The sequence below is a fragment of the Rhodococcus sp. CH91 genome (assembly GCF_022554085.1).
Taxonomy (GTDB): domain Bacteria; phylum Actinomycetota; class Actinomycetes; order Mycobacteriales; family Mycobacteriaceae; genus Rhodococcus.
Genome location: NZ_JAKFYR010000002.1, coordinates 401,899 through 632,584, shown reverse-complemented (window position 1 = coordinate 632,584; position 230,686 = coordinate 401,899). Strand labels below are relative to the sequence as shown.

The window sequence follows — 230,686 nt, the reverse complement described above, 5'->3', positions numbered from 1 at the left end:
AGATCGGCCGCGGTGGTCGCCTCGGTGACCTCGACCCGCACGTAACACGGGAACTCCGCATTCGCGCCCATGCCCAGTCGGTGCCGGCGCAGGATGCCCACCGCCTCGACAGCCTCCTCGAAGGTCGGTGTGCCCGAGGAGATCCAGGCGTCACCCAGGCGCGCCGCACGCGCGAGCGCACGAGGACCGTTGCCTCCGTAGACGACCGGCACGGTTACAGGTCGAGGATGCACTCGCACTTCGTCGAACCGGTAGTGAGTGCCCTCGTGCGAGAACGACTCACCGCCCCACGCCTTGCGCAGGATCTCCACACACTCGTCGGTACGCGAGAAGCGCTTACCGAAGGGCACATCGAGCGCGGCGAACTCTTCCGCGAGCCAACCGGCACCGACGCCGAAGAGCAGCCGGCCGCAGCTGATCTCCTGGACGGTGATCGTGCTCCGCGCGGTGTGCAGAGGATGGCGCAGAGCCGTGACATACACGGCCGTGCCGAGCTTCACGCGCTCGGTGATCGCCGCGATCGCCGCGTGCAGGGCGAGCGGATCGGTGAGCTCGGTGGTGTCGTCGACGATCGGCCCCGAATGGTGCTGCCGGGTTCCCGTCGACGGATGTTCGCTCGCGTACGTGGCCGGGTGCAGCACGTGCTCCCCCAGCCACAGGGCGTCGAATCCGAATTCGTCCGCGGCGCGGGCGAGATCGAGCGCGTCGTGGGGGGTGATTCCGTAGGTGCACAGTCCGATGGTGGGCACGGCCTCTCCTCGAGGTCTCGGGGCGGAAACGGGCAGGATCGCCGCTCAGGCAGGAAGCAGACCGAGCGCTCGGCGCGCGAGCGGCGCGACGAATTCCCCTCGCTGTCCCATTCGCGGATCGGTGGTTTCGCCCCGGACGAACCGCGCGTAGAGCTGCTGCAGGATGACCACGGTCTTCCAGCAACCGAAGGCCTCGTACCAGTCGATGCGCGAGAGGTCGAGATCGCTGCCCGCTGCGTAGCGCTCGACGATCTCCGCCCGCGACGGTAGATCGAGTGCATGCATGCCGGGTACGACGATGAACGCCGTGTCCGAGGCGGGCTCCACGGTCCGGTCCGGCCAGTAGTTGAGCAGGGTACCCAGATCCACGAGCACGTCGCCGGTGGTGGCCATGTCCCAGTCGAACACCGATTTCACCCGGTCGGGATCGCCGTGCGGGAACTGGCAGTTGTCGACCTTGTAATCGTTGTGCACGATCCCCGCCCGCCGGCTCGCGGGAATGTCGGCTCGGATCCGACGGCCGACCTCCTCGACGAGGTCGGCGACATCCCGTCCCGGTGCGTACTCGGCGACCGCGTCCCAACGCGCCGACCAACCGGCCACCTGCCGTTCCAGATATCCCTCCGGCCGGCCGAGATCGGCGAGATCGCACGACGCCGGGTCGACGGCGTGCAGATCCGCGAGCGCATCGACCACCGCGAAACCGATCCGCCGACCCGCATCGGCGTGGTGTGCCATCGAGTCCGGGATCTCGTCCCAGACCACCACCCCTTCGCGGTATTCGGAGACGAAGAACTCCGCCCCCACCACATCCGTGTCCGCGCAGTGCAACAACGCACGAGGAGCCCGGTCGTAGGCCCGGTACAGGCGGGACAGCACCCGATGCTCGCGCGTCATGTCGTGTGCGCCGCGCGCGATCTGCCCGAAGGGTGGTCGGCGCACGACCAGCAGCCGGTCCCCGAACGCGACCCGATAGGTCAGATTCGCAGAGCCACGCGGGAACTGCAGCACGGAGAATTCCCCGTGGAGTCCGTCGATGTGCGCGCGCAGGTAGATCTGGAGCGCGTCCCAGTCGAGCTCCTCACCGGGACGAACGGGGGCGACCTCGACACGCGGTTCCTCCGCGCCTTCGGCGCGCGACTCTTCCGCGATGCCCGTCATCACTGCACCCCCAGCGCCGGCAGCCCGAACTTCGCCTCCGCTGCGGCGTCCTGAGCGAGCAGGTGGGTCGTGGGGAACAGCCCCGGGGCCGGCGTCGCCGTCTTCAGCAGCTGTTTGGCGATCTGCTGCTTGTGCAGTTCGGTCGCGCCGTCCGCCAGGCCCATGTGGTAGCTCTCGAGCAACCACTTGCCGAACGGCATCTCGGTGGAGATACCGAGCGAGCCGTGCAGCTGGATCGCGCGGGAGACGACATTGTTGAGCACCTTCGGCATCGCCATCTTCACGGCGGAGATGTCGGCGATGACCTTCTTGTAGTCGTCGAGCTGATCGATCTTCCACGCCGTGCGCAGCACGAGGAGGCGGAACTGCTCGAGCTCGACCCACGACTCGGCGATCATGTCCTGTACCAACTGCATGTCCGCGAGCGAACGGCCACGCGTCTGCCGCGAGACGGCACGCTCGAGCATCATGTCCAGCGATGCCTTGACCAGGCCGACCGTGCGCATCGCGTGGTGGATCCGTCCGCCGCCGAGACGCGTCTGCGCGACTGCGAAACCCTCTCCCTCCTCCCCGAGCAGGTGGTCGGCCGGGACCCGCACGTCGGTGTACCGGATGTAGGCGTGCGTGCCCTCGGACTCCTGGTGACCCCACACACCGACGTTCCGGACGATCTCGATGCCGGGCGTATCCATCGGAACGACGAACATCGACGCGCGCTTCGTCCGGGGAGCCTCGGGGTCGGTCACGGCCATCACGATGAGGAAGGACGAGAACCGCGCATGCGAGGAGAACCACTTCTCCCCGTTGATGACGTAGTGGTCGCCGTCGCGCACCGCGCGGGTGACGAAGCTGGTCGGATCGGACCCGCCCTGGGGTTCGGTCATCGAGTAGCAGGAGGCGATCTCGCCGTCGATGAGCGGCTGCAGGTAGCGTTCCTTCAGTTCCGGGGTGCCGTAGTGCGCGAGGATCTCGGCGTTACCGGAATCCGGTGCCTGGCAGCCGAACACCACCGGACCACTGTGGGTGGCGCCGAGGATCTCGTTGAGCAACGCGAGCTTGAGCTGCCCGTAACCCGGACCACCGAGCTTCGGGCCGAGATGACAGGCCCACAGGCCTTTCTCCCGCACGATCTGCTGCAGAGGACGGATGAGCTTGTTGCGTGTCGGATCGGTCACGTCCCAGGCGTGTTCGATCACGCGGTCGACGGGTGCCACTTCCTCGTCCACGAAGGTCTGCACCCAGTCCAGCTTCTCCTGGAACTCCGGGTCCGTTTCGAAATCCCATGCCATGTCGATCGTCTCCTACCGTGTGATGAAAGTTCTCGTCGGCGATGCGGTCGCCGATTCAGCGTGTGAGGACGGTGCACGCGCTGATGCCCGGTGCCCCGTACACGTGGGTGAATCCGACCTTGGGGCCGCCCGGCACCTGCCGGTCCCCCGCCGCACCGCGCAGCTGTACGACGTTCTCGTAGACCTGACGCAGACCGGTCGCGCCGATCGGTTCCCCGTTCGCGATGCACCCGCCGTCGGTGTTGACCGGGATCGCCCCGCCGATCTCGGTGGCTCCGGAGCGGATGAGCGTCTCCTGCTCACCGTGTTTGCACAGGCCCGTCTCCGCCAGGTGCATGATCTCCGCACCGGCCTCGGTGTCCTGGATCTGCGCCACGTCGATGTCGCCCGGGTCGATTCCCGCTGCCTCGAAGGCGGCGCGGGAGGCAGTCACTGTCGGACCGTCGGCACGATCGGGTGAGATCCAGGGGCTGAAGACCTCGAACGAACCGAACAACCGTGAGCGCAGTTCGGCGGCTTCGAGGAATACGGGGGTGTCGGTGTACCGGTGGGCGCGGTCGGCGCGGGCGAGCACGAGCGCGACCCCACCTTCGGCCGGGGAGCAGAACATGTACTGCGTGAGCGGGTCGTTGACCATCGTCGACCCGGTGATCTCCTCCTCGGTGAGCGGCGTGCGCCGCCACGCGTGTGGGGCGAGCGAGCCGTTCCGGAAGGCCTTCGCCGCGACGGTAGCCAAGAGAGATTTCGGCAGTCCGTGCTCGACGAGATAGCGCTGGATTTTCATGGCGAAGAACTGGGTGGTGACCATCATCCCGGTCTCGCCGTACCAGCGGCCGAGCCCGTTGTCCTCGGGACGAGGATTGAACGCTCCCCGGGGATGTTTGTCGAAACCGACGACCAGGCCGAGATCGGACTCGCCGGATCGGATGCGGCTCACCGCCGAGGTCAGCGCGCTGCCACCGGTGGCACACCCGTTGGAGACGTTGACGAACGGCAGGCCGGTGAGCCCGAGGGTCGACACCAGGGTGTCGGCGTTGCCGGCCGAATCGCTGCCACCGTACGCGAACTGGATGTCCTCGAACTCCACCCCGGCATCGGCCATCGCCTGCCGGGCGGCGTAGGCGCCCTGGTCGAGACCGCTGACACCTTCTGTGCGGCCGAACCGGTGGATGCCGATTCCGACGATCGCGACCTTCATGCCGCCTCCTCCTTGCTCGGTGCGAATGCGAAGGTGACGACCTCGGTGCCGTCCTCGTCGAGGTGGTTGACGATGCGGCACAACCGCATCGGCATCCCGATACGCAGCGCGTCGGGGTCGTTCACGGTGAGCCGGGACTCCACGATCACGTCACCGAGGTCGATGTACCCGACGCCGAAGGGAGTGAAGGGTTCGGTCGTGAGGAACGGCTTCTTCGGTGCGAAGGACTGGACCGTGTAGGACCAGAGCACTCCCGCGGTCGGCAGTACCTCCGGGTTCATCTCCGCAGCCCCGCAGCGGGGGCAGCTCTGCTGGGCCGGGAAGGTGACCGTCGCGCACCGCGCACATCGCGCACCGCGCAGCGCGGCGTCCGGCGTGGCGTCGACGAACAGGCCGGGTTCGAGGAGGCGGGGGGTTGTCGTGGTCATCGTCGCTCCCCGCTTCCGGCGTTCTCGCGGTCGGTGTCGATCTCCCAGACCGGCAGCACGACGGAGTTTCCTGCTGCGTCCTCGCCGAGGTTCTCGAAGGTGCAGCGGACCGGGGTGCCGGCGGTGACGTCCGCGCGACCGGGCAGATTGCCGATCAGGCGCACGCCGGCCTGCTCTCCGTCGAGATCGACGACGATCACGGTGTACGGGACCGGGAACAGCGGGTGCACCTGATGTTCGACGACGGTATGGCTGTACACGGTGCCGGTGTGGGGCGCCGGCCGCCACGACACCTCGGTGCTCGCGCAGTACACGCAGCGCGGCCGCGGCAGGTGGATGCGCCGTCCGCAGTCCTCACAGGTGAGGATCTCGATGCGGCCCTCGGCAGCGGCGGAGAAGAAGCCGGCGCTGCCCCGTTCGGTGACGAGAGGGCGGAGCCGGCCGGTGGTCGCCGCGCTCGCGGCTGCTGCGGCGCTCATGCCGCCACCAGGATCAGTGCCGACGCCGCCGGCGGCGGGGCCGAGGTGACCAGGGAGACCTGTGCACCCTCGACCTGGCTCGTGGAGGTGCCGCGGATCTGCCGCACCCCTTCGACGACGTGGTTCATTCCGTGGATGTATCCCTCGGACATGTGTCCTCCGCTGGTGTTGATCGGTATCGCTCCTCCGAGGTCGATCTGCCCCTCGGCGAGGAAGTCGCCGGTGTCGCCGCGCTTGCAGAACCCGTAGTCCTCGAGCTGGATGAGGGCGGTGATCGAGTAGCAGTCGTAGATCTGGGCGACGTCGATGTCCGCGGGACCGAGACCGGCCCGGCTGTAGAGGGTGTCCTGGCACTCCCGCGACGGCAGGGCGGTGATGTCCTCACGCATGAGCGTCGGGTACATCAGGCCCGGCTGGGGGTGACGGCAGGTCGACATCGCGACCGATCGGATGAGTGCCGGTGTCTGCCGCAGGTCCTGGGCGCGTTCGGCAGTGGTGACGACGACCGCTGCGGCACCGTCGGTCTCGAGGCAGTAGTCGAACAGGCGCAGCGGCGACGACAGCATGCGCGAGTCGAAGTAGTCGTCGAGCGTCATCGTCCGCTCGTACATCTGGGCAGCCGGATTCGCATTGGCACGCTTGCGCGTCACCAATGCGATCTGCGCCAGCTGCTCGGAGGTCAGGCCGGTTTCGGTCATGTAGCGCTGGGCCATGAGCGCGAAGTACTGGCCGGACGACAACAGCCCGTACGGACCGAAGAACTCCTCGAAGGTCTCGTTGCCGCCCACCTCGGGGGTGGCAACCGGTGAGAGACCGAACCGGCGGCCCGAACGGCCGTTGAGCGACCGGAACACGACGACCGTGGTCGCCTGTCCGCTCATGATGGCGGCGACGGCCTGAGCGACCATCGCGGCTGGGCCCGAACCGCCCGGTCCGGCCTCTCCCCAGTAGGTCAGGTGTGGGACACCGAGGCCGTCGGCGAGGGCCGCACACGACACGAGATCCATATCGTTGCGGACGACGCCGTCGACGTCGGCTGGGGTCAGTCCGGCATCCGTGAGGGCCGCCGCGGCGGCCTCGACGGCGAGCGCCGTGACGGAGACACCGGAGTCCTTGGAGAACGCGGTGGTTCCGATTCCTGCGATGGCGCAGGAATCCCTGCGCCAGGTCGGGTCGGTGGACATGTGTGGGTCACCTCTGTGTCGTGCCCGCCGCAGCGGGCGGGGAGTCAATTGGCGGTCAGTCCGCCGTCGGCGGCGATCGCCGCGCCGGTCACGAAGGAGGCGTCGTCGGACAACAGGAAGGCCACCACCGATGCCATCTCCGCCGGGTCCGCCGAACGCCCGAGGGCGGTGTTCTCCACCACCCGGCTGCGCGTCGCCTCGGGCTCGGGGCCCTGCAGCGCCTGCGAGTTCACGCGCAGGCCCGTTCGCACCAGTCCGGGGCACAGGCAGTTCGCCCGGATGTTCCGGTCCGCGTAGCCCATCGCGACCGATCGTGTGAGCTGCAGGACACCCCCCTTGGACGCGTCGTAACCGGGGGTGTTCAGATTCGTGGCCACCAGCGAGGCGACCGAACCGACGGTGACGATCGAACCGCCGCCGGCCGCGAGCAGGTGCGGCAGGGCGGCGCGCAGCGGCAGGAAGGTGCCGGTGAGGTTGACCCGCAGGATGCGTTCCCAATGAGCGAATTCCATCTCGTGGAGCATCGCCGTCCCGTTGATCCCCGCGCACGTCACCACACCGTCGAGACCCCCGAACTCGGTGACCGCGGCAGCCACCGCGTCACCGACCGAGGTCTCGTCGCCGACATCGCATCGCAGCCCCAGTGTCTGCGCACCGGTCTCCGCAACCGAGGCGGACACCGTCTCGGCGGCCTCACCACGAGCATCGGTCACCGCGACCGCCGCGCCCTCGGCGGCCAGTCGCTTCGCGACGGCCTCACCGATGCCGCTTCCCCCGCCGGTCACGAAGATCCGCCGACCTTCGAGTCGGCGCGGCACCCCGGCCGTCTCGGGCCGGATCTCGTTGTCCAGAGCGGTCACAGTCGCACCCCCGCGTCGACCGGCAGTGCCACGCCGGTGATGAATCGCGCTTCGTTCGAGGCGAGGAACAACACGGCGTTGCTCATGTCCTCGGGCGCCACCCAGCCGATACCCATGGGATTGCGGTCCTTGGAACGCTCCCACAGGTCGTCCGGACCCGGGTTCTCGAGATCGGGCCCGAAGATCCGGAAGGTCGCGTCGTTGTGCAGCATCGGGGTCTCCACAGCGCTCGGATTGACCGTGTTGACGCGGATCCCGTGGGGACCGAGTTCGGTGGCCAGAGTCCGCATGAGGCCGACGACACCGCTCTTCGACGCGTTGTAGTGCCCGATGTTGGCCGAGCCGAGCATCGCCTGGATCGAGCTGGTGATGACGATCGATCCGCCACGGCCGGCGCGGATCATCTCCGGCACGACGGCACGGACGGTGTGGAACACGCCGGTGAGGTTGACGTCGAGCATGTCCTGCCATTCGGCATCGCTCAGCTCCCAGGTGGGCCGGAAACCGACGATGCCCGCGTTGGCACAGACGATGTCGATGTGCCCGAAGGTACCGATCGCGTCCGCGACCGCCGCGTCGAGCTGCGACTGGTCCCGGACGTCGGCGACGCGGGACAGGACCCTCCGACCGGTCGCTGCGACGAGCGCCTCGGTCTCCTTCAGATCGTCCCCGGTCGCGAGCGGATACGGCACCGAGTCGATCGACCTGCACACGTCGAGGAGTACGACATCCGCCCCTTCCTCGGCGAGCCGCACGGCGTGCGAGCGTCCCTGGCCGCGGGCCGCACCGGTGATCAGCGCGACCTTTCCTTCAACTCTTCCCATGGGTCTGACTCCTTGTCTGGCGGTGCCTGCCGCGGCACGGCCGGTGTTCACTGGTTGAACAGGCGGCCGAAGCGGGCCTTGAGTTCTTCGAGCGCTTCCGGCGTCATGGCGTCCGTGTTCTGCGGGGCGACCTTGTCGACGGTGGTGACGGCGGAACCGATTCCGGGCAGCACGGCTGCGTTGCGGAACGAGACCGCTTCCTGACCGGCCGGGGTGATCATGTAGTTGGCCAGGACCTGCGCCGCATTCGGATGCACGGCGTCGGCGAGGATCGCGGTGTACATGGGCGCGCCCCACACGAGGTCTCCGAAGGCCGAGTCGACGGGTGCCCCGCTCTGCTGCTCGCTCTTCTGGTCCTGTACGAAGGCGCCGACGGCGATCTCGCCGGACGCGAGAGCCTGCGCCAACGGCAGCGCGCTGGGGTAGATGCGCGGACGCTGCTGTGCCAACTTCTCGAGGAAGCCTTCTCCTCCGACCTGCTCGAGATAGTTGTCGTAGAAGTCCACGTGTGCGGTGGAGGTGGGAAGGACGATTCCGATCCTGCCGTCGGCGAGCGTGGGATCCAGCAGGTCGCTGTAGCTTTCGACGCCGTCCGGATGGCGCTGCGTGTTCCAGCCGAAGGTCAGAACGGACGCGTTCGAGACGAAATAGCCGGTGTCGTCCTTCAAGGTGTCGACGTCGTATTCGCCGGCCGAATCCGTGAAGGCCGGACCGACGGGTTCAGCGAATTCCCCGCTCGCCCCGAGGTTCACGGCCCAGGGCGCACTCGCCTGGGTGACCACGTCGGCGACCCGGTTGCCGGTCTCGGCCTCCGCTCCGATCTTCTGGTGCAGATTCGCGTCGACGTCGCGCACGACGTTCAGGCGGATGCCGTAATCGGCCTCGAAACGCCGGCCGAGTTCGGCGAGCGCGTCCGCGGCGTTCGACGAATAGATCGTGACCTCACCTTCCGCCTTCGCCGCCTCGACGACCTGCTGCCAGGCATCGTCGCCGGCCGGGCCGGTGGATCCGATCGAGTCCGAGGTGATGCGGTCGTCGCTGCCGCTTCCACCGCAGGCCGTGAGAGCCGCTGCGAGTGCGGCTGCGGTCATGGCCGACAGGAAGGCACGCCGGGTGCGGCGTCGGGTGTGACTGGGATTCATGTGGGGCTCCTGGTGGTCGGCCGGTGGGGCCGAGTTTCGTCAGGGGGTGGAGGTGCGGCCGCCGTCGACGGGAATCACAGCGCCGGTGGTGTAGGTCGAGCCCGGGCCGGCGAGATACAGTGCTGCACCGACGATCTCGTCGGGATTGCCGGCGCGCTGGAGCGGCATGCCCTCGAACAGTTCGGTGGCCGAGTCCATGTCCCATGCCTTGCTGATGTCCGTGAGGAAGGCACCGGCCATGATCGTGTTGACCCGCACGGTAGGCCCGTATGCCTGGGCGAAACCCTTCGTCAAGGTGTTCAACCCGGCCTTCGCGGCCGCATACGGCAGATCGGTGGTCATCGGACGCTCGGAGGCGATCGAGCTGATGTTGATGATCGATCCCCCGGAACCGGCGGCCATCCGGGGCCCGACGAGGCTGGTGAGCCGGAAGGCACCCTTGAGGTTGACGGCGATCACCTTGTCGAACAATTCCTCCGACACCTGGTCGAGACTGGGATACAGCGGTGCCATGCCGGCGTTGTTGACCAGGATGTCCAGACGGCCGAACTCGTCGTAGATCCGTTCGACGAGAGGCTCGTGCGCATCCCAGTCACCGACGTGGAAGGCCAGCGGGAGCGCCTGACGGCCGGTGGTCTCGGCCACCTCGGCGGCCAGCTCCTCGCAGCTGCCGACCTTCCGGCTGACGATGACCGTGTCGGCGCCTGCGTTCGCGAACGCGAGAACCATCTCGCGGCCCAGACCGCGGCTACCGCCGGTGACGAGCGCTACCTTCCCTTCGAGAGGGAGTGGATGCGAAGTCATGCTGGCTCCTGTCGATGAGGTCGGCACCCGGACGATGCCGAAAGGGTGGGAAGATGCAGCCGGACACCGGCGTCGCCGGGGCGGCGCCGGAACGGCCCGGTGGGGTCAGACGGAAGATGCGAGCGGAACGAGTGCTTTGCCGGTCGCTGCCCCGTCGAGCATCCCGGCGAAGGCGTCCCACGCACCGGCGATACCGCCGGGGAACTCGGTATGGACGGGGCGGATCCGTCCGCTCCGGAGAAGTGCCGCCATCTCGTCCTCGAACTCCTCGCGCGCGTCCAGGTGGTCGGCCAGCAGGAAGCCTTCCATCCGGGCACGCCGCCAGATCAGTTTGAGGAGATTGCTCGGGCCGGGTACGGGTTCGGCGGAGTTGTAGACGCTGATCATTCCGCACAGGGCGATGCGTGCGTGGTCGGCGAGGACACGGATGGCCGCTTCGAGTTGCTGTCCTCCGACATTGTCGAAATACACGTCGAGAGCTGGAGCCCCGATCTCCTCCATCGCGGTGTGCAACAGATCCTTCGCCGGCCCCTCGTGATGGTCGAATGCCGTGTCCGCACCGAGTTCCCGCGCAAGCGCGACTTTCTCCGGAGATCCTGCACTCGCGATCACCACCGCACCGCGTTGCTTGGCGAGTTGAACGGCAACGGATCCGACCGCACCGGCCGCAGACGACACGAACACGACGTCGCCGTTGCGGACCTGCGCGATCCGGTCGATCCCCACCCAGGCCGTCATTCCCGGGATGCCGAGGACACTCAGATGACATGCCGCGGGGAGATCGTCGTGACGGAGCCGGCGGCAGTCGGCCACGTCGACGAGACTTTCCGTGCGCCAACCGTACTCGTGGAGCACGAGCGAGCCGATCGGTAGCTCCGATCGATCGGACCAGGACACGACTCCGACCGTCGGGGCAAGCATGGGCGCACCGAGCTCGTAGGGTTCTGCGTAGGACGCTCCGCCACCCATTCGGCCGCGCATGTAGGGCTCGACGGACATGACGAGATTCCGGACGCGGACTTGCCCGCGAGCAGGCTCGACGGGAGTCGTCTCGACCAGTTCGACGTCGGTGTCGAGGGGGCGGCCGCTCGGGCGCGCACGGAGGATCCACTCGCGTCGGACGAGTTCGGTGTCGACGGTGTCGGTCACAGCGATGCCCGTTCTCTTCGTGATGCGGACGGTAGCGCGGTCATCTCGCGAGCCCGGCCGTGACCTGCTCGACGAGATCGCGGCGCACGAGCTTGCCGGTGGGAGTACGGGGCAGATCGTCGACGAACACGACGTCGTCGGGGGTCCTCGAGCCGCGCAGACGTTCACGGCACCACGTGCGGATCTCGTCGGCGTCGTCGTGGTCGTCGACGGCCGGGATGATCACTGCACAGATCCGTTCACCCCATTCGTCGTCGGGGGTACCGATCACGGCCACCTCACGCACCTGCGGGTGGCGTGCCAGCACATCCTCGATCTCGGCCGGCGCGATGTTTTCCCCGCCTCGGATGATCGTGTCGTCCGCGCGACCACCGATGTAGAGATAGCCGTCCTCGATCCGGGCACGGTCCCTGGTCGGGAACCAACCCTCCGCGTCCAGAACCGAACCGCTACCCATGTACTCGCCACTGACCTGCGCCCCGCGCACCCACAGCAAACCCGTCTGCCCGTCGGACAGCACACGTTCACCGTCCTCGGATCGGATCTGCGCTTCGATGCCGGGCACGATTCGACCGGTCGAGGAGAGCCGTCCTCGCAGTTCGGGTTTCGCGAATGCCTCCCGATGATCTTCGGGCCCGAGAACCGCGATCGTCGAACTGGTCTCCGTCAACCCGTACGCGTTGACGAATCCGGTGTCCCCGAACGCTGCGAGAGCACGCTCGAGGACCGGCTGGGGCATCCGCGCGCCTCCGTAGGCGAGCGACTCGAGCGTCGGGACCTCGGCCGGCAGACCGCCGAGGTGGTCGACGATGCGGGCGAGCATCGTGGGCACCACCATCGCGCTGGTGACGCCCTCGGTGCGGACGAGGTCGAGCCAGCCTTGCGGCGTGAAGTCGGGCAGGTACACCATGCGGCGACCCGAGTAGACGTTGCTCAGAACGGCACCGAGCCCTGCGATGTGATAGGGAGGCGTGCTGACCAGGGTTGCCTGTTCCTCTGCTGCGGAACCGAATTCGACGGTGTTGATGAGATAGGACAGCAGGTTCCGATGTCGGAGCAACACCCCTTTCGGAGCCGAGGTGGTCCCGGAGGTGAACAGCACGATGGCGGTTCCCCCGTCTTCCGATCGGTCGCCCTCCAGAGGTGACGTACCCTCCGCGAGGCCGAAGAATTCGCTGGTCGAGACGATTCGGTGCGCGCACCCGTCGAGCTTGCCGACATACTCGGCATCCGCCACGACGATCGGTTCGTCCAGCCTGTCGATCAGTTCGAGCAGCTGCGTGGCCGGAAGCCGGTAGTTCAAGGGCGCCAGAGGAATACCGGCGCGCCCGGCGGCGAACATGAGCACGGGAAGGACCGGACCGTTCACGCCCACGAAGACGACATGCCGGGCCCCGAGCTCGCCGAGCAATCCTGCACCGCGCGAAGCGAGTTCATCGAGTCGGCGATAGGTGACGCCGTTCGCACGAGGACCCATCGCGATCCGATCGGGGGTGGCGGCGGACGCCATGTCGAGGACCATCCCGATACCCATATGACCACCTGTCTTCAGAAGCCTTGCCGTACGAGAGAAGAGACGAATCGACCGGCGCTCGCGGTCACCGGGCCCGAACCCTCGGCCGCGAGACCGTGTGATGCACACCATAGCAATTATGCGAATATTTGTGAAGGTATCGACCGGAATTTTCTGTCAGCCTTCTCACCAGCCGAAATACACGACACGCCGACCCCGACGCGGCCCCGCAGACCCACATCGAGGTGCATGGCATACTTGGCGCCACAACTGAACAGCCACCGAACCGCGGCGGGAGAGTCCCGCGCACAGCGGGCGCCGAAGGAGCAACCTCCCCGGGAATCTCTCAGGCCCCCGAGACCGCCACGGCGAGGCTCCTCTGGAAAGCAACTCTTCCGGGTTCACCGAAGGTGTAAGCGGATCACGTCCGCGAAAGCTCTCAGGTCCGATGACAGAGCGGGGAACGACAACACCCGCCGGTGCTCACTTCGTGCACCCTGGACCCGAGGTAGACGTGTGACCGTTTCCCTGGGCGCGCCCCTGCGTGCCGATGATGCTCTGTCCGAGCCGAGTAGCCCGGTTCTTCCCCTCTCCCCCGCCCCGGAATCGCCGCCGCACACGAACCGGCGACTCGGAATCGCCGCGATCGTGTTGTCCGCAACCGCGATGGGCGCCGCAGGATTGTTCGGCCGCAAGGCCACTCCCGACGGCGCGGTCCTCGGCGAGGCACTGACACTCGGACGGATGGTGGTCGGAGCGGTCGGCATGCTCGTTCTGATCGCACTGTCACGCCGTCTCGGGCAACTGCGCCGGATCCGCCTGTCCTGGTCGGTCGTCGGTGGAGGTTTTTTCCTCGGACTTTCTCTGGCCACCTATCTGTCCGCCACGGTCCTGACAGATCTGTCCCGGGCAGTGGTGTTGCACTATCTCGGTCCCGTCGTCGCGATCGTTCTCGCCCGGACCGTCCTCAAAGAATCGATCACTCGCTTCGATGCGCTGTCCGTCGGAACAGCTTTCGCAGGAATGCTTCTCGCTGCCGGCCTCGTCGGGGGCAACCGCTCCGGCGGTGAACACGAGACGCTGGGCACCGTACTCGGCGCAGCCTCGGGTCTCTTCTACGGCGCGGCCCTGCTGTGCTACCGCTATCGCACCGACATGCCGTCCGACGTCCGGTCCCTGTGGAACTTCGTCTTCGGTGCCGTCGCGGCGGGGGCGATGGTCGCACTGACCCGGCCCGACATGTCGGGGATGACCGTGACGCACTGGCTGTGGGCCGGTGGGTTCTTCGTCGTCTGTGGCCTGTTCGCGCTGGGACTGCTCGTGGTGGCGGGCAAGCATCTACGCGCCGCAGAACTGTCGGGCCTGTCCTATCTCGAGGTCGTGGTCGCACTGATGATCGGGACGGTCGCGTTCGGAGAGTCCGTGACGATGCTCGCTGCGGCGGGCGCCGGTCTCATCGTGGTGGCGATGGCGCTGCCGATGCTCGGACGCCGATGACGATGACGAGGGTGCACCGACGGGCGTACCCTCCCCCTCGACTCCGTTCCGCTACTGCTGTTGCTGCGGCGGTTCGGCCGGCTCCTCGGATGCGTCGTTCGCCATCCAGCGCTGCGCCGGCGGCGGGGTGGGCAGCGCCGACTGCCCCTGACCGGCAGCACCCTGAGCACCCTCTGGGGCAAGACCCGTCCGGACCGCGGGATCGACCGGCTTGCGCGCGACCGCTTCGGCTTCGGCGACGGCCTGTGCGACCTCCGGGTCGCGCTTGGTCGCGAACCAATCCTCGACCTCGGCGCTGTCGTCCTCGGGTCGCTGCAATGCCTCGTCGACCGGGCTCGGTTCGAACCTGAAGACACCGTCCTCGCCGGGCGCCCCCAGACTCCGCGCGAATCCCTTGAGTGCATCGCCGAAATCGCTCGGCACGACCCACATCTTGTTGGCGTCGCCCTGCGCCATCTGGGGCAGGGTCTGCAAGTACTGATAGGCGAGCAGTTCCGGCGTGGGCTTTCCGGCCTTGATCGCCGCGAAGACCTTCTCGATGGACTTCGCTTCGCCCTGGGCCTCGAGGTAGCGCGCGGCCCGGTCACCTTGCGCCCGGAGGATTCGCGACTGCCTGTCGGCTTCGGCCTCGAGGATCGCGGCCTGCTTGGCACCCTCGGCCGAGAGGATCCGTGACTGCTTGTCGCCTTCGGCGGTCTTGATCGCCGACTCCCGGTGGCCCTCCGCCGTGAGGATCATCGCGCGCTTCTCACGGTCCGCCTTCATCTGCTTCTCCATCGACTCCTGGATCGACGGCGGCGGATCGATGCTCTTGAGCTCGACTCGGGCCACCCGCAGACCCCATCGGCCGGTGGCCTCGTCGAGCACCCCGCGGAGCTGCCCGTTGATCGAGTCACGAGAGGTGAGGGTCTCTTCGAGGGTCATTCCGCCGACGACGTTGCGCAGAGTGGTGACGGTGAGTTGCTCGACCGCAGCGATGTAGTTACTGATTTCGTAGACGGCCGCCTGCGGGTTGGTGACCTGGAAGTACACCACCGTGTCGATGCTCAGCGTGAGGTTGTCCTGCGTGATGACCGGCTGAGGCGGGAACGAGACGACCCGCTCGCGCAGGTCGACCTTGGCTCGGATCCGGTCGACGAACGGGACCAGGAACGTGAGCTGACCCGATGCCGTCCGGTAGTACCGCCCGAGACGTTCGATCACCGCGGCTTCCGCCTGCGGCACCAGTGACACCGATTTCGCGACGACCACCACGACGAGTGCCACCACCACGGCGAGCACGATCAATGCTTCCATCCTCAGACACCCTTCCACACGACGGCGGTCGCGCCGTCGATCTGCATCACCGTCACGGTCGTGCCAGGCTCGTACACCTCGGTGGTGTCCAGCGGCCTGGCGGTCCACACGTCGCCGTCGATCTTCACGCGGCCGGAATGCTCACCCACCTGCTCGAGAACGAGTGCACGTTTGCCCGGCAGAGCCTCGATTCCGGTCGGCAGGGCCGGCGGCTGCGAATACCGGCGTCGCAGGATCGGCCGTACCCCGAGGAGCAACACCGCCGACGTCACCGCGAAGATCACCGCGTCTATCCAGACCGGCAGATCGGTCGCCGCAGAGACACCACCGGTGACCAGCGCAGCTCCGCCGAGCATCAACAGCGCGAAATCGCCCGTGAGGGCCTCTCCCGCGGCCAACGCCACTCCGGCGATCAACCAAATCAATGCGGCCACGGTCACCATCGAACCACAATTCGGACATCGGGGCAGAAGGCCTGGTGGACGCGGTGTACACGGCGAAAGGTCGGAAGTGGTCGGCCACTTTTCCAGGTGGGGAGGGTCGGGCACGTTCCTCGACGAGGGCAAAGTTCTGGATATATCCACTTTCCGTAACGTCCGGACTCAGACCCCCGCGACATAAGTGGAGTTGGGCAGAGCACATTCTTTTGCGTATGTGAGATCGGTGATACCGTCCTCGAACTATGGGTATCACCCCCGTGCGTTCGCTCCTCGTGGGAGCACTGATCGGCCAGAGCGCCGACACCGACCCGACCGACACCGCGATCCTCGCCGCGACGATCCGCTGCCTGAGCCATCACGGGCTCGAACGGACCACGGTGTCCGATGTCGCCGCGGAGGCCGGCGTGGGCCGGGCCACGGTCTTCCGGCGCTTCGACACCAAGGAAGAACTCCTCAGCCGCGCGTTCGCATGGGAGCTCGAACGCCTCGTGGAGCGATTCCACGCTGCCATCGACTCCATCGAGGATCCCTACGAACGCGCTGTCGAGTGGATCGTCGAAGCGGTCCGCACCGTCCGGAACCATCCGGTCGCCCGGCGATTCGTCGACGACGGAGCCGCGCTGCCCGTACTCCACGACCCCCAGATCACGACCATGCTGCTCACGTCCGTCCAGCACGAACTCGATCTCACCGCACAACGGGCCGGGATCGACTTCGACACCGTCACCGCCGCGGAGATCGTCTCGCGATTCTTCGCCAGCGTCTGGCTCGCCCCCGATCTGGGAGGAGCCACGGCCGGTGACGACGGTGTGCGCCGGATCGCCCGGACCATGTTGTCCTTCCTGATCGTGCCGCCCACACCCGCTGCCGACGACTGACAACGCTACCGCCACAGCCATCGAGTCCGAGGAGCCCAGAAATGGAAGACACTCCCGCACTACATGTTCCCGTCGACCTCACCGAAGACGTCCCCGTCGCCGACCGCACCTTCGCCCGATTGCTCGCCGATCGCCGTATCTGGCCGATGTTCCTGTTCCGGGCGTTGTCACTACAGGGCACCCATCCCACCGTGATGGTTGCGCTCGAACAGCATTCGAAGTCCTTCACCGAACCGTCGGTACGCGCGGAGAACACCCTCGCCTACACCTATCGGATCTACTTCGGCGACGACGTCGCCGAGTCGGCGCGCGAACTGCGAGAGATGCACCGCCCCATCACGGGTCAGGACTACGAGGGACGCAGATACCACGCGTGGAACCGCGACGTGTGGACCTGGGTCCACCTCACCACGATCGAGTCGCTCATCTATGCGATCGAGACCTGCTTCGGCCCGCAACCCGGGACCGAGGTGGAAGCCTTCTACCAGGAGAGCCGACGACTCGGCGTCCTGTTCGGCGTCCGTGAGCAGGACATGCCCACCGACGTCGCGGGCCTTCGCGCCTACGTCGAGGACGGCGTCGCCGAGAAACTCGCCATGTCACCCGGAACCCGGCGGATGCAGCGACTCGTCGACGAGCAGGATGTGATCGCGACGCTCGAACCGGCACTCGCGGCACTCCCCCGCCCGCTTCCCGCCCTGCTGGAACGCCTGACCGCCAGGCCGGTGAAGACGCTGATGTTCGGCGCCTTCCCCGAGCCCGTGCGGCAGATCTGGGGCGTGCAGTGGAGCACGGCCCGCGAACGGGAGTTCCGCGCGATCCTCGCATTCATGCGCGTCGGCTCGCGGCTGGTTCCCGAGCGTCTACGCATGATCCCGGAAGCCCGTGCGGCGCTAGGGGTCTGACCCACCGATCGCCGCACCCGCGTCGACTCGACGCGGACGCGAGCCGATGCTGCGGTTGTCGGCCGTCCTTGCAGTACCGACTCCGGTATCGGGTTGTATCCGTGCCGGTCTCTCCCAGTACCCATCGATTCATGTCAGTTCATCAGGGGGCTCGATGAAGACCTCGCGACCCGCGGACGCAGACGTCCGGGGCGAGCGGCCGTTCGGGGGTGCCGTCGTCACACGCACCGCCGACTCCACACGCACATTCGGACGCACGCTCCGTCTCGCGTTCCGGTCCACCGCGTATCTGATCGTCGACATCGCACGCGGTCGCTTCCCGGTGCGAGAGGCGGTCGTTCAGGGATGGTTCTTCATCTCCGTCTCGGCCGTGCCCGCCGTTCTGGTCGCCCTGCCACTGGGTGTGGTCATCGCCGTCCAGGTGGGCAGCATGACCGACAACGTGGGCGCCAACTCGATGGCCGGTGCGGTGGGCGGCATGGGAGTGATGCAGCAGATCGCGCCCCTGGCCGCGGCCCTGCTCATCGGCGGCGCCGGTGGATCGGCCATCTCCGCCGACCTCGCCTCACGCACCATCCGGGAGGAGATCGACGCGCTGCGCACCCTGGGCATCGATCCCCAGCGCAGGCTGGTCTCCCCCCGCATCCTCGCGATGGTCGTCGTCGCCCCCATGCTGTCGGTGCTGATCATCCTCATGAGCATCCTCGCGAGTTTCGCGGTGGCCTCGCTCGGCCAGGGGGTGGCTCCCGGCTCGTACTGGCTGTCCTTCGGCAGCTTCGCCTCGACCACCGACCTGATCGTGTGCCTGTTCAAGGCAGCGGTCTTCGGCTATGTGGTAGCGGTCATCTCCAGCCAGCGCGGACTCGAGGCCAAGGGCGGCCCGAAGGGCGTCGCGGACAGCGTCAACGCCGCCGTGGTGCTCAGCATCATCGCCTGCATGATCGTCAACCTCTTCATCACCCAGGTGGTCCTGATGTTCGTGCCCATGAGGTTCCTCTGATGAGCACCTCGCGCAACGCATCCGTTGCCACGCCGTCGCCCTACCTTCCCCGCGGTCTGCGGTGGACGCGCCACGCCGGCCGGGCGTGGAATCCCATCGAATCCCTCGGCCTCCACCTGCACTTCGTCGTCATCGCGTTCCGCGGTATCGGACACGCGATGCGCCGCAACCGGCGACAGACCGTCGCCATCTTCACCGATCTGACGTGGGGCAACGGCCGCGCGGTCATCGTCGGCGGAGGTGTCGCGCCGGTACTGGCCATCCTGGGCATCGTCGCGGGGGCGATGGTCGGACTCGTCGGCTTCTCCGCACTGGACATGCTGGGGATGGGACCGCTGACCGGGGCCATGTCGGCCCTGGCGAATCCACGCGAACTCGCCCCGTTGATCGCGGCGATCGGCTTCGCCGCCCAGGCCGGTTGCCGCATCACCGCGGAGGTCGGCGCGATGCGGATCTCCGAGGAGATCGACGCGCTCGAGGCGCAGGCGATCGACTCGATCCCCTATGTCGTGTCCACCCGGCTCATCGCCGCCGTCGGCGCCGTCGTTCCGTCCTACCTGATCGCGCTCGCCCTCGGATTCGTGGCCACCGGTGCGACCGTCACCGTGGTGCAGGGTCAGGGTTCGGGCGCCTACGAGCACTACTTCCACATGTTCACCGAACCGATCGATCTCATCTACTCGCTGATCAAAGTGATCGTGTTCGTCCTGGTCGTGACGCTCGTACACGCCTACCAGGGCTATCACGCCAGCGGAGGTCCCGAAGGGGTCGGGATCGCCTCGGGCAGAGCCATCCGGGCGAGCCTCGTACTGATCGTGACCACCGACATGGCGCTCACGCTCGTCATGTGGGGCCTCGACGCGACGATCAGCTTCTCGGGGTGAGGAATCAGTGAGCGCAACACAGTATTCGGGCTTCGGACCCAGCCGCCGCGGATTGCGGATCCGCGGGCTCGCCGTCGTGGTCGCCGCCGCACTCGTCGGCACCGCCGCGTGGTGGACGTCGCAACCCGACCGGTCCGGTCAGGTTCAGTTCTCCGTCACCGCGTCGAATCTCGGCGACGGGGTCTCCACCGACACCGCCGTGCGCCTGCGGGGCATGTCGATCGGATCGGTCGTCGAGGTCGAACCACAGGGCCCGCAACAGCAGATCGTGACCCTCGGCGTCGACGAGAACCACGTCGACGAATTGTCGACGGCGATGCACACACGCTTCGTCTCGTCGAACATATTCGGTTCCACCGCACTGGAACTCATCCCGATGCCGGGTGGACAACCGATCGAACCGGGCAGCACCCTCGCCCTCGGCGACGTCGGGGACTACACCGTCACCACCGTGCTGCGCGATTCGGGCCGGCTCCTGCTCGACGTGGTGACCCCGCAACTGTCGGACTCGATCGACAGCGCCGCCGAACTGACCCAGCAGATGGCACCGCTACTCGCCTCCTCGCTACTCGTCATGCGGAACGTCGCCCGCACCCAGAACGAACCTCTCAGCGAACTGCTGCCGAAGTTCGCGGATGTCTCCGAGGGGATCGCGGTGTTCACCCCGTCGGCCCTGAACACCCTGTCGGCGATCGCGTCCGTCGAGGAACTCGAGGACGACTTCCGCACCCAGCAGGCGAGCGAGACGATCACCGAGGTCTCGCATCTCGTCCTGTCGCTCTCGGGTGAGATCGTCGGTGCGCTCGGCCCGACCTCGGATGCCGTCGACATGCTCCTCGACATCCTGATCCCGATGAACCAGAGCCTCCGCGGAGTCACCCCCGACCAGGTCGACCGGCTCGTCGACGGCGCCGACGGCGCCCTGCAGCACCGAGGTGATCAGGTGGTCCTCGGAGTGGACGTGCTCGTCGACACCGTTCCGGCCTTCCGGGTCCCGCTCGAGACCACCGGAGGCATCCGATGAGAACTCCACGCCAGGCAGCCGTCCGGCTCGCACTGCTCGCCGGCCTCGTCGCCCTGATCATCGTGCTGATCGTGCAGGCGATCGAACGCCCGGTCGGCGGATCGACCCTCGCCTACAAGGCCCAGTTCGGGGACGTCTTCGGCCTGAAGGAGAACGCCGACGTGCGTCTGCGGGGTGTCCAGGTCGGCAAGATCACCGGCATCTCGGTGTCGGACGACCACCGGGCGATCGTGGACTTCACGGTGCTCGACGAGTACCGGCTGCGCGAATCCGACCGACTCCTGGTCAAATTCCAGAATCTGACCGGTCAGCGCTATCTGGAACTTCAGCGCGGCCAGGACGACAGCCCGGATCTCGACCCGGCGGAGCCGGTCGTGAACACCGTCGACTCGTTCGACATCACCACAGTGTTCAACGGACTCAAACCGCTTCTGCGCGAAGCGGACCCGGCCGTCTACAACCGGCTGGCCACCAATGTGGCAGCGTTGATCGAAGGCAGCGAGTCCAGCCCGACCCCGGTGATGCGCGACATCGCCGAACTCGCGAGCTACGCCGAGGATCGCAGCGCGCTGATGAGCACCCTCCTCGACAACTTCACCGCCCTCGACGAACAGCTCGAAGGACGGTCCGAGAACCTCGAGAACATCCTCGAGGTCTTCCACTCGATCTTCACACCGTTGGTGAGCCGCATGACCGAGTTCCTGTCCCTGACCGAACTCGGTGCACTCGAGATGGCGGAGATCGACCGCACCGTGAATCTGCTCTCCCAGCTCGGTCTCGGCGCTCCCGCCGACCACGCCGGCTTCCTCGAGCGCAACGACGACTTCATCGTCCGCGTGGACGAGGTGATCCCGGATCCGGGAACGGCCATCGACACCCTGTCCGTGCTGCCGGGAATCTTCGAGGGCATCAACTCCCTGGTACCGCGCGTGGACGAGTCCCGGCAGTGCAGCAACGGCGCGGTGCAGTTACCGATCGAGGCCGACATGCTGCTCCAGGGCCGTCCCGTGACCATCTGCAACGGAGGTGCCTGATGCGCACCCGCCTGTTCGGACGATTCGACTTCGGTTCGGAGGACTCCGATCCCCGCACCCAGATGTGGTGGGCGCTGTCGGGTCTGCTCGTCCTCGCGCTCGTCGCGGGCCTCGTCCTCGTGCTCTATCTGCGACCCGTCGGTTCGACGACCTACCACCTCGAACTGCCGGAGTCGGCGGGACTTGCCGCCGGCGACGACGTGCGCATCGCGGGTGTGCCGGTCGGCTCGGTCACCGGGCTGCGCCTTGCCGACGACCACGTCGACGTCGAGTTCACCGTGGACTCCGAGCATTTCGTCGGCGACCAGACCTCGGTGTCGGTGCGGATGCTCACGCCCGTCGGCGGACTGTATCTCGCGGTGCACCCGGCGGGCCGGCAACCGCTCACCGAGCCGGTCCCCCGGAATCGTGCGGCGCTGCCGTTCCTGGTGAACGACATGTTCGAGGAGGCCACGGAGGTGGTGCAGGAACTCGATACCGAGGCACTGCGCACCTCCCTGGACAAGACCGCCGCACTGCTCGGCGAATCCCCTGATGCGGTACGGATCACGGTCACCGATCTCGAAGCGGTCATGGACGTCATCGCGAATCAGAAGGACCAGATCGAGAGTCTGCTCGAACTGTCCAACGAGTACCTGCGCACCGCGAACGACAACAAGGAACTCACGCTCGAGATCATCCGGGGCTATGCGATCCTCGGCCCGAAGATCGTCGAGGCCCATCAGGACGTGAAGATCTTCGCCGACGGGCTCTCCGGGCTCGCAGGGCTACTGTTCGACTTCCTCAGCGGCCCGTACCAGGAGAAGGTCGAACCGATCATCCCGCACCTCGTCGAGGCCGCCGACAGCAGTGCGGAACTGTCGGCCTCCGTCGAGGCCATGACGAATTCTCTCCGTGCCACGCTCACGGGACTCGCGGCCGTCGCCGGTCCCGAAGGCCAGGCCCTTGTGGACCAGAGCGGACTGACGGTCCAGCGACCCGAGGTCTGTCTCCCGATGCCGGGAACACGGTGCTGACGTGCGAATACCGACGACGAATACACGACGACTCGTTCCTGCGGTGACGGTCGTGGCGCTGGCCGTGGCCGGCGCGACCGCCTTCGCCGCGACCTCCCGGGAGGACACCTCGATCTGCGCTTACTTCGAGGACTCCTACGGTCTCTATCCCGGTTCCCCGGTCACCATCCGCGGGATCTCCGTCGGGACCGTGGACCGGATCGAACCCGACGGTGCGCGCGTGCGCGTCGACATGACCGTCGGTGACCGTGAACTTCCTGCCGAGACCGGCGCGGTGATCACCAACGCGTCCATTCTCACCGATCGCCGCCTCGAACTCGTCGACGCCGATCCCCGCCCGGGGCCGGGCCTGGCGTCGGAGACATGCATCGATACGGCACACACCCGCACCCCGGTCAGCGTGTCGGAGGCCCTCGGTTCGTTCTCGGAGCTCGTACGGCAGATGACCGAGCGTGGGCCGGACGGGACGGCACCGCTCGAATCCGCTCTGAAGGACGCCGGACGCGAGTTCGAGGACCTGGGACCGACACTGAATCGTGAACTGCGCGACCTTGCGGAACTGCTCTCCTCCCCCGACAACTTCATGGACCAACTGGGGCAGATCCTCGACAACTCGGCCGAGATGACGACCCTGCTCACCGAGGACTGGGACAACGTCAAGTCCACCATCCGGACGTTCGCCCCGGGTCTGGCCGGCATCGAACAGATGCTCGTCGTGGCGAAGATCCTCGTCGAGAAGCTGTCGCTGGCCGTGGGGCCGCTCGACCGGCTGTTCAACGAGCACTTCCCGTACCTGATGAACGCCCTGAACTCGACGCTGCCCACGCTGACGATGCTGCGCACCCAGGCCGAGAGCTCGAGCGAGCTCCTCGCCACCATTCCGGGCACGATCACGATGCTCGAGACGATGGTGCAGACCCGTCCCGGGTCGGTCGCGGCCGAACTCCGTCCACCCCGAGCCGAGGTGCCGACCCCCGACGCCGCGTCGACCTGTACGGCACTCGAACAGATCGCACCGGACAGCTGCACCGTGGTGTCCTCCCGCTCGGTGTCGGTGCCCTTGCCGCAGCTCGTCCTGTCGACGATCGGAGCAACGCCGTGACCCGTTCGTTCACCCGTGCCCCGAACACCGGCCGGCCCGGCCACCGCCGGATGGTCGGCGCGGTTCTCGCTGCCCTGGTGGTGTTGTCCGGATGCAGCTTCGACCCCAGCGACCACGCGCTGCCCGGGTCCGGGGTGCGCGGACCGACCTACGGGCTGAATCTCGAATTCGAATCGTTGCTGAGTCTGCCGGCCGGGGCGGACGTCCGCTCCGAAGGTATCTCCGTCGGCACCCTACGGGCGATCGGTCTCGAGCCGCACAGCGCCGTCGCCCGGATCGACGTGCGCGAGTCGGTGGTCGTGCCGGCCGGCACCCGTGCCGAACTGCGGCAGAACACCGTGCTGGGCGACATCTACATCGCTCTGCTGCCGCCCGAGGACGGCAACGGCGCGCCGTTGCAGGACGGTGACACCATCCCGCTGCAGGACACGGACCCGGGTCCGCAGATCGAGGACATGCTCGAGCGGATGGCGATGTTCGTCAACGGGGGAAGCCTGACCCGCCTGCAGGATTCGATCGGTCGACTGAACGAAGTGCTGCCCGAGGACTCGCAGGAGACCCGCGAACTGTCTGCGGTCATCTCCACCGATCTGAGCGAAGCCGCGGCGAACATCGACCAGATCGATCGCATCGTCGTCGCGACGGAGGACCTGTCCGAGCGTCTCGACGCCGCCCGTGACGAGGTGGGGTTCCTGTTCTCCGACACCGCACGTCGGCGACTCGACCGGGTGCCCTTCTTCATGGAGGCCGTGCTCAACATCGTCATCGACGTGAACACCATGGTCACCGGGCTGGAGTGGCTGATCCCCCGCCTTCCGCACATCAACGACAATCTCGAACTTCTCACGCCGCTGCTGCGCGAACCGTCGCCGAGCGCCACAGAGCTGCGCGGCAACGCCGCAGAACTCGTGGAGCTCGTCGACGAGAAACTCGTCCCCTTCCTTCTCGAACCCGGCATCGACCTCCGTGAGGTGACCATCGCCGGCAACGAGGGGAGTCCGGCGGCCGACGGACTGGTTCTCCTGCGCATGATCGGAGCTATCCCGTGACCCGAATTCCGGCCTGGATGTCCGCACTCGCCCTGGGCCTCGTGATGATCCTGGGCACCTGGTATCTCGTCGTCGGTGTGCTGCAGATCGACCCGACCCAGCGCCGCGCCCACGCGGTGGTGGACATGCGCGATGCGGCCGGACTCCGCGCCGGATCGAGCGTCGTCTATCGCGGGGTGGACATCGGACGGGTCGACGGCATGGAGAATCTCGACGGTTTCGTTCGCATGGACATCTCCTACGAAGCCGACCACCGCATCCCCGTGGACAGCACCATGCGCGTCGAGAACCTGTCGTCGCTGGGCGAACCGGTCTTCTCGTTCCTCCCCACCTCCACCCAGGGGCCCTATCTGGAGGACGGTGCGCACCTGACCGAGATCGTCGAGTTGCCCACCTCGGTGCCCGATCTCCTTGCGAGCACGTCGGAGCTGCTCGAACAAACCGACGCGGAGTCGCTGAACGAACTCGTCGCGACGTTCACCGAATCGGTTGCGGGTCTCGAGGAGAGCATGCCCGCGGCAGGTCGCGGCGCCGAGCTCCTGCTGTCGACGCTGACCCGACACGAGGGGTCGCTGGAAACCGTGTTGAGCGACCTCATGTGGATGATGGGCGATGTGGACTGGATGCGGCCCGCGATGGTCGCCGCACCTCCCATGCTCGACCAGTTCGGTGAGACCCTCGGTGTCTCGTACGAGTATCTGTTCGAGGGGTCCTCGGTGCTGAAGGGCGAGGAGATCCTCGGCTCGTGGCGCGAGGAGGAGATCGAACTCGCCGACTTCCTCAGGCGGTTCGCACCCGAGCTCGGCGCGATCGGCGTCGCGTTGCGTCCCGTCACCCAGGCCACCGGTTCCGTGGTGGGTCGGATGGATCTCGGTACCCTGCTCGAACAGGCCATCGCGACCATGCCGGGCGACAGCGTCCGGTTCACCGTGAACGTGCCCCGATGAAGAAGGAAGACAGCGTCATGTCGAACACCGGCCCGATATCGAACACCGAAGTCACCGAGCAGGATCCGGCCGCCTCCGCTGCAACCGCCGCGGAGACGGGAAGTCGCCGCCCGTGGTGGTCGTCGGTCCGCACCCTCGTGGTCGTCACGGTGCTCGCCGTCGTCGCCGCGGTGACCTTCGGCGTGCTGTGGGCGACCGACGACTCGTCCGAGCAGCTGCAGGCCCTGCAGAGCCGGCTCGACACCGAGGCCGAGGCGGAGGCCGTCGCCTCCGAGTACGCGTCGAGCGTGTCCGAAGTCGACCATCGCGATCTCGACGGATGGCGTGACGCACTGACCAACGGTGTCAGCGAACAGCTCGAACCGAAGCTCGAGGGGGCGGTCGACGTCGTGGCACCGTGGCTGACCCAGATGGAGTACACCGCGACGGCACGCCTGCTCGCCGCGGAGGTGGCACGTCACGACGGCGACACCTTCGTCGTCCAGGTCTTCGTCGACATGGTGTCGCGGAGCAAGCAGACCCCCGACGGAGTGGCCGCGACCGCGACCTACACGGTGACGATGGACCGTGCCTCGGACTGGACGATCACCGACGTCGGTGGAGTGGGCGCGGGACTGCCCGGGGCCGGCGAGGCGGAGCCCGCTCCCGAGACCGGAGAGCGTTGACCCGCGGTCTGCCACGAGAGGACGGTCAGGCCCCGTCGGGTTCGGTGACGAAGTCGACGAGGCGCTCGACCGCTCCGATCAGGTGCGATTCGAGATCCCGGAACGAGTTCACGGCGTTGTAGACGCGGCGCCAGCCGTCCTGCGGTGTTCCCCAGCCCAGTTCACGGCAGACCCCCGTCTTCCAGTCCTCACCGCGCGGAATCGTCGGCCACGCGCCGATGCCGACGGCGCGCGGTTTCACCGCCTCCCAGACGTCGATGTAGGGGTGACCGGTGACCATCACGTACGGGCCGAGATTCGCCGTGAGCCGTTCCTCCTTGGATCCGCTCACGAGATGGTCCGCGAGAACGCCCACGCGCCGACCCGGGCCGGGGCGGAACTCTGCGAGGCGGGCACCGAGATTGTCGAGGCCCTCGAGCTGTTCGACGACCACTCCCTCGACACGCAGGTCGTGCCCCCACACCCGCTCGACGAGGGCGGCGTCGTGCACACCTTCGACCCAGATCCGGCTGCCGCGCGCCACGCGCGCCCGCACACCGTCGACACGGGTCGATCCCGAGGCCGACCGGGTCGGCTGCGCTGCAGGACGGGCCTTCGGCCTGACGAGGGTGACGGCCTTCCCGTCGACGAGGAAGGCAGCCGGGCGCATCGCGAACAGCCGGGTGCGTCCCTGGGCGTCCTCGAGGCGGACGAAGTCGCCGTCGTAGGTCTTCTCCATGCCCACGATCGCGCCGCACCAACCGGATGCGGCGTCCTCGACGACGACGCCGCGCTCCGCTGCGAGTTCGGGAACGGCCTTCTTCTTCGTGCGGGCGTGACCGGCATAGATGTCACCGCCGTATATGTCGCGTGGGCTCACGCCAGTCGACCCTAGGACATCCCGCCCGGTGGGCGGCGCTCCCACGCCGGGTCGTGCCCGCGAGTGCACCGTATGCTTTCCGGGTGAGTTCCCCGAGCCTGACGCTGACCGTGTGGGCGGGGTCGTGGCTGTCCGGTCACGCCTCCCCCGACGACGTGATCGACGCGCTGCACGAGTGGGCGCCGATGCATCTCGTCGGGGCCCAGGACGCCGCGACCGCGTCCGCGACCGGGCTTCCCGAACGGGGCACCGTCGACGGTGCAGCCCTGTTGCTGACGCTGGTACGCCGCATCGATACCACCGCCGGTGCGGGACTGCACCTGGTCCTTCCGGCCGCGGGAGACGTCCGCGCGCTGCCGGCGGGGACCGCGTTCGCCTCGGCAGCACTCGCAGCGGGTGAGGCTGTCGTCCTGGGTGTGCCGGGCACACCGGGATTCGGCCTGGTGCCCACGGTCGAGGGGCCGGACGTCCTGCGATGGACCGTCTTCGCACTCGCCTCGGTGCCCGAACCCGTCGTCGACGGGGGTCTCGGTGCAGCCGAGTTCGCGATCCGGGAGGCGGTGCGAGAGGCCGCCTCCGCCCTGAACGGCATCCCCACTGTCGGAACCGACGGACGGCGGGCCGATCCACGAGCGGAGATCGCCGAAGAGGTCGCCGCGCTCGCCCGGCATCGCTATCCCGCATCGCTGCCACCACGGGCGGTCCGGATCCTCGACAGCGCGGATCAGGTGGCGGCGATCCTCACCGTTGCGAGCCGGGGCGCCGGCATGCGCGCCGGTTCCGCGTCCGGAGCCGCCGGTCGTGAAGGTGCCCTCCAGCCGTTGTGGGCGGCGGTGCGCGAAGCCCGCCTCGGGGCGGTCGCGGCTGCTCTGCGGGCCGAACATCATCGTTGACCGTTCCGCGTCGCCCGGTGACCGATCGGTGAACTGCGCCCTCCCCCGTCGGTGACGCCGGGATGAACGGTGACCACCCGCATCCGGATCGACCCGGAGCGTCGTTAACCTGACGATCCTGAGCTCGCCGGACTCCACCGGCGTGGGGACGAACAGGACGGTTTCCGACATGTCGCATCCTTCCGACCGATCCTGGCGCTCGAGCGCCACCCTCGCCCGTCTGCGCTCCGGCCTCGCGACACTCGGACCCGGCGAACAGCGCGTCGTGCGCACCGTGTTGACCGAGCCCGCCGCGGCGGTGGAGTTGTCCACCGCCGAACTGGCGGCTGCATCGGGCACCTCCCCGGCGACCGTCGTCCGCGCCTGCCAGAGTCTCGGTTTCCGCGGTTTCCACCATCTTCGTCTCGAACTGGCACGGGTCACAACGGATCCCGAGCAAACTCCTGTCACTCCTCTGGATTCGGCGTTCTCGGCCGCGACGGAAGCGCTCACCGCGACCCGCGCGACCGTCGACGAGGCCGGTTTCGCGCAGGTCGTCGACCTCGTCGTGAGAGCCCGCCGGATCCTGTTGGTAGGAAACGGTTTCTCGTCGCCGCCGATCCAGGACGCGGCCCTGCGCTTCACCACGGCCGGTCGCAGCGTCGAGGCTCCGGTCGACATTCTCGGTCAGCAGTTCTCGGCCCGGCTCCTGACCGCCGACGACCTGTGTCTGGCGGTCAGCTATTCGGGCGCGAACACACACACCCTCCGGGCGTGTACCGCCGCACACGAACGCGGTGCGACGATCGTGTCGGTGACGAGCTACCCGAGCACGCCACTGACACGTATCTCGGACCACGTGCTGATCACCGGCGCAGGTGCCCACGAGAACGAAACGGACTCGTTCTCGGCTCGCGTGACCCAGAGCACGATCCTGTATGCGCTGCAACGAGCCGTGCTCGCCCACCCGGAGCATCCGGAGGTTCACACCGGCGCCCACGATGTGGTGGCGGCAGCGCGGACCGACACACTCCCCGATTGTTAACCCGTTCGACAGCGTCCGTTCCGGGCCAGGGGGTCGGACGTTCGGCCGGACCGCCCACGATATGCCTTGCCGGAACGGTGTTCCGGAGCCAGTGGAACAGTGGGAGAGGCGAATCGTGGAGTCCATCGAGGTCGACGGCGTGTTCAATGTGCGCTCGGTATCGGGGCCGTACCTGACCCCCGGCCGGCTGTTCCGTTCCGCCACACTCGACCACCTGACGGAAGAGGGTCGGAAGACACTGGGGCAGATAGGTATTCGAACGGTCATCGATCTGCGGGACACCCGCGAGCGATCGGGGAAGACCGTCACCGCATCCTGGAACGTCCTGCACCATCCGCTCTACGACCCGCTGACCGGCCCACCCCGAAGCGGCGAGATCACCGCGATCTACCGCACCCTGCTCGACGAGCGCGGCTCCGCTCTCACCGACGCCGTCCGGGCGCTCGCGCACTCTCCCGCCCCGGTGCTCGTGCACTGCACCGCAGGCAAGGACCGCACCGGACTCGTCGTCGCAGTGGCGTCGGCCGCGGCGGGCGTACCCGACTCGGCGATCCTCGACGACTATGCGTGCTCGGGGCCCCGGCTGCGGCCGTACCGCGAGGATGCGGTGCGGATTCTGCTCTCCGATCTGGCGCTCGACCCGGCGCAGTACGCGGAATCCGTGGAGCTGCACCTGGATTCCCCGGCATCGGCCCTGAAGTCGGCGCTCGATCACATTCGCCGGCGACACGGATCGGTCACGGGATATCTCGCTGCCCACGGCTTCACCCCGGACGATCTCGCCGCCCTGCGCAGACGACTGTTCGGGTCACCGGAACTGACGGTCCTGCACCTGAGCGACATCCATGCGAGCGATCGCGAGGATCCGTTCGCCGGGATCGACGTCGCGGAACGCTTGCTCGAGGTGGCCGACCGAGAATCGAGATCGCGACTGCGCCCCGACATCGTCGTGGTCACAGGCGATCTCGTCCATCACGGTGCGGTCTCCGCCTATTCGCGACTGACCGAGATCTTCGCCGGGATCCGCGCGCGACTCGATTGCCCGGTGCTCGTGGTACCCGGCAACCACGACGATCCGGCAGCCTTCGCAGCGGCGTTCGGCACGAATCCCGTGGAGCACGTGCGGGGATTCCGGATCCTCGGTGTGGACACGAGTTCGGGAGTGCTTCCGCCCGACGAGCTCGCCCGGCTGTCGCACGAACTCGCGACGCCCGCTCCGTACGGGACGGTGCTCGCGATGCACCACCCGCCGGTGCCGTCGCCCGCTGCCACGCTCGAGGGGCGGGAACTCGGTCGCACCGGGGACCTCGCGGCGGTGCTGCACGGCTCCGATGTCTCCGCGATCCTCGCGGGCCATTTCCACCATCCGATGAGCGGTGTCTTTGCCGGTGTCCCTCTCTGGGTCGGCAGTTCGCTCGCCTACCTGCAGGACGTCGGCACACCGGGCCACTCGGTCGTCGCGTTCGACGAACCCGCCTATTCGCTCGTGCAGTGTTCCCCCACCGGTGTCCGCGCACTGCCGGTCGGCCTGCGTACTCCCGACGTCCTGTTCCGGTCGAGTCCCACGCTCACCGTCACCGCGCCCTGACCCCCACTGCCCTACCACACATCCAGGAGCTATCAGTGAGACCACTTCCCTGCCTCGTCTCGGTCGCCGCCCTCGGCACGGTCGCCGCGTTCACCCTCGCGGGATGCTCGGAGCCGGCCGCCTCCGACACCGCCACGCCCGGAGCACCGTCCTCCGGAGACCCGAACCGGACCATCACGGTCTACACCTCGGAGCCCCAAGCCAAGATCGACGAACTCGTGGCGGAGTTCGAGGCCGAGACCGGCATCGGTGTCGAGGTCTTCCGCGCCGGAACCGGCGACCTCACAGCCCGGATCGAGGCCGAGCGCACCACCGGCGAGATCGGTGCGGACGTGCTGCTCGCCGCGGACGCACCGACCTTCGAGAACTACAAGCTCGACGGGCTGCTTCGGCAGTACACGCCCGCGGACGCGGATGCGATGAACCCCGGCGTCGTCGACCCGGAAGGATATTACGTCGGCACCCGCGTCATTCCGACCGTCATCGCCTACAACACGACGGCGATCGATTCTCCGCCGACCTCGTGGAAGGATCTCACCGATCCGTCCTATCTCGGTCGTATCACGCTGCCCAACCCGAACGTCTCCGGCGCCGCGGCCTTCACCACCGCGGTCTGGCTCGACACCCCCGGACTCGGTGAGGAGTGGCTCGCGGAGCTGGCGGCGAACGAGCCGACCGTCGCCGAAAGCAACGGCCCTGTCGGGCAGGCGGTCGCGGCCGGTACGCAGCCGGTCGGCATCGTCGTCGACTATCTCGTCCGGGAACTCGCGGCGAAGGGTTCACCGATCGCGCTGTCCTATCCCACCGACGGGGTCCCCTACATCACCCAGCCCGCCGGCATCTTCGACGACTCCGACAACGTCGAGGCCGCCCAGGAGTTCGTCGACTTCCTCGTCAGCAGACGGGGCCAGGAGATCGCGGTGTCCCAGCAGTACCTGCCGGTGCGCGCGGATGTCGGTACCCCGGAGGGTGCTCCCGCACTGTCGGAACTCACGCTGCTGACCCCCGATCTGCGGACGATCACCGACCTCCAGGACGAGGCGGTCCGGAAGTTCGATGACCTCCTCGGTTGATCGCGATTCTCCGACCGTCACCCGGACATCGTCCGGACGGCGGACCGACCCCGTCCTCGGTGTACGGATCGCGTTGTGGCTGTTCGTCGCTGCGGTGATCGTCGCCCCACTCGCGACCGTCCTCTCGCTCGGCGCGAACGGGCGGCACATCGGGCAGCTCGTCGACGACGACATCGCCGGAGCCGCGGTGAACAGTGTCGTCTCCGCGGGCCTGTCGGCGGTGTTCGCCGTGGCACTGGCCACCGCGATGGCACTGCTGCTCGACCGGACCGATCTCCCCGGACGGGGAGTCCTGCGCCTGCTGCTGTTGTCACCGCTGCTCGTTCCTCCCTTCGTCGGGGCGATCGCCTGGACGGGACTGCTCGGCCCCAGCGGCATGATCAACCGCTTCTGGACAGACCGGTTCGGCGACCCGCTGTGGAACATCTACGGCGGCGACGGCGTGGTGTTCCTGCTGACGGTGCACTCGTATCCGATGGCCTATCTCATCGTCTCCACCGGACTGCGCAGGATCCCCGGCGATCTCGAGCAGGTGGCGCGCATCGGTGGTGCATCGCCGTGGCGGGCGATGTCGACGGTGACGATCCCGCTGCTCCGACCCGCGCTGCTGGCCGCGTTCACTCTCACCGCGGTGGGCAATCTCGCCGACTTCGGGATCCCCGCACTGATCGGCCTGCCCGAGCGGTACACCACGCTGTCGACAATGGTCTACCGCTACATCCAGTCGGGAACGGTGGATCGACCCCTCGAGGTCGTGTCCACGATCGGTGTCGCTCTGCTGGCACTCGCGGTGCTCGCCGTCCTCGCCGACCGTCGGCTGTCCCGCAGACGCCGGCAACTCGACGGTCCGGTCACCGCACCGCAGCCGCTCCGCCTCGGACACGCCCGTGTCCCGACCACGATCGCGGCCTGGGGAACGGGGGTCGCTCTGACCGTGCTGCCGATCCTCGCGCTCGCGACGCAGGCTCTGCTCCCGGCGCCGGGTGTGCCGTTCACGTGGCAGAACCTTACGGTCGACAGCATCGTGACGGCGGTGACGGCGCCGGGAACCGTGGTCGGTGTCCGGAATTCGCTGATGCTCGCCGTGGGCGCCGGCGTGGTGTGCGCGGTGGTCGGGTCGGCGGTCGGGGTTCTCACCACCCGCACCCGTTCCCGCGACAACGCGGGTCTCGATCTGGCGGTGATGCTCCCCCAGGCCGTGCCCGGCCTCGTCATCGCTGTCGGATGGCTCGTCCTCGGCCGGTACACGGGCCTGTTCGACACGCGATGGGTGATCCTGTGCGCCTATGTCACGGCCTTCCTCGCGATCGTCGTCCAGGCCGTGCGCGCCCCGCTGTCCACCGCGCCCGAATCTCTCGAAGAAGCGGCGCGCACGTCCGGCGCATCACGTCTGCGGGCACTGCGGGACGTGCCGTGGGCGATGACCGTACCGGCCGCCGTGACCGGAGGCGTACTCGTCGCCGTGACCGCGGTGCGCGAACTGACGATGTCGGTGCTGCTCGTCGCGCCGGGCACCCAGACGCTCGGCGTATCGATCTTCAACCTGCAGCAGGCGGGCGACTACAACGCCGCATCGGCTCTGTCCCTGCTCGTCGCGCTCGTGGGGATCGCCGGCCTCGGTGCGGTCACGGCTTCCCGCGCGGGCCGCTGAACCACTCACAGAGCCGAACAACTCACAGATCGGAGAATCTCCATGTCCGCGATCACCCTCGCAGGTGTCGACCTGCTCTTTCCCGACGGGACCGCAGGACTGTCCGGAATCGACCTGGAGGTACGCGACGGCGAGTTCGTCGCCCTCGTCGGACCGTCCGGCTCCGGGAAGACCACCCTGCTGCGCACCGTTGCCGGCTTTCTGGACCCCACCGCCGGAACGGTCCGGCTCGGTGACGACGTCGTCGCGGACGGCGCCCGGAGCGTGCCGCCGGAGAAGCGCCGGCTGGGCATGGTCTTCCAGAACCATGCCATCTGGCCGCACCGGAACGTGGGCCGCAACGTCGCCTATCCCCTCGAGATCGCGAAGGTCCCGCGTGCCCGACGCGCCGAGCGGATCTCCGAAGTTCTCGACCTGGTCGGGCTCCCGGGGATGGAGCACCGTGATCCGGCGACCCTGTCCGGCGGTCAGCGCCAGCGGGTCGCACTCGCACGGGCCCTCGCCGGCCGGCCTCGTGCACTGTTGCTCGACGAAGCGTTGTCCGCCCTCGACGAACCGCTCCGCGACCGACTCCGTCTCGAACTGCGCACCCTCACACGCGCCCAGCAGCTCACCGTGATCCACGTGACTCACGATCGCGCCGAGGCACTCGCGCTCGCCGATCGCGTCGTGGTGCTCGATCGCGGTCGCATCCGGCAGGTGGGCGCCCCTGAGGAGCTCGTACTCCGGCCCCGCTCCGCCTTCGTCGCCTCGTTCCTGTCCGATGCGAATCTGCTGACGGGCACGGCGTCGGCGGACGGTTTCGTCAGCGACGACGGTACAGTCGACGTGCATCGGGACAGATTGCCGGACAGCGCTTTCGGTCGAGGAACGCTCGCGGTGCTGCCCGGCGACATCGCCGTGACCTCCCCGCAGGATGCTCGGCTGCAGGGAATCGTGATGTCGTCACTCTTCGGACGGGAGGCCGGCGACGTGGTCGTCGCGTGCCGAGGTGTCGAATTCCGCTGTGCCGTGCCGGGTTTCCGACCCGTCGCCGGAGATCGTGTGGGCCTGTCCATCCGCCGGGCACTGTTCTACGCGGACTGCGGGCCCGAGACCGATCGGGTACCCGGACCGGCTCTCCTGGCCGCCACGGCACGATGAGCACGACTCGACTGGCGCTCGTGCGCCACGGACGCACCGACTGGAACCGCCGGGGCCTGTTGCAGGGAAGCACCGACATCCCCCTCGACGAGATCGGGCGGAGGCAGGCACGGGAAGTTGCGCGCATGCTCGGAACGTCCCCCTGGGATACCGTCGTGACCTCCCCACTGTCGCGTGCCTACGACACGGGTCGTATCGTGGCCGCTCACCTCGGTGTCGGAGTGGCGGGAACGATCCCGGGCCTGGCCGAGCGTGCCTACGGCGACGCCGAAGGGCTGACCCGCGACGATGCCGGAGCACGCTGGCCCGACGGGAGGTTCCCCGGACTCGAACCGCTCGCCGCGGTGGCCGCGAGGGGCCTGCGTGCCCTCGACGAGATCGTCGCGACACACCCGCATTGCCGCATCGTGGTGGTCGCCCACGGCGCCCTCATCCGCGCCGTGCTCGGCGAACTGTCGTCCTCACCGGCGCCGCGCATCGTCAACGGTGCGGTCAGTGAGCTCGACCGCACGGACCGGTGGACGGTGCGATCGGTCAATCGTGTCGCCGTGCCGGAGTTGGACGCTCGGTCCGTGCAGGTCGGTTCCGCCGCGCCGTGACCAGCAGATACTCCCAGTCCATGACGCCCCCGCCGAGGTCGAAGCGCCGCGCGAGCTCGAGCAGGTCCCGGTCGAGAGCCGCGACGCGATTCTCGTCGTCCGCGATGTTGCGGTACACCGCGATCGTCGGTCCGTAGGCGGCCTTGAAGAAGTCCCGGAAATCCGCTCCGGTCTCGAACCGGTCGACGCGCAGCTTCGCGGTGTGTACCGCCAGATCGCTGACCCGGTCACCGAGAAGCCGACGTACATGCGCTTCGTCGCCCCACAGGGGTGGCGGTTGCGCACCGGGCGGGGGTGGCGGAGCGTACGGCTTCATCGTCGCGAACATCTGTCCGACGAAACCGCCCGGCGTCCAACTCAGCACGCCCAGACGTCCGGCCGGCCGGGCTACACGGAGCAGTTCATCGGCGGCGATCCCGTGGTGCGGCGCGAACATCACGCCCACGCACGAGATCACCGCGTCGAAGCTCGCATCGGGGTACGGCAGCGCCTCGGCGTCCCCTTCCCGCCATTCGAGGCTCGCCCCGGCCGATTCGGCGTCACGTCGCCCGACGTCGAACAGTTCGGGTGTCAGATCCGTGGCGACGACGGTCGCTCCGGTGAGCGCCGCCGGGATCGAGGCGTTGCCCGATCCCGCTGCGACGTCCAGGACACGGTCCTCCGGGCCGATCCCGGTTGCGGCCACGAGTACGGGTCCGAGTTCGGCGATGACCTGGGTCGCCACCGCCGGATAGTCGCCGAGAGCCCACATCGCCCTGTGCTCGGACTTGAGGGCACGGTCGGCTTCGGATGTCGTCGAGATGTCGGTCATCGGAATGTCCTTCCGTCGAAACGACCCGGTGTCGGTGCCGCGCGGCGGGACCGGGCCACAGTTCGACTCTAGGAAGGCGCCGACCTTGTCCTCCAGTACACAATCTGTACCGCAATGCCACCCGTTCGTGCTGGTCGTGGTGGGCCGGCGGGCCTACCATCCGATCATGGGCCCGCCCTACCACCAGTTCTGCCCCGTCGCCAAGGCGATGGAACTGTTCGACGAGAGGTGGACCCTGCTCGTGGTGCGCGAACTCGTACTCGGCAGCGAGCACTTCAACGACCTGCGGCGGGGTCTGCCGCACATGTCCCCGACCCTGCTGTCGAAGCGGCTGCATCAGCTCGCGGCGGCGGGCATCGTGCAGCGACTCGGAGACGGTACCGATGTGCGCTACGTGCTCACCCCGGCGGGACGCGACCTGGACACCGTCGTCGCCGCGTTCGGCGCCTGGGGAACGCGGTGGACGGGAACGCTCGGCGACGCCGACCTCGACCCGCGGCTGCTGATGTGGGACATGCACCGGAACGTCGACCACACCGCGGTCCCGGTCCGGCGCGCGGTCGTCGAGTTCGTCTTTCCTGCCGTCTCCACCGCGTCGCGCCGGTGGTGGCTCGTGATCACCGACGACGAGGTCGACGTGTGCGACACGGATCCGGGTTTCGAGGTGTCGGTCCGGGTCACGGCAGGACTGCGTGAGCTCACCGAGATCTGGCGCGGCGACGCCACCTGGTACGGCGCGATAGCGTCGCGGACCGTGAGGGTCGACGGCCCGAGTGCGCTACGCCGGTCGCTGCCGCGCTGGTTCGTCTCCCCACTCGCGGCGTCCGCCGCACGCCACTCCCTGTGATGCCGGGTGCCGGGCGGGACCGGCGGGACCGCAGATCAGTTCGCCGCAGGCCGGGACGGACGCTTCGGGGGCTCGCAGCACGCCACGGCGCACAGGCTTCCGTCGCATCCGGCTCCGAGCAACGGCTCGGTCCCCCGACGACGGGCGGCGACTCCGTCGCGCTGCTCCTCCACGAGTTCGCGCACGAGTTGCGCGAACCGCGGATCGGTTCCGGGCGTCGCCGCCCGGACGAACGCCATGCCCAGTTCACGGGCACGATCGCGGGCTTCGGTATCCAGATCCCAGACGACTTCGAGGTGGTCGGAGACGAATCCGACCGGCACGACGACGACCGCACCGACGCCACGTTCGTGCAGGTCGTCGATGTGATCGACGATGTCGGGTTCGAGCCACGGCACCTGCGGCGGGCCCGAGCGGGATTGCCACACCAGGTCGTAGTCGTCTTCGCCGAGCGCCTCGGCCACCAGGCGTGCGGCTTCGGCGACCTGCCGGCTGTAGAGATGTCCGCCCTCCTCCGGGGGACCGCCGGTGGCGTCGAATGCGGTCGGGACGGAGTGCGCCGTGAAGACCAGCCGCGCGGTGTCGCGCACGTCGTCCGGAAGCTCTGTGCGGGCCGCCCGCACTGCGTCGGCGACGGCGTCGAGGAACAGCGGATGATCGTAGAACTGCCGCAGCTTCGTCAGTCGCGGCGCCTCCTCGACGGCGCCCCGGGCCCGGGCGATGTCCTCGTGGTACTGCCTGCATCCCGAATAGCCGCCCCACGCGGACGTCGCGAAGACCAGTGCGTTGCGCACACCGTCGTCGCGCATCCGGGCGACGGTGTCCTCGATCATCGGGTGCCAGTTGCGGTTGCCGAAGTAGACCGGCAGGTCGATGTCATGGGCGTCGAACTCGGCACGGACCGCGTCGATGATCGCCCGGTTGAGGGCGTTGATCGGCGACACACCCCCGAAGTGCAGATAGTGTTCCGCGACCTCGTCGAGTCGCTCGGGCGGGATTCCGCGTCCGCGAGTGACGTTCTCGAGAAACGGTCTCACGTCGCCCGGACCTTCCGGGCCACCGAACGACAGCAGCATCACTGCGTCGTACGCCTCGGGGGTGTTCGCCATGCCAGTGCCTTCCGTCGGACGGTCAGCCGCCGAAGCCGACCTGGGAGTGGAATCCACCGTCGACGTAGACGATGGAGCCCGTGGTGCCGGGTAGCCAGTCGGACAGGACGGCACACACGGTCTTCGCCACAGGAGTCGGGTCGTCGACGTCCCAGCCGATCGGGGACGCCGCCGACCAGCCCTCGTTGAGCCGGTTCATCTCGGCGCCCGGACCGGTCGCGTCGCCGGCGATGGCCTTGGCGGCGAGCGTCTTGATCGGGCCTGCGGCGACCAGATTGGACCGGATGCCGCGCGGGCCCACCTCCTTCGCGACGTAGCGGTTCACCGATTCCAGTGTCGCCTTGGATACGCCCATCCAGTTGTAGAACGGGACGGCGCGGGAAGGATCGAAGTCCATTCCGACGATCGAACCGCCCTCGTTCATCACGGGCAGGACCGCCTTGGCGAGCGCACCGTAGGAATAGGCGGACACCTCGAGGGCCACCGCGACGTCCGTCCACGGCGCATCGAGGAAGGGGCTGCCCAGGCAGGACCGGGGCGCGAAGCCGATCGAGTGGACGACGCCGTCGATCCCTTCCGGAGCGAGTTCGCGGATCTTGTCGGCCAGACCGTCGAGATCCTCCTGGTTCTGCACGTCGAGGCTGATCGCCGGCGGCACCGGCTGCGGGAGACGCTGCGCGATGCGGTCGATCAGCCGCAGTCGCTCGAAGCCGGTGATGATCACCTTCGCGCCCTGTTCCTGCGCGACCTTCGCGGTGTGGAAGGCGATCGAGGCATCGGTGATGATGCCGGTGACGAGAATGGTCTTACCCTCGAGCAGTCCGCCCATGAGTGTGTCGGTCCTCCAGTGAGATTCGAATGTGGTCGGCGCGACCGCCGGTGTGGTCCGCTACGCCCTCAGTGACCCATGCCCATGCCGCCGTCGACCGGGATCACGGCGCCGGAGACGTAGGCGGAGTCGTCGGACGCGAGGAAGCTGACGACCGCGGCGACGTCCTCGGGCTTGCCGAGGCGCTGCAGCGGGATGAACTTCTTCGCGGTGTCGCGCAGTTCGTCGGACAGGTCTGCGGTCATGTCCGTCTCGATGAACCCGGGAGCGACGACATTGGCCGTGATCGAACGTGAACCGAGCTCTCGGGTGACGGACCGGGCGAGACCGATGACACCGGCCTTCGACGAGGCGTAGTTGATCTGGCCTGCCTGCCCGGCGAGGCCGACCACCGAGCCGAGGAAGATCATGCGGCCCCACCGGGCTCGCAGCATCGCGCGGTTCGCGCGCTTGGCGCACCGGAAGGCGCCGGTGAGGTTCGCGTCGATCACCGAGGTGAACTGCTCCTCGGTCATCCGCATCAGCAGGGTGTCGTCGGTGATACCCGCATTGGCGACGAGCACCTCGACGGGCCCCTGATGTTCTTCGACCTCCGTGAACGCTGCGTCCACCGACTCGGTGTCGGTGACGTCGCATCGCACAGCGAACAGGCCGTCGGGCGCTCCGGATCCACGGTGCGTGACAGCGACCTTGTGGCCGTCCGCCTGCAGTCGACGGGCGACGGCCAGGCCGATTCCGCGGTTTCCGCCCGTGACGAGGACGGACCGGGGGGTGACACCCGCACGCGGGGAGGCTGCGGCACTTTCTGCGTCAGTCATGCGCTCCAACCTATCTGGTGGCAGGTCGAGGACGGAAAACGCTCCGTGAGTGGGCACAAGGCGGATCAGGGCAGCCGCTGGCGGAGCACCATGGCCGTGACGAGGCCCGCGATCACGGACAGCGCTCCCAGCATCAGCCAGGGACGGCTGGCGTCCCCGCGCGTCGTCTCGAACCCGATCTGCTCCTCGAGGGTGTTGTAGGCGTCCTCGAGCTCTTCGAGGCTCGCTGCTGTGAAGAAGCTTCCCCCGGACAGGTTCGCGATCTCCTTGAGCGAGGGATCGTCGACCGGCACCGGGATCCGGTCGTCCTCGATCGTGACAGTGCCCGTCTGGGTACCGAAGGAGATGGTCGAGACCGGGATGCCCTTCTCTGCGGCCTGCCTCGCCGCGGTGAACCCGCCGCGGGGATCGTCCGGGCTCTCGGGGACGGTCTGTTTGCCGTCGGAGAGCAACACGATCCGCGCGGGCGGCGCCTGATCGCTGCCCCCGAGCACCGCGGCGAGCGTGTCGATGGACTGCATCGCGGTGAAGATGGCCTCGCCGGTCGCGGTGCGCTCACTGAGCTGCAGATTGTCGATTGCGGATTTGGTCGCCTCGCGATTGGTGGTCGGCGAGACCAGCACCGAGGCGGTGCCCGAGAACGCGACCAGACCCAGATTGATGCCGGGTGTCAGGTCGTCGGCGAACTGCTTGGCCGCCTCCTGCGCCGCCGCCAGGCGGGTGGGCGCGACGTCGGTGGCTTCCATCGACAACGACACGTCGATGACGAGAACCACCGTGGCCCGGTTGCGGGGCACCCTCTGCTCGGCAGTGGGACCGGCGAGCGCCACCGTGAGGAAGACCAGGCCCACGAGCAACAGGGCGACCGGAATGTGCCGGGCGCGTCCGGGACGGGCGGGCGCGACCTTCTCGAGCAGTTCGAGATTGGTGAAGCGCAATGTGTTCGCCTGACGCCGGCGCTGGACCAGCACGTATCCCGCGGCCAGGGCGGCGACGACGAACAGCAGCAGCAACCACCAGGGTGAAGTGAAACCGGACAGGCTCATCGTCCCCCCTGCCGTGCGGCAGCGCCGTAGCTGTGCTGACGAGCCGCGACGAATCGCACCACATCGCCGATCCAGTCGCGGTCGGTGCGCAGCGTGAGGACGGGAGCACCACAACTGCGCAGGGCCTGGTGCACGGCGGCGCGGTGCTCAGCTGCCGCCTGCGCATAGTCCGCTCGCAACTCCGGGGTGGTGGTGAACTCGCGGGTGCGGCCCGTTTCCGGGTCGTGCAGGACCACGTCACCGAGGTCGGGAAGCTCGAGATCCCGGCGGTCGAGAACCTCGACGGCGAGCAGTTCGTGACGTCCGGACAGCGCCCGCAGGGAACGTTCCCAGTCGAGCGGGCCCAGGAAGTCGCTCACCACGACGGCGAGCCCGCGCCGACGCTGCGGGCGTCGCAGTGCCTCGACGACACCCCGCAGATCACCGCGCGTGCCGTCCGGCGGATGCGGGGTCGTGGCGACCGTCCGCAGCAGGGACTGGGCGTGCAGTCGCCCACCGCGGGCGGGTACCCGGACGGTGTCGTCTCCGGTGGAGATCACCGCCCCGATCCGGTTCCCGCCGCCGATGGTCAGATGAGCGAGCACCGCCACCGCCGCAACCACCAGGTCGCGCTTCTCGCACATGCCGGTGCCGAAGTCCAGGCTGGCCGACAGGTCGACGGCGAGCCAGGTCTCGAGTTCCCGGTCCGCCACGGTCTGGCGCACGTGCGGATGTGTCGTGCGGGCCGTGACCGACCAGTCCATCTGACGGACGTCGTCGCCCGGCTGGTACTCGCGGGCGTCTCCCGGTTCGGAACCGGGCCCCGGGATCAGGCCGAGATGGTCGCCGTGCAGCACGCCGTCGAGACGCCGGCGCACGGTCAGCTCGAGCGTGCGAAGCGCCGCGGTGAGCGCGGGATCGCGCAGCTCACCGGACCGGAACCGCGGTGGCGACCCGTCGTGAGGACGTGTGCTCACCGCGGGCCCGCACCTCCCTGCGGACCGGGGACACCGACGGGCGCCTGCGGGGCGCCCCCCGTGCGAGGATCGACGGTTTGCTGCGGACCGGGCACGCCGGGGGGCACCGGCACATTCGCCTGCGGAGCGACCTGCGGGAGGCCGACCGTCTGCAGGATGCGGGTGATGATCCGATCGGCGGACACGTCGTCGGCGAGTGCGTCGTAGGACAGGACGAGACGGTGACGGAGCACGTCGGGGATGATGTCGATGATGTCCTGCGGCACCACATAGTCCCGGCCCCGCACCAACGCCAGCGCGCGCGAGGCGGAGATGATGCCCAGCGTCGCGCGGGGCGACGCACCGTACGCGATCCACCCCTGCACGTCGTGCAGACCGAGCTCACCGGGCTGACGGGTCGCGAAGATGACGCGCACGACGTAGTCGACGAGCGCATGGTGCACGAATACACGGCCGGCGATCTTCTGCAACCGCAGGAGCTGTTCGTTGTCGAGCACCTGCTTCGGCTCGGGCGCCGCGACACCCATCCGGTAGACGATCTCGCGTTCCTCCTCGACCGTCGGATAGTCGACGAGCACCTTGAACAGGAACCGATCGCGCTGCGCCTCCGGCAGCGGATACACGCCCTCGTTCTCGATGGGGTTCTGCGTCGCCATCACGAGGAAGGGTTCCGGCATCGGGAACGTCCTGCCGCCGATGGTGACGTGCCGTTCCGCCATCACCTCGAGCAGCGCCGACTGCACCTTCGCCGGCGCACGGTTGATCTCGTCGGCGAGCACGAAGTTCGCGACGACGGGACCGAGTTCGGTGTCGAACTCCTCGCGACCCTGCCGGTAGATCCGGGTACCGACGAGATCGGTCGGGACGAGATCCGGGGTGAACTGAACGCGAGAGAAGGACCCACCGACGACCTTCGCGAAGGTTTCGACGGCCAGCGTCTTCGCCACACCGGGGACGCCCTCGAGCAGCACGTGTCCACGGGCGAGGACCCCGACGAGCATCCGTTCGACCAGCAGGTCCTGGCCGACGATCACGCGTTTGACCTCGTAGATCGCCCGTTCGAGGAGGCGGACGTCGTCGGCCGGATCGTAGGCCTTCGCGGGGGCGCCACCGGACTTCGTAGTGTTCACACCAGGACTCTTCGGAGCCGGTGAGCCGGTGTTCGTGCTCGCCGTGTCGGGTCGGGTGCCCTGGGCGGGCGCGTCCGTCGACGCCGGTGCGGCACCCGCCGCAGCCTGATCGGTCGCAGCCTGGTTGTTCTTCGGTCCGTAATTGCCACCCGGGTTGCCCGGCGTTGCCGAACCGGACGTCCCACCCTCGCGTGAGGTCACCAACAATCCACCGCTTTCGCCTACGTCGCTCCGCTGGAAATCACCTGCCGCACCACTATGGCAGGTGTCGGCTCGGTGTGCCGTCACCCCGGCGTCGACCGGGAGGGCGCCTTCGGTACCGGCCGGATGCGAGCACCCGTCCACGGCACTGGCCCGGCCGCGGCAACCTTGCCGTCACGACACCATGCGCACCACGTACGGTGTCATTCCGTCCCAGCGTACCGGCGAGATCTTCACATACGATCCCGACTGCGGCGCTTCGAGCATCTCCCCGTTGCCGAGATACAACGCGACGTGCTGGCTCGCGTTGGGTCCGTAGAAGATCATGTCACCCCGCCTCATCTGCGACGACGGGACCTGCGTGCCTGCCGTGTACTGGTAGCCCGTGTAATGCGGCAGCGAGATCCCGATGCCTGCGAACGCGTAGATCATCAGACCGGAACAGTCGAAGCCGACCTTGGCGAAATCCCCGTGGACGTCGGCCACGCCACCGTCACGGATACCGCGGGTCGGGCCGTTCTCGTTTCCGCCGCCCCACGCGTAGGGGACGCCGATCTGGGACAGTCCGCGATCGACGACGATCTCTATCGCGGCTGCGCCCGTGAGACTCGGACGCGTCGGCGTCTGCGGGGCCGAACCGGGCGTCGAGGGCCGAGCACCCGTTCCGCCGGTCCCGGACCCCGGTATCTCCACCACCGGATCACCGGGATCGGGGTTCTCCCAATCGATATCGCCCTCGTCGCTGCCGGTGCCGTCCTCTTCCCCGGGGATGGTCTCGTCGTCGTCCGGAGTGGCCACGACGTCCTCGCCGGGCGACCCGGCATCGCTGTCGTCGGGAACGGTTCCCGCGTCCCCGTCGCCCGGCGATACCGTGCCACTACCCTCGCCCGGCGACACCGTCCCACTACCCTCGCCCGGCGCCTCCGTCTCGGTGTCGAGATCCCCCGTTTCGGTGTCATCGGCGACCCCACCACCGGCCGGCGCATCCTCGATCAGCGTGTGCGGCCGCCGGCCGCTCGCGAGTTCGGCCGCGCGTGCCCGGGCCGCGGCGTCCGCGGCGACGCGGCCGGCGGCCTCCGTGGCAGCGACACGGGCGGTCTCCGCAGCGGCTGCCGCGGCTGCTTCCTCGGCTGCGCGACGGCGCTCCCAATCCAGATACTGCGCGCGTTGCCCTTCGAGACCGGCGACGTTCGCACGCGCCAGGTCGAGTTCGGTCTGCGCGCCGGCACGCTCCTGCTCGATGCGGGACTTCTCGGCGGCCTGCTGGTCGAGTGCCGACCGTGCGACCACGATCGCGGATTCGGCCTCGGTCTTGCGCTGCTCCGCTGCTGCCGTCGCCGCATCCGCTTCCATCTTGGCCGCGCGCGCACGCGAGTGGGAGTTGGCTTCGGTCGCCCGGGCACGCTGGAGTGCATCGAGCACGGCAGTGCGCCCGGCCGACAACACCCGCATGACCTGGGCCCGGTCGAGCAGGTCGTCGGGACCGTTCACATCGAGGAAGGCCGAGAGCGACACCGAGTTCGCGCCGCGGGTGTAGCTGTCGCGGACGAAGGCGTCGAAATCCTTCTGTGCAGCCGCGATCCGACCGGCCGCATCCTCGAGAGCACGACGGGACTCGGCGACCGCGCGCTCCGCGAGATCGGCGGCGTCGCGGGCGACCTGGAGATCGACGAGAGCACGGTTGACGTCCTCCCGCTTGATCGCCACCTGCGCGTCGAGTTCCGCGAGACGCTGGTCGGCGTCGGCGATCCGGACGATCAACCCTCCGACGCGATCGATATCCGATGCGACCGCGGCCCCGGCACGATCGATCTCCGTGTCGGACGGGTTGGGGGGTGGCGGCACCGCGCCGGCGGTACTCGTGATCGCCAGCATCACAGCCGTGACCAGCCCGAAACCGGCGAGAAGCCGCCCGGTACGCATGCGCGGAGATCTGTGCCGCAGGGGCGGGTCCGCTGCCGGACCGGCCTCGACGATCGCCGTACCGACGCTCCCCGACCCGGACCGCCGCGGAATCCCCCCGTGGATACCGAACCGTCTCACTTCCGTCTCCCTCGGTCGCACCTGCGGCCGAGACATCCGGCCGGACCACCCGAGGAAGGCAGGCAGCATCGCGCACCGTGGGTTCCCACGGTTCACACGCTGCCGTCGTACACCGGTCGTGGACAGCGTCCCCACGAGCCGGGTTGTGACACACCTTCCCCAAGAGCGTCATGTGAACCGTACGACACCACGGGGTCGGTCGCATGACAGTCACGAAGATCGCCGGAAAGGTCGCCGGGCGGAACAGCGGACGGTTATCCTCACCGATCTGCTGTGTGTTCGTCCCCCGCCGCCGTGGGAGGCTGCGCGGCGTGAGGCGAGCGGGACGTCAGGAAGTCCCGGCCGGCGAGGACTCCTCGGCTCCGGCGTCGTGCGCGGAATTCTCCGCACGGCGTCGTTTGGCCAGATAGGTCGCTCCGGCCGTCAGCGCGACGAGCGCCACGATGAGCAGAGTCAACAGGGTCCAGGGCGGGGACGGCTCGAGCACCGAATCGACGAAATTACGCGTGGACACCACAGGATCCCCGGTGTAGGTGCGGTCCTGCGCAGCTTCGAGGGTGACCCGGTCGAGATCCTCGCTGTACGTTCCCACCCATCCGGGGCTGAGGACGAGCACGGTGCCGCCGTCCTCGGTGCCGACCTCGGTCGCGAGGTCGCGCAGCTGCGAATCGATGCGAGGATCCCGGTCGAGCACGACCACGCTCAGGTCCACGCCGTGCTCCTGCGCACGGCGAACCTCGGCGACGAGGTCGTCCACGTACTGCGGCGGGGCGGCGACCTGATCGTCGGCGAGATCGGTGAGTACCTGCTCGACGGAGACCCCGGCGGGAAGATCCGTGAGCGCAGGACCCGGTATGCGAAGCAGTGGCGCAGACATCTCTCTCCGGTGGTGCTGGGCAGGATCCGGGAGCTCGCGGGGCCGGGCCGCTCGAGAACGGCACAGCACCACCACACCCGTGCGGCAGTGGAGAACACTACGCGATCGGGGGGCCGCGCCGTCCGGCACATATCGCGAGCTGGGCCGATGACCCGAGGCGCTGCCGCCGGTCGGGCGCACCCGCCTTCGCTTCAATACAGGACAAGCGTACTGTTAGAATCGAGTGCGAGACGCCACGACGGCAGTATCCGGACCACGGGCCCGGACGGATGTCGTGTGCCTCGCTTCAGCCGTCGACACAGCCCCGTCGGCGGCGAGCCGAAACGACGAGTGGAGCTGACGTGAGCACCAGTAGTGATTCGTTCGGCGCCAAGGGTTCGCTGCAGGTCGGAGACAACTCGTACGAGATCTTCCGCCTGTCGGCCGTCCCCGGCACCGAGAAACTTCCTTACTCTTTGAAGGTCCTGGCCGAGAACCTGCTGCGCACCGAGGACGGTGCCAACATCACGGCCGATCACATCCGGGCCATCGCCAACTGGGATCCCTCCGCCGACCCGAGCATCGAGATCCAGTTCACGCCTGCCCGCGTGATCATGCAGGACTTCACGGGCGTCCCCTGTGTCGTCGACCTCGCCACCATGCGTGAGGCCGTCACCACCCTGGGTGGCGACCCCAACAAGGTCAACCCCCTCTCCCCCGCCGACATGGTCATCGACCACTCGGTGATCCTCGACTACTTCGGTCGCGCCGACGCCCTCGAGCGCAACGTCGACCTCGAGTACGAGCGCAACGGCGAGCGCTACCAGTTCCTCCGCTGGGGCCAGGGCGCCTTCGACGACTTCCGCGTCGTCCCGCCCGGCATGGGCATCGTCCACCAGGTCAACATCGAGTACCTCGCCCCGACCGTCATGGTCCGTAACGGCCAGGCGTACCCGGACACCTGCGTCGGCACCGACTCGCACACCACCATGGTCAACGGCCTCGGTGTGCTCGGCTGGGGTGTCGGCGGCATCGAGGCAGAGGCCGCGATGCTCGGCCAGCCCGTCTCGATGCTCATCCCGCGCGTCGTGGGCTTCAAGCTCACCGGTGAGATCAATCCGGGCGTGACCGCAACGGACGTCGTGCTCACCGTGACCGACATGCTGCGCAAGCACGGCGTCGTCGGCAAGTTCGTCGAGTTCTACGGTGCCGGTGTCGCCGAGGTTCCCCTCGCCAACCGCGCGACCCTCGGCAACATGAGCCCCGAATTCGGTTCCACCGCAGCGATCTTCCCGATCGACGGTGAGACCATCAACTACCTGCGCCTGACCGGCCGCAGCGACGAGCAGCTCGCTCTCGTCGAGGCGTACGCCAAGGAGCAGGGCCTGTGGCACGATCCGAGCCGCGAGCCCGAGTTCTCCGAGTACCTCGAGCTCGACCTGTCGACGGTCGTCCCGTCGATCGCCGGCCCGAAGCGCCCGCAGGACCGCATCCTGCTGTCGGAGTCGAAGGTCGCGTTCCGCAAGGACATCCACAACTACGTGGAGGAGAACCTTCCGGCCGAGCACACCAAGCTCGACGAGGCCGTCGAGGAGACCTTCCCGGCGTCCGACCCGGCCGTGCTGTCCTTCGCGGACGACGGTGCCGTCGACGTCCATTCGGCTGCCAACGGCTCCCACGGCCGTCCGTCGAAGCCGGTCAAGGTCGTCTCGGAGGAGCGCGGCGAGTTCGTCCTCGACCACGGCGCCGTCGTGGTCGCGGGCATCACCTCCTGCACCAACACCTCCAACCCGTCGGTCATGCTCGGCGCCGCGCTGCTCGCCCGCAACGCCGTCGAGAAGGGCCTGTCCACCAAGCCGTGGGTCAAGACCAACATGGCTCCGGGTTCGCAGGTCGTCAACGACTACTACGAGAAGGCCGGCCTGTGGCCGTACCTCGAGAAGCTCGGCTTCTACCTCGGTGGCTTCGGTTGCACCACCTGCATCGGTAACACCGGCCCGCTGCCCGAGGAGATCTCGAAGGCCGTCAACGACAACGACCTGTCGGTGACCGCGGTGCTCTCGGGCAACCGCAACTTCGAGGGTCGCATCTCCCCCGACGTGAAGATGAACTACCTGGCCTCGCCGCCGCTGGTCATCGCGTACGCGCTCGCGGGCACGATGGACTTCGACTTCGAGACCGACGCGCTGGGCAAGGACACCGACGGAAACGACGTCTTCCTGAAGGACATCTGGCCCTCCGCCCAGGAGATCGACGACACCATCAAGTCCGCGATCAGCCAGGACATGTTCCGCAAGTCCTACGCCGACGTCTTCAAGGGCGACGAGCGCTGGCAGAACCTCTCCACCCCGGAGGGCGACACCTTCGCGTGGGACGAGAACTCGACGTACGTCCGCAAGGCTCCGTACTTCGACGGCATGACGATGGATCCGGATGCAGTCTCCGACATCAAGGGTGCGCGTGTGCTCGCGCTGCTCGGCGATTCGGTGACCACCGACCACATCAGCCCGGCCGGCCCCATCAAGCCGGGTACCCCCGCCGCGCAGTATCTCGACGCCCACGGTGTCGAGCGCAAGGACTACAACTCGCTCGGTTCGCGTCGCGGCAACCACGAGGTGATGGTCCGCGGTACCTTCGCGAACATCCGTCTGCAGAACCAGCTGCTCGACGGTGTCTCCGGTGGCTACACCCGCGACTTCACCCAGGACGGTGCCCCGCAGGCGTTCATCTACGACGCCGCGCAGAACTACCAGGAGGCCGGAATCCCGCTGGTCGTCCTCGGTGGCAAGGAGTACGGTTCGGGTTCCTCGCGTGACTGGGCAGCCAAGGGCACCCGCCTGCTCGGCGTCAAGGCCGTCATCACCGAGTCGTTCGAGCGCATCCACCGCTCGAACCTCATCGGCATGGGCGTCATCCCGCTGCAGTTCCCGGCGGGCGAGTCGGCCAAGTCCCTGGGCCTGACCGGCACCGAGGTCTTCGACATCGAGGGCATCGAGAAGCTCAACGAGGGCGTCACGCCGAAGACCGTCAAGGTCACCGCGACCAAGGACAACGGCGAGAAGGTCGAATTCGACGCCGTGGTCCGTATCGACACCCCCGGCGAGGCGGACTACTACCGCAACGGCGGCATCCTGCAGTACGTGCTGCGGAACATGATCCGCGGCTAGCAGCACTCGCGTGGCCCACGGGCCACACCGGTGTGCGAGCGGCGGGCCCGGGACGAGACTTCGTCTCGGGCCCGCCGTCTCCCCGAGCGAAAGGATGTGGCTCGTGCCCAAGGTCAGTGAGGACCATCTCGCCGCGCGCCGCAGGCAGATCCTCGACGGTGCCCGCCGCTGCTTCGCCGAGTACGGCTACGACGGCGCGACCGTACGACTGCTCGAAGACGCCACGGGACTCTCCCGGGGAGCGATCTTCCACCATTTCAAGGACAAGGACGGTCTCTTCCTCGCGCTCGCCCAGGAAGACGCGAAGCGCATGGCGGACGTCGCGGCCAGCGAGGGTCTCGTCCAGGTCATGCGGGACATGCTGTCCTCACCCGACCAGTTCGACTGGCTGGGAACACGACTCGAGATCACGCGCCGCCTGCGAACCGATCCCGAATTCGCGAAGGCATGGACACAGCACTCGGCAGAGCTCACCGAAGCCACCGTGGGACGCCTCGAACGCCAGCGTGAAGCCGGTCGGCTGCGCGACGACGTACCGACCGAAGTGCTGCTGGGCTATCTCGACCTCGTCCTCGACGGACTCATCGCCCGCCTCGCATCCGGGCACGCCGAACAGGATCTCGGCGCGGTCCTCGATCTCGTCGAGGAATCCGTCCGCCGCCGCGACTGACCGTCACGTCACGCGGACGACGCTCACACCTTCTCGTCGCTCTGGGCCGCTCGCCGGCGGTTCGGACCGCCGCGTCCACGCAACCTCACCTGGGATTCCACGAGGACGTTGTGCACGAAACCGTAGGAACGACCGGTCTCGTGTGCCAGGGTGCGGATACTTGCGCCCTCCTCGTAACGACGCTTGAGTTCCTCCTGCAAGCGGTCCCGCGATTCCCCCGTGACCCGGGCCCCCTTCGCGTAGGTCGTCTCTCCATCGGAACTTCGCGCCATCGGATCCTCCCTGCACCTCCGCCAAAGGCCCTGCTCCCAGGCTAGAGGACCGCGCGGCTGCGCGAAGCGGATCCGATCAGCAGAGCCGATCGAGCGCGGATCCGATCAGCAGAGCCGATCGAGCGCGGATCCGCGAGAATCAGGCGAGCTGGATCAGTTCGAGGTATTCCTGCGACCAGTGGTCCTCGGTTCCGTCGGGAAGCAGGATCACCCGTTCGGGATCGAGCGCCTCCGCTGCGCCCGGATCGTGGGTGACCAGGACGACGGCGCCTTCGTAACTGCGCAGAGCGTCGAGAACCTGCTCACGCGAGACCGGATCGAGGTTGTTGGTCGGCTCGTCGAGCAGCAGCACGTTCGCCGCGGAGGACACCAGACCGGCCAGTGCCAGACGCGTCTTCTCACCACCGGAGAGAGTGCCGGCGGGCTGTTCGAGCTGCGGCCCGGTGAACATGAACGCGCCGAGCAAGCCCCGCAGATCCTGCTCGCCGGCATCCGGCGCGGCGTGGCGGATGTTCTCCCACACCGTCGCCGCGTCGTCGATGGTGTCGTGTTCCTGAGCGAAGTAGCCGATCTTCAGCCCGTGTCCCGGCACGAGTTCTCCCAGATCCGGTTGCTCGACACCGGCGAGCAGCCGCAACAGGGTGGTCTTGCCGGCACCGTTGAGTCCGAGGACCACGACCCGGCTGCCCCTGTCGATCGCCAGATCCACGCCCGTGAAGATCTCCAGCGAGCCGTAGACCTTGGTCAGTTCCTTCGCCATCAGCGGGGTCTTGCCACACGCGGCGGGCGTGGGGAACCGGATCTTGGCCACCTTGTCGGCGACCCGCACGTCGTCGAGGTCGGCGAGGAGCTTCTCCGCCCGCTTGGCCATGTTCTGCGCGGCGGTCGCCTTGGTCGCCTTGGCCCCGAGCTTGGCCGCCTGCTTCTGCAGCGCGGACGCCTTCTTCTCCGCGTTCGCGCGCTCGCGCCGGCGACGCGCCTCGTCGGTGGCCCGCGCGTCCAGATACTTCTTCCAGCCCATGTTGTAGATGTCGGCCTCTCCGCGCACCGCGTCGAGGAACCACACCTTGTTCACCACGTCCGCGAGCAACTCGACGTCGTGACTGATCACGACGAGTCCGCCGTCGTGGTTCTGCAGGAACCCACGCAGCCACGTGATCGAATCGGCGTCGAGATGGTTCGTCGGCTCGTCGAGCAGCAGTGTCGTCTCCGACTTCCCGCCGGAGCCGTCCGAGGCGGCGAACAGGATCCTGGCCAGTTCGACACGGCGACGCTGACCGCCGGAGAGGGTGCGAAGCGGCTGACCGAGGACACGGTCGGGCAGACCGAGACTGTGGCAGATGCGGGAGGCCTCGGACTCGGCGACGTATCCGCCGAGGGTCGCGAAGCGTTCCTCGAGCGAACCGTACTTCCGCACGGCGCGGTCGCGGATCTTCTCGTCCACCGCTTCGGCCATGAGCGCCTGCTGCTTCTCCATGCCGCGCAGGATCTCGTCGAGACCTCGCGCGGAGAGCACCCGGTCCTTGGCGAGGACGTCGAGGTTGCCCTCCTTCGGATCCTGCGGCAGGTAACCGATGTCGCCCGAGCGGATCACGGTGCCCGCATAGGGTTCACCCTCACCGGCGAGGATGCGCAGGGTGGTGGTCTTGCCGGCACCGTTGCGCCCCACGAGTCCGATCCGGTCCCCCGCCTGCACCCGCAACCCCGAGCCGGGAGCGGTGAGCAGGGTCCGCACGCCTGCGCGGACTTCGAGGTCGGTAGCGGTGATCACGCACGGGCTCCTAGGGAAAAGGCAGTCGGATGGGTGCCATGATGGCGGACGCCGGGCACACGAACCACTCATTTTACCGTGGCGCGGCCGTGCTCCTGCGGTGAGATGCACTACGTCGTCTCACCTAGGCTGGCGCCGTGACCGATCCCTCGTCCCCCGACGTTCTCGTGGTCGGGCTCGGTCCGGCCGGCCGTGCCCTCGCCTTCCGCGCTGCCGCGGCCGGACTGACGGTGACGGCCGTCGACCCGCAGCCGCATCGCCGCTGGACCGCGACCTATGCCGCCTGGGCCGACGAACTCCCCGACTGGCTGCCCCCGGCCGTCGTGGCGGCGGCCGTCTCCACTCCCGCGGTGTGGACGCACGGTCCTCGCGCTGTCGGGCGCGCCTACCGTGTGCTCGACACCGGACGGCTGCAGGACTTCCTCGCACTCGATGCGGTGACCATGGTCACCGGCCGGGCCCGCACGGTGGACGCGGACGGTGCCACCCTCACGGACGGGCGCCGTCTCGGTGCCCGCCACATCGTCGACGCGCGAGGAGTTCCCGCACGATCGCACCGCGCCCAGCAGACGGCATTCGGCCTGATCGTCGACGATGCGATCGCGGCACCGGCGCTCGACGGACAGGCCGCGTGGTTCATGGACTGGCGCCGCGACAACGGGACGGCTCCCGACGATGTCCCGTCGTTCCTGTACGCGGTGCCGGTGGGTGGCGGACGCACGATCCTCGAGGAGACGTGCCTGGTGGGCCGCCCCGCGCTCGGACTCGGCGAACTCGAACGACGTCTGCGGATCCGGCTCGCGGCGCGCGGAGTTCGGATCGACGGCGACGAGGATGTCGAGCGGGTGCGGTTCGCCGTGGAGGGAGAATCGGTCGCTCCCGGGGTGATCGGCTACGGTGCCCGGGGCGGTCTCATGCACCCGGCGACCGGCTACGCGGTAGCGACTGCACTGTCCTGCGCCGACGCCGTGGTCGAGGCGATGCGCGACGGCACGGATCCGCAGCGTGTGCTGTGGACGACCCGGTCCCGTGAGGTCGCGATGCTGCGACGGATGGGACTGCGGGTGCTGCTGCGCCTCGACGGTGACGGCGTGGCCGAGTTCTTCGACGCGTTCTTCGCTCTGCCGGTCGCGGCGCAACGCGCCTATCTGTCGGGACGCAACGATGCGGCGGGCGTGGCCACCACCATGTGGCGACTGTTCCGCGTGCTGCCGGCGCCGTTGCGCGGCACGATCCTGCGCTCGCTTCCGCTGTGGCGAACGTCTCGACCCGGCGGGCGATGACTTTCGCGGGTTTCCCGCGTGCTCCCGGAGTGTCGATCATGATGGACACATGCGGTCGATCTGGAAAGGCTCTCTCGCGTTCGGCCTCGTCAACGTGCCTGTGAAGGTGTACTCGGCAACCGAGTCGCACGACATCAAGTTCCATCAGGTGCACGCGAAGGACGGGGGGCGCATCAAGTATCAGCGCGTGTGCACCGAATGCGGCGAGGTCGTCCCCTATCAGGAGATCGACAAGGCCTACGACTCCGACGACGGAGAGCGGGTCGTGCTCACCGACGAGGACTTCGAGAAACTGCCCGCAGCGGAGAAGCACGAGATCCCCGTACTGCAGTTCGTTCCCACCGAGCAGATCGACCCGATCCTGTTCGAGAAGTCCTACTATCTCGAACCCGACTCGTCGTCCCCGAAGGCCTACGGGCTCCTGGCCGCGACCCTCGAGCAGAGCGACAGGACGGCGTTGGTGCACTTCACCTTGCGGCAACGCACGCGGCTGGCGGCGCTGCGCACCCGCGACGGACTGCTCATCCTGCAGACCTTGCTGTGGCCCGACGAGGTTCGCGCAGCCGAGTTCGACTCGCTCGACAAGATCGAGAAACCCAAGCAACGTGAACTCGCGATGGCCGAGACCCTGGTCGAGTCGATGTCCGACGATTTCGATCCGACCGAGTTCACCGACGAGTACCAGGTGGAACTGCGCACCCTCATCGACGAGGCGATCGCCCGAGGTGGAGAGAAGGTCTTCCAGGTCGCCGAACCCGACACCGGCGACGAGGACGCCGAGGTCCTCGACCTGGTGGCGGCTCTGCAGCGCAGTGTCGATGCAGCGGGAAAGAAGGTTCCGACGGGTTCGTCGGACGGCGACGCCGACGACGACGAGAAGCCGAAGAAGACGCCGGCGAAGAAGACCACTTCCAAGAGCAGCGCAAGCAAGAGCAGCGCGAAGAAGACCGCGACGAAGCGCACCACGTCGAAATCCTCGACGGCGAAGAAAACTCCGGCCAAGAAGACTCCCGCGAAGAAGGCGGCCGCCACGAAGACCTCGGGCGAACGCAAAGGCGCCTGATCCCGGCCGTTTCGGGAGCGGGCGGAATCAGGCGCCGTGCCGGAGTGTCCTCCGGATCAGACGGTGAAGCCGAGTGCGCGCAACTGCTCGCGTCCGTCGTCGGTGATCTTGTCGGGACCCCACGGCGGCATCCACACCCAGTTGATGCGCAGGTCCTCGCACAGGCCGCTGCGTACGAGCGCGCCCTGGGCCTGGTCCTCGATGACGTCGGTGAGCGGGCACGCAGCAGAGGTGAGCGTCATGTCGACGGTCACCGCCTCGTCCGATTCGGAGATGCCGTAGACGAGGCCGAGATCGACGACGTTGATACCGAGTTCCGGATCGACGACGTCGCGCAACGCCTCCTCGAGTTCGTCGAGACGGCCGGGATCCAGCGGCGGGGCCGTGGCCGCGACCAGCGTGCTGGTCTCGTCCGACCCGTCGACGACGGCGCTCGCGGCGGCCTCGTCGGTGTTGCCGGTGCCCGGTGCGGGTTCGGTCATCAGTTCTGTCCTCCGCTCGAAACGGTGTGGGTGGCGTCCGCCTCGCCGGCGGACGCACGGTCGACGGTCTGTGCGACCGCATCCTTGAAAGCCATCCAGCCCAGCAACGCACATTTCACACGCGCCGGGTACTTCGCCACGCCGGCGAACGCGATTCCGTCGCCGATCAGGTCCTCGTCGCCCTCGACGGTGCCGCGACTGCTCACCATCTCGACGAATCCGTCGACCATCTTCAGGGCCTCGCCGAGAGGCACCCCGATCACCTGATCGGTGAGCACGGAAGTCGAGGCCTGACTGATCGAACAGCCCTGCCCGTCGTAGGACACGTCGGCGACCGTGTCACCGTCGAGATGCACGCGCAGGGTCACCTCGTCCCCGCAGGTGGGGTTGACGTGATGAACCTCGGCGCCGAACGGCTCGCGCAGCCCCCGGTGATGCGGGTGCTTGTAATGGTCCAGGATCACTTCCTGGTACATCTGCTCCATCCGCATCAGCCACGCTCCCCGAAGAATTCCTGGGCGCGACGGATCGCCGCGCCGAGTGCCTGTACCTCGTCCGGAGTGTTGTACACGGCGAACGACGCGCGAGCCGTCGCCGCCACCCCGAAGCGCCTGTGCAGCGGCCACGCGCAGTGGTGGCCGACGCGGATCTCCACGCCCTCGTCGTCGAGGATCTGCCCGAGGTCGTGCGCGTGGATGCCGTCCACGACGAACGAGACTGCCCCACCGCGCTGGTCGGCGGTGGTCGGACCGATGATGCGCACGCCCTCGATGCTGCCGAGTTCGGCGAGCGCCGCGGCGGTGAGTTCGTGCTCGTGTTCGGCCACCGCGTCCATGCCGATCTCCTGCAGATAGCGCACGGCGGCACCGAGCCCCACGGCCTGCGAGGACATCGGGGATCCGGCTTCGAACCGCTGCGGCGGTGCGGCGAAGGTCGTGGCGTCCATCGTGACCGTCTCGATCATCGAGCCACCCGTGATGAACGGCGGAACGTCGGCGAGCAGGTCGCGTCGTCCGTAGAGGACACCGACACCCGAGGGACCGAACATCTTGTGGCCGGAGAAGGCGGCGAAGTCGACTCCGAGCGCGCGGAAGTCGACGGCCATGTGAGGCACCGACTGGCAGGCGTCGAGCACGACGATCGCGCCGACCTCCTTCGCCCGACGCACCATCTCCTCGACGGGGGCGATCGCGCCGGTCACGTTCGACTGGTGTGTGAAGGCGACGACCTTGACCGCCTCGGTCAGGGTGAGCGAGTCGAGGTCGATGCGCCCGTCGTCGGTGACGCCGTACCAGCGCAGGGTCGCACCCGTGCGGCGCGCGAGTTCCTGCCACGGAACGAGATTCGCGTGGTGCTCGAGTTCGGTGACGACGATCTCGTCACCGGGCCCGAGCCGGTGCGGGAACCGCGCGTCCGCGAAGGCGTAGGCGACGAGATTGAGCGACTCGGTCGCGTTCTTGGTGAACACGACCTCGTCCACGTCGACTCCGACGAAGGCGGCGATGACGGCGCGTGCGTCCTCGTAGGCGTCCGTCGCTTCCTCGGACAGTGCGTGCGCACCGCGATGAACGGCCGCGTTCCGCATCGTGAGGAACTCACGCTCGGCGTCGAGCACCTGCACGGGCCGCTGCGAGGTAGCCCCGGAGTCGAGGTAGACCAGGGGTTTTCCGTCCCGCACCGTACGCGCGAGGATCGGAAAATCCGCCCTGATGCGGGCGATGTCCAAGGTCCGCACCGGCACCGTCATCCGATCACGCTCCCTGCGTCGCGGCCTGGGTGAAACGCTCGTAACCGTTGGCCTCGAGTTCCTCGGCGAGTTCCGGGCCGCCGGACTCGACGACGCGGCCGCCGACGAAGACGTGCACGAACTGCGGCTGGATGTAACGCAGGATGCGCGTGTAGTGGGTGATGAGGAGCACGCCACCGTTCTCGTTCTGCTGGTAGCGGTTGACGCCCTCGGACACCACGCGCAGCGCATCGACGTCGAGACCGGAGTCGGTCTCGTCGAGGATGGCGATCTTCGGCTTCAGCAGGCCGAGCTGGAGGATCTCGTGACGCTTCTTCTCGCCGCCGGAGAAGCCCTCGTTGACGCTGCGCTCGCCGAAGGCCGGGTCGATGTCGAGTTCGGACATCGCCTCCTTGACCTCCTTGACCCAGTGGCGCAGCTTGGGTGCCTCACCGCGCACGGCGGTCGCCGCCGTCCGCAGGAAGTTCGACATGGACACGCCCGGCACCTCGACGGGGTACTGCATCGCGAGGAAGAGCCCGGCGCGGGCGCGCTCGTCGACGCTCATCGCGAGGACATCCTCCCCGTTGAGGGTGATGCTGCCCGAGGTGATCTCGTACTTCGGGTGCCCGGCGATCGCGTACGACAGGGTGGACTTGCCGGAACCGTTGGGCCCCATGATGGCGTGCGTCTCACCCGAGCGCACCGTGAGGTCGACGCCCTTGAGGATGTCGATCGGTTCGGCGTTCTCGTCGGTCTGGGCGACGCGAACGTGCAGGTCCTTGATCTCGAGGACGTTCGAAGGTGTGGACATCGAAATGCGTTTCCTTAGTGGAGAAGTATCGGGACTACGGGAGTGCGGTGCCGGTCAGGCGCCGACCGCGGCCAGTTCGGCTTCGATCGCCGCTTCGAGACGGTCGCGGACCTCGGTCACGGTGATGCGTTCGAGCAGTTCGTGGAAGAAGCCGCGGACGACGAGGCGGCGGGCCTCCTCTTCGGGAATGCCGCGGGCACGCAGGTAGAACAGCTGCTCGTCGTCGAAACGTCCCGTGGCCGAGGCGTGGCCGGCGCCGACGATCTCGCCGGTCTCGATCTCGAGGTTGGGCACCGAATCGGCACGGGCACCGTCGGTGAGTACGAGATTGCGGTTGAGCTCGAAGGTGTCGGTGCCTTCGGCCTCGGCGCGGATGAGCACGTCCCCGACCCACACCGTGTGCGCGTCCGGCTTGCCGGAGGCGGGATCACCCTGCAGGGCACCCTTGTAGACCACGTTCGACTTGCAGTTCGGCTGCGAGTGATCGACGAGCAGGCGCTGCTCGAAGTGCTGGCCGGCGTCGGCGAAGTACAGGCCGAGAAGCTCGGCATCGCCGCCGGGGCCGTCGTACTTCGTGGTCGCCGAGACGCGCACCAGATCACCGCCGAGCGCGACGGTGAAGTGGCGCAGCACGGCGTCGCGTCCGAGGCGCGCATGGTGGGCCGCGACGTGCACGGCGTCGTCGGCCCAGTCCTGGACCGTGACGACCTTCAGCTGTGCGCTGTCGCCGAGAACGAACTCGATGTTCTCGGCGTAGGTGCCACTGCCCCGCTGGTCGATGACCAGCGTGAGGCGGGCGAACGCCTCGAGCCGGATCTGCATGTGTCCGTAGGCGACGGCACCTTCACCCGGTCCGGTGACGGTGACGGTGACGGGTTCGGCCACCTCGACCTCGCGGCCGACCGTGACGACCGTCGCGGTCTCGAAGGACGAGTACGCCTGGGCGGCGATCCGGTCGAACGGCACGCCCCCCTGCCCGAGCCGGGTGTCATCGCGCCCGACGGTCTCGACCTGCACGCCGTCGACGGGCGTGACCTCGATGCCGGCGCTGCCGGTCGCGGTGGCCGTGCCGTCGTGCAGACCGCGCAGGCGACGCAGCGGCGTGAACCGCCACACCTCGTCGCGTCCGGAGGGAATCTCGAAGGCGTTCACGTCGAACGACGTGAAGACCTCGCCCTTGTTGACGGCCGGGGTGAGGTTCTCGGCACGCACGGCTTCCTGCACCCCGGCGGCAGGGGTGTTCTTCGCTTCCGCAGTCATTTAGCCGACTGCCCCTTCCATCTGCAGTTCGATCAGGCGATTGAGCTCGAGGGCGTACTCCATCGGCAGTTCCTTGGCGATGGGCTCGACGAATCCGCGCACCACCATCGCCATGGCCTCGTCCTCGTCCAGTCCGCGGCTCATGAGGTAGAACAGCTGGTCGTCGCTGACCTTGGAGACGGTCGCCTCGTGCCCCATCGTGACGTCGTCCTCACGGATGTCGACGTACGGATAGGTGTCGGAGCGGCTGATCTGGTCGACGAGGAGTGCATCGCACTTGACCGTCGACTTCGAGCCGTGTGCTCCCTTGTTGACCTGGACGAGACCGCGGTAGGACGCCCGCCCGCCGCCGCGCGCCACCGACTTCGACACGATGGTCGAGGAGGTGTGCGGCGCCAGGTGCAGCATCTTCGCACCGGTGTCCTGGTGCTGACCCTCACCGGCGAAGGCGACGGACAGGACCTCGCCGCGGGCGTGCTCGCCCATCATCCACACGGCCGGGTACTTCATCGTCACCTTGGAACCGATGTTGCCGTCGATCCATTCCATCGAGCCGCCGGCCTCGACCTTGGTGCGCTTGGTCACCAGGTTGTAGACGTTGTTCGACCAGTTCTGGATCGTCGTGTAGCGGCAGTGCCCGCCCTTCTTGACGATGATCTCCACCACTGCGGAGTGCAGCGAGTCCGACTTGTAGATCGGGGCGGTGCAGCCCTCGACGTAGTGCACGGAGGCACCCTCGTCGACGATGATGAGGGTCCGCTCGAACTGGCCCATGTTCTCGGTGTTGATGCGGAAGTAGGCCTGCAGCGGGATGTCGACGTGCACACCCGGCGGCACGTAGATGAACGAGCCTCCGGACCACACGGCCGTGTTGAGCGCGGAGAACTTGTTGTCGCCCGCCGGAATGACCGTGCCGAAGTACTCCTTGAACAGCTCGGGGTGCTCACGCAGACCCGAGTCGGTGTCGAGGAAGATCACGCCCTGGCTCTCGAGGTCCTCGCGGATCTGGTGGTAGACCACCTCGGACTCGTACTGGGCGGCGACACCGGCGATCAGACGCTGCTTCTCGGCCTCGGGGATACCCAGCCTGTCGTAGGTGTTCTTGATGTCCTCGGGGAGCTCGTCCCAGCTCGCGGCCTGCTTCTCCGTCGAGCGCACGAAGTACTTGATGTTGTCGAAGTCGATCCCGTCGAGGTTCGATCCCCACACCGGCATGGGTTTCTTGTCGAAGGTGCGCAGCGCCTTGAGGCGGATGTCGAGCATCCACTCGGGTTCGTTCTTCTTCGCCGAGATGTCCCGCACGACCGCTTCGGACAGGCCGCGCTGCGCGGTGGCACCTGCGGTGTCGGGATCGGCCCAGCCGTATTCGTAGTGGCCGAGAGAATCGATCGTCTCTTCCTGCGTCAGCGGCGCGGTGCCGGACGTCTGGTCCGATGCGACGGTCATGCGGGCTCCTTCCGGAGGCTGGTGGGCGTCGGCGCGGGCTGTGCGTCGACGGTCGACGGGCGGGTGAACGACTTTCGGAGGTACGCGGCTTCGCGCGATGCGGCGGTCACGGCCGTCACGTGGGCGGTTCGGGCCGGGCCGGCTTCGCCCCGGGCAGGACCGGCACGTGGGTGGTGCAGAAGGCGTCGCCGTTGGCGATCGTCGCGAGTCGCTGCACGTGGGTTCCGAGGATCCGGACGAATGCTTCCTGTTCCGCCTCGCACAGTTGCGGGAACTGCTCCGCGACGTGCGAAACGGGGCAATGGTGCTGGCAGATCTGCACACCGGTACCCACGCGGCGGGTCGACGCGGCGAACCCGGAGGCGGTGAACGCACCGGCGATCTCTTCGGCCACGGTCTCCACGTCGTCGAGGTTCTCGTCGGCGGGCGCGATACCTCCGAGGATGGAGTCGACGCGGCGGCGCGCGAAATCCTCCACGGCGGCGTCGCCGCCGAGCTCACGCAGGTGACGCATCGCCGCGGTGGCGAGATCGTCGTAGGAATGTCCGAGGCGGGCGCGTCCCACGGCGGTGAGCTGGAAGCGGCGGGCGGGGCGGCCGCGGCCACGGCCCTGACGCCGGGGCGCCGAGGCGGCCTGGGCCTCACCGGAGTCGATGAGCGCGTCGAGGTGCCGGCGCACGCCCGCGGCGCTCAGTCCGAGTCGTTCGCCGATCTCGGGTGCGGTGATGGGTCCCTCTTCGAGGAGCAGTTGAACGACCGCTGCACGCGTCTGCCCTTCCGGCACGTCGCGTCCGGTCGCCGGCGCGTTCCTGCGTGCGTCCTCGACCCGCGACGACGTCGCGGCAGGCACGTGACCTGCGCGTTCGGTGCGCTCAGTGGTGTCGGACGGGTATTTCACAACACCAGTGTGACGGAATTCGGAAGGCCGGTCCACCAAGGGTGCCCTTTGTTACATCGGGTCCCGAGTCGGGAAAGACCGCCCGGAGCGTCCCGTTACGCTTCTGACGTGCCGTCGACTCCTCCCCTGTCCGCTCCGCCTACGACTCCCCCGGCGCGGGGTCGCTCCGGAGTCGGCGGCCGAGTGGGCAGGTGGTTCCGGCGAGCCCTCGGTCTCGAGGCCCCGAGCCCGCGAGCGGACGTCGGTGTGGTCCTCCACGGCGACGAGATCGAAGGCCGCGGGCTCGCCCCGGCAGAGACCACCGCGCTGCATCGCATCCGCCTGCTCGGCGCCACGGGTGCCGTCCTCATGGCGGTCGGTGCGCTCGGTGCGGGCGCGCAACCGGTGCTCCAGAATCCGGTCCAGGGTGTCCGTGCGCTCGGGCTGGCCGCGAGGATGCCCAGCGCGGCCCTGACGGCCACGATGACCGGCACCGCGCTGGTGATCCTCGCGTGGCTGCTGCTCGGGCGGTTCGCCATCGGACGACGTGGGACGGACGGCCCACCGCGCCGGCTGTCCCGTTCCCAGCTCGATCGCACCCTGCTGCTGTGGATCATTCCCCTCGTCGTGGCCCCGCCGATGTTCAGCAAGGACGTCTACTCGTATCTCGCGCAGAGCGAGATCGCCGCCCGGGGGCTCGATCCCTATGCCATCGGGCCGGCCGGCGCCCTGGGGGTCGATCATGTCCTGACCCGCACGGTGCCGAGCATCTGGCGCGACACTCCGGCCCCCTACGGACCGGCCTTCCTGTGGCTCGGCGAGAAGATCACCTATCTCACCGGCGAGAACATCGTGGCGGGCATCTTCGTCCACCGGCTCCTCGCCCTCGTCGGGGTGGCGCTGATCGTGTGGGCCCTGCCGCGGCTCGCCCGGCGGTGCGGCGTCGCGGCGGTCAGCGCGCTGTGGCTGGGCGCTGCGAACCCGCTGTTGCTGTTCCACCTGGTCTCCGGCATCCACAACGAAGCACTCATGCTCGGACTCATGCTCGCCGGCGTCGAACTGGCGCTGCGCGCGGTGTATCCCGAGGACGAGTCGTCCTCCCGCCTCCGGCTCGCCGGGTGGCTGGCCGCCGGTACGGCGCTGGTCGCACTGTCGTCGATGGTCAAGGTGCCCTCACTGCTCGCGCTCGGTTTCGTCGGCATGGCACTGGCACGCAAGTGGGGCGGCAACATCCGGGCGGTGGCAGCCTCCGCCGCGGTGCTGGGCCTGGGATCCGCGGTCGTCATCGTGGCCGTGAGCTGGGGCAGCGGCCTCGGACTGGGATGGACGCAGACGCTGGGTACCGCCACCGAGGTGCGCAGCTGGATGTCGATCCCCACCCTCCTCGGGATGGGCACCGGACTCGGGGGTGTGCTGCTCGGCCTCGGCGACCATACGACAGCGGTGCTCTCGATCACCCGCCCTATCGCGGCGCTCGTGGCCGGTTTCATCACCGTGCGCATGCTGCTCGCGGTGCTCACCGGCCGCATTCATCCCGTCGGTGCACTGGGTGTCTCACTGGGCGCGATCGTGCTGCTGTTTCCGGTCGTACATCCGTGGTACCTCCTGTGGGCGGTCATCCCCCTCGCGGCCTGGGCGACCCGCCCGGTCTTCCGGATCCCCACCATCGCGTTCTCCTCGGTGGTGGGCATGATGCTCATGCCCAACGGCAGTGAGTACCAGCCGTTCATCATCGTCCAGGCCTCGATCGCGACCATCGTCGTCGTCGGCCTGATCATCGTCGCGACACGCTCCCGGCTGCCCTGGCGGTTGCAGGAGCGCACACCACCACGCCCGGCGGAAACCGCGGACGCCTAGGCTGGAAACCTGTGATCCCGAGTTCTCCCGCCGATGCGTTACCGGCCGTGCGCCTGGACGGCGTCGTCAAGACCTACGGGGGCGTCACCGCGGTGAACGGTCTCGATCTGACCGTCGAACGCGCTCAGGTGCTCGCCCTCCTCGGCCCCAACGGTGCAGGCAAGACCACGACCGTGGAAATGTGTGAAGGTTTCGTCACCCCGGATGCAGGCACCGTCCGCGTTCTGGGACTCGACCCCGTCGCCGATTCCGACGCGCTCCGTCCCAGGATCGGCGTGATGCTCCAAGGTGGCGGCGCCTACCCGGGCTCGCGAGCCGGCGAGATGCTCGATCTGGTCGCGGCGTACTCGGCCGACCCCCTCGATCCGGACTGGTTGCTGCAACGCCTCGGACTCTCGGAGGCCCGGCGCACCCCCTACCGCCGCTTGTCGGGCGGGCAACAGCAGCGTCTCGCCCTCGCGTGCGCGCTGGTCGGACGTCCCGAACTCGTATTCCTCGACGAACCCACAGCAGGTCTCGACGCGCAGGCGCGACTGCTCGTCTGGGAGTTGATCGATGCGCTCCGCCGCGACGGAGTGAGCATCCTGCTCACCACCCATCTCATGGACGAGGCCGAAGAGCTCGCCGACGAGATCGTGATCATCGACCACGGACGGGTCGTCGCCGCGGGTACCCCCGACGAGGTCACCCGCGACGGCGCCGAAGGACAGCTGTGGTTGTCCGCTCCGCCCGGCCTCGACCTGAGCGCTCTGCAATCGGCCCTCGCGGGCACCCACCGGGTGCGCGAGGACAATCCCGGCCGCTATCTCGTCGAGGGCACGATCGAACCGTCGGTCGTTGCGGCCGCGGCCTCGTGGTGCGCGGGCCTGGGGGCGCTGGCGACCGAGATCCGGGTGGATCAGCGCAGCCTCGAGGATGTCTTCCTCGAGTTGACAGGACGGGAGTTGAGAGGGTGAGCGTGACCCACGATCGTCTGGCGAACAACAGGTTCGCAGAGGGGACCTTCACCCCGCGCCCTCGGCCGAACTCCCCTGCGAAGATGCTCGCGGCCCAGACCGCCATGGAACTCAAGCTGTTGCTCCGCAACGGTGAGCAGCTCCTGCTGACCATGTTCATCCCCGTCACGCTGCTGATCGGCCTGTGCCTCCTGCCGATCGGCGATCTCGGCGACTCACGCGTCGACCGGGTGCTGCCGGCGGTGATGATGGTGGCGATCATGTCGACGGCCTTCACCGGCCAGGCGATCGCCGTGGGCTTCGACCGGCGCTACGGCGCCCTCAAACGGATCGGTGCGACCGCACTGCCCAAATGGGGCATCATCGCCGGGAAGAGCGGCGCCGTGGGGATCGTCGTCGTCCTCCAATCGATCCTGCTCGGTGTGATCGGCGCGGCACTCGGTTGGCGTCCCGGCGTGGGCGGACTGCTGATCGGGGCCCTCGTGATCGCCCTCGGCACCGTGATGTTCGCGACACTCGGCCTGCTGCTCGGCGGGACGCTGCGCGCCGAGATCGTGCTGGCGCTGGCGAACATCGTGTGGTTCGTCCTGCTCGGCATCAGCAGCATCGTGGTCCTGGGCGACGTGATTCCGGATGCGGTGACCCACCTGCTGCGGATCGTCCCCTCCGGGGCACTGACCCTCGCACTGGAGGACGCCGCCGCGGGTGGGTTCGACTGGTTGTCGATCCTCTCGCTCGTCGTATGGACGGTGATCGGCGGCACGGCCGCCGCGAGGTGGTTCCGATTCACCTGAGTGTCACGCGGCAGGATCCGGCCGCCCCCAACTACAGCGTGTAGTGGTTCACGCCGTACCATCGGACCCGTGTTGTATCGCGGCTACCTGAGCCTTGTCGACCGTCTCCCCCTGCCCTCGTTGCGGACGCAGAAGATCATCGCGTTCCTCACGATTCTGACGCAGGGTGGCATCGCCGTGACCGGTTCGGTCGTCCGCGTCACCGCCTCCGGGCTGGGCTGCCCCACCTGGCCGCAGTGTTTCCCCGGATCGATGGTGCCCGTGGGAGTCTCGAGCGGAGTCGACACCCTCCACCAGGTCGTCGAGTTCGGCAACCGCCTGCTCACCTTCGTCGTCGTGGCCGTCGCCGCAGCCATAGTGCTGGCCGTGACCCGGGCACGTCGCCGCAAGGAGGTGATCGCATGGGCGTGGCTGATGCCCGCGGGAACCGTACTCCAGGCGATCATCGGCGGAATCACCGTGCTGGCCGGTCTCGCCTGGTGGACCGTCGCGATCCACATGCTCGCCTCGATGCTCATGGTGTGGCTCGCCGTGGTGCTCTACGCGAAGGTGGGCGAGCCCGACGACGGCACGGTGGTCCAGGTGCTCCCCCAGCCGCTGCGCTGGCTCACCGCACTGTCGGGCGCCGCCCTCGGGGTGGTCCTCGTCCTGGGCACGATGGTCACCGGTGCCGGTCCTCATGCCGGCGACAAGAGCGTCGAGGACCCGGTCCCGCGCCTCGAACTCGACATCACCAATCTCGTCCATCTGCACGCCGAAGCACTGGTCGGCTATCTCGCGCTGCTGGTCGGCCTCACCTTCGCCGTCTACGCGGTGCATGCTCCGCACTCGGTGAAGGTGCGCCTGAAGGTCGTGCTCGCGCTGGTGGTCGCGCAGGCCGGCATCGGACTCGTCCAGTTCTGGACGGACGTACCCGCCGTCCTCGTCGTACTGCACGTCGCCGGCGCAGGACTCTGCACGGCCGCCACCGCCGCGGTCTGGGCCGCGGGCCGGGTACGTACCACCGCCCCGGTCCGCGAACCGGTTCCGGCCTGACGGACAGCCGACACGGCCCTTCCACGAGATTCGTGGAAGGGCCGTCGGTCGTCGTGGGGGGGTGGGCCGATCAGCGCTCGTTGCGGGCCTTCGGGAACTTGGTCTGGTGTGCCACCCAGCCGGCCATCTTCGCCCAGTGCCCCTTCTCGGGATCGGCGATGCTGGTGATCTCACGATCCCACTCGGAGACGGTGACGTCGGGAATCTCCTCGACGATCGCGCGCGCGGTCGGAAGATCCTTCGCGACGCGGTCTCCGAGGGTGCCGTCGGCGGCGACCACCGTGATACGCACGCCCGAGAGACCGATGGGCTGCAGCACGGCCTTGCCGGAACCTCCGTGCGCCGCGACGAAGCCGCGGATGGACGAGACGATGTCGGCCGGTGCGGCCACGACCTGTGTTTCCACGCTCATGCCTGAAGAATACTGTGAGCCGCATGCATGCAATCGAAGTGGCACAGCACGGTGGTCCCGACGTCCTCGTCTCCGTCGAACGGCCCGACCCCGAGCCCGGCCCCGGAGAACTGCTCGTCCGCACCGATGCGATCGGCGTGAACTTCATCGACACCTATTTCCGTACCGGGCTCTACCCGTCCGAACTCCCGTACGTCCCCGGCTCGGAGGGCACGGGCACGGTCGTGGCGGTCGGTGACAGCGTCCACGACGTCGCGGTGGGAGAACGCGTGTCGTGGTGTGCAGCGCCCGGATCGTATGCAGAACTCGTCCGGGTACCGCAGGAGGTCGCCGTTCCCGTACCCGGCGACGTCCCCGCCGAGCAGGCCGCGTCCGTTCTGCTCCAGGGCATGACCGCGCACTATCTGCTCAACTCCGTCCACCCCGCGCACCCGGGCGAGACCGTGCTCGTCCACGCGGGGGCGGGTGGGGTGGGGTTGATCCTCACCCAGCTCGCGGCGGCGAAGGGCGTGAGGGTGATCACAACGGTGTCGTCCGACGAGAAGGAGGCGCTCTCCCGGGAGGCCGGCGCGGCGGAGGTCCTGCGCTACGACGACGACATCGCTCGGCGGGTACGCGAGCTCACCGACGGTGAAGGCGTCGCCGCGGCCTACGACGGCGTGGGCGCGGCGACCTTCGAGAGCTCCCTCGCCTCGGTCCGCATCCGCGGCACGGTCGCGCTGTTCGGAGCGGCGAGCGGACCCGTCCCGCCCTTCGACCTCCAGCGACTGAATCCGGCAGGATCGCTGTTCGTCACCCGCCCCACCCTCGCGCACTACACACGTACCCGGGACGAACTGCTGTGGCGCGCGACGGACGTGCTCGGCGCTCTTGCCGACGGCACGCTGAAGATCCGGATCGGTGCGAGCTACCCGCTGGCCGAGGCCGCCCGCGCCCACGCCGATCTCGAGGGCCGCCGCACCACCGGCTCCATCGTCCTGATCCCGTGAGACCGCAGATGCCTGTGCCCCCGGCCGTTCGGCGGGGGCACAGGCATCCGGGGAACGATCAGAAATACGAACCGATCGTGGGCAGGGCGAGCACGGAGTCGACAGCCAGGCCCAGGCACACCACCGCGAGGTAGTTGTTGGACTGCAGGAAGAGCTTGAGCGGCTTGACGGAGGCTCCGCCCCGCACGCTGTTGTAGAGCTGGTGGGCGACGATCAGGAACCACGCGCCGGCGAGCAGCGCGACCACCGCATAGATCACTCCCGCGGCCGGGACGATGACCAGGGTCGCGAGCACGGTCGCCCAGGTGTAGAGGACGATCTGCTTGGTGACGTGCTGTTCGGTCGCGATCACCGGCAGCATCGGCACGCCCGCGGCCTTGTAGTCCTCCTTGTAACGCATCGCGAGCGCCCAGGTGTGCGGCGGCGTCCAGAAGAAGATCACCAGGAACAGCACGACGGGTTCCCAGCTCAGCGATCCGGTGACCGCAGCCCAGCCGACCATCACGGGCATGCACCCGGCCGCGCCGCCCCAGATCACGTTCTGCCAGGTCCGACGCTTGAGCACCATCGTGTACACGAGGACGTAGAACGCGATGGTCGCCACCACCAGCAGACCTGCGAGCAGGTTGGCGCGCCACCACAGCCAGAGGAAGGAGGCGACACCGAGCGCCATGCCGAAGACGAAGGCGTTGCGGGTCGGGACCGTCTGGCGTGCGAGCGGGCGCAGGGCCGTGCGCTTCATCACCTTGTCGATGTCCGCGTCGACGACGCAGTTCAGCGCGTTGGCGCTCGCGGCACCCATCCAGCCACCGAAGAGCGTGCTCAGGATGAGCACGATGTCGACGGTCCCGCGATCGGCGAACAGCATCGCGGGAATGGTTGCGACGAGCAGGAGTTCGATCACCCGCGGCTTCGTCAGCGCGATATAGGCGAGAACGGTGCCGGAGATCCGGCCCCACGCGGTGTCGGGGCGCGGGGCGCTCGGCGCTTCGGGGGCGCCGAAACCGTGCCCTCCCGGCCGTCGCCCTGCCCGCACACTGTCTCCTTGTCCCACGCGGATCCGCACCTTCGTTTCGCCCGTTCACGGTCGCCCGGTTCCGGACGCTCCTCTACTACGAACGATGGTAGACCGGAGCGTTGCCCGGACCGAATCGACCCGCTCGGGACAGCGCACTAGTCTGAAGTAGCGCGCGGGCCGACTTCCACCCGCCGGGACCCCGTAGACCCATGTCAGGAGATTTCACGCTCGTGTCGATCACAGACGAGATCCGCACCCTCACCCAGCCTGCGCATCCTGCCGACTGGACCGATCTGGACACCAAGGCGGTCGACACCGCGCGCGTGCTTGCAGCCGACGCCGTGCAGAAGGTCGGAAACGGCCACCCCGGCACCGCGATGAGCCTTGCTCCCCTTGCCTACACCCTCTACCAGCGTGTGATGCGGCACGATCCCACCGACCACGAGTGGGTCGGCCGCGACCGGTTCGTACTGTCCTGCGGACACTCGAGCCTGACGCTGTACATCCAGCTCTACCTGTCCGGATACGGAGTCGAGCTGACCGACCTCGAGGCGCTCCGGACGTGGGGTTCGCTCACCCCCGGTCACCCCGAGTACGGCCACACTCCCGGCGTCGAGATGACCACCGGCCCGCTGGGCCAGGGCCTCGCCTCCGCGGTCGGCATGGCGATGGCCGCCCGCCGTGAGCGCGGTCTGTTCGATCCCGAGGCGCCCGCGGGCACGAGCCCGTTCGATCACTACGTCTACGTGATCGCCTCCGACGGCGACATCGAGGAGGGCGTGACGTCCGAGGCGTCCTCGCTCGCCGGTGTCCAGCAGCTCGGCAATCTCATCGTCTTCTACGACGACAACAAGATCTCCATCGAGCACGACACCGCGATCGCACTCGGCGAGGACGTCTCCAAGCGCTACGAGGCGTACGGCTGGCACGTCCAGACCGTGGAGGGCGGCGAGAACGTCACGGCGCTGCTCGAGGCCGTCGAAGCGGCGAAAGCCGTCACCGACCGCCCGTCCTTCATCTCCGTCCGCACGATCATCGGCTACCCCGCCCCGACGAAGATGAACAGCGGCGACGCGCACGGTGCCGCGCTCGGTGCCGACGAGGTCGCCGAGGTGAAGAAGGTCCTCGGCTTCGATCCCGAGAAGAACTTCGACGTCGACCCCGCCGTGATCGAGCACACCCGGCAGGTCGTGACGCGTGGCGCCCAGGCACGCGCGGCATGGCAGACCGAGTTCGACGCGTGGGCCGTCCGCGAACCGCAGCGCAAGGAACTGTTCGATCGCCTCCAGTCGGGAGAATTCCCCGAGGGCTGGATCGACGCGCTGCCGACCTACGATCCGACCGAGAGCGGTCCGGCGACCCGTTCGGCGTCCGGCAAGGTCCTCGCGGCACTCGGGTCGCTGCTGCCCGAGTTGTGGGGCGGTTCCGCCGACCTCGCCGGCAGCAACAACACCACCATCCCCGGATCCGACTCCTTCGGTCCCGACTCGATCTCCACCAAGGACTGGACCGCGCAGCCCTACGGGCGCACCCTGCACTTCGGTGTGCGCGAGCATGCGATGGGCGCGATCCTCAACGGCATCGCACTGCACGGCCCGACCCGCCCCTACGGCGGCACCTTCCTCGTCTTCTCGGACTACATGCGCCCCGCCGTGCGTCTGGCGGCCCTCATGCAGACCCCGGCGATCTATGTGTGGACGCACGACTCGATCGGTCTCGGTGAGGACGGCCCGACGCATCAGCCGATCGAACACCTCGCCGCGCTGCGCGCGATCCCGAACCTCGCGGTGATCCGTCCGGCCGACGCCAACGAGACCTCGTTCGCATGGAAGGCAGCTCTGGAGAACCGCACCGGGCCGACGGCGCTCGCACTGACCCGTCAGAACGTGCCGGTACTCGAGGGCACCCGGGAGAAGGCCGCCGAGGGTGTCGCCCGCGGCGCCTACATCCTGGCCGAGGCCTCCTCCGGAACTCCGGAGGTCGTGATCCTCGCGACCGGTTCGGAGGTCCAGCTCGCGGTCGCGGCCCGCGAGACGCTCGAGGCCGAGGGCGTGCCGACACGAGTGGTGTCCGTACCGGTACTCGACCGCTTCCTCGAACAGGACCAGGCCTACCGCGACGAGGTCCTGCCCCCGTCCGTGCGCGCCCGTGTGTCCGTCGAGGCCGGACTCGCGATGCCGTGGTACCGGCTGCTCGGCGATGCCGGTGAGCCGGTCTCGCTCGAGCACTACGGCGCGTCCGCCGACTACAAGACCCTGTTCCGCGAGTTCGGCATCACCGCCGAGGCCGTCGTCGACGCTGCGCGCCGCTCGCTGACCCGAGTGAAGGGATGATCGGATGACCCAGCAGACTTCCACGCAGAATCCGGCGCTGGCGGAACTGTCCGCCCAGGGTGTGTCGGTGTGGCTCGACGACCTCTCGCGCGACCTCATCGATTCCGGCAAGCTGGCCGAACTCGTCTCCACCCGCAGCGTGGTCGGCGTGACCACCAACCCGTCGATCTTCCAGGCCGCGCTGTCGAAGGGGCATGCCTACGACGCGCAGATCCGCGATCTCGCCGGGGACGGAGCCGACGCGACGACTGCGATCCGCACCGTCACCACCGACGACGTCCGTGCTGCCTGCGACGTTCTCGCGCCGGTCTTCGACGCCACGAACGGTCTCGACGGCCGGGTGTCGATCGAGGTCGACCCGCGTCTGGCGCACAAGACCGACGACACCGTCCAGCAGGCACTCGAACTGTGGCGCATCGTCGATCGGCCGAACCTGTTCATCAAGATCCCGGCCACGGTGGCGGGTCTGCCGGCCATCGCCCGGGTGATCGGTGAGGGTGTCAGTGTCAACGTCACGCTGATCTTCTCGGTCGAACGCTACGAACGGGTCATCGAGGCCTATCTCGACGGCCTGACCGCGGCGAAGGCGGCCGGGCACGATCTGTCGAAGATCCGTTCGGTCGCCTCGTTCTTCGTCTCGCGTGTGGACACGGAGATCGATCCGCGTCTCGAGGAGATCGGCACCGACCAGGCGCTCGCCCTGCGCGGCAAGGCGGGCGTGGCCAATGCGCGCCTCGCCTATGCCGCCTATCTGAGCGCGTTCGAGGGCGGAACGCGGTTCGAGCAGCTCGCCGAGGCGGGCGCCGTCCCGCAGCGTGCACTGTGGGCGTCGACGGGCGTGAAGAACCCCGACTACCCCGACACCCTGTACGTCACCGAACTGGTCGCTCCGAACACCGTGAACACCATGCCGGAGAAGACTCTCGAAGCGGTGGCCGATCACGGTGAGATCACCGGCGACACCGTCACTCGCAACATCGCTGCAGCCCAGCAGGTGTTCGACGCGCTGAGCTCGATCGGCGTGGACCTTCCCGACGTCTTCCGCAAGCTCGAGGACGAGGGTGTCGAGAAGTTCGTGGTGTCCTGGAAGGATCTGCTCGCGGCCACGTCGGAGCAGCTGGCGGTACACGCCCCGGGGGCGGAGGGCTGAACGTGCTCGAATCCGGTGCGGCGGAGTGGGTGAATCCGCTCCGGGACAACAGAGATCGCAGGCTTCCCCGGATCGCCGGCCCGTGCGCGTTGGTGATCTTCGGGGTCACCGGCGATCTGGCCCGGCGCAAGCTGATGCCCGCCATCTACGATCTCGCCAACCGCGGTCTCCTGCCGCCCGGATTCGCACTCGTCGGCTTCGCCCGACGTGCCTGGGACGACGACGATTTCGGCCAGGTGGTCCACGATGCCGTGCGCGAGCATTCCCGGACTCCCTTCCGCGAGGAGGTCTGGCAACGCCTCTCGGAGGGAATCCGCTTCGTGCAGGGCAGCTTCGACGACGACGCGGCGTTCGCCGACCTGGCCAGGACGCTCGAGACGCTCGACCGGGAACGGGGCACGGGCGGTAACCACGCGTTCTACCTCTCGGTCCCTCCCGCCGCCTTCCCCGTGGTGTGCGGGCAGCTCGCACGATCGGGTCTCGCGGTCGCCCAGGACGGGGCGTGGAGCCGCGTGGTGATCGAGAAACCGTTCGGACACGACCTCGACAGTGCCCGCGAGCTCAACGAGGTCGTCGGTGAGGTCTTCTCGGAGGAGTCCGTCTTCCGCATCGATCACTATCTCGGCAAGGAGACGGTGCAGAACATCCTCGCGCTGCGGTTCGCGAACCAGATGTTCGAGCCGGTGTGGAACGCGCACTACGTCGACCATGTGCAGATCACGATGGCCGAGGACATCGGTCTCGGTGGGCGGGCCGGATACTACGACGGCATCGGAGCGGCGCGCGACGTCATCCAGAACCATCTGCTCCAGCTGCTCGCCTTCACCGCGATGGAGGAGCCGGTGAGCTTCGCCGCCTCGGAACTGCACGCCGAGAAGATCAAGGTGCTGTCGGCTACCCGGCCGGCGGAGCCCTTCGACGAGACCACTGCGCGCGGCCAGTACGCCGCGGGGTGGCAGGGCGGCGAGAAGGTCGTCGGTCTGCTCGAGGAGAAGGGTTTCGCGGCGGACTCGATCACCGAGACGTACGCCGCCATCACCCTCGAGGTCGATACCCGGCGCTGGGCCGGGGTGCCGTTCTATCTCCGGACCGGCAAGCGTCTCGGCCGCCGCGTCACCGAGATCGCGGTGGTGTTCAAACGCGCTCCGCATCTGCCCTTCGACGAGACGATGACCGAGGAACTCGGCCAGAATGCGCTCGTCGTCCGAGTGCAGCCGGACGAGGGTGTCACGATGCGTTTCGGCTCGAAGGTGCCCGGCTCCGAGATGGAGGTCCGGGACGTGAACATGGACTTCAGTTACGGCCAGGCCTTCACGGTGTCCTCTCCCGAGGCGTACGAGCGGTTGATCCTCGACGTGCTCCTCGGCGTGCCGTCCCTCTTCCCCGTGGACGAGGAAGTCGAATTGTCCTGGAAGATCCTCGATCCGGTGCTCGAGCACTGGGCTGCGCACGGACGCCCGGAACCCTACGAGGCGGGTACCTGGGGTCCGGAATCCGCCGATGAGATGCTGCGCCGCACGGGTCGCGAATGGAGGCGTCCGTGAGGCTGCAATTGCGCAACACCTCCGCCAATGCGGTCAGCCGCAAACTGGTGGAATTGCGTCGATCGAGCGGAATGGTCACGCAGGGACGCGTTCTCACGTTCATCGTCTGCGCGGGCGACGCGCGAGGTCTCGATGCCGCGATCACCGCGGCAACCGAGGCGTCCAAGGAGAATCCCTGCCGCGTCATCGTCGTCGGCCGGGGCCGTCACGACGGTCCGTCGCGGCTCGACGCCGAGATCCGGGTCGCCGGTGAGGCGGGCGCCTCCGAAGCATTGATCCTCGCCTTGCACGGCGAACTCGGTGAGCATCAGGAATCGGTGGTCGTGCCTTTCCTGCTGCCCGATACCCCGGTCGTCGCGTGGTGGCCCAACCAGGCGCCGCCCGTACCTGCCGACGATCCGGTGGGGCGTCTGGCGGTGCGCCGGATCACGGACGTGACGAACTCGGAGGATCCCCGGTCCGAGCTCGGGACCGTCCTGTCCGGTTACCGTCCGGGCGATACGGATCTCGCGTGGGCTCGCATCACCTACTGGCGGGCCCTGCTGGTCTCCGCACTCGATCAGCCTCCGTACGAGCCGGTGCTCTCGGCACGGGTCTCGGGCCTGCGGACCGAGCCGGCCGTCGACCTGCTCGCGGGCTGGCTCGCGAGTCGTCTCGACTGCCGCATCGAGCGGGCGACGGGCGAACTCCGGGTGGACCTGCACACGGCATCACAGACGATCACTCTCGAACGGCCGCAGGAAGGACGCGTCGCGACCCTCGCGCGCACCCACAAGCCCGATTCGCTGATCAGCCTGGCTCGGCGGAACTCCGCGGAGTGCCTCGCCGAGGAGCTGCGCCGTCTCAACCCCGACGAAGTGTACGAAGCCGCATTGTCGGCCCTGCCGAAGGTGGAATATGTCTGATCCGGTGGAGAATCCGTTCGAGGTCCTGTCCTTCACCGACGCGGACGAGGTCGCGCGTGCGGCGGCCGTCGCCTTCGTCGACGCAGTCGTCGCCGCCCAGCGCGACCGGGTGCAGGCGCACGTGGTTCTCACCGGCGGTGGCACGGGTATCGCGATGCTCGAGCATGTGCGCGACCACCAGGGTGGAATCGACTGGTCTGCGGTGAACGTGTACTTCGGCGACGAACGCTTCCTTCCGCCCGGCGATCCGGATCGCAACGAGGTGCAGGCACGGGCAGCACTGCTCGACCACGTGCCGATCGACCCCGCGCGGATCCACAGCATGCCGGCCCTCGGGGAGGACGGATGCAGCACGCCGGAGGCATCGGCGCAGCGCTACGCCGAACTTCTGGCGGCGCACTCCCCCGACGGCACGGTGCCGGACTTCGACGTGCACCTGCTCGGGATGGGCGGCGAAGGCCACGTCAACTCGCTGTTCCCCGAGACCGATGCGGTGCGCGAATCCGAGCGCTTCGTGGTGGGTGTCGACGATTCTCCGAAGCCGCCGCCCGCCCGGGTGACGTTGACGCTGCCCGCCGTGCGACGGTCCCGCCAGGTCTGGTTGCTCGTCACCGGCGCCGCGAAAGCCGAGGCGGTCGCGGCCGCCGTTCGTGGCGTCGCACCGGAGGAGATTCCGGCTGCCGGGGCACGCGGTACGGAGCGCACCGTGTGGTTCCTCGATCCCGAGGCCGCAGCGCAACTGCCCTCCATGTAACCGAGCGGAGCGGAGCGAGCGCCGAGGACCGGGACCGCCCTCACGGCCGCGTACCGTCCCGGTCGGGATCGTCCGACTCCTGCGTCTCGATGCCGTGCCGGTCGTCGAGACGGGTTCGCGCGCACAGTATCCGGACGGCAGACCGCGGTCCGGCCGTCGATCGGAGCGCCCGCAGGCGTGATCGGCCGGGGACACATCGCACAGCTCGTGGGTCCATGCCGGTGGACTCCTCCCGTCGCGGACCGCTGTCGTCGTCGGCCCTTTGTCTCGTTCGACGCACCGAGCCGCCCGACGGTTCCGTCCCGGGCCGAATCCCCTGCTCCGGAGGCGATGCGGTCTTCAGATACCGCGTTCGACCACGGCCGCGGTGACCCGATCGTCGATCGACGACACGGGGTTCTCGTGGCCGACCCAGCCACTGCCCCCGAAGTACTTGGCGAAGATCTTCTCCGCGGTACGGGTGGCGACCGCCTGCGTCGTCAACGTCGGATTGGGCCCCCCGAGGCTGTTCGCCAGGGCCGAGTTGTCGGCGATGAACAGTCTTTTCACCCACCGGGCTTCGGAATCGGCGTCGAGCACCGAGTCGTGTTCGCTCAGCCCCATCCGCATACTCGACTGCGAATGGAGGATCAGAGGCGGCCAGTCGCAACGATGGACGCGCTTGGCACCGGCCGCCCGCATCAATTCGACCGCCTTGGCGGTGGAATATTCCCGATTGCGCCGGGTGCGGGGAGAACGACGACGGTGGCGCACGGTCACCCGCGGCGCGAGCCCGCCCTCGTCGGGATACAGGAATGGCGACAGCGTCACCCGGTTGTCCGGTTCGACATCGTCGTCCGCGATGACGAGCGCGGCGAGGACCCGGTCGGTGTCGGCCATCGTGTCGAGCAGGTCGCGGCCCACGAGACGTCCGAGACTGTCGGCGCCCGCGGGATCGACGACGCTTCCCGCGCTTCCGTACCCGTGGATCCCGGAGTCGCTGAAGTTCAGCGCATACGCGATCAGCGCCGGCGGCAGGCCCACCTGTTCGATTCCGCCGTAACCCGGCAGGTCCACCCGGGCATTGGAACCCGGTCCCCTCGTCTGTCCGGTGTACTCGTCGAAGACTCCGAAGACCGCATCCATGTGATGGTCGGTGAGGCCGCGGCCGGCCCAACCGTTCGGATTCGGCAGCGCCGAGTTCAGCCACAACCGCGGACCTTCGATACAGCCGGCGGCGAGCACGACGACCGGAGCCGTCGCCTCGTGCTCCTCCCCCGCGACCGTGAACCTGACGCCGCGGACGGTGGTCTCTCCGTGCACCTCCTCGACGAAGATCCGGGAGACGACCGCGTCGGTGACGAGCGTGACGGGCTTCCCCTGTGGTGCCCACGCGTCTGCGGTGAGCATCATCGGTACGTACGAATTGTCGGTGGACCGCTTGGCCTTGAGATTTCGCGGTGCACCCAGCGGCAGGAAACAGCCCTGATAGCAGTGCCCGCACATCGTGCATCCGCGAGCGTCCGGATAGCGCAGGCGAGAGCGGTCCCGGGTGCGGGCGGCCGTGCCGCCGGGCTGCAGGATCGCGTTCTGCTGCGCGCGGTGGGCGGCGCGGGTGGTGTCGAGCGAGGTCTGATGCGGCAACCCGATTCCTGCTGCGCCGCGCAGGAACAACTCTTCCTTCGCGCCCATCGGTGCCGTCTGCACGGGAAGCGTGGCCTCGACCCACTCGTAGTAGGGCCGCAGTTCGTCGTAGCCGAAGGGGAACAGATGGGCGGTGTCGTACATGTCGCGATCGGCGCCGTCGTACCCGACGAACGCTCCGGGTGCCGCTCGCGGCGAGTTGCCGAAATAGTGCAAGGTGGTGCCACCGACTCCGGCGACCTGCCACACGAAGGAATTCTGGGGCAGGTCGCGCAGCCAGGGGGTACGCGAGCGGTCTCCGGGTCCGTGACGGAACAGTCCAGTGATCGGATTGTTGACGTCGTCCTCGAAATGGGTCCACTCGTTCTCCGGATCCGCGAAGCGGGGGCCGGCTTCGAGGACGAGCACCTCGAGGCCCCGCGCCGCGAGTTCCTTGGCCACGACGGGTCCGCCGCCGCCTGCACCGATGACGATGACGTCGGTCATCTAACCCTCCACCTTCTCGATTCCGCCGTAATAGCCGCGGAACTCGTCCCACCCGTCGCTCGTCCCGGCGTACCGGCTCATCTCCCAGCCGACCGGTCGGCCGGTCAGTTCGCGACGAACCGGGTCGTAGGCCGACACTTCCGAGAATGCTGCGAACGCCGCCAGGGTGGGAACCGCGTTGACCACGAACTTCAGCACGAGTCCTTCGAATCGGGGGTCGGTGTCGAGCCATTCGAAGACCTGGGCTTTACCGGCCTGGCTCAGGTTCGCGAACGGAGCCGAGAACGGCCCCGTCGCCGACCGCACGTCTGCCGTGACCGCGAAGGTGTTGAGCAGCAATGCGACCGCTGCGGCGCCGGGGAGATTGCCCGCGGCCGGCCCGAACAGGGGCCAGGGTGCCGCCTGATCCAGGGTGCGTTCGAGGGAGGCCGCCGCACCCGGTGTCGCTCCACCGGGGCGGTCGGTCCAGACTCCCTGCTGCCGGGAGTACGGGTCGTCGCCCGGCGCCACGAACGCCAGCACACCGTTGATGGTGTCGCGGATCGGCGGTGCCTGCCCCGGCGGTTGCGCGGTCGCCTCCTGCGCGAGGAGTCCGGCCGTGCCCACCAGAGCCGCTGCGGTCGCGGCCACCCCGGCGAGGAAACGCCGCCTGCTCCAAGACCCGTACTGTGGTTCGTCCACGTCGCCCCCTCGTCGCTTCCGTGTGCAGCAGCGTACGAGATGCGGCAGGAGCTACGCGGCGTTTCGTCCCAATGATCTGTTCGGTCCGTAACGGGCAGATGCGCCCGCCCCGTACCGGTAGTGTGTGGTGGACGACACTTTCGGACGGCACGGAACGCAACCCGAGGAGTGGTGATGAGTACGCCGACGTCAGCGACGGGCGAGGTGATCCCGGAACCCGACTGCCCGGACGATTCGTCGCTGGTGCGACTCGTCTACCACCGCGACCTCACGTTCCCCGCCGAGCAGGTCTGGGCGGCACTCACCGAGCCCGCCGAGCTGGGCAGCTGGTACGGCGAGTACGTAGGCGACCCGGCCTCGGGACGTGTGCAGTTGACGATGACCGACGAACTCGACACTGCCACCACCGAGGTACGGATACTCCGGTGCACTCCCCCCTCCGGTTACACCGTGGATCAGGACGGATGGCTGCTCGACATCGCACTGCACCCGCGCGAGGGAGTCACCGTCCTGGACTTCACCCATCATCACGTGCCGCGCTCCGCGGTCGGCGAGATCGGGCCGGGATGGCAGTACTACCTCGATCGCCTGACGGCCGCGCTGAGCGGCATCCCGTTCCCTCACTGGGACGACTACCTGAGCCTGGTGGACGAATACCGCTGAACTCCGGATGGATTCACCATCGCTGCGGATTCTCGAGCTCTGCCAACCGCTTTCGCAGATGCCGCCGCTCGGGATCGGTACCCGCGAGATCGAGCGACCGCCGATACCACACGGCCGCTTCGGCTTTCCTCCCCAGGCGGCATGACAATTCTGCCCGCGCCACCGCGTACGGACCGTACTCGCGCAGACCCGGCTCGCCGGCGAGATCGTCGAGCAGTGCCAGCCCCGTTTCCGGCCCGTCCCGCATCGCCACGGCCACCGCGCGATTGAGCGCCACGACCGGCGACGGGTCCAGAGCTGCCAGGACGTCGTAGAGCGCGACGATCTGCGGCCAGTCGGTCGCGCCCGCCTCGTCGGCTTCGTCGTGCAGCGCAGCGATCGCGGCCTGCACCCCATAAGGGCCGGGTGGCCCGCCGGTGAGGGCCACGACCACCAGTGCGCTGCCCTCCTCGATCATCTCGCGGTCCCACAGTCTGCGGTCCTGCATGTCGAGCAGCATCACCGCGCCGGACGGATCGGTACGCGCGTCCCGGCGGGCATGGACGAGCAGCATCAGCGCGAGCAGGCCGGTCACCTCGCGTTGCGCCGGCATCAACCGGTGCAGGATGCGCGTGAGCCGGATCGCTTCGTCGGCGAGAGGGGCGCGCTGCAGATGCTCGCCACTGCTCGCCACATATCCCTCGGTGAATATCGAGTAGAGCGCGGCGAGCACCACCGGCAGCCGCTCCGGTAGTTCGTCGGAGCCCGGCACCCGGAAAGGGATGCGTGCGCCCCGGATCTTCCTCTTGGCCCGCACGATCCGCTGCGCTATCGTGGCCGGCGTCACGAGGAAAGCCCGGGCGACCTCGTTCGTCGTGAGCCCGCCGAGACACCGAAGGATCAGCGCGATACGGTCGTCGGCGGCGAGCGCGGGGTGAGCACACGTGAAGAACAATTCGAGGCGGTCGTCGGGCAGGTCACCCGAGGTGGGAGTGTCCTGGCTCGCGCGGCGTCCGGTGTCGATCGCGAGCTCTGCCAGCCGAGTCGCGTAGACACGATCGCGCCGCACCCGATCCAGTGCTTTGCGCCTGGCGGTGGTGAGCAACCATGCGCCCGGGCGGTCGGGGACGCCGTCGGCCGGCCAATGCACGAGCGCTGCTTCCAATGCCTCCGATGCGACCTCCTCGGCCAGGTCGAGGTCGCCGAAGCGATGGACGAGCGCAGCGAGGAGCCGGCCGTGTTCCTCCCGGAACACCGCTTCGACGGTGGCGGCCGGCTCCCCCACCGCTCAGTTCCCGAAGTCGGCGATCGGCCGCACGACGACCTTGCCTCCGTCTCTCGAACCGGGGCAGCGCGCCGCCCAGTCGAGAGCCTCGTCGAGGCTGCCGACATCGATCACGTCGTATCCGCCGAGCACCTCACGGGCCTCTCCGAAGGGCCCGTCGGTGACCGTGCGCCGTCCGTCCGCACCGACCTGCACGGTGGTCGCGGTGACGAGATCCTGCAGCGCGTGCCCGGACACGAGGATTCCCGCGTCGCGCATCGCCTTCTCGTAGTCCTGCCAGTCCGCGACGGTGCAGGTGGGTTCGCCGCTCGTGGATGCGTAGATCAGCAGCATGTACTTCATGACGGTTGCTCCTGTCGGTGTGGTGTTCGTCCTACACCCTTACGACGAACGGACTCGTTCCGGATCGACACCGCGACGAGAAGATGTCTCAGCCGCTGTTGCGCAATGCGGTGGCGAGCCCGTTCATGGTGATCTGGATGCCGCGCCGGACCCGTTCGGTGTCCTCTCCGGCCCGGAACCGGCGCAACAGCTCGACCTGCAGGTGGTTGAGTGGTTCGAGGTACGGGAAGCGGTTGTGCAGCGACCGCTCGAGCGCGGGATTGTCGGCGACGAGCGAGTCGTATCCGGTGATCTGCTCGTATGCGTCGACCGTGCGGGCGTGCTCGTCGACGATGCTGCCGAACACCCGCTCACGCAACTCCACGTCGTCGACGAGCTCGGAATAACGGGCAGCGATCCCGAGATCGGATTTGGCGAGCACCTGTGCCATGTTGGACAGCACCGACCGGAAGAACGGCCAGCGGCGGTAGAGATCCTGCAGGGTGGCCAGCCGGTCGGGATCACCGGCCACCCACTCACTCACCGCCGATCCGGTGCCGTACCAGCCGGGAAGCATCACGCGGCTCTGCGTCCAGGAGAGCACCCACGGGATCGCCCGCAGGTCGCTGATCGCCTTCGTCGGTTTGCGGGAGGCCGGCCGGCTGCCGATGTTGAGGGCACCGATCTCCGAAACCGGCGTCGCCGTGGTGAAGTAGTCGACGAAACCCGGTGTCTCGTGCACGAGACGGCTGTAGGCCGCGCGGGCACGATCGGCGAGGTCGTCGAGAATGCGGTAGGCCTCCGGGGCATCCTCCCCGAGGCCTTCCACGTCGAGCAGACTCGATTCGAGCGTCGCCGAGACGAGTGCTTCGAGATTGCGTCGCGCGAGCACCGGTTCGCGGTATTTCGCCGCGATGACCTCGCCCTGCTCGGTCAGACGCAGCGATCCCCGGACCGCTCCGGGAGGTTGGGCGAGAATCGCGTCGTAGCTCGGCCCTCCGCCTCGGCCCACGGTGCCGCCGCGACCGTGGAACAGGCGCAGGCGGATGCCCGCGGCGCGCGCGGCCTCGACGAGGTCGAGTTCGGCCCGGTAGAGCGCCCAGTTGGCGGCGAGATAGCCGCCGTCCTTGTTGGAGTCGGAGTAGCCGAGCATGACCTCCTGCAGGCCGTCGTGCCCGTCGACGAGACTGCGGAACTCGGCAACGGCGAGCGCCGCCGTCAGGGTGGCCGCGCCGCCGCGCAGATCGTCGATGGTCTCGAAGAGCGGAATCACCTGCACGGTGCTGCGGGGATAACCGCGGTCCAGGTCGAGCAGCCCGACTTCCTTGAGCAGGACCTCGACCTCGAGCAGGTCGGAGACCGAGGTGCACATGCTGATGATGTAGTGCTCGATGGCGGCCGGTCCGATGCGACGGACGACCTCGGCGGCAGCGCGGAGAATGCCGAGTTCCTTGGCGGTCTCGTCCGACAGGTGCGCCTCGGGTGAGGTGAGCGGGCGGCGGATGCGCAGTTCGGAGGTCAGGAGGGCGACCCTGTCGTCCTCGGACATGTCCCGGTACCGGTCGGTCACTCCTGCCCACGAGAGCAGTTCCGCGACGACCTTCTCGTGTACCTCGGAGTTCTGGCGCAGGTCCAGGGGCGCGAGGTGGAAGCCGAAGACCTCGACCGCACCGCGCAGACGGGCCAGCCGGTCGTCGGCGATCACCGCTGCTCCACCCGCGCGCAGCGATGCGTCGACGACGGTGAGATCGGCGTGCAACCGCGCCGGTGTCGGGTACGCCTCGCACGGCAACTCGACGACCGCGGGCAGGTCGACACCCGGCAGCAGCCGTGCCGCGGTCGCGGTGAGTCCGGCTCGGATCCCGTGCACGGCACGCCGGTACGGCTCGTCACTGTGCGCGGGATCGTCGTCACCCGATGCCTCCGCCAGATCCTTCAGCGTGCTGCTGATGGTCGCGGTGCGTTCGGACATCGACAGTTCGCGTTCGAGGGCGGCGAGTTCGGTGAGGTGGTGACGCAGCGCGGTCTCACAGGCCCGATTCGCAGCCGTCGTGACGACCTCCGCATCGACGTTGGGGTTTCCGTCGCGGTCGCCGCCGATCCAGGTCCCGGGCCGTACGAGCGGCTGGGTGAGCACCGCGGCGTCGGGCCAGCGGCGGCGCAGTTCGCGTCGCACTTCGGTGTTGAGGGTGGGGACCACCTCGAACAGCGAGAGGTCGTAGTAGCGCAGCCCGTTGTCGATCTCGTCGCTGATCCGCAGGCGCGCAAGCCGGATGAGGGCGGTGTCCCACAAAGTGAGGATGTGCCGGTACAGCGCCCGGTCGATGCTGTCGAGTGCGGCGGGATCGTCGGCGTGCTCACGCCGCCTCATGAGCTCGGTGACGGCAGTCTGCACATCGAAGACCGTTCGCCGCCGGGTCTCGGTGGGGTGGGCGGTGATGACCGGGGCGACGAGCGCGTCGGCCAGCGCGTCGGCCACGGTGTCGGTGTCGAGGCCGGGACGAGCGGCGTCGAGTTTGGCGTAGGTGGCGGCGAGAGCGCTGTCCTGCGGCGGGTCGCCCGCCCGGAGATGCACCGCGCGGCGCCGTTCGTGGTGCAGATCCTCGGCGAGGTTGGCGAGCAGACCGAAATGGCTGAACGCCCGGGCGACGGGAAGCAGGTCGTCGGTGGCGGCACCGGCGAAGCGTTCGGCGAGCGCGGTGCGGTCGACTTCCGAACGGCGGATCCGGAAACTCTCGACCCGGGCCGCCTCCACCAGGTCGAAGATGTCGCTGCCCGCCTGCTCGCGGATGACGTTGCCGAGGATGCCGCCGAGCAGGCGGATGTCCTCCCGCAATGGTTCGGTCGCGGAAGCAGGCACGATGTCGGTCATGCCGACAGTATCGGCGGCCGACGGCCTCGGCGCGACCGCGACGGCGCTCCTGCGCCGGAACGGGTCAGCTGAACTTGATCTGCAGACCGATACCGAGGATTGCGATCACCCAGATGATGCCGGTGAAGACGGTCAGGCGGTCGAGGTTCTTCTCGGCGACCGAGGAGCCCGAGAGGTTGGACTGGACTCCGCCACCGAACAGGCTGGACAGGCCACCGCCCTTACCGCGGTGCAGAAGCACCAGCAGGATCAGCAGCAGGCTGGTGACGATCAGCAGGATGTCCAGGAACAGTTCCATGTCGGTGTTCAGTGTCCTTCGGATGGTGGGCGACGTCGGCGTCAGCTTACCCGCTCCTCGCGCGGGGACGTCGTGGGTGTACTCGGTCACGCCCCTCGGACGCACGCGGAGGGACGAACATACGCTGCGGGGCGCAGGATCCACGCGATCCTGCGCCCCGCAGCGGTGCGTCTTCGCCTCTAGAGCAGCGGACCGCCCGCGGCGATCGCCGACAGCTGGGCGAACTCGTCGGCCTTGAGGGAGGCACCTCCCACGAGACCACCGTCGACATCGGGCTGAGCGATGAGCTCGCCGACGTTCTTGGCGTTGACCGAGCCGCCGTACAGGACGCGGATCGAGGCCGCGACCTCCGGGGAGGCCAGTTCGGCGAGAGTGGCACGCACTGCGGCGCACACCTCCTGGGCGTCCGCCGCGGAGGCGACCTTGCCCGTGCCGATGGCCCAGACCGGCTCGTACGCAACGACGATCTTCGCGATGTCGTCGGCGGACAATCCGGCGAGCGAGTTCGTCAACTGCTCGACGTTGTACTCGACGTGGCTGCCCGATTCGCGGACATCGAGTCCTTCACCGATGCACACGATCGGAGTCAGGCCGTGCCGCAGCGCGGCCTTGGCCTTGTCGCGGACGATCTCGTCCGTCTCCCCGTGCAGGGTGCGACGTTCGGAATGTCCGACGACCACGTAGGTGCAGCCGAGCTTCGCCAGCATCGCACCGGAGATCTCGCCGGTGTAGGCCCCGGAGTCGTGGACCGAGAGGTCCTGCGCCCCGTAGGTGATGCCGATCTTGTCGCCCTCGACGAGGGTCTGCACGGAGCGGATGTCGGTGAACGGCGGGATGACCGTCACGTCGACCTTCTCGAGATACTTCTCGGGGAGCGTGAACGCGATCTTCTGCACCAGAGCGATGGCCTCGAGATGGTTGAGGTTCATCTTCCAGTTGCCCGCGATGAGCGGTGTACGTGCCATTCCGCTCAGCCCTCCAGAACCGCGATGCCGGGCAGTTCCTTGCCCTCGAGATACTCGAGAGAGGCACCGCCACCGGTGGAGATGTGCGAGAAGCGGTCCTCACCGAGACCGAGCGACCGCACGGCTGCCGCCGAGTCGCCGCCGCCGACGACGCTGAAGGCGCCCTTGTCGGTGGCCTCGATGATCGCCTCGGCGACTCCCTTGGTGCCGGCCGCGAAGTTCTCGAACTCGAACACGCCCATCGGGCCGTTCCAGAACACCGTCTTCGCCCCGCCGAGGAGGGAGGCGAAGCGCTGCACGGACTCCGGCCCGATGTCCAGGCCCATCCATCCCTCCGGGATGGCGTCGGCCGCGACGGTCCGGGACTGCGCGTCGGCCGCGAACCTGTCGGCGACCACCACGTCCTGAGGGATGTGGATGACGTCGCCGAACCGCTCGAGCAACTGCTTGCAGGTCTCGATCATCGACTCCTCGAGCAGCGAGGTGCCGACCGGGTATCCCTGTGCCGCAAGGAAGGTGAAGCACATCCCGCCACCGATGACGAGGGTGTCCACCTTGGGCGCGAGCGCCTCGATGACCCCGAGCTTGTCGGAGACCTTCGAACCGCCGAGCACCACGGCGTAGGGACGCTGTGTGTCGGTGGTCAGCTTGGTGAGCACCCCGATCTCCGCGGCGACGAGATCTCCCGCGTAGTGCGGGAGCAGTGTCGCGACGTCGTAGACCGACGCCTGCTTACGGTGCACGACACCGAAACCGTCGGAGACGAAAGCGCCGTCGTCACCGACGAGTTCGACGAGCTGACGGGCGAACGCGAGGCGCTCGGCGTCGTCCTTGCTCGTCTCGCGCGGATCGAAACGGACGTTCTCGAGCAGAAGGATGTCGCCGTCGGTCAATCCCTCCGAACGTGCGAGAGCATCCTGGCCGACGACATCGCCGGCGAGCTGGACGTTGCGGCCGAGCACCTCACCGAGCTTCGCTGCGACGGGCGCGAGCGAGTACTTCGGATCCGGCTCGCCCTTGGGGCGGCCGAGATGCGCGGTCACGACGACTTTGGCCCCCGCCTCCGCCAGCGCGCGGAGGGTGGGTGCCGACGCGAGGATGCGGCCGGCGTCGGTGATCGTCTCGCCGTCGAGCGGAACGTTGAGGTCGGAGCGCACGAGTACGCCTCGGCCTTCCACACCGGCGTCGAGCAGATCCTTCAGGGTCTGAACTGCCACTGTTGGGATGTCCTGTTCTGCGAGTGTCAGAGGGACTTGGCGACGAGACCGATGAGGTCGGCCAGACGGTTCGAGTAGCCCCACTCGTTGTCGTACCAGGACACGATCTTGACCTGATCGTCGATGACCTTGGTCAGCGGCGCATCGAAGATCGACGAGTGCGGATCGGTGACGATGTCCGAGGACACGATCGGGTCGGTGTTGTACTTCAGGATGCCCTTGAGGGGACCCTCGGCCGCAGCCTTCATCGCGGCGTTGATCTCGTCGACCGTCGCCTTGGTGCGCAGGTCTGCGGTGAGGTCGGTGACCGAGCCGGTGGGGATCGGAACCCGCAGGGCGTAGCCGTCGAGCTTGCCGAGCAGCTGCGGGAGAACGAGGCCGATGGCCTTGGCGGCGCCCGTGCCGGTCGGGACGACGTTCAGCGCTGCGGCGCGGGCGCGACGCAGATCCTTGTGCGGGCCGTCCTGAAGGTTCTGGTCCTGCGTGTAGGCGTGGACCGTCGTCATCAGGCCTCGCTCGATACCGAAGTTGTCGTCGAGGACCTTGGCGATCGGGCCGAGGCAGTTCGTGGTGCACGAGGCGTTGGAGATGATGTTCTGGCTGCCGTCGTACTTGTCGTCGTTGACGCCCATCACGATGGTGATGTCCTCGCCCTTGGCAGGCGCCGAGATGATGACCTTCTTCGCGCCGGCGTCGAGGTGCCCCTTGGCCTTGGCGGCGTCGGTGAAGATGCCGGTGGACTCGACGACGACGTCGACACCCAGATCGCCCCACGGCAGCGCAGCGGGACCTTCCTTGATCTCGAGAGCCTTGATCTTCTGGTCACCGACGACGATGAAGTCGTCCTCGACACGGACGTCCTTGTCGAGGCGACCCAGGATCGAGTCGTACTTCAGGAGCGTCGCGAGGGTGTCGTTGTCGGTCAGGTCGTTGACAGCGACGATTTCGATATCGGTGGTGCCGAGGGCCTTCTGGGCCTCGACCGCCCGGAAGAAATTACGCCCGATGCGTCCGAATCCGTTCACGCCTACGCGGACAGTCACAGTGAAGCTCCTTTGCCCAGATTTCGATGATTGTGCTGGTGTGACCCCTACCCTAATGGGCCTTGATCACCTTGTGGGAGCCGCCCTGCCGTGGCGCGAACTCCCTTCCAAGCGTGCCCCTCTACGCGTCGTCCAGCAACTCCGCGGTGACGGCCGACTCGGTGTCCGGGATCCCGAGTTCCTTCGCGCGGCGATCCGCCATCGACAGCAGACGACGGATACGGCCTGCCACCGCGTCCTTGGTCATCGGCGGATCCGCGAGCTGACCGAGCTCCTCGAGCGAGGCCTGCCGGTGCTGGACGCGCAGCGCTCCGGCCGCCGCGAGATGATCGGGGACGTCCGCTCCGAGGATCGCCAGCGCCCGTTCGACCCGGGCGGCAGCAGCCACGGCAGCACGGGCGGACCTCCGCAGATTGGCGTCGTCGAAGTTCGCCAGGCGGTTCGCGGTCGCGCGGACCTCCCGCCGCATGCGCCGCTCCTCCCACACCAGCCGGGTGTCCTGGGCGCCCATCTGAGTGAGGAGCGCTCCGATGGCCTCGCCGTCACGGATCACCACCCGGTCCGCACCACGCACCTCGCGGGCCTTGGCGGTCACACCGAGACGGCGGGCCGCGCCGACGAGCGCGAGCGCGGCTTCCGGGCCGGGGCAGCTGACCTCGAGTGCCGAGGATCGGCCCGGTTCGGTGAGCGAACCGTGCGCGAGGAAGGCACCCCGCCAGGCCGCGGCGGAGTCGGACACGCTGCCACCGACCACCTGCGCGGGCAGGCCGCGAACGGGGCGGCCCCGGCCGTCGAGCAGGCCGGTGCGGCGGGCGAGCGCCTCACCGTCCTTGCCGACCCGGACGACGTACCGGGAACTCTTGCGCAGTCCCCCGGCGCTGAGGACCTGGATCTCGGCCGGATAGCTGTAGAGCTCGAAGATCTCGCGGCGGAGACGGCGTGCGATCGATCCGAGATCCACTTCGGCTTCGACCACCACACGCCCGGCGACGATGTGCAACCCGCCGGCGAAGCGCAGGAGCGCGGACACCTCGGCCTTGCGGTTGCTGATCCGGGTGACCGACAACCTGCTCAGCTCGTCCTTGACCTCCGCTGTCATTGCCACGAGACGTTCTCCCTTCCGTCCCCGGACGCAGCGCGCATTCCGCCGCGCGAGGACAGGCATGTTTCCAGTGCCCCGGCCAATTTGGCGGGGTCGTGCCGATGCGTACCGGATTCGGCGACGTCGACGAAGGAAACCTTCGCGCCGAACCGGGCTGCGGATCGACTCAGATGCTCGCGCTCGCGCCCTTCCGGTACCGAGGCAGCATCCACGACGACATGGTCGACACGGAAATCGGGGGCATGCTGAGCGAGAACGTGCAGGTGGCGTTCCGCGGAGAAACCGGCGGTCTCCCCCGGCTCCGCCGCGAGGTTGAGGACGAGCACCTTCAGCGCCTCGGTGTGGAGGAGCGCCTCGTACAGGTCCGGTACGAGTACGTGCGGGATGACACTCGAGAACCAGGAGCCGGGGCCGAGCACCACGAGGTCGGCCTCGCAGACCGCGTCGAGTGCGGGCCGGCATGCCGGCGGATCGGCAGGGATGAGACGGACCCGTCTGACCTTGCCGGGGGTCGTCGCCACCGCGACCTGGCCGCGGATGCACCGGCTCACGCGGGGATCGGATTCGAGTCCCGACACGTCGGCTTCGATGTCGAGCGGGATCGGCGACATCGGCAGTACCCGGCCGCGGACGTCGAGGACCCGGCCGAGCATGTCCAGCGCGGTGACCGTGTCGCCCGCGACCTCCGCGAGTCCGGCGAGGATGAGGTTGCCCACGGAGTGCCCTGCCAGCGCGCCCGTCCCGCCGAAGCGGTGCTGCACGGTGTCGGTCCACGTCCGGACCTCGTCGCTGTCACCGGCGAGGGCGGCCAGGGCCATCCGCAGGTCGCCGGGCGGCACCACGCCGAGTTCGGCACGCAAGCGGCCCGAGGAACCGCCGTCGTCGGCGACGGTGACCACGGCGGTGACCTGGTCGCTCAGGCGACGCACCGCACTGAGGGTGGCATACAGGCCGTGCCCACCCCCGAGCGCAGCGATCGCCGGCCCGGAGCCCGGTACCTCGGGGTCCGGGTCGGTGGCCGGATTCACTCGCGCCCCAGATCCCGATGCACCACGTTCACCGTGAGGTCCGGCTCACCCTCCAGGCGGGCGGCGAGAGCTTCCGCCATCGCCACGCTCCGGTGTTTCCCACCCGTACATCCCACTGCGATCGTCATGTAGCGCTTCCCCTCCCGACGGTAACCGGCTGTCGTCAGCGCGAGCAGCCGGTGGTAGGTGGCGAGATATTCCTCGGCACCGTCGCGGGAGAGTACATACTCGCGCACCGCGGGCTCCTGCCCGGTATGCGGTCGCAGTTCGGCGATCCAGTGCGGATTGGGGAGGAAACGCACGTCGCACACGACATCGGAGTCCATGGGCAGGCCGTACTTGAACCCGAACGACTCCACCGTCACCCGGATGGTGTCGGAAGCGGCGTCGCCGAACGCCGCGTCGATCTTGCGGCGCAGATCCGGTCCCGACAGGGTGGACGTATCGATCACCAGATCCGCGGCGGCCTTGACCGGTGCGAGTTGTGCGCGTTCGACGGCGATGCCGTCGGTGAGAGTGCGGTCTGCGGTGTCGGACTGCAGCGGATGGCTGCGACGCACTTGTTCGAACCGCCGCACGAGCACCGAATCGGTCGCCTCGAGGAAGAGCACGCGGGTGTTGACGGGTCGCGCCGCCAGGTCGGCGACGACGCGTTCGAGGTCGCCGGTGAACAACCGGCTGCGCACGTCCATCACCACGGCGAGCCGCTGGAGCGGCGGCTCCGCTTGCACCGCGAGATCGATCATCGACAGCACCAACTGCGGCGGCAGATTCTCCACCACGTACCAACCGAGATCCTCGAGCGCCGTCGCAGCTGTGCTGAGACCCGCTCCGGACAGGCCGGTGACGACGATGACCTCGGCATGCGGGGGCTGGGCCCCGTCGACATCCGTCTCCGTCGTTCCGGGGATCCGACTCACTTCGGTCACTGTTCCGACTCCGTTCGTAGGCCCGACACGCCGACGGAGCCATCATCGCCCACCCGCGTGTCGCCCGCATCGGAGACCGCGCCGGCACCTGCATTCGCCTGGGACGACTCGGCTTGGGACGACTCGGCTGCCGCAGGTGCCTCGTCGCGCAACGCCTCGAGTACCGCCCGTGCGGTCGCCCGACCGATTCCCGGTACCACGGTGATCTCCTCCACGCTCGCTTCCCGCAGTCGCGCGACCGACCCGAAGTGGGTGACCAGCGCCTTCCGGCGGGTGGCCCCGAGGCCCCGGATTCCGTCGAGGGCGGATGCCGTCATGCGCTTGGATCGCTTGCTCCGGTGATAGGTGATCGCGAAACGGTGCGCCTCGTCGCGGATACGCTGCAGCAGGAACAACGATTCGCTGGTGCGGGGAAGAATCACCGGATCGTCCTCGCCGGGAACCCAGACCTCTTCGAGACGCTTCGCGAGCCCGATGACGGCGACGTCCGTGACCCCGAGCTCGTCGAGAACCTCCGCCGCTGCTGCGACCTGTGGTGCACCGCCGTCGACGACGAACAGATTCGGTGGATAGGCGAACCGGCGCGGGCGGCCCGTGGCCGGGTCCAGTGCCGCTTCGGGGGCGAGGTCTCCTCCGTCGGCGCCGTCCGGTACCGGGCCGGCAGCACCGGCCTGCCGTGCCACATCGCTGTTGTGGCGCAGGAAGCGCCGGCGCGTCACCTCCGCGATCGACGCGACGTCGTCGGAGCGGCCGTCCCCGGCGGCGTGTTTGATCGCGTAGTGCCGATAGTCGGACTTCCGCGGCAGGCCGTCCTCGAAGACCACGAGGGACGCGACGACGTCGGTGCCTTGCACGTGGCTGATGTCGACACACTCGATGCGCAGCGGTGCCGAGTCCAGGTCGAGAGCGTCCTGGATGCCCTGCAACGCCGCGGATCGGGCGGTGAAGTCTCCTGCGCGGCGCAACTTGTGCTGGGCGAGTGCTTCCTTGGCATTGCGTTCGACGGTGTCGGCCAGAGCCTTCTTGTCACCTCGCTGGGGGATGCGCAGGCGCACCGGGCCGCCCCGCAACCGGCCGAGCCAGCGGCCCATCTCCTCCGGATCCGGCGGCAGCGCCGGCACGAGCACTTCGCGCGGCACCGCACTGCTCGCCTCGGCGTCGCCGGATCCGAGCGCCGCCTCCTCGCCGTAGAACTGCGTGAGGAACTGTTCGACCAGCAGCGAGAGTTCCTCGGCGTCCTCACTGCCGTCCCCCACGCGCCCGTCCGCGCTCTTTGCGGCCTCCGCTACCGCCGCCTCGCGGTCCTCGGGCCTGTCGAGCACGTCGCCGGACTTCTCCACGATCCAGCCGCGCTGGCCCCGGACACGGCCTCCGCGCACATGGAAGACCTGCACGGCCACCTCGAGATCGTCGCCGGCGAACGCCACGAGGTCGGCGTCGGTGCCGTCGCCGAGGACCACCGCCTGCTTCTCGAGTGCCTTGCGCAGTGCGCCGAGATCGTCGCGCAGTCGCGCCGCGGTCTCGAAGTCGAGTTCCTCGGCAGCGGCGTGCATCCGTCGCTCGACCTCGCGCACGAGTTTGTCGGTGCGACCGGCGAGGAAGTCGCAGAAGTCCTCGACGATGCGGCGGTGCTCGTCGGCGGTGACGCGGCCGACGCAGGGCGCCGAGCATTTGTCGATGTATCCGAGCAGGCAGGGGCGGCCGATCTGGGCGTGCCGTTTGAACACCCCCGCCGAGCAGGTGCGCGCCGGGAACACACGCAGCAGCAGGTCGAGGGTCTCGCGGATCGCCCACGCGTGCGAATAGGGTCCGAAATACCGCACCCCTCGACGACGCGGACCGCGGTAGACGAACAGTCTCGGATACTCCTCGTTCAGCGTGACGGCGAGCATCGGGTACGTCTTGTCGTCCCGGTACCGCACGTTGAACCGCGGGTCGAACTCCTTGATCCAGTTGTATTCGAGTTGCAGCGCCTCGACCTCGGTGCGCACCACCGTCCACTCGACCTTGCCCGCCGTGGTCACCATCTGCCGGGTCCGCGGGTGCAGCGACGCGATGTCGGCGAAGTACGAGTTCAGACGCGAGCGGAGGTTCTTCGCCTTGCCGACGTAGACGACCCGGCCGTGCGGGTCGCGGAACTTGTAGACCCCCGGCTCCGTGGGAATGGAACCGGGGGCAGGGCGATATGTCGAGGGGTCGGGCACAGGTCCAGGCTAGTCGTCGCCCCTGACGGCTCCGCCGTCGTCGCCCCTGACGGCTCCGCCGTCGTTGGTGCCGGCGGCTCCGCCGTCGTCGTCGTTGCGGACGGTGTCCGTGTAGCGGGACTCGAGTTCACGGAAGCGTTCGAGCGCATCCACCGCGGTCTCCCCGTCCCGGGCCTGGATCGCGACGACGGGTACGTATTCGTCGAAGGGCAGTTCGAGGCGGGCCCAGGGCGCGCCGTGGTCGAAGAACAGCCCCCGCACGTCGCTCCACGGGATGTGCCGTTCTGCGATCACGTTGCGGACGGTCACTCCGTGTGCGCCGGCGCGCAACCGGGGCCGGGTGAAGAGCAGGACGCCTCCGGTGAGGACGACGCCGATGGCGAGCAACGCGATCTGGTCCACGACCCGCAGGTGCACGCCCGTGTCGCCACCACCGCGCAGTACGAGCGCCGCGAAGATGTGCACGGCGAGGACGAAGACCGCGGCGACGACGATCCAGCGCCGCATCTTCTCCGGACGTACCTCGAGATCCCAGCCGGTCTCGGTGCCGGTCACCTTCTCGCCTTCCGCAGTCGCCGCAGTGTCACGGCGGTGTCGAGCGCGGCGGCGCAGGCCTGTCCGCCCTTGTCCTCCACCGATCCGGGGAGACCCGCGCGGTCGCGAGCCTGCTGTTCGGTGTCGGTGGTGAGCACACCGTTACCCACCGGTGTCCCCTCGTCCAGGGCGATCCGGGTGAGCCCGTAGGTCACGGCGTCGCACACGTACTCGAAGTGCGGCGTTCCACCACGGATGACCACTCCGAGCGCGACCACCGCGTCGTGGGTGCGGGCCAGCTGCTGCGCGACGACCGGGAGCTCGATGGCACCCGCAACCCGTTCGAGAGTCACGTCGGCGACGCCGGCCTGGTCGGCCACACGCTGCGCACCGGCGATCAAGGCGTCCGAGATCTCGGTGTGCCAGCGACCGGCGACGATCGCGAGACTCAGTCCTGCGGCGTCCGCAAGCTGCAGCTCGGGCAGTCCTTCTCCGCTCATCAGGCGTCTCCCTCGTCGAACTCGTCGAGCCCGGCCAGGTCATGGCCCATGCGATCTCGTTTGGTGCGCAGATACGAGATGTTCTCGCGGTTCGCGCGCAGCGGCATCGGCACACGTTCGGTGATCTGCAGGCCGTAGCCGTCCAGACCGACACGTTTGGCCGGATTGTTCGTCAGCAGCCGCATCGAGGAGATACCGAGATCGACGAGGATCTGCGCGCCGATGCCGTAGTCCCGGGCATCGGCGGGAAGACCGAGCTGCAGGTTGGCGTCGACGGTGTCCGATCCCGCGTCCTGCAACTGGTAGGCCTGCAACTTGTGCATCAGGCCGATGCCGCGTCCCTCGTGGCCGCGCATGTAGAGCACGACCCCGCGCCCTTCCTCGGCGACCATCTCGAGGGCGGCGTCGAGCTGCGGGCCACAATCGCATCGCAGGGACCCGAAGACGTCTCCGGTGAGGCATTCGGAATGCACTCGCACGAGGACGTCGGAACCGTCGCCGTCCGGGCCGGCGATATCGCCGCGAACGAGGGCGACGTGTTCGACCTCATCGTAGATGCTCTGGTAGCCCACGGCGGTGAAGTCCCCGTGCCGTGTGGGGATGCGCGCTTCGGCGACGCGCACGACGTGTTTCTCGTGCTTGCGTCGCCAGGCGATGAGATCGGCGATCGAGATCAGGGCGAGCTCGTGTTCGTCGGCGAAGACCCGCAGTTCCTCGGTGCGGGCCATCTGCCCCTCGTCCTTCTGCGAGACGATCTCGCAGATGACGCCCGCCGGCCGCAGATCTGCCATCCGGGCGAGGTCGACGGCGGCCTCGGTGTGGCCGGGACGGCGCAGCACGCCGCCTTCCTTCGCGCGCAGCGGCACCACGTGTCCCGGACGGGTGAAGTCCTGAGCGGTGCTGTCCGGGTCGGCGAGCAACCGCATCGTCGTGGCGCGGTCGGACGCGGAGATGCCCGTGCCGATACCTTCCCTGGCGTCGACGGTGACGGTGTAGGCGGTGCCGTGCTTGTCCTGGTTGACGCTGTACATCGGGGGGAGCCCGAGTCGGTCGCAGTCCTCGCCGTCGAGTGGGACGCACAGATAGCCGGAGGTGTAGCGCACCATGAACGCCACGAGTTCGGGTGTGGCCTTCTCTGCGGCGAAGATGAGGTCGCCCTCGTTTTCACGGTCCTCGTCGTCGACCACGACGACCGCCTTACCGGCGGCGATGTCGGCGACCGCGCGCTCGATGGTGTCGAACCTCGTCACTTCCCTGGACTCCAACTCTCGTATCCGGACGACCCGCACCGGAGAGGTCTCCGGCTCGTCAACACAGCACTGTCGTGCTCCACACTACGACGCGTCAGCGCGCGTTCTGCAGGCGCTCCACGTACTTGGCGATCACGTCGACCTCGAGGTTGACGACGCTGCCCGGAGCCGCGGTGCCGAGCGTCGTGAGCGACAGGGTGGTCGGGATGAGCGAGATCTCGAACCATTCGTCGCCGCGTTCTCCCCCGAGCCCCGAGACGGTGAGCGAGACACCGTCCACGGTGATCGAGCCCTTTTCCACGACGTAGCGGGCGATTTCGGCGGGCAGCAAGATGCGCACGACCGTCCAGTTCTCGGAGGGCGTGCGGGCCAGGACCGTGCCCGTGGCGTCGACGTGCCCCTGCACGAGATGACCGCCGAGACGGCTGTCGATCGCGGCTGCGCGTTCGAGGTTGACCGGGCTGCCGGGTGCCAACTGCCCGAGCGACGACCGGTCCAGCGTCTCTTTCATCACATCCGCGGTGAACGCGCCGCCGTCGACGACGTCGACCACGGTCAGGCACACACCGTTGACGGCGATCGAGTCACCGTGCTTCGCGTCGGAGGTGACCAACGGTCCGCGCACCGTGAAGCGCGCCGCGTCGGCGAGATCCTCCTTCGCCACGATCTCCCCCAGTTCCTCGACGATGCCGGTGAACATGTTCCGCTCCTTGCCCCGGTAGGTGACCGGTCTCGATTCAGTCGTCCCGGTCCGGGACGAGTGTCAACAGGATGTCCGAGCCGACCGTTTCGACGCGTTCCCGGCGGAACCGTAACGCGTCCGCGATCGTGTTCACTCCCGCGCCCTCGACGGCGGCCTCCCCCGCTCCGAGGACCACCGGCGCCAGATACGCCTGGATGCGGTCGACGCACCCTGCCGCGAGGAAGGCGCCTGCAAGACGGGGGCCGCCCTCGAGCAGGACGTCGGGATGATCACCGAGCGCGTCCAGCACCTCTCCCACATCGTGGGTAGGCAGCACCAGAGTGGGGGCAGCGTCGTCGAGAACCCTTGCCGAGGTGGGTATCTCACGCATTCCGACGACGACCCGGAGCGGTTGGTGCGGGGCGAGTTCACCTTCGGGCAGCCGAGCCGTCAGCCACGGGTCGTCGGCGAGCACCGTGCCTGTTCCGACGATGATGGCGTCGAGCCGGCTGCGCTGGTCGTGCACCCGTGCCCGTGATTCGGGACCGGAGATCCACCTGCTCGTCCCGTCGGCGGCCGCACTCCGACCGTCCATCGATGCGGCGTACTTCCACGTCACGTGCGGTCGTCCGGTGCGCTGGCGGTGCAGCCAGGCCCGCAACGGTCCCCGCGTGACAGCCTCGGCCCCGAGCCCCGGGTGCACGGTCACTCCGGCGGCACGCAGGGTGTCCGCACCACCGCCGGCGACGGGGTTGGGGTCGGCGACCGAGTAGTACACCGTCGCGATACCCGCTTCGACGAGCGCACGCGCGCAGGGGCCCGTGCGGCCGGTGTGGTTGCACGGTTCGAGGGTCACGACGGCGGTGCCGCCGCGGGCACGTTCCCCGGCCGCTTCGAGAGCCCGGATCTCCGCGTGCGGGCCACCGGGCGGGGCGGTGGCACCGATCCCCGCCGGCTTGCCGTCCGCGTCGAGGATCACCGCGCCGACCGGCGGGTTCGGGCTCGTCGTGCCCCGCACCGCCTCCGACGCGTCGAGCGCGAACTGGAGCGCTTCGGCGATCTCGGGTGTGGTCACGGGGCGAGCGTCAGGTGCCGGGACGCGGCCCCGGCCTGCGTCCGAAGTTTCCGGACCGCCTCACCGGGATCGTCGGCGCCGTAGACGGCCGAGCCGGCGACGAAGCAGTCCACACCGGCCTCGGCGGCGGCCTCGATGGTGTCGGCATTGATGCCGCCGTCGATCTCGACGAGCAGCCGCAGTTCACCGGAGTCGACGAGACGACGGACCTGCCGGGCCTTGTCGAGGACGTCCGGGATGAAGGACTGGCCACCGAAGCCGGGTTCGACGCTCATCACGAGCAGGGTGTCGAACTCCTTCAGGATCTCGAGATAGGACTCGATCGGGGTGCCGGGTTTCACGGACAGTCCCGCCTTGCCGCCGGCGGCGCGGATGTCGCGTGCCACGGCGACGGGATCGTCGGTCGCCTCGGCGTGGAAGGTCACATTGTGCGCGCCCGCCTCCGCGTAGGGCGGCGCCCAGCGACCGGGATTCTCGATCATCAGGTGACAGTCGAGAGGGATGTCGGTCGCCTTCAGCAAGGACTCGACGACCGGGAGCCCGAGGGTCAGGTTCGGTACGAAATGCGCGTCCATGACGTCGACGTGGAGCCAGTCGGCACCGGCGACGGCCTGCGCCTCGTCGGCGAGACGGGCGAAATCTGCGGACAGGATCGAGGGGGCGATCATCGGGTGGGCCACATCGATCGAGTCTAGACGAGCGCACTGCGCGTCGAGGCACCAGCACCGGCGCTGATCCGACGGCCTCGCCGCGGAACACTGCGACACGAAAGCAACTGCCCTGAAAGGGCATTCGGAACGGCCGTCGAGATCCGGACTAGATCCGGCGGAACGACGACGTGATCCACGAGAAGCGTTCTTCGCTCGGCAGTACCTCCTCGACCATGAACGTCACGGTCTGATCGATACGCTCGAGAGCCTCGAGTATCCGGGACAAGGTGGTGCCGTACGGGATGTCGTATTCGCCGGCGGTCACCATGCCTTCCGGTAGCGCAGACCGTGTCCGACCTGCCAACGCCGTCAGCAGTGCTTCGAAATCACCCTCGATGATCTCGTGGATCTCGTCCCACTGCGACGCGGCCAGAGCGTTCTCCTCCGGCGACAGACGTTCGGTGGCGGAGACCACGTGCCGCGTATAGAACATCAGCGCCCACAGGGCCGTGAGCCTCCCTTCGATACCTCGGACGTCGAGCGCTCCCGACGAGCGACGCAGTGGCACGGCGGTGGCCTCGACCTTCTGGACCAGCGTCGTCATGGCCAGTTCTCTTCGCTCGAGCTCCTGTATATCCGGCCTGCCGGAGGATCCGGACCGCAGGTGTTCGAGGCAGAGACCGTTGGCCTCCCGGATGGTCTGCACCAACCGGGAGGTGTCCGACGACAAGCGGGTGCGGGTGCGGGTGGGCAGAACGATCGCGGCCACCACCAAGGCGAGCACCGCGCCGATCACCGTCTCCACGACACGCAGTTCGATGGTTTCGGTGTTCAGCTTTCCCAGCAGTTCGTAGAGCAATGCGACGAAGGTCGTCATCCAGAGCGCGGAGAGGACGGAGGACACGGACCGCAGATACGTCGCGGCGAACACGCAGAGCGCCAGCAGCGGGAGGACCAAGGGAGCATCGGTTCCGATCAGGGTCGCGAAGCCGAAGCCCAGCGCCGCACCCACCACGGTTCCGGCGATGCGCTGCACTCCCTTGAGGAAGGTCTCCCCGTCCGTCTCACCCAGGACGAAGAAGGCCGGCAAGGCGGCCCAATACTGGTAGGTCTCCGATACCGTTCCCCCGAGCCAGAGAGCGAGCCCGGTCGCGAGTGCGGCCTGCACCGCACGGCGAAGCGGTCCGGCGCCACCGAGCAAGCGCCCCCTCGAACCCGAGGACGGTTCCGCCTTGCCCGTACCGGGTCCCGCCCCGGTCGCAGGAGCCGAGTCGTCATCATCGACGACTCCCGAGCTGCCGAGGAGATCTTCGGCGCGCGCGGTGTGCAGCGCGTCCACAGCGGACCGGACCTCCCGCACGGCACGGAGCAACCGCTGCGCCGGCAGTGGCCAGTCGACCGGCTCGGCCTCATCTCCGGGCAGAAGGGTCACCTCCGCGCGGGTCTCTTCGGAATCGGTCATCCACGACGGGGAGTGCGGATAGCTGCGGATATGGAGCCGGAGCTGCTCGAGCTCACCGGCGAGCCGAGCCCGGGTCTGGAGCCGCATCCCGACTCCGGTCGCATCCCGAGCTGCCGTCGACAGGTTGACCGTCGCCAGTTCGACGTCGAAGATCCGTATCCTCAGGTTGTTCAGCTGCCGGGCGGTGAGGTTCAGAGCCGGGTACGCGCCGGTGAGCTGCCCGCCCAGAAACGACGCCGTGTGGTGCAGTTGGTCGAGCCCGCTGTGCACGCGTTTGCGCAGGTCCGGATCCCAGCGGGCAGCCGACACCGAATCGACGAGCGGATCGATGCTGTTCGCGACGCTGTTCTCGAACGCCCGCAGTCCGCCCCGCACGGGTCCGACGTGCCCGTGGCCCATCGGGATGAACTGAACGAGCACCGACGCGGTGACGCTCACCAGACCCGTGAGCGTGTACACCCAGAAATCGTCGGGGCTGAGCCGGAGCAACAGGCTGAAGTAGAAGGTCATGAACAGCACGCGTCCGAGCCCGGCCCCCTGTGGCCCGAAGCGGGACAGCAACACACCGACGAATGCCAGTGCGGCGACGGCGAGCGCCGATGGCAACGGCTCGTGCGGCACCACGGTGATCAACCCGACCGCGACGACCACGGGGATCAGCGCCAGCATCCCGCCGAATTTGGCCGGTCCCGGGCGCGCCCGGCTCTGGGCGGCAACCCCACCTGCGAACATCGCGATCATTCCACCGAACAGCGCGGTGGGCGTCGGCGATTTTCCGGCGATCTCGAGGCCGAGGGCCACCACCAGTACCGAGACGATTGCCGCGATGAGTACGCGCAGGGCATCGAAGAGCCGGATGTGGCCGGGATCGATGAGTGTGCGGCGGCGGGAGAGGAAAGCTCGGAGACCGCCCGTCGTGGACGCCGGGGCGGGAACGTCCGTCGTCGATTCCGGAACCTCCTTCCAGCCGGGAGCGTAGACCGGCTGATAATCGAGATCCCGGCTGACGGCGTCGGTGAACTGGTGTGCCCGGTACGCGAACGGTAGCCACTCGACGTACCGTTCGTAGGCGTCGTCGAGATCGGTGAGCGGTTCGAGGTGGGCGAGTTCGCTCATTCTCCGGTTCATCCGAGCGAACCGTGCAACCCACGGATCCGTGCTCTCCCCCGGGGGCGCAGAGCGATTTCCGGCCGGGTGGTGCAGTTCGATATCCTGCTCGACCAGCCGCCGGAACTCCTCGTGCGATCTCGTCTCGGGAACATCGGTGCTCGTCCAGCCGAGTACGGAGTGCATATAGTTCGCGAACTGCAGGAACCGGTCGGTGAGCGGAATCAACGTCGGCTCGAGAGCGGCGGGATGCGATGTGGGCAAACCCCAACGAAGCGCCTCGACGACCCCGCTGAGCATCCGGATCGAGTACGGCAGCGCGACGGTGTCGCGACCACTCTGGAAGTAGTAGGCGGAGCGGTAGAGCCGGATCCCCTCGGTGCAGCGGATGAAACGATCGGTGACGGACGCGAGTTTCGAATCGAGTTCGCGCGGTTCACCACCCGGAAAGTACGGCTTCAGGCTCGCAATGGGATCCCCGAGGCCGCCTCCGGGGTCGTAGAACTGTGCGCACAGATCGCGTAGCGCGCCGACAGCTCCGCCGACTCCGAGAAGAAACACGAGAATCAGGACAACGAGTACGAAGCCCGTGAGGGGCTCCGCGGCCGAGATGATCCGGGAAACATCGGTGTCGGGGGTGAGTTGGGAGGTCCCCACCGTGGTCAACTGGACCGCGCTGAAATAGACAGCGCCGAAAACGCCCTCGGGCACGCCGTCGAACCGGAAGCTCGGCCCGCTCATCATGCCGAGGTAGATGAACGCGTATCCCAGGATGACGCCACCCACCCACACACCCACCGTGACCGAGAACTGAATGCCCGTCACCTGGCGGAGTACGGCAGGACGCCGGTCGCGCGACATATTTCGTGTCACTCTCCTGAGGACACGCCACACCCGAGCCGTCACGGATTTCGTGAGAAAGCCTGTTTCGTCGCAATTGAGCGCGGTGAGGAATATGTCCACGAGAGTCATTCCCAGAATGACGATTCCGAGCCCCACCTGGACGGCCTCCACGGCGCAAGTCTAGAGCGACACGACTTCCGAGATGCGGGAGAACGAGATCGACGGCGGAGAACGGAGGATCTGGGACCGGGACGCTCGCCACTTCTTCGAGACATCGCCGCTCCGTACAACACTCGAGCGCAGAAGAAGGTGCCGGGCTCACCGGGTCGTCGTTGACATCACGAACGGCACGCCCCGGCATCGCGATCCGTCCGCGACGGCGTCACATTCGGGATTCGAGTTGGCGCGATCTGCCCGCATCGCACAAACAGGGTGTATATGCTCTCGTCGGACCACAAGTCTCGTCCTTCCGGCGACATTGCCGCTGCCGGTGCGTCGAGAGAAGCGTGACTGACCGATGCGAGGATCGGGGGTCGCTGGATGCATGTCGATCGCCGTCAGACAGAACACAGCCGGCAGTTTCACGTCCCGATTCGGCATGAGTACGAAATGTCTTGTTCGGCATACCCCTTCAGGGACTATCACACACCTCTCCCGAAAGCACAGGACCGTCGATGAACTCTACGACACTGGCTCAAGCCGCGATCGACAGCGGCGACACCGCGTGGGTGCTGGTATGTGCGGCCCTCGTGCTGTTCATGACACCGGGTCTGGCGTTCTTCTACGCGGGCATGGTGAGCAGGCGTAACACGCTCGTGATGTTGCAACAGAACCTCGTCGGGCTCTGCATCATCTCGCTGACCTGGTTCGTGTTCGGTTACAGTATCGCGTTCGGCAACGACCGGGGCAACGGGATCATCGCGGATCTCGGTTTCGTCGCGCTCACCAATATCGGCGAGGCTCCCAAGCCGGACCTCCACGTCGTGACCGAAACCGTTGCGATCCCGACGCTCGCCTTCTTCGCGTACCAGTTGATGTTCGCGATCATCACGCCGGCGCTCGCCACGGGCGCCGTGGCGAATCGCCTCAAGGCCTTGGGGTGGGCGGTCTTCATCGCGATCTGGTCGGTGATCGTGTACGCGCCTGTCGCGCACTGGTTGTGGGCACCCGAGGGCTGGTTGACCAAGATGGGAGCACAGGACTGGGCCGGCGGAATGGTCGTCCACTCCTCGGCCGGAGCTGCTGCACTCGGTCTGCTGATCGTATTGGGGCGGCGCAAGGTACGACCCGACCGCGCGCCACTGCCGCACTCGGTCCCGTTGGTGATCGTGGGCGCGGGCATCCTCTGGTTCGGCTGGTTCGGTTTCAATGCCGGAGACGGACTGCAGGCCAACGGAGTTGCGGCCCAAGCCCTGGTCAACACCCAGTTGGCAGGCGCCGCCGCGATGCTCGTCTGGCTGGTGATCGAACGCTACCGGGAAGGTCATTCGACCGTCCTGGGCGGTGTGACGGGCGCGGTCGCCGGGCTGGCGACCATCACCCCCGCTGCGGGTTATGTCAACACCTGGGCCGCGGTGGTCATCGGCGCGCTGGCCGGAGTGGTGTGTTATGTCGCTCTCGGCCTGAAAAAGCTTCTGCGCGTGGATGATGCACTCGACGTTCTGGCGGTCCACTTCATCGGCGGCGTGTTCGGCACGCTGTGCGTCGGGTTCTTCGGTGAAGAGGCCATCAATTCGATCGGCCGAGACGGACTGTTCGCCGGTGGCGGATGGGCACTGCTGGGTTACCAGGTCGTCGCACTGGTCGCGGTGATCGTCTACGCCTTGGTACTCACCCTGGTGATCGGCTTCGCGATCGAGAAGACGATCGGGCTTCGCGTCAGCGCCGAGGAAGAAGAACACCTCGATCTCAGCCAACAGGGCATGAACGCCTATCACGAGGGTCCCACTCCCCCCGACCCCGCCGACGGATCGGTCTCGGCCCTCGCGCCGAAGCCGATGGAGCCCGGAAACAAGGTGTACCTGGTCACCGCGGTTCTCGACTCTTCCGGGGCCGCAGGCGTGGAACGGGAGGTGCTCGCTGCGGGTGCACGCCGCGCCATACTCTCCGAAGTCTTCGTCACCACGACCGACTCGGTCGATCAGATGGTCCGCGGGCAGAAGCGAACCCTGGACGTCTCCCCACGGGTTCGTGCGGAGATCCTGACCCCGGCGGACGCGCTGGCGCCCGTGCGGAGCGCCTTGTCGGCATTGGGCGACGACCTCGTCGAGATGACTGTCGTGCCGGTGGAGAGCGGATAAGGCCGGTACACAACAACTTCCGCTTTCACAGCACAATTGCATGCCCTGCGGATGCGCATTTCGGACGGATCGATCACACGAGTCGGGACGAGGTCCGCTCCCACCGGGCGCTCGCCTGCACATATGAGCATGTGTGTATGTCCGAAAATGGACATCACCGCACCCCACGTGGGAATCAGAGCGCCGGGACGTCCCCGTCGACACCCGCTCCGCCGTCGACGGCACCGCCTCCGACGACCCCTCGAAAATGCGAACTTCCTTGTGGCTCCGGCGTATCGTCGGAAACAGCGAGCTCCGGCTCGCCGCCGGGAGATGCTCATCGAAACCGACCTACGGCATTGCGGGAGCAGAAAATGGATTTGACTCCACGAGAGATCGAAAAGCTCTACATCTACCAGGTCGCGGAGATCGCGCGGCGACGCCGTGACCGCGGCACGAAGCTCAACGCCAGCGAGGCGACCGCACTCATCTGCGAGGCGATCCTGGAAGGGGCCCGCGACGGCCGTTCCGTCGCAGAAGTCATGGAACTGGGCAAGACCATCGTTTCCGAGAAGGACTGCATGAGCGGGGTTCGCGAATTGCTGCCGCTGCTGCAGGTCGAGGCGACGTTCATCGACGGCAGCAAACTGGTGTCCTGCCACGACCCGATCGGGAGCTGATGGTGGACGGCGGCGGGGCAGACGCCACGACCGTACTGGTCGCGGGCCACGAGAGCGCCGGCGGCGCGGACGTGCGGTTCCTCGCACAGGCTCGTCCCGGCTGGTTCGTCACCCCGATCGGCCGACCACTCCACAATCTCGTGGCGCGCCTCCTGAAATCCGGCGACGGCCCGATCACGGTCGTGCCCATGACCCTCGGCCGCAACCCCACGCTGGTCGCCGACACGGCCAAGACCGTCCAGTGGCTGGCTGCGGGAGCGCCCGGGCGTCTCGCTCTGGCGGAGCCGTTCGGTAACGCCGACCATCTCACGGCATGGCTGCGCTCGGCGGCTACCGCAATTCGCCGCAGCTCGCCCGATGCTGCGATGGTGGTCCAGGCCCCCGCGTCCGACCCTTTCGACGAAGCGGAACTGCACCGCATCGCGCATCTGGTGCGCACCCACGGCGCCGGCAACGTCGTGGAAGTCGCCACGACACGGACCGAGGACGACCTTGCCGAGGTTCTACGACGGCTCCGTCGCCTCGATCACCCGCACACCGTCGTCGTTCCCGCAGGGTTTCGCCGCGAGGACCCCATCCCCCCGGACGACGGACGCTTTTCCGGATCCAGGTTCTACGGACCGTTGATGAGCGAGCAGGCGATGTTCCGCATCGTCGACATGCGAGCGCACACCGCCTTGCACGAGCTGTCCCACGGCCGCACCGGAGTCGAGGCCGGACTGATGGCGGATCACGGACACGGTTACGCACATTCGCACGCATTCGACGCCTCCACCGGCAGCACACACGGACACGGACACGGACACGGACACGGAGGTGAAGATCCCGGTACCGAACGCAGTCACCGGCACCCCGCTACTGCCTCTTCACACTGAGCAGGACACCGACGTCGGCTCGACCCCCACCGCGCCGCTCGCCGAGGAAGGAACCGTCATGGTAGCCAAGCCCACATATCACCACAGGGAAGACGACATCGAGATCAACGCGGGGCGTCGCAGTGTGACACTGCAGGTCAGCAACACCGGAGATCGCGCCATCCAGATCGGGTCGCACTTCCACTTCTTCGAGGTCAACAAGGCGCTGCTGTTCGACCGCGAACTCGCCTACGGCATGCACCTGGACCTCCCTTCGGGCCTGAGCGTGCGCGTCGAAGCGGGTGACACACGCGAGGTGACCCTCGTGGCGTATGCCGGCAATCGCCACGTCATCGGCTTCAACAATCTCGTCGACGGCGGTTTGGACTCCGAGGGCACGAAGATTCGTGCGATGGCACTCATGAAGGAACTCGAGTACCAGGACGGCACACCGAAGGCGCGAGAGAGCGCGAGCACTTCGAAGAAGAAGAAAGGCGCGAAGTAATGGCGATCATCTCACGTAAGCAATACACCGACCTTTTCGGCCCCACGACCGGCGACCGCGTTCACCTGGCCGACACCAACCTGATCATCGAGATCGAAAAGGACTTCAACGAGGGCAATTACGGCGACGAAATCGTCTACGGTGGCGGCAAGACCGCACGCGACGGGATGGGGGCCGACCCCCAGGGAACCGACGCCCAGGGCGTGCTGGACCTTGTGATCACGAACGCGATCATCCTCGACCCGATACTCGGCGTTCTCAAAGGCGACATCGGGGTTCGGGACGGAAAGATCGCGGGGATCGGAAAATCCGGCAACCCACATCTTCAGCACGGGGTGGATCCCCGGCTGGTCGTCGGTCCGGGTACCGAGCTACTCGCAGGTGAGCACTGCATCGCGACGCCCGGCGGATTCGATTCCCACGTGCACTACATCTCACCGCAACAGGGAGTGACCGCACTGGCGAACGGCATCACCACGCTCTTCGGTGGCGGTACCGGACCTACCGACGGGACCAACGGTGTCACCACCACTCCCGGCGTCTGGAACCTCCACCGCATGCTGGAATCCGCCGAAGCGATGCCCGTCAACATGGGTTTCCTCGGGAAGGGGAACGGGTCGCTCCCGGAGGCTCTGTGCGAGCAGATCGAGGCCGGCGCAGCAGGTTTGAAGGTCCACGAGGATTACGGGGCCACACCCGCCGCGATCAGCAACGCACTCGACGTCGCCGACCGCTACGACGTCCAGATCTCGGTGCACACCGACACCCTCAACGAGTCGGGCTTCGTCGAGAACACGCTGGACGCGATCGACGGCCGGACGATCCACACCTTCCACAGTGAAGGCGCCGGTGGAGGACACGCACCGGATCTCATCAAGGTCGCGGGTCATCCGAACGTGTTGCCGTCCTCCACGAATCCCACGCTTCCCTACACCGCGAACTCGGTGGACGAACTGCTGGACATGGTGATGGTCTGTCACCACCTGTCACACGACATTCCGGAGGATGTCGCATTCGCGGACTCCCGCGTCCGGGCCGAGACCATCTCCGCCGAAACCGTGTTCCACGACGAAGGCATCATCTCGATGGTGTCGTCCGACTCCCAAGCCATGGGCCGCATCGGCGAGTCGTTCATGCGCGCATTCCAGATCGCCCACCACTGCAAGGACAAGCGCGGCAAACTTCCGGAGGACGCGGAAGACAACGACAATTTCCGCGTATTGCGCTATCTGGCGAAGGTGACCATCAATCCCGCTATCACACAGGGGATCTCGGAGTACATCGGGTCACTGGAGGAAGGAAAGATCGCCGACATCGTGCTGTGGCCGACGACCTCCTTCGCGGCCAAGCCGAAGGTTGTCGTCAAAGGCGGCCTGATCAACTGGGGTCTCATGGGTGAACCTAACGCATCGCTCCCCACCCCCCAACCGGTGTACTACCGGCCCATGTTCGGTGCGCAGGGCAGGGCATTGCAGTCCACGCGCGCGACCTTCATGTCGAAGGCCTCCATCGACCTCGGCGTGCCCGAGAAATTGGGACTGGAAAGCCGGATACTGCCGGTGAAGCGGTGCCGCAATATCGGAAAGCAGCACATGGTGCGCAACAATGCGACCCCGGCCATCGAAGTCGATCCGGAGACCTACGACGTCACCTACGACGGACAGGTCGCCGCGATCGATCCTGCGCAATCGCTCCCACTCACCCAGAAGTTCTTCCTGGCGTGAAGGAGACGACGTGACGTCGGACATCCGTCAGTTGCTGACGAGTCTGCAGTTCGCGGACTCGGCGTTCCCGAGCGGCTTCTACACCATGTCGCACGGACTCGAGGGTTACAGTCAGGCTCGCCTTGTCGAGCCCGACGACGTGCAGGACCTGTTGAGTTCCCTGCTCGTCCACTCTGTCGGGCCCGGGGACGCGACTGCTCTCGCCGCTGCTCACCGTGCGGCGGGAGCAGGCGACTGGGATCTCGTCGCGGAGGTCGACGATCGTCTGTTCGCCTCCAAACTGAACGCCGAGATGCGGCGGGCTTCGACGCGAAGCGGCCATCAACTCGCCGACCTCGCCGGCGTGGTGCTCGGTAGCGACGCCTTGGCGGAGTACCGGCAACGGCTCGAGGCACGCGCCACGCCGGGGTGCCAGCCTGTGGTGTCGGCGTTGATCTACTCGGCAACCGGCGTCGATACACGGATCGCGGTCGCCGCCGATCTCTCCGCCTTCGCAGTGAGTTTCGTGGGCGCTGCGTTGCGCCTGCGGTTGACCGATCATCGGACCTCGCAAGTGATTCTGCACGCGCTCGGCCCGGTGATCGAACAGGTGGCGAACGCTGCCGTCGAACGTGATCTCCACGATCTCGGCGGGTTCGCGCCCATGGCCGACATCATGTCGGCCCAGCACGAGAAGGCAGAAGCCCGCCTGTTCGCCAGTTGACCGGCCGGCGCACAACCGGCCACCTGTTTCGCCACACTTCGAGGGGAATGAGCCCACATGGCTGACAATGTTCTGAGAATCGGTGTCGGGGGCCCGGTAGGCTCCGGCAAGACCGCGCTGACCGAGGCGCTCGTTCCGTTGCTCATCGCGGCAGGGCGCACCCCCGGTGTCATCACCAACGACATCTACACCCAGGAGGACGCCCACCACGTGCGGCGAGTCCTCGACGGCATCCTCGACCCCGAACGCGTGGTCGGCGTCGAGACCGGCGCGTGCCCACACACCGCGGTACGCGACGACCCCACGATGAATCTCGCCGCAGGTGAAGAACTTCTGCACCGATTCCCCGAGGTCGACACCCTGATCTACGAATCGGGTGGCGACAATCTGACGCTCACGTTCTCACCCGCACTGGCGGACGTCTTCATCTTCGTCCTCGATACGGCCGAGGGAGAGAAGATGCCGCGCAAACGGGGCCCGGGCATCACCGACAGCGACATCCTGGTCATCAACAAGATCGATATCGCCCAGTACGTACGGACCGACCTCGGCGTGATGGAGAGCGACGCCAACCGGGTCCGAGGTGGTAGTCCGGTAGTCCTCACGAATTCTCTCACCGGGGAGGGACTCGACGAGTTGCTCGACCAGATCCTGTCACTGTGGAACGACACGCGAACGGAACTCGTCTGATGACAGCCGGCCTCCCGGCGGCGTCGGCACACATCGGTCCCGACCCGGGCGAGCCCACGGATCTCGCGGAGGTGAGCACACTACCCGTGCACCCACGACATCCGGGCGGCTACCGGCTGCAACCCGACTATTTCGAACCCGCGCGAGTCCCGAACGAAGTTCTCCGACACACCAGTCCCCACGGGACTCTTCCCGTGGGGAGTCCCGGCAAAGTGGGGGTTCTCCAGCTCGGCTTCGAACGCAATCCTGCCCGCAACCGGACCGAGCTCGTGCATCACTACCAGAAGTCACCGCTGCAGATCATGCGCCCGCTGTACTTCGATCCGCTCCGCCCCGACGTTCCGTACACCTATGTGATGTCCTCGGGCGGTGGCGTTCTGCAAGCAGATCGGTTACGCACCGACCTCACATTCGGGGCCGGTACCTCGGCCCACGTGACGACCCAGGCCCAGACCAGGGTGTACCGGATGGACAACGACTACGCGTCGTCCGTCACCCATATCACGGCCGGATCCGATGCCTACGTCGAGTACCTTCCCGACGCCGTCATTCCGTTCGCCGGATCGCGGTTATACCAGCACACCTCGGTAACGCTCGACGAATCGGCGTCCCTGCTGCTCGCGGAAACCGTGTACGCCGGCCGACTTGCCCGCAACGAACGGCATCGATACGACGTGTACGCATCCGACCTCGAAGTCCGTCGCCCCGACGGGCGGCTTGTCGCGCTCGACCGGGTTCGCCTCCGCCCCGGTGGCACGAACGATCGGCCGGCAGCAGAGGAACTCGGGGTGCTGGCGGAGCACGACATTCTGGCGATGCTGTACGTGTTCACTCCCCGGGTTCGCGCCGCCGACCTCACCGATCTGCTCCACGATGCCTTGTCCACCACATTCGACGACGGGCTGTTCGGCATCAGCGCACTGCCGAACGACGCAGGGGTCTGGATGCGACTGTTGGCGAACGATCCGGTGTCGGTGGCCCGCGCGAATCATGCAGCGGCAGCGGCCGCGCACGAGATGCTCACCGGGACGGCCGCACCGGCGATCCGCAAGACCTGAGAACGGACCGACGGAGCCACTACGAGCGCACAGAGGGGGCAGGACATGACCACCGGAACTGCGGAGTCCCACCGGTCGATGGGATCGCCTCGCTCCTGGCTCGTCGGTTTCGGCCACGGTCCGTCGCAGATCTACTTCCAGGCGAACATCTACACGACCCTGCTCATCATGGCGGCCTTCGTGGTCGCCAGTTGGCAGATGGCAGTACTCGTGGCGATCGGCTGTGTGGCACAGACCCTCACCGGGTGGGTCATCCGGACGAAAGCGGCCGACCTGATCTTCGGGATGCAGGGTTTCTCCGGTGCTCTCGTCGGTGCGGCAACCTTCGCGACCCTCGGCAGCCAGTGGTTCTCGTACCCCATCGCGCTGGTCGGTGGGGCGCTCGCCGCCCCGGTCACCTGGTTGGTCGACGAACTGTTCACCAAGACGCCCCTGAAGACCTACGCACTGCCGTCGACGACAGCACCGTTCTGCATCGTCGCGACCATCATCCATTTCGTCTTCGAGCGTTGGTGGGTCGAGTCGTCGCAGATGACGATCGACTCGACCGTGGTCGCCTTCTTCCGATCGTTGCTGACCAATGTCTCCGAAGTCGTCCTGGTCGACAACGTCTGGGCCGGCGCACTCATCCTCATCGGTCTCTTCGTCGCGAACTGGAAGGTCGGCCTGGCCGGTCTTCTCGGAAGTGTCGTCGGTACCCTGTGCGCCCTCGCACTGGGTGAGAGTCTCACCGATACGGGCAACGGCCTGAGCGGGTATTCCGGTGTGCTCACAGCGATCGCGCTCTCGGTGACCTTCTTGAAGGAGAGCGTGATCTCCTGGGTCCTTGCGCTGCTCGGCACCATCGTCACGGCGGTGGTCACCCTGGTGATGCACGACCTCGACGTTCCCACCTACACGTGGCCCTACATCCTCACGACGTGGGTGTTCCTGGTCATCGCGCACTACATTCCTGCTGCCGAACGTCCCTGACGGGTGTCCGCGACTGCATCACACCGTCTCGGGCGGCCGCGGTGCGATGGCTCGGGTCGACATTTCGGCGGTGCCACGGTTCAGCGGCAGGTCGCACGGGCCCTCGCGTGGTGGATCGGACTCAGATCGAGGTACCGATCCACAACCCGAGTCCTGCCGCTGCCAGAGCGAGCACCAGCATCACCACACCGCTGATGAACGATTGTCCGTAGCGGCGTTCCTTGATGAGCTGCACCGTCTCGTAACTCGCCGTACTGAATGTGGTGTATCCGCCGAGGAATCCGGTCCCGATGACATAGCTCGTGTCGGTGGAGACGAGATGTTCGACCGTGAGGCCGGTGAGGAAGCCGAGGACGAGCGATCCCGACACGTTGATGATGGTCGTCGCCCACGCGAACCTCGTCGTCATGTGCGCACGGACGAAGCCGTCGACGATGAACCGCACAACCGCCCCGACACCACCCGCGATACTCAGCATGATGAAGATGAGCGGCGTCACGTCGTCATCCCTCCTCCGGCGGGCGGCGCCATCCTCGCATTGACGCTACTGGCAAGCGCGATTCCGGCCCAGGTGGCACACGCACCGACGATGACCGTTCCCAGGGCGTACACCACCCCCTGCCAGATGTATCCGTCCCGGAAGAGCACCGCGGTGTCGGTCGCGAGGGAACTGTAGGTGGTGAAACCACCGCAGTATCCCGTTCCGAGGAGAAGTTTCAGATTTTTCCCGGTGGGCTTCGCACTGTCGAGCCGGGTGACGGCTTCGTACAGATAGCCGAGAAGAAACGCGCCGACGACGTTGACGATCGCGATCACGATGGGGACTTCGCCCAGCTTCGGGATGACGAGCGACAGACCTTCACGGCTACCGGCCCCGAACAGGCCTCCGATCGCCACGAGCCCGATCGAGGCCCACCGGAGATAAGCCGGCCGGCCGCTGCTCATGCCCGTGCCTCGACATGTCGATCGCGGGAGGACTTCGTCCGAAGGTCCATCCTCTCAGGCTATCCGAGCGTCGCCGGGGAACCCTGCATTTCGTTCACTTCCGAGGGTGCCGCCGAGAAATCCCCGGCCTGCCTCACCGACGGGCAAGTACGTCGAACCGGTCGATGTCCTCCCGACGGCACACATGGCTCCCCGCTGTCAGCAGCGCAGCCGTACCGCACGCGATTCCGAGCGCCAAGGCATCGTGCAGCGACCGTTCCTTCAGCAGCCCGACGACGAGTCCGGCCACCATACTGTCGCCGGCACCCACCGCACTGCGCACGTCGACTTCGAGTGCGGGCACCTCCACCGCGTCGTCCGCGGTGACCATGACGGCTCCCTCGGCGCCGAGGGACACCACCACGATCTCCGCGACACCGCGCTCGACCAGTTCACGTGATGCCGCGATCCTCTCCTCCGTCGTGGGAAGGTCGCGCCCCACCCATTCGCTCAGCTCACCGAGCGACGGCTTGACGAGGAACACCCCCGACGCGATGCTCGTGAGCGCGTCACCGGACGAGTCGAGCACGAACCGCGCCCCCGAGGCGTGGGCGATCTCCGCCACCCGATTGACGAAGGCGCCGGGGACACCGGGCGGAAAACTGCCGCTGGCCACCACGTACTTCGCGTCCTGCGCAACCTCGGTCAGCACTTCGAGACATCGTTCCTGCTCGCCGCAGCTCACATCCGGGCCCGGCGTCACGAATCGATATTCGGCCCCGGTCGTGCGATCGATCGCGGTGAAGCACTCGCGGGTGTCGTCGGCGATGGGGACGACGTACGCGTCGACACGGTCGTCGTCGAGCAGGCCGCTCATCTGCCGACCGCGTGCCCCGCCCGCAGGGAAGACCGCGCCGGCCGAGGCGCCGAGCACCCGCGCGACCTTCGCCACGTTGATGCCCCCACCCCCCGCGTCGTAGAAGGGCTCGTCACATCGAAGCTTGCGGGTGGGAACGACTTCGTCGGCGAAGGTCGTGACGTCGAGTGCCGGATTCATGGTCAGCGTGACGATATCGGGCATACCGAAACCCTAGCCGGTGCGGGGCGTTCGGCCCGAGCCGTACCGGGCGCAGTTGCCTCCTCCTACACTCGACGGACGCATTTCCCTCCGGGAGGTGCGTCCTCAGTCCGAGGGTTTACGCAGAGCCGCCATGAACATCGCGTCGGTACCGTGCCGATGGGGCCACAACTGGACCCCCGGGCCATCTCCCACCCGCGGCACGCCGGGAACGAGTTCGCGTGTGTCGAGTTGCTCGACACCGTGCCGGCGCACCGCATCCGACACCACCGCCACCGTCTCCGAGACGTGCGGTGAACACGTCGAATAGAGCACCACTCCCCCGGGACGCAGAAGCGCGATCGCCGACGCGAGCAATTCCTTCTGCAGACGCACGAGTTCCGCGACGTCCGCGGGCCGGCGCCGCCACCTCGCCTCCGGGCGCCTCCGCAACGCACCGAGCCCGGTGCACGGAGCGTCGACGAGAATCCGGTCGTATCCGGGTTCCAGGCCGGGATCCCGCCCGTCGGCGACATGCACCGTCACAGGTAGTTCGCGCGCCGTCTTGCGGATCAGCTCCGCACGGTGTTCGACTGGCTCGACGGCATCGACCGTATGACCGTCGATGGCGGCGAGAGCTCCGAGCAGAGCAGCCTTCCCACCCGGACCCGCACACAGATCGAGCCAGCGGCCCCGATCCTTGCCGTCGAGCGGAGCGAGGGTCAGAGCGCGGGCGACGAGCTGACTTCCCTCGTCCTGGACCGCGGCCATCCCGTCGCGGACCGGCTCGAGACGACCGGGATCCCCGTGCTCGAGGTGCACGGCGTAGGGCGACCACGGACCGATCTCGCCGCCGGTGACGAGGGCGAGTTCCTCTGCGGTGATCACACCGGGGCGGGCCACGAGATGGACGATCGGGCGAGCGTCGTCCGCGGCGAGAACATCCGCCAGTTCCGACGCATCCGGGCCGAGCGCGTGAGCGAAGGCCTGTGCGATCCATAGCGGGTGCGCATAGCGGAAGGCCAAATGGCCCACCGGGTCACGTTCCGCGTCGGGGGCGAGCAGCTCGATCCACTCGTCTTCCGACCTCTCCCCCACTCTGCGCAGCACTGCGTTCACGAAACCTGCCCTACCCGAACCGAATTCGGATCGAACCAGATCCACGCTCGTCGCCACCGCGGCATGCGGTGCGACCCGCGTGCGCAGCAACTGGTAGGCGCCGAGACGCAGTACGTCCAGCAAGGCACCGTCGATCTCGTCGACGGGACGGTTCGCGGCCTCCGCGATCACCGCATCGAGCAGTCCCTGCGCCCGCGCCGCACCGTAGGTCAGTTCGGTGGCCAGTGCGGCATCGCGCGCATCGAGGCGGCGTTCCCGAAGCAGTCCCGGGAGAACGAGATTCGCGTATGCGTCCCGCTCGCGCACGGCGCGCAGCACGTCCCGCGCGGCGACGCGTGCCGGATCGACCTCCGACCGGGACGGCCGGGGGGTGTGCTTCGGTGCCGAGTCACGGCCCGGACGGCCACCGCCCGTGCGGCCCGCAGGATTGCGCCCTGCCGCTTTGCGTCCCGGGCGGTGGGGTTTACCGGAATCGGTCATCGTGCACGCACCTTCGAGTCGAGGCGGGCGCCACGCGCCCAATCCGTCGCTGTCATCGCCTTCTTCCCGGGCGGCTGGACCGTCCCGAGCCGGACCGCAGTGGTACCCGTACCGACGAGCACACCGTCCTTGCGGACATCGAGCTCGCCGGGTTCGAGAGACGTCTCGCTCACCGTCACCGGGCCGATCTTCACCCGCAGGTCGCCGATCATCGTCCACGCTCCGGGCGCCGGGGTGACCGCCCGGATGCGCCGGTCGACGACGTGCGCGGGCAGCGTCCACTGCACTCTGGCCGCCTCGACGGTGACCTTCGGGGCGTGGGAGACACCGTCCGCCGGCTGAGGAGCCGGGGTGAGGATGCCGTCCTCGAGCCCGTCGAGGGTGGATTCGAGGAGGGTCGCTCCTGTCTGGGCGAGACGGTCGAGCAGGTCGCCGGCGGTGTCCGTGGGACGGATCGTCTCGGTCACCACCCCGTAGACGGGCCCCGTGTCGAGTCCGGCCTCGAGCCGGAAGGTACTCGCACCCGTGATCTCGTCACCCGCGGCGATCGCCGCCTGCACCGGCGCCGCGCCCCGCCAGGCGGGCAGGAGGGAGAAGTGCAGGTTCACCCATCCGTGCGGGGGGATGTCGAGGACCGTCTGCGGGATGAGCGCGCCGTAGGCCACCACGGGGCAGCAGTCGGGTGCGAGCTCGGTCAGGCGCGCGACGAACTCGGGGTCGCGGGGCGACCGGGGTGTGAGCACCTCGATACCGTGCTCGTCCGCGACCGCACCGACCTCGGAACGCACGACCTTCCGGCCGCGCCCGGCGGTCGCGTCGGGGCGGGTGACGACGGCGACGACCTCGTGGCGCGACGACTCGATGAGCCGGAGCAGCGACGGAACGGCGGGTTCCGGCGTGCCCGCGAAGACCACGCGCATCTCAGGACACCACCGGGGAGGGAAGGTGCTGCGCGGTGCAAGGGATCTGCGGGAAGGTCACGAATACTGCTCCAGTTCTCGACGGCGACGACCTCCACAGTCTAGGGAGTCCGGGCGATGCGACCTGCATCACCGCGCCGCAGGAAGAACGGAGCAGGTCAGGTGTTCGACTGCAGGATCAGTTCCGGCATGCCGGTGCCCAGCGCCACGGGACCGCATTCGCCGAGTCCGTAGCGGTCGGGAGCGAGCGCGTGTCGCGTCAGGTGCAGCGCGAACGGGTCGTAGACCATGTTGAAGTGCCCGGTCAGATTCTGTGGGCACAGATCCTGGATGACGTAGTTGACGGCGCCGTCCCCTCGGAGTGCCACATTACCGGCGGGCTGGATGACCTCGTCGACCCTCGTTCCGATGGTCGTGTACTGCACGCCGGGAACCGTGTCACTCGGAGTGTTGAGTTCGGTGAGCAGTGCCGAACCCTGGACCTGCTGCACGAGCGCGACGGAGAATTCGCCCTCGACGATGTCGGTTGCTCCCGGAAGTGCGGCGAAGGCAGCACCGAGTCCGTAGAAGGTGCCTCCGTAGCTCGGTGACGCGAGTCCGACCCAGCGGTCGACGAACTCGGCACCCCCGAGCTCGTTGATGTAGTACCGGGCGACAGTGGCCCCCTGCGAGTAGCCGACGACATCCACCTCGCCTGCTCCGGTGGCGTCGAGCACTTCGGTGACGAAATCACCGAATTGCGCCGCCGACACCGGGATATCACCCGTGCCGTAGTCCTCGGCGCCGTCGGCGAGTCCGTAGTTCAGCGCGAAGACGCACCAGCCGGAGGCAGCGAGAAACGGTGCGAGCGCCGCGAAGTCGGAGTAGGCGCTCGAATCGGTGCCGTGCGCGAGCACCACCGGGCGGGGATGTTCCTCCGTCGGCACGCAGGAGAAGTCGTTGCTGCCGGCGGGGGCGACACCGGGATTGTTCTCGGCGAACTCGGCCGCCGCGGCGTGGCCGGAGGCCGCCGGCCCGGCAGGCACGGGCACGCTGCTGACGGAATCCTCACCGAGCCCGAGAATCGACGCGTCGCCGGATGAGAGCGGCTGCGCCCCCGCCACGCCTGCGGTGAGCACCGCCGCGGCGCACGCACCCACGATGCCACTCCAGCTCCGACTTCGACCGGAACCCATGCGCCTGCCCTCCCCTTCTGTGCCTCCCCGACACCTACGGAAGAGATCGGTCATTGCCCCCGATTTCGTTACTGTGACAAATGATATCCCGGGAGTGTTCTCCTTCCGGTCTCATCCGTACGACTGTCGCGCAGACTCTTGCGCTCGTCCTCGGGGTGGTTCCACACTGAGAACAGCTCTCGTCGACCGGACTTCACGTTGCGAGCACGGTGTCGAGCTCTCCGCGCTCGCCGATTCCGCTCATGTCTCACGAGTCGCCTCCGCACGATTCGTTCCTTGCCGAAACACCCGGAGATGTCATGATCACCGATCCCGACGGACCCGCCGACACCCGAATCATGGGTATAGGAGACCCATCACACAGCCCTGGCCGATCATGTGCTGTGGATGATGAATTTTCTGCACCACCATCACGAAGCCGAGGAACGCGGTCTCTACCCGCTCGTCGCCCGGCGCAATCCCCGCGCAACCGATCTGGTGGAGCGGATGAATGCAGATCACCGCAGAATCGAACCGGCCGTTGCGACTGTCGAGAATGCAGCCGGGGACCTCGGCACCGGCCTCCCCGGTTCGGGAGAAGCACTCACCACCGCGCTGACCCGACTGTCCGATGTCCTTCTCCCCCACCTCGAACTCGAAGAACGCGAGATGATGCCGACTCTCGCCGAGGAGGGGAACTGGCTCATCGACGGTCTCGACGCGCCGTCCCGCGATTACGTCGTCCACCTGGCGCCGGCGGTGCCCCGGTTCATCCTGCTCCACGTCCTCGGGGTGCGCTTTCGGCGCCGGTTCGCAGGCCTGTGGAAGGGAAGCGGCGCGGAATCGATCCCTTCGCAGCCGATCCCGAGCGATGTGTGACCCGGAGCGGCCCTCGGCGGCTCGTGTTCCGCATCTCAGCCGATTCGTGGTGGGTCCACTTGCACCCTGAGCGGACCGTCGGCGCGACGTGCCGTGCGTGCAGCCTGCGCGTCGCGCAATGCGCGGCCGAGCGCGCGACCCCGGTCGCGCGCGACCCGCACGATCATCCGGTGCACTTCGTCGGGTTCGGGACCGTCGGACCCGAACGGCAGCCGCTGCCCCGGCGGTAGCGGTACCGGTCCGAGCACCTCGGCGCCCTCGGGCAGACGCGTCGCCTCGAGCAGTTCCGCGACTGCCGCCGGGGCGCCGTCGATCGCGGCCATGTGGACAGCAGGCGGGAAACCCACCTCGGCGCGCTCGGACACCTCGGACTGCGCGTGTCCCACCGGATCCCATCGCACGAGCGCCTGCACGGTGGGAATGCCGGAATCCGCGACGACCACGACCTGTCCGCCCTCCGAGAACGACCGCACGAGCGCAGAGGCCGTGAGCCACCGCCGCATCGTCTCCTCCGTCGCACGCAGGTCGGCACGGCCGAGCAGCGCCCAGCCGTCCAGGAGCAGCGCGGCGCCGTACCCGCCCTCGGCGACCGGTTCGGCTCCCACCGTGGAAACGACGAGAGCAGCGGATCCGGGCACCGCGTGCTTGACGTCGTTGCCGCCCGACGTCACCACCGGAACACCCGGGAACGCCCGGCCGAGCTCTTCGGCAGTACGCGCTGCCCCGACGACCACGGCACGCAGCGAACGCGCACCGCAGGCGTGGCAGCGATGCCGCGCATCCGCGACGCCGCACCACCGGCAGGTGGGGATCGCGGCCTCGTCGGGACCTCCGGCCACCGGCAACGCGAGCGGGCCGTTGCAACGCCGGCATCGCGCAGGTGCGCGGCACTTCCCGCAGGCCAGCGCGGGGACGTAACCGCGTCGCGGTACCTGTACGAGCACCGGACGCTGCGCTGCGAGCGCGGAACGGGCGGCGGCGAACGCGATGGCGGGCAGGCGTGCCGCGCGTGCAGCGGGATCGCGCGCGAGGGCGTGGTCGCTGTCGGCGAGCGCCGTGACCTTGGGAGCGCACGCCCGCACGATGTCACGAGGTGCGACGAGATCGTGCGCCCAGCCCGCGTCGACGAGCACCTGGGTCTCGGCCGTGCGCGCGTGTCCCGCGATCACGATCGAGGCACCTTCGGCGTGGGCGCGCAGCGCCGCCACTTCGCGCGCGTGCGGATACGGCGATCGTGGTTCGCAGTGCAGGTCGTCGCCGTCGTCCCAGACGACGAGCAGACCGAGTTCGGGTGTCGGTGCGAACACCGCGGCGCGGGTGCCCACGACGATGCGGGCGGACCCTCTCAGGGCCGCGAGCCAGCGGCGATAGCGTTCCGCCGGGCCGAGGCCGGCGGCGAGCCCGACGACGTGATCGGCTCCGGCCAGGTCCTCACATGCGGCGACCAGCCGGTCGAGATCGCGTTGATCCGGGACGACGAGCACGGCAGCCTTGCCGGACGCGAGGATCAGTGCTGCGAGTTCGGCGAGGCGGCGGGGCCAGTCCTCACCGGGTAGTGCCTGCCAGGCCGCGCGCGGCGCGCGACCGAGCGTGAGCGCCTCGAGGAAGTTCTCGCCGTGCCGGTACCGGCCCCACGCCGCACGGTCTACCTCCGGTGCATGGACGGGAGGCGGTGCCGGAGAGGCCCCGGCTTCGGCCCGAGCGTGCCGGGGCGGCACCGCCAGCCGCAGGACATCGGCGCGGGTTCCGGCATAGCGCGTCGCGACTTCGTCCGCCAGCGACGCGATCTCGGGGGTGAGAACCGGCTCGGGAGAGACCACCCGCTCGATCCGGGCGAGCTTGCCGGGGTGCTCGCTCGAGGCCGCACGGGCGAGCAGGAAACCGTCGACGAGACGCCCCGCGAACCGGATGCGGACGCGGACGCCGGGTCGTGCATCCGCGTCCAGTTCGCGCGGAATCAGGTAGTCGAACTCCCGGTCGAGGTGCGATACCGGCAGCAACGGGAGAACCCGCGCGACCGGATCGACCTCGGCGGCATCGAAATCGGCAGCCACCCGGGCCCGATCCTCGGGGATCTACAGACCGGCGGCCGCGCGCAGCTTGTCGGCGCGGTCGGTGTTCTCCCACGGCAGGTCGATGTCGGTGCGTCCGAAGTGACCGTATGCCGCGGTCTTCGCGTAGATCGGGCGCAGCAGATCGAGATCGCGGATGATCGCGCCCGGACGCAGGTCGAAGACCTCACCGATGGCCTGCTGGATGCGAGCCGGGTCGGTCTTCTCGGTGCCGAACGTCTCGACGAACAGCCCGACCGGAGCCGCCTTGCCGATCGCGTAGGCGACCTGCACCTCGATGCGGTCGGCCAGGCCCGCGGCGACCGCGGTCTTGGCGACCCAACGCATCGCGTAAGCGGCCGAACGGTCGACCTTCGAGGGGTCCTTACCCGAGAAGGCACCGCCACCGTGCCGCGCCATACCGCCGTAGGTGTCGACGATGATCTTGCGGCCGGTGAGTCCGGCATCGCCCATCGGCCCGCCGAGCACGAAGGATCCGGACGGGTTCACCAGCAGCCGCACGTCGTCGGTGGCGAGGCCGGCCAGGTTGGGGTCGGCGAGCACAGCGTCGACGACATGGGTACGCAGATCCGGCGTCAGCAGGTTGTTCAGGTCGATATCGGAGGCGTGCTGGGTGGAGATGACGATCGTGTCGAGCCGGACGGGCTTGTCGCCGTCGTACTCGATGGTGACCTGGGTCTTGCCGTCGGGGCGCAGGTAGGGCAGCACCCCGGACTTGCGCACTTCGGTGAGACGGCGGGAGAGGCGGTGCGCGAGGGAGATCGGCAACGGCATCAGTTCGGGGGTGTCCGAGCACGCGTACCCGAACATCAGACCCTGGTCGCCGGCGCCCTGCAGAGCGACCTCGTCGTCGGTGAGCACACCGCTGCGGGCCTCGAGCGCGACGTCGACGCCACCGGCGATCTCGGGCGACTGCGCGCCGATCGCGATGTTGACCCCGCAGGAGTTCCCGTCGAAGCCCTTCGAGGACGAGTCGTAACCGATCTCGAGCACACGATCACGCACGATCTTGGGGATGTCGGCGTAGGCGGAGGTGGTGACCTCACCCACGACGTGCACCTGGCCCGTGGTCACGAGTGTCTCCACCGCTACCCGGGCACGGGGATCCTCGGCCAGAAGCGCGTCGAGAACCGAGTCGCTGATCGCGTCACAGATCTTGTCCGGATGCCCCTCCGTCACGGACTCACTGGTGAAAAGCCGACCGCCGGTCTTGCTCACGAAACTCCCTCTCGACTGATGCGCCAGGCGCTGGACGGACAAACCGTGTGGAGCGTGTGCTCCCCGAACGGGCAGGAAAACCCGATCGCAGTGCCGACGCTACTGTTCCGAACGCGTCGGCGCGAGTATTGAAATCACCGGATTCTGCCGCGTTCCGCCAGTAGCGGTCCCAGCGCGTCGAGCACGCGGCTGGCCATGAGGGCCTTCGATCCGTGCGCCAGCGCGGTCTCCGAACCGTCCGCAGACAACAGCCAGCCGTTGTTGTCGTCGACCTCGAACGCCTTGCCGTCGCCGACTGCGTTGACAACGAGCAGGTCGCACCCCTTGCGCGCGAGTTTCTCGCGCGCGTAGGTGAGCACGTCGCCGTGTTCGTCCCCGGTCTCCGCCGCGAAGCCCACGATCACGGTCTCCGCCGGCAGCGCGCCGTCGGTGCGTGCCCGGACGAGACCGGCGAGGATGTCGTCGTTCTTCGTCAGGGCGATGGAGTCGGGTTCCCCCTCCCCCTTCTTGATCTTGCTGGTAGCGAAGGTCGAGGGCCGGAAGTCGGCGACGGCCGCGGACATGATCACAGCATCGGCGCCGGCCGCGTGCTTCGCGACGGCATCCTGCATCTGCGCCGCGGTCTGCACCCGGACCACATCGACGGACGCCGGATCGTCGAGACCGGACACGCTCCCGGCGACGAGCGTCACGTCGGCTCCCCGCTGCGCGGCGAGACGCGCGAGGGCGTAACCCTGCTTGCCCGAGGAGCGGTTGCCGAGGAAACGCACCGGATCGAGGGGCTCGCGGGTGCCGCCTGCGGAGACCACAATGCGCCGACCCGCCAGATCGCGCGGCAACGCGTCGGCACGTTCGAGCAGCAGGGACGCCAGGTGGAAGATCTCCTCCGGCTCGGGCATGCGGCCTGCACCGGTGTCCTTGCCGGTCAGGCGCCCCGAGGCGGGCTCGATCACCACGACACCGCGACGACGCAGGGTCGCGACGTTGTCGACGGTCGCGGGATGTTCCCACATCTCGGTGTGCATCGCCGGCACGAACATCACGGGACAACGCGCGGTGAGCAGGGTCGCCGTGAGGAGATCGTCGGCCCGCCCTGCCACCGCCCGTGCCATGAGGTCGGCGGTGGCCGGGGCGACGACGACGAGATCGGCTTCCTGACCGAGTCGTACGTGCGGCACCTGGGGAACATCGGCGAAAACCCCGGTCTGCACCGGGTTGCCGGACAGCGCCTCGAAGGTCGCGCGCCCGACGAATTCGAGTGCGGACTCGGTGGGGACGACCCGGACCTGATGCCCGCTCTCGGTGAAGGCGCGGATCAGTGCGCAGGACTTGTACGCGGCGATGCCGCCGGCGACACCGACGACGATACGGCGGCGCTGCACGGATCCGGCCTCGCCGCTCGAAGCGGGGTTGCTCACTCGCCTTCGGTGTGCTCGAGCAGATCCGCGTGGATCTCGCGCAGGGCGATGGACAGCGGCTTCTCCTGCAGGCCGGGCTCCACGAGGGGGCCGACGTATTCCAGGATGCCGTCGCCGAGCTGGTTGTAGTAATCGTTGATCTGGCGTGCACGCTTGGCCGCGTAGATCACCAGCGCGTACTTCGAGGAGGCGCGCTCGAGCAGCTCGTCGATAGGCGGGTTGGTGATACCCGAAGGGGTGTCGTAGACCGGAAGGGCGTTGCCCTCGAGGTCGGTCGCGGCTGCCTGGATGCTGCTCACTCGGTGTACTCCTGAGATGTCGCGGGATGGGAGGGCGTCGTACCGGAGTCGGACGCCCGGAGCTCGGACGGGTCAGTCGGTTTCTCGTCCAACCAACAAGGATACCAATTCGTCGCAGGCGCGGTCGACATCGTCGTTGACGACCACGACATCGAACTCGTCCTGCGCTGCGAGCTCGCTGCGAGCGGTGTCGAGGCGGCGGGCCACCACCTCGTCGGATTCGGTGCCGCGGGAGGTCAGGCGGTCGACGAGCACATCCCAACTCGGCGGTGCCAGGAAGGCCAGCACCGCGTCGGGCATGGCGGCGCGGACTGCGCGGGCCCCCGCGAGGTCGACCTCCACGAGCACCGGTCGGCCCTCGGCCAGCGCGTCGCGCACCGGCTCGGCCGGGGTGCCCGATCTCTGCAGCCCGCCGTGGATGTCCGCCCATTCGAGCAGCTCCCCGGCGTCGATCATCCGATCGAACTCGGCGCGGGTGACGAAGTGGTAGTCCACTCCGTCGACCTCACCGGGCCGCGGATCCCGGGTGGTGGCCGAAACGCTGAAGAGCAATTCCGGGATCCTGCTCCGCAGCAGGCGAACGACAGTCGACTTCCCGACCGCGGAGGGCCCGGCCAGCACTACCAGCCGGCCCCTCCGCGTCACGGGCGCGCTGTCCGTCACGGTTCGTGCGTCAGCTACCACGGTGCTCAGGCGTCGAAATCGAACCTGGCGAGCAGGGCCTTGCGCTGACGGTCGCCGAGGCCGCGCAGACGGCGGGTCGGAGCGATCTCCAGCTCGGTCATGATCTCCTGCGCCTTGACCTTGCCGACCTTCGGCAGGGCCTCGAGCAGCGCAGACACCTTCATCTTGCCCAGGATCTCATCGTTCTCGGCGTCCTTGAGCACCTGCTTGAGGTCGGTGCCGCCGCGCTTGAGGCGCTCCTTGAGCTCCGCCCGGGCACGACGGGCAGCAGCCGCCTTCTCCAGAGCAGCGGCGCGCTGCTCATCGGTCAGCTGGGGAAGGGCCACGGTTCCTCCGTCTCATCGTTGGCTTTCGAGTCTTCACCGCTGCAACCAGCGGCGATAGCGACCGTACTCACGACCACCGACGAATGCGAACCGACCCCCCGGCGTTCCACTCGAAAATCCGTGCGGTAGTGCGCGCCGATTCCGCAGCGGATTCCGCGCCTTCCGCAGTGGATCCGCGCACCCTCACGACCTGCCGAAACGGTCAGAAATAGCAGGTCAGAGGCGTTCCGCTCGATGCGGGGACCCCTCGGCCACGAATGTGACTTCCGACGCCCTCTTCACCCCGCGCAACGGCGTGACCGGGGCGAGAAAAATTTCTTGCGATTGCGCGTGTCGCGCGGGTCTGATCGCAGGTCAGAGCGCATGCATCGGCACGGACGGCTCGTGCCCGGACCGCGCGTGGCGATCCGGGCACGAGGAGGAGCGATCTCAGTTCGAGAGGAAGGCGAACCCGTCCAGGCTGCGGCCGACGGCCGCCCGCAGCTCCGCCACCGACGGACCGGCCCGCAGCACGTCCCGCGAGACATTGGGCAGGACCGCGCCGAGACGGTCACCGACGAGACGGCGCACGTCCTGCGCGGTGCCGCCCTGAGCGCCCACTCCGGGCATCAGGACGGGCCCGTGGAGGTCCGACAGGTCGGGAGCTTCGGTGAGGGTCGCACCGACGACCACACCCACCGATCCCAGCTCGACGGCACCCGCGTTGCGAGCGGCGGCCTCGTCCACCACGACCTGGTCGACGCTGCGTCCGTCGGCGACCCGCGCACGCTGGATCTGCGCACCCTCCGGGTTGGACGTCGCCGCGAGCACGAACACCCCGCGGCCCGTCGCCACGGCGAGATCCAGAGCCGGGTCGAGCGAACCGAAGCCCAGATACGGCGAGACCGTCACCGCGTCCGCGCACAGAGGCGAACCGTCCGAGAGCCACGTGCGGGCGTAGGCGTCCATCGTCGATCCGATGTCCCCGCGTTTCGCGTCGGCGAGGACGAGAGTGCCGGAGGCCCTCAGCTCGGCGATGGTGCGTTCGAGCACGGCGATACCCGCCGAGCCGAACGCCTCGAAGAACGCCACCTGCGGTTTGACGACCGCGACGGTGTCGCCGAAGGCCTCGACGCATCGATCGCTGAAACGGGCGAGACCGTTGACATCGTCGCCGAGGCCCCACGCGTGCAGGAGCCCGGGGTGGGGATCGATCCCCACGCACAGCGGCCCGCGACGCCGGAGCGCCTCGGCGAGCCGCTGCCCGAAGGCCGTCACGCCGACTCTGCGGCCGCGGCACGCAGGCGCGCGTGCATCCGCTGGATCGAGCTGACCCCGATGTCCCCGCGCAGAGCGGCCTCGATGCCCTGCACGGCCGCGGACGCGCCCTGGACGGTCGTGATGCACGGAATGTTCGCAGCCACCGCGGCGCTGCGGATCTCGTAGCCGTCGACCCGGGGGCCGGCATTGCCCCACGGCGTGTTGATCACCATGTCCACGTCTCCGGCGCGGATACGGTCGACGATGTCGGGTGCACCCTCGGGCTTGTCCTCCCCCGAGACCTTGTGGACCTGCTCGCAGGGGACACCGTTGCGGCGTAGCACCTCTGCCGTGCCGACCGTGGCCATGATGTGGAAGCCGAGATCGGCGAGGTGCTTGACCGGGAAGATCATCGACCGCTTGTCCTTGTTCGCCAGCGAGACGAACACGGTGCCCGAGGTCGGCAGCGAACCGTAGGCGGCGGTCTGGCTCTTCGCGAACGCGGTGCCGAAATCGTCGTCGAGGCCCATGACCTCACCGGTGGACTTCATCTCCGGGCTGAGCAGGGTGTCGATGCCCGTGCCGTCGGCCCGTCGGAACCGGTTGAACGGCAGCACCGCTTCCTTCACCGCGACCGGCGCGTCGAGCGGGACGTGGCTGCCGTCGCCCTCCGCCGGAAGGATGCCCGCGGCACGCAGCTCGGCGATGGACTCGCCGAGCATCACCCGGGCGCAGGCCTTGGCGAGCTGCACCGCGGTGGCCTTGGATACGAACGGCACCGTGCGGGAGGCGCGGGGATTCGCCTCGAGCACGTACAGGATGTCGTCCTTGAGCGCGTACTGGACGTTGAGCAGCCCCTGGACGCCGATGCCCTTCGCGAGCGCCGCGGTCGAGCGGCGCACGTTCTCGATGTCGGACCGGCCGAGGGTGATCGGCGGCAGCGCACACGCGGAGTCACCGGAGTGGATACCGGCTTCCTCGATGTGCTCCATGATCCCGCCGATGTACACGTCGGTGCCGTCGCACAGCGCGTCCACATCGATCTCGACCGCGTCGTCGAGGAAACGGTCGACGAGCACCGGGCGGTCGTCGGAGATCTCGGTCGCGTTGGAGATGTACGTCTCGAGAGCCTTCTCGTCGTACACGATCTCCATGCCGCGGCCACCGAGGACGTAGGACGGCCGCACGAGCACGGGATAACCGATGCCGGCGGCGATCTCGCGAGCCCCCTCGAAGGTGGTGGCGGTGCCGTACTTCGCGGCGGGCAGGCCGGCCTCGTCGAGCACGCGGCCGAACTCGCCGCGGTCCTCCGCGAGGTCGATCGCCTCGGGGGAGGTGCCCACGATCGGTACTCCGGCGGCCTTCAGACGGCGCGCGAGGCCCAGCGGGGTCTGCCCGCCGAGCTGCACGATGACCCCGGCGACGGTGCCGGATGCGCACTCCGCGCGGTAGACCTCGAGCACGTCCTCGAAGGTCAGCGGCTCGAAGTACAGGCGGTCGGCGGTGTCGTAGTCGGTCGAGACGGTCTCCGGGTTGCAGTTGACCATCACCGTCTCGTAGCCGGCCTCGGACAGCGTCAGCGCGGCGTGCACACACGAGTAGTCGAACTCGATCCCCTGACCGATGCGGTTCGGTCCGGAGCCGAGGATCAGCACCTTGGGCTTCTCGCGCTGCTCGGCGATCTCCGTCTCGGCCGCGGGGTCGAGCTCGTACGTCGAGTAGTGGTACGGGGTCTTCGCCTCGAATTCGGCCGCGCAGGTGTCCACCGTCTTGTAGACGGGATGGATACCCAGCTCGTGGCGCAGGGCGCGCACCTCGTCCTCGGACTCGAACTGGACCGGCCGCAGGGCGGCGATCTGCCGGTCGGAGAAGCCGTGATGCTTGGCATAGCGCAGCTCGGTGGCGCCGAACTCCTCGGCGGTGCGGATGTGCTCGCCGAGCTCGACGATGTGCTCGAACTGCTCGAGGAACCACGGGTCGATCTTCGTGGCCTCGAAGAGCTGCTCGACGGTCGCGCCGAGCTCGAGCGCCCGGGCGATCTGGTAGAAGCGGCCGTCCGTGGGCGTGCGGATCGCTTCGAGCAGCTCGTCGAGCGTGCCCTCGACCTCCGGTCCGGTCCAGAATCCGGCGGACTTCGTCTCGAGCGACCGCAGCACCTTGCCGAACGCCTCGGCGAAGTTACGGCCGATCGACATCGCCTCACCGACCGACTTCATGGTGGTGGTAAGGGTGCCGTCGGCGCCGGGGAACTTCTCGAAGGCGAACCGCGGAGCCTTGACCACGACGTAGTCGAGGGACGGCTCGAAGCAGGCCGGGGTTTCCTTGGTGATGTCGTTGACGATCTCGTCGAGCGTGTATCCGATGGCGAGCTTGGCTGCCATCTTCGCGATCGGGTAGCCGGTGGCCTTCGAGGCCAGTGCCGACGACCGCGACACGCGCGGATTCATCTCGATGACCACGAGGCGCCCGTCGCGCGGATCCATCGCGAACTGGATGTTGCAGCCACCGGTGTCGACGCCGACCTCGCGCAGGATCGCGATCGAGAGGTCGCGCATCTTCTGGTACTCACGGTCGGTGAGCGTCATCGCCGGGGCGACGGTCACCGAGTCGCCGGTGTGCACACCGACCGGATCGACGTTCTCGATCGAGCAGACGATGACGACGTTGTCGGCACCGTCGCGCATGAGCTCGAGTTCGTATTCCTTCCAGCCGAGGATCGATTCCTCGATGAGCACGTTCGCGGTGGGCGAGGCGGCGAGGCCGCCACCGGCGATGCGCTCGAGGTCGTTGTCGTCGTAGGCCATGCCCGAGCCGAGGCCGCCCATCGTGAACGAGGGGCGCACCACGACGGGGAAGCCGAGTTCGGCGACGGTCTTGCGGACCTCGTCCATCGTGTAGCAGACGGCCGACCGCGCGGACTCGCCACCGCACTTGGTGACGATGTCCTTGAACTTCTGCCGGTCCTCGCCACGCTGGATGGCGTCGAAGTCGGCACCGATGAGTTCGACGCCGTACTTGTCGAGGATTCCGCGCTCGGACAGAGCGACGGCCGTGTTCAGTGCGGTCTGGCCGCCGAGGGTCGCGAGCACCGCGTCGATCGGAGTGCCGTTGGCGGCCTCGGTGGCGATGACCTTCTCGACGTATTCGGCGGTGATCGGCTCGATGTAGGTCGCGTCGGCGAACTCGGGATCGGTCATGATCGTGGCCGGGTTGGAGTTGACGAGCGAGACCCGCAGGCCCTCCTCGCGCAGCACCCGGCAGGCCTGGGTACCGGAGTAGTCGAACTCACAGGCCTGTCCGATGACGATCGGTCCGGAGCCGATGACCAGGACGTGGGAGAGGTCGGTACGGCGTGGCATCAGTTCTTCTCTCCCTCGAGCATGCGGGTGAAACGATCGAACAGGTAGGCGGCGTCGTGGGGTCCGGCCGCCGCTTCGGGGTGGTACTGCACGGAGAAGGCGGAGCCGTCGACGAGCTTGACACCCTCGACGGCACCGTCGTTGGCGCAGGTGTGGCTGATCACAGCGCGACCGAACGGGGTGTCGAATTCCTGCCCGGCCTCGCCTTCGAGTGCGAAACCGTGGTTCTGGGCGGTGATCGCGATGCGGCCGGTCTCGTGGTCGACGACCGGGATGTTGATGCCGCGGTGACCGAACTTCATCTTGTAGGTGCCCAGGCCGAGCGCACGACCGAGGATCTGGTTGCCGAAGCAGATACCGAACAACGGAAGCCCTTGTCCGAGAACCTCCTTCGTCAGGTGCACCGCACCGTCGGCGGTCGCCGGATCGCCGGGACCGTTCGAGAGGAAGACGCCGTCGGCCTTCAGGTCGAGGATGTCGTGCAGGCTCGCCGAGGACGGCAGCACGTGCACGCGGATGCCGCGTTCGGCGAACATGCGCGGAGTGTTCGTCTTGATGCCGAGGTCGATGGCCGCGACCGTGAAACGCGCCTCGCCGCCGGTGGGTTCGACGACGTAACCGGAGGTGGTGCTCACCTCACCGGCCAGGTCGGCACCGAGCATCGAGGGCTGGCTCCGCACGCGGTCGAGCAGCACGTCGATGTCGAGTTCGTCGCCCTTCCAGGCGAGCGCGTCGCCGGAGAAGACGCCGGCGCGCATCGAGCCGCGGGTGCGCAGGTGCCGCACGAGTGCGCGGGTGTCGATACCGGCCAGGCCCACGACGTTCTGGCGTTCGAGTTCGTCCTGCAGCGATCCGTTGGCACGCCAGCTCGACACGCGGCGCGACGGGTCGCGCACCACGAAGCCGGCGACCCAGATCTTGGAGTCGGCGGCGTCGCCGGTCGGGCCGACGGACTCGTTGTCCTCGTGGTTCCAGCCGGTGTTGCCGATCTGCGGGGCCGTGGCCACCACGATCTGCCGGTGGTAACTGGGATCGGTCAGGGTCTCCTGGTAGCCGGTCATGCCCGTGCTGAAGACCGCTTCACCGAGGGTCTGCCCGACGGCCCCGAAGGGGATGCCACGGAAGACCCGTCCGTCCTCGAGGACCAGCACCGCCGTGCCACCGCCGAATGTTCTGCCGCTCATGCGTTGTCTCCGTTCTCTTCGACCGCACCAGAGCCGGCCGCACAGGCTGAGATCTCGCGTGTCGTGATCGTCGTGTTGTTCGTCGTGATCGTCATCGTCGTTGTGATCGTCACCGTCTCAAGAGTGTTCGCCCGCCCCGCTCGTCCAGAGCGGGTAGACCGATTTGTCGTCGCCGCGGAAGCCGGTGTCGACCTCCGTCCCGGAGGGCAGCTGCCAGCGGATGACCAGCAGCCCGTCCTTGGACATGACCTTGCCTGCCAGACCGCGCTCGGTGCGGATCGCCCGGATCGAGTCCTGCGGGATCCAGATCGGGGATGCGCCGTCGCGTTCGAGCAGAGCACCGGTTCGGTAGCGGCTCAGTTCCGCGTTCGCACGGTAACCGAGGTCACCGACCGCGATGCGGTCCTGCCAGCTCGGGGCGAGAGTGCTGCCCACGTACAGGCCCGTGGTCGGTTCGACGAGCGGCTCCCCCAGTTCGGCGGGCACCGTCGGCAGTTCGCCGACCACGTCCTGCTGGCGTCGGGCGCGGCCGCGCCAGCCCTTCCACATCAGCAGGACGAGCACGATCCACAGCGCGAGGAATCCGACGGTGAGAAGAAAGCGATCCATGTCGGTTCCTACCTTTCGCTCGTGCGGGGGAACACCTCACCGTCGCGGGCGGTGATCCGTCCGCGCAAGACGGTGGTGGTGACGCGCCCCGGCAGGGTCATGTCTTCGTACGGCGTGTTGTGGGAGATGCTCGCCAGATCCGGACCGTGCACCGTCCACTCGGCCTCCGGGTCGACGAGCACGAGGTTGGCCGGCTCACCCACCTCGAGGGGACGGCCCTGGTCGTCGAGACCCACGATCTCGGCAGGGCGCTCGCTCATCACCCGCGCGACGCCACGCCAGTCCAGGAGTCCGGGCCGGACCATCGTCTCGACCACGACGGACAACGCCGTTTCGAGCCCGAGCATTCCCGGACGTGCCTGCGAGAACTCGCAGCACTTGTCCTGTTCGGCGTGCGGGGCGTGGTCGGTGGCCACACAATCGAGGATCCCGTCGGCCAGTCCACGGCGCAGAGCCTCGACGTCGGACTTCTCCCGCAGAGGCGGGTTCACCCGGTTGATGCCGTCGTAGCTCTCGAGGCGCGAGTCGTCGAGGAGCAGGTGGTGGGGGGTGACCTCGGCGCTGATCGCGATACCCTGCGAGCGCGCCCAGCGGACGAGCTCGACGGTTCCGGCCGTGGAGGCATGGCAGATGTGTACGCGCGCTCCGGCGTCGCGGGCGAGCAACGCGTCGCGGGCGACGATGGATTCCTCGGCGGCGCGGGGCCAGCCGGCGAGCCCGAGACGCGCCGCGGTGGGTCCCTCGTGGGCGACGGCCCCGACGGTCAGGCGCGGTTCCTCGGCGTGCTGGGCGACGAGCACGCCGAGCGAGGCGGAGTACTCGAGAGCGCGACGCATGATCAGCGGGTCGTACACGCACATGCCGTCGTCCGAGAACATCTTCACCCGGCCGACACCGGCAGCCATCGTGCCTATCTCGGCGAGTTGCTTGCCTCCGAGCCCGACCGTGACCGCACCCACGGGATGCACGTCGACGAGGCCGACCTCCTGTCCGCGGCGCCACACGTGGTCGGTCACCACCGCCGAGTCGGCGACCGGGTCGGTGTTGGCCATGGCGAACACCGCGGTGTACCCACCGCGTGCCGCGGCGGCCGAACCCGAATCGACGGTCTCGGTGTCCTCGCGTCCGGGCTCGCGCAGATGGGTGTGCAGGTCGACGAAGCCGGGCAGCATGATCTGTCCCGTGCCGTCGACGATCTCCGCGTCGCCGTCGGTCTCGAGACCGGTGCCGACGGCGAGGATCTGCTCGTCGCCGAGCAGCACGTCGACCGGGTCGCCCTCACCGTAGAGTCGGACGTTGCGGATGAGCACCTGCGGCGTCACCTGTGGTTCTCCTGATTCTGTGTCTCCCCGGCGTGGCGTGTGCGTCACGACAGGCTTCCTTCCGTACCCACGAGGAGGCGGAAGAGCACCGCCATCCGCACGTGGACACCGTTGCTCACCTGTTGCAGCACCGCGCTCTGCGAGGCGTCGGCGACGGGGAATCCGATCTCCATGCCCCGCAGCATCGGACCGGGATGCAGGATCACGGCGTGCTCGGGCAGCATCGCCGCCCGCCTCGCGTTGAGGCCGTAGCGGATGGAGTACTCGCGAGCCGAGGGGAAGAACCCGCCGTTCATCCGTTCGGCCTGCACCCTCAGCATCATGACGGCGTCGAGGGTCGGAAGTTCGGCGTCGAGGGAGTCGGCGATCGTCACGGGCCAGGACTCGACACCCACAGGGAGCAGCGTGCGCGGAGCGACGAGGACGACCTCGGCGCCGAGCATGCTCAGCAGCAACGCGTTCGACCTCGCGACGCGACTGTGCAGCACGTCACCGACGATCGCGATCCGCCGTCCTTCGACGGAGCCGAGACGCTGACGGATGGTGAGCGCGTCCAGCAACGCCTGGGTGGGATGTTCGTGGGTGCCGTCTCCGGCGTTGACCACAGCCGGGCCGGATCCGGATTCGTTGGTCCACTGTGCGATCCGGTGGGCTGCACCGGAGGCGGAGTGACGCACCACGAGTGCGTCCGCACCGGCAGCGTGGAGGGTCAGGGCGGTGTCGCGCAGCGACTCCCCCTTCTTGACCGACGAACTCGACGCCGACACGTTGATCACGTCCGCGCTCATCCACTTGCCGGCCACCTCGAAGGACACGCGGGTACGGGTGGAATTCTCGTAGAAGACGGTCATGATGGTCCGCCCCCGCAGGGTGGGGAGTTTGCGGACCTCACGCCCGAGCAGTGCCTGCTCGAACCGTTCGGCTTCGTCGAGAAGCCCGATCGCGGAATCCTTGTTCAGATCCGCGATGGTGAGCAGGTGTTTCACTGGGCCTTGCCTCCGGAGATCTCTACGGCGTCGCGACCGTCGTGTTCGGTCAGCAGGACGCGCACATCCTCACTGCGTGCCGTGGGCACGTTCTTGCCGACGTAGTCGGCGCGCAACGGGAGTTCGCGGTGGCCGCGGTCGACGAGCACCGCGAGCTGGACCGCACGGGGACGTCCCAGATCGCGCAGGGCGTCGAGTGCGGCGCGCACCGATCGTCCCGAGAACAGGACGTCGTCGACGAGGACGACGAGGGTGTTGTCGACCCCGCCCTCGGGCACCGATGTGCGTTCGAGCGGACGATGGGGTTTCGTGCGGAGATCGTCGCGGTAGAGCGTGATGTCGAGCGATCCGACCGGGACACGGACACCGGCGAATTCCTCGATGCGTTCTGCGAGGCGCTGGGCGAGTGTGATCCCCCGGGTGGGGATGCCCAGAAGCACGACCCGCGGCGCTTCGTCGGGAGTGTCGAGCGCGGTCTTCTCGATGATCTGATGCGCGATGCGGGCGATCGTCCGGTGGACGTCGGCCGCGGAGAGCAGCTCACGGGCCGGCACGCCGGTGCCGGAAGACGCGGTGGGAGTAGAAGCTGTGGACCCGTCCTCGGACACGGCCATGCAGCGACCTCCTTCTCCGCCTCACTGGACGGATCGTTAAAGGATGCCTGACGGATATCGAGCCTAGCAGCGTCCGGATACGACTCCGCGCGGACAGCGGGTGAAGCGCAACACATGCTCCGGAGAGCACGCGGGCCCGACGGGATCTCTCCCGTCGGGCCCTTCGCACGGCTCGGCCGTCCCGATCGCCGCGTACGCGGACGTCAGGATCGTTCGGATTCCGGACCGGAGGATTCTCCGGCGGGTCGCACGCGTGTGGCAGCCGCGGCCGCACGCACCTGGTCGGCGACCGCGACGATCTGGCCCAGCACTCCGTTGACGAAGGCCGGCGAGTCGTCGGTGGACAACTGTTTCGCGAGCTCGACCGCTTCGTCGACGGCGACCACCGGCGGCACATCGGTGGCGTGGAAGAGTTCCCACACCGCGATGCGCAGGATCGCGCGGTCGACCGCCGGAAGCCGATCCAGGGTCCATTCGTGCAGGTGATCGGCGATCACCCGGTCGGTCTCGTCGAGATGGTCGGCGACACCGCCGATGATGGCCTGCGTGTACGCCGGGACCGGAGCGACCTGGTCGTCGGCGACCGCGAGTTCGACGCGATCGGCGGCGAGGTCGACCGGATGCACGTCGCGGGCCTCGGCTTCGAAGAGCAGATCCACGGCGCGCTTGCGGGCCTTGTGGCGGGCCCCGAGCTTCTTCTGGTTACCGGACACTCAGGAATTCACTCGCCCGAGGTAGCTGCCGTCACGGGAATCGACCTTGAGCTTGTCGCCGGTGTTGATGAACAGCGGGACCTGGATCTCGGCGCCGGTCTCGAGGGTCGCGGGCTTGGTGCCGCCGGTGGAACGGTCGCCCTGCAGGCCCGGATCGGTGTGCTTGACCACGAGCTCCACGGTGACGGGCAGCTCCACGAACAGCGGGACGTCCTCGTGGGTCGCGACCTGTACCGGCATGTTCTCGAGCAGGAACTTCGCGCCGTCACCGAGCAGCTCGGGCGAGATCGAGATCTGGTCGTAGGTCTCGCCGTCCATGAAGACGTAGTCGGTGCCGTCGTTGTAGAGGTAGGTCATGTCGCGGCGATCGACGGTGGCGGTCTCGACCTTCACACCGGCGTTCCAGGTCTTGTCGACGGTCTTGCCCGACGTCACATTCTTGAGCTTCGTACGCACGAAAGCGGGGCCCTTGCCCGGCTTGACGTGCTGGAACTCGATGATCTGCCAGAGCTGTCCGTCGATTTTCAGAACGAGTCCGTTCTTGAAGTCACTGGTATCAGCCACTTGGTTCGTGTCTCCTAGGGTCGAGGAACCGCCCTCAAACGACGGTCAATGTCTTGTCGGTGAGCGTGAGCAGCTCCGGAGTCCGCTCCCGCACCACGAGCGTGTCCTCGATCCGCACGCCTCCGCGCCCCGAGAAGTACACACCCGGCTCGACGGTCACCGCCGCACCGGCGACAAGTGTACCGGTCGCCGAGGCACCGATTCCCGGCGCTTCGTGGATCTCGAGTCCTACCCCGTGGCCGAGGCCGTGCAGGAACAGGTCGGCGTATCCGGCCTCGGCGATGACGCTACGCGCGGCGGCGTCCACCGCGGCACAGTCGACACCGGGGGCGAGCGCATCACGGCCCGCCTGCTGCGCGCGCAGGACCAGCTCGTACAGCTCGCGTTGCCAGTCCGCGGCCCTGCCGAGGACGTAGGTGCGGGTCATGTCGGAGTGATATCCACCGATCTGGGCACCGAAGTCGAGTTTGACGAAGTCACCGTCCGCGAGCACCGCTGCGGTGGGGCGGTGATGCGGCACCGCGGAGTTGGCTCCGGCAGCGACGATGGTCTCGAAGGAGATCCCGTCGGCGCCGTGCTCGAACATGCGCCATTCGAGATCGCGGGCCACCTCCTTCTCGGTGCGCCCCGGTCGCAGACCCCCCGCGGCGATCAGATCGGCCAGAGCCCGGTCGGCCACCGCGCACGCCTCGCGCAGCAACCCGATCTCGTGTTCGTCCTTGACGGCGCGCAACTGTTCGACCAGCCCGGTGAGGGGAACGAACCGGACGGACACGTCGAGACCGTCCCACCGCGCCCGCTCGTCGACCGTGACGACGTCGCTCGCGAATCCCCAACGCGCCGAGCCGGTCCCGAATTCGAGGATCAGCTGGGTGGCCGACGACCGCGCGATCACCGAGCGCAGGTCGGGCACCTGCTCGCCCACCTGTGTCAGATAACGGCCGTCGGTGCAGATCACGGTGTGTGCCTCGTCGTCGCCGTCCGCCGCGGACACGAGCAGGGCCGCATTGGAGCCCGTGAAACCCGTGAGATAGCGGATGTCGATCAGATCCGTCACCAGCAGCGCGTCGAGTTCGCGTTCGACGAGCAGCACACGCAGCGCGCGACGGCGGGAAGCATGGTCGGCAGACATGACGTTCAACCTACCGGCCGCACAGTTGTGGGACGAGCCACACCGGCGCCGCCCTCACCCGTTACTCTCGGGAACATGAAACCCTGGTTGCTCCGCGGACTCGGGCTTGCCCTGGTCCACGTGGTCGTGCGCGTCCTGCTCGGTGCCGCTCTCGTCCAGTGGCCGTTGCAGGGATCGGTGCTGCGCTGGCTGGGCTTCGCCGTGGTGGTGATCGCGGCATTCGTCTGGGCCGGTCTCGACGGCATCCGTGACCATCGCGCGCATCCCGACCCCGACGAGGGTGCAGACCTGACGATGCGCTGGCTCGCCGCCGGCGCGGTGACCGGAATCGTGGGCGGAGTCCTCACCTGGTTCGTCGACACGATCGCCCCGGTGCCGGTCGGCGTGACATCCCTGTTCTTCGAGGTGACCTCGGGAGCCGCATTCACGGTGCTGCTGGTCTTCCTGCCGGCGATGGCGGCGGTCACACTCGGCCGCTTCTTCGCGCGCCGCAGCGAACGCAAGGCCACGAAGAACGACGACTGGTCCGTCCACCGGGAGCATCATGCGCCCGCGAACGCCGGAGCGACCTCGACGGCAGGGGCCCGGCCGGCCGATCCCGCATGGCGCAACGACGACGCTCCCACCGAGATCTTCCCGCGGATCGAACCGAAGCAGTGAGCCTGTCCCGACCCGCCCTGTAGCGGGCGGGTGCTCAGTTTTCTCGGCGGCGCCGGTCTGTACGGGTAGCCGACCCCGAGGAGATTCTCATGACCGACGCACCCGACATGCTCGACCTGACCTCCGCCGCCCACCGCATGGAGCGCATCCTCACGGGAATCGACGACGCACAACTGTCGGCCCCGACCCCCTGCTCCGACGCATCGGTGGGTGTACTGGTCGACCATGTGCTCGGATTGTCGCTCGCGTTCACGGCCGCAGCGCGCAAGGAGTACGGGCCCGATACCGACTCCCCGCCCGAACTCGCGGGCGAGCCACCGCCGGACTGGCGCCTCCTCGTCCCCGGCCGGATGGCGGCCCTCGGCGAGGCGTGGACCGATCCCACCGCGTGGACTGGCACCGCCCGCGCGGGTGGACTCGACCTGCCGGCAGCGGTGGCCGGCCTCGTCGCGCTCGACGAACTCGTCGTCCACGGCTGGGACCTCGCGCTCGCCACCGGCCAGGACTACAGCTGCGAACCCCACGAGATCGCGGCGTGCACCGCCTTCGCGGAGAGCATCACCGACGAGGAACGCGCCCGCGACGCGAACGGCCTGTTCGGTCCCGCGGTCCGGGTGGGCGACGAGGCCCCGCCGCTGGATCGCCTGATCGGCCTCACCGGACGCGACCCGTCGTGGACACCGCCGACGCTCCGAACCGGCGGTTAGAGCAGCACGGTTCCCGCGTCGGCCTTGCCCTGGCGCGCCACTTCGGAATACGCCGCGGCGAGCAGGGTGGGATCGGGCCCTTCGAGCCTGCCGGGCTTGGCGAGTCCATCGAGCACGACGAACCGCAGCATGCCGGCACGGTTCTTCTTGTCGGTCTGCATACCCTTGAGCAGATCGGCGAAGGCGTCCGGATCGTAGGTGGTGGGCAGGCCGACGGATTCGAGGATCGCGCGGTGCCGGTCGGCGGTTGTGTCGTCGAGGCGGCCGGCGAGCCGGCCCAGTTCGGCCGCGAAGACCAGACCCACCGACACGGCGGCACCGTGGCGCCAGCGGTACCGCTCGCGACGCTCGATGGCATGACCGAGCGTGTGGCCGTAGTTGAGGATCTCGCGCAGGCTCGACTCCTTGAGGTCGGCTGCGACCACCTTCGCCTTGACCTCGACCGAACGCCGGATCAGTTCCGGCAACACGGTTCCGGCGGGATCGAGCGCGGCCTCGGGGTTGTCCTCGATCAGGTCGAGAATGACCGGATCGGCGATGAAACCGGTCTTGATCACCTCGGCCAGTCCGGCCACGATCTCGTTGCGCGGCACCGTCTCGAGGGTGGCGAGGTCGACGAACACCGCGGACGGTTCGTGGAACGCTCCTACGAGATTCTTCCCGGCCTCGGTGTTGATACCGGTCTTGCCGCCCACGGCTGCGTCGACCATCGCCAGCAGCGTGGTGGGAATGTGGTAGACCCGCACCCCGCGCATCCACGTCGCGGCGACGAATCCGGCGAGGTCGGTGGCAGCTCCGCCGCCGAGGCTCACGACGGCGTCCGAGCGGGTCAGCCCGATCCGGCCGAGCACCTCCCAGCAGAAACCGGCGACGGCGAGTTCCTTGCCGTCCTCCGCGTCGGGGATCTCGATGCGGTGGGCGTCGATTCCGGACTCCGCCAGTGCCTCACGCACCGCTTCTGCCGTCGCCGTGAGCGTCGGCTGATGGAAGATCGCCACTGTCCGGGTGCCGGACAATTCTTCGACGACGTCTCCGAGCAGACCCCGGCCGATGATCACCGGATAGGGCTGGGCGGTCTCGACGTCGATGCGTACCGGTTCGGTCACGGTGTAGGGCTCCGATCCTCGCTGATGATCTGGGTGGACGCGGCGTCCGCCGCTTCGAGTTTGGCGAGCACCTGCTGCACGACCCGCCCCGGGCTCCGGCCGTCGGTGCGCACTCGGATCGTCGCCGCCTGCCGGTAGAGCGGACGGCGACGGCGCATCAGGTCGCGGTACTTCTGGGCCGGGTCTCCCCCGGCCAGCAACGGCCGGGCGCCGTTGGCGGCGGTGGCCCCGGTGCGACGCAATCCTTCGGCGACGCTGATCTCGAGATAGACGACGGTGTGTCCGGCGAGCCGCTCACGCGTGCGCTCCGACAGGATCGCTCCCCCGCCCAGGGAGACGACCCCGTCGTGACGGTCGAGTGCCCGGGCGACCACATCTTCCTCGATCTCCCGGAAGGTCGATTCCCCGTCCGCGGCGAAGATGTCGGGAATCGTCCTGCCCGTCACGCGCTCGATCTCCACGTCTGTGTCGAGCAACTGCAGGTCGAGCGCGTTCGCGACCCGACGGCCGATCGTGGATTTGCCCGCCCCCGGCGGGCCGATGAGTACTAGGCGGGGCGTCATGAGATCACCGCGGCGGCCGCGCCGCGATGCCCTTCAGGTAGTGCTGGATGTTGCTCGTCGTCTCGGTGAGGGAATCCCCGCCGAACTTCTCGAGTGCAGCCTGCGCCACGACCAGCGCGACCATCGCCTCCGCGACGACACCGGCGGCGGGAACCGCACACACGTCCGAGCGCTGATGGATCGCGACCGCCTCGTCACCGGTGGTCATGTCGACGGTCGAGAGTGCGCGGGGCACGGTCGAGATCGGCTTCATCGCCGCCCGCACACGCAGCGGCTCACCGTTGGTCATGCCGCCTTCGATACCACCGGCACGGTTGCTCGAGCGCAGGACGCCGTCGGGGCCGGGCGTCATCTCGTCGTGCGCGGCGCTGCCGCGGCGACGCGAGGTCTCGAACCCGTCGCCCACCTCGACACCCTTGATCGCCTGGATCCCCATGAGGGCCGCGGCGAGTCGCGCATCGAGACGGTCGGCGCCACTGACGAACGAACCGAGGCCCACGGGCAGTCCGTGCACGACCACCTCGACGATTCCGCCGAGGGTGTCGCCGTCCCGTTTCGCGGCCTCGATCTCCGCGATCATGGACTCCTCGGCGGCCTTGGAGTAGGCACGCACAGGACTTGCGTCGATCGTGGCGAGATCGTCCGGACCGGGCTCGGATCCGGCATAGGGCTCGGATGCTCCGATGGAGATGACGTGCGAGACCACCTCGGCACCGAATGCCTGGCGCAGGAAGTTGCGGGCCACGGTTCCGGCAGCCACTCGTGCTGCGGTCTCCCGGGCGCTGGCGCGTTCGAGGACGGGACGCGCATCGTCGAAACCGTACTTGAGCATGCCCGCGTAATCGGCGTGGCCGGGGCGGGGACGGGTCAGAGGGGCATTGCGCGCCTGACCTTCGAGCAGTTCCGCGTCGACCGGGTCGGCGGCCATGATGGTCTCCCACTTGGGCCACTCGGTGTTGCCGATCTCGATGGCGATGGGGCCACCCAGGGTGCGTCCGTGCCGGACACCGCCGATCACGGTCACCTTGTCCGCTTCGAACTTCATCCGTGCGCCGCGGCCGTAACCCAGTCGCCGCCGCGCGAGTTGCTCCGAGATGTCGTTCGACGTCACCTCGACACCGGCGACCATCCCCTCGAGCATCGCGACGAGGGCGGGACCATGGGATTCTCCAGCAGTTATCCAACGCAGCACACGCCCATCCTTCCACGTTCGTCTCCCGCTCCGCGATGCCGCCCCTGGTCAGCCGGCCGTGAGCAAGCCCACACCGGTGGCGAGACACATCGACGGTCCGTGCGGCACCGGCCCGGCGCCGTATGTGCCGCTCCGCCACCGACCACGAATCACACCTGCCAGGACACCTGCACCGGCCGTGAGAAAGGGCGGAAGCACCGCACCGAGCAGCAGTGCGGTGGGCCCTGCGAGGCCGGCGACGGCACCGAGACCGAGGGCGAGTTTGACGTCGCCGGCGCCCAGCGACCGCGGCGAGATCACGTGCGTGACGCACAACGGCGCCGCGAGCAGGAGCGCCCCGACGACCGCCTCGCCACCCCGGCCCGCTGCGGCGGCGACGGTGAGGATCACGAGCGCTCCCCCGACGGTCGGCAGATTCGGCAGCCGGCGAACGAGAAGATCGACAGTGCTCAGGCACACACACCACCCGCCGAAGAGTGTCGTCGCCCAGACGGTGGTGGCGGCGGTGGAGGCGGTGTCCGCCAGGATCGCGACGACCAGACACGCCGCTTCACAGCACACCGGTGGCGGACGTCGCCCGGCCAGTGACCCGGCGACCCTGCGCACACCCGTACCCATCAGCGCTCCGGCGATCGCAATCGCGAGCACGCCTGCCGTCTCCCCCACCACGACCTGCAGCCTGCCGTGGGCACGCACTCGTGCCAGCGCTCCCGCACCTCCGGGAACGAATCTGGGGACGAACGCGGCGCCTGTGGACAAAGGCGCACGTCGGACCGGCTCTCCTGCAAGGATTGCCGCAATCTTCGGAGTCCGGTTCGGAAGGGTTGATTGCATGGAGATTTCGTCGCTGCTCGAGCACATCGGGACCGTCGTCGACGTCGTGGGCGTCGGTGTCATCGTGGTCGGCGCACTGGTGGCGACGTGGATCGCGGCCACCGCACGGCGCCGCGATCCGGGCGCGACGGTCTACGAGCCGTATCGACGCAATCTCGGCCGGTCGATCCTGCTCGGCCTCGAATTCCTGGTCGCGGCCGACATCATCAAGACCGTGGCCGTCACCCCCACCTTCACGTCGGTGGGGGTACTGGCGATCATCGTGCTCATCCGGACGTTCCTGAGCTGGTCGCTGCAGCTGGAAATCGACGGCCGGTGGCCGTGGCAGCGTTCGCGCCCCGGGCCCGAGGATCCGACGACCGCGACACCGGCTACGTGAGCGAGCGCTGCAGCGCCTCGCGGCGCCGCAGGAGGTGTGTGCGTTCGACCGCGTTCTCCGTTCGCGCGGCGGCGGCGTCGTAGGCGGTGATCGCCTCGGAGTGCCGTCCGAGACGGCGCAGCAGATCGGCCCGGGCGGCATGGAAGACGTGATAGCGGTCCAGACCGAGACCGTCGACGATCTCGAGCGCTGCGGCGGCGCCGTCCACCTCGGCGAGCGCGACGGCCCGGTGCAGCGCCACCACCGGCGTGGGTGTCGCCGCGAGCAGCAGATCGTAGAGTGCCACGATCTGCTGCCAGTCGGTGTCCTCGGCGGTGGCCGCATCGGAGTGCACCGCCGCGATCGCAGCCTGGATCTGGTAGGGCCCCGGCCTGTTCCGGTGCAAGACGCGTCGCACGAGCCCCTGGCCCTCGGCGATCAGTTCACGATCCCAGAGCGAGCGGTCCTGATCGCCGAGCAGAACCAGTTCGCCGTCGGGTCCGGTGCGGGCCGCACGTCGGGACTCGCCGAGGAGCATCAGGGCGAGCAGTCCCGTCGTCTCGGAATCGTCCGGGAGCAGGGCGGTCAGCAGGCGTCCCAGCCGTACGGCCTCCACACACAGGTCCGCGTCGGCGAGGCTGGGCCCGCCGGTCGCGGTGTGGCCTTCCGTGTACACCAGGTACACCACGGAACGGACGGCGTCGAGACGTTCGGGAAGTTCGCCTGCGGTCGGTATACGGAACGGTATGTGGGCGTCGCGGATCTTCCGCTTGCCGCGTGAGATCCGTTGTCCCATGGTCGGTTCCGGGACAAGGAATGCACGGGCGATCTGCGCGGTGGTCAAGCCGCAGAGAAGGCGCAGCGTCAGGGCGACGCGTGCATCGGGTGCGAGTGCCGGATGACAGCAGGTGAAGATCAGCCGCAGGCGGTCGTCGGGGATCTCCGGGGAGTCGAGTGTGTCCGGACCGGGCGCGGCGGTCGGCGTGCTGTGGAGCAGGCCGGCTTCGGCATGTTTGGCCGAGCGTGCTGCCTCCCGTCGCGCCCGGTCGATCGCTCGCCGACGTGCCGTGGTGATGATCCATCCGGCAGGGCTCGGCGGAATACCCTCTGTCGGCCATTTCTCGACTGCCTTCGAGAAGGCGTCCTGCACCGCGTCTTCGGCGACGTCGAGGTCGCCGAAGACGCGGGCGAGCACTGCGACCGCTCGGCCGTATTCGTCGCGGAAGATCCGCTCGATATCGGCCGCGGACAGCTCCGTCATCGGAGTAGCGCGCTCAACCGGCGCGCGATCCCCATACCAGTGGGCGCACTTCGATGGGTAGGGTGACGGCCTCGGCGAGACCGCGTGCCCACGTCAAGGCCTCGTCGAGATCGGCGACGTCGATGACGTCGAACCCTCCGAGATGTTCCTTGCCTTCGATGTACGGTCCGTCGGTGGTGGTGACCGCGTCGCCCTCGGTGCGGACCACCGTGGCGCTCTCCGGGGAATGCAATCCACCCGAGAACACCCATACGCCGGCCTCGCGCACCGCGCTCTGCCACTCCCCGACCTTCTTCATGATGGGGTCGAGAATCTCCGGGGGCGGCGGATCACCGTCCGGTTGGTAGATACCGAGCAGGTACTGCGCCATCATCGGATCCTTCCCGCAGCGGCCGGCCGTTCCGGCCTCTCACCTTCCATACGAACGGTAGGCCGCCGTTTCGACATCCCGAACGAGAACGGCGCGCACGGCGGGAGGTCGGGCTCGCGGTGGTGGGCCGTCAGCGAAGGTTCGGTTCCGGATACTCGAGGCCGATGGCGCGCGCCATCTCCGTCCGCGGAGCGGGCAGACCCGTGAACTGCTCGACCTGCCCGAACGCCTGATTGAGAAGCATGTGCAGTCCGCTGAGGACGAGGGAGCCACGCTTTCGGGCGGCGTCGGCCAAGGGAGTGGGCCACGGATCGTAGATCGCGTCGAGAATGCACGGGGCGTGTGCGAGCGCCCCGGACCAGGGCGCTGTCGCGGCCGCAGGCACGGTACTCACGAGCGCTCCGGACGCGGCGCAGACGTCGGCGAGTTCGGGCGCGTCGAACGGCAGCCATCGCGCCTCGACCTCGTCGCCCAGACAGTCGAAGGTGGCGACGGCCTTCTCCTCGGAACGAGCCACCACGGTGACATCCCGTACGCCGAGTTCCTTCAGGCCCACGAGTGCAGGTCGCGCGGTGCCTCCGGACCCCACGACCACGGCCGACCGGCCACGGAGATCACCTGCCCCACCCGACCGCAGTGCGCCTGTGACACCGTCGACGTCGGTGCAGTCCGCCCGCCATCCGCGGTCCGTCCGGACGAGGGTGTTGGCCGAACCGATGGTCACGGCCCGCTCGGTTCGCAGATCGGCGACCTGCAGAGCCGCGAACTTGCCCGGCATCGTCACCGACAGACCGGCCCATTCGTCACCGAGTCCCTCGACGAAGTCCGGCAACTGTTCGCCGGTGCACTCGATCCGCTCGTAGGTCCACTCGTTCAATCCGAGTGCCCGGTAGGCCGCGAGGTGCAGCAGGGGCGATTTCGAGTGCGCGATGGGTTTCCCCAGAACGGCTGCCTTGCGCACTCCGCGCGTCGGGTCATCGGCCACTGTCGAGGATTCCGCTCTGGAGTGCCAGCTCGGTGTTCCGGAGGTGTTCTTCGTAGGAGTTCGCGAACAGCGTCGTCCCCTTGTCGTCGATCGTCACGAAATAGATCCACTCACCCGGCTCCGGATTCTCCATCGCCTGCAGCGCACCGATGCTCGGTGACGAGATCGGAGTGGCAGGCAGACCGACCTTGGCGTAGGTGTTCCAGGGAGTCACCCGTGCGCGATCCGCGTCGGTTGTCGCGAGTTCGGTCTCGTCGAGTTCGTAGTTCACGGTGGAGTCGAACTGGAGCATCTGCCCGATGTCGAGACGGTTGAGAATCACGCGGGCGACCTTCGCGAAGTCCTGGGGCAGGGCCTCACGTTCGACCAGCGACGCGGAGATCAGCATCTCGTAGGGGGTGAGCCCGACACGAGCCGCCGCTTCGGTGATGCCGGTCGCCTCGTAACTCGAGGCGCTCTCCGACACCAGACGCGCGAGAATCTCCACGGGTTCGGCGGTGGGATCGAAGTCCCAGCTGCCGGCGGCGATCAGCCCTTCCAGCTGCCGGCTGCGGTCGGGCACATTGGCCACGGCCTCGCGCGCCCAGGCCGGCACACCGAGAGCCTGCAGGTCGGGGGTCGCTCCGGCGGCATCGAGTTCTTCGTAGGTGACGCAGTTCTCGGCTCCCGGATCGCCGTGGCAGCTCGCTTCGGCGATGAGCGTGTAGATGCCCTTACGGACAGCGCCCGTGTTGACGTCGCGGATGTCGTGCAACTGACGGCCTTCGGAAATCACGAGCGCACCCACCCGGGTCTCGGGGGTGACGAGCTTCGCTACGGCGTCGACCGCGGGAATGTTGGTGGGTATCTGGTAGAAACCGGGCTGCAGCGCGTTCATCCCCGAGTTCTGTACCGCTGCTTCGTAGAAGGCCGCCGAACTCGCGACAACACCCTTGTCCACGAACTCGCTGCCGATCTCTCCGGCAGTGTCGCCCGGATGGACCTGCACGACCACCTCGGGCCCCGGGGGACCGGTGAAGTCGGGCGGAGCGCCGGGACCGACGAATCGTTCGTAGGCGAGATAGCCTCCGCCCAGGACGACGATCAGCAGCACCGCCGCAGCCAACGCTCCGACGACGCGGCCACGTTTCCGGCGCTTGCGTGCGCCCGCGTCGCGACCGGTGGCGCCGTGCGGGTCGCCGACTGCGACGGGTTCCGCGCGCTGTCCTGCCGTCTCGTACTCGGCCGGGGCCTCGTCGCGATAGTGGTCCTCGCGATAATCGACCTCGCGATAGTCGTCGTCGGAGTAGTCGTCGGTGCGGTAGTCGTCACGCGCGGCGTAGGAGTACCCGCCGGGATACTCGTCGTCGGCGTGGTCGTACCCGCGCTCGGCATAGTCCTGGTCGGCACGACCCGCATGACCCTGGTCGGCACGACCCGCAGAGCCCTGGTCGGCACGACCGGCCGAGTCACGGGGGTCGTACCCGCGGGCGTCCGGGGGTGGGCCGTCGAACGCTCCCGGGCCGAAACGCAGGACAGCGGTCTCGCGCTCGTCCGGTTGCGGCTCCCCGGCGTGGGGCGCCCGAACAGGAACCCCGTCACCGTAGGGATCGCCACCGTAGGGATCGCCACCGTAGGGATCGCCATCGTAGGGATCGCCACTGTTGCGGGTCGCCGCGTACGGATCGTCCTCGTAGCGGGAGGGTGGATCGTATCGGGGTGGGTCCTCGCGTCCGCCCGGAGACGGCGGGTGCCCACCGGAATAGGGGTCTGCGAACAGATTCTCCCGCGTGTTCTCCGAATGGTCGTCGTGGCGTCCGTGCCGGCTCACCGGCTGCCCTCCATGTCCCCGTCCGACTCGTTCATCCCCGAACTCCGCTCGTCCAACCAACCCTGCAAGATGGCCACAGCGGCAGCCTGGTCGATGACCGGCCGCGCGCCTTTCGCGCTCACCCCGCTCTCGCGGAGGGCACGCGCCGCAGTGACCGTCGTGAAACGTTCGTCGGCCAGGCGCACGGGTACGTCGGCAAGGACGCGACGGAGTCGACGCGCGAAATCGCTCGCCAGTTTCGCAGCCCTGCCGGGCTCACCGCGCAGTGTCTGCGGCAGCCCGACGATAACCTCCACCGCCTCGTATTCCCTAACGATCTGGACGATGCGCTCGAGATCGGGGGTCCGGGGGCCACGATCCTTGGCACGCGGCACAGTCTCGACCGGAGTCGCGAGGATCCCGTCGGGGTCGCTCGACGCGACCCCGATCCGCACGCTACCGACGTCGATACCGATGCGGCGACCACGACCGGGATCGTCCACACCGGGACGGTCGGGGCGCGGCAGCTCCGCCACGCTCAGCCGGCCAGCTCGCTCAGGCGGGCCCGGAACGAGTCGAGCGCGGCGGGGATTCCGCCAGGATCGGAACCCGATCCCTGTGCCATGTCGGGCTTGCCACCGCCGCGGCCACCGATCGCCGGGCCGAAGCTCGCGACGAGCTCGCCCGCCTTGATGCCCATGTCCTGTGCAGCCTTGGTGGTCGCGACGACGAACGGCACCTTGCCGTCGGCGTTACCGAGCAGGAGCACCACCGCCGGATCGGTGCCGAGACGGCCCCGAACGTCCGCGGCGAGCGTGCGCAGGTCGTTTCCGGAGACCCCCTCCGGCGCGGCCTCGGCCACGACCAGCAGATCCCCGATGCGCTGCGCCTTCCCGGCGTACGTGCCGGCCGCGGCGGCGACGTTCGCCGCGCGGGTCTTCTCGAGTTCCTTCTCGGCCGCCTTGAGCCGGTCGAGCAGAGCTTCGACGCGACCGGGCACCTCTTCGGAGGGAACCTTGAGGGTCGAGGACAACCCGGCGAGCAACGCGCGTTCCTTCGCGAGATGGCGGTAGGAGTCGAGGCCCACGTAGGCCTCCACGCGACGGACACCCGAGCCGATCGACTGCTCACCGAGGAGCGTGACCGTACCGACGTGCGACGAGTGCTGCACGTGCGTACCACCGCACAGTTCCATCGAGAACGGGCCGCCGATCTCGACGACGCGCACCTCATCGCCGTAGTTCTCGCCGAAGAGGGCCATCGCGCCCATCTTCTTGGCCTTCTCGAGGTCGGTGACGAAGGTGTTGACGGGATAGTTCGCCGCGACGGCCTCGTTGGTCACGCCCTCGATGTCCCGCTTCTGCTGCTCGGAGAGCGCGCCGGGCCACGAGAAGTCGAAGCGCAGGTAACCCGGCTTGTTGAGCGAGCCTGCCTGCACAGCGTTGGGTCCGAGCACCTCACGCAGCGCGGCGTGCACGAGGTGGGTACCCGAGTGCCCCTGGGTGGCGCCCTTGCGCCACTCGGGGTCGACCTGCACGAGCACCGCGTCGCCCTCGACGACCTGCCCTTCGAGGACCGTGACCTTGTGGGTCCACAGCTGCTTGGCGATCTTCTGGACGTCGTTGACCTTGATCTTCAGCCCCGGTCCGGTGATGGAGCCGACGTCGGCGATCTGCCCGCCTGCCTCCGCGTAGAGAGGGCTCCGGTCCAGGATCAGCTCGACGTCCTGTCCGGCGCTCGCGGCGTGCAGCCGCTCCCCTCCGGTGATGACGGCGAGCACGTGGGCTTCGCTGACCAGTTCGCTGAACCCGGTGAACTCGGTGGGACCGCGGTCGAGGAGCTCCTTGTAGACCGTCAGGTCGGCGTGCGCATGCTTACGGGCGCGAGCATCGTCCTTGGCACGCTGCCGCTGCTCGGCCATGAGCGAGCGGAATCCCTCCTCGTCGACGGTCAGGCCGGCCTCTGCCGCCATCTCGAGGGTGAGGTCGATCGGGAAGCCGTAGGTGTCGTGGAGGGTGAACGCCTCGGTACCGCCGAGCACGTGCCTGCCCTGCGACTTCACCGTCTCGACGGCGCCTTCGAACAGCTTGCTCCCGGTACCGAGCGTCTTGAGGAAAGCGGTCTCCTCGCCGACGGCGACCGTCTCGATACGAGAGAAGTCGGTGGCGAGCTCGGGATAGGACGGGGCCATCGTGTCGCGCACGACGGCCATGAATTCGCGCATCGTGGGCTTCTCGGCGCCGAGCAGACGTGCGGATCGCACGATGCGGCGGAGCAGTCGCCGCAGGACGTAACCTCGACCGTCGTTTCCGGGATTGACTCCGTCGACGATGAGCATCGCCGCGGTGCGCGCGTGGTCGGCGATGACGCGGAAGCGCACGTCGTCCTCGGGCTTCGCACCGTAGGTGGCGCCGGTGAGTTCGGCGGCCTTGTCGATCACCGGACGCAGCAGGTCGGTCTCGTAGACGTTCTCGACGCCCTGGAGCAGGAAGGCGACACGCTCGACGCCCATGCCCGTGTCGATGTTCTTCTTGGGCAGCGGGCCCAGGATGGGGTAATCGTCCTTGGCGCCACCCTCACCGCGTTCGTTCTGCATGAACACGAGATTCCAGATCTCGATGTAGCGGTCCTCGTCGGCCTCCGGACCACCGTCGACGCCGTATTCGGGACCGCGGTCGTAGAAGATCTCGGAACACGGTCCGCACGGGCCGGGGATGCCCATCGACCAGTAGTTGTCCTTCATGCCGCGGCGCTGGATGCGCTCCTCCGGCACGCCGACCTTGTCGCGCCAGATCGCGTACGCCTCGTCGTCGTCGAGATAGACCGTCGCCCAGAGCTTCTCGGGAGCGATACCGTACCCGCCCTCGTCGACGGAGCCGGTGAGCAGCGTCCACGCGAAGGTGATCGCCTCTTCCTTGAAGTAGTCGCCGAAGGAGAAGTTCCCGGCCATCTGGAAGAAGGTGTTGTGCCGCGTGGTCTTGCCGACCTCCTCGATGTCGAGGGTGCGCACGCACTTCTGGACCGATGTCGCGCGGGTGTAGGGCGGTGTCTGCTGGCCGAGGAAGTAGGGCACGAACGGGACCATGCCGGCGTTGACGAACAGCAGGTTCGGATCGGCGAGGATCAACGACGCGCTCGGCACCTCGGTGTGTCCCGCCTTCACGAAGTGATCGAGAAAGCGCCTGCGGATCTCGTGGGTCTGCACGTCGATGGTCCTTTGTGGTCTGACGATGGTGTGGAGCTGCCCGGACGGGCGGTCGATCCGGTCGATCGGCCGTTCTTCAGCTTATCGCGCCACCGGAAGTGCTTTCGGTACGGCGGTCACTGCTCGCCGCGCACGATGCGGCGCAGCTTCGGCAGGCGGGCCGACAACTCCCGTTCGACACCACGGCCGGTCGGTTCGTAATAGTCGACTCCGATCAGCTCGTCCGGTGCGTACTGCTGCGCGAGCACACCGTCCGGATGCGCGTGCGGGTACCTGTAGCCGATCGCGTTGCCGAGCTTCTGCGCGCCCTGGTAGTGGCCGTCTCGCAGGTGGGCCGGTACCGGACCGGCCTTGCCGGCTTTCACGTCGGCGACCGCGGCGCCGAGCGCCGCGGTGACCGCTCCGGACTTCGGTGCGGTCGCGATGTGGATGGTCGCCTGAGCGAGGGCGAGTTGCGCTTCGGGCATCCCGACCTGCTGGACCACCTGGGCGGCGGCGACCGCCGTCTGCAGTGCGGTGGGGTCGGCCATGCCGATCTCCTCGCTGGCCTGGATCATCAGCCGGCGTGCGATGAACCGCGGGTCCTCCCCCGCGACGATCATGCGCGCGAGGTAATGCAGAGCGGCGTCGACGTCGGAGCCCCGCAGGGACTTGATGAAGGCACTGGCGACGTCGTAGTGCTGATCGCCGTCGCGGTCGTAGCGCACTGCGGCTTCGTCGATGCTCGACTCGACGGTCTCGAGATCGATGACGGCGTGTCCGTCGGTGGCCCTGGCCAGAGCGGTGTCGGCGGAGGCTTCGAGAGCGGTCAGCGCCCGGCGGGCATCGCCACCGGCGAGCCGCACGAGATGGTCCGAGGCGTCGTCCGTGATCTGCACGGTCCCCGCGAGTCCGCGCGCGTCGGTGCGTGCGCGTTCGAGCAACGCGCGGATGTCGTCGGGGCCGAGCGGCTGGAGTTGCAGCACCAGCGAACGCGACAGCAACGGCGCGACGACCGAGAACGACGGATTCTCCGTGGTCGCCGCGACGAGCAGCACGATCCGGTTCTCCACAGCGGCCAGCAGAGCGTCCTGCTGGGTCTTCGAGAAGCGATGAACCTCGTCGATGAAGAGCACGGTCTGCTCGCCGTGCGTGAGTCGACGGCGCGCGAGGTCGATGACCGCCCGCACGTCCTTGACCCCGGCCGAGAGCGCGGACAGCGCCTCGAATCTGCGCCCCGTGGCACCGGAGATCAGGGAGGCCAGGGTGGTCTTCCCGGTGCCGGGCGGGCCGTAGAGCACAACCGATGCCGCGCCCGACCCTTCGACGAGACGACGCAGCGGTGCGCCCGGTTCGAGCAGGTGCTGTTGCCCGACCACCTCGTCGAGACTCGCCGGACGCATCCGCGCCGCCAGCGGCGCGGATGCCCCGCCGGTACCGATCGAGGCACGGCGGATCTCGGGTTCTGCTTCGGGTTCGGGTGGGCGTGGCGCCTCGAACAGGGCATCCGGTTCGGCGGACGGGTCGTGCGCCCCGAAAAGATCACTCACGGTCTCGACGCTACAAGCTCCGTCCGACCGCGTCCGGCCACCTGTGCCGTTCGCGTGGACGGGACGGCGAGTTCGTGATCGGATCATGCCGTGGCCACGACGCCGTCCGTCCCGCATCCGTCCCGTCGCACCGTGCTTCGCTCGGGGATCGCCGCAGTCGGCGCCGCGGCATTCACATCGGCCTTCCCCTCTGCTGCCGCGTCTCCTGCAGTCTTCGCGCACGGTGTGGCGTCGGGTGACCCACTTCCCGATGCGGTGATCCTGTGGACCCGGGTGACACCTACCCCGGAGGCGACGCCCGGATCGGGCGTAGGGCCCGACCTCGTGGTCACCTGGGAGGTGTCCCGCAGTGGCCGTTTCGACGAGATCGTCTCGAGTGGAACGGTGAGAGCGCATGCGGTCTCCGACCACACCGTCAAGGTCGACGTCCGCGGCCTCGATCCCGACTCCGCCTACTTCTACCGGTTCCGTGCAGCCGGGGCCGTCTCGCCGATCGGCAGGACGTCCACGGCTCCCGCGCCGGATGCTCCGGTCGGACGACTCCGTTTCGGTGTCGTCTCGTGTTCCGACTGGGAGGGTGGATTCTTCACCTCCTATCGGCATCTCGCCGCACGCGACGATCTCGACGCCGTGATCCATCTCGGTGATTATCTGTACGAGTACGCCGCCGGGGAGTTTCCCGTCGCCGGTGCCCGGGCGGTCCGCTCGCATCGGCCGGCCCACGAGATCGTGAGCCTCGCCGACTATCGCACCCGGCACGCCCAGTACAAGACCGATCCGGACCTGCAGGCACTGCACGCACGGGTGCCGTGGATCGTGGTGTGGGACGACCACGAGTCGGCGAACAACGCGTGGGCGGGCGGAGCCGAGAATCACGATCCGCGACTGGAGGGCGACTGGAGACGCCGCAAGGCCGCATCCGTGCAGGCCTACGACGAATGGATGCCCGTCCGCATGAACGCGGGACGTCTCTATCGACGTCTGCGCTACGGCCGGCTGGCCGAGCTCTCGATGCTCGATCTGCGCACCTATCGCTCCGAGCAGATCCCCGGCGCCGGGCGCGCCGTGGGCGATCCCGGCCGTACGATGACGGGCCGCGAACAGATGAAATGGCTCACCGCCGGTCTGACGAGCTCCCCGGCCCGATGGCAGTTGATCGGCAATTCGGTGATGATCGCCCCGGTCCTGTTACCACCCCTCGACCGGCGCACCACCTCGGCGCTGACCGAGCTCCTCGGAGTGCCCTCCGAGGGCCTGCCGTACAACACGGACCAGTGGGACGGCTACACCGCCGACAGGCGGCGGCTGCTCGACGCGATCACCACCGCAGGTCTGCGCAACGTCGTCTTTCTCACCGGCGACATCCATACCTCGTGGGCCGCGGACATTCCCGTCGACGCCGCTCGTTATCCGGATGCGGGCACGGTGGCGACGGAGTTCGTGGTGCCGTCCGTGACCTCGGCGAATATCGACGAACTGCTCGGAGTGCCGCCGCGGACCGTCTCTCCTGCGCTGGAAGCCACGGTGACCGCGACGAATCGGCACGTCCGGTTCGTCGAACTCGATTCGCACGGCTACGGGGTGCTGGAGGTGACCCCGGACGCGACGCAGATGGACTGGTTCTTCATCGGCGACCGCGCCGACCCGAATTCGATCGCGCGCCGCGTCGCGGGCTACCGGGTCGCCGACGGCACCGCGAAGGTCGAACCGGCGCACCGGCTGTAACCGGAGCCGGCAGCAATTCAGCCTGCAGAGCGTTCCTCGAGGTGAGCGAGTACGTCGCGCGCGTGCGCCGCGACGTCGTCGTGTCCGGTCTCGGCGGCGAAGTCCGCGAGAAGCGACCAGCGTGCGCGGAGCGCCGGGATGCGGGGCACCGACAGACCGTGCTCGCGCACCGACGCGATGCGGGCGTGATCTTCGGGAAGGAACAGATGCGTACTCAGCCATACGCATGCGAGCAGAGCGTCGAGAAGTCGCTCCTCGAGTACCTCGTCGTAGGCGAGCTGCGGCCACATGCCCACCACCTCGGCACGCCAGGCGTCGGCCATCGCACGGATACGGTCGACGGACAGCGGCGCCGAGCACAGGCACAGCGGGAACGAGCTCAGCGCGTAGGCGATGTCGAGTGTGGCGTCGCGGAAGCCGCCCCACTCGTAGTCGAGGAACTGCACTCCCTCGTCGCCGACGACGATGTTGTCGGGGCACAGATCGGACGGGCTGAACGCCCGGAACCGGCCGCCGGTGAACAGCTTCGAAGCCCGTTCGGCGCGGTCGCGCACCGATTCCGGAACCGACAGGCCGAAGTCCGCGTCGAGGAGCTCGGGTACGCCCCGGACGGCGTCGAGAGCCTGCTGGGACACGGCATCGGCGACCCGGGTGACATCGGCGCGACGCAGCAGCGCCGCGAAGTCCTCTTCCCGTCCGACCGTCGCGGCATGCATGCGCCCGAGGGCCTGCGCCAACGCCATGAGGGTGTTACCGGTCGCCTCGGTATCGCTGTTGCGCAGCACCGCTGCGAGCGTCGTCGCATCACCGAGGTCGCTGAGCACGAGCAGCCGGGCGTCGAAGTCGTAGGCGAGCAGTTCCGCGCCGGGCCGGTGGTCCTTCGAGAGCGCCGTCGTGAACTGGTACGACACGGCTTCCCGCAGGAAGGCCATCTGCTCGTCGGTCTCCGACCCACGGAAGTCCACATGACCGGCACCCCGCGAGGGTGGTACCTGCTTGAGAACGAGAGTGCGCGGCAGCGAGAAGGGGTTGGCGGCCACTCGTACCCGCACGACCACCGAACGGCCGCTGCCACCGAGATCCACGGGATCGGTGAGCGTCACCGTGGCGCCGGTACGACGCGTGAGCAGCGCTTCGGCGGCGTGTACCACCTCGGACACAGGGTCTGCCAATGTTGCGGTCATCACTGCCCAATCTACAGGTTCGGGGTCACGACGAGGTCGTCCGGAGGACTCGGATCGTGTGGGACCTTCTTCGCCCGAAACCCGTCCACCTGGTCGGATTTGTCTGTTTCGACGAGGAGAATACGCTGTTCATCCGGGCGTGTCTCTCTCCCGCCGGGGCAGGGCCGAACCTTTGTGCGCGGTCACGGCCCGGACACGAGGTCACCTACTCGGGTGACACATGGGTCACTTTCTGGAAACCGCGAGCAGTGGCTCGATCCACTGCGGCCTTCACGACGCCGAAGATCAGTCCTTGCAGTGCGGCCGCGACGAGCACGTCCCGGGTGCGTTGCGAGAGGTCCTGCGGTTCGGGCCGTTCGTCGCTGCTGCCGACCTTCTTCCAGACCTGGTTGAACACAGCCCCGGCGAGCACACCCCCTCCCACACTGGCCGCAAGAGCGAGCGGTTTGTAGACGATCGTGCGTCCGGCCGACATCGATACCTCCTCGTCGGCGCCGCGGTGGCGCCGGAACGAGGGAATACCCGCAATGCCCTACCGCAAACCCCGGACTGTCGCCGAAAAGCCGTGTGGGCGGGCACCCTCCGGCACCCGCCCACTCGGATCGATGTCTACGGTCAGCGCTCGGTGACCGCGGTCGCGTCCGTCTCCGGCACGAAGTCGATCCCGGTCTCCTTGCGCTGCTCCGGGGTGATCGGCCCCGGCGCATCGGTCAGCGGATCCACCCCTCCACCGGACTTGGGGAACGCGATGACCTCGCGGATCGAATCCATCCCGGCGAGCAGGGCCGTGATGCGGTCCCAGCCGAACGCGATACCGCCGTGCGGAGGCGCACCGTACTTGAACGCCTCGAGCAGGAAGCCGAACTTCTCGTTCGCTTCCTCCTCCGAGATGCCCATCACCTTGAAGACGCGCTCCTGGATGTCGGGGCGGTGGATACGGATCGATCCGCCACCGATCTCGTTGCCGTTGCAGACGATGTCGTAGGCGTACGCGAGCGCCGAACCCGGATCGGTGTCGAAGGTGTCCATGTACTCGGGCTTGGGCGAGGTGAACGCATGGTGCACCGCGGTCCACGCCGAATGACCGAGGGCCACGTCGCCGCTCGCGGTCGCGTCGGCCGCCGGTTCGAACAGCGGGGCGTCCACGACCCACACGAACGCCCACGCGTTCGGATCGATCAGATCGAGCTTGCGGGCGATCTCGTCACGCGCGGCGCCGAGCAGGGCGCGCATCGGCTTGGTGGCGCCGGCGGCGAAGAAGATGCAGTCGCCGGGCTTCGCCCCCACGTGCGCGGCCAGACCCTCTCGTTCGGCGTCGGTGAGGTTCTTCGCGACCGGCCCGCTCAGCGTGCCGTCCTCACCGACGAGCACGTAGGCCAGGCCCTTGGCGCCACGCTGCTTGGCCCATTCCTGCCATGCGTCGAGCTGGCGGCGGGGCTGGCTCGCACCGCCGGGCATGACGACCGCACCGACGTACTCGGCCTGGAAGACCCGGAAGGTGGTGTCCTTGAAGAACTCCTTGCACTCGACGAGCTCGAGGCCGAAGCGGAGGTCGGGCTTGTCGGTGCCGAAGCGGCGCATGGCCTCCGCATAGGTCATGCGTGGGATGGGGGTCTCGAGTTCGTGGCCCACCAGTCGCCACAGTGCGTGGAGCACCTCCTCGGCGAGGAGGATGACGTCGTCCTGGGTCACGAATGCCATCTCGATGTCGAGCTGGGTGAATTCGGGCTGCCGGTCGGCGCGGAAGTCCTCGTCGCGATAGCAGCGGGCGATCTGGTAGTAACGCTCGATACCGCCCACCATGAGCAGCTGCTTGAACAGCTGCGGAGACTGGGGAAGGGCGTAGAAGTTGCCGGGCTGCAGCCGGGCCGGGACGAGGAAGTCGCGGGCGCCCTCGGGAGTGGATCGTGTCAGGGTCGGAGTTTCCACCTCGACGAACTCGTGATGCGCGAGCACCGCGCGTGCCGCGGCGTTGACCTTGCTGCGCAGCCGGATGGCCTTTCCGGGCTTCTCCCGTCGCAGATCCAGGTAGCGGTACTTCAGGCGCGCTTCCTCGCCGACCTGGTCGTCGAGCTGGAAGGGCAGCGGCGCGGCCTCGTTGAGAACCTCGAGCTCGGTTGCGTCCACCTCGATCGCGCCCGTGGGGATCTCGAAATTCTGGTTGCCTTCGGGCCGGAGCTCGACCTTTCCGGTGATCCGGACGCAGTACTCCGCGCGGAGCCGGTGGGCCTGTTCGAGGACTCCGGCGCTGCGGAAGACCACCTGGGCGACACCCGAGGCGTCACGCAGATCGATGAAGATGACCCCGCCGTGGTCGCGACGCCGGGCGACCCAACCGGTGAGGGTGACAGTCTGCTCGGCGTGCTCGGCTCGCAACGAGCCGGCCAGTTGGGTGCGCAGCACGGAATTCCTTTCGAAACGATCAGCGACGGGTTCGTCGGCTGTAATCCTACGAAAGACGCCCTCTGCCCGAGGACACCCGTCCCCCATCGGTCGTGCCAAGCTTGTGCCGCTCGGTCACCGCGGAGAGAAAGCGAAAACCATGACGTTCAACGAGGGTGCACGGATGGATTCCGGCCGTGTCCGGACCGGAGGGGGTGGCCGCGGCGGGAAGATGGCGCTCGGCGGCGGCGCCGGTGGCCTGATCCTGGTCGTTCTCGTCCTGCTGTTCGGCGGCGATCCCTCCTCCCTTCTCGGGTCCGGGGTTCCCGACGCGTCCGAGACTTCCCCGGCGGACAGCGCCCTCGAGGAATGCGAGATCGGAGGTGCTGCCGCGAACGCGAATGTCGACTGCCGGGTGCTGTACACGGTCGGTTCCCTCGACTCGGTATGGGAGCAGCAGCTCGCCGAGCAGACCGGGGTCGCCTACCTACAGCCGGACGTCGAGATCTTCACCTCGGCGACCGCCACCGGGTGCGGCAACGCCACCAGTGATATCGGCCCGTTCTACTGCCCCGCGGATCGGACGGCGTACTTCGACACGAGCTTCTTCGACGAACTCGAGTCGCGGTTCGGCGCCAGCGGCGGCCCTCTCGCGCAGGAATACGTCGTCGCCCACGAGGTCGGTCACCATCTGCAGAACCAGCTCGGGGATCTCTCCCGCGCCCAGGCGGATCCGCGCGGGCCGGAGTCGGGCGCGGTGCGCACCGAACTGCAGGCCGACTGCTACGCGGGGGTATGGGCCCATCACGCAGACAAGCTGCCCGATCCTGCCACCGGGGAGCCCTTCCTGATGCCGCTCAGCGATACGGACATCCGCGATGCCCTCTCCGCCGCCTCCGCAGTGGGCGACGACCGGATCCAGCAGGCTGCGACCGGACGGGTGAACCCGGAGGCCTGGACCCACGGGTCGTCCGAGCAGCGACAGGCCTGGTTCCTGGCGGGCTACCGCACGGGCCGGGTCGACGCGTGCGACACCTACGCGGCCGGCGACCTCGACAGTCCCCCGGCCGTGCGGTGACCGTCGGACCCCCTGGTGAACGAAGCAGGTTCACTCGACGGTGACGGTCATCCGGGCGCTGTCGGCCCACAGGTCCAGGTGCCGGCGCAGCCGCAGGGACACCGGCCAGGTGCCGGCGCGGCGGGCCTGGAAACAGAAGATCCGCTCGCCGGTTCCACCCGGCAGCGGATTCTTCGACGGCAGGAATCGGATGTCGCGAAGGACGAGCCCTTCTCCGATTCTCGACGTCGACCAGCAACAGTCCCGGGAGAGGTCTTCGGTCAGGTGCAGCTCGACCGTGTCTCCGACACCGACGGTGACATCCTTCGGACCAGCGGCGATGTACTTCATCTTGCCAGGATAGCGCCGGCCTGTGATGTTCATCACCACTCTCGCATGTGCCTGTTGCACATCACCGGGAGGTCGGATGTGTGATGCAGCACAAATCGGGGAATTCGTTGCGCATGCACGAGGAACGAGCCGGAATCACACGCAGCGACGCGGTCATGGGAGGACGTCTGCTCGCACTCGCCCACGAGAACGACTACGCCGAACTGACCGAGGAAGTCGCCGCTCTCGTGTCGAGCACCGACTCGGACTCGGCCGCTCCGTCCACACCCCCGTTCTACGGGGGTGTTCTGAAATGGACGGTCACCACCATCGCCGACGTCGTAGTCGACAAGATGGGACCGGAAGTACGGAGCGACGAGACGTTCGAACTGACCATCCGAACCGAAGAAGGCCGGCAGATCCGGCCGGAGGAACTCCCGCAGCCGGAGGGCACTGTCATGAAGGCGGTCGTCGATGCGCTCGCCGGCGACACGACCGCGGTCCGCGGCGACCTCGACCAGGTGGCCTTCGCGATGGACTGGGCCTCCAGGATGGAGGCGCTCGTCGAGGCGGTGCTCTGGCTCGACCGGCTCCTCGACACACCGGCACCGGACAGAAACGACGACGCCCCGCCCTGGTGACCTACACCCCCGCAGTTCCTCTCCACGGACGGTCCGGCGCGGAACGATGCCGTTGTTCACACCCCTGACCCCGCGGGCCCTGTCGGCCGTCGTCGCCGAGCGTGCCGAATCGCTGATCGGGCGAGCGTGCATCGCCGTCAGCGCTCCGGACGCCGCGGATCCGGTCGAATTCGCGCACCGGCTCGTGGCCGACCTCCGATTGCGTGGCCGGGCAACGGACGTCGTCGCACTCCACGATTTCGTGCGACCCGCCTCGGTGCGCCTCGAACACGGCCGAACCGATCCCGACAGTTATCGTCACGGCTGGTTCGACTACGACGCACTCGATCGCGAGGTGCTGCGCTCACTGCGTGAACGGGGCCGGTGGCTGCCCCGTCTGTGGGACGAGGACACCGACCGCTCGGCGCGCGAGCACTCGCGAGAGGCGGCCGACGCCCAGATCCTCGTCGTGGCCGGCCCGATGCTCCTCGGCCGCGGTCTCGCTTTCGATCTCACCATCGCTCTGACGATGTCCCGCGGCGCCCTCGAGCGACGGACGCGCCCGGAAGATCGATGGACGGTCGATCCGCTGCTCACGCACGTCTGCACGGATGCCGATGTACTCGTCCGCTACGACCATCCCGACCGGCCCGCGGTGCTGCAGAGGTGGACCTGAGCGCTCCTCGCCCGGATCATCGTCCGGAGCGGGGCTTCGCGAGCACCCGGTGCACGGCGGAGGTGACGGCCTCGGGGGCCGCCGAACCGAAGGCGGCCATGGACTTCGCGAGCGCTGATCCGGCGACGACCTTCCTGTCGCCACGCACGAGCGCGGCGTATCCGTCTCGCGCCACCCGGGCAGGGTCGTCCTTGGGACCCTTCCCCAACAGGGTGTCGAGCATCCCCGCGCGCGCGAAGAAGTGCGTGTCGGTGGCTCCCGGGAGCATCGACGTCACGGTGACACCGGTGCCGTCCAGCTCGCGGCGGATGCCGTCGGCGAAGGACTGGACGAAGGCCTTCGACGCGTTGTAGACCGCCTGGTACGGGCCCGGCATCGTCGAGACCACCGAGGAGACGATCAGCATGCGCCCGGATCCTGCCCGCACCATGTCGGCCAGTACGAGACGCGCGAGATGCACCGTCGAGCGCACGTTGACGTCGACGACCGACAACAGGTCGTCGACATCGGCGTCCACGAACGCTCCCCCGACACCGACCCCGGCATCGAGTGCGGCCGCTGCGGGTGTCCGCCCTCCGGCCGTCGCCGCCTCGTACACCGCGCGCACACCTGCCTCGGTGCGCAGGTCCGCGTGAACCGTCGTCACCGACGCGCCGGATTTCTCCAGTTCTGCTGCGACGACATCCAATTCCTCCGAGCGCGCCGCCAGCACGAGGTCGTATCCGTCGGCGGCGAACAACGCCGCCAGTTCCCGTCCTATGCCGCGTGACGCACCCGTCACCACGGCCAGCGGGCGAACATCGTTCATGATTCCTCCTCCGCGCGGGATGGTTCCGGATACCCACCGCCGCTCGGCCCGACACGAGGACCACTCCGATCCCGCTCCCGGCGTTCGCCGTTTGGATCGCGACTCTGCCCGGGTATCGCGACTCTGCCCCGTATGCAGAGCGCTGCCCCTTCCGACATCTGGAGATCTCTTGCAGGACGAGACACACACGCCCTTCTCGAAGCGACCACCGGACGCGATCCGCGAGGATCTGCATGCGGCCGCTCACCGGGTGTTCGGCTGGAAGGCTCTACGTCCCGAGCAGGTGGACGCGATGGTGCCGCTCCTCGGCGGGCGGGACGTACTCGCCGTGATGGCTACGGGCTCCGGCAAATCCGCGATCTACCAGGTGCCGTCGCTGCTGCTACCGGGGGTGACCGTGGTGGTCTCTCCCCTCATCGCCCTGCAGAACGATCAGATCGCCGGCCTCGACCACTCGGCGGCCCCCGAGGCGGTCGCGATCAACTCCCGGCAGCGCGAGTCCGAGAACGAGTCGAACTGGCGTGCCGTGCTCGAACGCGACGCCGATTACGTCTTCCTCGCGCCGGAACAACTCGTCAAGGACGATGTCCTCGCCCGACTGCGCGACGTGCAGGTCTCTCTTCTGGTGATCGACGAAGCCCACTGCGTGTCGATGTGGGGCCACGATTTCCGCCCGGAGTATCTGAGGCTGGCCGACGCACGGGACGCGCTCGGCCGACCCCCCGTCGTGGCGCTCACAGCCACCGCGTCTCCCCCTGTACGCGAGGACATCTTGTCGGCTCTCGGCATGCAGGACCCGATCGTGATCGCGGGAGGTTTCGACAGACCGAATCTCGACATCGCGGTGGAGCGGTACACCGACGACGCGGAGAAGCGTCGCGCGGTCGTCGCGAGGGTGTCGTCCCTCACCGGCCCGGGAATCGTGTACGCCGCGACGCGCAAGGACACCCGACGCTACGCGGACGCTCTCCGCGAGGCGGGGGTCGAGGCGCGTTGCTATCACGCAGGGATGCGCGCCCACGAACGCCGGGAGGTCCATCTCGGATTCCTCGAGGGACGATGCGACGTCGTGGTGGCGACCTCCGCATTCGGAATGGGCATCGACAAACCCGACGTGCGATTCGTCGTCCATGCCTCCGTGCCCGATTCGGTCGACTCGTACTACCAGCAGATCGGCCGTGCCGGCAGGGACGGCGAGCAGGCCACAGCCCTCATGTTCTACCGCCCCGAGGACCTCTCCCTGGCGACCTTCTTCACCACGCACACACCCGACGAGGAGTTGATCGCCCGGGTCTTCGCGGCGGTACGCGCTCAGTCCCCGACACGCCTCGGCCGGTTGCGTACCGAACTCGATGTGCGGGGACGACGACTCTCCAATGCCGTCAACCTGCTCGAAAGGTGCGGTGCCCTCGTCTCGGGCAGACGCGGATTCTGCGCCACAGACATCCCTCCGGAAGAGGCACTACAACGGGCCGTGGATGCAGCGGCCGCGGGTGAGCGGCTGGACAGATCCCGCGTCGACATGATGCGCGGTTACGCCGAGACACGTGGCTGCCGACGGCAATTCCTCCTCGGGTATTTCGGCGAGACACTCCCCCGGCCCTGTGGGGAGTGCGACACCTGCCGGGAGGGCGCCCGGGATCGGGTCACGACGGACGCGTCGCCGGCCGGACCCGCACCGAACTCCCGGGTCGTGCACGCGGATTGGGGCCCGGGCGTGGTGATGAGCCTCGAACACGACCGCGTGACCGTCCTGTTCGACGCCGAGGGGTACCGGACGCTGTCGCTCGATGCGATCACCGAGTCCGGTGTACTGACCGTGAACGTCGAAGAACCCGTGGCGTGAGCCACGGGTTCTTCGAGTGATCCCTTCGGGCGGATGATCGGACGCCGGTCCGACGCCCCGTCACATTCTCCGGATGGTCGTCTCGTTCTCGCTCAGGGTCGCACGGCGCCCGGAGTCGTCTGCGTTCGCGTCAACAGCACGCCGAGACCGATCATGCCGATTCCGAGAACGAAGTGCAGCCAGTTGTCCGCAGTGTTCACGGGCACGAAGTTGGCGGCGCTGCCCTGATCGATGATCAACCCGTAGAGCCAGAGCACCAGATAGACGGCGCCGCCGAAGATCAGGTAGCTGCGGGAGGCGAGTGCTGCCCGGGCGGCGGCGATACCGACGACGCCGAACAGCAGGTGCACGATGTTGTGCAGGATGGAGACCTGGAAGATTCCGAGGAGCATGGCCTCGGAATGGTGTCCTGCTCCGGAGAGCTGGTCGTAGTCCGCTGTGACACCCGGGATGAATCCCAGGATGCCGACGAGGAGAAACACCGCGCCTACCACGAGCGCGGCGGTCTGTACCGGAGTGGCGGTCATCGAACTCCGGGTGGGGCGTGGGGAATGTGATGCCATGATTCGCGTCCTCTCATCGAAAACGTCCGAATTGCACCGACCGGGTAGCCCTGATGGCTCCCACCCAAACGTTCGGTCGCCGGACTTCATTTCCGGAGGCAGAGACGACGAGGGCCCGCGAGCACACTCGCGGGCCCTCGCCGATCGGCGTGTCAGGCCTGGCTGCTGCCGAATGCGTCACCGGCGGCGTCAGCGGAGCCGGTGAAGAAGTCCAGCGCACTGAACAGATCGGACAGGTTGCTGAACAAGTCGACCAGGAATTCGAGTGCAGGCACGGTTTCTCCCCTCGGTGGATTACAACGAATGCGTGACGACCGTGCCGTCACGCATTCATATTGTTACCCGAATTCCGCCCACGCGCAGCACGAGAAGGGAGTCGCCACGGTTCGAGTGCTCCTACCTGCGAAGAGAAGGGCAACACTCCGGAATCCGGCGATATCGCCGCGGCGGTCCGCAATAACCCTTTCCGGACAATTCGGTCGGCGCCGATGCAATCCGAGATCCCGGCGTGACCGACCCCACGTCGAGGTGGGTGGAACTTTCGGCCGTATCCACGCGTCCTATCCTGTGAGTGCATCCTGCCCGTACCGACCTCCGAAAGAGTCATGAAACGCCCCAAGCGAAAACCTCGAAGACCCGTCCCGCCCAGTAGTGACGACCACCTCGTCACCCGATCCCGCTTCCTGCCGTGCTGACGGCGCTCGGAATCGGGCTCGGCATTCTCGTCGTTCTCGCCATCACCGCCCTGACCGGCTATTTCGTCGCGCAAGAGTTCGCGTACATGGCCGTGGACCGCTCCCGCCTGAAGGCCCGCGCCGAAAACGGCGACACCGCCGCCGCTCGCGCGCTCTCGGTCACCCGGCGCACATCGTTCATGCTCTCGGGCGCTCAGCTCGGCATCACCGTCACGGGTCTGCTCGTCGGCTACGTCGCCGAGCCGTTGATCGGTAGCGGTCTCGGGGAACTGCTCGGCGGCGTCGGCATTCCCACCGCCGTAGGCGTCGCCGTGGGCACGGTACTGGCGGTGCTCTTCTCGACGGTGGTCCAGATGGTCTTCGGCGAACTCGTCCCGAAGAACCTCGCCATCGCCCGCCCGGAGCCCGTCGCCCGGTGGCTCGCCCTGTCCACGAGTGCATATCTCGCAGTGTTCGGCTGGCTGATCAGATTGTTCGACGCGTCGTCGAATCTCCTGCTGCGTGCACTGCGGATCGAACCGGTGCACGACGTCGAGCACTCGGCCACCCCGCGCGACCTCGAGCACATCGTCGCCGCCTCCCGCGAGACGGGCGAACTCCCGCCGGAGTTGTCCACCCTTCTCGACCGGATCCTCGAATTCCCCACTCGCACCGCCGAACACGCGATGATTCCGCGTTCACGGGTAGACGTCGTGGAGTTGGACGAACCGGTCGCGACGATCCTCGACAAGATGAGCAAGGGCCACACCCGCTACCCCGTGGTCGGCACCTCCTCCGACGATCTGCGTGGCGTCGTCCATCTGCACGACCTGCTCGCACTCGACACGCCGGCCGGCACGGCCGCGACGGTGTGCCGCCCGCCCGTCATCGTCCCGGCCACACTGGCACTCCCGGATGTTCTCACCGAATTGGCGCGGGAGCAGGACGAGATGGCATTGGTGATCGACGAGTACGGCGGTTTCGCCGGTGTCGTCACCCTGGAGGACATCGCGGAGGAACTGGTCGGCGAGATCGCCGACGAGCACGACCCCGCCGTCGACACCGAGGTCATCCGCCCGGTGGGCGACGGCTGGCTCGTCCGAGGCGAGGCGCACCTCGACGAGGTCGCCCGCACCCTCGAGCACGATCTGCCCGAGGGCGACTACGAGACGCTGGCCGGCCTGGTCATCACCGAGTTCGGAGGACTTCCCGAGGTGGGCGACACCGTCCGCATCGCACTGGAGCCGGATCCGGCCGATCTCCTGCACGGTCAGGGCCCTGTCCGCAGGACTCTCGTGGCCGAGGTACGCGAGATCGACAAGCATGTGCCGTCCTCCGTGCACGTGACCGTACTGACCGACGAGGTGGCCGACGATGAGTAATCCCCTGGTGGTCGTCGTCGTGACGATCGGCCTGATCGCCGCCAGTGCGTTCTTCGTCGCGGTCGAGTTCGCACTCATCGCGGCTCGGCGGCATCGGCTGGAGGACGCCGCACCGAACAGCCGGTCCGCACGCGCGGCGCTGCGCAGCGCCTCGGAACTGTCGGTGCTGCTGGCAGGCTCGCAGCTCGGCATCACCGTGTGCACGCTCGCACTCGGTGCGACCACGAAACCCGCGGTGCACCATTGGCTCACCCCGTTGTTCGAGGGCTGGGGAGCACCGCTGTGGCTTGCGGACGTGGCCGGCTTCGTCCTCGCGCTGATCATCGTGACGTTCCTCCACCTCGTCGTCGGCGAGATGGCCCCGAAGTCGTGGGCGATCGCGCACCCGGAGAAGTCCGCCACGATGCTGGCGCTTCCGATGCGGGCGTTCATGTGGCTGACCCGGCCGGTGATCGTCCGCCTGAACCACATGGCGAACTGGTGCCTGAGGAAGGTCGGCGTTGCTCCGGTCGATCAGGTCGCCGAGGGCCAGGATCCCGACGCTCTGCGTCATCTGGTCGAACATTCGGCAACGGTCGGAACGCTGGACGAGCGTTATCACGGGCACCTGAGCAGCGCTCTGGAACTCGAGACCCTCACCCTCGGCGACATCGTGACGGCACAGGCCGATCCGAGCAGCGTGAAGCCGAACTCGACGCTCGTGGAGATCCGCGAGACGGCCTACCGCACCGGCCATCTTCGGCTGCTCGTGCGCGGTAACGGTCACGTGGACGGTGTCGTGCACGTGCGCGACAGCCTGAAGGCCGCGCCGGGTACCACCGCGGCCGAATTGATGCGGCCGGCCCTGACGATCGACGCCGCGACTCCGGTCTACGAGGCTCTGTCCACGATGCGGGAGACCAGGAACCACCTGGTCACGGTCACGGCGAACGGCCGGATCGTGGGTCTGATCACCCTCTCGGACGTCCTGGCGAGGTTGCTCCCGATCAGCGCCGCCACGACCTGAGACCAGCGACGGCGGGCCCGTCCCGGATCCCGGGACGGGCCCGCCGTCGCTGTCGGGGGTGGCGATGTCCCGTCAGGACCGGCCCAGCGCGGCGTGCATCTCCCACACGACGATCTCCGCACCGGTGGCCGTCGTGAGCTGCCGGCCGCCGTCACCGGTGGCCCTCACGGCATCTCCTTCGGCCAGGTGTCCGACGCCTTCGAGCGCGGCTTCCCCCTGCGCGACGAAGACGTGCACGAACGGGGCGTCGGGGAGCATCACGGGACGATCGGGTCGCATGCGGGCCACGTGCATGGCCGCATGCCTGTTACGGATCCGGATCGCGGAATGGTCGGCGTAGCGGTCCATGCCGGACGCGACGGGGACGAGACCACCGGTGAGCAGTTCGTCGTCGATCTCGAGTTGTTCGTATCCCGGCTCGATGCCCGCTTCGTCCGGCAGCACCCACATCTGGACGAAACGCACGGGCTCGTCGTGCCTCTCGGCCGTTGCGGTGTAGCGCCACGAGTCGTTCTTCTCGGAATGCAGGATTCCGGTTCCCGCGCTCATCCGCTGCGCGAGCCCCGGGTAGATCACTCCGGAGTTGCCCGTCGAGTCCTGGTGGACGAGCGAACCCCGCAGGACCCAGGTGACGATCTCCATGTCTCGATGCGGGTGCGTGTCGAAACCGGCTCCCGGACGGACGATGTCGTCGTTGTTGACCATGAGCACGCCGAAATGCGTGTTGTCCGGGTCGTAGTGGTGGCCGAAGGAGAAGGAGTGCCTCGAGTCGAGCCAGTCGATCGTCGTGTGGAGGCGGTCGTCCGCACGACGTACATCGAGAATCGGGGGGATGCTCACGAGTGGTCCTGCTTCCGGCCGTTCGGATCTTCGGAGGGTGGATTGCGGCGGGGACGGATACGCGCGTGGGGTAATGCCGGCGCCGGAAGTCGGGCGACCTTCCCCGAATAGCCCGCGACGCTACCGAATCGGTCGGCCTCGCGTTCCCATTCCTCCCGGAAGGCGACGATCTCGTCGTGGTCTCGTCCGACGAAGTTCCACCACATCACGATCTCCTCGCCGAAGGGCGTTCCGCCGAGAAGAACGATGCGCGCCGGTGCGTCGCTCGTGTTGGTCAGTTCGAGAGTGGCGACACCGGTTCCGACGTAGCCGAGTTCTGCGCAGCCGAGCACCGTGTCGAACAGTTCGATCGTGCCGTTGTCGACGAGTACCCCGTGTTCGAAGGAGGGATCCACGTCGAGGGTGATGTGCGTGGAGGCGTCGAGAACGATCTCCGCTCCGAGGAGCGGGGTGAAGGTGGTCACGGGCGAGACTTCGCCGGCGAGCGAACCGAGGAAGACCTTCACGTCGGCGCCGGGCAGACGGACGACAGGCGGTACGTGGTGCTGGAAGTCGCGGGGGGCGTCGCGGTTCGCGTCGGGCAGCGCCACCCACAACTGCACACCGTGCAGGGTGGTCGTCGCCGGGGTCGAGACCTCCGAATGACAGATCCCGTGGCCGCCGGTCATGAGGTTCACCTCCCCCGGCTCGACCAGTGCGTGTACGCCGTGGCTGTCGCGGTGTTCGATCTCCCCGGTGAACAGCCACGAGACCGTCTGGAGTCCGGTGTGCGGATGCGGTGCGACGTCCATGCCGCCGGTGCGGGCGACATCGTCGGGCCCGTAGTGGTCCACGAAGCACCACGCGCCGATGAGCGAGCGTCGGCGTTGCGGAAGCGTGCGGCGGACGGGCATCGCCCGGGGGCCGCCGAGTGGCACCTCACGCGAGGTGATGACGTCCACCCGGGGGTGACGCAGGTCGCCGACGGGCGTGTCCGCCGTCCGGCAGCGGATCTCGTCGGGGTGGTTGTCGGTGTTGCTCATGCCGCTCGACTCCTCTCGGTCGCAGCGTCGGTCTGCTCCAGTGTGGGTCACATTCGCTTGCCCGATGTGTGTCACATTTGATTGCTGAGTCAACTAACGACGGTACACTGGGGATCATGGGAGAAGCGAACTGGTTGAACGCCGAGGAACAGCGATTGTGGCGCGCCTATCTGGAGGCGACCCGCCTGCTGGTCCAGAATCTCGACAGGCAACTGGTGCGAGATTCCGACATCTCCTTCACCGACTTCGAAATCCTGGCCCTGTTGTCCGACGCTCCCGAGCGCAGGATGCGGATGCGCGATCTCGCGGACGCCAGCACCACCACCCGCAGCGGTATGACCCGCGCGGTCTCCCGCATGGAGAGCGCGGGGTGGGTCCGGCGCGTCGAGTGCGAATCCGACCGTCGCGGCGCATGGGCCGAACTGACCGAGGCGGGCTTCGCGAAACTCGCGGACGCCGCTCCCCCGCACGTCGAAGCGGTCCGCGAACACATGTTCGACACCCTCTCTCCCGAGGACGTCACCCGCATGGCCGATGCCTTCGACCGCATGCGCACTCGCATGACCGACAGCCGCCGCGCCTCGGCCACCCTGTAGATCACCCCTCGTAGTCTTCGGAGACGCCCCTCCCGGACCCGGACCACCGGGGCGGATATGTTGGCCGGGTCACGATCATGATCCCGAAGGCGGTATTCCGATGCGTCACGACCCGCGACGAACCTCGCTCGACCCGTATCCGTTGCGGCGCACGATCACGCCGCTGTTCGGCGACACCGATGCACTCGGCCACATCAACAACGTCTCCATCGCGCGCTACTTCGAGCAGGCCCGGGTGATGGTGATGGAGTCGGTCTCCTCCGTGCTGGGCGGCCGGCATCCCTTCGAACGCGCCGTTCTCGCGAAGATCGAGATCAACTTCCTCGCCGAGGTGTTCTATCCGCACGAGATCGTCGTCGCCACCGGCGTCCAGCACATCGGCACGTCCTCCCTCGTGATCGCTTCGGCGCTGTTCCAGAAGGATCGGTGCGTCGCGCTCGCCGACTCGGTGGATGTGAGCACCGCAGCCGAAGGAGGTTCGCGTCCCGTCCCCGACGACTCCCGGGTCGCGCTGGAGAAGTTCCGCCTCGCGTACACGGAGTGAGGTCTGGCGCCGACGACCTCACAGCGGCCACCACTCTCTCAGAACAGCGTGAGTGCAGCGCCGGTGTCCGGCGTCGAGTCGCTGCCGCACCGTGTGCCGGCGGCATCGCCACGAGTAGAGCGCTCCGGTACGAGCCCGTGATGTTCGAGGAGTGGGCCTACCCGTTCGTTCAGCCGGCGTGAATATTCGGGAGCAACGTATGCGCCGCGGCCGTAGAGCTGCCGATAACGGCGCATCAGGGCGGGATGCTCCTGGGCCAGCCACGACAGGAACCAGCCACGCGTCGACCCCCGCAGATGCAGTGGGATGACGGTCGCGCCCGACGCCCCGGCCGCGGCGATGGAGCCGAACAAGGCGTCGAGGTGCTGCCGCGAGTCGGTGAGGAAGGGCAGTACGGGCGCGACCATCACGTGGCACGGCAGACCGGCGGCCGCCACGGCCCTCACGAGGTCGAGGCGGGCCTTCGGAGACGGTGTGCCCGGCTCGATCCGCGCCGCGAGCTCGGGATCGCCGATCGGAAGCGACACGGCGACCGACACGTCGACCTGCCCGGCCGCGAGGGACAGCAGCGGAAGATCGCGGCGCAACAGTGTGCCCTTGGTCAGGATCGAGAAGGGTGTGCCGGATTCCGCGAACGCGCGGACGATCCCGGGCATCAGTCGATAGCGGCCCTCGGCCCGCTGATAAGGATCGGTGTTGGTACCGAGCGCCACGTGCTCCCTGCTCCACGAACGCCTGGCGAGTTCGCGCCGGAGCACGGCTGCGACATTGGTCTTGACGATCAGCTGCGAATCGAAGTCGTGACCCGCGTCGAGATCGAGGTACTCGTGCGTGGGCCTGGCGAAGCAGTAACGGCAGGCGTGCGTGCACCCGCGGAATGTGTTGACGGTGTATCGGAACGGGAGCCGGGACGCTTGCGGAGTCCTGTTGAGCGCACTCTTGCACAACACCTCGTGAAAGGTGACCCCTTCGAACTCGGGCGTGCACACACTGCGCACGAGCCCGGCCCGCTCGAGACCGGGAAGAGCCCCGTCGTCCGCGTCCACCACCTGGCCCGCCCATCGCATGGTTCAAGTCGAACATGTGTGCGAACAGCTGTCAACAGTTCGAGTAGGATTCGCACCGACCGGCGAGAACGCAGTCGCGCTGCAACGAATTCATCACCGGTTCGTCGGGTTGTCCACAGGCGGAGATTCAGCCGGTAGCCGCACCCGATCGCTCGAGCTACAGTGCTCGCCACACTGATCTTCGAGGGGGGTTCGATGAGCGGTCTGTTTCCCGGTGCCGGAATCCGGGTGGTACCCGACGGAATTCGAGCATTCGGTACCACGAATCTTCGAGCGGCCGAGCACGTTGCACAGGCCGGAGCGATCGATCTCGGCGCCAACATCTCGGCACTCGACCCGGCACTGGGGCTGATCGGCGGAGACTTCCTCGCAGTCTTCGCGGTGGCGCAGTCCGAGCACAGCCGCGCTGTCGCACACCTGTCGACGGCCTACGCCTCCAACGGAGTTGCAGCGCACGAGGCCGCGGCGGGATACGAGTCCGCGGATGCCGGGACGGCCACAGCGCTCGCCTGCACGACGGGAGATCTGTGATGACCGGATCGACCACCTCCCCCGCAGGTCCGGTGACGCCGCCGACCGTCCTCGACGCTCTTCGCGCCTCGCCCGCCGGTCCGGTCCTCGACCTGCCGTTGCCCGCGTTGCCGGCCCCGGTTCTGCCCGAACCCGGCCTGCCCGCCGTCGATGCCGAGTCGATCGTCGAACTGCTCGAGTCCGTTCCGGTTCCCGCGCTTCCCGAACTCGACGCGATGGTGCGGCCGCTGATCGAACTCGGCGCGATGTTCGGCACGGGCATTCTCGAATCCCTCGATCCGGCGTCCGTCCTGCACCAGGCATCCCGCTTGCTCGACACAGCGACCGCACTCGGGCGCAGTGCGCTGCACGCACTTGCCGAGTCGTGGGAGGGTGCCACCGCCGAGGAGGCCGCCGACCACGCGGTGCGTGCGAAACAGGCCGCCGTCGAACTGGCCGACCGCGGCGATCGCATCGGCGAGGTCACACGTGCCGCCACCGCGAGTGTCCGGCGCGGCAACGTCGAGTTGACGGGAATCGCACAGTCGTTCGTGGCCACAGCCGTCGCGACCGCGCCCGCCCTGGCGACCCCGCCCGGCCAGGCGGCCTTGCTGGCCTCCGCTGCGCAGCACCTCCGAGCGGCGCTGGTCGTCGTGGCCCGCACACGTGGGGAACTCGCCGTCCACACCGCAGCGATGAGCACCCTGACCGCGCCCGTGCCCGTTCCGGCGCCGGTCGGCACCGCAGCGGGGACACCGCAGGTCCACACGATCGCCACTGCCGCAACAGACGTGGCCGCGAGCACCGCGGCACCGTTCACGCCCGCCGGCACCCATGCCGCGACCCTTCCCAGCTCGTACGCGCCGACTGTGCCCACCGCCCACACCAACGCGATCACGGCTTCAGCCGGTGTCGGGGCAGGCGTCGCGGGCACACTCCCCACGGGAGTGTCCGGTCACGGAGCGGCGGGAGCCGGCTCCGGAACGACGAGTCTTCCTGCAGCCGCGCCCCTCCCGACGGGACCGGCCTCCCGCGGAGACATGCTCCCGACCGGCGGCGCGGCCTCCACGGGCAGGGCACCCGCCGGTGCGGGGATGATCCCGGCGACGCCCGCCCGCGCGCCCGAGGACGAGGAACGCCGCTCCCCCGCACGCGTTCTCGGTGTCGCCGCGGCCGGTACCGCGGTCGTCGGCGACCTGCCGCTCGTCGTTCCCGCAGTGATCGGAGCGGGGTGCGAGGACCGGTGACCGGATCGTCACTCGACGAGCGAGGCCACCTCATGGTCGGTCAGCGTCGTCTGTGGAGTCCTGCCCGCACGGACCGCGAGGTCGATGGCCCGGTAGAGGGGGCGTTCGTCGAGAGCGGCGTCGCGAGCCTCCGCCCGTAACTGTTCGACGAGCACCGACGAGACGGCCGCCGCCGGCGCTATCTCACTGGCGGCGAGTGCGTCGGCGAGTTTCCGTAGCGCCAGCACGTCGAGTTCCCGGCCACCGCCCTTCGTGTAGAGGGCCAGTGGCACGGACACGAGATTGTGCCGACCGTCGTTGACGCGGAGTACCGCCTGCGACACTCCGGCCACCCTGACGAGCAATTCGACCCCGGCGAGAGACGCGAGGTCGACACTGCGGGAACGGAAGACACCCGACAATGTCACCACGGTGCCGCGCAGGCGCAGATGCCGACGCGTGGCGAGGAAGGCACCCAGCGCCGGAGGCAACCCGACGACGGCTCCCACGAGCACAGCCACCCAGCCCGGCGCGACGATCCAGACGAGCACTCCGAGGACCGCACCGACGAGGAGCGTGATCAGCGTGATCCGACGTGCCCGGGGGCGCAGCAGTTCTGCGGGAATCAGGTCGAGCGAGACGGCGGCGCCGGCCCGATCGTCAGGCCCCGGCAACGACCTCACCCACACGGGCGACCACGTCCGTGAGTGCGACGCTGTGCTGCTCGCCGTTGCGCAGATCCTTGACGACGATCTCGCCTGCCTCGAGTTCACGATCTCCGAGAACGAGAGCGACAACGGCACCGGACTTGTCGGCCGCCTTCATCGCACCCTTGAGTCCTCGGCCACCGTAGGCCAGGTCGACGCGGATTCCCGCATCGCGCAAGCGGTGCGCGATGGGCACGAGCGCGCCTCGGGCGGCGTCCCCCATCGGCACGCCGTACACCTCGCACCGTGCCGGGTTGCCCGCAGACTTACCCTCGGCCGCGAGCGCGAGGACCGTGCGGTCGACCCCGATCCCGAAACCGATGCCCGACAGGGGTTGACCGCCGAGCTGTTCCATGAGCCCGTCGTAGCGGCCACCGCCGCCGATACCGGACTGGGCGCCGAGACCGTCGTGCACGAACTCGAAGGTGGTCTTGGTGTAATAGTCGAGACCACGCACCATCCGGGGGTTGACGACGTACGGAACGCCGATCGCGTCGAGATGGGCGAGTACTTCGTCGAAGTGCGCCCGCGCGCTGCCCGAGAGGTGATCGAGCATGAGCGGCGCGTCCGCGGTCATCTCGCGCACCTCGGGACGCTTGTCGTCGAGCACCCGCAGTGGGTTGATCTCGGCGCGGCGCCGGGTCTCGTCGTCGAGCGGGAGCGCGAACAGGAACTGCTGCAGCTGCTCCCGGTACTGCGGGCGGCAGGTCTCGTCGCCGAGGGAGGTGATCTCGAGGCGGAAACCGTCCAGGCCGAGTGACCGGAAGCCGGCGTCGGCGACCGCGATGACCTCCGCGTCGAGCGCCGGATCATCGATGCCGATCGCCTCGACGCCGACCTGCTGGAGCTGCCGGTAACGACCCGCCTGGGGACGCTCGTACCGGAAGAACGGTCCGGCATAGGACAGCTTCACGGGCAGCTGTCCGCGGTCGAGGCCGTGCTCGATCACCGCTCGCATCACACCCGCGGTGCCTTCGGGACGCAGCGTGACCGAACGCTCACCCCGGTCGGCGAAGGTGTACATCTCCTTGGTGACGACGTCGGTGGACTCACCGACACCCCGAGCGAACAGGCCGGTGTCCTCGAAGATGGGCAGTTCGATGTGCCCGTAGCCCGCCAGGCGCGCTGCGCGGGTCAAACCGTCCCGCACCGCCACGAATTCCGCGGACTGCGGGGGAACGTAATCGGGCACACCTTTCGGCGCCGAAAACGTGGAGGCCTTGCTCACTGGTACTGCCTTCTCTCGGTGTCTCTCGGATCTTCGCCGAACGGATCGCGCGAGATCGCGCGTCAGCGAGATTCTGCCAGGCCGGCGAGGAACGGATTGGAGGCGCGCTCCTGCCCGATCGTGCTCGACCCGCCGTGCCCCGGCAGGATGTTGGTGCTGTCGTCCAGCACGAGAAGCTTGCGCGCGATGGACTCGAGCAACTGCGCGTGATCGCCGCCCGGCAGATCGGTCCGTCCGACCGATCCCTGGAACAGGGTGTCGCCCGTGAGCGCGACGTTCAGTTCGGTCCCGTCCGGGGTGGTGGTGCGGGTGCGCAGGACGACCGATCCGCGCGTGTGCCCCGGGGTGTGGTCGACCACGAACGCAATCCCGGCATGCTCGATCTCGTCTCCGTCACCGAACTCCACGACCTGCTGCGGCTCGACGAACTCGACGCCGTCGAGGAAGGGCGCGAGACTCGAGCCCATGCCCTGCAGTGGATCGGTGAGCATCATGCGATCGTCGGGGTGGATGTACACCGGAATTCCGAATCGGTCGGCGACCGGCTGAGCGGACCACATGTGGTCGAGGTGCCCGTGCGTGAGCAGGACGGCCCGCGGTGTGAGATCGGATCCGGTGAGGAATTCCACGAGCGGCTCGGCGGCGTCCTGACCGGGGTCGACGACGACGCACTCCTTCGCATTTTCCTGGGCGAGGATGTAGCAGTTGGTCTGGAACATCCCGGCAGGGAATCCGGTCACGAGCACGAGCATCGCTCCTACGGGTGTAAGCCATCGCGGTCTCCTACAGACTATGCGCTGCGCCCTGCCCGCGGGTCCTCGGTCCCGGGTGGCAGACTCGTGTGGGCTTCGAAGTCGGTCGGACCCCACGGATCGTTCACGGGAGGACTACTGCAGTGCCGAGCAACGCACAACGCCGCCAAGCCGCGAAACGAAAACTCGAACGGCAACTCGAGCGCCGCGCCGAACGCGAGCGCAAGCGCCGCCGCACCACGATCGCACTGTCCGCGCTCGGAGTGATCGTGGTCGTCGGTGCAGGTGTCGCCTTGTGGGCGGTGAACCGGGGCGACGACACCGCGACCGAGGCCGCAGGCACCGAGGTCACCGAGAGCGAGTCCGATTACGCCGCACTCCCCGCAGGCCGCGCCGAGCCGTTGCCCGAGACGGTGAACTGCGCGTATCCCGCCGACGGGCGCGAAGCGTCGAAACCGGCCGAACCCCCGCGGACGGAAGGCATTCGCACCACCGGTGAGGGAAACACCGACATCAGCGTCAGTATGGAGACCAGCCAGGGCAACATCGGCCTGATCCTGCGCAACGACGATTCACCGTGCACCGTCAACAGTTTCCTGTCGCTCGCCTCCCAGGGCTACTTCGACGAGACCACCTGCCACCGGCTGACGACCTCTCCGTCGCTGCAGGTCCTCCAGTGCGGTGACCCCTCGGGTAGCGGGGCAGGCGGCCCCGGCTACCAGTTCGCCAACGAGTTTCCCACCGATCAGTTCGCTGCGGACGACCCCGCGGCGCAGGAACCGGCGACCTACCCGCGGGGCACCCTCGCCATGGCCAACGCCGGTCCGGACACCAACGGAAGCCAGTTCTTCCTCGTGTACGGCGATTCGGTGCTTCCGCCCCAGTACACCGTTTTCGGCACGATCGACGAGACGGGACTCGCCACCCTCGACAAGATCGCCGCGGCAGGTGTCGCGGGTGGAGCGACCGACGGTGCCCCCGCGCTCGAGACCACCCTCACATCGGTGAGGATGGACTGATGATCCGATTGCGCACCACCCTCGCGGCCGGCGTCGGCCTCGCCCTCCTCCTCACGGGGTGCTCCGACGACGCCTCCACCGACACCGCGGCGACCTCGTCGTCGGCGGCCTCGGCCGACAGCCGGCAGTCTCCGGCCTATACGGGCGAGTTGCCCGACCGTCCCACCGGCGGAGATCCCGTTTCGTGCGACTACTCGCCGTCCGGAGACGCCGCACGGGATGTGCGCGCTCCCGCCGCGGAGGACGTCGCCGCCACCGGCACCCTCCCCGCGCAGATCACCACCAGCGCCGGCGTCATCGGAGTCGATCTGGACCGGGCAGCCGCGCCCTGCGCCGTCAACAGCTTCGTCTCCCTCGCGGAGCAGGGTTATTTCGACGGCACACCCTGTCACCGCCTGGTGACCTCGCCCGGACTGCAGGTGCTGCAGTGCGGCGATCCGACGGGCACCGGGAGGGGCGGCCCGGGCTACGGTTTCGACACGGAGTACCCGGAGAACCTCTATTCGTCCGGTGACCCCCAGTTGCGACAGCCGGTGATCTATCCGCGCGGAACGGTGGCGATGGCGAACACGGGCCGGCCCGGCAGCAACGGCAGCCAGTTCTTCCTGGTGTACGAGGATTCCGAACTCTCCCCTGCCTACACGGTCTTCGGCACGATCGACGAGGCGGGGCTCACGGTGATCGAGGAGATCGCCGCCGAAGGTACCGATAACTCGAGTCGCGTCGGAGACGGTGCCCCCAATCGCTCGGTCGATATCGAGTCCGTGACCGTCGGGTCCTGATTCCCGGCGCTCGCGCACATCCACCCTGTACGACGTCCCGTCCCGGCCCCCGGGGGCGGGACGTCGTCGTTCGCACGATCCGCCGCGCGTTCGCGGGTGATCCAGAGGGTGATTGTCACCAGAACTGTTCCCGGCCCCTATGCGGCTGTGCTCGGTTCCGATAACTTCCGGTGCTGTGATCCACACCACCGAAGGTCGGCGCGCGCTTCGTCTCCGCATCGCCGCCCCGCTCTGCTTCGCAGTCGCCGCCGCACTTCTCGGCGGCTGCTCGGACGAGACACCTCCCGCGACCACGCCGGTCGCCGAGGTCGCTCAGCCGCGCTCCGCTCCCCCGCGTGATCTGTCCATCTACCGCGGACTTCCCGACGTGCCCGCTCCGCCGGGTCCGACCGTCGCATGCACCTATGCCGGTCAGGGTGGTGTGCTCCCGCCGTCCTCCGCCTCGACCGTGGGGATCGTCGAGCTCACTCTCGACACCTCGATCGGAGCGATTCCGCTGGTGCTCGATCGCACCCAGGCGCCGTGCACCGTCAACAGTTTCGTCGACCTCTCGAAGCGCGGCTTCTACAACGGAACGTCGTGCCATCGGCTCTCCACCGATCCCGGTGGTCAGCTCTACCAGTGCGGCGACCCCACCGGCACGGGAGCGGGCGGGCCCGGATACACCTTCGCCGACGAGTATCCGGTGCCGCAGTTCACGGCGGAGGCCGAGACGTCCTATCTGCCACCGGCGGTGCTCTATCCGCGCGGAACCGTCGCCATGGCCAACGCCGGGGTCGAGAACAGCAACGGCAGCCAGTTCTTCCTGCTGCTCGGAGACTCCCTGCTGCGCCCCGACTTCACGGCGTTCGGCCGCATCGACGATGCCGGGATGGCGGTGCTCGAGGCGGCTGCCGCGCACGGGCACGACGGATCGAGCCCGATCGGGGGCGGTGCGCCCACCACCCCCGTGGTGATCGGGAACGTCCGGTGAGGAGGTGACCCCTCAGGCAGCCGAGGTCACGCGGTACACGTCGTAGACGCCTTCCACGTTGCGGACGACGTTGAGGACGTGACCGAGATGCTTCGGGTCGCCCATCTCGAAAGTGAACCGGCTCACCGCGACCCGGTCACCGGTGGTCGTCACCGAGGCCGAGAGGATGTTGACCTTCTCGTCGGCAAGCGCCTTCGTCACGTCCGACAGTAGCCGATGCCGGTCGAGCGCTTCGATCTGGATCGCGACGAGGAACACCGAGGAGGGGGACGGCGCCCACTGCACCTCGATGATCCGCTCGGACTGCTCGCGCAGGGAGCCGGCATTCGTACAGTCGGTGCGGTGCACGCTCACCGCGCCGGTGCGGGTCACGAAACCCATGATCTCGTCGCCCGGAACGGGCGTGCAGCACTTCGCGAGCTTCGAGACGGTGCCCGGAGCACCCGGCACGAGCACACCGGAATCGCCGCTGTTCCTCGAACGGGTCGGGATCGTCGACGGGGTGGACCGCTCGGCCAGTTCCTCCTCGACACCGCCGACGCCTCCGAGCAGAGCGACGAGTCGTTGCACGACGTGATGGGCGGAGACGTGATGTTCCCCGACCGCGGTGTACAACGCCGAGACGTCGGTGTAGCGCAGTTCCTTGGCCACCGCGACCATCAGGTCGGCGTTCATCAGACGCTGGAGAGGAAGGCCTACACGGCGGACCTCCTTCGCGATGGCATCCTTACCCGACTCGAGGGCCTCCTCGCGGCGCTCCTTGGCGAACCACTGCCGGATCTTGGCCTTGGCGCGGGGCGAGACGACGAAGGACTGCCAGTCGCGGCTCGGGCCGGCGTTGGGGTCCTTGGAGGTGAACACCTCCACCACCTCGCCGTTCTCGAGCTTGCGTTCGAGCGCGACCAGTCGTCCGTTCACCCGTGCGCCGATGCACCGATGGCCGACCTCCGTGTGCACCGCATAGGCGAAGTCGACGGGGGTCGAGCCCGAAGGCAGCGTGACGACATCACCCTTCGGCGTGAAGACGAAGATCTCCTTGACCGCGAGGTCGTAGCGGAGGGATTCGAGGAACTCACCGGGATCGGCCGCTTCCCGCTGCCAGTCGAGCAGTTGCCGCATCCACGCCATGTCGTCGAGTTCGGCGACGTCGCCCGAATGGCGCCCCTTCGTCTCCTTGTAGCGCCAGTGCGCGGCGATACCGAACTCGGCGGTGCGGTGCATCTCGTGCGTGCGGATCTGCACCTCGAGAGGCTTGCCCTCGGGGCCGATGACGGTGGTGTGGAGCGACTGGTAGACCCCGTAACGAGGCTGCGCGATGTAGTCCTTGAAACGTCCGGCCATCGGCTGCCACAGCGAGTGCACGACGCCGACGGCGGCATAGCAGTCGCGGATCTCGTTGCACAGGATCCGCACTCCGACGAGGTCGTGGATGTCGTCGAAGTCGCGGCCCTTGACGATCATCTTCTGGTAGATCGACCAGTAGTGCTTGGGCCGTCCTTCGACGACCGCATCGATGCGCGACGCCGCGAGGGTCCGTCCGATCTCGTCCCGGACAGTGGCCAGGTAGGTGTCCCGGGAGGGGGCGCGCGTCGCGACGAGCCGGACGATCTCCTCGTACTTCTTCGGGTGGAGAATCGCGAACGCCAGGTCCTCGAGTTCCCACTTGACCGTCGCCATGCCGAGACGATGGGCCAGCGGAGCGATCACCTCGAGGGTCTCTCGTGCCTTCCGGGCCTGCTTCTCGGGTGGCAGGAAGCGCATGGTCCGCATGTTGTGGAGCCGGTCGGCGACCTTGATGACGAGCACCCGCGGGTCGCGCGCCATCGCGATGATCATCTTGCGGATGGTCTCGCCCTCGGCGGCCGACCCGAGCACCACCTTGTCGAGTTTGGTGACACCGTCGACCAGATGCGCGACCTCTTCACCGAATTCGGCGGTGAGCTGCTCGAGCGAGTAGCCGGTGTCCTCCACGGTGTCGTGCAGCAAGGCGGCGACGAGGGTCGTGGTGTCCATCCCCAGCTCGGCCAGGATGGTGGCGACCGCCAGCGGATGCGTGATGTAGGGGTCGCCGGACTTGCGCTTCTGACTCGCGTGGCGTTCCTCGGCCACGTCGTAGGCTCGCTGGAGCTGCGACAGGTCGGCCTTCGGATACAACTCCCGATGGATGGTGACCAGAGGCTCGAGCACCGGCTTGAGGCTGGTGCCGCGCTGACCGGTGATGCGACGCGCCAGGCGTGCGCGCACCCGCCTCGACGCGGAGGTCGACGCCGGGGTCGACGACGGATTCTGACCGGAGTTGTGGGACCGATCGAGATTCTGGGTCATGCCTCCACCTCCCGTCGCGGCTGCGAACCCGGCTCGTCACCGATGCGCATGTCCGGACCGTTCCGGCCCGGCGGATTCACCGGCACCTGAGGCAACTCTAACTCTCAGATCCGCACGAGCGACGTGAGCGGGTACTTCTGCAGCCGCGACCGTCCGCCCAGAGCTTCGATCTCGGTGACGACGGCGATTCCGATCACCTCGGCGCCGGCTCGTTCGAGCAGTTCGACGGTTGCCGAGAGCGTTCCGCCGGTCGCGAGAACATCGTCCACCACGAGCACTTTCCGGCCGCGCAGGGCCATCCAGTCGCCCGGGATCTCGATCGACGCGGTGCCGTATTCGAGACTGTATTCGCAGGTCTGTACGGGCGGCGGAAGCTTGCCGGCCTTCCGGACGGCGAGAACACCCACGCCGAGGCTGCGAGCGATACCACCTCCCAGGAGGAAACCCCGCGCATCGATCCCCGCGACGAGTTCGGCGTCGGGAGCCGCGGAGGCCAGCGCCTCGATGATCGCCGCGAAGGACGGACCGTCGGCGAACACCGGCGTCAGATCGGCGAACCGAACACCCGCGGCGGGGAAGTCGTCCACCCAGCGGGTGTGTTCGGTCACGGCGAGGGCAGCTTCCTCGACGAGCCGCGGTTCGCCGATTCGTTGAACGTTCATCCTCTGAGTATCCACCGATCCATGTTCCAGCCCGAACCCGCCAGGGTGGGGTTCGGCACCCCGGCGTACATTCCGTCCGCGAATCCGATGGTGCGCGGCTGCGCGAACAAGGGCAGGGTGGGCACCTCGTCCCACAAGATCCGCTCGGCCTCGGCTACCAGTCCCGCTACCGCAGCGTCCTCACGCGCGACGAGCAGTCCGTCGAGCAGCTCGTCCACCCGGCCGTTGCGGTAGCCACCGACATTGCTTCCCGCACCGGAGTGCAGAGCGCCTCGAGCGTTCTCCATTGCCGCCGTTCCCCCGGCCCCCGTCGCCCCGGCGGTGCCGACCAGGATCGCGTCGACCTCGCCCGTGCCCAGACGGGACGGGACGAAGGTGTCCGAACCGGCATCGACCACCTCGATCCCGGCTGCGCGGCAGGACTCCGCGATCAGGGCGACGGTGCGCGCACGCCGGTCGTCGGGAGCGAGGTAGCCGACCCGTACCTCCATCCGGTCCTGTCCGGATGCCTCCCGTTCGGTACGTGCCGCCTCGACATCGGCGGTCGCGTACCGCTCGGCCGCCCCGGCCGTCTGCGGGTACAGCGGCGAATCGGGTGCGAGCAAGCGCGACGAGATCGGTCCGGTGACTCCGCTCGACTCGTCGGCAGCGCCGAGCTCGTCGAACAGCTGTGCCCGCGGTACGCAGGAGGCGAGTGCACGCCGAGCCGCAGGATTCTCGAAGACTCCGCCGGTGGCGAGGACGAGCTGTTCGAGATTGCGCGACACCACGGTCTCCGTAGCGGCGCCATCACCGAGATCCAGGCCGTGTCCCAGCGAGCCGGCACCGACGTCGACGACGTGGATGCGACCGTCCCCGGCGGCTGTGGAGGCGTCGGTACCGCGAGGCCACACGACGATCCGGTCGGTGGCCGGTGCGTTCCCCCACCACCTTTCGTTCGCGACGAGTGTCAGACCGTCCTCGACGGTGTAGGACTCGATGCGGTACGGACCCGCCGAGGGAAAGAGCGCGGGATCGAACTCGCCCGGTGTCAGCGACCATCCGGTGTTCCAGAACTCCGCGATGCGGCGGACGGCCTCGGTGTCGTTCGCGTTGATCGCACCGACGAGATCGGACACGCCCGAGCGCTGCGCCGCCACGTGAGCGGGCATCAGCTCGGTGGCACCGAACAGCGACCGCCAGTCCGTGTCGTTCCGCCCGGGGCGGAACACGACGGTCGCCTCCTTCGACCCCGGTTGGCAGTCCACCCGCTCGATGTCGGCGTACGCGCCCCGGCGGGCTGCGTCGAAGAGAGGAACCTGCTCACCGGACTCGTCCGGGGCGGTGAACCGGCCACTCGATGCCGCCCAGGTCAGGACGAGGTCGTCGCACGACATGGGGACACCGTCCGAGTAGACCGAGTCCGGGGACAGCCGGTACTGCACGGCGAGTGTCTCACCCGGCACCGCCGTCGCCGTGCCGATGTCGGTATCCGCCACCACCCGGCCGGACGGGGCGACGTAACCGAAACCGGGCAGCACCCGGACGAGGGCCTGACGCGCCCCGGACGCGGCGCCGTCGACGGTGTTCGCGTTGTAGGTCGTCACCGCGTCGTCGATCGCGTACCCGATCGAGTGCAGGGGTTCTTCCTCGGTGCTCGCACATGCCACGGTCGACAGCGCAACCGCCGCGGCCACGACCCCACACGTGAGGATCGTGCCGCGGCGCCTGCGCGCCGGCCTTGTCGTCGAGGCGTTCCGCTGCGTCAGAGCCATATGTCAGGACCTTCTCTTGGCGCGCTTTCCGGTCGGTCGTGCCCCCGGCGCCGGACCCCGGCGGATCGCCGCCCGATCGGGCAGGACACCCGCGGCCTCGACCGGCCGAGCTTCCCGGCCCTCGCGTGCATCCGTGTCGGTGCCGCCGCGTGCCGCGCGGGAAGCGGCCTCCTCCCGCTTCGCGAGCACTTTGCGGGTGTGCTTCGCGACCGGGCCCCGCCACTCCTCGAGAGTGACGAGCAGTGGGGTCGCGAAGAAGATCGAGGAGAAAGCGCCCACGATGATGCCGACCAACTGGACGAGCGCAAGATCCTTGAGCGTTCCCACACCCAGCAGCCAGACGGCGACGACCATGAGCGCGAGCACCGGCAGCACGGAGATGATCGTGGTGTTGATCGAGCGCATGAGCGTCTGGTTGACAGCGAGATTCGCCTGCTCGGCGTAGGTGCGCCGGTGCAGGTGCAGAATGCCCCGGGTGTTCTCCTCGACCTTGTCGAAGACCACGACCGTGTCGTACAGCGAGAAACCGAGGATGGTGAGCAGACCGATCACCGTCGCAGGGGTGACCTCGAAGCCGACCAGCGAGTAGACGCCTGCGGTGACGATGATGTCGAAGAACAGTGCTGCGATCGCCGCGATCGCCATGTTCCGCTGGTACCGCACGGCGATGTAGATGCTGACGATCACGAGGAAGACCACGAGCGCGATCAGCGCCTTGTTCGTGATCTGGCTTCCCCAGGTCTCACTGACGTCCGCGACGCTGATCGCGTTGCGGGACGGTTCGCCGTCGGCTCCGGTGGGCTGGAACTCCTCGAACAATGCGGTCTGGACCGCGTCGACCTGCCCCTGATCCAGGGTTTCCGAGCGGATCTGGACCGTGGCGCCGTCGCCGGCGCCGACGGTCTGCACCGCTTCGGGCTCGAAGCCGACGGTGTCGCTGAAGACCGTCTCGACCTCGTCGACGGTGACACCGGCGACGACCGGCATCTGGATGCGGGTGCCACCCTCGAAGTCGATACCCCAGCTGAATCCCCGGAGCAGCATGCTGAGCAGTGCGATCAGCACGATCACCCCGGTGACGATGTACCACCGCTTGCGCCGGCCGACGATCTCGAACGCCCCGGTTCCGGTGTAGAGGCCGGACAGTCTCCCGTGCCGGGGTGCGGCCGGTGCCGCCGTCGTGGTCGTGTCGCTCATCGTCACGCCTCCTTCGCAGCTGTCGCAGCAGCGAGACGCCGCTCGTCCGCCACATGCTGGATTGCGGCCAGACCGTTCACGTTCGGCTTGGACCAGAACTTCGACTTCGAGGCCAGGAACACGAGGGGCCAGGTCACGAGGAAGACGACGACGACGTCGAGAATCGTGGTCAGGCCCAGGGTGAACGCGAAGCCACGGACCTGGCCGACCGCGAGGACGTAGAGCACCGCGGCAGCGATGAAGCTGACCGCGTTACCGGAGAGGATCGTCCGGCGGGCACGTGCCCAGCCACGCGGCACCGCGGAGCGGAAACTCCGTCCCTCCCGGATCTCGTCCTTGATGCGCTCGAAGAACACCACGAACGAGTCGGCGGTCATGCCGATACCGATGATGAGACCGGCGACGCCGGCCAGATCGAGGGTGAACCCGATGTATCGGCCGAGCAGCACCATCACCGCGTAGACGGCCAGTCCCGACAATACGAGCGACAACGCGGTCAGTATGCCGAGCATCCGGTAGTACACCAGGCAGAACAGCAGGACCAGGACCAGACCGACGGCGCCGGCGATCAGGCCGGCTTCGAGAGAGGCCAGGCCCAGCGTCGCGGACACGGTCTCGGCTTCGGACGCCACGAACGACAAGGGCAGCGAGCCGTACTTGAGGGTGTTCGCAAGTTCGGCGGCCTGGGTGTTCGTGAACTGTCCGGTGATCGAGGTGGCGCTACCGGCCGGGGTCGCCCCCTGGATGACGGGCGCGCTCACGACCTTCGAATCGAGCACGAAGGCCGCCTGCTGGCCGATGTTCGCGGCGGTGTACTGCGCCCACGTGTTGCTGCCCTCGGTGTCGAACGTCAGGCTGACCTCGTAGCGCGACTGCTGCTGATTGAAACCGGAGGTGGCGTCCTCGATCTGCTGACCGTCGATGATGCTCGGCCCGAGGAGGTAGATCGCCGTGCCGTCCGTCGAGCACGCGACCAGTGGAAGTGCCGGGTCGTCGTTACCCGCGAGCGGATCCGCCGCGGAGCAGTCGAGGGCGAGCGCCGCGGCCTGCTGGACGGCGGGATCTTCACTCTGGCGGCTCGCCTTGGCCGCCGCGATGTCCGCGGCCGCCTGCTCCTGCGGAGTGAGGGACACATCGTTCTCGGGTGCCGGGCTCTGCGGCTCCTCGGTAGTGGGCTCTGCGGGTGCCTCGGTGGTCTCTGCAGGTGCCGGAACCTCGTCGCCCGGCGTGGTGGGGTCCTGCGCCGGGAACGGACGTCCCTGCGGTTCGGGAGCGTCCGCCGGTGGGGCCGTCTCGGCCGGAGCGGGCTCCGCAGGTGCAGTTTCGGCGGGCGCGGGTTCCGTCGGCAGACCGGCGTCGGGTGCACCGGCGCCGGACTGTTCCGCGAGATCCTCGGCGGTGAGGGAGGCGTCGATCGGCCCGCCGATCACCGGCCGGATGTACAGCCGGGCCGTCTGGCCCAGCGTCCTGGCCTGAGCACTGTCCTCACCCGGCACCGTGATCACGAGGTTGTCGCCGTCGATGATCACCTCCGAACCCGAGACGCCGAGACCGTTGACGCGGGTCTCGATGATCTGCTGGGCCTGGCGGAGGCTGTCCGGACTCGGGCTCGCCCCGTCGGGGGTACGCGCGGTGAGGGTGACGCGGGTGCCGCCCTGCAGATCGATGCCCAGTTTCGGGGTGGGCGACTTGTCCCCGGTGAAGAAGACCAGTGCATACAACGCGGCGAGTATCACCCCGAACAGGGCGAGCGCGCGCACGGGATGCACCGATCCGTTGGAAGGTGCCACGGTCTGTCAGTCTCCTCGATGCGAGTGAGTGGTGGTCGGTTGCAGTCGCGCGGCACCCGGTTCCGGCCCGGGAAGGTCCGGTTCCGAAACCGTGAGCGGCGGATCGACTGTCAGTACTCGGTCGGACGTCCCTCCGGCGGGGTCGCATCGTCGTCCTTACGCAGCAGATCCGGCTGCTGCGGGGCCACCGGCTCGACGCGTTCCCGGATCACCAGCCGCGACCAGGTGGTCACGACACCGGGAGCGATCTCGAGGTCGACGGTGTCGTCGGCGAGGGCGGCAACCGTGGCGTGCAGGCCCGCGGTGGTCATCACGCGGTCGCCGATGCGCAGGGAGTCCTGCAGCTCCGAGACCTTCTGCATCTCCTTCTTCTGACGCCGCACGCCGAGGAAGGTCGGGATGAGCAGGGCCAGGATCAGGAGAGGGAAGAGCAGTTCCATCGTTGAAGTCAGTCCTCGGTCGTCATCTGTAGGTCGCGGTGACGCTAGCGGCACCGGCGCGTCGTAGTGACGTACACGACACCACGACATCGGGATCGGTCTCCACGGACCGACGCAATAGACCAGTGTGCCATTCGCGGGCCGCGCGTCCTACCGCCCCGCGTTCGGACCGTCCGGGCCGGACCCCTCGCTACCGTCCGGGCCGGACCCCTCGCCGCCCTCGTCGAAGAGTTCGAGCTGCGGTTCACGCGCCCGCACCTCGATACCGCCCGAGGCAGCCTCCGGCGGAGGCGTGAGCCCGAGCTGAAGCCAGGCGGCCTGCGTGGCGACACGTCCCCGCGGCGTCCGGGCGATCATGCCCGCACGGACGAGGAAGGGCTCGCACACCTCTTCGACGGTGGCGGGTTCCTCCCCCACCGCCACGGCCAGGGTCGAGACACCGACCGGTCCCCCACCGAAACTGCGCACGAGTGCACCAAGGACGGCGCGGTCGAGGCGATCGAGTCCGATCGGGTCGACGTCGTACACCTCGAGTGCGGCCTGCGCGACGGGTCGGGTCACGATGCCGTCCGCACGGACGTCAGCGTAATCGCGAACCCGTCGCAACAACCGGTTGGCGATGCGCGGAGTGCCGCGAGAGCGTCCCGCGATCTCCGCTGCGGCGTCGTCGCGCAGGTCGATACCGAGGATGGACGCGGATCGCTGCAGGATCCGCTGCAGTTCCGGCGGATCGTAGAAGTCCATGTGCGCCGTGAAGCCGAACCGGTCGCGCAGGGGGCCGGTGAGGGCACCGGAACGGGTGGTCGCGCCGACGAGCGTGAAAGGTGCGACCTCGAGCGGAATCGACGTGGCACCCGGTCCCTTGCCCACCACGACGTCGACCCGGAAGTCCTCCATCGCGAGATACAGCATCTCTTCGGCCGGCCGGGCGATCCGGTGGATCTCGTCGATGAACAACACGTCGCCCTCGGTCAGATTGGACAGCATCGCGGCGAGGTCGCCGGCGCGCTCGAGCGCGGGCCCCGAGGTCAGCCTCAGCGATGTTCCGAGTTCGGCGGCGATGATCATCGCCATCGAGGTCTTGCCCAGCCCGGGAGGCCCGGACAACAGGATGTGATCGGGGGTCCCACCGCGAAACTTCGCTCCCCGCAGAACGAGCTGCAGTTGTTCACGGACGCGGGGCTGCCCGATGAAATCGTCGAGATTCGTCGGCCGCAGGCTCGTCTCGATCTCGCTGTCGGAAGGGATGTGCTCGGCCGTCACCGGCGACTGCTCGCGGTCGGTCGCACCGGACCGCTCGCGGTCGGCCGCATCGGACCACTCGCGGTCGGTCGCACCGGACCGCTCGCGGTCGCGCGCCGCCGCGTCGAACTCGCGGTACTCGTCGGTCACCGCGCCCTACCCAGCAGCTTCAGAGCGGACCGCAGCGCGGTGGAGACATCGGCGGCCGGATCCTCGGTGAGGACGGTATCGGCGGCAGGCTCTGCCTGACGCGGGGTGAACCCGAGACCCACCAGCGCCTCCACGATCTGATCGCGCAGCGGTGAACCCGCGGCCGCGACGGGAGCCGACCCGGTCGCGCCGAACGCCGCGACCTTGTCGCGCAGTTCGACGATCATGCGTTCGGCGCCGCGTTTGCCGATGCCCGGCACGCGGGTGAGGGCTGCGGTGTTGCCGTCCGCCAGAGCCGCACGCAGGGCGTCGGGTTCGAGCACGGCGAGCGTCGCCATGGCGAGCCGGGGACCGACCCCGCTGACCGTCTGCAGCAACCCGAACAGCTCGCGTGCCTCCGAGTCGGCGAAGCCGTAGAGCGTCATGGAGTCCTCGCGGACGATCATCGAGGTGGCGAGGCGCGCCTGTTCTCCACGCCGGAGCGCCGCGAGCGTCGCGGGCGTGGCATTGATCCGATAGCCGATCCCACCCGCCTCGATCACCACGTGGTCGAGGGCTATGTCGAGAACCTCGCCGTGTACCGAGGCGATCACCGGCTACCTGCCTTCCGTGCGGCCGACTGTTCGCGCAGCCGCTCCTCGTAGCGTTTCTTCTGCTGGGCGGCCGCAGCTTCGGCGGCCGCGAGTCTGGCGAGCAGCGGAGCGCGCCAGCAGTGTGCGACGGCCAACGCGAGTGCGTCGGCGGCATCGGCGGGCTTCGGCGCGGAATCGAGCTTGAGGATGCGGGTGATCATCGTGGTCACCTGCTTCTTGTCGGCCGTGCCGCTGCCGGTGACCGCCGCCTTCACCTCGCTCGGTGTGTGGAACATGACCGGGATCGCGCGGCGTGCCGCGGCCAGGGCGACGACGCCACCGGCCTGCGCGGTGCTCATCGCACTACGCACGTTGTGCTGGGAGAACACGCGCTCGATCGCGACGACGTCGGGCTTGTAGCGGTCCATCCATTCCTCGACGGAGTCGGACACCTTCAGCAACCGGTGCTGCAAATCGAGGTCGGGTGAGGTGCGGATGACACCGACGGCGACGGGGATCACGTCGCGTCCGCGTCCGGTGTCGACCATTCCGAGGCCGCAGCGGGTCAGACCGGGGTCGACACCCATCACGCGCACCCGACTCACCTCTCGACACCCGAATACGGCCGGTTCCGACGCCTCTCGACGAATCCCGACCCGCTCCGCACGATTGCGAACGCCTGTTCGAGAGCATAGCGGCCGGGGTCGGGTGCCGGGAGACCGACACGCGACCCCGGCCGCTGCGGACGAGTGCGACGCGAGCGTCGCTCAGGCGTCGAGTTCTGCGAGCACGTCGTCGGAGATGTCGACGTTCGTGTAGACGTTCTGCACGTCGTCGCAATCCTCGAGCGCGTCGACCAGTTTCATGACCTTGCGCGCGCCCTCGGCGTCGACGGGCACCTCGACCGAGGCCCGGAAATCCGGATCGGCGGAGTCGTAGTCGATGCCGGCGTCGACGAGAGCCGTACGCACGGCGATCAGGTCGCTCGCCTCGGAGACGATCTCGAAGGAATCGCCGAGATCGTTGATCTCCTCGGCGCCGGCTTCGAGGACGACCTCGAGGATCTCGTCCTCGCTCCGGCCGTTCTTCTCGAGCACCACCACACCCTTGCGGGTGAACAGGTAGGCGACCGATCCGGGATCGGCCATGTTGCCCCCGTTGCGGGTCATGGCGGTCCGGACCTCACCGGCGGCGCGGTTGCGATTGTCGGTCAGGCACTCGATGAGCAGTGCGACACCGTTGGGGCCGTAGCCCTCGTAGGTGATGTTCTGCCAGTCGGCGCCGCCGGCTTCCTCACCGGCACCACGCTTGCGCGCACGCTCGATGTTGTCGTTCGGAACCGAGCTCTTCTTCGCCTTCTGGATGGCGTCGAACAGGGTCGGGTTACCCGCCGGGTCGCCACCGCCGGTCCGGGCCGCCACCTCGATGTTCTTGATGAGCTTCGCGAACATCTTGCCGCGCTTGGCGTCGATGACCGCCTTCTTGTGCTTGGTGGTGGCCCATTTGGAGTGGCCGCTCATTCGCTTCGAGCCCCTTCCGGCGAAGTGTGGTCGGCGTCAACCGACAGGTCGGAGAGTCGATTCTACCCGTCGCGGCTGTGTGCTACCGCACGGCCGGCGGGGACCCGGGGCCGAGACCGTCCGGCCGTCGAGCGCACGGTCTCCACGAACAGCCGGTGTACACGGTCGTCGCCCGTGATCTCGGGGTGGAAGGAGGTCGCGATCACGGCGCCCTGGCGCACCGCTACCGCGCGACCCGCCGCCGGTCCGTCGGGCACCCTGGCGAGGACCTCGACGTCGGGCCCGGTGGTCTCCACCCAGGGCGCGCGGATGAACACGGCGCGGACCGGACCACCGTCGAGTCCGGCCATGGGCAGATCGGTCTCGAACGAGTCGACCTGCCTGCCGAAGGCGTTGCGCCGCACGACGATATCCAGCGCGCCGAGGTGCTCGGCGTCAGCGGTCGTGTCGAGGACACGGGAGGCGAGGAGGATCATCCCGGCGCACGATCCGTAGGCGGGAAGCCCCTCCTCCAACCGCGTCCTCAGCGGGTCGAGCAGATCGAAGACCCGAAGCAGACGGCCGACGGTGGTGGACTCGCCGCCCGGCAGGACGATGCCGTCCACCTCGTCGAGTTCGCGTTCGCGGCGGACGGCGATCGTCCGTGCGCCCGCGGCCTCGAGTGCGGCGCGGTGTTCGCGCACGTCGCCCTGCAGTGCCAGAACACCGATCACGGGTGAAGAATTCGTCACGCTCGCCTGCCTGTCCGTTCGGGGTCGCCGGTGCGCAGGATGCCGCGACGGACCGTCGCGATCAGGAATCGCGCAGATAACGCGTGAGACCTTCCTGCACCACCGCGGCGACCATGTTGCCGTTGCGGTCGAAGATCCGCCCCTGGGTGAGTGCCCGCCCCAGCCCGGCGGAGGGCGACGTCTGGTCGTAGAGCAGCCAGTCGTCGGCACGGAACGGTCGCAGGAACCACATCGCGTGGTCCAGCGAGGCACCCTGAGTCCGCTCGTCGTGGTGACCGACGCTCGCCGAGCCGAGCAAGGTCATGTCGCTCATGTACGCGAGCGTGCAGACGTGGAAGACCGGGTCGGCGGGCAGTGCCTCGCGCGAACGGAACCACACCTGTTGCTGCGCCGCCATGCGACGGGAGGCATCCATCAGATCGCGAGGGACGAACCGGAAATCCCATTCGGCCCATTCCCGTTTGGCCCACGACAGGGTGGCGTCGTCGATCACGCTCTCGGGATCCGGGAGAGATTCCGGATCCGGCACCCGGGGCATCGTGTCCTGGTGTTCGATGCCCTCGTCGCGCACATGGAAGGAGGCCGACATGGTGAAGATCGGCTTGCCGTCCTGGACGGCGGTCACGCGCCGGGTGCAGAAGGAGCGCCCGTCGCGGATCCGGTCGACGAGGTAGACGATCTGCATCGTGGGGTTTCCCGGGCGCAGGAAGTAGCCGTGCAGCGAGTGCACACCGAAGGCGGGGTCGACGGTCCGCACGGCCGAGACGAGCGCCTGCGCCGCAACCTGACCGCCGAACGTCCGAGGTAGCAGCGTCTCGGTCGCTATGCCTCGGAAGATGTCGTTCTCGATCTGTTCGAGCGCCAGGATCTGCTCGATCTTCGCCATGGGAACTCCTTCTGTGCACCGTACGGAAGAAGGCTAGCCGCCCGGACGAGCAGTGCACGCTCGGTCCCCGTCGAGTCGTGGGAGGACGGGGATCGCTATCACGTAGCGAATGTGACACTCTCTGGAGAACGGAGGGGGCACGATGCGACAACTCATCGACGTGGTGAGCAGGAATCATGTGACGATCACCGGCAACCGCGAGGGTCCGGCGCTGGTCCTCGCCCACGGATTCGGTTGTGATCAGCACCTGTGGCACCTCGTCGCGCCGCTTCTCGAACCGGAGTTCACGATCGTCCGGTTCGACCATGTCGGCTCGGGGCGTTCGGACCCGAGAGCGTGGGATCCCGAGCGGTATTCGCGTATGGAGAGTTACGCCGAGGATGTCGTCGACGTATGCCGGGGGCTGGACCTCGGTCCGGTCGTCTTCGTGGGTCATTCGGTCAGCGCGACGATCGGCGCCCTTGCTTCCGCCGCAGCCCCGGATGCCTTCTCCGCGCTCGTCCTGCTCGTGCCGTCCCCGTGCTTCGTCGACGATCCCGCGACCGGCTATCGGGGCGGCTTCAGTGCCGCGGACATCGACGAACTGCTCGAATCCCTCGAAGCGAACTATCTGGGCTGGACCGGGGCCATGGCCCCGGTCATCATGGGCAATCCGGACCGTCCCGAACTCGGCGACGAGCTCACCGAGATCTTCTGCCGGACGGACCCCGAAGTGGCCCGGATCTTCGCCCGGGTTACCTTCCTGTCGGACAACCGCGCCGATCTGGCCGCCGTTCCGGTACCCAGCCTCGTCGTCCAGTGCGCGCACGATGCGATCGCTCCTCGGGAGGTAGGTGCGTTCGTTCACGAGCAGATCCCCGGCAGCGAACTGGTGACCCTGAACGCGACGGGCCACTGCCCCCAGCTCAGCGCACCGGACGAAACCGCTGCCGCGATCGCGGCGTTCGCACGAAGGATCGGGTGACGACGACGGATCGACCCCTCGACTCCTGGCCCGAGCACGGCGACACGCTCTACGAGAACGCGCCGTGCGGTTTCCTGACGACACTTCCCGACGGCCGGATCGTCGATGTCAACCGGACACTGCTGCACTGGCTCGGATACACGAGGGAGGAAGTCGTCGGCGAGCGGTACTTCTCGGATCTGCTCACCGTGGGCGGACGTCTCTACCACGAGACCCACTACGCTCCGATCCTCCTTCTGAAGCGTGAGATCAACGGAATAGCACTGGAACTCGCGCGCAGCGATCGGACCCGCCTGCCGGTCCTGATCGCCTCGACGGTGGAGTCCGATCCGGAGGGCCGGCCGCTGCTCGTCCGCACCATGTTGTTCGACGCGCGTGAGCGGCGGTCCTACGAGACGGAGTTGCTGCGCGCCCGGAGGGAGGCCGAACGCGAACGCGAACGACTCCGGCGGATAAACGCCACACTGCAAGCGACGCTTCTTCCCCCGGCCCTGCCCCGGGTGCCCGGCCTCGAGGTCGACGCCTACTACCACATCGCGTCGACCGACGAGGTCGGTGGCGATTTCTACGACCTGTTCCCGGCGCGGGCCGGAACCTGGGGACTGTTCCTCGGCGACGTATGCGGCAAGGGCGCCCGCGCCGCGGCCGTGACCTCTCTCGTCCGGTATACCCTGCGCGCCGCGGCGATCTACGATCCCGATCCTGCCGCCGTGCTCACGACGCTCAACACCGCTCTGCTCGACGAGAGCAACAGCGACGCGCGAGCACCCTTCTGCACGCTCGTCTTCGGTACGGTCACACCCGACCTCGCCTCCGGGAACGTCGAGGTCCGCTTCGCGTCGGGTGGGCATCCTCCACCGATCCTCGTGCGCTCCGACGGCAGCACCGGCTACCTCCCCACCGTCGGAGGGCAACTGATCGGGATGCTGCGTGCCCCGCGACTCGCCGAGCACACCGTCGTCCTCGCTCCCGGCGACACGCTGCTGCTGTACACCGACGGTGTGACCGAGGCTGTCGTCTCCGGCGACGAACACGAACGGTTCGGCGAAGAGCGACTGCTCGAGCACCTGCGCACCGCGAGCCCGACGAGCCCCGGCGAGGCGGTCGGTGCCGTGCGGGCGGTGCTCGATGCCCTCGGTTCGGGTGTGCAGGACGATGTCGCCCTGCTCGCTCTCCGCGCGCCCGGCTGAGTCGCTCACCAGCCGCGTTCGGCGAGGCGGTGGGGCTGCGGGATCTCGTCGACGTTGATGCCCACCATCGCTTCGCCGAGGCCGCGGGAGATCTTGGCGAGCACGTCCGGATCGTCGTGGAAGGTGGTCGCCTTGACGATGGCGGCCGCACGCCGGGCCGGATCGCCCGACTTGAAGATGCCCGAGCCGACGAACACACCCTCGGCGCCCAGCTGCATCATCATCGCGGCATCGGCAGGGGTGGCGATGCCGCCGGCAGTGAAGAGGGTGACGGGCAGCTTACCGGCGCGGGCGACCTCGACGACGAGATCGTAGGGCGCCTGCAATTCCTTCGCCGCGACGTACAGTTCGTCCTCCGGCAGGGAGGTCAGCCGGCGGATCTGCTGACGGATCCGGCGCATGTGGGTGGTGGCGTTGGAGACGTCACCGGTCCCGGCTTCGCCCTTGGAGCGGATCATCGCAGCGCCTTCGTTGATGCGGCGCAGCGCTTCACCGAGATCCGTCGCGCCGCACACGAAGGGCACCGTGAACGAGAACTTGTCGATGTGGTTCTCGTAGTCGGCGGGAGTGAGCACTTCGGATTCGTCGATGTAGTCGACGCCGAGGGACTGCAGGATCTGAGCCTCCACGAAGTGGCCGATCCGCGCCTTGGCCATGACGGGAATGGAGACAGCCTCGATGATGCCCTCGATCATGTCGGGATCGCTCATGCGCGAGACTCCGCCCTGGGCACGGATGTCGGCAGGCACCCGCTCGAGAGCCATGACGGCAACCGCTCCGGCGTCTTCCGCGATCTTGGCCTGGTCGGGGGTGACCACGTCCATGATGACGCCGCCCTTGAGCATTTCGGCCATGCCGCGCTTGACGCGGGCGGTACCGGTGGTGGGGGCGGGGACGGGACTGCTCATGGTGCTGTTCCTCCGGGGCGACGATTCGACGGAATACCGGGGCACAGGAGTACCGCGGCGCGCCCAGCATAGGAAGCACGAAACAGCCAGTTCCATATCCAGTTGAGAACCACTGGACTGCTTCGATCGAACAGTCACACACCATTCGTACAAGGACATGCGAGTTCGATGCCGGAAACGGGCCGACCACCGGTCCAGTTTCCACGAACTGGACTGCACATTATCGGTGGGCCACTCGCGTATTCAGTGGATCGGGCGCATCTCCGGTTCGCGACGTCCGGCCGCGATCTGCTTCGCCTCGTCCAGCAGGTCGGCGAGATCCTGGGGGAAGACCGCTTCGCCGGTCCGCACGAGCGTCGCCACGTCCTCCGCATCGAACCAACGATGCTCGAGGTTCATGTTCCGTTCGAGCTCGGTGAAGCCGTTCGCGCCGGGCTCGAACGACGGGACCTGCACCGTGAAGAACAACTCCTCGGAATGGAGGACCTCACCGTTGAACGGGAACACCGCGACGCGACGCCAGATCGGGCCGCACAGACGATCCGGCTCGATCTGCAGGCCTGTCTCCTCTGCCATCTCCCGGACCGCGGCGACCGCGAGGTCCTCCCCTGGTTCGACCGCGCCACCGACCGTGAACCAGAAACGGTTGTCGGGTGCGGCAGGGTCGTGCCCGCGGAGCAACAGGACGCGGCCGAGCTCGTCGAGAAGCACCACCCGCGCCGAGGTCCGTAATCGGTCCGGTACGGGTGCGGTGCGGCTCGCCGGCACGGGGACGGCCGTCGCGCCCGCCGTGGCGACCGCATCCGCACGTTCGGCGATCTCGAAATAGGTCGGCAGGGGCGCCGTTCCACCGAGATGCAGCCACCGCACAGGACGACGGGTGCGCAGCGCCAGCGTGTCGCGGACCGCGTCGTTGTGGAATCGCCTGGCGATGAGCACACGCGCTTCCGCGTCGGCGAGCTCGGCGACGAGCTGCGAGCGCAACCGCCCGGCGTCGAGTCGCGCGAGCGCGGCCGACAGCGCGTTCTCGGCCGCCTCACGACGACTGCGGTCCGCCCGCTCGGCGGCATCGGCGAGCAGTGCCAGGCTCCGGCCCTCCGAGACCGGGATCGACGCTGCGATACTGCGCACGACCACCGCCCGGCGGGCCAGCGCAGCATCGAGAGCCTGCCAGGACAGATCGGAGCGCACGTGCAACCTGTCGAGACGGTTCGCCGTGGAGTACGCCCACGCCCCCACCGCGACGACCACCGCGGCCACCAGGGACAGAACCAGGATCGTGGCGGCGCTGAGGGTCACGACCGGACCTCGCGCACCGGACCGGCCCCGACGGTGACGGTCTCGTAGACCCGCAGGATCTGCTCCGCGACGACGGGCCAGTCGTACGCCTCCACGACGGCCGAACCGGTCTCCACCAGGGCACGTCGACGATCCTCGTCGTCGAGGACTCCGAGGATGCCCTGCGCAAGGGCATCGGCGTCACCGACAGGGACGAGAACACCGGCCTGCCCGTCGCGCAGCACACGACGGAAGGCGTCGAGCTGGGAGGCGACGACCGCAGTGCCGGAGGCCATGGCTTCGACGAGCACGATGCCGAAACTCTCACCCCCGAGATTCGGAGCGCAGTACACGTCGGCACTGCGCATCGCCGATGCCTTCTCGTCGTCGTCGACCTGCCCGAGAAAGCGGAGATTGCCGGCGTGTGATCCGGCTTCGCGGCGCAAGCGATCCTCGTCGCCGCGTCCCACCACGAGGATCTCGATGTCGGGATACTGCGCGACCAGGGCGGGCAGGGCGCCGAGCAGCACCTCCATACCCTTGCGCGGCTCGTCGTACCGGCCGAGGAAGAGCACCGTACGGCCCGGGCGCGGATAGCCGGGCAGCAGGGAGGCGTGCCGGAAGAACGGCACGTCCACCCCGTTCGGGATCTCGACCGCATCGGCTCCGAGGGAGGTCACCTGCCAGCGCCGGGCCAGTTCGGACACCGCGATCCGGCCGCTGATCTTCTCGAGATAGGGCTGCAGGACACCTTGGAACGTGCTGAGCACCAGAGATTTCGTCGTCGAGGTGTGAAAGGTGGCCACGATCGGGCCTTCGGCGACCTTCAACGCGAGCATCGACAGGCTCGGCGCATTCGGTTCGTGGATGTGCAGGACGTCGAAGTCGTTGTCGTTGATCCAGCGGCGGACACGGGAATAGGACACCGGGCCGAAACTCAGCCGGGCCACCGACCCGTTGTACGGGATCGCGACCGCGCGACCGGCGGACACCACGAAGTCGGGCAGGCAGGTGCTCTCCGAGGCCGGCGCGATCACGCTCACCTCGTGCCCACGCGCGATGAGAACCTCCGCGAGGTCCACCACGTGGGCCTGCACTCCCCCGGGAACGTCGAAGGAATACGGGCACACCATCCCGATCCGCACCTACGCCTCCATCCGGGCTCGGCGAGTCTCCGACAGATCGTCGAGCCACAGAGGCTGCAGCATATGCCAGTCCGCAGGATGGGCTGCGATATCGGCCGCGAACCGGTCGGCGAGTTCCTGGGTGGCGCGGTCGATCCCGACGCTCACGTCGATCTCCGGATGGACCCGGAAGCCCCACCCGTTCTCCGTGAACCAGCAGTGCACCGGCAGCAGCGCGGCGCCGGTCTCGATCGCGAGCTTCGCAGGACCGGCGGGCATCCTGGTGGGCTCCCCGAAGAACGTCACGGGAACGCCCTTGCGCGCGAGATCGCGCTCACCGAGCAGGCAGACGATCTTGTTGTCGCGCAACCGGGCCGCCAGTTCCCGGAACGGAGGTGACTCACCCCCGTTCGCCGGGAAGATCTCGAAGCCGAGCCCTTCGCGATACTCGACGAACCGCCGGTAGAGGGACTCCGGTCGCAATCGTTCCGCCACCGTCGTCAGCCCGCCGTAGAAGCGGACACACCACACTCCGGCGAGGTCCCAGTTGCCGCTGTGCGGCAACGCGAGGACGACACCCCGCCCCTCTGCCAGGGCCCGATCGATGTGCTCTCGGCCTTCCACCGCCGAATCCACCGACTTGGCCGCCGCGTCGAGATCCATCGAGGGCAGCCGGAACGCCTCACGCCAGTAGCGGGCGTACGACCGGAGTGCGTCCCGGATCAGTTCGTCGGGCACGTCGTCCGCCGGTACCCCGAGGACACGCCCGAGATTGCGTCGCAACTGCTGCGGTCCGTGTCCGCGTCGTGCGGCGATGTCGGCTCCCGCGTCGAACAGACGGCAGGCCAGGCCCTCGGGCAGCGCCCGCACGAGCCGCCAGCCCGCGGCGTAACCCAGATCGGTGGCACGCTCGGCGACGCTCATCGCTCTCCCCCGTCCTCGTCCGCGGCGGTGTCCGTGCCGCCGGAGGGCGCGAGGGGCAGCAGATCCCGCGCGCCGGCGGAGTTCCGGACCGCGAGCACCCGCTGGAAGACCGTGATCACCGAACCGACCGCGAGCAACCACATCGCGATGTGGATCGCCCAGTCGAGTCCGAGACCCGTCAGACCGGCGCCCACCAGGACGATGACCAGGCGGTCGGGTCGTTCGATCAGGCCACCATCGGCGGACAGTCCGCTTGCCTCGGCACGTGCCTTCGCATACGAGATGACCTGCGACGACACAAGACAGATCAGCGTGGCGACGAGAAGAGGCCGGCTCTGTTCGCCGTAGACCGCCCACCAGGCCAGTCCGGCGAAGATCGCGCCGTCGGCCACCCGGTCGCAGGTCGCGTCCAGGACGGCCCCGAATCGGGTCCCTCCGCCACGAGCACGCGCCATCGCGCCGTCGAGCATGTCGAACATCACGAACAGCCAGATGACGAGGGTTCCCCAGAACAGCTGACCCATCGGGTAGAAGGTCAGAGCGGCAGCGATCGTGGCGACCGTGCCGATGAGCGTGACCGCATCCGGGGTCAGCCCGGTTCGGATCAGGGCCTTGCCGAGCGGTGCGGTGGCCTTCGACACCGATGCACGCCCGAAGAAGCTCAGCATCCTGCGACCCCTGTCTTCACGTCCGACCGTTCTGTCCGGAACCTGATCGTGCCATGCGGCATGCCGAAGTTGCGCAGGTGGTGCACGGAGTCCTCGGAATCGAACGAATCGTACGCGCGTCGCGATCTCGCCGGCCTACGGAGCGTTCTCACTCGTCCCATGCCGAGGCCAGCAGTGCGCGGGTGTCCCGCAGCAGCTGCACCATGACCTTCGAACCACCGAGAACAGTGATGAAATTGGCGTCGCCGCCCCAACGCGGCACGACGTGCAGGTGGAGATGCTCCGACAGCGAGCCACCCGCCGCAGCGCCGAGATTGAGCCCCACGTTGAAACCGTGCGGGCGCGAGACCCGCTTGATCACCCGCAGCGCACGCTGGGCGAACTCCATGAGCTCGGAGCTCTCCTCAGGCGTGAGATCCTCGAGATTCGCCACTCGCCGATAGGGCACGATCATCAGGTGGCCGGGGTTGTACGGGTACAGATTCAGCACCGCGTACACGAGTTCGCCACGGGCGACGACGAGACCTTCCTCGTCGGACATCTTCGGGATGTCGGTGAACGGTTCGTACGGCTCGTCGCGACCCCGCGGGGACTCGGTGATGTACGACATCCGGTGGGGTGACCACAGGCGCTGCAGGTGATCGGACTCGCCCACGCCCCGGTCGACCATCGACGCGGGATTGTCGTCGGTCGCAGGGATGTCGGCGGGGCCCGGAGTGCGCTCACCCGTCACGACAGGTCGCCTTCCCCGCCGGCCTCGACCAGTTCGGCGGTGGGCGATGCGTTCTCGCGCCGGCTCACCCAGTCGGCGACGATCTGCACCGCCCGGTCGACCGGCACACCGTTGACCTGGGTGCCGTCGCGGAACCGGAAGCTCACCGCACCGGCGGCGACATCGCGCTCGCCCGCGAGCAGCATGAACGGCACCTTCTGCGTGGTGTGATTGCGGATCTTCTTCTGCATGCGGTCGTCGGAGACGTCCACCTCGGCCCGGATCCCCCGGGCCTTCAGCTTGCCGACGACGTCGAACAGATGATCCTCGAAGTCGGCGGCGACCGGGATTCCCACGACCTGCACCGGCGACAGCCAGGCGGGGAAAGCGCCGGCGTAGTGCTCGGTGAGCACGCCGAAGAACCGCTCGATGGACCCGAAGAGCGCGCGGTGGATCATGACGGGCCGGTGCTTCGCCCCGTCGCTGCCCGTGTACTCGAGTTCGAATCTCTCGGGCAGGTTGAAGTCGAGCTGGATCGTCGACATCTGCCAGCTCCGGCCGAGCGCGTCCTTGACCTGCACCGAGATCTTCGGGCCGTAGAAGGCCGCGCCGCCGGGATCCGGTACGAGGTGCAGGCCCGAGGCTTCGGCGACCTCGCGCAGCGTGTCGGTCGCCACCTCCCACAATTCGTCGCTGCCGACGAACTTCTTCGGGTTCTTCGTCGACAGTTCGAGGTAGTAGTCGTCGAGCCCGTAGTCCTTCAGCAGGTCCAGGATGAAGGTGAGCACACTCGTCAGTTCGTCGCGCATCTGCTCCGGGGTGCAGAAGATGTGCGCGTCGTCCTGCGTCATGCCGCGCACCCGGGTGAGCCCGTGGATGACACCGGACTTCTCGTAGCGGTAGACGGACCCGAACTCGAACATGCGCAGCGGAAGCTCGCGATAGGACCGCCCACGGGACCGGAAGATCAGGTCGTGCATGGGGCAGTTCATGGGCTTGAGGTAGTAGTCCTGCCCCGGCTTGCGAACGGAACCGTCCTCGTTCAGCTCCTCGTCGATGTGCATCGCCGGGAACATGCCGTCGCGGTACCAGTCGAGGTGACCGGAGACCTCGTACAGCTGTCCCTTGGTGATGTGCGGCGAGTACACGAACTCGTATCCGGCGTCGACATGCCGCTGGCGCGAGTAGTTCTCCATCTCCTGGCGGATGATGCCGCCCTTGGGATGGAAGACCGGAAGACCGGATCCGAGTTCGTCGGGGAACGAGAACAGGTCGAGTTCGGTGCCGAGCTTGCGGTGGTCGCGGCGCTCGGCCTCGGCGAGGAGTTCGAGGTGCTCGTCGAGTGCCTCCGTCGACTCCCACGCCGTGCCGTAGATGCGCTGGAGGTCGGCGTTGTCCTGGTCTCCGCGCCAGTATGCGGCGGAGCTGCGGGTGAGCTTGAAAGCGGGGATGAACTTGGTGGTGGGCACATGCGGGCCGCGGCAGAGGTCCTTCCAGACGAGCTCACCCGTGCGCGGGTTGAGGTTGTCGTAGATGGTCAGTTCCTTGCCACCGACCTCCATCACCTCGGGATCGGGCTCGAAGTCGCTGTTCCCGGACTTGTCGTCGATCAGTTCGAGCTTGAAGGGCTCGTCCTTCAGTTCCTCACGGGCGTCCTCGACACTCGCGACGACGCGGCGGGAGAAGCGCTGCGCGTCCTTGATGATCTTCTTCATCCGCTTCTCGAGCTTGGCGAGATCCTCGGGCGTGAAGGGACGCGCGACCTGGAAGTCGTAGTAGAAGCCGTCGCGGATCGGCGGACCGATGCCGAGTTTGGCCTCCGGGAACTCCTGTTGCACGGCCTGGGCGAGGACATGCGCCGCCGAATGGCGGATGACGCTGCGCCCGTCCTCGGTGTCGGCGCCGACGGCCTCGACCTCGACGTCCTCGTCGGGCGTCCACGACAGATCCCGCAGGGCACCTTCGGAATCGCGGACGACCACGATCGTCTCGGGTCCCTTGGTGGGCAGACCCGCGTCGCGGACCGCCGCACCTGCAGTGGTTCCCGCGGGCACCCGGACGATCGTGGCTGGTTTCGCGGATGCGGGCGTGGTCACTGTGACGGGCTCCTCGGCTCGATGCCTGATACGTGGTCGTCGCCGGCACGCGCAGTGTTCGGTGATCGCACAGCGCACGGCAACCTCATCATGCTATCGACATCGGCGGCGAGGACGAACAACAGGGAGCCGATCGACAAGGACCTCGGGGAAGAGCCGTCAGGGGCCCGGAGGGTGCTGGGAGCCGCTCGACGGCTCAGAGGTGGCTGAGGCCGGTCAGAACCCTTTCGAGCAGTTCCACGTCGGGACCCACCCGATCGACGGTGCGGTGCACCGTGATCTCGCCGGTCGCCGCGAGATCACCGACGAGCACCCTCGCGACACCGAGAGGAATCTGCGCGAGTGCCGCGATCTCCATGATCGATCTCGGTTGCGCGCACAACGCCAGCACGAGCCGGTGCTCGTCCATCGCCGGACCCGACTCACTGCCCATCGCCGACGGCACAGCCGACACGAGCGCCTCGAGTGGCAACTCGACCTCCGCCCGGGTGCGGCCCCCGCTCCGCACGAAGGGACGCACGAACGACGACGTCTCTGGTTGGTTCATGTCCTCGATTCCCACACTGGTACCGGTGCCCGCAATCCGGTCGGCTGTCTCCACTGCGGGCCGGTGCACCGCGGTCGCCGCGACTCCGCCTGCGGCGGGGTCCGACTCGTGGTGATCCCGTGGCAGCCCGGCCTGATCCGCCGGCCGCCGACGTCGACGGGACCGACCGGAACCGAATCTCGCTCCGGTCGCCCCCACGACCGGCCATTCGCTGTCCGCAACGCTCATCCGGACGTGTCCTCCTCGACGACCACGATCCTGCCATCACTACGCGCACTTCGGCCACAAGCACAACAGGTGTGCACACAGGCCACGCCGAGAACACGGGCGGCCCGGAGGCCATTCGGTTCGACAAGAAACTCGCATCCGCCGGCAGCCCGCCCCGACCGGGCGCCATGCACGTGCTCGACGATGTCAACAGGGTACGAAAAAAGGCACCCCCGTGGGGGTGCCCTCCGTCACTATCCATTTCGGTGGTCCCGGCTGGGATCGAACCAGCGACCTCCCCGGTGTGAACGGGACGCTCTTCCACTGAGCCACGGGACCGTGCCGCTTCGCAGCGGCTCGAACGGAATGGAACATTAACACGCTCTACGTCCGATGACGAATCGCCTGGTCGGAGCATTTCCGACGTGCCGACCATTCCTGGCGCCCCTCTGCGGGGGCCCTGACCGTGCACGCCGGCTCCTTCATCTGTGCGTCCCGTACGCGCAGGGCCGCCCCCGCGCATGCGACCGCACCCACCCTCGCGCTGTGCACTGGCAAGCCCGCAGCGGGGATCTGCGCGACGGTTCGGCGAATCCGTACGACTCCCGACGGGCGCCGATCATCGTGGAAACAGTGGTTTTGCGCCTCCGACCTGCAGATTTGTGTGTTTCGTAGATGCTCGGCTAGTGTTTTGAACCGCACCACGGAGAGCACGACGCCGAACGGTGCGAATGCGGATGTAGCGCAGCTGGTAGCGCATCACCTTGCCAAGGTGAGGGTCGCGGGTTCGAATCCCGTCATCCGCTCGAGAGGTTGGACTCGACCTTTTACGGTGGAGTGGCCGAGTGGTGAGGCAACGGCCTGCAAAGCCGTGCACACGGGTTCGATTCCCGTCTCCACCTCGCGCGATTAGCTCAGCGGGAGAGCGCTTCCCTGACACGGAAGAGGTCACTGGTTCAATCCCAGTATCGCGCACCAGGTTCGACCGGCACGTAGGTCGAATCGGTTCACCGAACAACGTGCACACGCGGATGTAGCGCAGCTGGTAGCGCATCACCTTGCCAAGGTGAGGGTCGCGGGTTCGAATCCCGTCATCCGCTCCACTCCGGCGACGAAAGTGCCGGCGCGATTAGCTCAGCGGGAGAGCGCTTCCCTGACACGGAAGAGGTCACTGGTTCAATCCCAGTATCGCGCACAGAAAGCTGAAGGCCCCCTTCGAATTCGAAGGGGGCCTTCAGCCGTTTCGGGCCCGGTCACCGGCGCTCCCGCAGCCGGCGGCCCGTTGCGGGGAGGTTCCCGCAACGGGCCGGTCCGGGTCATCCGCCGAGCTTGTTGATTCCCGCGATCATCCCGCGCAGCGACGACTCGTTCCCGGTCTCGCCGGTGCCCATCACCCACGCCGTGCGATCACCGGACCGGCACAGCAGGAAGGTCGCGGACATCTCCCCCAGCTCGTAGCGGTGGAAGGACAGGATCTCGATGTTCAATCCGAGGTCGTACAGCATCGCGGTCATCGCGGCGATGGGGCCGCAGGTCGTCGCGGAAGCGGTGTGGATCGTGTCCCCGACGGCGATGGTCGCCTCGAAGGCGCTGCGACCCGCACCCAGGGCGGTCGCCGTCCAGCCACCGAGTCGCACCGGTCCGTGCTGGGAGCAGTAGGTGGACTCGAATTCCGCCCAGGTCATGCCTGCGGCCTCCTCGCGCAACCCGCGAGGGAGGGCACGCCCGTGACGCGCCGAGAACGGATCGGCAGCAGTGCTGAAGGGGAACATCGGAGCGGTACCGGAGGAAATGAAGGCGTTCATCGTTCGTAGTGGTCTTCCGCGAGAAGGAAGGACCGACGCGTAGCTCAACGACCCGCAGCGAGGGGTCGGTCCGAATCAGACCCCGCTACGGCGGTGAACTACGAGTACGCGCTTCATAGCGGCGACGGTACAACGCGAGAGGCTTTCACGCAAGCAGCGTGAGCGGCTCCGCGTGACGGAAACGTGACCGGCCCGGCTGGAACCTGAGGGATCCCTCAGGTAGCGTGGATGGTGCCATCCCCCCGATGGTGTCGAACCCCAGCCATGACCCCCCATCCAAGGCTGGGGTTCAACCATTTCCGGACCGGTCCGACTGTGGCCACGCACCGGAACATCCCGTGCGTGCTTCACTGGTGTTCATGTCCATGCCACTCGGAGAAGCGGTCACCGTCGAAGAGGCGGGTATCTGGGATGCGGAGGCGATCGCTCAGGTCGCCGCAGCCACCTTCCCTCTCGCGTGCCCCCCGGGCGCCGCCGACGACGACATCGCCGACTTCATCGAACGCACGCTCAGCGCCGAGAAGTTCGCCGAATATCTGTCGTCCCCGGAGCGGATCGTCCTCGAGGCGCGCGCCGACGGTGAGATCGTCGGGTACCTGATGGCCGTGGACGCCGCCCCGAACGATCCCGGAATCGACGCCGTGATCACGGCACGACCGGCGATCGAGATCAGCAAGCTGTACGTCGTACCGGGGCATCACGGAGCGGGGGTCTCGGCCGCGCTGATGGACGCGATCCTCGCACGAGCAGCCGCGCTCGGACGGGCCGGATTGTGGCTCGGGGTCAACCAGGAGAACACCCGCGCCCGTCGCTTCTACGAGAAGCACGGCTTCTCGGTCGTGGGCACGCGCACCTTCGCTGTGGGCACACAGACACACGACGACTTCGTCATGCAGCGACCGGTGTGATCCGGCCGGGCCGTGCTGCGATCAGCCGGCCGCGACCTCGAAGCGGGACAGCGCGAGCAGACGGGAGGTCGCGCGCAGGTACTTCTTGCGGTAACCGCCCGCGAGCATCTCTGGCGTGAAGATCTCGTCGAGCTTCGCTCCGGCGACCGTGACCGGAATGCTCGCGTCGTACATCCGGTCGGCGAGGACGACGAGACGCAAGGCCACGGACTGATCCTTGGCGGGATGCACTCCGTCGAGGAAGACCGCGGGCACGCCCTCGACGAGCTTGCCGTAGCGGGACGGGTGCAGCGTGCTCAGGTGGGCGCACAACTCGTCGAAGTCGTCGAGTGTCGCACCCGGGATGCCCTCGGCGCGCTCGGCGAGCTCCGCCGAGCTGATCGGGTCGGGAGCGGGCGGCAGATCGCGGTGGCGGTAGTCGGGGCCGTCGACACGGATCGTCTCGAAGATGGATCCGAGCTTCTTGATCTCGCGCAGGAAGTCCTGGGCAGCGAAGCGGCCTTCACCGAGCTGCCCGGGGAGGGTGTTGGACGTCGCGACGATCGAGACGCCCCGGGCCGACAATTCCGTCAGCAGCCTCGAGACGAGCATCGTGTCGCCCGGATCGTCGAGCTCGAACTCGTCGATGCACAGCACGCTGTGATTCGACAGCTCCTCCACGGCCTTGTTGAAGCCGAGCGCGCCGACGACATGCGTGAGCTCGACGAACGTCCCGAACGCCTTCGGCGAGGGTGCGCTGTGGAAGATCGAGGCGAGCAGGTGGGTCTTTCCCACGCCGAAGCCGCCGTCGAGATAGAGGCCGGCGCCCTGCGACTGCGAGCGGCGCCCGAACAGCCCGCGCTTGCCGCCGCGGATCTTCCCGATCTTCCCGACGAACTCCTCGGCCGTCTTCACCGCGGCGGCCTGGCTGGGCTCGTTCGGATCGGGGATGTACGACGCGAAACTCACCTCGTCGAACATCGCGGGGGGCACCATCTGCGCCACCAACTGGTCTGCAGGCACCACCGGATTGCGATCGACGAGACGTTCGTGCATTCGTTCAGGGTACGGCCGGTGCATGGCTCGATCCTCACCCATATCCGGAATGCGACCTACTTCACAGGACGTTCACCCGGATTTCACAGCCGTTTCGGACACTTGTGCTTGATCGTCGCACCGGTTTCACCCCTGTGCCGCCGCACCTGGCAGGCTGTGCGCATGCGCAGAACGGGTGTGCTCGCCGTGGTGTGGATCGCAGTTGCCGCGGTGTCGGCCGCGTGCGGAGCAGGACCGTCGGTGCGTCCCGAGGTCGCCGTCGTACGGGACGACGCGGGCGGCGGGGTGGTCGAGCCCTCGCAGGACGAGCCTGCCGCGCCCGAACTGCCGGTGCCGTCGACGGAACTCGGCTGGCGCGACTGCACGGCGGAGTCGATCTCCTCGTTCGACGCCCCGGCCGGTCCGGACGGTCTCGTCCTCGAATGCGCGGAGGTCGTCACGCCGATCGACGTGACCGGCACCGTCCCGGGCACCTTCCCTCTCGCCGTGATGCGGGCACGACTGGCGGAGACCCCTGCCGACGTGGCGCCGCTCGTCATGACCACGGGCGCGGACACGGCGTCCACGAGGGCCCTCACCGGCCTGGCCACGGGCCCGATGTCCGGTGCACTGGCACTGCGGCCGATCGTCGCAGTCGATCGCCGCGGAATCGGCAGGTCGCTGGCGATCGAGTGCGTCTTTCCTGCGGACCGGCGTGGCCTGGCGGATCTGGGCCAATTCGGCCGCACCGGCGATGCACCCGATCGCGTGGCGGAACTCGGACGGCAGGCCACCGTCTCCTGCACCGATTACCTCCAACCGCAGCAACTGATGTTCGGGGCCTCGCACGCCGCCGACGACATCGACCGACTGCGGCAGGCATGGGGGGTGGACCGGATCGGACTCCTCGGCATCGGAAACGGGGCGACGGTGGCTCTCGCCTACGCCGCGGCCTATCCGGGCGCCGTGGGGCGACTCGCTCTCGACTCCCCCGTCGCGGCCACCGGAGATGCCGAAGCGATCGCCGAGTCCCGAAGCCGGGGCGCGGAGGCGGCGGTGGACGCGTTCGCCCGGCAGTGCGCGGCGCTCGACTGCGCACTGGGAGACGATCCCCGCGCCGCGCTCGAGGACCTGCACCGCCGCGCGCTGGAGGGCGACCTCGCGCCGGTCTCGGCCAATTCCTTGCTCACCGCGCTGAGCGGCGTCCTGGGCTCCCCGCGGGCGGATCTGCAGGCCCGTGTCCGCGAGGTGGCGGAAGTGCTCGCCGGCGCGGCCGGTGGCGACGTGATGCCGTTGACCGAACTCGTGGGCGCGGCCGAGGAGTCGCTCGGAACCGATGGCCAGTTCGTCGCACGCTGCAGCGACGGGCAGCGGTGGCCGACCCCCACACGTGCGGCCGATCTGGCGAAGAGCTGGGCGTCGCTGTATCCGCTGTACGGCGCCGATTCGGCCACGGCGCTCACCGCGTGCGCGGCATGGCCCAGCCTGCCTCCCCCGCCGCTTCCTGCCGCCCTCGACGTTCCGGTGCTGGTCTCCTCGGGCGCCGCCGATCCGATCGTGGGCAACGCAGGGGTGGAGTCGGTCACCGGCGTGCTCACCGCGGGAGGTATCCCCTGGGCGTCGCTCTCCTGGCAAGGTGCGGGTTACTCGCCGGTACTGCACTCGGGATGCGTGCAGGCCCGGATAGAGACGTACCTGGTCAGCGGGGAATTGCCCCCCAACGGCAGCCTGTGCCCGGCGTGATCTCACGGTGCCGGATTCCGTCCGGTACCGGGCGTGTGCGCGTGTCGGCGGCGGCGCGGTGTACCGTGCCGTAGTGTTCCTCAGAAGTCTCGAACCCCGGACCGCACGCACGACCGCCGAGGTCGTCAAGGTCATCGTATGGCCCCTTGCGGTACTGACGGTTCTGCACCGGGTCGTGGTCAAAGCGGTCAACGGATTTCGAACGGACGACTTCACTCCCGTCTACAACGCCGCGTTGGCCTTCCTCAACCGGCGGCCGGTGTACACCGCCGAATTCCAGTGGGTCGATCCCCACTATCTCTACCCACCGTCGGGCACCCTGCTGATCGCTCCGATCGCGGTGATCGACCCCGAGCGGTCGCGGTGGCTGTTCATCCTGGCGAACGCGATCGCGATCCTCATCGCGCTGTACCTGCTGTTACGCCTGTTCGGTCTGCGACTCGACTCCCCCCTCGCACCCGTGCTGGTCCTCGCGGCGTTCGCCTCCGAGACGGTCACGAACACGCTCGTCTTCACGAACATCAACGGCCTCGTCCTCCTCGGGCAGATGGCGTTCCTGACCCTGCTGCTCAAGCGGCGTGATCTGTGGGCGGGGATAGCGATCGGGCTGACGTTCGCGGTCAAACCCATCCTTGCGCCGTTGCTGTTGCTACCTCTCGTGCGCCGGCAGTGGAAGGTCTTCGTCACCGCGGCGGCGGTACCGATCGCGTTGACGATCATCGCCTGGCCCCTCTCGGTCGACGCGTGGCAGTTCGTCGAGCACACGGTCCCCTATCTGCTCGAGTCCCGCGACTACTTCAACAGCGCCATCGTCGGCAACGGCATGTACTACGGCCTGCCCACCTGGCTGATCCTCGGCCTGCGCCTGGTTCTCGCGGCGATGGTCGCGGTCTCGGTGTGGCTGCTCTACCGCTACTGCCGGCACGACGAGGTGTTCTTCGTGTGCACGACCAGCGGTGTACTGCTCGCGGCCTCGTTCCTGCTCGGTTCGCTCGGGCAGATGTACTACTCGATGATGCTGTTCCCGCTGCTGATGACGGTGCTGCTGCCGAATTCCGTGATGCGCAACTGGCCGGCCTGGCTCGCCGTCTACGGTTTCCTCAGCTACGACTCGTGGTTGTCGAGTCGCTGGGTGGAAGCCGGACGGGCCGCGGAGTACATGAAGACCACCTTCGGCTGGTCCCTGCTGCTCATCGTCGTGTTCGCGGTCCTGGTGGACCGCTATCTCGCAGCACGGCGTGAAGGCCGCCTGGCCGACGGCATCGAACCCTCGTTCCTCGTCGCGGAGAAGCCGGCCGTCCGAACGTGACGTGCGCGCCGGGCGCGGTTAGCGTGGAGTCCATGACCTCTGCTCCCCGATCGGAACCCGCACCCAAGGTCGTCCACAGCGACGAGGAATGGCGCGCGAAACTCACTCCTGCGGAGTTCGCCGTTCTGCGGCAGGCCGGCACCGAACGTCCCTTCGTCGGCGAGTACACCGACACCGAGACCGACGGTGTCTACGAGTGCCGGGCGTGCGGAGCCGAACTGTTCCGCAGCAACGAGAAGTTCCATTCGCATTGCGGATGGCCGTCCTTCTTCGATCCGGCGGACTCCGATGCCGTGATCCTGCGCGAGGACAACTCGCTGGGGATGCGGCGCGTGGAGGTCGTGTGCGCGTCGTGCCACAGCCACCTCGGGCACGTCTTCGAGGGTGAGGGTTATCCGACACCCACCGACAAGCGGTACTGCATCAACTCGATCAGCCTGCGCCTGGTTCCGTCGGAGTGATCCCGGCGGCGGCCAGCGCCCTCCACAGGGCGTCGGGCCGTTCGGCCGTGGCCAGCGGTTCGACGAGTTCGAACGAGCAGCCGATCGCCCGCGCGGCCCCGTCCGCCTTCTCGCTGTCCCCGATCATCAGGATGCGACGCGGATCCACCCCGAGCGCGTCGGCGGCGAAGCGGAAGATCTCCGGCTCGGGTTTGACGGCCCCGACCTCGAAGGACAGTGCGAACACTGAGACGAGGTCGTCGATCCCCAGCCGGGCGAAGGCCGGTCGCACGTCGAACGCGATGTTGCTCACCACCCCCACCGCGATCCCGTCACCGGCGAGCGATTCGATCACGGGCACCGTGTCCGGATAGACCGTCCAGCAGTCGGGATCTGTCACCTTCGCGTACAGCGCCGTCGCCTGCTCCGGGTCGGCGACGCCGGACCTGCGCAGGACCGTCAGATACGCCTCACGATGCCAGCGCGGCTCCCGATCGCGGTTCGTCCAGGCATGATGCTCGTCCGCGTCCATCTCCACCGGCTGGCCGGTGGGCGCGGTGAGCCGTCGCATCAGTTCGGCCTGCCGGTGCACGTCGAAGCGCTCGCCCTCCTCGTCGGTGACGTCCGCAAGCCAGCTCTCGTCCTCCTCGAGCCGGAACAGGGTGCCGGAGAAGTCGAACAGGACGGCATCGAAAGGTCTCGTGGCCATGCTCCCGAGGTTAGAGGGAAGCTTCCCGGCCGGTGGACCATCTCGAGCACTCCGAACCTGCCCGTTCGGCGGCGCAGGTCCGTCCCGTCGGCGAGAATCAGCCGTATGGGGGCTACGCGCACGAGTGACGTCACGAGTACGAAGCTGTCCGTCGTCGGCGCCGGCAGCGTCGGTACGGCGGTGGCCAACGCCTGTCTCATCCGGGGGTCCGCCGACGCGATCTCCCTGTTCGACCTGAATCCCGAGAAAGTGCGTGCCGAGGTCCTCGACCTCAACCACGGGACCCAGTTCGCACCCTCGTGCCGGATCGAAGGCGACGTCGACATCGCGGTCACCGCCGATTCCGATCTGGTGGTCGTGACTGCAGGAGCCAAGCAGCGTCCCGACCAGTCCCGGCTCGAACTCGCGGCGGCGAACGTCGCCTTGGCCCGGAAGCTGACTCCCCAGCTGCTGGCCGTCTCCCCCGACGCGGTGATCGTCTTCGTCAGTAATCCCGTCGACATCATCACGTATGCCGCGATCGAGGCGACCGGGGTCACCGACGGCCGGATCTTCGGATCGGGCACGGTGCTCGACTCGGGGCGGTTGCGATATCTTCTCGCGCGCCGCGCGGATATAGCGATCGAGAACGTCCACGCCTTCGTCGTGGGGGAACACGGGGACTCGGAGGTCGCACTGTGGTCCGGTGCGACGATCGGCGGGGTACCGGCGGAGAACTTCCGCATCGACGGGCTACCGGTGTTCGGCCCCGAGGTCCGTGCCGAACTGTTCGACGAGGTCGTCCGCAGTGCCTACGAGATCATCCGCGGCAAGGGCGCCACGAACCTCGCGATCGGCCTGGCGTCCGCGCGCATCGTGGAGGCGGTCCTGAGGAATCAGCGCCGGGTGCTGCCCGTCTCGACGCTGCAGACGGGCCTGCACGGACTTCGGGACGTCTGTCTCTCGCTACCGACGATCGTCGACGCCCGGGGTGCCCACACCGTCCTCGACGTTCCGCTGTCCCCGGAGGAAGCCGCGGGTCTGGCCGCCTCTGCGGCGACGCTGCACGAGGTGCAGGCTTCGCTGGACCTGTGAGTCCGGCACCTGCGGGACACGCCGGGTCTCAGCGGGGCCGCACCACAGGCGGATCGTAGGCGCGGATCGGAGGCAGATCGCCGTCGAACCGCTCCATCTCGACGAGCACGTGCTGCCCGGTGCATCCCTGGGACAGCGACGAGGTCCCCACATCCGGGGTGAGCACGTTCGGATTTCCGTGCACGCACATCGACCCGGGATCCGAGGGGTCGAGGGGGTCGTACCAGGCTCCGGTCGCGAGTTGCACGACCTTCGGCAGCAGCCCGTCGTCCAGGACGACGCCGGCGAGGCAGGAACCTCGATCGTTGAACACGCGGACGATGTCGCCGTCCCCGAGGCCGCGCTGTGCGGCGTCGTCGGGATGTATCCGGATCGGTTCACGGCCACGGATCTTCGACGCCTGACTCACGGCGCCGTGATCGAGTTGCCCGTGCAGGCGGGTGGCGGGCTGGTTGGCGATCAGGTGCAGCGGGAACCGGCCGGCCCGGGGAGAACCGAGCCATTCCTCGGGTTCGTACCACTTCGGGTGTCCCGCGCAGTCGTCGTAGCCGAATCCGTCGATCTCGGCGGAGAAGATCTCGATGCGGCCGCTGGGGGTGCGCAGCGGATTGCGCTCGGGGTCGGTGCGGAAGTCCTCGAACAGGGTGAGGTCGTCCTCCGTGCGCATGCGCACCGGGTGACCGCCGGACCAGAACTCGCCGAAGGGCGGCGGATCCTCGACGCGCCGGTCGTCGGCCAGGACGAAACCGCGCCACTGCTCGTAGAGATGCTCGATCCACTGCCGGGACGTGCGGCCCTCGGTGAATCTGTCGCCGAATCCGAGGCGATACGCGAGCGCCATGAAGGTGTCGTAGTCGTCGCGGGCGTCCGCGAAAGGCGGGACGGCCGCCTGCATCGCGACCAGCAACGGATCGTTGCGAGTGCAGGTGAGGTCGTCGCGTTCCAGTGCCGTGGTGGACGGCACCACGATGTCTGCGTGCTTGGCCATGGACGTCCAGTAGGGATCGTGGACCACGATCGTGTCGGGACGCTGCAGGGCCCGTCGCAACCGGCCCAGATCCTGGTGATGGTGGAACGGATTTCCGCCCGCCCAGTAGACGAGCCGGATATCCGGGAAGGTCAGGCGTCGACCGTCGTAGTCGAACTGCTCGCCCGGCCGTGACAGCAGGTCGGCGATCGCGGCGACGGGGATGAAGTCCTCGACGTCGTTGTTGCCCTGGAAGAGGGTGGGCAGCGGGTACGGGACGGGTGCGAGTCCGGGTTCGTTCATCGAGCCGTAGCCGTGGCCGAAGCCCCCGCCCGGAACGCCCAGCTGCCCGAGCATCGCGGCGAGGGTCACTCCTGCCCAGGGCGCCTGCTCGCCGTGGCGCACGCGCTGCAGCGACCAGGTGACCGAGACCAGGGTGCGTCCGGCGGCCATGCGGCGGGCGAGATCGACCAGGTCGGAGGCCGGCAGGCCCGACAACCGCGATGCCCATTCCGGGGTCTTGGGCACCCCGTCGGTGTGCCCGAGCAGATATTCCTCGAAGCGGTCGTAGCCGGTGCAGTAGCGATCGAGGAACGCCCGATCGGCGAGATCCTCGGTGGCCAGGACGTAGGCGAGCGCGAGCATGACGGCGACATCGGTTCCCGGACGCGGGGCGAACCATTCGTGCTCGCCGTGGACGTCGCTGCGGATCGGGCTGAACGAGACGATCCGCCCGCCGCGCGCCCGCATCCGGTCGAGGGCACCGCGGGTGGGGTGATCGCTCGTGCCCCCGTCGTTCACCGCGGTGTTCTTCAGCGGGATGCCGCCGAAGCAGACGATCAGGTCGGTCTCGCGTGCGATGACCTCCCAGGAGGTGGAACGCGCGAAGAGCTTCCAGTGGGTGCCCACCACGTGCGGCATGACGACGCCGGTCGCGCCGAGGGAATAGGAGTGTACGGAGCGGGTGTAGCCACCGAACATCTTCAGGAAGCGGTGGACCTGGCTCTGGGCATGATGGAACCGCCCCGGCGCCGACCAGCCGTAGGAGCCGCCGAAGATCGCGCGGTTGCCGTGCCGATCCCTCACCCGCCGCAGTTCGCCCGCGAGGATCTCGGTCAGCTCGTCCCAGGAAACGGCCACGAATTCGTCGTTCCCCCGGCGAGTGCTCGGCCCGGGCCCGTCCTCGAGCCAGCCGCGGCGCACCGCCGGACCGGTGATGCGGGCGCGGTGCCGCACCGAACCCGGGATGTTCCCCAGGATCGGCGAGGGGTCGCGGTCCCCGGCGTAGGGGTGTACCGCGACGACCTCGCCTGCCTGGGCCCGGGCCGAGAACATGCCCCAGTGCGCCATCTGGGAGAACAGTCGCTCTTCCGGCGCCGGGCTCCCGGAACTCACGTCAGGGCAGCGTTCATGTCAGGGCAACGTTCGTGTCAGGGCAGCGTTCGTGTCAGGGCAGCGTTCGTGTCAGGGCAGCGTTCGTGTCAGGGCAGCGACGCGACGAGCGTGTCGACGTCCACGCGCGGACCGGTGAAGAAGGGGGTCTCTTCCCGGACGTGCAGGCGCGCGTCAGTGGCCCGCAGGTCGCGCATGAGGTCGACGATGCGGTCCAGCTTCGGTGCCTCGAAGGCGAGGATCCACTCGTAGTCGCCGAGGGCGAAGGCGGGCACCGTGTTGGCGCGTACGTCCGGATAGCCGCGACCGGCCTTGCCGTGGTCCGCGAGCATCTTGCGACGCTGCTCGTCGGGAAGCAGGTACCACTCGTAGGACCGCACGAACGGGTAGACGCAGATGTAGTTGCCCGGGTCCTCCCCCGCGATGAAGGCGGGCACGTGGCTCTTGTTGAACTCGGCCGGCCGATGCAGGGCGACGTTCGACCACACCGGGGTGCTGGCGCGACCGACGATCGTCGTCCGCCGGAAGTCGGCGTACAGCTTCTGCAGATCTTCGAGATGCTCCGCGTGCGACCAGATCATGAAGTCGGCGTCGGCGCGGGTACCGGCGACATCGTAGAGCCCCCGCACGACGACGTCGGTGTCCTCGTAGCGGGCGAAGAACGCCTTCGCGTCCTCGATCGCGGCCGTACGGTCGTCGCCGAGCACACCGGGCCGAACCTGGAAGACCGACCACATCGCGTAGCGGAGGGTGGAATTGAGCTTGTCGTAGTCGAGACGTGCCATACCGTTCATCCTGCCATTCGCGCTGCCAGTCGTGCGGCCGCGGCCGTGCCTGTTGCGACACATGCCGGCACCCCCACGCCGTGCAACATCGCGCCCGCGATCTCGAGCCCGTCGATACCGGCGATCTCCGCCTCGAGGGCCGCGACGATCTCGCCGTGGTGTTCGCGGTACTGCGGGAGCCCGCCGTGCCAGCGCTGCACGAAGGCGTCCACGGGTTCCGCGTCGACCCCGGTGAGCGTGGCGAGATCCGCTCGCGCCAGCGCGATCAGCTCGGTCTCCGGCGCGTCGACCAGCGCGTCGTCGCCGAACCGGCCGAAGGACGCGCGGGCGAGCGCGACGGGCCGTTCCGCGAGATGCGGCCACTTCCGGCTCGACAGCGTGAAGGCCTTGGCCGACAGTTCCTCCCCCGTCGCGACGAGAATCCCGGAGTTCTGCGGCAGATCGGCGTCGTGCGGGAACGCGAGCGCGACCACCACCGACGACGCCGGGGGGATCTGTGCGAGGCACTGCGCAGCGGGCCGCACACTGTCGGCGAGCAGACGCGCGGCGTCCGGTGCGGGGACTGCGAGCACGACCCCGTCGACCTCCCCGACGGGGTCGATCGACCATTTCTCCCCGATGCGGCGGAGGCCGGACGCGGCCGTGCCGTAGAGGAACTCCGCATCCGCGGCGCTGACGAGCGCCTCGAGCAGTACGCCGTAGCCCTCCCGCAGCGTGCCGAAGACCGGAGCGTCGGACGGGGCGGGCATGGCCCGGGTGACGGCCTCGCTCAAGCTCGTCGCACCGGCGTCGAGGGCTGCGGCGAGGGTGGGCAGGGTGGCACGTACTCCCGCGGTATCGGACAGACCCGAGTAGACACCACCGAGAAGCGGGTCGACGCTGCGTCGCACGACCTGTTCACCGAATCGGGCACCGACGAGCTCGGCGACGGACACGTCCGATCCCCGCTCCCAGTGCAGCGGGACGGTGGGTTCGGCGGCGATACGGGCGAGCGTGCGGTCGTCGACGAGACCCGCCAGCGACTGCGCGGACGCCGGGATCCCCATCAGTGTGCTCGACGGCAGCGGGTGCAACTGCGACCCGGCGTACAGCAGCGGGCGGGCGCCCGAGGGATACACGATGCGGTCGGCGAGACCGAGTTCGGCGGCGAGTTCCGCGACCTCGGGGCGGCGCGCGATGAATGCTTCGGCACCGACGTCGACCGGGTCTCCGGCGAGCGGGACCGTCCGGAGCTTGCCGCCGAGCCGCGAGGATCGTTCGAGCACGACGATCCTCGCGGCGGGCCCGAGCGAGCGGCGCAGCCGGTATGCCGCGACGAGGCCGCTGATGCCGCCCCCGACGACGGCGACCGCCCGCGGGGTCACAGCGAATGCACCAGCTCGACAACTCGGGTGATGATCTCGGGATCGGTGTCGGGGAGCACACCGTGGCCGAGATTGAAGATGTGGCCGGTCGCGCCGGCTTCGATCGCCCGGTCCGCCTCCGCGACGATGCGGCGGACCTCGCGTTCGACGACCTCCCAGCCCGCGAAGAGGATCGCGGGGTCGAGATTGCCCTGCAGTGCCTTGCCCGGGCCGACGCGGGTCGCGGCGACGTCGAGGGGGATGCGCCAGTCGACGCCGACCACGTCGGCACCGGCCTCGCCCATGGCGCCGAGGAGCTCTCCCGTGCCGACACCGAAGTGGATACGCGGCACTCCGGCACCGGCGAGCTCGGCGAACACGCGCTCGGAGTGGGGCAGGACGTACTCGCGGTAGTCCGCGAGCGAGAGCGCACCGGCCCACGAATCGAAGAGCTGGACGGCGTCGACGCCCGCGCCGAGCTGTGCGCGCAGGAATCCGATGGCGACATCGGTGAGCTTGCCGAGCAGCGCATGCCAGGTCCGGGGCTCGGCGTGCATCAGCGCCTTGGTGCGCTCGTGGTTGCGGCTAGGGCCGCCTTCGACGAGATAGGACGCCAGGGTGAAGGGCGCCCCCGCGAAGCCGATGAGCGGGGTGTCGCCCAGTTCGCGCGTGAGAAGTTCCACGGCCCGCGCGACCGCCCCGACCTCCTCGGGCTCGAGGGACGGCAGGGCCGCGACGTCGGCCGCCGTGCGCACCGGGTTCGCGACGACGGGCCCCGTACCGGCGACGATGTCGAGGTCGATCCCGGCGGCCTTGAGGGGCACGACGATGTCGGAGAAGAGGATGGCCGCGTCGACCTTGTGACGCCGCACCGGCTGCATCGTGATCTCGCAGACCAACTCGGGGTCGAAGCACGATTCGAGCATGCCGATCCCGGCGCGGATCTCCCGGTATTCGGGCAGGGACCGGCCCGCCTGACGCATGAACCACACCGGGCGGTGGACCGGCCGTTCGCCGCGCGCGGCCGCCAACAGGGGCGCGTGTGGCAGAACCCTCCGCGAGGGGTACTCCGCGGGCACCGCGGAGCCGACGTTCGTGTTCTCCAAGCCGGTCATCGATCCTCGTTCTTCGGTCACTGCGCGCCTTCGGCGGGCAGGGCGTCGTCTGTGGGGGCCGCAGACCGGGATGTATCGTCCGCCGCCGTTGTTCCATGCTGCCACGACCGGCCCGCCCGCCGGAATCGGCGCGCCTCCCGCGTGCAGTGCGTCACCGGCACTAACGTCCGCTCGGTGACCACCTCGCATGCCGAGCCGGCCCGCTTCCGTTCCGCAGTCGATGCGATGAACGCGGCCACTGTGCGCCCGGAGATCGAGGTCGGGCCCATCCGTCCTCCGCAACGACTCGCTCCCTACAGCTACGCGCTGGGGGCCGAGGTCCTGCACGACGAGGCGGATCGGGTACCCGAACAGTCCGAGGGCGATGCATTCGGCCGGCTCATCCTCCTCTACGACCCCGACGGCGACGAGGCCTGGCACGGGACCACCCGGCTCGTCTCGTACATCCAGGCCGACGTCGACGAGACCCTGGCGGCGGACTCGCTGCTCCCGGAGGTCGCGTGGAGCTGGCTCGTCGATGCGCTCGACGCGCACGGCGAACCGCTCACGGCTCTGGGTGGCACGGTGACGTCGACGACCTCGGTCCGGTTCGGGGACATCGCGGGTCCTGCTCGCGCCCACCAGCTGGAACTGCGAGCCTCGTGGACCCCGCAGTCCGATCTCCTCACTCCGCACGTCGAGGCGTTCTGCGATGTGCTCGCATACGCCGCCGGTCTGCCTCCCACCGGAGTGGCCCGGTTGCAGCACTGAGTTGAGCGCATCGACACCGAATTTCTAGAACCTGTTCTACCCTGGGAGCCATGCAGCGTCTCAGCGGGCTCGACGCCGGTTTCCTCTACCTCGAGACCCCCAGTCAGCTCCTCCACATCTGCGGGCTGATCGTGCTGGATCCGTCCACCGTTCCGGGCGGCTACGACTATCCGAGCTTCCGCAAGGAACTCGAAGCGCGCCTGGCCGTCGTGCCCCAGTTCCACATGAAGCTGGCCGACAACAAACTCAATCTCGATCATCCGGTCTGGGTGGACGACCACGATTTCGATCTCGACCGCCACGTTCACCACATAGCCGTCCCGGCCCCGGGCACACGGATCGAACTCGGCGAACTGTGCGGTCACATCGCCGCTCAGCCTCTGGACCGCTCCCGGCCGCTGTGGGAGATGTGGATCGTCGACGGTCTCGACGACGGCACGATCGCGGTCGTCGCGAAGATGCACCATGCCGGGGTGGACGGGGTGTCCGGCGCCTCCCTGATCGCACAGTTGTGCAGTCTCGATCCGGCCGATCCCCGCCCGGAGCCGGTGGGCCGAGGTGCGGGCGACGCGAACGATCTCACCCTCGCACTGGCCGGTGCCCTCAACATCGCCCGGCGCCCGCTGCACCTGATGCGGATCCTGCCGTCCGCGGTGACGTCGCTGGCGTCGTGGATCACGCGGGCACGACGCGGTGACGCGATGCCCGCCCCCTTCACCGCTCCGCGCACACCGTTCAACTCCACCATCACCGGTCATCGCAACGTCGGATTCACCGCATTGGACCTCGACGATGTGAAACTCGTGAAGAAGGTCTTCGGCGTCACCGTCAACGACGTGGTGATGGCCATGTGCGCGGGTGCACTGCGCCGATATCTCGCGCGGCGCGACGAGCTACCGGATTCCCCGCTGATCGGGATGATCCCGGTCTCGGTCCACGAGACGTCCGAGCGCCCCGGACGCAACCAGGTCTCCGCGATGTTCGCCGACCTCCACACCCACATCGAGGATCCGGCCGAGCGGCTGCGCGCCCTGGCGGAGGCGAACGCGGTGTCCAAGGAGCACAACGCCGATCTCGGAGCGAACCTGCTGCAGGACTGGTCGCAATTCCTCGGATCAGCGGTCTTCGGTTCCGCGATGCGCGCCTATGCCGGGCTCCGGCTCGCCGACCGGCATCCGGTGATCCACAACCTGGTGATCTCCAACGTGCCCGGCCCATCCGTGCCGCTCTATTTCCTCGGTGCGCGCATGACGGGGATGTATCCCTTCGGGCCGATCTTCCACGGCGCGGGACTCAACATCACAGTGCTCTCCCTCGCCGGGAAGCTCGACATCGGACTGATCTCGTGCCCGGACCTCGTGCCCGACCTGTGGGAGCTCGTCGACGACTTCTCCCTCGCCCTCGACGACCTGATTCTCGCGGCCGGCGCACAGGAGCCGTGACGGCCGTCCGGACCGGGCCCACACGGCCCGGAACGGACGGGACGGAGTGCGTGCGAGGTCGACAGCGCTAGAGTCACGCCCATGTCGGCACCACAGAACGACGAGAACGCGAGCGAGCACGTGACGACGGTGCCGCTTCTCGAACCGCGCGAGGGTATCCCCGAGGTCGTCACGACCCCGCAAGGAGTCGCCGACGCGGCGGCCCGTCTCGCGGGCGGACACGGGCCGCTGGCCGTCGATGCCGAGCGCGCATCCGGATACCGCTACTCCGCACGTGCCTATCTCGTGCAGCTCCGGCGCGACGGTGCCGGGACCGTGCTGCTCGACCCGATCCCGACGCGGGACGCACTCGGCCCTCTCGCCGACGTGATCAACGACCTCGAATGGGTGCTGCACTCCGCCGACCAGGACCTACCGGGCCTGGCCGAGCTCGGGCTCCGCCCGGCGCGGCTGTACGACACCGAGCTCGCGGGCCGCCTCGCCGGCTTCCCCCGCGTCGGTCTCGCTGCGCTCGTCGCCGAGACCCTCGGGCTCGAGCTGCGCAAGGGTCACGGCGCGGCCGACTGGTCGACGCGGCCGTTGCCCGAGTCGTGGCTGAACTACGCCGCGCTCGACGTCGAACCCCTCGTCGAACTCCGGGAGGCGATGGCGCGCGAGCTCGAGCGCCAGAACAAGACCGAGTGGGCCGCTCAGGAGTTCGAGCACATCCGCCTCGCGGGTCCTCCCGCACCCAAAGCCGAGCGATGGCGTCGTACGGCGAAGATCCATGTGCTCAAGGACCGGCGCCGTCTCGCGATCGTCCGTGAACTGTGGACCACACGCGATCAGATCGCTGCACGACGTGACATCGCGCCGGGCCGGATCCTTCCGGACTCGGCGATCATCGCCGCCGCGGAAGCGAATCCCACCGGCCTCGACCAGCTGCGGGCGCTGCCGGTCTTCGGCGGTCCCCGGCAGCGGCGTTCCTCACGCGCCTGGCTCGACGCGATCGAGAGGGCCCGCGCGCTTCCCGAGGACCGGCTCCCGCCCGTCACCCCGCCGTTGACCGGTCCTCCCCCGGCCGGCCGCTGGGCCCGGCATCACCCCGAGGAAGCGGCACGACTCGCCGCGGCTCGCGCTGAGCTCACCGCGCTGAGCGAGGAGGTTTCGGTTCCCGTGGAGAACCTGGTGAGCCCCGACCTCGTGCGTCGTCTGTGCTGGGACTGGGACGTCTCGCCCGGAACCGATGTGGAGGAGTACATCGACGGACGTTTCGCCGAGGGCGGGGCCAGGCCGTGGCAGCGCGCCCTGACCGTGCCGAGACTCGCGAAGGCCCTCACGGCCACGGACTGACGGCCCCTATGCGGCGGCCCGCTCGGGCGCGCCGGCGAACCGCCGTCGCGCGTCGCGGAGAACGAGCCGCCCGGGCAGGTGCCGCACGCCCTGTGGCAGTGCCCGGTACAGCGGCGCCGCGACCTTCATGACGCGGTCGAATCTCCGCTGCTGCCCGGGCGTCCACGAGAACCCGTAGGCCTCGCGGACGCGAGGATCGAGCATCCCGAGCGTGAAGAACCTGTTGATCGCCATCGCCGGGCGAACGACGAACGGCAGGTCGCCGCCGGAGAGCAGCGCCCGCGCGTAGGTGCGGACGGTGTCGTCGACGACGAGGTCGGCGACGACACCGTCCCAGTACGCCTCGAAGGCATCGAGATCGGCGGGCCACATGTCGGCGGGCACCTGCAGCGACGTACCGTACAGCGCGAATTCCCGGTACAACCGCTCGGCATCCGCACGCTCGAGCGGCCCGAAGAATCGCTCGTAGATGTCGCGTCCTCCGTGGAACATCACAGCAGCGATCCACAATTGGAGCTTCGGGTCGAAAGCGTTGTATCCGCTCGACCGGACCGGCGCGTGGGCACGATTGACGAACCGCACCACCCGGCGACGTTCCTCGTCGTCGCCGAACGCCAGCAGGAAGATGTAGGCGCTCGTGTTGCGGAAGCGGGTGACGGGATCGATCAGCGCCCTGCTGTGCTCGACCACCCCGTGACCTACCGGAGGAAGCGCGATCTCCGTGAGAAATCTCCGGGGCGAACTCAGGAGGAACACAGCTTCACCCACCACACCGCGTACCGTTGCATCCGGCCGTCGCTGATTCATGCACGGAGCATGTCGTGCCTGATCACGTGGTGTCAAGCAGATCATCGTCATCGCAGTTCCCGAACTGCTCTCACGCTCGGCCGACGAGAATACTTCTTAACTTGTCGGCGCCCGGCCCCCTGCCTCGACACCATGCCGCCGACCCGGATCGCGCGCCGGAGACAGGTGGGGTGCCTCTCCTCCGGATTCCTCCGCCCGGGAAGTCCCCGCGGCGTAATGTCCCCAGGGAAACGTCAGTGCGTTCCGCCCTGTGCAGCACACGTCCGATCCAGGAGGCGTCCGTGACCCAGCCGTCGACCGCGCACGCCGCCAAGGTCATCGCCGTCACCGTTGCGGCCGCAGTGGGTGGATTCCTCTTCGGCTTCGACAGCTCGGTCATCAACGGGGCCGTCGACTCCATCGAGCAGAACTTCGGGCTCAGCGCGTTCGTGACAGGTTTCGCCGTGGCGATCGCCCTGCTCGGGTGTGCCGTCGGTGCGTGGTTCGCCGGACGGCTCGCGGACCGCTGGGGCCGTAAGCGCGTGATGCTGCTCGGCTCCATCCTGTTCGTCATCTCCTCGATCGGCTCCGGCCTGGCCTTCAGCGTCCCGGACCTCATGCTGTGGCGTGTGCTCGGTGGTCTCGGCATCGGTATCGCCTCGGTCATCGCGCCGACCTACATCTCCGAGATCGCCCCGGCGCGTTATCGCGGGGCACTCGCCTCGCTGCAACAGCTCGCGATCACGCTCGGTATCTTCGCGGCTCTCCTGTCGGACGCGGTCCTGCAGAACGCGGCCGGTGGCGCCTCGAACGAGTTGTGGTGGAGTCTCGAGGCCTGGAGGTGGATGTTCCTCGTCGGCGTGGTGCCCGCCGTGCTCTACGGCGTTCTCGCACTGACCATCCCGGAGTCACCCCGCTATCTCGTCGGCAAGGACCTCGACGAGGAGGCCGCAGCCGTGCTGGCGAACGTCACCGGTGAACTGCGCCCCGACGAACGGGTCCGCGAGATCAGACTGACCCTGCGTAAGGAATCCAACGCGTCCTTCGGTGACATCCGAGGCCCGTCCTTCGGATTGCAACCGCTGGTGTGGGTGGGCATCGCCATGGCGATCTTCCAGCAGTTCGTCGGTATCAACGCGATCTTCTACTACTCGACCACGCTGTGGCAGTCCGTAGGTTTCTCCGAGAACGAATCGTTCACGACCTCGGTGATCACGGCCGTGATCAACGTGGTCATGACGTTCGTGGCGATCCTGTTCGTCGACAAGATCGGCCGCCGGCCGTTGCTGATGACCGGCTCACTCGGGATGTTCCTGAGCCTGCTGCTGGCGGCCGTGGCCTTCTCGCAGGCCGAAGGCAGTGGTAGCGACGTCCAACTTCCGTCGCCGTGGGGTCCGCTCGCGCTCGTGGGTGCCAACGTCTTCGTGATCTTCTTCGCCGCCACCTGGGGCCCGATCATGTGGGTGATGCTCGGCGAGATGTTCCCGAACCGCATGCGCGCGGTCGCCCTCGGTATCAGCACCGCCGCGAACTGGATCGCGAATTTCACGGTCACCCTGGCGTTCCCACCGCTGACCTCCACTGTGGGCCTGTGGTTCCTCTACGGCATGTTCGCGTTCTTCGCCCTGCTGTCGTTCTTCTTCGTCAAGTCGAAGATCCCCGAGACCAAGGGAATGGAACTCGAGGACATGCGCACCTGACGTGTGCGTGGGGGCCGTGCCCGGCGATTCCGGGCACGGCCCCCTCGTACGCTGTGGCCGTCGCGGGGCGCTCCGGGTCGGTCAGCCCGCTTCGCGGTCGGACTGTTCGACCGCCGAGGGACGAGGCCGGTCGTGCGGTCCGTCGCCCAGTCCGGCCACCCAGCCGGTGACCTGCCGTGCCACATCCTGCGCGGTCAGGCCGAGTTCCGCGTGGATCTCGTTGCGGGAGGCATGGTCGAGGAACTTCTGAGGCACGCCGAGTTCGCGGGTGGGTACGTCGACGTGGTTCTGCCGCAGAGCAGAGGACACGGCCGATCCGACCCCACCGTGCACACCGCTGTCCTCGACGGTGACGACGATCCGGAAATCACGCGCGAGCTCGACCACGGCGGGAGGCACGGGAAGCACCCATCGCGGATCCACGACCGCCGCGTCGATCCCCTGCCGGGAGAGACGGTCGGCGACGTCGAGGGCGAGTCCCGCGAAGGCACCGACTGCGACGATCAGTACGTCACCGCTGCGCGAGTGCGGCATCCGCAGCACGTCGACCGTTCCCCCGATGCGCTCGGAGGCCGGAATGTCGTCCCCCACCGAACCCTTGGGGAAGCGCAGGACGGTCGGGCCGTCCGAGACGGCGAGCGCCTCACCGAGTTCCTCGCGCAACGTCGCTCCGTCGCGCGGAGCGGCAACCCGGATGCCGGGGACGATGCCCAGCAGGGACAGATCCCACATCCCGTTGTGGCTCGCGCCGTCCGAACCCGTCACGCCCGCACGGTCGAGCACCACGGTGACCGGCTGCCGGAGCAGCGCCACATCCATGAGCAGCTGGTCGAACGCCCGGTTGAGGAAGGTCGAGTACACCGCCACGACCGGGTGCATTCCGCCGAGCGCCAGGCCCGCTGCGGACGTCATGGCGTGCTGTTCGGCGATACCGACGTCGAAGGTGCGGTCCGGGAATCGTTCACCGAACTTGGCGAGTCCGGTGGGGCCGGGCATCGCCGCGGTGATCGCCACGATGTCGTCCCGTTGCTCGCCGAGGGCGATGAGTTCCTCGGAGAAGACCGAGGTCCAGTCCGGCGCGGACGACGACTTCGCCCGGCCCGTGCGTGGGTCCATGACCCCGGTGGCGTGCATCTGGTCTGCGAGATGGTTCTCGGCGGGCGCGTAACCGGCGCCCTTGCGGGTGACTGCGTGGACGAGGACCGGACCGCCGTAGGCCTTCGCCCGTCGCAGCGCCGATTCCATCGCCTGCTCGTCGTGCCCGTCGACCGGGCCGAGATATTTGATCCCGAGATCGGTGAACAGCACCTGAGGGCTGACCGCATCCTTCACGCCGGCCTTCATGCCGTGCAGCACCGAGTAGGCCGCCGAGCCGACCCAGGGGATCCGCTTGACCACGCGCCGGCTGTTGTCGAGCACCCGTTCGTAGGCCGGCTTCAGTCGCAGTGCGGCGAGATGGTCGGCGAGACCACCGATCGTGGGTGCGTACGACCGCCCGTTGTCGTTGACGACGATCACCATCGACCGGTTCTGACCGGCGGCGATGTTGTTGAGCGCTTCCCAGCACATACCACCGGTCAGCGCACCGTCACCCACGACCGCGACGACGGTCCGGTCGGCCTGCCCCGTCAGCGAGTAGGCCTTGGCGAGCCCGTCGGCATACGACAGGGCGGCCGAGGCGTGGGAGGACTCGATCCAGTCGTGCGCGCTCTCCGCACGGGACGGGTAGCCGGACAACCCGCCCTTCTGCCGGAGGCTGTCGAACTCGTCGCGGCGACCCGTGAGGATCTTGTGGACGTAGGCCTGATGACCGGTGTCGAACAGGATCGGATCACGCGGTGAATCGAAGACCCGGTGCAGCGCGATGGTCAGCTCGACGACACCGAGATTGGGCCCGAGGTGACCTCCGGTCGCCGCGACCTTCTCGACCAGGAATTCCCGGATCTCTCCCGCGAGCTCGGTGAGCTCGACGGGGGAGAGCCGACGTAGATCGTCGGGCGACTGGATGCGGGACAGAACACCCAACTGGAACAGCTCCCTCCGGCTCGTGCCTCACGCGTGTCGCGCGAGCGATTTCCTCAGTCTACGGAGCGCGGGAGCGGAGCGTCTCTCCCCACCGCCTCGGTCCGGTGTGACCTCCTGGTCATCGATGGACGGATCGTTCCGGCGTGATCGATGTCACCCTCGGGAGGCGGCGTCCGCGTGATCGGCCGGGGACGACTCCTCGACGAGGTCGATGGTGGTGCGCAGCGCCCGGTTCGGGATGAGTACCACTGCTATCAGGGTAACCACCGCGAACGCCGCCGCGACGACGAAGAGGGTGCCGGTCGCATCCCCGTAGGCGTGCTGGATCACCTCGGCCACCGGTGCTGGCATCGCTGCGAGGTCGAGACCGGTGTCGGCACTCCCCGACGATGCGTCGATCCCCAGCCGGGCCAGTCCGTCCGCCGAGATCGTCGCCACCCGGGCCGCGAGGATCGAGCCGAGCACCGAGACCCCGATCGCACCACCGAAGGTGCGGAAGAAGGCCACCGAACTGCTCGCAGCGCCGATGTTGCGCACACTCACGGTGTTCTGTACGGCGAGGACGAGATTCTGCATGAGCATGCCGGTACCGAGACCCACGATCGCGATGTACACGCTGATCAGGGTCAGCGAGGTGAGGTGGTCGACCGTCCCGAGCAAGCCGAATCCGACCATCTGCAGGACGGCGCCGCCGATCAGGAATCCCTTCCACTTGCCGAAGCGCGTGATCAGTTGTCCCGAGAGCATGGACGAGACGAGCGTTCCGGCCACCATCGGGATGGTGAGCAGACCGGCGACCGTCGGGCTGTAACCGCGTGCGGTCTGGAAGTACTGGCCGAGGAAGGTGGTGGCGCCGAACAAGCCGATGCCGACCGCCACGGAAGCGATGATCGCGAGAGCGGTGGTCCGCTCGCCGACGATCTTCAGCGGGATGATCGGGTCGGCGACCTTCGACTCGACGATCAGCGTGGCGACGAGCAGCACCGCACCGACGCCCACGTACAGAGCCGATTCGACGGAGAACCATTCGTAATAGCCGGCCTTGCCCGCGAAGGACACCCAGATGAGCAGGACGCTCACCGCTGCCGTGATGAGCGTGGCGCCGAGCCAGTCGATGCTGACGTTGTCCTTGCGGACGGTCACGACGTGCAGCGTGCGCTGCAGCAACACGAGGGCCACGACGGCGATCGGCACGCAGACGTAGAAGCACCAGCGCCACCCGAGGGCATCGACGATGACACCGCCGAGCACGGGGCCACCGGACATCGCCACGGCCATGACGGCACCCATGTAACCGGAATACCGACCGCGTTCACGGGGCGGGATGATGCTGCCGATGATCGCGACGACCAGGGCGGTCAGACCACCCATGCCGATGCCCTGGATCACGCGGGCGCCCAGCAGCACCGGCACGTTGTGCGCGAGCCCGGCCAGTACGGAACCGGCGACGAAGATCAGGATCCCGAGCTGGACGAGGAGCTTCTTGTTGAACAGGTCCGCGAACTTGCCCCAGATCGGCGTCGACGCGGCGTTCGCGAGCAGTGCGGTGGTGATGACCCACGCGTACTGGGTCTGGTTGCCGTTGAGGTCGGCGATGATCGTGGGCAGCGCGGTGGAGACGATGGTGCTGCTCAGCATGGCCGTGAACAGCGCTGCGAGCAGACCCGACAGCACCACGAGGATTTCCCGATGGGTCATCGGTTCCTCGGCGGCCGCCGCGGGAGCCGCGGGTTGCGCTCCCGGTCCGGAGACGGTGGTCATGAATTCGTCCTTCGAGTATCGACAACCAGCGGAGTCAGGGAGGCGGTGAGCCGCTCGAGCGTCGCGATGGCACCGGCGATCTGTTCCTCGTCCCAGTCCGCCAGTTCGGCGGACAGACGTTCGGTGCGGCGCTTCTTCACGAGATCGAGTACTTCGATCCCGGCGACCGAACAGCTCACCCGGTGCGCGCGACGGTCGTCGGGATCCGGGTGCCGGTCCACGAGCCCTCGCTCCACGAGTTCGGCGATCTGTCTACTCAGCGACGACTGGCTGACGCACATCTCCACCGCGAGTTCGCTGGGGCGGCACTCCCCCATCCGGGCGAGCACGAACAGCACCGCGACGAGCGCGGAGGGCAGCACGTCGGTGTCGTGGTGCACGAGAGCACCACGCAGCGTCCGACCGAACAGGAAGATGGCGTCGGCGAGCTCGTGGGCCTGGGTCTTGTCCGGCACAGCGAACCTCCGGCTGGTGAACTAATTGATTACGTCATGCAACTATACAGATTGCTTGCGGACTACAAGCAATTATTGCTCGGACGTCACAGCCGGCCACCGAAGCGATCTACATCACACGCGACGTCCGGCCGTCCGGACGTCGCGCTCCGCTCAGCGCGTGAACAGACCGATGCACTCCACATGGTGGGTCGACGGGAAGGCAGCGAACGCCCGCACATCGGCCAGTTCGAATCCGTGCTCCCGGTACAGCCCCACATCGCGTCCGAACGAGGCCGGGTCACATCCGATGTGGACGATCCGGCGGGGGCCCGCCTCCGCCACCGCGGACACCACCTCCCGGCCCGCACCCGCACGCGGCGGGTCGAGCACGACGACCTCCGGCGCGGGCAGATCGGCGACGATCCTCTCCACGCGACCCTGACGGAAGGACACCTGCCCGAGATCCGCGAGAGCATCCGCTCCGTCCTCGACGGCACGCTTGGACGCCTCGACCGAGACGACCTGCCCGGCCGGGCCCACCTGCCCGGCGAGCGCGGCAGCGAACACTCCGACTCCGCCGTAGAGGTCCCAGGCCGTGGCACCCGGGGAAGCCTGCGCCCATTCACTCACCACTGCCGAGTAGGTCGCGGGCGCGCCCCGGTGGGCCTGCCAGAATCCGGTGGGCGACAGCGTCCACTCGCGTCCGCCGACCCGTTCGAGCACGCGTCCCGGTCCCTCGATCACCTTCTCCGCCCGGGGTGCGCTCGCCGCGGCGCGCCGCGAGGCCGCTCCGCGACGCCCCGGACGCCGCGCCGCGGACGCAACCGGGGGCGGTGCGATCTCGACGATATGGCGTCGGCCGTCCCCGTCCAGGACGACCTGCAGCTCCGCTCCCGGTTGCCACACCCGGTCGGCGAGCCCGAGATAGGCGCGGGCATCGATCTGAGGACAGGCCGGGTCGGTCACCACCTCGTTGCTCCGGTACCGCCGGTAGCCCGGATTTCCGGCAACGTCGACAGCGAGGCGGACGCGAGTGCGCCACAATGTCCCGTCGGGTGCTCCGCCGGGTACTTCCTCGACGACGACCTCGCGGTCCACTCCCCCGAGCCGCCGCAACTGTTCCGTCACGACGGCCGCGGTGAACCGGTGCTGGGCGGGGACCGAGGCGTGGGAGAGATCGCAGCATCCCGCGCCACCGGGGCCGGAGATCGGGCAGACCGGCTCGACACGATCCTCCGAGGCCTCGAGGACGTCCACGGCGTCGGCGAAACAGTACGAGCCTCCGCGGTCCTCGGTGACGTGAGCGAAGACCCGCTCACCCGGAAGTCCGTGCCGGACGAAGACCACCCTGCCCTCGAACCGCGCGACGCACGCACCGCCGTGGGCGGGGTTGCCGAGGGTCACTTCGATCCTTCGGCCGGACCAATCGGTGCGGGGGTGTGCCTGACGATTCACCGCGGTTCCTCCTCCTTGTCGAGCTGTGGTCTGCCTACCGGCGCGTCTCCGTCGGGCCGGCCTCCCGGCAACTGGGTGGACGAGCGCAGCTGCCAGGGCACGCTGGTGACCATCACCCCGGGCTGGAACAGCAACCGGCTCTTGAGCCTCAACGCACTCTGGTTGTGGAGCAACTGCTCCCACCAGTGGCCCACGACGTACTCGGGAATGAAGACGGTGACGACGTCGCGGGGAGAATCACGCCGGATCCGCCGGACGTAATCGAGCACGGGCCGGGTGATCTCCCGGTAGGGGGACTCGATCACCTTCAGCGGAACCGTCAGATCACTCTTCTCCCACTCGAGCACCAGGCGCCGGGTGCTCTCGTCGTCGACGTTGACGGTGATCGCCTCGAGCGTGTCGGGGCGCGTCGCCCGAGCATAGGCGAGAGCCCGCATGGTGGGCAGGTGCAGTGTCGAGACGAGCACGATGGAATGCGTACGGCTGGGCAGGACACCGTCCCAGTCCGCACTCTCGAGTTCCGTCGCGACCGTGTCGTAGTGCCGGCGGATCGACTTCATCATCACGAAGCCCGCGATCATGGCGGCCACCGCGATCCAGGCCCCGGCCGTGAACTTGCCGATCAGTACGACGAGGAGAACGGTCGAGGTCGACGCGACACCGACCGCGTTGATCACCTGCGAGCGACGCATCCGCCCTCGCGCGGCGGGATCGGTCTCCGCCCGCAGTTCGCGTGTCCAGTGCCGCACCATGCCGGCCTGTCCGAGACTGAAGGCGACGAACACGCCGACGATGTAGAGCTGGATGAGTCGGGTGACCTCGGCGTCGAACAACCACACGAAGACGACGGCGATGCCGGCGAGGAACAGGATGCCGTTGCTGAAGGCGAGCCGGTCGCCCCGGGTGTGGAACTGGCGCGGCAGATAGCGATCCTGGGCGAGGACGGAACCGAGCACCGGAAATCCGTTGAAGGCCGTGTTGGCGGCGAGCACGAGAATGATCGCCGTGACGGCCGTGACGAGGACGAATGCCGCCGGTAGCCCGCTGAAGATCGTCTGCGCGAGCTGGGCGAGCAGGGTCTTCTGCTCGTAGCCCTCGGGTGCTCCGCGCAGCTGGGTCTCGGGGTGCTCGGCGACGACCACCCCGAGTCGCTCGGCGAGGAAGACCATCCCGAGGAACAGGGTGACCGCGATGCCCCCGAGGACGAGCAGAGTCGTCGCCGCATTGCGCGCCTTGGGCTTCCGGAAGGCCGGCACACCGGTGCTGATCGCCTCCACACCCGTCAGCGCCGCGCACCCCGACGAGAATGCTCGTGCCACCAGCAGGACGAATGCGATCGCCGTGAGATCGGTCTGTTCGGCGACGAGTTCGAAATCCGCCGACTCGGCGCGCAAGTCCTCCCCCAGCACGAAGATCCGGTAGAGACCGCAGCCGAGCATCAGGAACATGGACCCGACGAAGGTATAGGTGAGAACGGCGAACGCTCGTCCGGCCTGCCGGAGGCCGCGCAGGTTCACCGCGGTCAGCACCACGATCGCCGCGACGACGAAGAGCACCTTGTGCTGCGCGACGAACGGAACCGCCGAACCGACGGTCGCCGCTGCGGACGACAGCGAGACGGCCACCGTCAGGACGTAGTCGACGAGCAGCGCACTGCCGACGGTCAGTCCCGCCGTGGATCCGAGATTCTTCGTGGCGACCTCGTAGTCGCCCCCTCCGGAGGGATAGGCACGCACGGTCTGGCGGTAGCCGGCGATGACGATCACGAGCACGAAGGCGACCGCGAGGCCGATCCACGGGGAGAAGGCGTAGGCCGACAATCCCGCGACGGAGAGGACGAGGAAGATCTCCTCGGGGGCGTAGGCGACGGACGACAGGGCGTCCGACGCGAACACCGGCAAGGCGGTGCGCTTGGGCAACAACTCGTGCCCGAGAGTGTCGCTGCGGAACGGCCGACCCAGGAGGAGCCGCTTCGCCGCGGTGGAGAGCTTGGACACGCGCAAAGCCTATGCGGTTCGGGCACCGAAGTACCCCTCGGCCGGGTCGTGGCTTCTCGGACACCGCTACGCGGTACCGTTCGGATCGGCGGTCCGCTGCGGTCCGTCTCGGAACCTCGACCGGAACGGAGTCCGCCGGGTGTACGTGGTGGTGATGGGGTGCGGTCGTGTCGGATCGGCGGTGGCGACCGCGCTGCTCCGGCTCGGCCACGAGGTCGCGGTCATCGACCGTGACGAGACGGCGTTCGGGCGGCTGGGGAACGACTTCTCCGGGCGCACCGTGCTCGGTATGGGTTTCGACCGGGACGTCCTGATCTCGGCAGGCATCGAGCGCGCCGACGCCTTCGCCGCCGTGTCCTCCGGTGACAACTCGAACATCATCTCGGCGCGGCTCGCGCGCGAGATCTTCGGGGTCGAGCGGGTCGTCGCGCGGATCTACGACGCGAAGCGCGCTGCCGCCTACGAGCGGCTCGGGATCCCCACGGTGGCCACGGTGCCGTGGACGACCGACCGGTTCCTGCACGCTCTCACCCACGACAGCGAGACCGCCCGCTGGCGTGATCCCACGGGATCGGTGGCGATCGCCGAGGTCGACATCCACGAGGGATGGATCGGCCGGCGGGTGACCGACCTCGAGGACGCCACCGGATCCCGGGTCGCCTTCCTGATCCGATTCGGTACGGGGCTGCTGCCCGATCGCAGGACGGTGCTCCAAGCCGACGATCGCGTCTACATCGCGGCCGTCTCGGGTTCCGTCGCGGAGGCGATCACGCGGGCCGAGAACGCACCGGTCGACGAGAACTGACAGTCCGCCGAGAGGAACCTGGATGAAGGTGGCAATCGCCGGCGCAGGCGCCGTCGGACGCTCGATAGCTCGGGAACTCCTGCGTAACGAGCACGAGGTGATGCTCGTCGAACGCAAACTCGAGCACGTCGAGCCCGAGTCCGTACCCGAGGCGACCTGGGTCCACGCGGACGCGTGCGAGCTCAGTTCGCTCGAATCGACCGGCCTCGAACAGTACGACGTCGTCATCGCAGCGACCGGAGACGACAAGGCCAATCTCGTTCTCAGTCTCCTCGCGAAGACGGAGTTCGGCGTTTCCCGAGTCGTGGCGCGGGTCAACGATCCGCGCAACGAATGGCTGTTCGACGAGTCGTGGGGCGTGGACGTCGCCGTGTCCACCCCGCGAATGCTCGCTGCCCTGGTCGAGGAGGCCGTCACCGTCGGTGATCTCGTGCGGTTGATGACGCTGCGCAAGGGCGCGAACCTGGTGGAGGTCACCCTCCGCGACACCACCGCGCTCGCCGGTAAGCCCGTTCGGAAGCTGGACCTGCCCCGCGACGTCGCTCTGGTCACGATCCTGCGGGGCGGTCGAGTGATCGTTCCGCAGCCGGACGATCCGCTCGAAGGTGGGGACGAGTTGTTGTTCGTCGCCGCGGAGGACGTCGAGGACGATCTTCGGCGGGCGGTGAACCGCTAGTCGCGGGAGCTGCTCGGCAGTTCGCCGTCCACCTTCTCGGCAGGTGGCGGCTCCACCACGCGGTCGGCGCGCCGCACGGCCCAGAGCGTGACCAGGAGCGCCAGGGCGGTCAGTGGCCAGCCCATACCGATACGCGCGACGGCGAGCCATCCCGTCCGGTCCTCGTCGTAGAGGTGGTTCTGCACGAGATACCGGCCGAGGAACACCAGGGTCCATGCGAGTGTGGCGATGTCGTAGGCACGCACCGCGATCGGATGCGACCGCCATCGCGAGCCCTGGCCGTTGAGCATCCCCCAGATCAGCCCGACCAGCGGTCTGCGGACGAGCACCGACAGCAGGAACGCACCGCCGTAGACGAGGCTCGCGTAGATGCCGAAGAGGAAGTAGCCCTTCGCATCTCCGGTTCGATACGCGATGAACGCGCACAGCGCGACCCCGAAGAAGCCCGAGATCGCGGGCTGGATCGGAGTGCGCTGGATCAGGCGCCACAGGAGGACACCCACCGCCACGCCGATCGCGGCCCAGATCGCCGGCGTGAGCCCCCACAGACTGTTGACGGGGACGAAGACCAGCACCGGTACCGTCGAGGAGATCAACCCGCTGATCCCACCGAGTTGTTCGAGCATCGTCTGCTGGCTGGTGTCGCTCACTCCTACGAGGGTGCCACATCGGGCGACGGCCGACGACTCCCGAGGCCCGGGCTCAAGCCGGATCGCGCAGCTCGTAGTAGGGGTTGTAGATCACCTTGCGTCCGTCGCGTTCACCGACGCGCCCACGGACCGTCAGGGTACGTCCCGGTTCGATTCCGGGGATGCGGCGACGGCCGATCCACACGAGCTGGATCGAGTCGGTCCCGTCGAAGAACTCGGCCTCGACGACGGCGGCAGCCGCACGCGAGCAGGACTCGACACTGCGCAGCCGCCCGTACATGGTCACTTCCTGACCGCGTGTACATTCGATCACAGGGAGCGCCCCTGTGGAGTGCGACGATTCGGCCATCTCCTCGGCGTCGAGTTCTTCGATGTCCTCGGTGAGCCGCCGCGTGAGCCGACGCAGATAGCCGGCCGGGGAAGCCATAGCACGCTCCTGTACGGAAGGGGCACGGATCGCGTGCCACCGGATGTTTCTTCGATCGCCACTGTAGACGCATTCGCAGTAAGTACAAGCTGCACGGTGCCGCCTCTCGCGGACGGGCCGCGACCTGCTGCCCACGAACGGCCTTGCGGCAGGATCGTGCGCATGTCGCACACAGGATCGCCCCTTTCCCCGTCGGCCGAGGCGCTGTCATCCGAAGCGGTAGGCCTGCGCGTCCAGACCGCCGTCCTCCTGCCGGGCACCGGTTCCGATGCGCACTTCGTGGACACGGCGTTCGGACCCGAACTCCGGCGCCGGGGTATCGCGGCGATCGCCGTCGACCCGGATCCGCGCGCCGTGATCGCCGGGTATGTCGCCGCACTCGACGAGGCGGCGGCGCGTGGCCCGATCCTCGTCGGCGGTGTCTCGCTCGGCGCTGCTGTCGCCCTGCGGTGGGCGCACGACAATCCCACCCGCACCTTCGGGGTTCTGGCCGCCCTTCCGGCCTGGACCGGCGACCCGGCCGAAGCGCCGGCAGCGGCGAGCGCTCGCTGGACGGCCTCCGAACTGCGCGCGCACGGGCTCGCGGCCGTGACCGCGGCGATGGCGGCGTCCAGTCCTGCCTGGCTCGCACGGGAGCTCACCCGCTCATGGCACGCGCAGTGGCCCGATCTTCCCGCCGCGCTGGACGAAGCGGCGCGCTATCGCGCTCCCGACGTCGAGGAACTACGAGCGGTGCGGACACCGGTCGGGATCACCGCGGCGGTGGACGACGCCGTGCACCCCGTGGAGGTCGCGCGGCAGTGGGCACGCGAGCTCCCGAAGGCGGAACTGACGACGGTGACCCTCGCCCGGGTAGGTGAAGACCCCGCCGTTCTCGGCAGAAGCTGCTGCGCGGCTCTCGATCGGCTCGTGCCTGCCGAGACGGGGAGGTCGTCCGGCTCCTAGAAGCCGAGTTGCTGCATGGCCGAGCCGGACTCGCCGCGACGCGGCGGAGTCGCGGGCGGCGGCACCGGCGCTGCGGGGCGAGGCCGGGGGGCAGGCGCGGCATTCTCGGGCCGGGGGACGGGCGGCGCACCCTGGGGCCGCGGCGCCTGCGCACCGGCCTGCGGCGGGGCGCCGGCCGTGTTCCGAGGGGCGGCCTGACCACCCTGCTGCCTTGCGGCGAGCTGCTGTTGTTGAGCCGCGGCGAGCTGCCGGGCCAGAGCTTCCGGAAGCACGATCGGGAGGGGCGTGCGGACCGGATGGGGGTCGGATCCTCGACGGACCACGGTCCCGGACAGCACCGCTCGCGCGGTCCGCGCGAGTTCGGACTCGGCTCCGGCGTTACCGGGAGGGCCCGCGACGACACAGCGGATCATCCACCGGAAGCCGTCGACACCGATGAAACGCAGATCCGCGTTCGCGGTTCTGCCGTGCAGTTCCCGGCCCCAGGGCCCGGATTCGATACTGACCTCGGCGTTGTCGTTGCGCAGGGTCTCGGCGAGTTCGGCCGCGACCTCGCGCCACTGGCCGGGCGACTTCGGCGCGGCGTACGCGGAGACGGTGATGCGTCCGTGCTGGGTGACCAGGTGCACGTTCTGCGGGGCACCGTTCGGTGCCATCTCGACCTGGATCTGTCCTCCGGCCGGCACCGGGACGAGGACCGACCCGAGATCGAGACGGGAGGCGCCCACCGACTCCTCGTCGACCTCGTCGATGTCGTAGGGGCCGGACTCGGGGGCGCTCCCGGTGGCGTAGTCGTCGTATCCGGTGTCCGACAGGTCGTCCTGTGCGTCGAGATACGACTCGGCCGCACCGGCCTCGCCCTCTCCGGTAGTCGCTCCGCGGCCCTTGCGGCGTCGTCCGAACATGTCAGGAACCCTCCTTCACGAGGCCCGCGTGCCCGCCGCTCGACCCGTATCCGCCGCTGCCCCGGGCAGTGTCGTCGAGTTCGTCCACCTCCACGAAATCGACGAGTTCGACCCGCTGGACGAGCAGTTGCGCGATGCGATCGCCCCGGCGTAGTTCGACGGCGTGCTCGGTGTCGTGGTTGATCAGGCACACCTTGATCTCCCCACGGTATCCCGCGTCGACCGTTCCGGGCGTGTTCACGACCGAGAGCCCGAACTTCGCGGCGAGGCCGGAACGCGGGTGGATCAATCCGACGGTCCCGACCGGCAGCGCCACGGCGATCCCGGTGCCGACGAGTGCCCGCTCTCCCGGTCGCAGGGTCACATCGACCGAAGTACACAGGTCGACCCCGGCATCACCCGGATGGGCACGCGTGGGCACAGGGAGCTCCGGATCGAGCCGGCGCAGCGGAATCGGGGGAAGATCGGTCACGTGCACCGAGACTACTCGCGTGCCGGGGCGCTTCCCCGAGGCGACTATCCTTACGGTGTGTCTCGATCCTCGCGCGCGTCAGCGACAACACCGTCGGCAACCGGCACCCCGATATTCTCCGAGCGGATGTGGGTGCCGTGGTACTGGTGGCCCATCGGACTCGGCGTGGCCGCCCTCCTCGCGGCCGAGCTGCACATGGGAGCTCCGGGGATGTACGCCTGGCTCCCCTACGTACTTCTGCTGCCGGTGTCGATCTGGGCTCTCCTCCGGCTTTCCCGGAGCAAGGTCGAGGTGGTCGACGGTGAACTCGTCGTCGGTCGCGCGCACCTGCCCGTCGAGGTGGTCTCCCGTGGAGTGGTCGTCCCCGCCTCCGCGAAGAGCGCCGCGATGGGCCGCCAGCTCGATCCGGCGGCCTTCGTCCAGCATCGCCCCTGGGTGCGGACCA

216 protein-coding genes, 6 tRNA genes and 1 riboswitch (2 of these 223 running past the window's edge) are annotated in these 230,686 nt (G+C 68.2%); of the genes, 82 read left to right on the top strand and 140 right to left on the bottom strand.

What is annotated here, in order from left to right:
• The 13 genes from MOM01_RS06615 to MOM01_RS06555 all read right to left on the bottom strand — a co-directional run.
• A protein-coding gene (locus MOM01_RS06615; protein WP_241384581.1) for a TIGR03619 family F420-dependent LLM class oxidoreductase crosses the window boundary here: on the bottom strand, nucleotides 1-749 show its 5' portion. It extends 145 nt beyond the left edge of the window; 749 of the gene's 894 nt are visible here — the first part of the coding sequence; its start codon is at nucleotides 747-749; the stop codon falls past the left edge of the window.
• Nucleotides 750-794: 45 nt separating this feature from the next.
• Nucleotides 795-1,910: a phosphotransferase family protein gene (locus MOM01_RS06610; protein WP_241384580.1), complete on the bottom strand. Its 1,116-nt coding sequence runs from the start codon at nucleotides 1,908-1,910 to the stop codon at nucleotides 795-797.
• Nucleotides 1,910-3,199: an acyl-CoA dehydrogenase family protein gene (locus MOM01_RS06605; RefSeq protein ID WP_241384579.1), complete on the bottom strand. Its 1,290-nt coding sequence runs from the start codon at nucleotides 3,197-3,199 to the stop codon at nucleotides 1,910-1,912. Before MOM01_RS06605 ends, MOM01_RS06610 begins: the two co-directional genes overlap by 1 nt.
• A 55-nt stretch (nucleotides 3,200-3,254) precedes the next feature.
• Nucleotides 3,255-4,397, bottom strand: coding sequence for a thiolase family protein (locus MOM01_RS06600; protein WP_241384578.1), 1,143 nt, complete (start codon nucleotides 4,395-4,397; stop codon nucleotides 3,255-3,257).
• Nucleotides 4,394-4,825: a Zn-ribbon domain-containing OB-fold protein gene (locus MOM01_RS06595; protein WP_241384577.1), complete on the bottom strand. Its 432-nt coding sequence runs from the start codon at nucleotides 4,823-4,825 to the stop codon at nucleotides 4,394-4,396. The genes MOM01_RS06600 and MOM01_RS06595 overlap by 4 nt, the downstream gene beginning before the upstream one ends.
• Entirely contained in the window at nucleotides 4,822-5,304 is a 483-nt protein-coding gene (locus MOM01_RS06590) for a Zn-ribbon domain-containing OB-fold protein (RefSeq protein ID WP_241384576.1), read from the bottom strand. Before MOM01_RS06590 ends, MOM01_RS06595 begins: the two co-directional genes overlap by 4 nt.
• Nucleotides 5,301-6,488 carry a thiolase C-terminal domain-containing protein gene (locus tag MOM01_RS06585; RefSeq protein ID WP_241384575.1) on the bottom strand — a complete coding sequence of 396 codons (1,188 nt, stop codon included), beginning with the start codon at nucleotides 6,486-6,488 and terminating at the stop codon, nucleotides 5,301-5,303. The genes MOM01_RS06590 and MOM01_RS06585 overlap by 4 nt, the downstream gene beginning before the upstream one ends.
• Before the next feature lie 44 nt (nucleotides 6,489-6,532).
• Nucleotides 6,533-7,348 carry an SDR family NAD(P)-dependent oxidoreductase gene (locus tag MOM01_RS06580; RefSeq protein WP_241384574.1) on the bottom strand — a complete coding sequence of 272 codons (816 nt, stop codon included), beginning with the start codon at nucleotides 7,346-7,348 and terminating at the stop codon, nucleotides 6,533-6,535.
• Nucleotides 7,345-8,172, bottom strand: a complete 828-nt coding sequence (locus MOM01_RS06575) for a mycofactocin-coupled SDR family oxidoreductase (RefSeq protein WP_241384573.1) — start codon at nucleotides 8,170-8,172, stop codon at nucleotides 7,345-7,347. Before MOM01_RS06575 ends, MOM01_RS06580 begins: the two co-directional genes overlap by 4 nt.
• 47 nt (nucleotides 8,173-8,219) lie before the next feature.
• A complete protein-coding gene (locus MOM01_RS06570) occupies nucleotides 8,220-9,314 on the bottom strand; it encodes an ABC transporter substrate-binding protein (RefSeq protein ID WP_241384572.1) in 1,095 nt (364 codons plus the stop codon).
• Between the two features lie 39 nt (nucleotides 9,315-9,353).
• The gene (locus MOM01_RS06565; protein WP_241384571.1) at nucleotides 9,354-10,118 is read right to left on the bottom strand and encodes an SDR family NAD(P)-dependent oxidoreductase; all 765 of its coding nucleotides are present in this window, start codon (nucleotides 10,116-10,118) and stop codon (nucleotides 9,354-9,356) included.
• A 105-nt stretch (nucleotides 10,119-10,223) separates the two neighbouring features.
• A complete protein-coding gene (locus tag MOM01_RS23285) occupies nucleotides 10,224-11,267 on the bottom strand; it encodes an NADP-dependent oxidoreductase (protein ID WP_241384570.1) in 1,044 nt (347 codons plus the stop codon).
• A 40-nt stretch (nucleotides 11,268-11,307) separates the two neighbouring features.
• Nucleotides 11,308-12,801: a class I adenylate-forming enzyme family protein gene (locus MOM01_RS06555; RefSeq protein WP_241384569.1), complete on the bottom strand. Its 1,494-nt coding sequence runs from the start codon at nucleotides 12,799-12,801 to the stop codon at nucleotides 11,308-11,310.
• Between the two features lie 261 nt (nucleotides 12,802-13,062).
• Nucleotides 13,063-13,153: riboswitch (glycine riboswitch) on the top strand.
• A 143-nt stretch (nucleotides 13,154-13,296) separates the two neighbouring features.
• On the opposite strand from MOM01_RS06555, the gene MOM01_RS06550 reads away from it, so the two are divergent.
• A complete protein-coding gene (locus MOM01_RS06550) occupies nucleotides 13,297-14,277 on the top strand; it encodes a DMT family transporter (RefSeq protein WP_241384568.1) in 981 nt (326 codons plus the stop codon).
• A gap of 51 nt (nucleotides 14,278-14,328) precedes the next feature.
• On the opposite strand, the gene MOM01_RS06545 is transcribed toward MOM01_RS06550, so the two are convergent.
• On the bottom strand, nucleotides 14,329-15,573 hold the full coding sequence (locus MOM01_RS06545; protein ID WP_241384567.1) for an SPFH domain-containing protein: 1,245 nt from the start codon (nucleotides 15,571-15,573) through the stop codon (nucleotides 14,329-14,331).
• A gap of 2 nt (nucleotides 15,574-15,575) precedes the next feature.
• Nucleotides 15,576-16,016: an NfeD family protein gene (locus tag MOM01_RS06540; protein WP_241384566.1), complete on the bottom strand. Its 441-nt coding sequence runs from the start codon at nucleotides 16,014-16,016 to the stop codon at nucleotides 15,576-15,578.
• A 239-nt stretch (nucleotides 16,017-16,255) separates the two neighbouring features.
• Between MOM01_RS06540 and MOM01_RS06535 the strand changes: the two genes are divergently transcribed.
• From MOM01_RS06535 to MOM01_RS06485, 11 genes are all read left to right on the top strand, one after another.
• Nucleotides 16,256-16,891, top strand: coding sequence for a TetR/AcrR family transcriptional regulator (locus MOM01_RS06535; RefSeq protein ID WP_241384565.1), 636 nt, complete (start codon nucleotides 16,256-16,258; stop codon nucleotides 16,889-16,891).
• 41 nt (nucleotides 16,892-16,932) lie between these two features.
• Nucleotides 16,933-17,796 (top strand): oxygenase MpaB family protein, encoded by an 864-nt coding sequence (locus tag MOM01_RS06530; protein WP_241384564.1) that lies wholly within the window; start codon nucleotides 16,933-16,935, stop codon nucleotides 17,794-17,796.
• 154 nt (nucleotides 17,797-17,950) lie between these two features.
• Nucleotides 17,951-18,796, top strand: coding sequence for an MlaE family ABC transporter permease (locus MOM01_RS06525; RefSeq protein WP_241384563.1), 846 nt, complete (start codon nucleotides 17,951-17,953; stop codon nucleotides 18,794-18,796).
• Nucleotides 18,796-19,680: an ABC transporter permease gene (locus tag MOM01_RS06520; RefSeq protein ID WP_241384562.1), complete on the top strand. Its 885-nt coding sequence runs from the start codon at nucleotides 18,796-18,798 to the stop codon at nucleotides 19,678-19,680. Before MOM01_RS06525 ends, MOM01_RS06520 begins: the two co-directional genes overlap by 1 nt.
• A gap of 7 nt (nucleotides 19,681-19,687) precedes the next feature.
• On the top strand, nucleotides 19,688-20,704 hold the full coding sequence (locus MOM01_RS06515) for an MlaD family protein (RefSeq protein WP_241384561.1): 1,017 nt from the start codon (nucleotides 19,688-19,690) through the stop codon (nucleotides 20,702-20,704).
• Nucleotides 20,701-21,738 (top strand): MlaD family protein, encoded by a 1,038-nt coding sequence (locus MOM01_RS06510; protein WP_241384560.1) that lies wholly within the window; start codon nucleotides 20,701-20,703, stop codon nucleotides 21,736-21,738. Before MOM01_RS06515 ends, MOM01_RS06510 begins: the two co-directional genes overlap by 4 nt.
• Entirely contained in the window at nucleotides 21,738-22,754 is a 1,017-nt protein-coding gene (locus MOM01_RS06505) for an MlaD family protein (protein ID WP_241384559.1), read from the top strand. The genes MOM01_RS06510 and MOM01_RS06505 overlap by 1 nt, the downstream gene beginning before the upstream one ends.
• Before the next feature lies 1 nt (nucleotide 22,755).
• A complete protein-coding gene (locus tag MOM01_RS06500) occupies nucleotides 22,756-23,856 on the top strand; it encodes an MCE family protein (RefSeq protein WP_241384558.1) in 1,101 nt (366 codons plus the stop codon).
• On the top strand, nucleotides 23,853-24,905 hold the full coding sequence (locus MOM01_RS06495; protein ID WP_241384557.1) for an MlaD family protein: 1,053 nt from the start codon (nucleotides 23,853-23,855) through the stop codon (nucleotides 24,903-24,905). The genes MOM01_RS06500 and MOM01_RS06495 overlap by 4 nt, the downstream gene beginning before the upstream one ends.
• Nucleotides 24,902-25,852 (top strand): MlaD family protein, encoded by a 951-nt coding sequence (locus tag MOM01_RS06490; protein WP_241384556.1) that lies wholly within the window; start codon nucleotides 24,902-24,904, stop codon nucleotides 25,850-25,852. Before MOM01_RS06495 ends, MOM01_RS06490 begins: the two co-directional genes overlap by 4 nt.
• On the top strand, nucleotides 25,849-26,517 hold the full coding sequence (locus MOM01_RS06485; RefSeq protein WP_241384555.1) for a hypothetical protein: 669 nt from the start codon (nucleotides 25,849-25,851) through the stop codon (nucleotides 26,515-26,517). The genes MOM01_RS06490 and MOM01_RS06485 overlap by 4 nt, the downstream gene beginning before the upstream one ends.
• Before the next feature lie 25 nt (nucleotides 26,518-26,542).
• On the opposite strand, the gene MOM01_RS06480 is transcribed toward MOM01_RS06485, so the two are convergent.
• Nucleotides 26,543-27,376: a DUF3097 domain-containing protein gene (locus MOM01_RS06480; protein ID WP_241384554.1), complete on the bottom strand. Its 834-nt coding sequence runs from the start codon at nucleotides 27,374-27,376 to the stop codon at nucleotides 26,543-26,545.
• Between the two features lie 83 nt (nucleotides 27,377-27,459).
• On the opposite strand from MOM01_RS06480, the gene MOM01_RS06475 reads away from it, so the two are divergent.
• The 7 genes from MOM01_RS06475 to MOM01_RS06445 all read left to right on the top strand — a co-directional run bounded on the left by MOM01_RS06475 (nucleotide 27,460) and on the right by MOM01_RS06445 (nucleotide 35,347).
• The gene (locus MOM01_RS06475; protein ID WP_241384553.1) at nucleotides 27,460-28,269 is read left to right on the top strand and encodes a hypothetical protein; all 810 of its coding nucleotides are present in this window, start codon (nucleotides 27,460-27,462) and stop codon (nucleotides 28,267-28,269) included.
• Between the two features lie 169 nt (nucleotides 28,270-28,438).
• Entirely contained in the window at nucleotides 28,439-29,293 is an 855-nt protein-coding gene (locus MOM01_RS06470; RefSeq protein ID WP_241384552.1) for a MurR/RpiR family transcriptional regulator, read from the top strand.
• Nucleotides 29,294-29,408: 115 nt separating this feature from the next.
• Nucleotides 29,409-30,881, top strand: a complete 1,473-nt coding sequence (locus tag MOM01_RS06465; RefSeq protein WP_241384551.1) for a tyrosine-protein phosphatase — start codon at nucleotides 29,409-29,411, stop codon at nucleotides 30,879-30,881.
• A gap of 35 nt (nucleotides 30,882-30,916) precedes the next feature.
• A complete protein-coding gene (locus MOM01_RS06460) occupies nucleotides 30,917-31,954 on the top strand; it encodes an ABC transporter substrate-binding protein (RefSeq protein WP_241384550.1) in 1,038 nt (345 codons plus the stop codon).
• Entirely contained in the window at nucleotides 31,938-33,605 is a 1,668-nt protein-coding gene (locus tag MOM01_RS06455) for an ABC transporter permease (RefSeq protein ID WP_241384549.1), read from the top strand. The genes MOM01_RS06460 and MOM01_RS06455 overlap by 17 nt, the downstream gene beginning before the upstream one ends.
• A gap of 42 nt (nucleotides 33,606-33,647) precedes the next feature.
• Complete coding sequence (locus MOM01_RS06450; protein ID WP_241384548.1) at nucleotides 33,648-34,748, top strand: ABC transporter ATP-binding protein; 1,101 nt, start codon at nucleotides 33,648-33,650, stop codon at nucleotides 34,746-34,748.
• Nucleotides 34,745-35,347, top strand: coding sequence for a histidine phosphatase family protein (locus MOM01_RS06445; RefSeq protein WP_241384547.1), 603 nt, complete (start codon nucleotides 34,745-34,747; stop codon nucleotides 35,345-35,347). Before MOM01_RS06450 ends, MOM01_RS06445 begins: the two co-directional genes overlap by 4 nt.
• Here MOM01_RS06445 and MOM01_RS06440 read toward each other — a convergent pair.
• Nucleotides 35,283-36,158 carry a class I SAM-dependent methyltransferase gene (locus MOM01_RS06440; protein ID WP_241384546.1) on the bottom strand — a complete coding sequence of 292 codons (876 nt, stop codon included), beginning with the start codon at nucleotides 36,156-36,158 and terminating at the stop codon, nucleotides 35,283-35,285. The genes MOM01_RS06445 and MOM01_RS06440 overlap by 65 nt on opposite strands.
• 166 nt (nucleotides 36,159-36,324) lie before the next feature.
• On the opposite strand from MOM01_RS06440, the gene MOM01_RS06435 reads away from it, so the two are divergent.
• Nucleotides 36,325-37,005 carry a winged helix-turn-helix transcriptional regulator gene (locus MOM01_RS06435; protein WP_241384545.1) on the top strand — a complete coding sequence of 227 codons (681 nt, stop codon included), beginning with the start codon at nucleotides 36,325-36,327 and terminating at the stop codon, nucleotides 37,003-37,005.
• A 35-nt stretch (nucleotides 37,006-37,040) separates the two neighbouring features.
• Here the strand turns inward: MOM01_RS06435 and MOM01_RS06430 are convergent, their stop codons facing one another.
• The 8 genes from MOM01_RS06430 to MOM01_RS06395 form a co-directional block, all read right to left on the bottom strand.
• Nucleotides 37,041-38,114, bottom strand: coding sequence for a ferrochelatase (locus MOM01_RS06430; RefSeq protein ID WP_241384544.1), 1,074 nt, complete (start codon nucleotides 38,112-38,114; stop codon nucleotides 37,041-37,043).
• A gap of 22 nt (nucleotides 38,115-38,136) precedes the next feature.
• Nucleotides 38,137-38,943 (bottom strand): NADH-dependent enoyl-ACP reductase InhA, encoded by an 807-nt coding sequence (gene inhA / locus MOM01_RS06425; protein ID WP_016935267.1) that lies wholly within the window; start codon nucleotides 38,941-38,943, stop codon nucleotides 38,137-38,139.
• A gap of 68 nt (nucleotides 38,944-39,011) precedes the next feature.
• The gene (gene fabG1 / locus MOM01_RS06420) at nucleotides 39,012-39,761 is read right to left on the bottom strand and encodes a 3-oxoacyl-ACP reductase FabG1 (protein ID WP_241384543.1); all 750 of its coding nucleotides are present in this window, start codon (nucleotides 39,759-39,761) and stop codon (nucleotides 39,012-39,014) included.
• Nucleotides 39,762-39,826: 65 nt separating this feature from the next.
• Nucleotides 39,827-40,807, bottom strand: a complete 981-nt coding sequence (locus MOM01_RS06415) for a VWA domain-containing protein (RefSeq protein WP_241384542.1) — start codon at nucleotides 40,805-40,807, stop codon at nucleotides 39,827-39,829.
• On the bottom strand, nucleotides 40,804-41,763 hold the full coding sequence (locus tag MOM01_RS06410; RefSeq protein WP_241384541.1) for a DUF58 domain-containing protein: 960 nt from the start codon (nucleotides 41,761-41,763) through the stop codon (nucleotides 40,804-40,806). Before MOM01_RS06410 ends, MOM01_RS06415 begins: the two co-directional genes overlap by 4 nt.
• Nucleotides 41,760-42,893 carry an AAA family ATPase gene (locus MOM01_RS06405; RefSeq protein ID WP_241384540.1) on the bottom strand — a complete coding sequence of 378 codons (1,134 nt, stop codon included), beginning with the start codon at nucleotides 42,891-42,893 and terminating at the stop codon, nucleotides 41,760-41,762. The genes MOM01_RS06410 and MOM01_RS06405 overlap by 4 nt, the downstream gene beginning before the upstream one ends.
• A 375-nt stretch (nucleotides 42,894-43,268) precedes the next feature.
• Entirely contained in the window at nucleotides 43,269-45,137 is a 1,869-nt protein-coding gene (locus MOM01_RS06400) for an NlpC/P60 family protein (RefSeq protein ID WP_374112263.1), read from the bottom strand.
• A 328-nt stretch (nucleotides 45,138-45,465) separates the two neighbouring features.
• Nucleotides 45,466-46,014 (bottom strand): Rv1476 family membrane protein, encoded by a 549-nt coding sequence (locus tag MOM01_RS06395; protein ID WP_241384539.1) that lies wholly within the window; start codon nucleotides 46,012-46,014, stop codon nucleotides 45,466-45,468.
• 341 nt (nucleotides 46,015-46,355) lie between these two features.
• Here MOM01_RS06395 and acnA point away from each other — a divergent pair, with 341 nt between their 5' ends.
• Both acnA and MOM01_RS06385 read left to right on the top strand, forming a co-directional pair.
• The gene (gene acnA / locus MOM01_RS06390; protein WP_241384538.1) at nucleotides 46,356-49,160 is read left to right on the top strand and encodes an aconitate hydratase AcnA; all 2,805 of its coding nucleotides are present in this window, start codon (nucleotides 46,356-46,358) and stop codon (nucleotides 49,158-49,160) included.
• 103 nt (nucleotides 49,161-49,263) lie between these two features.
• Nucleotides 49,264-49,830, top strand: coding sequence for a TetR/AcrR family transcriptional regulator (locus MOM01_RS06385; RefSeq protein ID WP_241384537.1), 567 nt, complete (start codon nucleotides 49,264-49,266; stop codon nucleotides 49,828-49,830).
• Nucleotides 49,831-49,853: 23 nt separating this feature from the next.
• Here MOM01_RS06385 and MOM01_RS06380 read toward each other — a convergent pair whose 3' ends face one another.
• Nucleotides 49,854-50,102, bottom strand: a complete 249-nt coding sequence (locus tag MOM01_RS06380; protein WP_241384536.1) for a helix-turn-helix domain-containing protein — start codon at nucleotides 50,100-50,102, stop codon at nucleotides 49,854-49,856.
• A gap of 139 nt (nucleotides 50,103-50,241) precedes the next feature.
• Nucleotides 50,242-51,873: an ABC-F family ATP-binding cassette domain-containing protein gene (locus MOM01_RS06375; protein WP_241384535.1), complete on the bottom strand. Its 1,632-nt coding sequence runs from the start codon at nucleotides 51,871-51,873 to the stop codon at nucleotides 50,242-50,244.
• Between the two features lie 137 nt (nucleotides 51,874-52,010).
• On the opposite strand from MOM01_RS06375, the gene MOM01_RS06370 reads away from it, so the two are divergent.
• Both MOM01_RS06370 and ku read left to right on the top strand, forming a co-directional pair.
• On the top strand, nucleotides 52,011-53,156 hold the full coding sequence (locus MOM01_RS06370; protein ID WP_241384534.1) for a lycopene cyclase family protein: 1,146 nt from the start codon (nucleotides 52,011-52,013) through the stop codon (nucleotides 53,154-53,156).
• A gap of 49 nt (nucleotides 53,157-53,205) precedes the next feature.
• Nucleotides 53,206-54,219: a non-homologous end joining protein Ku gene (ku, locus tag MOM01_RS06365; protein WP_241384533.1), complete on the top strand. Its 1,014-nt coding sequence runs from the start codon at nucleotides 53,206-53,208 to the stop codon at nucleotides 54,217-54,219.
• 56 nt (nucleotides 54,220-54,275) lie between these two features.
• Here the strand turns inward: ku and MOM01_RS06360 are convergent, their stop codons facing one another.
• The 7 genes from MOM01_RS06360 to MOM01_RS06330 all read right to left on the bottom strand — a co-directional run bounded on the left by MOM01_RS06360 (nucleotide 54,276) and on the right by MOM01_RS06330 (nucleotide 60,881).
• Nucleotides 54,276-54,701, bottom strand: coding sequence for a metal-sulfur cluster assembly factor (locus MOM01_RS06360; RefSeq protein ID WP_241384532.1), 426 nt, complete (start codon nucleotides 54,699-54,701; stop codon nucleotides 54,276-54,278).
• Nucleotides 54,701-55,192, bottom strand: coding sequence for a Fe-S cluster assembly sulfur transfer protein SufU (sufU, locus tag MOM01_RS06355; RefSeq protein ID WP_241384531.1), 492 nt, complete (start codon nucleotides 55,190-55,192; stop codon nucleotides 54,701-54,703). Before sufU ends, MOM01_RS06360 begins: the two co-directional genes overlap by 1 nt.
• Nucleotides 55,192-56,448 (bottom strand): cysteine desulfurase, encoded by a 1,257-nt coding sequence (locus tag MOM01_RS06350; protein WP_241384530.1) that lies wholly within the window; start codon nucleotides 56,446-56,448, stop codon nucleotides 55,192-55,194. The genes sufU and MOM01_RS06350 overlap by 1 nt, the downstream gene beginning before the upstream one ends.
• Nucleotides 56,449-56,452: 4 nt before the next feature.
• Nucleotides 56,453-57,241 carry a Fe-S cluster assembly ATPase SufC gene (gene sufC, locus MOM01_RS06345; protein WP_241384529.1) on the bottom strand — a complete coding sequence of 263 codons (789 nt, stop codon included), beginning with the start codon at nucleotides 57,239-57,241 and terminating at the stop codon, nucleotides 56,453-56,455.
• A 54-nt stretch (nucleotides 57,242-57,295) separates the two neighbouring features.
• Nucleotides 57,296-58,501 (bottom strand): Fe-S cluster assembly protein SufD, encoded by a 1,206-nt coding sequence (gene sufD / locus MOM01_RS06340; protein WP_241384528.1) that lies wholly within the window; start codon nucleotides 58,499-58,501, stop codon nucleotides 57,296-57,298.
• Nucleotides 58,502-59,947, bottom strand: coding sequence for a Fe-S cluster assembly protein SufB (sufB, locus tag MOM01_RS06335; RefSeq protein WP_241384527.1), 1,446 nt, complete (start codon nucleotides 59,945-59,947; stop codon nucleotides 58,502-58,504).
• 115 nt (nucleotides 59,948-60,062) lie between these two features.
• Entirely contained in the window at nucleotides 60,063-60,881 is an 819-nt protein-coding gene (locus MOM01_RS06330) for a helix-turn-helix transcriptional regulator (protein WP_241384526.1), read from the bottom strand.
• 72 nt (nucleotides 60,882-60,953) lie between these two features.
• Between MOM01_RS06330 and mptB the strand changes: the two genes are divergently transcribed.
• The 4 genes from mptB to MOM01_RS06310 all read left to right on the top strand — a co-directional run bounded on the left by mptB (nucleotide 60,954) and on the right by MOM01_RS06310 (nucleotide 65,466).
• Entirely contained in the window at nucleotides 60,954-62,681 is a 1,728-nt protein-coding gene (gene mptB, locus MOM01_RS06325; RefSeq protein WP_374112262.1) for a polyprenol phosphomannose-dependent alpha 1,6 mannosyltransferase MptB, read from the top strand.
• 11 nt (nucleotides 62,682-62,692) lie between these two features.
• Nucleotides 62,693-63,637 carry an ABC transporter ATP-binding protein gene (locus tag MOM01_RS06320; RefSeq protein ID WP_241384524.1) on the top strand — a complete coding sequence of 315 codons (945 nt, stop codon included), beginning with the start codon at nucleotides 62,693-62,695 and terminating at the stop codon, nucleotides 63,635-63,637.
• The gene (locus MOM01_RS06315) at nucleotides 63,634-64,431 is read left to right on the top strand and encodes an ABC transporter permease (RefSeq protein ID WP_241384523.1); all 798 of its coding nucleotides are present in this window, start codon (nucleotides 63,634-63,636) and stop codon (nucleotides 64,429-64,431) included. The genes MOM01_RS06320 and MOM01_RS06315 overlap by 4 nt, the downstream gene beginning before the upstream one ends.
• Nucleotides 64,432-64,500: 69 nt before the next feature.
• Entirely contained in the window at nucleotides 64,501-65,466 is a 966-nt protein-coding gene (locus MOM01_RS06310; RefSeq protein ID WP_241384522.1) for a COX15/CtaA family protein, read from the top strand.
• Nucleotides 65,467-65,536: 70 nt separating this feature from the next.
• On the opposite strand, the gene MOM01_RS06305 is transcribed toward MOM01_RS06310, so the two are convergent.
• Entirely contained in the window at nucleotides 65,537-65,878 is a 342-nt protein-coding gene (locus MOM01_RS06305; RefSeq protein WP_241384521.1) for a hypothetical protein, read from the bottom strand.
• A 23-nt stretch (nucleotides 65,879-65,901) separates the two neighbouring features.
• Here MOM01_RS06305 and MOM01_RS06300 point away from each other — a divergent pair, with 23 nt between their 5' ends.
• The gene (locus MOM01_RS06300; RefSeq protein WP_241384520.1) at nucleotides 65,902-66,867 is read left to right on the top strand and encodes a quinone oxidoreductase family protein; all 966 of its coding nucleotides are present in this window, start codon (nucleotides 65,902-65,904) and stop codon (nucleotides 66,865-66,867) included.
• 58 nt (nucleotides 66,868-66,925) lie between these two features.
• Here the strand turns inward: MOM01_RS06300 and MOM01_RS06295 are convergent, their stop codons facing one another.
• Nucleotides 66,926-67,903, bottom strand: a complete 978-nt coding sequence (locus MOM01_RS06295) for a heme o synthase (protein WP_241384519.1) — start codon at nucleotides 67,901-67,903, stop codon at nucleotides 66,926-66,928.
• Nucleotides 67,904-68,115: 212 nt separating this feature from the next.
• On the opposite strand from MOM01_RS06295, the gene tkt reads away from it, so the two are divergent.
• Genes tkt through pgl form a run of 5 tightly spaced genes read left to right on the top strand, consistent with a single transcriptional unit; the run spans nucleotide 68,116 to nucleotide 74,571 of the window.
• Nucleotides 68,116-70,218: a transketolase gene (gene tkt / locus MOM01_RS06290; protein ID WP_241384518.1), complete on the top strand. Its 2,103-nt coding sequence runs from the start codon at nucleotides 68,116-68,118 to the stop codon at nucleotides 70,216-70,218.
• Between the two features lie 4 nt (nucleotides 70,219-70,222).
• Nucleotides 70,223-71,368, top strand: coding sequence for a transaldolase (gene tal / locus MOM01_RS06285; protein WP_241384517.1), 1,146 nt, complete (start codon nucleotides 70,223-70,225; stop codon nucleotides 71,366-71,368).
• 2 nt (nucleotides 71,369-71,370) lie between these two features.
• Nucleotides 71,371-72,912 (top strand): glucose-6-phosphate dehydrogenase, encoded by a 1,542-nt coding sequence (gene zwf, locus MOM01_RS06280; RefSeq protein ID WP_241384516.1) that lies wholly within the window; start codon nucleotides 71,371-71,373, stop codon nucleotides 72,910-72,912.
• The gene (gene opcA / locus MOM01_RS06275) at nucleotides 72,909-73,817 is read left to right on the top strand and encodes a glucose-6-phosphate dehydrogenase assembly protein OpcA (RefSeq protein ID WP_374112261.1); all 909 of its coding nucleotides are present in this window, start codon (nucleotides 72,909-72,911) and stop codon (nucleotides 73,815-73,817) included. Before zwf ends, opcA begins: the two co-directional genes overlap by 4 nt.
• Complete coding sequence (pgl, locus tag MOM01_RS06270; RefSeq protein ID WP_241384514.1) at nucleotides 73,810-74,571, top strand: 6-phosphogluconolactonase; 762 nt, start codon at nucleotides 73,810-73,812, stop codon at nucleotides 74,569-74,571. Before opcA ends, pgl begins: the two co-directional genes overlap by 8 nt.
• Before the next feature lie 339 nt (nucleotides 74,572-74,910).
• Here pgl and MOM01_RS06265 read toward each other — a convergent pair whose 3' ends face one another.
• Nucleotides 74,911-76,680, bottom strand: a complete 1,770-nt coding sequence (locus tag MOM01_RS06265; protein ID WP_241384513.1) for a GMC family oxidoreductase N-terminal domain-containing protein — start codon at nucleotides 76,678-76,680, stop codon at nucleotides 74,911-74,913.
• Nucleotides 76,681-77,361, bottom strand: coding sequence for a twin-arginine translocation signal domain-containing protein (locus MOM01_RS06260; protein ID WP_241384512.1), 681 nt, complete (start codon nucleotides 77,359-77,361; stop codon nucleotides 76,681-76,683). It lies immediately after the preceding gene.
• A gap of 174 nt (nucleotides 77,362-77,535) precedes the next feature.
• Here MOM01_RS06260 and MOM01_RS06255 point away from each other — a divergent pair, with 174 nt between their 5' ends.
• A complete protein-coding gene (locus tag MOM01_RS06255; RefSeq protein ID WP_241384511.1) occupies nucleotides 77,536-78,024 on the top strand; it encodes an SRPBCC domain-containing protein in 489 nt (162 codons plus the stop codon).
• A 13-nt stretch (nucleotides 78,025-78,037) separates the two neighbouring features.
• Here MOM01_RS06255 and MOM01_RS06250 read toward each other — a convergent pair whose 3' ends face one another.
• From MOM01_RS06250 to MOM01_RS06165, 18 genes are all read right to left on the bottom strand, one after another.
• Nucleotides 78,038-79,288, bottom strand: coding sequence for an RNA polymerase sigma factor (locus MOM01_RS06250; protein WP_241384510.1), 1,251 nt, complete (start codon nucleotides 79,286-79,288; stop codon nucleotides 78,038-78,040).
• A gap of 3 nt (nucleotides 79,289-79,291) precedes the next feature.
• On the bottom strand, nucleotides 79,292-79,630 hold the full coding sequence (locus MOM01_RS06245; RefSeq protein WP_241384509.1) for a YciI family protein: 339 nt from the start codon (nucleotides 79,628-79,630) through the stop codon (nucleotides 79,292-79,294).
• Nucleotides 79,631-79,718: 88 nt separating this feature from the next.
• A complete protein-coding gene (gene ppc, locus MOM01_RS06240; RefSeq protein ID WP_241384508.1) occupies nucleotides 79,719-82,481 on the bottom strand; it encodes a phosphoenolpyruvate carboxylase in 2,763 nt (920 codons plus the stop codon).
• Between the two features lie 64 nt (nucleotides 82,482-82,545).
• Entirely contained in the window at nucleotides 82,546-82,779 is a 234-nt protein-coding gene (secG, locus tag MOM01_RS06235) for a preprotein translocase subunit SecG (RefSeq protein WP_241384647.1), read from the bottom strand.
• 179 nt (nucleotides 82,780-82,958) lie between these two features.
• Nucleotides 82,959-83,744, bottom strand: coding sequence for a triose-phosphate isomerase (gene tpiA, locus MOM01_RS06230; protein WP_241384507.1), 786 nt, complete (start codon nucleotides 83,742-83,744; stop codon nucleotides 82,959-82,961).
• Between the two features lie 5 nt (nucleotides 83,745-83,749).
• Nucleotides 83,750-84,961 carry a phosphoglycerate kinase gene (locus tag MOM01_RS06225; protein WP_241384506.1) on the bottom strand — a complete coding sequence of 404 codons (1,212 nt, stop codon included), beginning with the start codon at nucleotides 84,959-84,961 and terminating at the stop codon, nucleotides 83,750-83,752.
• A gap of 26 nt (nucleotides 84,962-84,987) precedes the next feature.
• The gene (gap, locus tag MOM01_RS06220) at nucleotides 84,988-86,004 is read right to left on the bottom strand and encodes a type I glyceraldehyde-3-phosphate dehydrogenase (RefSeq protein ID WP_241384505.1); all 1,017 of its coding nucleotides are present in this window, start codon (nucleotides 86,002-86,004) and stop codon (nucleotides 84,988-84,990) included.
• Nucleotides 86,005-86,125: 121 nt separating this feature from the next.
• A complete protein-coding gene (gene whiA / locus MOM01_RS06215; protein WP_241384504.1) occupies nucleotides 86,126-87,109 on the bottom strand; it encodes a DNA-binding protein WhiA in 984 nt (327 codons plus the stop codon).
• Nucleotides 87,100-88,134 (bottom strand): gluconeogenesis factor YvcK family protein, encoded by a 1,035-nt coding sequence (locus MOM01_RS06210; protein ID WP_241384503.1) that lies wholly within the window; start codon nucleotides 88,132-88,134, stop codon nucleotides 87,100-87,102. Before MOM01_RS06210 ends, whiA begins: the two co-directional genes overlap by 10 nt.
• Nucleotides 88,131-89,054 (bottom strand): RNase adapter RapZ, encoded by a 924-nt coding sequence (gene rapZ / locus MOM01_RS06205; protein ID WP_241384646.1) that lies wholly within the window; start codon nucleotides 89,052-89,054, stop codon nucleotides 88,131-88,133. The genes MOM01_RS06210 and rapZ overlap by 4 nt, the downstream gene beginning before the upstream one ends.
• A gap of 5 nt (nucleotides 89,055-89,059) precedes the next feature.
• Nucleotides 89,060-91,267 (bottom strand): excinuclease ABC subunit UvrC, encoded by a 2,208-nt coding sequence (uvrC, locus tag MOM01_RS06200; protein WP_241384502.1) that lies wholly within the window; start codon nucleotides 91,265-91,267, stop codon nucleotides 89,060-89,062.
• 9 nt (nucleotides 91,268-91,276) lie between these two features.
• The gene (locus MOM01_RS06195; RefSeq protein WP_241384501.1) at nucleotides 91,277-91,822 is read right to left on the bottom strand and encodes a PH domain-containing protein; all 546 of its coding nucleotides are present in this window, start codon (nucleotides 91,820-91,822) and stop codon (nucleotides 91,277-91,279) included.
• Nucleotides 91,819-92,301: a 6,7-dimethyl-8-ribityllumazine synthase gene (gene ribH, locus MOM01_RS06190; RefSeq protein WP_241384500.1), complete on the bottom strand. Its 483-nt coding sequence runs from the start codon at nucleotides 92,299-92,301 to the stop codon at nucleotides 91,819-91,821. The genes MOM01_RS06195 and ribH overlap by 4 nt, the downstream gene beginning before the upstream one ends.
• Nucleotides 92,301-93,551, bottom strand: coding sequence for a bifunctional 3,4-dihydroxy-2-butanone-4-phosphate synthase/GTP cyclohydrolase II (locus tag MOM01_RS06185; RefSeq protein ID WP_241384499.1), 1,251 nt, complete (start codon nucleotides 93,549-93,551; stop codon nucleotides 92,301-92,303). Before MOM01_RS06185 ends, ribH begins: the two co-directional genes overlap by 1 nt.
• Before the next feature lie 94 nt (nucleotides 93,552-93,645).
• Entirely contained in the window at nucleotides 93,646-94,251 is a 606-nt protein-coding gene (locus tag MOM01_RS06180) for a riboflavin synthase (RefSeq protein WP_241384498.1), read from the bottom strand.
• Nucleotides 94,252-94,288: 37 nt separating this feature from the next.
• Complete coding sequence (gene ribD / locus MOM01_RS06175; RefSeq protein WP_241384497.1) at nucleotides 94,289-95,308, bottom strand: bifunctional diaminohydroxyphosphoribosylaminopyrimidine deaminase/5-amino-6-(5-phosphoribosylamino)uracil reductase RibD; 1,020 nt, start codon at nucleotides 95,306-95,308, stop codon at nucleotides 94,289-94,291.
• Nucleotides 95,305-95,988 carry a ribulose-phosphate 3-epimerase gene (rpe, locus tag MOM01_RS06170; protein WP_241384496.1) on the bottom strand — a complete coding sequence of 228 codons (684 nt, stop codon included), beginning with the start codon at nucleotides 95,986-95,988 and terminating at the stop codon, nucleotides 95,305-95,307. Before rpe ends, ribD begins: the two co-directional genes overlap by 4 nt.
• A 136-nt stretch (nucleotides 95,989-96,124) precedes the next feature.
• Complete coding sequence (locus MOM01_RS06165) at nucleotides 96,125-99,541, bottom strand: FUSC family protein (RefSeq protein ID WP_241384495.1); 3,417 nt, start codon at nucleotides 99,539-99,541, stop codon at nucleotides 96,125-96,127.
• A 503-nt stretch (nucleotides 99,542-100,044) separates the two neighbouring features.
• On the opposite strand from MOM01_RS06165, the gene MOM01_RS06160 reads away from it, so the two are divergent.
• The 9 genes from MOM01_RS06160 (at nucleotide 100,045) to MOM01_RS06120 (ending at nucleotide 108,835) form a co-directional block, all read left to right on the top strand.
• Nucleotides 100,045-101,670, top strand: a complete 1,626-nt coding sequence (locus MOM01_RS06160) for an ammonium transporter (RefSeq protein WP_241384494.1) — start codon at nucleotides 100,045-100,047, stop codon at nucleotides 101,668-101,670.
• Between the two features lie 353 nt (nucleotides 101,671-102,023).
• Nucleotides 102,024-102,329: an urease subunit gamma gene (locus MOM01_RS06155; RefSeq protein ID WP_241384493.1), complete on the top strand. Its 306-nt coding sequence runs from the start codon at nucleotides 102,024-102,026 to the stop codon at nucleotides 102,327-102,329.
• The gene (locus MOM01_RS06150; RefSeq protein ID WP_241384492.1) at nucleotides 102,329-103,204 is read left to right on the top strand and encodes a sirohydrochlorin chelatase; all 876 of its coding nucleotides are present in this window, start codon (nucleotides 102,329-102,331) and stop codon (nucleotides 103,202-103,204) included. Before MOM01_RS06155 ends, MOM01_RS06150 begins: the two co-directional genes overlap by 1 nt.
• 58 nt (nucleotides 103,205-103,262) lie before the next feature.
• Complete coding sequence (gene ureB, locus MOM01_RS06145) at nucleotides 103,263-103,688, top strand: urease subunit beta (protein ID WP_241384491.1); 426 nt, start codon at nucleotides 103,263-103,265, stop codon at nucleotides 103,686-103,688.
• Nucleotides 103,688-105,412 carry an urease subunit alpha gene (gene ureC, locus MOM01_RS06140; protein WP_241384490.1) on the top strand — a complete coding sequence of 575 codons (1,725 nt, stop codon included), beginning with the start codon at nucleotides 103,688-103,690 and terminating at the stop codon, nucleotides 105,410-105,412. Before ureB ends, ureC begins: the two co-directional genes overlap by 1 nt.
• A gap of 10 nt (nucleotides 105,413-105,422) precedes the next feature.
• A complete protein-coding gene (locus MOM01_RS06135) occupies nucleotides 105,423-106,115 on the top strand; it encodes an urease accessory protein UreF (RefSeq protein ID WP_241384489.1) in 693 nt (230 codons plus the stop codon).
• A gap of 57 nt (nucleotides 106,116-106,172) precedes the next feature.
• Entirely contained in the window at nucleotides 106,173-106,805 is a 633-nt protein-coding gene (ureG, locus tag MOM01_RS06130; RefSeq protein WP_241384488.1) for an urease accessory protein UreG, read from the top strand.
• Nucleotides 106,806-107,017: 212 nt separating this feature from the next.
• On the top strand, nucleotides 107,018-107,863 hold the full coding sequence (locus MOM01_RS06125; protein WP_241384487.1) for an urease accessory protein UreD: 846 nt from the start codon (nucleotides 107,018-107,020) through the stop codon (nucleotides 107,861-107,863).
• A 45-nt stretch (nucleotides 107,864-107,908) separates the two neighbouring features.
• Nucleotides 107,909-108,835, top strand: a complete 927-nt coding sequence (locus MOM01_RS06120) for an urea transporter (RefSeq protein WP_241384486.1) — start codon at nucleotides 107,909-107,911, stop codon at nucleotides 108,833-108,835.
• A 121-nt stretch (nucleotides 108,836-108,956) separates the two neighbouring features.
• Here MOM01_RS06120 and crcB read toward each other — a convergent pair whose 3' ends face one another.
• The 6 genes from crcB to MOM01_RS06090 all read right to left on the bottom strand — a co-directional run bounded on the left by crcB (nucleotide 108,957) and on the right by MOM01_RS06090 (nucleotide 114,510).
• Nucleotides 108,957-109,334, bottom strand: a complete 378-nt coding sequence (gene crcB / locus MOM01_RS06115) for a fluoride efflux transporter CrcB (RefSeq protein ID WP_241384485.1) — start codon at nucleotides 109,332-109,334, stop codon at nucleotides 108,957-108,959.
• On the bottom strand, nucleotides 109,331-109,780 hold the full coding sequence (locus tag MOM01_RS06110; protein WP_241384484.1) for a fluoride efflux transporter FluC: 450 nt from the start codon (nucleotides 109,778-109,780) through the stop codon (nucleotides 109,331-109,333). Before MOM01_RS06110 ends, crcB begins: the two co-directional genes overlap by 4 nt.
• A gap of 133 nt (nucleotides 109,781-109,913) precedes the next feature.
• Complete coding sequence (locus MOM01_RS06105; RefSeq protein ID WP_241384483.1) at nucleotides 109,914-110,840, bottom strand: 1-phosphofructokinase family hexose kinase; 927 nt, start codon at nucleotides 110,838-110,840, stop codon at nucleotides 109,914-109,916.
• A 102-nt stretch (nucleotides 110,841-110,942) separates the two neighbouring features.
• Nucleotides 110,943-112,415, bottom strand: a complete 1,473-nt coding sequence (locus tag MOM01_RS06100; protein WP_241384482.1) for an RsmB/NOP family class I SAM-dependent RNA methyltransferase — start codon at nucleotides 112,413-112,415, stop codon at nucleotides 110,943-110,945.
• Entirely contained in the window at nucleotides 112,412-113,335 is a 924-nt protein-coding gene (gene fmt, locus MOM01_RS06095; RefSeq protein WP_241384481.1) for a methionyl-tRNA formyltransferase, read from the bottom strand. Before fmt ends, MOM01_RS06100 begins: the two co-directional genes overlap by 4 nt.
• A 158-nt stretch (nucleotides 113,336-113,493) precedes the next feature.
• Nucleotides 113,494-114,510: an esterase/lipase family protein gene (locus MOM01_RS06090; protein WP_241384480.1), complete on the bottom strand. Its 1,017-nt coding sequence runs from the start codon at nucleotides 114,508-114,510 to the stop codon at nucleotides 113,494-113,496.
• A gap of 387 nt (nucleotides 114,511-114,897) precedes the next feature.
• On the opposite strand from MOM01_RS06090, the gene MOM01_RS06085 reads away from it, so the two are divergent.
• Nucleotides 114,898-115,368 carry a hemerythrin domain-containing protein gene (locus MOM01_RS06085; protein WP_241384479.1) on the top strand — a complete coding sequence of 157 codons (471 nt, stop codon included), beginning with the start codon at nucleotides 114,898-114,900 and terminating at the stop codon, nucleotides 115,366-115,368.
• A gap of 35 nt (nucleotides 115,369-115,403) precedes the next feature.
• Here MOM01_RS06085 and MOM01_RS06080 read toward each other — a convergent pair whose 3' ends face one another.
• The 16 genes from MOM01_RS06080 to MOM01_RS06005 all read right to left on the bottom strand — a co-directional run bounded on the left by MOM01_RS06080 (nucleotide 115,404) and on the right by MOM01_RS06005 (nucleotide 133,107).
• Nucleotides 115,404-117,422, bottom strand: a complete 2,019-nt coding sequence (locus MOM01_RS06080; protein ID WP_241384478.1) for a primosomal protein N' — start codon at nucleotides 117,420-117,422, stop codon at nucleotides 115,404-115,406.
• A 21-nt stretch (nucleotides 117,423-117,443) separates the two neighbouring features.
• Nucleotides 117,444-118,658, bottom strand: a complete 1,215-nt coding sequence (gene metK / locus MOM01_RS06075) for a methionine adenosyltransferase (protein WP_241384477.1) — start codon at nucleotides 118,656-118,658, stop codon at nucleotides 117,444-117,446.
• Nucleotides 118,659-118,792: 134 nt separating this feature from the next.
• Nucleotides 118,793-120,076 (bottom strand): bifunctional phosphopantothenoylcysteine decarboxylase/phosphopantothenate--cysteine ligase CoaBC, encoded by a 1,284-nt coding sequence (coaBC, locus tag MOM01_RS06070; RefSeq protein ID WP_241384476.1) that lies wholly within the window; start codon nucleotides 120,074-120,076, stop codon nucleotides 118,793-118,795.
• Entirely contained in the window at nucleotides 120,073-120,375 is a 303-nt protein-coding gene (gene rpoZ, locus MOM01_RS06065) for a DNA-directed RNA polymerase subunit omega (protein ID WP_241384475.1), read from the bottom strand. The genes coaBC and rpoZ overlap by 4 nt, the downstream gene beginning before the upstream one ends.
• A 72-nt stretch (nucleotides 120,376-120,447) precedes the next feature.
• On the bottom strand, nucleotides 120,448-121,059 hold the full coding sequence (gene gmk / locus MOM01_RS06060; RefSeq protein WP_241384474.1) for a guanylate kinase: 612 nt from the start codon (nucleotides 121,057-121,059) through the stop codon (nucleotides 120,448-120,450).
• A 5-nt stretch (nucleotides 121,060-121,064) separates the two neighbouring features.
• The gene (gene mihF, locus MOM01_RS06055) at nucleotides 121,065-121,385 is read right to left on the bottom strand and encodes an integration host factor, actinobacterial type (protein ID WP_006551450.1); all 321 of its coding nucleotides are present in this window, start codon (nucleotides 121,383-121,385) and stop codon (nucleotides 121,065-121,067) included.
• Between the two features lie 429 nt (nucleotides 121,386-121,814).
• Nucleotides 121,815-122,642: an orotidine-5'-phosphate decarboxylase gene (pyrF, locus tag MOM01_RS06050; protein WP_241384473.1), complete on the bottom strand. Its 828-nt coding sequence runs from the start codon at nucleotides 122,640-122,642 to the stop codon at nucleotides 121,815-121,817.
• Nucleotides 122,639-125,983, bottom strand: a complete 3,345-nt coding sequence (gene carB, locus MOM01_RS06045) for a carbamoyl-phosphate synthase large subunit (RefSeq protein ID WP_241384472.1) — start codon at nucleotides 125,981-125,983, stop codon at nucleotides 122,639-122,641. Before carB ends, pyrF begins: the two co-directional genes overlap by 4 nt.
• Nucleotides 125,983-127,167, bottom strand: coding sequence for a glutamine-hydrolyzing carbamoyl-phosphate synthase small subunit (carA, locus tag MOM01_RS06040; RefSeq protein ID WP_241384471.1), 1,185 nt, complete (start codon nucleotides 127,165-127,167; stop codon nucleotides 125,983-125,985). The genes carB and carA overlap by 1 nt, the downstream gene beginning before the upstream one ends.
• A gap of 117 nt (nucleotides 127,168-127,284) precedes the next feature.
• Complete coding sequence (locus MOM01_RS06035; RefSeq protein ID WP_241384470.1) at nucleotides 127,285-127,776, bottom strand: PH-like domain-containing protein; 492 nt, start codon at nucleotides 127,774-127,776, stop codon at nucleotides 127,285-127,287.
• A gap of 8 nt (nucleotides 127,777-127,784) precedes the next feature.
• Nucleotides 127,785-129,098: a dihydroorotase gene (locus MOM01_RS06030; RefSeq protein ID WP_241384469.1), complete on the bottom strand. Its 1,314-nt coding sequence runs from the start codon at nucleotides 129,096-129,098 to the stop codon at nucleotides 127,785-127,787.
• 44 nt (nucleotides 129,099-129,142) lie between these two features.
• Entirely contained in the window at nucleotides 129,143-130,084 is a 942-nt protein-coding gene (locus MOM01_RS06025) for an aspartate carbamoyltransferase catalytic subunit (RefSeq protein WP_241384468.1), read from the bottom strand.
• A complete protein-coding gene (gene pyrR, locus MOM01_RS06020; protein ID WP_241384467.1) occupies nucleotides 130,081-130,698 on the bottom strand; it encodes a bifunctional pyr operon transcriptional regulator/uracil phosphoribosyltransferase PyrR in 618 nt (205 codons plus the stop codon). The genes MOM01_RS06025 and pyrR overlap by 4 nt, the downstream gene beginning before the upstream one ends.
• A gap of 203 nt (nucleotides 130,699-130,901) precedes the next feature.
• The gene (gene nusB / locus MOM01_RS06015; RefSeq protein ID WP_241384466.1) at nucleotides 130,902-131,411 is read right to left on the bottom strand and encodes a transcription antitermination factor NusB; all 510 of its coding nucleotides are present in this window, start codon (nucleotides 131,409-131,411) and stop codon (nucleotides 130,902-130,904) included.
• A complete protein-coding gene (efp, locus tag MOM01_RS06010; RefSeq protein ID WP_241384465.1) occupies nucleotides 131,412-131,975 on the bottom strand; it encodes an elongation factor P in 564 nt (187 codons plus the stop codon). It abuts the gene before it with no gap.
• 34 nt (nucleotides 131,976-132,009) lie between these two features.
• Nucleotides 132,010-133,107, bottom strand: a complete 1,098-nt coding sequence (locus MOM01_RS06005; RefSeq protein ID WP_241384464.1) for a M24 family metallopeptidase — start codon at nucleotides 133,105-133,107, stop codon at nucleotides 132,010-132,012.
• Between the two features lie 75 nt (nucleotides 133,108-133,182).
• On the opposite strand from MOM01_RS06005, the gene MOM01_RS06000 reads away from it, so the two are divergent.
• Together MOM01_RS06000 and MOM01_RS05995 are read left to right on the top strand one after the other, a co-directional pair.
• Complete coding sequence (locus tag MOM01_RS06000; protein WP_241384463.1) at nucleotides 133,183-133,767, top strand: B-4DMT family transporter; 585 nt, start codon at nucleotides 133,183-133,185, stop codon at nucleotides 133,765-133,767.
• A gap of 89 nt (nucleotides 133,768-133,856) precedes the next feature.
• On the top strand, nucleotides 133,857-134,474 hold the full coding sequence (locus MOM01_RS05995; protein WP_241384462.1) for a TIGR03086 family metal-binding protein: 618 nt from the start codon (nucleotides 133,857-133,859) through the stop codon (nucleotides 134,472-134,474).
• Here the strand turns inward: MOM01_RS05995 and aroB are convergent.
• From aroB to MOM01_RS05975, 4 genes are read right to left on the bottom strand one after another with little or no spacing between them, the layout of a single operon-like run.
• A complete protein-coding gene (gene aroB, locus MOM01_RS05990) occupies nucleotides 134,471-135,580 on the bottom strand; it encodes a 3-dehydroquinate synthase (RefSeq protein ID WP_241384461.1) in 1,110 nt (369 codons plus the stop codon). The genes MOM01_RS05995 and aroB overlap by 4 nt on opposite strands.
• On the bottom strand, nucleotides 135,577-136,143 hold the full coding sequence (locus tag MOM01_RS05985; RefSeq protein WP_241384460.1) for a shikimate kinase: 567 nt from the start codon (nucleotides 136,141-136,143) through the stop codon (nucleotides 135,577-135,579). Before MOM01_RS05985 ends, aroB begins: the two co-directional genes overlap by 4 nt.
• 4 nt (nucleotides 136,144-136,147) lie before the next feature.
• Complete coding sequence (gene aroC / locus MOM01_RS05980) at nucleotides 136,148-137,335, bottom strand: chorismate synthase (RefSeq protein ID WP_241384459.1); 1,188 nt, start codon at nucleotides 137,333-137,335, stop codon at nucleotides 136,148-136,150.
• A 48-nt stretch (nucleotides 137,336-137,383) separates the two neighbouring features.
• A complete protein-coding gene (locus MOM01_RS05975) occupies nucleotides 137,384-138,094 on the bottom strand; it encodes a prepilin peptidase (protein ID WP_241384458.1) in 711 nt (236 codons plus the stop codon).
• Between the two features lie 73 nt (nucleotides 138,095-138,167).
• Here MOM01_RS05975 and MOM01_RS05970 point away from each other — a divergent pair, with 73 nt between their 5' ends.
• Nucleotides 138,168-138,548 (top strand): DUF1622 domain-containing protein, encoded by a 381-nt coding sequence (locus MOM01_RS05970; RefSeq protein ID WP_241384457.1) that lies wholly within the window; start codon nucleotides 138,168-138,170, stop codon nucleotides 138,546-138,548.
• Here the strand turns inward: MOM01_RS05970 and MOM01_RS05965 are convergent.
• From MOM01_RS05965 to MOM01_RS05935, 7 genes are all read right to left on the bottom strand, one after another.
• Nucleotides 138,541-139,788, bottom strand: a complete 1,248-nt coding sequence (locus MOM01_RS05965) for an RNA polymerase sigma factor (RefSeq protein WP_241384456.1) — start codon at nucleotides 139,786-139,788, stop codon at nucleotides 138,541-138,543. The genes MOM01_RS05970 and MOM01_RS05965 overlap by 8 nt on opposite strands.
• Nucleotides 139,789-139,801: 13 nt before the next feature.
• Entirely contained in the window at nucleotides 139,802-140,158 is a 357-nt protein-coding gene (locus MOM01_RS05960; RefSeq protein WP_241384645.1) for a YciI family protein, read from the bottom strand.
• Between the two features lie 130 nt (nucleotides 140,159-140,288).
• Nucleotides 140,289-141,143 (bottom strand): shikimate dehydrogenase, encoded by an 855-nt coding sequence (locus MOM01_RS05955; RefSeq protein WP_241384455.1) that lies wholly within the window; start codon nucleotides 141,141-141,143, stop codon nucleotides 140,289-140,291.
• Entirely contained in the window at nucleotides 141,133-142,953 is a 1,821-nt protein-coding gene (locus MOM01_RS05950; RefSeq protein WP_241384454.1) for an endolytic transglycosylase MltG, read from the bottom strand. The genes MOM01_RS05955 and MOM01_RS05950 overlap by 11 nt, the downstream gene beginning before the upstream one ends.
• On the bottom strand, nucleotides 142,950-143,468 hold the full coding sequence (gene ruvX, locus MOM01_RS05945; RefSeq protein WP_241384453.1) for a Holliday junction resolvase RuvX: 519 nt from the start codon (nucleotides 143,466-143,468) through the stop codon (nucleotides 142,950-142,952). Before ruvX ends, MOM01_RS05950 begins: the two co-directional genes overlap by 4 nt.
• A 2-nt stretch (nucleotides 143,469-143,470) precedes the next feature.
• Nucleotides 143,471-146,137, bottom strand: coding sequence for an alanine--tRNA ligase (gene alaS, locus MOM01_RS05940; RefSeq protein WP_241384452.1), 2,667 nt, complete (start codon nucleotides 146,135-146,137; stop codon nucleotides 143,471-143,473).
• A gap of 116 nt (nucleotides 146,138-146,253) precedes the next feature.
• The gene (locus MOM01_RS05935; protein WP_241384451.1) at nucleotides 146,254-147,666 is read right to left on the bottom strand and encodes a replication-associated recombination protein A; all 1,413 of its coding nucleotides are present in this window, start codon (nucleotides 147,664-147,666) and stop codon (nucleotides 146,254-146,256) included.
• Nucleotides 147,667-147,756: 90 nt separating this feature from the next.
• Here MOM01_RS05935 and MOM01_RS05930 point away from each other — a divergent pair, with 90 nt between their 5' ends.
• A complete protein-coding gene (locus MOM01_RS05930) occupies nucleotides 147,757-149,391 on the top strand; it encodes an alkaline phosphatase D family protein (RefSeq protein ID WP_241384450.1) in 1,635 nt (544 codons plus the stop codon).
• A gap of 17 nt (nucleotides 149,392-149,408) precedes the next feature.
• Here the strand turns inward: MOM01_RS05930 and MOM01_RS05925 are convergent, their stop codons facing one another.
• From MOM01_RS05925 to aspS, 3 genes are all read right to left on the bottom strand, one after another.
• Nucleotides 149,409-150,575, bottom strand: coding sequence for a kinase (locus MOM01_RS05925; protein ID WP_241384449.1), 1,167 nt, complete (start codon nucleotides 150,573-150,575; stop codon nucleotides 149,409-149,411).
• 205 nt (nucleotides 150,576-150,780) lie between these two features.
• Nucleotides 150,781-151,050 carry a DUF4235 domain-containing protein gene (locus tag MOM01_RS05920; protein WP_241384448.1) on the bottom strand — a complete coding sequence of 90 codons (270 nt, stop codon included), beginning with the start codon at nucleotides 151,048-151,050 and terminating at the stop codon, nucleotides 150,781-150,783.
• Between the two features lie 140 nt (nucleotides 151,051-151,190).
• Nucleotides 151,191-152,978 (bottom strand): aspartate--tRNA ligase, encoded by a 1,788-nt coding sequence (aspS, locus tag MOM01_RS05915; protein ID WP_241384447.1) that lies wholly within the window; start codon nucleotides 152,976-152,978, stop codon nucleotides 151,191-151,193.
• A 139-nt stretch (nucleotides 152,979-153,117) separates the two neighbouring features.
• On the opposite strand from aspS, the gene ypfJ reads away from it, so the two are divergent.
• Entirely contained in the window at nucleotides 153,118-154,035 is a 918-nt protein-coding gene (gene ypfJ, locus MOM01_RS05910) for a KPN_02809 family neutral zinc metallopeptidase (RefSeq protein ID WP_241384446.1), read from the top strand.
• 30 nt (nucleotides 154,036-154,065) lie between these two features.
• Here ypfJ and MOM01_RS05905 read toward each other — a convergent pair whose 3' ends face one another.
• On the bottom strand, nucleotides 154,066-154,365 hold the full coding sequence (locus MOM01_RS05905) for a protease inhibitor I42 family protein (protein WP_241384445.1): 300 nt from the start codon (nucleotides 154,363-154,365) through the stop codon (nucleotides 154,066-154,068).
• Between the two features lie 83 nt (nucleotides 154,366-154,448).
• On the opposite strand from MOM01_RS05905, the gene MOM01_RS05900 reads away from it, so the two are divergent.
• Both MOM01_RS05900 and MOM01_RS05895 read left to right on the top strand, forming a co-directional pair.
• Nucleotides 154,449-154,985, top strand: coding sequence for a hypothetical protein (locus tag MOM01_RS05900; protein WP_241384644.1), 537 nt, complete (start codon nucleotides 154,449-154,451; stop codon nucleotides 154,983-154,985).
• Nucleotides 154,986-155,031: 46 nt separating this feature from the next.
• Nucleotides 155,032-155,640: a hypothetical protein gene (locus MOM01_RS05895; RefSeq protein WP_241384444.1), complete on the top strand. Its 609-nt coding sequence runs from the start codon at nucleotides 155,032-155,034 to the stop codon at nucleotides 155,638-155,640.
• 16 nt (nucleotides 155,641-155,656) lie between these two features.
• On the opposite strand, the gene MOM01_RS05890 is transcribed toward MOM01_RS05895, so the two are convergent.
• The gene (locus tag MOM01_RS05890) at nucleotides 155,657-156,448 is read right to left on the bottom strand and encodes an SDR family NAD(P)-dependent oxidoreductase (protein WP_241384443.1); all 792 of its coding nucleotides are present in this window, start codon (nucleotides 156,446-156,448) and stop codon (nucleotides 155,657-155,659) included.
• Between the two features lie 169 nt (nucleotides 156,449-156,617).
• Between MOM01_RS05890 and MOM01_RS05885 the strand changes: the two genes are divergently transcribed.
• Nucleotides 156,618-158,294 carry a RecQ family ATP-dependent DNA helicase gene (locus MOM01_RS05885; protein WP_241384442.1) on the top strand — a complete coding sequence of 559 codons (1,677 nt, stop codon included), beginning with the start codon at nucleotides 156,618-156,620 and terminating at the stop codon, nucleotides 158,292-158,294.
• Between the two features lie 92 nt (nucleotides 158,295-158,386).
• Here the strand turns inward: MOM01_RS05885 and MOM01_RS05880 are convergent, their stop codons facing one another.
• Complete coding sequence (locus MOM01_RS05880; RefSeq protein ID WP_241384441.1) at nucleotides 158,387-158,821, bottom strand: DUF4383 domain-containing protein; 435 nt, start codon at nucleotides 158,819-158,821, stop codon at nucleotides 158,387-158,389.
• A 188-nt stretch (nucleotides 158,822-159,009) separates the two neighbouring features.
• A complete protein-coding gene (locus MOM01_RS23015) occupies nucleotides 159,010-159,132 on the bottom strand; it encodes a hypothetical protein (RefSeq protein WP_277609369.1) in 123 nt (40 codons plus the stop codon).
• 413 nt (nucleotides 159,133-159,545) lie between these two features.
• Between MOM01_RS23015 and MOM01_RS05875 the strand changes: the two genes are divergently transcribed.
• A complete protein-coding gene (locus tag MOM01_RS05875) occupies nucleotides 159,546-160,913 on the top strand; it encodes a hemolysin family protein (protein WP_241384440.1) in 1,368 nt (455 codons plus the stop codon).
• Entirely contained in the window at nucleotides 160,906-161,919 is a 1,014-nt protein-coding gene (locus tag MOM01_RS05870; protein ID WP_241384439.1) for a hemolysin family protein, read from the top strand. The genes MOM01_RS05875 and MOM01_RS05870 overlap by 8 nt, the downstream gene beginning before the upstream one ends.
• A 72-nt stretch (nucleotides 161,920-161,991) precedes the next feature.
• Here MOM01_RS05870 and MOM01_RS05865 read toward each other — a convergent pair whose 3' ends face one another.
• Complete coding sequence (locus MOM01_RS05865; protein WP_241384438.1) at nucleotides 161,992-162,759, bottom strand: pirin family protein; 768 nt, start codon at nucleotides 162,757-162,759, stop codon at nucleotides 161,992-161,994.
• Nucleotides 162,756-163,781 carry a pirin family protein gene (locus MOM01_RS05860; RefSeq protein WP_241384437.1) on the bottom strand — a complete coding sequence of 342 codons (1,026 nt, stop codon included), beginning with the start codon at nucleotides 163,779-163,781 and terminating at the stop codon, nucleotides 162,756-162,758. Before MOM01_RS05860 ends, MOM01_RS05865 begins: the two co-directional genes overlap by 4 nt.
• 116 nt (nucleotides 163,782-163,897) lie before the next feature.
• Here MOM01_RS05860 and MOM01_RS05855 point away from each other — a divergent pair, with 116 nt between their 5' ends.
• Entirely contained in the window at nucleotides 163,898-164,377 is a 480-nt protein-coding gene (locus MOM01_RS05855; protein WP_241384436.1) for a MarR family winged helix-turn-helix transcriptional regulator, read from the top strand.
• A gap of 100 nt (nucleotides 164,378-164,477) precedes the next feature.
• A complete protein-coding gene (locus MOM01_RS05850) occupies nucleotides 164,478-164,921 on the top strand; it encodes an acyl-CoA thioesterase (protein WP_241384435.1) in 444 nt (147 codons plus the stop codon).
• A 38-nt stretch (nucleotides 164,922-164,959) separates the two neighbouring features.
• On the opposite strand, the gene MOM01_RS05845 is transcribed toward MOM01_RS05850, so the two are convergent.
• Nucleotides 164,960-165,988, bottom strand: coding sequence for an Rv2578c family radical SAM protein (locus MOM01_RS05845; RefSeq protein ID WP_241384434.1), 1,029 nt, complete (start codon nucleotides 165,986-165,988; stop codon nucleotides 164,960-164,962).
• Nucleotides 165,989-166,183: 195 nt separating this feature from the next.
• Here MOM01_RS05845 and MOM01_RS05840 point away from each other — a divergent pair, with 195 nt between their 5' ends.
• Together MOM01_RS05840 and MOM01_RS05835 are read left to right on the top strand one after the other, a co-directional pair.
• Nucleotides 166,184-166,519, top strand: a complete 336-nt coding sequence (locus tag MOM01_RS05840; protein WP_241384433.1) for a type VII secretion target — start codon at nucleotides 166,184-166,186, stop codon at nucleotides 166,517-166,519.
• Nucleotides 166,519-167,745, top strand: a complete 1,227-nt coding sequence (locus MOM01_RS05835) for a hypothetical protein (RefSeq protein ID WP_241384432.1) — start codon at nucleotides 166,519-166,521, stop codon at nucleotides 167,743-167,745. The genes MOM01_RS05840 and MOM01_RS05835 overlap by 1 nt, the downstream gene beginning before the upstream one ends.
• Nucleotides 167,746-167,753: 8 nt before the next feature.
• On the opposite strand, the gene MOM01_RS05830 is transcribed toward MOM01_RS05835, so the two are convergent.
• From MOM01_RS05830 to MOM01_RS05820, 3 genes are all read right to left on the bottom strand, one after another.
• On the bottom strand, nucleotides 167,754-168,398 hold the full coding sequence (locus tag MOM01_RS05830) for a hypothetical protein (protein ID WP_241384431.1): 645 nt from the start codon (nucleotides 168,396-168,398) through the stop codon (nucleotides 167,754-167,756).
• Nucleotides 168,385-169,659, bottom strand: coding sequence for a histidine--tRNA ligase (gene hisS, locus MOM01_RS05825; protein ID WP_241384430.1), 1,275 nt, complete (start codon nucleotides 169,657-169,659; stop codon nucleotides 168,385-168,387). The genes MOM01_RS05830 and hisS overlap by 14 nt, the downstream gene beginning before the upstream one ends.
• 62 nt (nucleotides 169,660-169,721) lie before the next feature.
• Nucleotides 169,722-170,405, bottom strand: a complete 684-nt coding sequence (locus tag MOM01_RS05820) for an MBL fold metallo-hydrolase (RefSeq protein WP_241384643.1) — start codon at nucleotides 170,403-170,405, stop codon at nucleotides 169,722-169,724.
• A gap of 149 nt (nucleotides 170,406-170,554) precedes the next feature.
• On the opposite strand from MOM01_RS05820, the gene MOM01_RS05815 reads away from it, so the two are divergent.
• The 3 genes from MOM01_RS05815 to MOM01_RS05805 all read left to right on the top strand — a co-directional run bounded on the left by MOM01_RS05815 (nucleotide 170,555) and on the right by MOM01_RS05805 (nucleotide 173,185).
• Entirely contained in the window at nucleotides 170,555-171,430 is an 876-nt protein-coding gene (locus tag MOM01_RS05815) for a peptidylprolyl isomerase (protein ID WP_241384429.1), read from the top strand.
• Nucleotides 171,430-172,212, top strand: coding sequence for a peptidylprolyl isomerase (locus MOM01_RS05810; protein WP_241384428.1), 783 nt, complete (start codon nucleotides 171,430-171,432; stop codon nucleotides 172,210-172,212). The genes MOM01_RS05815 and MOM01_RS05810 overlap by 1 nt, the downstream gene beginning before the upstream one ends.
• 175 nt (nucleotides 172,213-172,387) lie before the next feature.
• Nucleotides 172,388-173,185, top strand: coding sequence for a peptidylprolyl isomerase (locus MOM01_RS05805; RefSeq protein ID WP_241384427.1), 798 nt, complete (start codon nucleotides 172,388-172,390; stop codon nucleotides 173,183-173,185).
• A gap of 12 nt (nucleotides 173,186-173,197) precedes the next feature.
• Here MOM01_RS05805 and MOM01_RS05800 read toward each other — a convergent pair whose 3' ends face one another.
• The 12 genes from MOM01_RS05800 to MOM01_RS05745 all read right to left on the bottom strand — a co-directional run bounded on the left by MOM01_RS05800 (nucleotide 173,198) and on the right by MOM01_RS05745 (nucleotide 186,454).
• Complete coding sequence (locus tag MOM01_RS05800; RefSeq protein WP_241384426.1) at nucleotides 173,198-175,510, bottom strand: RelA/SpoT family protein; 2,313 nt, start codon at nucleotides 175,508-175,510, stop codon at nucleotides 173,198-173,200.
• A 104-nt stretch (nucleotides 175,511-175,614) separates the two neighbouring features.
• Nucleotides 175,615-176,172, bottom strand: coding sequence for an adenine phosphoribosyltransferase (locus MOM01_RS05795; protein WP_241384425.1), 558 nt, complete (start codon nucleotides 176,170-176,172; stop codon nucleotides 175,615-175,617).
• Nucleotides 176,169-177,926, bottom strand: a complete 1,758-nt coding sequence (locus tag MOM01_RS05790; RefSeq protein ID WP_241384424.1) for an ABC transporter substrate-binding protein — start codon at nucleotides 177,924-177,926, stop codon at nucleotides 176,169-176,171. Before MOM01_RS05790 ends, MOM01_RS05795 begins: the two co-directional genes overlap by 4 nt.
• Nucleotides 177,927-177,929: 3 nt before the next feature.
• The gene (secF, locus tag MOM01_RS05785; protein WP_241384423.1) at nucleotides 177,930-179,123 is read right to left on the bottom strand and encodes a protein translocase subunit SecF; all 1,194 of its coding nucleotides are present in this window, start codon (nucleotides 179,121-179,123) and stop codon (nucleotides 177,930-177,932) included.
• Between the two features lie 2 nt (nucleotides 179,124-179,125).
• Entirely contained in the window at nucleotides 179,126-180,913 is a 1,788-nt protein-coding gene (secD, locus tag MOM01_RS05780; protein ID WP_241384422.1) for a protein translocase subunit SecD, read from the bottom strand.
• Between the two features lie 110 nt (nucleotides 180,914-181,023).
• Nucleotides 181,024-181,353 carry a preprotein translocase subunit YajC gene (gene yajC, locus MOM01_RS05775; RefSeq protein ID WP_241384421.1) on the bottom strand — a complete coding sequence of 110 codons (330 nt, stop codon included), beginning with the start codon at nucleotides 181,351-181,353 and terminating at the stop codon, nucleotides 181,024-181,026.
• A gap of 150 nt (nucleotides 181,354-181,503) precedes the next feature.
• Entirely contained in the window at nucleotides 181,504-182,745 is a 1,242-nt protein-coding gene (ruvB, locus tag MOM01_RS05770; protein WP_241384420.1) for a Holliday junction branch migration DNA helicase RuvB, read from the bottom strand.
• Nucleotides 182,742-183,338: a Holliday junction branch migration protein RuvA gene (ruvA, locus tag MOM01_RS05765; RefSeq protein WP_241384419.1), complete on the bottom strand. Its 597-nt coding sequence runs from the start codon at nucleotides 183,336-183,338 to the stop codon at nucleotides 182,742-182,744. The genes ruvB and ruvA overlap by 4 nt, the downstream gene beginning before the upstream one ends.
• Nucleotides 183,335-183,913: a crossover junction endodeoxyribonuclease RuvC gene (gene ruvC, locus MOM01_RS05760; RefSeq protein WP_241384418.1), complete on the bottom strand. Its 579-nt coding sequence runs from the start codon at nucleotides 183,911-183,913 to the stop codon at nucleotides 183,335-183,337. The genes ruvA and ruvC overlap by 4 nt, the downstream gene beginning before the upstream one ends.
• A 171-nt stretch (nucleotides 183,914-184,084) precedes the next feature.
• A complete protein-coding gene (locus MOM01_RS05755; protein WP_088898171.1) occupies nucleotides 184,085-184,837 on the bottom strand; it encodes a YebC/PmpR family DNA-binding transcriptional regulator in 753 nt (250 codons plus the stop codon).
• Between the two features lie 62 nt (nucleotides 184,838-184,899).
• On the bottom strand, nucleotides 184,900-185,568 hold the full coding sequence (gene pdxT / locus MOM01_RS05750) for a pyridoxal 5'-phosphate synthase glutaminase subunit PdxT (protein WP_241384417.1): 669 nt from the start codon (nucleotides 185,566-185,568) through the stop codon (nucleotides 184,900-184,902).
• A gap of 61 nt (nucleotides 185,569-185,629) precedes the next feature.
• Nucleotides 185,630-186,454, bottom strand: coding sequence for an acyl-CoA thioesterase (locus MOM01_RS05745; protein WP_241384416.1), 825 nt, complete (start codon nucleotides 186,452-186,454; stop codon nucleotides 185,630-185,632).
• A 142-nt stretch (nucleotides 186,455-186,596) separates the two neighbouring features.
• Between MOM01_RS05745 and MOM01_RS05740 the strand changes: the two genes are divergently transcribed.
• Together MOM01_RS05740 and MOM01_RS05735 are read left to right on the top strand one after the other, a co-directional pair.
• Complete coding sequence (locus tag MOM01_RS05740; protein ID WP_241384415.1) at nucleotides 186,597-187,418, top strand: alpha/beta fold hydrolase; 822 nt, start codon at nucleotides 186,597-186,599, stop codon at nucleotides 187,416-187,418.
• A complete protein-coding gene (locus MOM01_RS05735; RefSeq protein WP_241384414.1) occupies nucleotides 187,415-188,608 on the top strand; it encodes a SpoIIE family protein phosphatase in 1,194 nt (397 codons plus the stop codon). Before MOM01_RS05740 ends, MOM01_RS05735 begins: the two co-directional genes overlap by 4 nt.
• 5 nt (nucleotides 188,609-188,613) lie before the next feature.
• Here MOM01_RS05735 and pdxS read toward each other — a convergent pair whose 3' ends face one another.
• From pdxS to MOM01_RS05690, 9 genes are all read right to left on the bottom strand, one after another.
• Complete coding sequence (gene pdxS / locus MOM01_RS05730) at nucleotides 188,614-189,516, bottom strand: pyridoxal 5'-phosphate synthase lyase subunit PdxS (protein ID WP_241384413.1); 903 nt, start codon at nucleotides 189,514-189,516, stop codon at nucleotides 188,614-188,616.
• A 243-nt stretch (nucleotides 189,517-189,759) separates the two neighbouring features.
• A complete protein-coding gene (locus MOM01_RS05725; RefSeq protein ID WP_241384412.1) occupies nucleotides 189,760-190,815 on the bottom strand; it encodes an NUDIX hydrolase in 1,056 nt (351 codons plus the stop codon).
• Nucleotides 190,812-191,939, bottom strand: coding sequence for a glycosyltransferase family 4 protein (locus MOM01_RS05720; protein WP_241384411.1), 1,128 nt, complete (start codon nucleotides 191,937-191,939; stop codon nucleotides 190,812-190,814). Before MOM01_RS05720 ends, MOM01_RS05725 begins: the two co-directional genes overlap by 4 nt.
• Nucleotides 191,940-192,842 carry a phosphatidylinositol mannoside acyltransferase gene (locus tag MOM01_RS05715; protein WP_241384410.1) on the bottom strand — a complete coding sequence of 301 codons (903 nt, stop codon included), beginning with the start codon at nucleotides 192,840-192,842 and terminating at the stop codon, nucleotides 191,940-191,942.
• On the bottom strand, nucleotides 192,839-193,510 hold the full coding sequence (gene pgsA / locus MOM01_RS05710) for a phosphatidylinositol phosphate synthase (RefSeq protein ID WP_241384409.1): 672 nt from the start codon (nucleotides 193,508-193,510) through the stop codon (nucleotides 192,839-192,841). The genes MOM01_RS05715 and pgsA overlap by 4 nt, the downstream gene beginning before the upstream one ends.
• Nucleotides 193,511-193,658: 148 nt before the next feature.
• On the bottom strand, nucleotides 193,659-194,180 hold the full coding sequence (locus MOM01_RS05705; protein WP_241384642.1) for an HIT family protein: 522 nt from the start codon (nucleotides 194,178-194,180) through the stop codon (nucleotides 193,659-193,661).
• Between the two features lie 59 nt (nucleotides 194,181-194,239).
• Complete coding sequence (gene thrS / locus MOM01_RS05700) at nucleotides 194,240-196,318, bottom strand: threonine--tRNA ligase (RefSeq protein ID WP_241384408.1); 2,079 nt, start codon at nucleotides 196,316-196,318, stop codon at nucleotides 194,240-194,242.
• A 196-nt stretch (nucleotides 196,319-196,514) separates the two neighbouring features.
• Nucleotides 196,515-196,865, bottom strand: coding sequence for a DUF742 domain-containing protein (locus tag MOM01_RS05695; protein ID WP_241384407.1), 351 nt, complete (start codon nucleotides 196,863-196,865; stop codon nucleotides 196,515-196,517).
• Between the two features lie 474 nt (nucleotides 196,866-197,339).
• Nucleotides 197,340-197,411 (bottom strand) — tRNA-Val (locus MOM01_RS05690).
• Between the two features lie 394 nt (nucleotides 197,412-197,805).
• Here MOM01_RS05690 and MOM01_RS05685 point away from each other — a divergent pair.
• The 5 genes from MOM01_RS05685 to MOM01_RS05665 all read left to right on the top strand — a co-directional run bounded on the left by MOM01_RS05685 (nucleotide 197,806) and on the right by MOM01_RS05665 (nucleotide 198,267).
• Nucleotides 197,806-197,878 (top strand) — tRNA-Gly (locus MOM01_RS05685).
• A 25-nt stretch (nucleotides 197,879-197,903) separates the two neighbouring features.
• Nucleotides 197,904-197,974, top strand: a tRNA-Cys gene (locus MOM01_RS05680).
• A gap of 1 nt (nucleotide 197,975) precedes the next feature.
• Nucleotides 197,976-198,050, top strand: a tRNA-Val gene (locus MOM01_RS05675).
• Nucleotides 198,051-198,099: 49 nt separating this feature from the next.
• A tRNA-Gly gene (locus tag MOM01_RS05670) sits at nucleotides 198,100-198,175 on the top strand.
• A 20-nt stretch (nucleotides 198,176-198,195) separates the two neighbouring features.
• Nucleotides 198,196-198,267, top strand: a tRNA-Val gene (locus MOM01_RS05665).
• Between the two features lie 121 nt (nucleotides 198,268-198,388).
• On the opposite strand, the gene MOM01_RS05660 is transcribed toward MOM01_RS05665, so the two are convergent.
• Nucleotides 198,389-198,877: a 2-isopropylmalate synthase gene (locus MOM01_RS05660; RefSeq protein ID WP_241384406.1), complete on the bottom strand. Its 489-nt coding sequence runs from the start codon at nucleotides 198,875-198,877 to the stop codon at nucleotides 198,389-198,391.
• 359 nt (nucleotides 198,878-199,236) lie between these two features.
• Here MOM01_RS05660 and MOM01_RS05655 point away from each other — a divergent pair, with 359 nt between their 5' ends.
• Complete coding sequence (locus MOM01_RS05655; RefSeq protein ID WP_241384405.1) at nucleotides 199,237-199,785, top strand: GNAT family N-acetyltransferase; 549 nt, start codon at nucleotides 199,237-199,239, stop codon at nucleotides 199,783-199,785.
• A gap of 21 nt (nucleotides 199,786-199,806) precedes the next feature.
• On the opposite strand, the gene zapE is transcribed toward MOM01_RS05655, so the two are convergent.
• Complete coding sequence (gene zapE, locus MOM01_RS05650; RefSeq protein WP_241384404.1) at nucleotides 199,807-200,820, bottom strand: cell division protein ZapE; 1,014 nt, start codon at nucleotides 200,818-200,820, stop codon at nucleotides 199,807-199,809.
• Between the two features lie 162 nt (nucleotides 200,821-200,982).
• On the opposite strand from zapE, the gene MOM01_RS05645 reads away from it, so the two are divergent.
• The 3 genes from MOM01_RS05645 to msrB all read left to right on the top strand — a co-directional run bounded on the left by MOM01_RS05645 (nucleotide 200,983) and on the right by msrB (nucleotide 204,312).
• Nucleotides 200,983-202,542, top strand: coding sequence for an alpha/beta fold hydrolase (locus MOM01_RS05645; protein ID WP_241384403.1), 1,560 nt, complete (start codon nucleotides 200,983-200,985; stop codon nucleotides 202,540-202,542).
• A gap of 73 nt (nucleotides 202,543-202,615) precedes the next feature.
• Nucleotides 202,616-203,851 carry a glycosyltransferase family 87 protein gene (locus MOM01_RS05640; protein ID WP_241384402.1) on the top strand — a complete coding sequence of 412 codons (1,236 nt, stop codon included), beginning with the start codon at nucleotides 202,616-202,618 and terminating at the stop codon, nucleotides 203,849-203,851.
• Nucleotides 203,852-203,883: 32 nt separating this feature from the next.
• A complete protein-coding gene (msrB, locus tag MOM01_RS05635; RefSeq protein ID WP_241384401.1) occupies nucleotides 203,884-204,312 on the top strand; it encodes a peptide-methionine (R)-S-oxide reductase MsrB in 429 nt (142 codons plus the stop codon).
• Here msrB and MOM01_RS05630 read toward each other — a convergent pair.
• Nucleotides 204,284-205,000, bottom strand: a complete 717-nt coding sequence (locus MOM01_RS05630; RefSeq protein WP_241384400.1) for an HAD family hydrolase — start codon at nucleotides 204,998-205,000, stop codon at nucleotides 204,284-204,286. The two genes, msrB and MOM01_RS05630, sit on opposite strands and share 29 nt — an antisense overlap.
• Before the next feature lie 105 nt (nucleotides 205,001-205,105).
• Here MOM01_RS05630 and MOM01_RS05625 point away from each other — a divergent pair, with 105 nt between their 5' ends.
• A complete protein-coding gene (locus MOM01_RS05625; protein ID WP_241384399.1) occupies nucleotides 205,106-206,074 on the top strand; it encodes an L-lactate dehydrogenase in 969 nt (322 codons plus the stop codon).
• A gap of 28 nt (nucleotides 206,075-206,102) precedes the next feature.
• Here the strand turns inward: MOM01_RS05625 and MOM01_RS05620 are convergent, their stop codons facing one another.
• The 4 genes from MOM01_RS05620 to hemE all read right to left on the bottom strand — a co-directional run bounded on the left by MOM01_RS05620 (nucleotide 206,103) and on the right by hemE (nucleotide 211,676).
• Nucleotides 206,103-208,391: a molybdopterin-dependent oxidoreductase gene (locus tag MOM01_RS05620; RefSeq protein ID WP_241384641.1), complete on the bottom strand. Its 2,289-nt coding sequence runs from the start codon at nucleotides 208,389-208,391 to the stop codon at nucleotides 206,103-206,105.
• A 131-nt stretch (nucleotides 208,392-208,522) separates the two neighbouring features.
• A complete protein-coding gene (hemQ, locus tag MOM01_RS05615; RefSeq protein ID WP_241384398.1) occupies nucleotides 208,523-209,218 on the bottom strand; it encodes a hydrogen peroxide-dependent heme synthase in 696 nt (231 codons plus the stop codon).
• A 5-nt stretch (nucleotides 209,219-209,223) separates the two neighbouring features.
• Nucleotides 209,224-210,582, bottom strand: coding sequence for a protoporphyrinogen oxidase (locus MOM01_RS05610; RefSeq protein WP_241384397.1), 1,359 nt, complete (start codon nucleotides 210,580-210,582; stop codon nucleotides 209,224-209,226).
• The gene (gene hemE, locus MOM01_RS05605; RefSeq protein ID WP_241384396.1) at nucleotides 210,579-211,676 is read right to left on the bottom strand and encodes a uroporphyrinogen decarboxylase; all 1,098 of its coding nucleotides are present in this window, start codon (nucleotides 211,674-211,676) and stop codon (nucleotides 210,579-210,581) included. Before hemE ends, MOM01_RS05610 begins: the two co-directional genes overlap by 4 nt.
• A 174-nt stretch (nucleotides 211,677-211,850) precedes the next feature.
• Between hemE and MOM01_RS05600 the strand changes: the two genes are divergently transcribed.
• The 3 genes from MOM01_RS05600 (at nucleotide 211,851) to MOM01_RS05590 (ending at nucleotide 215,200) form a co-directional block, all read left to right on the top strand.
• Nucleotides 211,851-212,426, top strand: coding sequence for a DUF3000 domain-containing protein (locus tag MOM01_RS05600; protein WP_241384395.1), 576 nt, complete (start codon nucleotides 211,851-211,853; stop codon nucleotides 212,424-212,426).
• A 50-nt stretch (nucleotides 212,427-212,476) separates the two neighbouring features.
• Entirely contained in the window at nucleotides 212,477-213,868 is a 1,392-nt protein-coding gene (locus MOM01_RS05595; protein WP_241384394.1) for a WS/DGAT/MGAT family O-acyltransferase, read from the top strand.
• Between the two features lie 81 nt (nucleotides 213,869-213,949).
• Nucleotides 213,950-215,200 carry a ribonuclease D gene (locus tag MOM01_RS05590; RefSeq protein ID WP_241384393.1) on the top strand — a complete coding sequence of 417 codons (1,251 nt, stop codon included), beginning with the start codon at nucleotides 213,950-213,952 and terminating at the stop codon, nucleotides 215,198-215,200.
• Nucleotides 215,201-215,206: 6 nt separating this feature from the next.
• Here the strand turns inward: MOM01_RS05590 and MOM01_RS05585 are convergent, their stop codons facing one another.
• A complete protein-coding gene (locus MOM01_RS05585; RefSeq protein WP_241384392.1) occupies nucleotides 215,207-216,007 on the bottom strand; it encodes an oxygenase MpaB family protein in 801 nt (266 codons plus the stop codon).
• Nucleotides 216,008-216,288: 281 nt separating this feature from the next.
• Between MOM01_RS05585 and MOM01_RS05580 the strand changes: the two genes are divergently transcribed.
• Entirely contained in the window at nucleotides 216,289-217,686 is a 1,398-nt protein-coding gene (locus tag MOM01_RS05580; protein WP_241384391.1) for a sugar porter family MFS transporter, read from the top strand.
• A gap of 81 nt (nucleotides 217,687-217,767) precedes the next feature.
• Here the strand turns inward: MOM01_RS05580 and dxs are convergent, their stop codons facing one another.
• From dxs to MOM01_RS05555, 5 genes are all read right to left on the bottom strand, one after another.
• Nucleotides 217,768-219,711, bottom strand: a complete 1,944-nt coding sequence (gene dxs / locus MOM01_RS05575) for a 1-deoxy-D-xylulose-5-phosphate synthase (protein ID WP_241384390.1) — start codon at nucleotides 219,709-219,711, stop codon at nucleotides 217,768-217,770.
• A 153-nt stretch (nucleotides 219,712-219,864) separates the two neighbouring features.
• Nucleotides 219,865-221,472 (bottom strand): MDR family MFS transporter, encoded by a 1,608-nt coding sequence (locus MOM01_RS05570; protein WP_241384389.1) that lies wholly within the window; start codon nucleotides 221,470-221,472, stop codon nucleotides 219,865-219,867.
• Nucleotides 221,469-221,927, bottom strand: a complete 459-nt coding sequence (locus MOM01_RS05565; RefSeq protein WP_241384388.1) for a MarR family winged helix-turn-helix transcriptional regulator — start codon at nucleotides 221,925-221,927, stop codon at nucleotides 221,469-221,471. The genes MOM01_RS05570 and MOM01_RS05565 overlap by 4 nt, the downstream gene beginning before the upstream one ends.
• A 153-nt stretch (nucleotides 221,928-222,080) precedes the next feature.
• A complete protein-coding gene (locus MOM01_RS05560; protein ID WP_241384387.1) occupies nucleotides 222,081-223,364 on the bottom strand; it encodes a class I SAM-dependent RNA methyltransferase in 1,284 nt (427 codons plus the stop codon).
• Nucleotides 223,361-225,361 carry an APC family permease gene (locus MOM01_RS05555; protein ID WP_241384386.1) on the bottom strand — a complete coding sequence of 667 codons (2,001 nt, stop codon included), beginning with the start codon at nucleotides 225,359-225,361 and terminating at the stop codon, nucleotides 223,361-223,363. The genes MOM01_RS05560 and MOM01_RS05555 overlap by 4 nt, the downstream gene beginning before the upstream one ends.
• A gap of 139 nt (nucleotides 225,362-225,500) precedes the next feature.
• Between MOM01_RS05555 and MOM01_RS05550 the strand changes: the two genes are divergently transcribed.
• Nucleotides 225,501-226,166, top strand: a complete 666-nt coding sequence (locus tag MOM01_RS05550) for a potassium channel family protein (protein ID WP_241384385.1) — start codon at nucleotides 225,501-225,503, stop codon at nucleotides 226,164-226,166.
• A 22-nt stretch (nucleotides 226,167-226,188) separates the two neighbouring features.
• On the top strand, nucleotides 226,189-226,842 hold the full coding sequence (locus MOM01_RS05545; protein ID WP_241384384.1) for a potassium channel family protein: 654 nt from the start codon (nucleotides 226,189-226,191) through the stop codon (nucleotides 226,840-226,842).
• Here the strand turns inward: MOM01_RS05545 and MOM01_RS05540 are convergent.
• Entirely contained in the window at nucleotides 226,839-227,492 is a 654-nt protein-coding gene (locus MOM01_RS05540; RefSeq protein ID WP_241384383.1) for a DUF3159 domain-containing protein, read from the bottom strand. The genes MOM01_RS05545 and MOM01_RS05540 overlap by 4 nt on opposite strands.
• Before the next feature lie 52 nt (nucleotides 227,493-227,544).
• A complete protein-coding gene (locus tag MOM01_RS05535; protein ID WP_241384382.1) occupies nucleotides 227,545-227,919 on the bottom strand; it encodes an OB-fold nucleic acid binding domain-containing protein in 375 nt (124 codons plus the stop codon).
• 162 nt (nucleotides 227,920-228,081) lie between these two features.
• On the opposite strand from MOM01_RS05535, the gene MOM01_RS05530 reads away from it, so the two are divergent.
• A complete protein-coding gene (locus tag MOM01_RS05530; RefSeq protein WP_241384381.1) occupies nucleotides 228,082-228,864 on the top strand; it encodes an alpha/beta fold hydrolase in 783 nt (260 codons plus the stop codon).
• On the opposite strand, the gene MOM01_RS05525 is transcribed toward MOM01_RS05530, so the two are convergent.
• Nucleotides 228,861-229,769 (bottom strand): DUF3710 domain-containing protein, encoded by a 909-nt coding sequence (locus tag MOM01_RS05525; RefSeq protein ID WP_241384380.1) that lies wholly within the window; start codon nucleotides 229,767-229,769, stop codon nucleotides 228,861-228,863. The two genes, MOM01_RS05530 and MOM01_RS05525, sit on opposite strands and share 4 nt — an antisense overlap.
• 1 nt (nucleotide 229,770) lies before the next feature.
• Complete coding sequence (gene dut / locus MOM01_RS05520) at nucleotides 229,771-230,241, bottom strand: dUTP diphosphatase (protein ID WP_241384379.1); 471 nt, start codon at nucleotides 230,239-230,241, stop codon at nucleotides 229,771-229,773.
• A gap of 126 nt (nucleotides 230,242-230,367) precedes the next feature.
• Between dut and MOM01_RS05515 the strand changes: the two genes are divergently transcribed.
• Nucleotides 230,368-230,686, top strand: the 5' portion of a protein-coding gene (locus MOM01_RS05515; protein ID WP_241384378.1) for a DUF3093 domain-containing protein. 116 nt of this gene lie beyond the right edge of the window; 319 of the gene's 435 nt are visible here — the first part of the coding sequence; it begins with the start codon at nucleotides 230,368-230,370; the stop codon falls past the right edge of the window.

Excerpts from the sequence above, each read along its gene's own strand:
- inhA (WP_016935267.1), bottom strand. The coding sequence starts at position 38,943 with ATGGGCGGACTGCTCGAGGGTAAGACCATTCTCGTCACCGGCATCATC.
- MOM01_RS05535 (WP_241384382.1), bottom strand. The coding sequence starts at position 227,919 with ATGGCTTCCCCGGCCGGCTATCTGCGTCGGCTCACGCGGCGGCTCACC.
- MOM01_RS05545 (WP_241384384.1), top strand. The coding sequence starts at position 226,189 with ATGAAGGTGGCAATCGCCGGCGCAGGCGCCGTCGGACGCTCGATAGCT.
- MOM01_RS05810 (WP_241384428.1), top strand. The coding sequence starts at position 171,430 with ATGATCCGATTGCGCACCACCCTCGCGGCCGGCGTCGGCCTCGCCCTC.
- MOM01_RS06105 (WP_241384483.1), bottom strand. The coding sequence starts at position 110,840 with ATGCCCGATATCGTCACGCTGACCATGAATCCGGCACTCGACGTCACG.
- MOM01_RS05920 (WP_241384448.1), bottom strand. The coding sequence starts at position 151,050 with ATGTCGGCCGGACGCACGATCGTCTACAAACCGCTCGCTCTTGCGGCC.
- ypfJ (WP_241384446.1), top strand. The coding sequence starts at position 153,118 with ATGACGTTCAACGAGGGTGCACGGATGGATTCCGGCCGTGTCCGGACC.
- MOM01_RS05715 (WP_241384410.1), bottom strand. The coding sequence starts at position 192,842 with ATGAGCGTCGCCGAGCGTGCCACCGATCTGGGTTACGCCGCGGGCTGG.
- MOM01_RS05745 (WP_241384416.1), bottom strand. The coding sequence starts at position 186,454 with ATGGCGAAGATCGAGCAGATCCTGGCGCTCGAACAGATCGAGAACGAC.
- MOM01_RS06595 (WP_241384577.1), bottom strand. The coding sequence starts at position 4,825 with ATGACCACGACAACCCCCCGCCTCCTCGAACCCGGCCTGTTCGTCGAC.
- MOM01_RS06110 (WP_241384484.1), bottom strand. The coding sequence starts at position 109,780 with ATGAGCAGCGGCCGGCCGGCTTATCTCCGGTGGGCCTCGATCGGGCTC.
- ppc (WP_241384508.1), bottom strand. The coding sequence starts at position 82,481 with ATGACCGACATCGTGCCTGCTTCCGCGACCGAACCATTGCGGGAGGAC.
- MOM01_RS06155 (WP_241384493.1), top strand. The coding sequence starts at position 102,024 with ATGGATTTGACTCCACGAGAGATCGAAAAGCTCTACATCTACCAGGTC.
- MOM01_RS06530 (WP_241384564.1), top strand. The coding sequence starts at position 16,933 with ATGGAAGACACTCCCGCACTACATGTTCCCGTCGACCTCACCGAAGAC.
- MOM01_RS06540 (WP_241384566.1), bottom strand. The coding sequence starts at position 16,016 with ATGGTGACCGTGGCCGCATTGATTTGGTTGATCGCCGGAGTGGCGTTG.
- MOM01_RS05660 (WP_241384406.1), bottom strand. The coding sequence starts at position 198,877 with ATGAACGCCTTCATTTCCTCCGGTACCGCTCCGATGTTCCCCTTCAGC.
- MOM01_RS05595 (WP_241384394.1), top strand. The coding sequence starts at position 212,477 with ATGCAGCGTCTCAGCGGGCTCGACGCCGGTTTCCTCTACCTCGAGACC.
- secF (WP_241384423.1), bottom strand. The coding sequence starts at position 179,123 with ATGAGCGACACGACCACGACGGCGGCACCGGCCGCACCCCGGCACGGG.
- zapE (WP_241384404.1), bottom strand. The coding sequence starts at position 200,820 with ATGCACGAACGTCTCGTCGATCGCAATCCGGTGGTGCCTGCAGACCAG.
- MOM01_RS06005 (WP_241384464.1), bottom strand. The coding sequence starts at position 133,107 with ATGTCTGCCGACCATGCTTCCCGCCGTCGCGCGCTGCGTGTGCTGCTC.
- MOM01_RS06455 (WP_241384549.1), top strand. The coding sequence starts at position 31,938 with ATGACCTCCTCGGTTGATCGCGATTCTCCGACCGTCACCCGGACATCG.
- MOM01_RS06525 (WP_241384563.1), top strand. The coding sequence starts at position 17,951 with ATGAAGACCTCGCGACCCGCGGACGCAGACGTCCGGGGCGAGCGGCCG.
- MOM01_RS06265 (WP_241384513.1), bottom strand. The coding sequence starts at position 76,680 with ATGACCGACGTCATCGTCATCGGTGCAGGCGGCGGCGGACCCGTCGTG.
- ureG (WP_241384488.1), top strand. The coding sequence starts at position 106,173 with ATGGCTGACAATGTTCTGAGAATCGGTGTCGGGGGCCCGGTAGGCTCC.
- MOM01_RS05525 (WP_241384380.1), bottom strand. The coding sequence starts at position 229,769 with ATGTTCGGACGACGCCGCAAGGGCCGCGGAGCGACTACCGGAGAGGGC.
- ribH (WP_241384500.1), bottom strand. The coding sequence starts at position 92,301 with ATGAGCGGAGAAGGACTGCCCGAGCTGCAGCTTGCGGACGCCGCAGGA.
- MOM01_RS05630 (WP_241384400.1), bottom strand. The coding sequence starts at position 205,000 with ATGGCCACGAGACCTTTCGATGCCGTCCTGTTCGACTTCTCCGGCACC.
- MOM01_RS06380 (WP_241384536.1), bottom strand. The coding sequence starts at position 50,102 with ATGGCGCGAAGTTCCGATGGAGAGACGACCTACGCGAAGGGGGCCCGG.
- MOM01_RS06120 (WP_241384486.1), top strand. The coding sequence starts at position 107,909 with ATGACCACCGGAACTGCGGAGTCCCACCGGTCGATGGGATCGCCTCGC.
- sufC (WP_241384529.1), bottom strand. The coding sequence starts at position 57,241 with ATGTCCACACCTTCGAACGTCCTCGAGATCAAGGACCTGCACGTTCGC.
- MOM01_RS06510 (WP_241384560.1), top strand. The coding sequence starts at position 20,701 with ATGAGAACTCCACGCCAGGCAGCCGTCCGGCTCGCACTGCTCGCCGGC.
- MOM01_RS05835 (WP_241384432.1), top strand. The coding sequence starts at position 166,519 with ATGACCGGATCGACCACCTCCCCCGCAGGTCCGGTGACGCCGCCGACC.
- MOM01_RS05985 (WP_241384460.1), bottom strand. The coding sequence starts at position 136,143 with ATGACGCCCCGCCTAGTACTCATCGGCCCGCCGGGGGCGGGCAAATCC.
- MOM01_RS06610 (WP_241384580.1), bottom strand. The coding sequence starts at position 1,910 with ATGACGGGCATCGCGGAAGAGTCGCGCGCCGAAGGCGCGGAGGAACCG.
- MOM01_RS05620 (WP_241384641.1), bottom strand. The coding sequence starts at position 208,391 with ATGGCGCACTGGGGCATGTTCTCGGCCCGGGCCCAGGCAGGCGAGGTC.
- MOM01_RS05960 (WP_241384645.1), bottom strand. The coding sequence starts at position 140,158 with ATGGCGCAGTACCTGCTCGGTATCTACCAACCGGACGGTGATCCGCCG.
- MOM01_RS05570 (WP_241384389.1), bottom strand. The coding sequence starts at position 221,472 with ATGACCACCGTCTCCGGACCGGGAGCGCAACCCGCGGCTCCCGCGGCG.
- MOM01_RS05895 (WP_241384444.1), top strand. The coding sequence starts at position 155,032 with ATGCCGTTGTTCACACCCCTGACCCCGCGGGCCCTGTCGGCCGTCGTC.
- MOM01_RS06600 (WP_241384578.1), bottom strand. The coding sequence starts at position 4,397 with ATGAAGGTCGCGATCGTCGGAATCGGCATCCACCGGTTCGGCCGCACA.
- MOM01_RS06570 (WP_241384572.1), bottom strand. The coding sequence starts at position 9,314 with ATGAATCCCAGTCACACCCGACGCCGCACCCGGCGTGCCTTCCTGTCG.
- MOM01_RS06360 (WP_241384532.1), bottom strand. The coding sequence starts at position 54,701 with ATGACCGAACCCGCACCGGGCACCGGCAACACCGACGAGGCCGCCGCG.
- MOM01_RS05840 (WP_241384433.1), top strand. The coding sequence starts at position 166,184 with ATGAGCGGTCTGTTTCCCGGTGCCGGAATCCGGGTGGTACCCGACGGA.
- MOM01_RS06545 (WP_241384567.1), bottom strand. The coding sequence starts at position 15,573 with ATGGAAGCATTGATCGTGCTCGCCGTGGTGGTGGCACTCGTCGTGGTG.
- secG (WP_241384647.1), bottom strand. The coding sequence starts at position 82,779 with ATGGAACTGTTCCTGGACATCCTGCTGATCGTCACCAGCCTGCTGCTG.
- MOM01_RS06000 (WP_241384463.1), top strand. The coding sequence starts at position 133,183 with ATGAAACCCTGGTTGCTCCGCGGACTCGGGCTTGCCCTGGTCCACGTG.
- MOM01_RS05755 (WP_088898171.1), bottom strand. The coding sequence starts at position 184,837 with ATGAGCGGCCACTCCAAATGGGCCACCACCAAGCACAAGAAGGCGGTC.
- MOM01_RS06100 (WP_241384482.1), bottom strand. The coding sequence starts at position 112,415 with ATGACCGATTCCGGTAAACCCCACCGCCCGGGACGCAAAGCGGCAGGG.
- MOM01_RS05880 (WP_241384441.1), bottom strand. The coding sequence starts at position 158,821 with ATGACCGCCACTCCGGTACAGACCGCCGCGCTCGTGGTAGGCGCGGTG.
- carB (WP_241384472.1), bottom strand. The coding sequence starts at position 125,983 with ATGCCACGCCGTACCGACCTCTCCCACGTCCTGGTCATCGGCTCCGGA.
- MOM01_RS05655 (WP_241384405.1), top strand. The coding sequence starts at position 199,237 with ATGTCCATGCCACTCGGAGAAGCGGTCACCGTCGAAGAGGCGGGTATC.
- ureB (WP_241384491.1), top strand. The coding sequence starts at position 103,263 with ATGGTAGCCAAGCCCACATATCACCACAGGGAAGACGACATCGAGATC.
- MOM01_RS05705 (WP_241384642.1), bottom strand. The coding sequence starts at position 194,180 with ATGGTCGACCGGGGCGTGGGCGAGTCCGATCACCTGCAGCGCCTGTGG.
- MOM01_RS06440 (WP_241384546.1), bottom strand. The coding sequence starts at position 36,158 with ATGACCGACATCTCGACGACATCCGAAGCCGACCGTGCCCTCAAGTCC.
- MOM01_RS05790 (WP_241384424.1), bottom strand. The coding sequence starts at position 177,926 with ATGGCTCTGACGCAGCGGAACGCCTCGACGACAAGGCCGGCGCGCAGG.
- tpiA (WP_241384507.1), bottom strand. The coding sequence starts at position 83,744 with ATGGCACGTACACCGCTCATCGCGGGCAACTGGAAGATGAACCTCAAC.
- MOM01_RS05740 (WP_241384415.1), top strand. The coding sequence starts at position 186,597 with ATGCGACAACTCATCGACGTGGTGAGCAGGAATCATGTGACGATCACC.
- MOM01_RS06585 (WP_241384575.1), bottom strand. The coding sequence starts at position 6,488 with ATGTCCACCGACCCGACCTGGCGCAGGGATTCCTGCGCCATCGCAGGA.
- MOM01_RS06085 (WP_241384479.1), top strand. The coding sequence starts at position 114,898 with ATGATGAATTTTCTGCACCACCATCACGAAGCCGAGGAACGCGGTCTC.
- MOM01_RS06575 (WP_241384573.1), bottom strand. The coding sequence starts at position 8,172 with ATGGGAAGAGTTGAAGGAAAGGTCGCGCTGATCACCGGTGCGGCCCGC.
- MOM01_RS05900 (WP_241384644.1), top strand. The coding sequence starts at position 154,449 with ATGCAGCACAAATCGGGGAATTCGTTGCGCATGCACGAGGAACGAGCC.
- MOM01_RS06470 (WP_241384552.1), top strand. The coding sequence starts at position 28,439 with ATGTCGCATCCTTCCGACCGATCCTGGCGCTCGAGCGCCACCCTCGCC.
- MOM01_RS05925 (WP_241384449.1), bottom strand. The coding sequence starts at position 150,575 with ATGACCGCAACATTGGCAGACCCTGTGTCCGAGGTGGTACACGCCGCC.
- MOM01_RS05970 (WP_241384457.1), top strand. The coding sequence starts at position 138,168 with ATGGAGATTTCGTCGCTGCTCGAGCACATCGGGACCGTCGTCGACGTC.
- MOM01_RS06415 (WP_241384542.1), bottom strand. The coding sequence starts at position 40,807 with ATGAGCCTGTCCGGTTTCACTTCACCCTGGTGGTTGCTGCTGCTGTTC.
- pgsA (WP_241384409.1), bottom strand. The coding sequence starts at position 193,510 with ATGCTGAGCTTCTTCGGGCGTGCATCGGTGTCGAAGGCCACCGCACCG.
- tal (WP_241384517.1), top strand. The coding sequence starts at position 70,223 with ATGACCCAGCAGACTTCCACGCAGAATCCGGCGCTGGCGGAACTGTCC.
- MOM01_RS06435 (WP_241384545.1), top strand. The coding sequence starts at position 36,325 with ATGGGCCCGCCCTACCACCAGTTCTGCCCCGTCGCCAAGGCGATGGAA.
- MOM01_RS06395 (WP_241384539.1), bottom strand. The coding sequence starts at position 46,014 with ATGTCTGCGCCACTGCTTCGCATACCGGGTCCTGCGCTCACGGATCTT.
- MOM01_RS05870 (WP_241384439.1), top strand. The coding sequence starts at position 160,906 with ATGAGTAATCCCCTGGTGGTCGTCGTCGTGACGATCGGCCTGATCGCC.
- MOM01_RS06450 (WP_241384548.1), top strand. The coding sequence starts at position 33,648 with ATGTCCGCGATCACCCTCGCAGGTGTCGACCTGCTCTTTCCCGACGGG.
- sufD (WP_241384528.1), bottom strand. The coding sequence starts at position 58,501 with ATGACTGCGGAAGCGAAGAACACCCCTGCCGCCGGGGTGCAGGAAGCC.
- MOM01_RS05855 (WP_241384436.1), top strand. The coding sequence starts at position 163,898 with ATGGGAGAAGCGAACTGGTTGAACGCCGAGGAACAGCGATTGTGGCGC.
- pyrR (WP_241384467.1), bottom strand. The coding sequence starts at position 130,698 with ATGGCCGTGTCCGAGGACGGGTCCACAGCTTCTACTCCCACCGCGTCT.
- MOM01_RS05890 (WP_241384443.1), bottom strand. The coding sequence starts at position 156,448 with ATGAACGATGTTCGCCCGCTGGCCGTGGTGACGGGTGCGTCACGCGGC.
- MOM01_RS05795 (WP_241384425.1), bottom strand. The coding sequence starts at position 176,172 with ATGAACGTTCAACGAATCGGCGAACCGCGGCTCGTCGAGGAAGCTGCC.
- sufB (WP_241384527.1), bottom strand. The coding sequence starts at position 59,947 with ATGACCGTCGCATCGGACCAGACGTCCGGCACCGCGCCGCTGACGCAG.
- ureC (WP_241384490.1), top strand. The coding sequence starts at position 103,688 with ATGGCGATCATCTCACGTAAGCAATACACCGACCTTTTCGGCCCCACG.
- MOM01_RS05530 (WP_241384381.1), top strand. The coding sequence starts at position 228,082 with ATGTCGCACACAGGATCGCCCCTTTCCCCGTCGGCCGAGGCGCTGTCA.
- MOM01_RS06150 (WP_241384492.1), top strand. The coding sequence starts at position 102,329 with ATGGTGGACGGCGGCGGGGCAGACGCCACGACCGTACTGGTCGCGGGC.
- msrB (WP_241384401.1), top strand. The coding sequence starts at position 203,884 with ATGACCTCTGCTCCCCGATCGGAACCCGCACCCAAGGTCGTCCACAGC.
- MOM01_RS05590 (WP_241384393.1), top strand. The coding sequence starts at position 213,950 with ATGTCGGCACCACAGAACGACGAGAACGCGAGCGAGCACGTGACGACG.
- MOM01_RS06520 (WP_241384562.1), top strand. The coding sequence starts at position 18,796 with ATGAGCACCTCGCGCAACGCATCCGTTGCCACGCCGTCGCCCTACCTT.
- MOM01_RS06300 (WP_241384520.1), top strand. The coding sequence starts at position 65,902 with ATGCATGCAATCGAAGTGGCACAGCACGGTGGTCCCGACGTCCTCGTC.
- yajC (WP_241384421.1), bottom strand. The coding sequence starts at position 181,353 with ATGGAACTGCTCTTCCCTCTCCTGATCCTGGCCCTGCTCATCCCGACC.
- MOM01_RS06255 (WP_241384511.1), top strand. The coding sequence starts at position 77,536 with ATGAGTACGCCGACGTCAGCGACGGGCGAGGTGATCCCGGAACCCGAC.
- MOM01_RS06485 (WP_241384555.1), top strand. The coding sequence starts at position 25,849 with ATGAAGAAGGAAGACAGCGTCATGTCGAACACCGGCCCGATATCGAAC.
- MOM01_RS06350 (WP_241384530.1), bottom strand. The coding sequence starts at position 56,448 with ATGACGGTGCCGGTGCGGACCTTGGACATCGCCCGCATCAGGGCGGAT.
- MOM01_RS06160 (WP_241384494.1), top strand. The coding sequence starts at position 100,045 with ATGAACTCTACGACACTGGCTCAAGCCGCGATCGACAGCGGCGACACC.
- MOM01_RS05995 (WP_241384462.1), top strand. The coding sequence starts at position 133,857 with ATGACCGACGCACCCGACATGCTCGACCTGACCTCCGCCGCCCACCGC.
- pdxS (WP_241384413.1), bottom strand. The coding sequence starts at position 189,516 with ATGAGCAGTCCCGTCCCCGCCCCCACCACCGGTACCGCCCGCGTCAAG.
- MOM01_RS06305 (WP_241384521.1), bottom strand. The coding sequence starts at position 65,878 with ATGAGCGTGGAAACACAGGTCGTGGCCGCACCGGCCGACATCGTCTCG.
- MOM01_RS06555 (WP_241384569.1), bottom strand. The coding sequence starts at position 12,801 with ATGGGTATCGGGATGGTCCTCGACATGGCGTCCGCCGCCACCCCCGAT.
- hemE (WP_241384396.1), bottom strand. The coding sequence starts at position 211,676 with ATGACCGGCTTGGAGAACACGAACGTCGGCTCCGCGGTGCCCGCGGAG.
- MOM01_RS06605 (WP_241384579.1), bottom strand. The coding sequence starts at position 3,199 with ATGGCATGGGATTTCGAAACGGACCCGGAGTTCCAGGAGAAGCTGGAC.
- MOM01_RS05965 (WP_241384456.1), bottom strand. The coding sequence starts at position 139,788 with ATGACGGAGCTGTCCGCGGCCGATATCGAGCGGATCTTCCGCGACGAA.
- MOM01_RS06505 (WP_241384559.1), top strand. The coding sequence starts at position 21,738 with ATGCGCACCCGCCTGTTCGGACGATTCGACTTCGGTTCGGAGGACTCC.
- MOM01_RS06535 (WP_241384565.1), top strand. The coding sequence starts at position 16,256 with ATGGGTATCACCCCCGTGCGTTCGCTCCTCGTGGGAGCACTGATCGGC.
- MOM01_RS06590 (WP_241384576.1), bottom strand. The coding sequence starts at position 5,304 with ATGAGCGCCGCAGCAGCCGCGAGCGCGGCGACCACCGGCCGGCTCCGC.
- hemQ (WP_241384398.1), bottom strand. The coding sequence starts at position 209,218 with ATGGCACGTCTCGACTACGACAAGCTCAATTCCACCCTCCGCTACGCG.
- carA (WP_241384471.1), bottom strand. The coding sequence starts at position 127,167 with ATGAGCGGCAGAACATTCGGCGGTGGCACGGCGGTGCTGGTCCTCGAG.
- MOM01_RS05800 (WP_241384426.1), bottom strand. The coding sequence starts at position 175,510 with ATGACCCAGAATCTCGATCGGTCCCACAACTCCGGTCAGAATCCGTCG.
- MOM01_RS05625 (WP_241384399.1), top strand. The coding sequence starts at position 205,106 with ATGGGGGCTACGCGCACGAGTGACGTCACGAGTACGAAGCTGTCCGTC.
- MOM01_RS05850 (WP_241384435.1), top strand. The coding sequence starts at position 164,478 with ATGCGTCACGACCCGCGACGAACCTCGCTCGACCCGTATCCGTTGCGG.
- MOM01_RS06245 (WP_241384509.1), bottom strand. The coding sequence starts at position 79,630 with ATGAAGTACATGCTGCTGATCTACGCATCCACGAGCGGCGAACCCACC.
- MOM01_RS05860 (WP_241384437.1), bottom strand. The coding sequence starts at position 163,781 with ATGAGCAACACCGACAACCACCCCGACGAGATCCGCTGCCGGACGGCG.
- MOM01_RS05905 (WP_241384445.1), bottom strand. The coding sequence starts at position 154,365 with ATGAAGTACATCGCCGCTGGTCCGAAGGATGTCACCGTCGGTGTCGGA.
- MOM01_RS05695 (WP_241384407.1), bottom strand. The coding sequence starts at position 196,865 with ATGAACCAACCAGAGACGTCGTCGTTCGTGCGTCCCTTCGTGCGGAGC.
- MOM01_RS06445 (WP_241384547.1), top strand. The coding sequence starts at position 34,745 with ATGAGCACGACTCGACTGGCGCTCGTGCGCCACGGACGCACCGACTGG.
- MOM01_RS06180 (WP_241384498.1), bottom strand. The coding sequence starts at position 94,251 with ATGTTCACCGGCATCGTCGAGGAACTGGGGGAGATCGTGGCGAAGGAG.
- fmt (WP_241384481.1), bottom strand. The coding sequence starts at position 113,335 with ATGCGCGTGGTCTTCGCGGGCACGCCGGAACCCGCCGTTCCGTCGCTG.
- MOM01_RS05585 (WP_241384392.1), bottom strand. The coding sequence starts at position 216,007 with ATGAATCAGCGACGGCCGGATGCAACGGTACGCGGTGTGGTGGGTGAA.
- sufU (WP_241384531.1), bottom strand. The coding sequence starts at position 55,192 with ATGCGGATGGAGCAGATGTACCAGGAAGTGATCCTGGACCATTACAAG.
- MOM01_RS06090 (WP_241384480.1), bottom strand. The coding sequence starts at position 114,510 with ATGGGTTCCGGTCGAAGTCGGAGCTGGAGTGGCATCGTGGGTGCGTGC.
- MOM01_RS05845 (WP_241384434.1), bottom strand. The coding sequence starts at position 165,988 with ATGCGATGGGCGGGCCAGGTGGTGGACGCGGACGACGGGGCTCTTCCC.
- pgl (WP_241384514.1), top strand. The coding sequence starts at position 73,810 with ATGTCTGATCCGGTGGAGAATCCGTTCGAGGTCCTGTCCTTCACCGAC.
- MOM01_RS06565 (WP_241384571.1), bottom strand. The coding sequence starts at position 10,118 with ATGACTTCGCATCCACTCCCTCTCGAAGGGAAGGTAGCGCTCGTCACC.
- MOM01_RS06035 (WP_241384470.1), bottom strand. The coding sequence starts at position 127,776 with ATGGATCGCTTTCTTCTCACCGTCGGATTCCTCGCGCTGTGGATCGTG.
- ku (WP_241384533.1), top strand. The coding sequence starts at position 53,206 with ATGCGGTCGATCTGGAAAGGCTCTCTCGCGTTCGGCCTCGTCAACGTG.
- fabG1 (WP_241384543.1), bottom strand. The coding sequence starts at position 39,761 with ATGACTGACGCAGAAAGTGCCGCAGCCTCCCCGCGTGCGGGTGTCACC.
- MOM01_RS06430 (WP_241384544.1), bottom strand. The coding sequence starts at position 38,114 with ATGGCGAACACCCCCGAGGCGTACGACGCAGTGATGCTGCTGTCGTTC.
- MOM01_RS05645 (WP_241384403.1), top strand. The coding sequence starts at position 200,983 with ATGCGCAGAACGGGTGTGCTCGCCGTGGTGTGGATCGCAGTTGCCGCG.